Raw genomic sequence first — 230686 nt, 5'->3', positions numbered from 1 at the left:
TCACGACCGGGCAGGCCTTTAGTTGTAGCGTCAGTACGGCAAGGCAACAAACGACCTTTACGCGAGATATCATTCCGTTTATTCATGCTGCGCATAGAAAGACAAGAAAAGGATCCGCCATGCTGAACAAACGCCACTTGCCATCGATCACCGCGCTGCAGTGCTTCGAGGCCGTGACCCGGCACCTGAGTTTTACCCGGGCCGCCGAGGAACTGAACCTGACCCAGAGTGCGGTCAGCAAACAGGTCGCGCAGCTTGAGGAATTGTTGCAGCACTTGTTGTTCCGTCGGGTACGCCGCCGCTTGCAGATGACCCCGGCCGGGGATTTGTACTTGGTGGAGGTCAGAAAAATCCTTACCCAGGTTGAGATGTCGACGCATTACCTGCGTTCCTACGGCGGTGAGACCGAAGTCCTGCGTGTTTCTACCCCCTCAACTTTCGGCGCCCGCTGGCTGGTGCCTCGCCTGAAAGGCTGGCGCTTGCGCCATCCATCGATCCATCTGGATTTATGCAACGAGCAAGAAGCGGATGATTTGCTGCAGGGTCGCAGTGATTTGGCGTTCTATTACGGTCAGGGTTCGCGCCCCGGTACCGAATGCCTGAAGCTGTTCGGCGAAGAGCTGGTGCCGGTGTGCGCGCCGGGCAGCCTGCCTGAAACGCCGTTCACGGATCCGACGCAACTCACCGATCTGGTGTTGCTGCAGAATGCCTCGCGCCCACAGGCTTGGCACGACTGGTTCGACAGTCAGGGCTACCAGACAGAGCACAGTTATCACGGGCCGCGTTTCGAAACCTTTTACATGTGCATCCGCGCCGCACAAGTCGGCTGCGGCGTGGCGCTGTTGCCGAGGTTTCTGGTGGAAGAGGAATTGGCCGACGGCAAACTGGTCATTCCCTGGCAGCATGCAATGCCCAGCACCGACTCCTATTACCTGGCGTACCCGGAACACTCGGCGGAAGTGCCCAAGGTGCGGGATTTTGTGAAGTGGATGCTCGAACAGATCGACAATCCAGGCTGAAACCTGGCCCCTGTGGCGAGGGGATTTATCCCCGATGGGTCGCGCAGCGGCCCAAAAATCTCAAGAGCGACGACTGCTTCGCAGCCGGTCGGGGATAAATCCCCTCGCCACAATTGACCTCACTCAGAATAGAAATCGCTGGCAATCCCCACTGCTGATATGCGCCACTAGCACCACTGATTGAGACCGCGCAACGGCGCGGCGCACCTGGAGACCCCGTTATGAGCGAGAGTGTGTTTGCCGATCGCATCGTGCAGAACCTGCTCGACACCGACTTTTACAAACTGACGATGATGCAGGCGGTGCTGCACAACTATCCCAACGTCGAAGTCGAATGGGAGTTCCGTTGCCGTAACAGCGAAGACTTGCGCCCGTATCTGGCCGAGATCCGCTATCAGATCGAGCGCCTTGCCGAGTTGAGCCTGAGTGCCGATCAACTGAGTTTTCTCGAGCGCATCAGCTTTCTGAAACCGGACTTCCTGCGTTTCCTCGGCCTGTTCCGTTTCAACCTGCGCTACCTGCACACCGGCATCGAGAACGGCGAACTGTTCATCCGCCTGCGCGGGCCGTGGCTCCATGTGATCCTCTACGAAGTGCCGCTGCTGGCCATCGTCAGCGAAGTTCGCAACCGTTACCGCTACCGCGAAACCGTGCTTGAGCAGGCGCGTGAGCAGCTTTACCGCAAGTTCGACTGGCTGACGGCCAACGCCTCGGCTGATGAGTTATCGCAATTGCAGGTCGCCGATTTCGGCACCCGTCGCAGGTTTTCCTACCGAGTGCAGGAAGAAGTGGTCAACGTGCTCAAGCACGACTTCCCCGGTCGATTCGTCGGCACCAGCAATGTGCACCTGTCGCGCGAACTGGATATGAAACCGCTGGGCACCATGGCCCACGAATGGATCATGGCGCACCAACAACTCGGCCCACGCCTGATCGACAGTCAGATCGCCGCGCTCGACTGCTGGGTGCGCGAATACCGTGGCTTGCTGGGGATCGCCCTCACCGACTGCATCACCACGGATGCCTTCCTCGGCGATTTTGATCTGTTTTTCGCCAAGCTGTTCGATGGCCTGCGCCACGATTCCGGGGATCCTGTGGCCTGGGGCGAAAAATGCATCGCCCACTATCACAAGCTGGGCATCGACCCGATGAGCAAGACCCTGGTGTTCTCCGACAGTCTGACCCTGCCCAAGTCGCTGGAAATATTCCGCGCGCTGCACGGGCGAATCAACGTGAGCTTTGGCATCGGCACCAACCTCACCTGTGACATTCCGGGTGTCGAACCGATGAGCATCGTGCTTAAAATGACCGCCTGCAACGGCCAACCGGTGGCGAAGATCTCCGACGAGCCAGGCAAGACCCACTGCAAAGACCCCAATTTTGTTGCCTATTTGCGACACGTTTTCCAGGTTCCTGCCGATTCCAGTCTATCTAGCAAGGAGTGAATTCATGCAAGCCGTACAGCGTGAGATTGCTGAACAGCTCAAGGTGCAACCGCCGTTCGCTGACTACAAGGCCCTGCAAGCCGAAGTCGCCAGGCGCATTACCTTCATTCAGGACTGCCTGGTCAATTCCGGGCTCAAGACGCTGGTGCTAGGCATCAGCGGCGGCGTCGACTCGCTGACCGCCGGCCTGCTGGCCCAGCGCGCGATGCGTGAACTGCGCGATCAAACGGGCGACCAGAGCTACAAGTTCATCGCCGTGCGCCTGCCGTATGAAACCCAGTTCGACGAACACGACGCCCAGGCCTCGGTGGATTTCATCGCCCCGGACGAACGCCACACCGTCAACATCGGTCCGGCGGTGAAGGCCCTGGCCAGTGAAGTGGCGGCGTTCGAAGGCAAGCACGCGGTGTCAGTTGATTTCGTGCTGGGCAACACCAAGGCGCGGATGCGCATGGTTGCGCAATACACGATTGCTGGCGCGGCGGGCGGTCTGGTGATCGGCACCGACCATGCAGCGGAAGCGGTGATGGGTTTTTTCACCAAGTTCGGCGACGGCGCCTGCGACCTCGCCCCGCTCAGCGGTCTGGTGAAAAATCAGGTGAGGGCGATTGCCCGCAGTTTTGGGGCGCCTGAGTCGTTGGTTGAAAAGATTCCGACTGCGGATCTGGAAGACCTGTCGCCGGGTAAACCGGACGAAGCGTCGCACGGCGTGACCTATACAGAGATCGATGCATTCCTGCACGGTGAGCCACTGCGAGAGGAAGCGTTCAAGATCATTGTTGATACGTACAACAAAACCCATCACAAACGAGTGATGCCGTTTGCACCGTAAGCCATACCGCGCCACCTTCAGAAACGAAAAAAGCGTCCCGAGCAGGACGCTTTTTTTGTGCCTGAATAAATTACTTCAGGGTCACAGTGCCTTTCATCATCGAGATGTGGCCAGGGAACGAGCAGAAGAAGCCGTATTTTTCGCTGGCATTAAGCTTGGACACGTCGAAGGTCACCGAATCGGTTTCCTTGGCGCCGATGATTTTGGTGTGGGCGATGACGCGTGCGTCACCGTCCTTCAGGTAGTTCTTGTCGATGCCGGCAGCCAGGCCATCGGTAGCGATCGGCTGCATGTCAGCTTCTTTACTGATCACCAGGTTATGGCCCATGACATTCTTCGGCAGGCTGCCGGAGTGGGTCAACTCGACGGTGAAGGTCTTGCAGCTCTTGTCGATCACGATTTCCTTGGTGTTGAAGGACATCTGATCGGTGGAGTCAACGGTGGTTTTGCACTCGGCAGCCATCAATTGGCTGCTGGCCAGCGCCAGCAGGGATACCGCAACAACTTTGGAAAACATGGTGAATCTCCAAGGCAGGGTTAACGAAATCACGAATGGTTGGAAGACTGCCTGAAATCTTCGCAAGTTCCTATGACTTGCGTCAAAAATTGTATACAACTTTCAGGCTATGACGCTCATCGACACAATCTAACGGCCAAACCATCTGGCCCGCCCTATGATCGGCCCATCCCTTGAGACGGAGTGCCTGTCATGTTCTTTAACGGTCTGTTGTGCAGTTTGCTCGCCGCCTACGCGTGTGGCGCCAGCGGTACCTTTGAATCACCGGAACCCGAAGTTTAGACCTTGGATCGAGGCCTGCTAGCCATTACCCTGTGACGGATTGACCCAGGAGGAAGGCATGTCTTTGAAATCCGTTTGTGTATTCTGCGGTGCCAACGCCGGCACCGACCCGGCTTACACCGAAGCCGCCGTCGCCCTTGGCCGGGCAATGGCCGAGCGCAAGTTGACCCTGGTCTACGGCGGTGGCGCCGTCGGTTTGATGGGTATCGTCGCCGATGCCGCGCTGGCTGCCGGTGGTGAGGTGATCGGCATCATCCCGCAAAGCCTGATGGACAAGGAAATCGGTCACAAGAGCCTGACACGTCTGGAAGTGGTCGATGGCATGCACGCGCGCAAGGCGCGGATGGCTGAACTCAGCGATGCGTTTATTGCGCTGCCCGGCGGCCTTGGCACGCTGGAAGAGTTGTTCGAAGTCTGGACCTGGGGCCAACTCGGCTACCACGGCAAACCGCTGGGTCTGATGGAAGTGAACGGTTTCTACAGTAAACTCACCGCTTTTCTTGACCATATCGTCGGCGAAGGCTTCGTTCGCGCGCCACACCGTGACATGCTGCAAGTGAGCGAATCGCCGCAAATACTGCTCGAGTCCCTCGATAACTGGAAGCCGACCGTCACGCCCAAGTGGGTCGACCAAAAACCCGGCTAACCGCCGGGCACCGATACAGGGCAGAATACGCGCCGCTCAACCTCACCTTCGACCCAAGAGGATCGCCCATGGCCAAACCCAATTACTCCTTCGCCAAACGTCAACGAGACCTGGAAAAGGAAAAGAAGAAAGAGGAAAAGCTTCAGCGCAAGAAACAATCAGCTGAAGACGCGGCACTGAACCCTGATGGTGAAGTGGCGACTGACAACGATGTTGATACCGATGTAGATGCACCGAAAGATCAGGCGCCTGACGCCTGAGCTGATTGTTGGTTCGCTCCCTGAGGGAGCGATCTGTGGCGAGGGGATTTATCCCCGATGGGTCGCGAAGCGGCCCCTGCGTCCGGCCAACCCGAATGAGTTGTCTGGACTGAGCGACTGCTTCGCAGCCGATCGGGGATAAATCCCCTCGCCACAAAGCTCCCCATACGATTGTGCTTATTCCAAAGGCATCACCGTGACCCTGACTTCAGGATCATGACTGCCGCCCCCCAGAATCACCCCCCGCAACGGCGACACATCGGAAAAATCCCTGCCCCATGCCAACGTGATGTGTTCCAGCGCCGGCTGCACATTGTTGGTCGGATCAAAATCCACCCAGCCCAGCACCGGACAAAACACCGAAACCCAGGCATGCGACGCATCGGCGCCGATCAGCCGTGGCTGCCCCGGTGGTGGCTGGGTCAGCAGATAACCACTGATGTAACGTGCCGCCAGCCCTCGAGAGCGCACGCAGGCCAGCATCAAGTGGGCGAAGTCCTGACAAACCCCACGCCGACGTTCCAGCACTTCCACCAGCGGCGTCGCCACCTGGGTTGCCTCGGCATCAAAGGTGAATTCACTGAAAATCTTCTGCATCAAGGCCTGCACACCCAGCAGCAAAGGACGACCGGGAGGGAAACAGCTTTGCGAAAACTCGACGAAGCTGCGCTTCAAGTGCACGTACGGTGACTGGAATCGATAGCGGCAAGCTTCAAGCAATTCGGCAGACAACGGCTGACTGCTGTACGTCAACGCATTGCGCGTCAGCTCCCACGCAGGGGACTGGTTGAAATCCAGCGCCGGTCGCGCCAGCACCTCAACGGTCAGCCGCGCGTTGACCTGCAATTCATCATGCGGTCGCTCGAAGGCCAGTCGGGTCAGCGGATTGCCGAACACATCCAGCTCATCACGGCGCGCCGTTGGTTCCGGACTGATCAGCAACTGCTGCTCGGTGCAGCGCTGCCAACTGCATTCACGCGGCCACAGGTGCGCCAATTGCTGCGCCAGGGAAACCGGGCTGTCGTAGTGATAACAGGTGTCATGGAAGATCTGGTAATGCGCGTTCATCAGACGGACACCGTACGCTGGCTGACATCATCGACATGGGCGAAATGGCGCAGGGCCAGGCGATCGGATACCTGCCCGCTGGCATCGGCGATCTCTTGCAGCAAATCCGCCAAACCATCGAGCGCCGCGCGCACGCTGGACTCGCCGAACAACGGGTTCTCCAGACACCCCAGATCAAACCGCGCCAGACGCTCGACCAGTTGCGGCAACCCAGCCTCCCTTGGCACACCGAAATCGTCATTCAAACGTTTCAGCGTGCGGGTGACCAGTTTCAACTGGAACAACACGGCGTGGGGGTTTTGCTCATCGAGCAGTAACAGGTCGAGTACCGGAATCAACTGCGCCACCGCCAGATAGCGTGAGCGGTAAGTGATGCTGCTGTTGCCCAGCTCCAGCAGCCATTCCAGGCCGGCCTGGTCGAACGCCCCCGCGCCGCGCAGAAACGCCGCCAGGCTGCTGCTGAGAAATTGCAGACGCTCAATGCGCCGGCCAATCATCAGGAAACGCCAGCCTTCGTCGCGGGTCATGTCGTCCAGTGCAAACCCGGACAGCGCAGCGAGCGACATCACCAGACGATTGAGAAAATCCAGCAACTCGCCGAAATCCGGCTCGTCGGTGTCCAGTTCCGTCGCTTCACGTTGCAACTCCACCAACGCCTGCCAGTTCTCCCGGGAGAGCTTGCCGCGCACCTGCGAAGCCGCCCACTGCAAGCGTTGCAGGTTGGCCCGCAGGCTGAACGACCAGTCTTCGCCGAGCAGCGCTGCCAACAGGCGCTCCGGCAGCTCACCCTCGTCCGGCAACAGCGCCAGCCGCTCGCCGAGATCGACAGCCGCCAGCAGCGCTTGTGGATCATCACCGTCCACATAGCGCGTCAGCATGATTCGCAGCAGACGTGCGCTGTCATCACAACGCTCGCAGTAACGGCCGAACCAGAACAGGTTTTCCACCACCCGCGAAGGCAGGTAAGGGTCGCGCCGCACAAGATCGTGTACACCGACGTTGCGTTGCGCCTTCCATTGTTCGCCGCTCGGCGGCCGGTCGCCCAACACCCACGTGTCCTTGCTCGCGCCGCCGCGCTGCATCGAGACCACTTCGGCATCGGCTTCGGCGGCCACCCGGGTCAGTCCACCGGGCAGCACACGATAGCCGTCATGACTGGCCACCGCGTACATACGCATGCCGATGGCCCGGGGTTGCAGTTGACCATCCTCGGCTTGCCAGATCGGCGCTTGGGACAGTTGGGCCAGCTCTTGCGCAACATAGGCATAAGGCCGTGCCTGCATGCGCTCGGCGAGGGATTGACGCTGTTTTTCACTCAGATCACGGCCAAATACCGGCGTGAAGCTTTGCGAGGGGAATGCCGGTTTGATCAACAGTTCCGGCAGCTTTTCCAGGGCTTGGGCCAACACCGGTGCCTCACCACACCACCATGTAGCGATGGACGGCAGGATCAGTTCTTCGCCGAAGAGGAATTGGTTGATCTTCGGCAAAAAACCCAACAAACCCGGAGACTCCAGCACACCGCTGCCGAGCGCATTGGCGACCAACACCCGCCCCTGTCGCGCCGCTTCCAGCAAACCGGGAACACCCAGCGCGGAATCCGTGCGCAGCTCCAAGGGATCGCAGAAGTCGTCGTCGAGCCGCCGCATGATCGCGTGCACCCGGCGCAGGCCACTGAGGGTTTTCAGGTAGACCGTGGCATCACGCACCGTGAGGTCGCCGCCCTCCACCAGCGGATAACCGAGCTGTCGGGCGAGATACAAATGTTCGAAATAGCTTTCGTTGAAGCGCCCCGGCGTCAGCAACACCACCAGTGGCGCGTCGTCATCGCTGGGCGCCTGACGGGCCAGGGTTTCCTGCAGCGTACGGAAGAAACCGGCCAGATGTTGCACCTTCAGATCCCGGTACAACTCGGGGAAGGCGCGCGACACGATGGTGCGGTTTTCCAGTGCATAACCGGCCCCGGATGGCGCCTGAGTGCGATCCGCCGTCACCCACCAGCGCCCGTCCGGCGTGCGCGCCAGATCCACGGCGTACAGATGCAGAAAGGCATCGTCCGGCGGAAGAATCCCCTGACACGGCCAGAGAAAATTGTTGTGCCCGAATACCAGTTCCGCCGGCAACAGACCTTCGCTGATCAACCGTTGCGGGCCGTACAAGTCGGCCAGCACGGCATTGAGCAATCGCGCTCGCTGAGCAATACCCGCTGACAATTGCTGCCACTCGTCCGCTGCGATCACGTGCGGCAGCAGATCCAGTTCCCACGGGCGATCTGCACCCTTGGGATCGGCGTAGACGTTGTAGGTGACACCGTTTTCCTGAATCTGCCGGGCCAGCAAAGCCTGACGCTGCAGCAATTGCGCAGGGGTGTTGCGCTGCAACTGGTCGAACAGCCGCTGCCAGTGCGGACGCACCGCACCACTGTCATCCAGCAGTTCATGATAAGTGCCCGCCGTCAGCGGGTAGCGGTCTAGCAGGTCAGGCATGGAAAGCTCGGCAGACAGCAGGGAACGGTCAGACTAACGCAGGCACATGACGCCCGGATAGACGAAAAATCCGGGCGTCGCGTAGGACTTAAAAGCGTCGTAAATCGAGAGTCATCGGTAGCTCGTCAGACAATGTCAGGTTCGGTATCGGAAGTTTCCCTGGCGTGTGGCCGATGCGGAAGAAACGCGCCATGCGCCGACTCTCCGCTTCATTGGCATTGACCGGCAACGTCTCGTAGTTACGGCCACCGGGATGCGCGACGTGGTACTGACAACCGCCCAGCGAACGCGCCATCCAGGTGTCGAGCAGGTCGAACACCAGCGGCGCGTGCACCGGGATCGTCGGTTGCAGACAGTTGGCCGGTTGCCAGGCGCGGTAACGCACGCCAGCAACGAACTCACCGACCCGCCCGGTCGGATGCAGCGGCACAGGGATGCCGTTGCAGGTCAGCAAATAACGCTGCGGCGGCAAACCCTTGAGCTTGACCTGCAAACGCTCCAGCGACGAATCGACGTAACGCACCGTGCCACCCACCGCGCCCTCCTCGCCCAGCACATGCCATGGCTCGAGCGCCTGCCGTAGCTCAAGCTCGATGCCGTTCACCGCGTAATCGCCGACCTTGGGAAAGCGAAACTCCAGATGTGCTGCAAACCACTCGGCGCGCAACGGATAACCGGCGCTGTTGAGCTCAACGATGACGTCGGCGAAATCCTGTTCGATAAAGTGCGGCAACATGAACCGATCGTGCAACTCGGTGCCCCAGCGCGCCAGTTTCGGCGGCGCATACGGCTCGCGCCAGAAGCGTGCAACCAATGCCCGCAGCAACAATTGCTGCGCCAGACTCATGCGCGCGTGCGGCGGCATTTCAAAGGCGCGCAGTTCCAGCAGCCCGAGGCGACCGGTAGCGCCATCCGGCGAATACAGTTTGTCGATGCAGAATTCGGCGCGATGGGTGTTGCCGGTGACGTCGATCAGCAAGTTGCGCAGCAGTCGATCCACCAGCCACGGCGCGCACTCCTCGCCCGGTTCAGGCATCTGTGCAAAGGCAATTTCCAGCTCATACAACGCATCGTTGCGCGCCTCGTCGACCCGGGGTGCCTGAGAGGTCGGGCCGATGAACAACCCGGAAAACAGATACGACAACGACGGGTGGTTATGCCAGTAGCTGATCAGGCTGCGCAGCAGATCCGGTCGGCGCAGGAACGGTGAGTCCGCCGGCGTTGCGCCACCGAGGACGAAATGGTTGCCGCCGCCCGTGCCGGTGTGGCGGCCGTCGATCATGAATTTCTCGGTGGTCAGGCGAGTCTGGCGTGCCTCTTCATAGAGAAACTCGGTGCGTTCGACCAACTCGTCCCAGCTTGCAGACGGCTGCACGTTGACCTCGATCACGCCGGGATCCGGGGTGATGCGGAAATTGCTCAGACGCGGGTCGCTCGGCGGCTCGTAACCTTCCAGCAGCACCGGGCAATGCAGCTCTTCGGCGGTGGCCTCGATCGCCGCCACCAGCTCCAGATAATCCTCGACCCGTTCCAGCGGCGGCATGAACAGGTACAAGCGCCCTTCGCGGGCCTCGGCGCAAAACGCGGTGCGCGTCAGCCAATCGGCGGATTCGTCGATTTTCGGCAGGCGCTCGTCAGCGTTGGCCGGATCGCCGTGACTGTTGAGTTGCGCGGTATCCGGTAGCTCCGGGAAGTCCTGATTCGGGTCCTGAGGATGAACAAACGGATATTCGGCCGCTTTCACCCACGGCTGCGAACCGAGCGGCAAGCGGTAACCCAGCGGCGAATCCCCCGGCACCAACCGACAATGCTCGTCACGCAGATACCAGCGCCCGCTCTGCCATTGATCGCCCTTGGCAGTACGCGCCAGTGGCAGCACCTGACCGATTACCTTATCGAGTCCCTGACTGAAGACTTTGCGCAGTCGTGCGCGCTCCAACGGCTCCTCCAGACGCGAATCCTCAGCGCTGACGTTGCTCGGCAACGAACCCTCGCGCCAGAGGTAATAGAAATTGTCCTCGTAGGCCGGAAACACAAAGCGCGCAGGCAACTTCAACCGCTCGGCGACACTGGCGAGAAAACGCCCGGCGAGTTCGCCATTGGCGCCGTAATCCTGCTGCTCGTCGGCGATCAACGCATCGTTTTGCCAGATCGGCACGCCGTCGCGGCGCCAATAACAATTGAGCGACCAGCGCGGCAATTGCTCGCCGGGATACCACTTGCCTTGGCCGAAATGCACCAGCCCCTTCGGGGCGTAATGCTTGCGCATGCGCTGGAACAGCTCGGCGGATAGCCGGCGCTTGTCCTCGCCCAGGGCCGCGGTGTTCCACTCGGCGCCATCCGGGTCGTCGATGGAGACGAAGGTCGGCTCACCGCCCATGGTCAGGCGTACATCGCCCTCAAGCAGGTCGGCGTCGATCTGCCGCCCCAGTGCCTGAATCGCCAGCCATTGCTCATCGGTGTACGGCTTGGTGACCCGCGGCGCTTCCCAGATTCGCTCCACCGACATTTCGTGGCAGAACTGTGTCTCGCAAGGTTCGACCATCCCGCTGATCGGTGCCGCCGAAGACGGATCAGGACTACAGGCCAAGGGAATATGCCCTTCACCGGCGAACAGCCCGGAAGTGGCGTCGAGACCGATCCAGCCTGCACCCGGCAAATACACTTCGCACCAGGCGTGCAAATCGGTGAAGTCCACTTCAGTGCCGGAGGGGCCGTCGAGGCTTTTTACATCCGCGGTCAGTTGAATCAGGTAACCAGAGACAAACCGTGCCGCCAGCCCCAGATTGCGCAGCAGTTGCACCAGCAGCCACGCCGAGTCGCGGCAGGAACCGGAGGCGTGTTCGAGGGTGTGTTCCGGGGTTTGCACGCCCGGTTCCATGCGGATCAGGTAACCAATGTCTTCGCTCAGGCGCTGATTGAGTGCCACCAGAAAGTCCACGGCCGGCAGCGGCGTGCGGTCGATGCCGTCCAGATAGGCCTGGAACTTCGGCGTCAGCGGCAATGTTTCGAGGTACGGCGCCAGCTCTTTGCGCTCATCGGCGGCGTAGGCGAAGGGGATTTTCTCGGCGTAAGGCTCGAGGAAGAAGTCGAACGGATTGAACACCGCCATCTCGGCCAGCAGATCGACTTCGATGCGCAGTTCATCGGTTTTCTCGGGGAAAACCAGCCGCGCGAGGTAGTTGCCCTGCGGGTCTTGCTGCCAATTGATGAAGTGCTGCTCGGGCGAGACTTTCAGCGCATAGGACAGAATCCGCGTGCGGCTGTGGGCGGCCGGGCGCAGGCGAACGATCTGCGGGCCGAGTTCGACAGCGCGGTCGTAGCGGTAATGCGTGACGTGATGCAATGCGACATGAATCGACACGGCGTGCCTCCTGCGAGCCTTAAGCGTATTCGAAAGCGCGCAAGAGTTATGCCATGCACAGGCTTGGGCGCTTTCCCGGAATGCTCAAGGCAGTACAGCACCAAAATCGGGCGATGCGGGGAAATGCTTTGGCAAAGTTGCGCCTAAATGTGGCGACATTGGTTCATGCAGTGTTTGATCGGGCGCTTTCGCGAGCAGGCTCGCTCCCACATTTGGAATGCGGTCACCTGTGGGAGCGAGCCTGCTCGCGAAGGGGTCGGCCGCGCCACCACATGTCGGGAGACCTGAAATGCAAAACGCCAACCCGAAGGTTGGCGTTCTGTTTTAGCGTGGGACGACCGGCTTGCGAGCCGGCTTCGGCCCTTTGCCCTTGGCCGCGTCCTTGCGCTCCTTGGCAGCCTGCTGGTTGCGGGCGAACGCCGCAGCCTTGGCCTGTTCACGCTTGTCCCACGGATTACCACCATCACTGGCACGCGGTGGCAGACCGGTGTGCTGGGTGAGGATCTTGGTGGTTTTCTCTTTGCCTTCTTTCGCCACTTTATGGCTGCCAGCCGGCGTCGAGTTCTTGCGACGGGCGCTCTGGTAGCTGTCGGTGGACGGCTGATGCAGCGGAATCAGTTGATCCTTGCCCGGCCCGATCAAATCAGCGCGACCCATGCGCTGCAGCGCTTCACGCAGCATCGGCCAGCCTTTAGGGTCGTGATAACGCAGGAACGCCTTGTGCAGACGACGCTGCTCTTCGCTCTTGACGATGGTCACGCCGTCACTCTTGTAAGTGACCTTGCGCAGCGGGTTCTTGCCCGAGTGGTACATGGCGGTGGCGGTGGCCATCGGCGACGGGTAGAACGCCTGAACCTGGTCGGCGCGGAAGCCATTGCCCTTGAGCCACAGGGCCAGGTTCATCATGTCTTCGTCGGTGGTGCCCGGGTGCGCGGCGATGAAGTACGGAATCAGGTACTGCTCTTTGCCCGCTTCCTTGGTGTACTTCTCGAACATGCGCTTGAACTTGTCATAGCTGCCAATGCCCGGTTTCATCATCTGGTTGAGCGGACCTTCCTCGGTGTGTTCCGGGGCGATCTTCAGGTAACCGCCGACGTGGTGGGTCACCAGCTCTTTGACGTACTCCGGCGATTCGACCGCGAGGTCGTAACGCAGGCCGGAGGCAATCAGGATTTTCTTCACACCCGGCAACGCACGGGCGCTGCGGTAAAGCTGAATCAGCGACGAATGGTCGGTGTTCAGGTTCGGGCAGATGCCCGGGAACACGCAGGACGGCTTGCGGCACGCGGATTCGATTTCCGGCGTTTTGCAGGCGATGCGGTACATGTTCGCGGTTGGCCCGCCGAGGTCGGAAATGACGCCGGTGAAGCCCGGCACCTTGTCGCGGATTTCTTCGATTTCGCGAATGATCGACTCTTCGGATCGGTTCTGGATGATCCGGCCTTCGTGCTCGGTGATCGAGCAGAAGGTGCAGCCACCGAAGCAGCCACGCATGATGTTCACCGAGAAACGGATCATGTCGTAGGCCGGGATCTTTTCCTTACCGTACGCAGGATGCGGAACACGTGCGTAAGGCATACCGAACACGTAGTCCATTTCTTCAGTGGTCATCGGAATCGGCGGCGGGTTGAACCAGACGTCGACTTCGCCATGCTTCTGTACCAGCGCACGGGCGTTGCCCGGGTTGGTTTCCAGGTGCAGCACGCGGTTGGCGTGGGCATACAGAACGGCATCGCCACGGACCTTTTCAACCGACGGCAGGCGGATCACGGTTTTGTCGCGAGTCATGCGCGGGCTGGCCAGGATCTGCACGACCTTGGCTTCTTCCGGATCATCCACTGGGCCCTTTTCCTGCTCGATGGCGCAGGCCTGGGTGTCCTGGGTATTCACGTACGGGTTGATGATCTTGTCGACCTTGCCCGGACGGTCGATACGGGTGGAATCGACTTCGTACCAGCCCGCCGGCGTGTCACGGCGAATGAACGCGGTGCCGCGCACGTCGGTGATGTCTTCGATCTTGTGACCGTAAGACAGACGCTGGGCAACTTCGACGATGGCCCGCTCGGCGTTGCCGTACAGGAGGATGTCGGCGCTGGCGTCGATCAGGATCGAGTTACGCACGCGATCCTGCCAATAGTCGTAGTGGGCGATGCGACGCAGGGAGGCTTCGATGCCGCCGAGCACGATCGGCACGTGCTTGTAGGCTTCCTTGCAGCGCTGGCTGTAGACCAGGCTCGCACGATCCGGACGCTTGCCGGCCATGCCGCCCGGGGTATAGGCGTCGTCGGAACGAATTTTCTTGTCCGCGGTGTAGCGGTTGATCATCGAGTCCATGTTGCCGGCCGCGACGCCGAAAAACAGGTTCGGCTCGCCAAGCTTCATGAAGTCGTCTTTGGACTGCCAGTTGGGCTGCGCAATGATCCCGACGCGAAAGCCCTGAGACTCCAGCAGCCGGCCAATGATTGCCATGCCAAAAGACGGATGATCGACGTAGGCATCTCCCGTAACAATGATGATGTCACAGGAGTCCCAGCCAAGCTGATCCATCTCCTCCCTGCTCATCGGCAGGAATGGCGCTGGCCCGAAACATTCGGCCCAATATTTTGGATAGTCAAATAACGGCTTGGCTGCTTGCATGTCGGTCGACCGGTGTTGAGATGAAAAATCGCGGGCGCGGAATATAGCACAAAATTTGACCAATTCCGACGGCAATGGTCGGTTTCTCTTTGTGACCCTGCCCTCGGCATCACGCAGTGCATTCGTGTGCTGTCATTACCCCCACATGGATGCAAAAACCGCTACCCAAATCCAATTCACCATCAGCCAACGATTTGCGATTGCTGATATGACAACCCTTCAAGGATGAAGAAATGTCACCAAAACTACCCATCAAGGGCTCCGTCACCAGCGGTGCTCATACACGCCCGGCGCCGCAGGTGGATACCGACACGCCGCGACCCGCTATTTCCCCACCCATGGATAGCGGCCCATCAACCCCTTCTGCGATACGGAATGCTCCGGGGTCGAGCCCCCGCTCAAGTGAACCTCCCCGCGAGGGAGTTTCAACCACTCGGGCCACGACTCATCCGATAGCGTCGACCTCCGCCGGCGCTCCCTCGTCAGGAAAGCGGTCACTCGAGCACTATTGGATACCTGTCGAAGTCAGCCTTCCCGATGTCGATGCACTGGGATTCAGAACCCTGCACGGACGCCGCTACGTCGATGTGCCGGGCGGCCGCAACGTTCAGGTCGTGATCGACCCGGACATGGGCCTGTATCGAGCCAAATTGATGACCGAAAGAGCATTCGGCCCAGTGTTGGTACGCGACCATGACAGCAAGCTCTGGCACCCGCTTGAGGATTCACCGGGTTCACTGCCACTGCGTCCAATCGATGCGCTCAATCAGGAACTGGACGCCCACATCACCACGATCACGCAGGCGGTGAAGCTCACGGAAGAACTAAGGGCCGCCTGGCATGCACAGGCCAGGAAAGAAGGGGAAAAAAACGCCTTGGTCAAATTCGAAATCCAGTGTCAAAGACAACTGGCGACTCTGGAAAAGGCCGTGAACTTCTACATCAGGAACCAGGCCTCGCTTCTCTTGTACAAAGGTCGCTTTTCCTACGAGACAGAGCTGGTGGGCGTTCAGAAGCGGCAAGTCGAAGTCTATTTCGATGTCCTGGAGGCCGGTGATCTGCGTAAATCAATCGACGTATCGTCCTACTATGGCCGTCCCCTGGAGGCTCATCGCTCGATGGCAGGGTATTTGAAAGGCAAATTGGCCAACTTGCGCAAATGCCAACTCATAGTTGACGACATCCTGACCCGATCCCCCCACCTGAAAGTCGAATTGATCGAGCTTGGCTACGACCCGGTAAAAATCCATACAAACACGGCCAACTGGATTCATTCCAAAAGCCACTTGCTGGCCAGCGAACCGGTGCCCGACGCCGCGCAATACGTTGTGTTGTCGAGTTCGTTTTCAGAAGCAACGCGCACCTTCCGCAATATCGAAAGCATCCCGGAAGGCGCACGCATTCCGGTAATGAGCTGCCTGATCGACCAATGCGCAGCAATCAGGGCGTCGTACGAAGAGATGTCATTGCCAGCCGATACTCTCCTGGACAGCTCCCGGCGAGAAATAACCGAAGCCATTCAGGCTTTCGAAAACACCCTCGAACAGCGCATAGAGCTTTATCACCAGGAACTGGAGCGAACCTTAACCCTTCCCTCACTGGATGAGCCGATTGACTTCGACTTCATTCCGGCCCAGGTCACGAGTCCGTCTGCACACCCCTCAAGAAAGATGTTTCGCAGCAAACACCATGGCGTTTACAAGATCCGGATCGGGCAGTCACGTCGAACCCCCCAGGGCGAAGAAGTAATTGATGTCATGGATCCGCACAACCCCACGGAAGTCTTGCAAACCTATGAGCGCCGCGAAGGTGAATGGCAGCGGCGGGTTGCTCTGCAAGAAAGGCAGTTGTCGACGCTGACCGTCCAGGCCCAGCGACTTCTGGAACTATCGGAATCACATCTGACCAAGGCCCGGCAAGACGAAAGCGCAAAACGCAACGCCACCAACATCGTCGAGTTTCTGCAGGGCAAGGCCGAAGACCTCGATGATCTTCGTCAACAGATGGAACGGGCGCCGAATCCGGCCACCCTCGATATCGCGCCCCTCGCCCAGCAGCTCAAACATGACAGCGAGCGCCTGCGCAACGAAGGCGAAAAAATTCGCATCGCACTCTACAAGGACCCCACTTTCTTAAGCGTCGACCGTGTGGCGTATCTACTCAGCCAGGGCCACCTGAGTGTCAGCAAAGAGAAACCTGCGCGGCTGGAACGGGGCAAGGGCCAGGACAAATATTTTCTCGATGTCTATTCGCTGAACGACAAACACACCACCGTGCCTCTGTGGCATGTCCATTTCAAATACGAAAAAAAGGACAGCGCCGCGCTGAACTTCATGGTCAAGGGCGGCCACCTCAAGACCCTTGAGCAAAGCCGGCTGGGCATAACTGCCCAGCGTCGGGACGCGCAGGCCGGACGGGAACATGTCCCCATCTGGCGAGCAACCATTGACGGCAAAACCGCGCAGAAAATATTTGAGCTGGTCGCTTAAGCCAGACAACCCGTTTTTCAAGGATGAAAAAACCCATGGCAGTCAAATTACCGCCCCGGATCAACGCTTCGGTCGATGTTCACATGCCCACCAGGCGACCGAAGAACGAGGACCCTTCCGACACGCTGCACCGTATCAGCACAGATCCGTCGACACACCTTCTAGCAGGGCAGGAGAACAAACCGGTGGGCGTCGAACTTGATGCGATCCTGCCAGCACCCGCTGTAACGGTCAAAATGCACCCCGTCAGTGTTGATCCCCCGGTGTCAGCACAGCCCCTGCTGGAGCATTACTGGATCAGTTCCAATGCGGCGTTACCGAATGCCGACACCGAGGGTTTCAGAATTCATAAGGGGCGACGGTATGTCGACTTGCCCGACGACCACATCACATTGGTCGCGATGGATCCGGACACTGGACTTTACCGGGCAAGACTGGCGAGTGAATTACTTCCCTCCGGACCGGCCTTGTTACGCGACATCGACAGCGGCCTATGGCATCCCCTCAATGATGTCGCCTCCAGCCCACTCCCGTTGACCAACGCAAGCCTGCAAGCCTTTCGCACGGGGCTGGATTTCAGCACTGTCGAACCCGGCAGCGACGGCTTGTTTCGCCACGACGGCAAGCTCTACGTGATCATCCACGAACACGCCTATCAGGTGATGAGCGATCTTGACGCGTCTACGCCAGCGCACAAAGTGTGGCGCATCGTTAACCCCAAGGATCCCGTCGCCACCGACGGCGCGAATATCTATCGCGCCAGTCGCAGCGGCGAGACCCGGGCCATCACACGAAACGAGGAGAACACCTGGGCTTCCATTCTCACGGGACTGAGGGGTGGCATGCGTCGCCATGACTCAGCGCAAGCCAACATAGCCCTCTTGATGCAGCGTTATGAACCTTTCCAGAATGCTCACACCGCCCTGATCGAATCAGCCACGCAGTACGACACCCTGTGGAGTCAGGCCAGAGAACAGGCCGATGGCGCCGGCAGGACAGCGGCACTGGTGGCCGTTGAAGTCCATCTGCTCAAGCACATCAGAAAGCAAACAGCCTTTGTGCAGTCGCTCGTCGACAACAGAGACTGGCTGACCACCCTCAAGGCAGGCGGGCTATTCAGGGGGGAACTGCATACCTTCCGGATTGAACGAGTGGAATACCTCAACAGGCTCATGGCCGTCATGGACCTCCGGGCCAGGCCTGCGGTGACGGACGTGAGCGCCGAGAGCTGCAAGAAATGCATCACCCACCTGAACAAGAAGCTGAAGATCCTCGAGGAGCGCCAGGTGGTCATGGAGCAAATCAGAAAAGCGTCCCCCGCAGCGATCCCGCAACTCACTGAACTGAGCCAGAAGGTAGCTTCAGCGGATCGCATCAACTTCAACAAACTGGCCCTTTATGTCCACCTGTTTGCGGACACGCCCGAACATGCGCCGGACGCTACCATGCCCTCGCTATCGGCCATCGACCTGATCACCGGCGATCTGAGAAACGTCCCGGAACGAGAGCAGCCCATGGCATTGCTGTTGGCCCTTGATCAGCTCAGGGGAGACCGAACCCGCTTTGAAACGCTGCTGGCCGAGCAAAGCCCCAGAGCCGAATACCTCGAGGAGATCATTGCCCTGATCGATCCCATCGAGAAGAAAATCGACAGTAAACTGACCGAAATCCTCGACGTATCCGAGCGCCGAACCGATCTGCCGAGCCTTGATCAGGACATCGATTTCGACTTCATCCCGTCACAGCCCATCAACGCCGAGACGACCCGTCCAGCGCCCGCCAAAAAAATGTTTCGAACCCGTCAGCACGGCACCTACAGAGTACTGGTCGGTGAAACCGAAGCCGGGGCGGACGGGAGCATTACCATCAAGGTTCCCGACCCATTGCGCCCCGACTCGCCGCCCAGACGCTACAAAAAATTAGACGATGAATGGCTACCTGTACTTCCTCCGATAAACAGAACACCGCGCCCACAACTTATCAGCGAGGCAAACCGGTTACTGGCCAAGGTCGAAGAGCACAGTGCCTACGCGAAGATGCAGGAAGCAAAAAAAATCAACCCGACAAAAATTGTCGAAGATCTGGGCAGGGAAACCCATTTGCTTAACGAACAGGCAAGACAACTGGAAAACCACGAAACAGATGTCGAGGACCGCCTGATCATCAATCTGGCCAGGCGATTGCGAGCCGCAGCTGATTCCATGACAACCCAAGGCCAGAAGATCCTGGTGCGGATGTACAAAAACAAAGACGTGCTGGACATCATGCGCCTGAATTACCTGTTGGATCGGGACGAGCTCAATGTCAATAAAACGGTTAATCGCAAGCAGTTGGGCAAAGGCAAGGACAAGTCATTTCTTGACGTGTATTCGATCAGTGATCGCGCCGACGATGCACCGCTTTGGGAAGCCCACTTTCACTATGAAAGGCAAGACAGCCATCCCCTGAACTTCTCGATCAAGGGTGGTCATCTCAAAACGCTTGAACAGAGCAGACGGGGCGCAGAGTCTCAGCGGCGCGATGAACAGGCTGGTTTGCCCCATACCGCGATCTGGCGCGAAACCTTCGACGGCAAGACCGCGAACAAAATATTCGCACTGGCGCAGACCCCTTCTGTGCGAGCCGAGTAAATACCTGCGCCCAAGCCATGGGCCTGGCGGCCATACGACGACAAACCGGCAATGACGCCGAACGCTTTGCAGTGCCCGTCGCGGGCACTGACGGGCAACCTTTCAAGGATGAAAAAATGTCACCCAGACTGCCTCTCAAAGGCACCGTAGAAATCCATAAACGACCTACGCAACAAGGGCCGGAAACCGTAAGACACGAAACGCCACAGCGTGTCGATTTCGGCCCGACGACCGCCCCGGGAGTACTTGGCCCGGAGGGGTTTGGCAGGGTCGCGGGTAACGCCGACCCGGATGCAATCACGCCGTTACCGGCGATAACGATTCATGAGTTACCTGCCACAGTGGCCGTGTTTAATCGTGAACAGCGCCCCCTGGCGCATTACTGGATCACCGTACCGCCTGATCTGCCGGCTCCCAACGCCGATGGATTCCGGGTGCGCGGGCGGCGGCGTTACGTCGATGTTCCCGATGGCGGTACCGTGCTGGTCGGGGTCGATCCGGATACCGGACAGTATCGGGCCAGGTTATCGACCGAGCGGGATGCCCTCGGCCCGGTGCTGCTGCGCGACACAGAAAGCGGGCTCTGGCGTCCACAGGAAAGCCTCCCCCCCACGTCTACGACGACCGACCCCGGCAATGGTGGATTACTCCGGCCCGATGGTGGGCAAGTGCGCCCTGCTCATCGACGATTGCGCGAGCAGATTACCGCCATCGTCAATCGACTGCGCAGTCCGCAAACCCGCGCGAAGAGGCTGTTCCGGTCCATGTCTGAGGAACAGATCGCCGCATACCTTCGTTCGCTGGGCAGCGACGTCGAAGGCGGGTTGCGCCGCCGCGAAGCCGAATACCAAACCCTCAAGCAGCAATTGACGCTCTGGAGCAATGCGTCGTCTTCGACGCCCGGAACAGCAAAAGACTGGGCAGAACAGATCGCCAACGAAATAAAGCGCTGCTATCGCCAGGAGACCGGCCCATCGCTGAAACTCGAAGCCGGCAGCGGCACCCTGCCGGCACTGAAAGCAGACTTCAGCCATGTCCGGGAGCTGTCTCTGGAATCCGTTACCTGGTCGCCCGAAGCCGATACGTTCCTCAGCAGTTTTTCACACCTGGAACAGTTGACCGTCACCCGCTCCACGCTGGATAAACTGCCAGCCTCCGTCGCGCGGATGCATGACCTGACCCGTCTGGATCTGAGTGCAAACCGGATTCGGCTGGACACACCAGCAGCGGTGATACTCGGTACTCTCGGCAAACTCGAAAACCTCAACCTCTCAGACAATCCACTGAACATGTCCCCCGACTTCAGTACGATGACCGGGTTGAAAGTGCTGAACCTGAGCAATGCGCAACTGGGTTATTGGCCAACTGGCTTGCAAAACCAGACCGGCCTGCAAATCGTCGATTTGCGTAATAACAGCCTGCAAGAAGTACCACAGACGCTACTCAATCCTCCCGCCGAGCAGCTTGAGGCCAGCGTCAGAACCAACGGTGTCACCCTCATCGAAGGCAATGCCTTTGCTCCCGGCTATTGGAAAACCCTGGAATTGTATTGGCGCCGCCTGGCGGCGGATCATCCAGAGTTGTCCAGCTCGGCCCACCGCAAGGACTGAGACTGAACGTAGATATTCCAGAGCTGGCCAAGGTGCAGCGAATGTACCCGGACAAGGACGCACAAGCGGTCAGGGATTTCGTGTTGCAACTGGGTGATGCAGAGCTGGCCCGACGCCTGCGGGATTTCGACTCGCTTGAAGCACAGCTGGAAGATTATGTGGCCGGCAAGCAATACGATGCTTCCGTTGATGCCGCCACCGTCAGGCTCTGGGCGCCGCAACGTGTCGCCAGAATAATCAAAACCTGCTGGCTTCAGGAATCGGGAGAGATATTAAGGCTACCGACCGGAAGTGGCCCGCTACCCGCCCTGACGGCGGATTTCAGCCATGTGCGCCTGCTTGAACTCCAGGCAATCAATTGGTCGGATGCTGGCGACACATTCCTCAGCAACTTTACCCACCTGGAAAGTCTATCCATCAATCATTCCAGCCTTCGCAAATTGCCGGCCTGCGTCGGTGATATGGACAAACTGATCAGACTGGACCTGAGTTCGAACAGCCTTGAACTGGATGAGCAAAGTGCGGCAAGACTGAGCGGGTTGAGCCGGCTGAAGTTCGTCAATCTGTCAGAAAACCCACTGAAAACAGTGCCCGACTTCAGTGCCATGTCCGAGCTGACAAACCTGGACTTGAACAGCACAGGGATTGATCAGTGGCCGACCGGACTGGTGGGTAAAGCGGCCTTGACGGGGCTCGACTTGCGTAACAACCAATTGACTGAAGTACCGCAGGCAATCATCAACCCCGAGCCCGAACAACTGGCCTCGATCGCCAGAATCAACGGCGCCACTTTATTGGAGGGCAACGATTTTCCTTCCGACTATTGGAGAACGTTCGATGGCTACTGGCGGCGCCTGCACGCAGCGCATCCTGAACTGATGACCCCGGAACATCCCGCTGCATTTGATAGCGAAAACTCAAGAGCACAGCGATACCGGCGTCTTTATCCGAGCAAAGATATCAAGGTGTGCAGGGAGTACCTCTGGAACCTTGAGCAAGGCACTGCCGGCACAAGGCTCGCCAGCCTTGAACTGGAATTCAACACGTTGAAAACCCAACTGGAGGCCTGGACTTTTTCTGGAGGCGGCAACCGTCAGGGTTATATTCGCGCGAATCAGTTGCAGATCAACGCTGCCGACCGTTTCGATCGTGCCACGGCAAGCAACCGGATCATCAGTTGCTGGAGGCATGAAACACCGCAAAAACTGGCCAATGACAGGACCCCCATCGGCCTGGAGTTGGACCTCAGCGGCCTGAAACTGCCAAGCCTGCCGGACATCGACGTGGATTTCAGTCACGTCGGCTCATTGAAACTGAGCAATATGGATCTGAGCACTTCACCAGAGGGTTTTCTGACCCGATTCCGCCACGTACGCTGGCTGGATACTTCGCACAATCAATTGCGCGAGCTACCACCCGCCATTGGCGAAATGAACGGTCTGACCCGACTGTTTCTGCAGAAAAACCAGATCTCCCTGACAGCCGAAACCGCCCGCGTTCTATCAGAGCGCACCACATTGCGGGCACTGTGGCTGCATGAGAATCCGCAACTGGGTATCACACCGGATTTCAGCCAGATAATCGACATGCGCTCGGTCAATCTGGCCAACACGGGTATCGACACTTTCCCGACCGGTATTGCCGATCAGCCACTGCTGGACACCCTGGATCTGAGCAACAACCGGATCGAGGAAATCCCCGATGCGGTCATTGCGCCAACGACTGAACGACTTGCGCACACGGTTCGCGTCAACAACGTGACCAACATCACCAACAATCCGCTCTCCCCGGCCACCCGCACCCGACTGTCCCTTTACAACGACCGCCTGATAGAAGCCGAAACACCGTTGACCGGCCAGTACAACCTGGTCGACACCGCGCGCGATCACGCGCCTGTCATCATCCGACCTGCGGCGTATGACCCGATGGCACGCTGGACAGCCGGAATGACAAGCGCTCAGGTATCGACCAGAACAGCGCAATGGCAAACACTGCGTGATCAGCAAGGCTCGGAGGGTCTGTTCAATACCCTTAACCTCTTGTTGCCGGATGCCGCTGGTGGCAACGAAACCCAGCGACGGGTCTGGAAGGTGATCGACAGCATTACCGAAAACAGCCCTGAGTCCGAACGCCTGCGCAGGGAACTGTTTGATCGGGCCGGCGAAGCAACCTGCTGCGATCGCGCAGCCTTCACATTCGCCAATCTGGAGGTCAGGACAATGATGCACAACGCTCGCGCCAAGGCTCGCAGCCAGGCAGAAGGCCCGCAGTTGTCGGCGCTGTCCAGAGGATTGTTCCGCTTGCACGAGGTAGACAAAATTGCTTCGGCGGACATTGCGCAGCGTGAGGCAAGAATCATCGGATCCAGAGGGCCTCAGCGACCAGAAGACCTTCCGGCTCCCGCGCCTCATGTGCAGGAGGAAGTCGAGATCAGACTTTTCTATCGCCACCGCCTCAAAGATCGGCTGCAACTGCCGGGCCAGCCTGATCGTATGGTGTTTGATCTCCTGATCAGCGTGTCACAGGCGCAACTGGACGCCGCGTACAAAAAAGTCATCGCTCTGGATAACTCCCCTGAAGAATTTCAGGCGCTGGTGTCGAGGGAGTTCTGGCAGGAATTCGTCACTCACAAGTACCGAACACAGTTCGAATCCCAGCGCCAGCCGTTTCAGGATCGACAGGCCACACTCGACGATACGCACACCGCCGGGACGCTTTCGTTTGACGATTACGACGCGCAGTCCAAAGCATTGCAAGCATCGCTTGCGATCGAAGAAGCTGCATTGATCGAAACCTTGACCCGGCAAGAACTGGCCGAACACTCAACCCGCCGTACAGCCGAGGAGGTAGCGGGCCAGCGCGAACAACACGATTGAAGAGGAGAGCTGGCCGAATGATTTCGGCCAATTCTTACTCGTCGTCGTCGAAGTTATAGCTGCCCGGCGCGAGGTTCTCGAAACGGGTGTACTTGCCGATGAACGCCAGGCGGATAAAGCCGATCGGGCCGTTCCGCTGTTTGCCGATGATGATTTCGGCAATGCCTTTGTGCTCGGTTTCCGGGTGATACACCTCGTCCCGGTACACGAACATGATGACGTCGGCGTCCTGCTCGATGGCTCCGGATTCCCGGAGGTCGGAGTTGATTGGTCGTTTGTTCGGTCGTTGCTCCAGAGAGCGGTTGAGCTGGGACAGCGCCACCACCGGGCAGTTGAATTCCTTGGCCAGGGCTTTCAAGGAACGCGAGATTTCGGAGATCTCATTCGTCCGGTTGTCGCCGCCCGATCCTGGAATCTGCATCAGTTGCAGGTAGTCGATCATGATCAGGCCGATGTCACCGTGTTCCCGCGCCAGGCGCCGGGTACGCGCACGCATTTCCGACGGGCTGATGCCGGCGGTATCGTCGATGAACAGTTTGCGATCGTTGAGCAGGTTGACCGCTGAGGTCAGGCGAGGCCAGTCATCATCTTCCAATTGGCCAGAACGCACCTTGGTCTGGTCGATGCGGCCCAACGAGGAAAGCATACGCATGACCAGCGACTCACCTGGCATCTCGAGGGAATACACCAGCACCGCTTTGTCGCTGCGCAGTACGGCGTTCTCCACCAGGTTCATGGCGAAGGTGGTTTTACCCATCGATGGACGGCCAGCGACGATGATCAGGTCGGCCGGTTGCAGCCCGCTGGTTTTCTCGTCGAGGTCGGTGTAACCGGTGGACAGGCCGGTAATGGCGTTGTCGGTGTTGAACAAGGTGTCGATGCGGTCGATGGCCTTGGTCAGCAGATCGTTCACACCTACCGGGCCGCCGGTTTTCGGGCGGGCCTCGGCAATCGCGAAGATCTGGCGCTCGGCTTCGTCGAGGATTTCCTCGGCGGTACGCCCTTCCGGGTTGAAAGCGCTGTCGGCGATCTCACTACTGATACCGATCAGTTGGCGCAACGTCGCTCGCTGGCGGACGATCTGCGCATAGGCCTTGATGTTGGCGACGGACGGCGTGTTTTTCGCCAGTTCGCCGAGGTAACCGAGGCCACCGACTTGCGAAGTCTGACCTTCCTTGTCCAATTGCTCGGCAAGGGTCACAACGTCGATCGGGGAGTTCTGATCGGCCAGTTTGGCGATCGCACGGAAGATCAGGCGGTGGTCATGACGATAGAAGTCGCCGTCGGAGACTTGATCGAGCACGCGTTCCCAGGCGTTGTTGTCCAGCATCAGACCACCGAGTACAGCCTGTTCGGCTTCGATGGAATGCGGCGGCACCTTCAGGGCGGCGGTTTGCAGATCATATTGCTCGGGTGCGGAGATTTCGTTCATGGCCACTTGGAGTCAGGGTTGAAAACGGGAGTACCAGAAAGACAAAGGGCACGACCTGTGAACAGGATCGTGCCCGATGTTAACCGTCTGACGGACAAGCCGCCAGCCGATCAGGTGTTGCTTAAGCTGCTACCACGACAACGCGTACGGTGGCTTCAACTTCGGCGTGCAGGTGCACGGCTACGTCGAATTCGCCTACGTTGCGGATGGTGCCGTTCGGCAGACGAACTTCGCTCTTCTGCACTTCAACGCCGGAGGCGGTCAGTGCGTCAGCGATGTCGTGAGTACCGATCGAACCGAACAGCTTGCCTTCGTCGCCAGCGGTGGCAGTGATGGTCACTTCCAGCTCGGCCAGTTGGGCAGCACGGCTTTCAGCCGATGCTTTACGGTCTTCAGCAGCTTTTTCCAGCTCAGCACGACGCTCTTCGAACGCAGCCAGGTTGGCCGGGGTCGCAGCGGTAGCTTTGCCGTAAGGCAGCAGATAGTTACGACCGTAACCGGCCTTAACGTTCACTTTGTCACCCAGGTTGCCCAGATTGGTGACTTTTTCCAGAAGGATCAGTTGCATGTGAAAATCCTCTTAACTTTTAACCTTCACCGTTCGCGCTATCGATGTCTTTCGACACGTGACGACCGCGAAAATCAATCAGGCTGTCGACAATGGCCAAAACCACGAGCAACGGATAGATCAGCTGCATGAACAGCAACAGCGTTACGTACAACCCCACCAGCCAGAAACCGGCCAGTCGCTTCTGCCCGACCAGCCCATGAATCAGGGCCAGTCCGGCGAACACCAGCGGTACACTGCACAACGGCGTCAACATGGCCATCTGTGCACCGAGATTCGGGCCCAGAAGCATCAACGCCAGCAGTAACATCGCCGGCCCCAGCGGGATCCGGATGGCGCGAAACTCGCGACCAAAACCACCCGGGTTGTACAACAACGCCTGCCAATGACGCCCGACAATCAGGCTCAGCACGCTGACGATCTGCAACAGAGCCGCAATCAGTCCAGTCAGGACTGGTGCAATCAGGGACGCGAAACGCGCTTGCTCATCGACCGACAATTGCTTGTAGGTCTCACCGAGAAGCGCCGGCATGACCTTTATCAAGGCCTGCGCGAGCATCTCGATCTGGGCCGCAAACGCTGCCCCGAGCACCACTGAAAACACCACTCCAACCACTACGCTGACCAGCAGCGTGCGAACCCAGGATTCACTTGCGCGCAAAACCAACGCAAGCCCCGAAGATCCCAGCAGCACCAGAAGTGCCCGTGGATCATCGGCATACAGCCACCAGATCAATGCCGGCAGCAACCCCAGGGACAGAACGCCAAGGGCGTCCGTCAATCCGCGCCGCAGAAGCACAAGGCTCCCGGCGGCAGCACCCAACCAATACAACAACGGCAATGTTGCACATCCGGCCACCACGAGAGTGGCCTGCATACGGCCTCGCATGATGAACTCAGCTAAGGCACGCATGCATTCAATCCTTTGCTACTTGTCGACTGCCCGGTCTCAGCGGCCGTGGCTGTCGGTGTAGGCCAGCAGGGCCAGGAAGCGGGCGCGCTTGATAGCGGTGGCCAGCTGACGCTGATAACGAGCTTTGGTACCGGTGATGCGGCTTGGAACGATTTTGCCGGTCTCGGATACGTAGGCTTTCAGAGTGTTGAGATCTTTGTAATCGATCTCCTTCACGTCTTCAGCGGTGAAGCGGCAGAATTTACGACGACGGAAGAAACGTGCCATTTGATAGGCTCCTTAAAAGGTCCGTGGATTACTCGTCAGCGTTATCGCTGTTGTCGCTGTCATCACTATCAGCGCCTTCAGCGCCTTCGTGCTCAGGACGGTCGCGACGCTCACGGCGCTCACTGCGGTTTTCTTCAGCCTTGAGCATCTCGGATTGGCCGGTAACGGCTTCTTCGCGACGGATGACCAGGTTACGGATCACTGCATCGTTGTAGCGGAAGTTGTCTTCCAGCTCGGCCAGAGCCTTGCCAGTGCACTCAACGTTCAGCATCACGTAGTGAGCCTTGTGAACATTGTTGATTGCGTAGGCCAGTTGACGACGGCCCCAATCTTCCAGACGGTGGATTTTGCCGCCGTCTTCTTCGATCAGCTTGGTGTAACGCTCAACCATGCCGCCGACTTGCTCGCTTTGATCCGGGTGGACCAAAAAGATGATTTCGTAATGACGCATGAATGCTCCTTACGGGTTGTAGCCTGCCGCTCAAAAACGGTCAGACAAGGAGTGAATGACACTTATGGACTTGCCGGCGCGGGGCACATGCGTGCCTGCCGTCACAGCAAGGGGCGCAATTGTAGAGAAGGGACTGAAGAGGTGCAAGGCAATTGGTGATTATTTGAACAATCACCGATTCATGCCACACCACAAAACACTGTGGGAGCGAGCCTGCTCGCGAATGCGGTCTGTCAGGCAACATTTACGTCGACTGACACTCCCCTTTCGCGAGCAGGCTCGCTCCCACATTTGTACCGTGTTCGACTCAGGACTTCTTCGCGGAAGCCTTGGCTTTCGCACCGCGCTGACGCTGCGCTTCGAACAGGCACACGCCTGTCGCAACGGAGACGTTCAGGCTGCTGACGCTACCGGCCATCGGCAGGTTCACCAGATAGTCGCAGTGCTCGCGGGTCAGGCGACGCATGCCTTTGCCTTCAGCACCCATGATCAGGATGGTCGGGCCGGTCAGGTCCTGGTCATAAATGCTGACCTCGGCCTCACCCGCCGTGCCGACAACCCACAGACCGCGCTGCTGGAGCTTTTCCAGGGTGCGCGCAAGGTTGGTCACTGCCACCAACGGAATCACTTCCGCCGCGCCGCAAGCCACTTTACGGACCACTGGTGTCAGGGTCGCCGACTTGTCTTTCGGCACGATCACCGCCAGCGCACCGGCAGCATCCGCCGAACGCAGGCAAGCGCCGAGGTTGTGCGGATCGGTCACGCCGTCGAGCACCAGCAGCAGCGGCGCGCCGTCGGTACGGTCGAGCAGTTCGTCGAGCATCGCCTCGCCCCAGACCTGGCTCGGACTCACGTCCGCGACCACGCCCTGATGCACGCCCTCAACCCAGGCGTCCATTTCACGACGCTCGGCCTGACCGACCTGAACACGATTCTCGTTGGCCAGTTCGATCAGGGTCTGCACGCGCGGATCGTTTCGGCTTTCGGCCAGCCAGATCTGTTTGACGCGCTTAGGGTGATGACGCAGCAACGCTTCTACCGCGTGAACGCCGTAGATTTTTTCCAACTGACTCATGACTTCGCCTTCGGTTTACGTGCCCCGCCACTTTTGGCTGGAGCAGAACCCGCTTTCGGCGGGCCTTTACGGTGTTTGCTCGGTTTGGCTGGCTTGCCGCCGGTCGCATTCTCAGGCGCCGACCGTCCGGTCTTTCCCCCGGACGCCGCTTTACCACCGTTTTTGGCATCGGAAAGCAGCGCTTTCTTCATTTCACGGCTTTTGCGCAGCTCGGCGTTTTTCGCCACGGCGTCGCTCGGGCGATAGGCTTCGGCAGCCTTCTCTTTGGCCGGACGACGACCGGCGTTTTTTGCCGGAGCCTTTTCTTCCGAAGCCTTGGACGCTGGAGCAGCGGTTTCGGCGCCACGTTTTTTGCGACCGATCGGCGCGCTGATGGTTTTTTCCGCCATCTCGAAGTCGATCTTGCGCTCGTCGAGGTCGACGCGCATTACACGCACTTCAACGGTGTCGCCGAGACGGAAGCTACGACCGGTGCGCTCACCCGCGAGGCGGTGATGCACAGGATCGAAGTGGTAGTAATCGCCCGGCAGCGCGGTGACGTGCACCAGGCCTTCGACGTAGATATCGGTCAGCTCGACGAACAGGCCAAAACCGGTCACGGCGGTGATCACGCCCGGGAACGATTCGCCCACGCGATCCTTCATGAACTCGCACTTGAGCCAGTTCACCACGTCGCGAGTCGCTTCGTCAGCACGGCGCTCGCTCATCGAGCACTGCTCGCCGAGCTGCTCAAGTGCCGCTTCGTCGTACGGATAGATGCGTGCCTTCGGAATGGTCATCGCACCGGCACGGCGAACGTGCGGGGTGTCCTGCTTCGAATGGATCACGCTGCGGATCGCGCGGTGCGTGAGCAGGTCCGGGTAACGACGGATCGGCGAAGTGAAGTGGGTATAGGCTTCGTAATTCAGGCCGAAGTGACCGTCGTTTTCAGCGCTGTACACCGCCTGACTCAACGAACGCAGCATCACGGTCTGGATCAGATGGAAATCCGGACGATCCTTGATGCTCGCCAGCAAAGCCTGATAGTCCTTCGGCGATGGACCATCCTTGCCTTTATGCAGGGACAGACCTAGCTCGCCGAGGAAGGCGCGCAGTTTTTCCAGACGCTCCGGTGGCGGCCCCGCGTGAACGCGGTAAAGCGCAGGAATTTCGTGCTTTTTCAGGAATTCGGCGGTAGCCACGTTGGCCGCCAGCATGCATTCCTCGATCAGCTTGTGCGCATCGTTACGGATGGTCGGACGGATTTCGGCAATCTTGCGCTCGGTACCGAAGATGATCCGGGTTTCCTGCGTTTCGAAATCGATCGCGCCACGCACATGACGGGCTGCCAGCAACACCTTGTACAGCGCATAAAGCTGTTTAAGGTGTGGCACGACGTCGGTGTATTCGCCACGCAGTTTGCGCGCTTCGGTCGCTTTCGGCGTTTCCAGCATCGCGCTGACCTTGTTGTAGGTCAGACGAGCGTGGGAGTGGATCACCGCCTCATAGAAGCAGTAGTCGGTCATTTCGCCAGACTTGGAGATGGTCATCTCGCAAACCATGGCCAGACGATCGACCTGCGGATTCAGCGAGCACAGGCCGTTGGACAGCTGCTCAGGCAGCATCGGCACCACGCGCTCGGGGAAGTACACCGAGTTGCCACGCACTTGGGCTTCGTTGTCCAGCGCCGAGCCGATTTTCACGTAACTGGAAACGTCGGCAATCGCCACGTACAACTTCCAGCCGCCGGAGAACAAGCGCAGCTTGCCCGGTTTGGCTTCGCAGTAGACCGCATCGTCGAAGTCCCGGGCATCTTCGCCGTCGATGGTGACGAACGGCAGATGGCGCAGGTCGACGCGCTTCTCTTTGTCTTTATCTTCGACTTCCGGCTTGAGCTTGGCCGCTTCTTTCAGAACGGCTTCAGGCCAGACGTGCGGGATGTCGTAGGTACGCAGCGCGACATCGATTTCCATGCCCGGCGCCATGTAGTTGCCGACCACTTCGACCACATCGCCTTGCGGCTGGAAACGCGGCGTTGGCCAGTGGGTGATTTTCACCTCGACGAACTGACCGACCTGGGCGTTGGCATTGCGGCCCGGAGTGACCAGCACTTCTTGCTGGATCTTCGGATTATCCGCAACGACGAAGCCGATACCGCCTTCTTCAAAGTAGCGACCGACGATGCTTTCGTGAGCGCGGGACACCACTTCAACGATCACGCCTTCGCGGCGACCGCGACGGTCGAGTCCGGAAACACGGGCAAGCGCGCGGTCACCGTCGAACACCAGACGCATTTGCGCCGGGCTCATGAACAGGTCATCGCTGCCGTCGTCCGGCACCAGGAAGCCGAAACCGTCACGGTGACCGCTGATGCGGCCGAGGATCAGGTCGAGCTTATCCACTGGCGCATACGTGCCCCGACGGGTGTATATCAGCTGAGCGTCGCGCTCCATGGCGCGCAGGCGGCGGCGCAGGGCTTCGATCTGGTCCTCTGTGGTCAGACCAAACTCTTCGACCAGTTGCTCGCGGGCAGCAGGCGAACCCCGATCGGCGAGATGCGCCAGGATCAGTTCGCGGCTAGGAATAGGGTTTTCATATTTTTCCGCTTCACGAGCGGCCTCGGGATCGAGGGACTGCCAATCGGCCATTAGAGAGTTTTCACCTTGTCTATATACGGGTTAGTTTGGCATAGGCGTCATCAAACGGGAAATTTCAGACTATAAAGGCCCTTCTAAAGCCCTGTATCGACGCTTTCAAGTCGTTTTAAACACCGTCGGTAAAAAAAATCAAAAAAAATCAAAAAAAATCGAAGCAGGGGTTTACAGTTAAAAAGACGCTCCGTATAGTGCGCGCCATCGACGACGCACAAGCGTTTCCGATACTGCCCAGATGGTGAAATTGGTAGACACGCCAGCTTCAGGTGCTGGTGACCTTACGGTCGTGGAAGTTCGAGTCTTCTTCTGGGCACCAATTTCGAGATTGAGACTAGATCAGTTTCAAGGCTCACACAAAAACCCGCGAAAGCGGGTTTTTTGCATTCTAAGGAACGCATTTGTTAAAACCGATTTATTAAAATTAAATCAGGGGTTTACAGATCAAAAAGCGCTCCGTATAGTGCGCCACATCAACAGCGGCAACGCTCGCGATGATTGCCCAGATGGTGAAATTGGTAGACACGCCAGCTTCAGGTGCTGGTGACCTTACGGTCGTGGAAGTTCGAGTCTTCTTCTGGGCACCAATTCAAATCCAAGGTAGTAACCTTGGATTTCACAAAAACCCGCGAAAGCGGGTTTTTGCGTTTCCGGGGTTTGAAAAACCTCTGCCCCCCTCCTCCCTAGCAAACCCTCCAGATCCCCGCAAGGCGCACTTGAGAAACAATATCGTTTATCATTGTTTCAAGTTTTTGCAATGCGACAGTGAGGAACCCTGCGAATGACGTTTCGAAATACCCTGCGCCGAGGCTTTACCTTCACCCTTCTCGGCCTGGCACTCGCCACTCCCCTCGCCCAGGCTGCCGATGCGGTTTCCCTGACTCTCTACAACGGCCAGCACAAGGAAGTCGGCGATGCGATCGCCAAAGCCTTCGAAGCCAAGACAGGCATTCACGTCAATGTTCGCAAGGGCAGCAGTAACCAGCTCGCCAGCCAGATCATCGAGGAAGGCGACCGCTCCCCCGCCGACGTGATCTACACCGAAGAATCTCCACCACTGAACAATCTCGGCGAGCAAGGCCTGCTGGCCAAGGCCGACGACGCCACTTTGGCTGTACTGCCAGAAAAATATGTCGCCGGCAACGGCACTTGGATCGGCGTCACCGCTCGCGTTCGCGTGGTTGCGTTCAACCCGAAGCTGATCGATGAAAAAGACCTGCCGAAATCGGTGATGGAATTTTCCGACCCGCAATGGCAAGGCAAAGTCGGTTTCGTTCCAACCAGCGGCGCCTTCCAGGAACAGGCCGTGGCCATCATCAAGATGCACGGTCGTGACGCCGCCGAAGAATGGCTGACCGGCCTGCGCGCGTTCGGCAAGACCTACAGCAACAACATGGTCGCACTCAAAGCGGTTGAAAACGGCGAAGTCGCCACCGTCCTGGTGAACAACTACTACTGGTTCGCCCTGCAACGCGAGAAAGGCAAACTGGATTCGAAACTGCACTACTTCACCGGCGGCGACGCTGGTGGCTTGATCACCGTATCCAGCGCGGCCGTGCTGAAATCCAGCAAGCACCCAAAAGAAGCCCAGCAATTCCTCGCCTACATGGCGAGCGAAGAAGGTCAGCGCGTGATCACCCAGACAACCGCCGAATACCCGCTGCACAAAGGTATGGAATCGGATCGCGGCCTCAAGCCGTTCAGCGAGCTGGAAGCGCCGAACGTCACCCCGGCCGATCTGGGCAATGCTGAAGAAGCGCTGGATCTGGAACGCGAAGTTGGCTTGAACTGATGACCGCATCGTTATCCGCCCCCGCCACGCGCGGGGGTTACGTGCCACGGCGCAAGCGGCCGTCGGTCTGGCTGGTGCTGCCAGTATTGCTGTTGGTGGTCATGAGCCTGTTGCCGCTGGCCTATGTCGGGCTGAAGGCCTGGCAGGCCGGCTGGGCCGAGGCGCTGCATTTGTTGTGGCGCCCTTATGTGTTCGGCCTGCTGCGCAATACGTTGGCACTGATGGTCGGCGTGACCATCACCTGCGGCGTGATTGGTTTGTCGCTGGCCTGGCTGCTAGAGCGCACCAATCTGCCCGGGCGACGTCTATGGGGCGTGATTTTGTGCCTGCCCTTCGCGGTGCCGGCATTTGTCAGCAGCTTCACCTGGGTGTCGCTGAGCGCACAGTTCGAAGGCCTCGGCGGGGCGATTCTGGTGATGAGCCTGTCGAAATACCCGCTGATCTTTCTGCCGGTTGCAGCCACTTTGCGCAACCTCGATCCCTCCCTTGAAGAATCTGCGCGCACCCTCGGCCAGAACCGCTGGGGCGTGTTCTTTCGCGTCACGCTGCCGCTACTCTGGCCGTCGCTGCTGGCCGGCTCGCTGCTGATTGCCCTGCATATGCTGGTGGAGTTCGGCGCGCTGTCGATCATCGGCCTGCAAACCTTCACCACTGCGATCTATCAACAGTTCGAACTGGAATTCAGTAACGCGAATGCGGCGATGCTATCTGCGGTGTTGCTGGCGCTGTGTCTGGTGCTGTTGTGGCTGGAACTGCGAGTGCGCGGCAAAGGCCGTCATGTGCGCACCGGGCAAGGTGCGGCGCGTCAGGCTGAACAGGTTCGGCTCGGACCGTGGGCCACTGTCGGTCAGTTGTATTGCCTGATGCTGGCGATCATCGGCAGCGGGATTCCACTGGGCATGCTGGCGTACTGGCTGGCGGTGGGCTCTTCGGCAGCCTTCCCGGTCGCGGCGATTACCGAAGCACTGCTGTCGTCGCTGGCACTCTCGCTGGGTGGCGCGGCGCTGTGCCTACTGCTGGCGATACCGGTCGGCCTGTTGGTCGTGCGTTACAAAGGCCAACTGGCGATCTGGGCCGAGCGCCTGCCGTATCTGCTGCATGCGTTGCCAGGACTGGTGATTGCGTTGACGCTGGTGTATTTCGCCCTGCATTACGTACCAGTGCTGTATCAGACGTCTGCGCTGTTGCTGATCGCTTATGCGTTGCTGTTTCTGCCGCTGGCTCAGGCACCGATTCGCACCGCACTGAACAAGGCGGCACCGCAGCTGGAAGAGGCGGCACGCACGCTGGGTGCATCGTCGTTCACGGCGTTTTGCCGGGTGACGCTGCCAATCATCTTCCCGGCATTGGGCGCAGCGTTTGCACTGGTGTTCCTGGATGCGATGAAGGAGCTGACGGCGACTTTGCTGCTGAGTCCGACTGGGCTCAACACGTTGGCGACCGAGGTCTGGGCGCATACCGCGAATGTCGAGTTTGCGGCGGCGGCGCCTTATGCGGCGTTGTTGATTCTGGTTTCTGGATTGCCTGTGTATCTGCTGACGACGCGGATGTATTTGAGCCGCTGACAAAGCAAAAGATCGCAGCCTGCGGCGGCTCCCACAGAGGAATTTGCGTTTCCCTGTAGGAGCTGCCGCAGGCTGCGATCTTTTAATCTTAAGCCCGGAACTGCCCCAGGCTTGCCTTCAACTGCGCCGCCAGACCATCCAGCACCTTGCCACTGGCCGTGGTTTCCACCACCGCCTGCGCCGCTTTCTCGGCCTGAGCATGTATCGTCTCGACCCGCCCACGCACCGCCTGCGCACCTTGCGCCTGATGCGCCGCCGCCTGAGTCGCCAGGCCAATCGCCGCATGCACCTGCTCAACCGAAGCCTGCACCGACTGCTGCAACCGCGCACTGTCACGCAGCACCAGCAAACCTTCGCTGGCCTGACGCCCGGCCTGACCAATTGCCTCCACCGCCTCACGCGCGCCCTGCTGCAAGGCGACGATATGCGCCTGAATGTCACCGGTCGAGCTTTGCGTCTTGCTCGCCAACGCCCGGACCTCATCCGCCACTACGGCGAACCCACGCCCGGTCTCGCCGGCCCGCGCCGCTTCAATCGCCGCGTTCAATGCCAGCAGGTTGGTCTGCTCAGCAATGCCGTGAATCACCGTCAAAACAACTTCAATCTGTTCACTCTGCTGCGCCAGACGCTCAATAACTTTCGCCCCGGTATCGACCTGCCCGGCCAGCGCCTCGATCAAGCTGCCGACCTTGGCCGAGGTGCGAGTGTTCTCATCAGTCGCCTGACGAATATCCACAACCTGCTTCAACGCAGCCTGCATGGCATGGCTTTCCGACTGCGCCTCGTCGGCCATTTGCGACAGTGCCCGCAGACTTTCCGCCACTTCGTCACGCTGCATCCCGGCCGCCGCATCGGCACCGGCATTGCGCAGGGTCATGGCACCGATTTCCACGCCGGTACGCTGCGCCACATCGCCCGCCTCGCGCACGATCGGCTGCAACTTATCGACAAAGCGATTGACCGCCGAGGCCATGTCGCCGATCTCGTCCTTGCTGTTGATCTGCACCCGCTTGGTCAGGTCGCCTTCGCCCGCCGCCAGATCGTCCATGGCGGCATTGAGCATCTTCAAGCGATTGACCACGCGATGGCCGAGCACCACGGCCAGCAACAGCAGCACGCCGCAGCCGACCAGCGCCAGGCCCATGCCGATCCGCCAGCGCAAAGTCGCTGCGGCGTCCTGCACGGTGCTGGCGGTGTTGGCTTTCATCTCGGTGGCGGTGGATTGCGCTGATTGCAATCGCGCGCGCATCGCCGTCGCGCTGTCGGCTGCGGCGCCTTTTAGGCTGTCGCCGACCAATTGATCGCTGCTGGCAATCAGCGCGGTGAAACGCTTGTCGAGGGCGGCCAGATCGGTTTCCACCGAAGCCGTGGAAACCCCCATCAGCACCTTGCCGATTTCCACGCCATTCGGATTGATCGAAGCCTCGAGGTAGTAGACCGACGGATCGTTCTTCGCCGCATCCAGCACTTTATCCAGCGCACGCTCGCCCTGGCCCTTTTCCAGCAAGGCCTTGTTAATCGGGTTTTCGCGGTTGAGGTAGCGGGTCAGGTGCTGGCCGGTGGCGTCGTCGTAGACCACGAACAACACGTTGGGATTGCGCTGGGCGCGACGGGCAAATTCCGACAGGGTTGGCACATCGCTGTCCCACATGGCGCGGGGCGCAACGGAGGCGAGCAACTGGGCCATGTCGTTGGCCGAGTCCTTCAGATCCTTTTCCAATGTCGCGCGCAACTGTGCCTGTTCGTCCTTCAGTCGTGTGGACAAACCGGCCGTCAGACGCTGACGGGTGCTGGCGGACAAGGCATCGAGGCTCGACGTGACTTCACGCCCGGCCTGCTCCAGTTCACCGGAGAGCTTCTGGCTATCGGCACCGAGGCGCACCGCCAGATCGGCTTCCAGCGCCGTGACCGTGCTCCGCGTCAGGGCAACGGCCACCAGCACCTGCACCAAAAGGGCGATACCAAGGGTAACGAACACGGGCCGCAACAAACGGCTTTGTAACAGTGAGAGAACGGCTGACACTATGAATCCCTCTACTTCTGACGCCATTAATTTGATGGCACTCTTGTAGACAGATTCACAGCAAAGGTCATGCCGTCCAACAGGCATAAACGACAAAGGCCCCGATTAAGGGGCCTTTGTTTTTTACATCAACGACTTATCAAGCAAACGGGTGACGCAGAACGATGGTTTCGTTGCGATCCGGGCCCGTCGAAATAATGTCGATCGGCGCGCCGATCAACTCTTCAACGCGTTTGATGTAGGCACGAGCGTTAGCTGGCAGCTCTTCCAGGGTCTTGGCGCCCACGGTCGATTCAGTCCAGCCCGGCACTTCTTCGTACACAGGCTGAAGGCCCACGTAGCTGTCGGCGTCGGTCGGCGCAACGGCATTGCCTTGCGCGTCTTTGTAGCCGGTGCAGATGTTGATGGTTTCCAGGCCATCGAGGACGTCCAGCTTGGTCAGGCAGATGCCCGAGATGCTGTTCACGTCGATAGCGCGACGCAGGATAACGGCGTCGAACCAGCCGCAACGACGGGCACGGCCGGTGGTTGCGCCGAACTCGTGACCTTGTTTGGCCAGGTGCGCACCCACTTCGTCGAACAGCTCAGTCGGGAATGGACCCGAGCCCACGCGAGTGGTGTAAGCCTTGGTGATGCCCAGGATGTAGTCCAGGAACATCGGGCCAACACCCGAACCGGTCGCTACGCCACCCGCGGTGGTGTTGGAGCTGGTCACGTACGGGTAGGTACCGTGGTCGATGTCGAGCAACGAACCCTGGGCGCCTTCGAACATGATGTCTTTGCCGGCGCGACGCAGGTCGTGCAACTCGGCCGTCACGTCCAGCATCAGCGGCTTGAGCAGCTCAGCGTACTCTTTGCACTCGGCAAGGGTCTTGTCGTAGTCGATGGCAGGCTCTTTGTAGTAACCCACCAGCATGAAGTTGTGGTAGTCCACCAGTTCACGCAGCTTGTCTTCAAAGCGCGGCATGTTGAGCAGATCGCCAACACGCAAGCCACGACGTGCAACCTTGTCTTCATAAGCCGGGCCAATGCCGCGACCGGTAGTACCGATCTTCAGCTCGCCACGGGCCTTTTCACGGGCCTGGTCCAGCGCCACGTGGAAGGACAGGATCAGCGGGCAGGACGGGCTGATACGCAGACGCTCGCGCACCGGTACGCCTTTCTCTTCCAGCTTGGTGATCTCGCGCAGCAGGGCGTCAGGTGCAACCACCACGCCGTTGCCGATCAGGCACTGCACGCCTTCGCGCAGCACGCCCGACGGAATCAGGTGCAAGACGGTTTTCTCGCCGTCGATCACCAGGGTGTGGCCAGCGTTGTGGCCACCTTGGTAGCGCACTACGGCGGCAGCATGTTCGGTCAGCAGATCAACGATCTTGCCTTTGCCCTCATCACCCCACTGGGTGCCCAGGACTACGACATTCTTACCCATAACACTTGTCCTCATTCGCGCAAACTTGGTGCCGGCGATGGCCGGCAGGAAAACTCAAGAAGCCAGTGGCGATACTTGCCAAAGCCCGTTCTGCTGAATCAATTGCCGGTCGCAGTCCGCATCACGGGCGGCGGCCAAAGGTTGTCCAGGCAATGCCTGAACGACACGCTGACCCTCACTGCGCAACTGGCAAACCTGCTGCCAGAGTGCCGCATCCGTACTGTCAGGCATCCAGATACCGCCAGACGGTAACTCGATCTCAGCACGCCCCAGGGTCACCAGGGTTTTCAAATCGGTGGAGAAGCCGGTTGCCGGACGGGCGCGACCGAAGTCGGCGCCGATGTCGTCGTAGCGACCGCCCTGAGCGATGGACTGGCCAACGCCCGGCACGAACACCGCGAACACCACACCGGTGTGGTAGTGGTAACCGCGCAACTCGCCCAGATCAAAATACAGCGGCAGCTCCGGGAAGCGCGCCGACAGACGCTCGGCGATCGCCAGCAAATCTTCCAGTGCTGCCAGCACCGGCGCCGGCGCATCGGCCAGACGCTCGCGGGCAGCAGCCAGCACTTCACGGCCGCCGCACAGATCGACCAGCGCGCGCAGCATGCCGGACAGATCGGCCGGCAGGCCTTCGGTCAAGGTAATGACCTCGTCGATGGCCTTGCGTTGCAACGCATCGAACAACTGCTGCTCGACTTCACCGGACAGACCCGCGGCGCGCGCCAGACCACGGTAGATGCCGACGTGACCGAGATCCATGTGCACATCCGGCACATCGGCCAGTTGCAGCATGGCCAGCATCAGGCTGATGACTTCGACGTCGCTGCTCGGGCTGGCATCGCCGTACAACTCGGCGCCCAACTGAATCGGGCTGCGCGAGGACGACAGTGCACGCGGTTGGGCGTGCAGTACGCTGCCGGCGTAGCACAGACGGCTCGGGCCTTCGCGACGCAGGGTGTGCGCATCGATGCGTGCCACTTGCGGCGTGATGTCAGCGCGGAAACCCATCTGCCGGCCCGACTGCGGGTCGATGACCTTGAAGGTACGCAGATCCAGGTCCTGGCCCGCGCCGGTCAGCAGGGATTCCAGGTACTCGATATGGGGGGTCACGACAAACTCGTAACCCCAGCTCTGGAACAGATCCAACACCTGACGACGCGCAACTTCAATGCGCGCCGCTTCCGGTGGCAGTACTTCTTCGATGCCATCTGGCAGCAGCCAGCGGTCTACCGTTGCCATTACGCCATTCCCCTTTGATCCGGGCGGCCAGCACTAGGGCGAGCCTTGAGTGAAGCAGAAAATGACCGGTCCGTTCAAAACGCACGCGCATGAACGACGCAGCGAAAGGCCTGATACCGGCTTCGCCCATCACTTTCCTCGAAAAACTGTTCGGGCTGTTCAACCCGATGTTCTGCAGCAAAAACAGCAATCAAACGTGCAGACGCAAAAAAGCCGGGAATTTCCCGGCTGCCGCATCATACACACGTTTTCCCAAAGGATCACCCCGCCCGAGGTTTTAGCCGCCGGGCGGAACGATTCAGGTCAACGTCGTATCAAGGCTTGGACTTTTCCAGATAGCGGAAGAAGTCGCTGCTTGGGTCGAGGACCAGGACGTCGGATTTGTTCGCGAAGCTTTCACGGTAGGCGCGCAGGCTACGGTAGAAACCGTAGAACTCCTGATCCTGGCCGTAGGCCTTGGAGTAGATCGCAGCGGCCTGGGCGTCACCATCACCGCGAATCTCTTCGGATTCACGATAGGCTTCAGCCAGCAGCACACGGCGTTGGCGATCGGCGTCGGCACGGATGCCTTCTGCCAGCTCGTTACCCTTGGCGCGGTGCTCGCGAGCTTCACGCTCACGCTCGGTGCTCATACGTTCGAACACACTGCGGTTCACTTCTTTCGGCAGATCGATGGTCTTGACCCGGACATCGACAACTTCGATACCCAGCTCCTTTTCCGCCATCTTGTTCAGCGAAGCAGTGATGTCAGCCATCAGCGCATCACGCTCACCAGACACAACTTCGTGCAGGGTGCGCTTACCGAACTGGTCACGCAGACCGGATTCCAGACGACGGGACAGGCGCTCGTCGGCGATTTGCTTGAGGCCGGAAGTTGCGGTGTAGAAGCGCTCGGCATCTTTCACGCGCCACTTGGCGTAGGCATCAACCATCACGGCTTTCTTTTCCAGAGTCAGGAAACGCTGCGTCGGTGCATCCAGCGTCATCAGACGTGCGTCGAATTTACGCACCTGGTTAACGTAAGGCACTTTCACATGCAGACCCGGCTGAACATCCGCCTGCACCACACGACCGAATTGCAGCAACACCGCGCGCTCGGTCTGAGCCACGATGTAGAAGCAGTTCCAGCCAACCAGTACCACGACAACGCCAACGATCAGGGCGATCAGCGATTTATTGCTCATCAGCGGGTCTCCCTTGTACGCGACTGCGGCACGTCAGTGACATGCGGCGTGACATCCGTGTTGCTGGCGGCAGCCGAACCGGTGACCGGTGCATTGCTGCCCGAACTGTTCTGAATCATTTTGTCCAACGGCAGGTAAAGCAGGTTGCTCTGGCCGTCTTTATTACCGGTCACGAGTACCTTGCTGGTATTGCTGAAGACTTCCTGCATGGTGTCCAGATACAGACGCTGGCGGGTGACTTCAGGGGCCTTGCGATACTCGGCGACCAGTTTGGTAAAGCGATCTGCCTCACCCTTGGCGCGCGAAACCGTTTCGTCGCGGTAACCGTTGGCATCTTCAAGGATGCGCTGGGCCTGACCACGGGCTTCCGGCACCACGCCGTTGGCGTAGGTTTCAGCCTGGTTGCGCGAACGCTGCTCGTCTTCACGGGCGCGGATCACGTCATCAAAGGCTTCCTGCACTTCACGCGGTGCCGCTGCGCTCTGTACGTTCACCTGAGTAACGGTGATACCGGTGCGATAGGTATCGAGGAAGCGTTGCAGACGCTCCTTGATTTCGCTGGCCATCAATTCACGACCTTCGGTCAGCACCTGGTCCATGGCGGTCGAACCCACCACGTGGCGCAAGGCGCTGTCGGTCGCATGCTGCAGGCTGATTTCCGGCTGATCGACGTTCAGCACGAAATCCTGCAGGTTGCTGATCTTGTACTGCACGGTCAGCGGCACTTCGACGATGTTCTCGTCTTCGGTCAGCATCTGGCCCTGCTTGGTGTAGGCACGCTCACGCGTGACATTTTCCATGTACTTTTTATCGATCGGCGGGAAGTAGATGTTCAGGCCGGGGCCGACGGTTTCATAGTACTTGCCGAAGCGCAGCACCACGGCTTGCTCCTGCTCGTCGACCACATAGACCGCGCTGTACAGCCAGACGGCCGCCAGCACAACGAGGCCGATACCGAGCAGAGCGCCGAAGCCGCCACTACTCCTGCCCGAACCACCGCCGTCATCACCACCGCGTTTCTTACCACCACCGAACAACCCGTTCAGGCTTTCCTGCAGCTTTCGGAAGGCCTCGTCGAGATCCGGTGGCCCCTTGCGGTCGCCGTTATTGCGGCGCTTGCCACCCCAAGGATCCTGATTGTTCGAGTTGCCACCCGGCTCATTCCAAGCCATAGCGCTCTCCATCTGATAAAGCAAAGACGCACCCACGGCGCGCCGACCAATGCTACAGAATGCCTGCCGTTGCGGCACAACCGCTTTGTCAGGCTTTTATTGCAAAGTGTGTTGCTCGATGAATTCCATCGGCTGCAATCCTTCGCGGCTTACCAGTCGATTCAACTCGACCCGGGGCAAACGAACGGCCAGCAAGCTGATGCCTTCTTCGTCGTGTTCTTCTTTCTGCACCGCACCGAGTTCGAAGAACTGCGCACGCAGTCGAGCGAATCGTTGCGGCAAACGCAATGTGCCCACAAACAAATCGCTGCCCAGCAACTCGGCAATGGCTTGCTCAAGCAATTCCAGACCACTGCCATCACGCGCGGACAGCCAGACCCGTTGCGGCTTGCCATCGGCATCGCGCTGGATTTGTGGCTCAACGCCTTCAAGCAAATCGAGTTTGTTGTATACCTCGAGGATCGGCAAGTCCTGGGCTCCAATCTCACCCAGCACCACCATCACCTGCTCGATCTGCAACATGCGATCCGGCTCGGCCGCATCGATCACGTGCAACAGCAGATCGGAGTTGCTCGACTCTTCGAGCGTAGACCGAAATGCTTCGACCAGCTTGTGGGGCAAGTGACGGATGAACCCCACGGTGTCGGCCAAAACAATCGGCCCGAGGTCGTCCAGTTCGAGACGGCGCAGGGTCGGGTCCAGCGTGGCGAACAACTGATCCGCCGCGTACACGTCGGATTTCGTCACGTTATTGAAGAGTGTGGATTTACCGGCGTTGGTATACCCCACCAGAGACACGGTAGGAATATCCGCACGCGAGCGGCCGCGTCGCGACTGTTCGCGCTGGCTGCGCACTTTTTCCAGCCGGCCCTTGATCTGGCGCAGGCGAACCCGCAACAGACGACGGTCGGTTTCCAGCTGAGTTTCACCCGGACCACGCATGCCGATGCCACCACCTTGACGCTCAAGGTGAGTCCAGCCACGAACCAGCCGGGTGCTCATGTGGTCAAGCTGGGCCAGTTCGACCTGGAGCTTGCCTTCATGGGTGCGGGCGCGCTGGGCGAAAATATCGAGAATCAGACCGGTGCGGTCGATCACGCGACACTCGAAAACACGTTCGAGGTTACGTTCCTGACTGGGCGTGAGGATGTGATTGAAGATAACCAGATCGGCCTTTTCGGCATGAACCAGGTCGCGTAGTTCCTCGACCTTGCCACTGCCAATCAGGAATTTGGCGGTTGGCCGATGACGCGGCACGTTAAAAAACGCAACGGTCTCGGCGCCCGCCGAATTAGCCAGTTCCTGAAACTCCTGCGGATCTTCGCGCGCCTCAGGGTCCTGTCCATCCAAGTGAACGAGGATGACCCGTTCACCACCACCGTGGCGCTCAAAGAACAAAGGAGACTCCTATCAGGCGTTACCCGGAGCTGGATCTGCGTCGCCCTGTTCATTTTCGGTTGCGCTAGGCAGACGAATTGGACGAACTGGCACGACGGTAGAGATAGCGTGTTTGTAAACCATCTGGCTGACGGTGTTTTTCAGCAGGATCACGAACTGGTCGAAGGACTCGATCGTGCCTTGCAGTTTGATACCGTTGACCAGGTAGATGGAAACCCCAACTTTCTCTTTACGTAAAGTATTCAAGTAAGGGTCTTGTAGCGAATGCCCTTTTGACATGTGCCGCACTCCTTTAAGGATTCAATAATAAAAAATAGGTAATTCAGATGGCTTTGGCCGCCACACCCCCAAGGATAGACGGCAATTGCAAGGACTCAGCTCAATATGGAGATGGTCCCAAGGTATTTCAAGGCGCGTGGCAGATTGTCGCAATCAAGACTGTCCAGCCAGTGTAAATCTTCCCAGCTGCGCAGCCAGGTGAACTGGCGTTTGGCCAATTGGCGCGTGGCGATGATTCCGCGCTCCTGCATTTCGGCCAAACTCAGTTTGCCGTCCAGGTAATCCCAGACTTGGCGGTAACCTACTGCACGTATAGACGGCAACCCGGCATGCAGGTCACTTCTTTTACGCAGGGCTACGACCTCGTCGATGAATCCCTGTTCCAACATATTTGTGAATCTTTGTTTAATACGCTCGTGCAATACCTGACGATTCGCCGGGGCAATGGCCAAGTTCGCGACAGTATAGGGCAATTGTTGCAGTCCCGAAGCGGCTGCTTCAGTACTTTGCGCAGATTGTTGCTGGCGCAGGGCAGTCATGCTCTGACCGCTGACCCGATAAACCTCCAGCGCCCGACTCAGACGCTGTGGATCGTTCGGATGTATCCGCGCCGCTGACTCCGGGTCGATGGCTGCCAATTGCTCGTGCAAGGCTTGCCAGCCAAGGCGTGCAGCCTCTTCTTCGATCTGCGCGCGCACCCCGGGGTCGGCTGCCGGCATGTCTGCCAGGCCGTCGACCAAAGCCTTGTAATAGAGCATCGTGCCGCCGACCAGCAGCGGGATTTTTCCGCGCGAAGTGATTTCGGCCATCGCTTGCAGGGCATCACGCCGAAAATCAGCAGCCGAATACGCTTCAGCCGGATCAAGAATGTCGATCAAACGGTGCGGATGCTCAGCCAACAGCTCTTTTGAAGGCTTGGCGGTGCCGATGTCCATGCCGCGATAAACCAGCGCAGAATCGACGCTGATCAACTCGCACGGCAATACCTTGGACAGCTCGATGGCCAGGTCGGTCTTGCCCGCAGCGGTCGGGCCCATCAGAAAAATCGCTGGAGGAAGCTGGCTCATCAACGACCGCGCAAGAACAGTTTGTCCAGATCGTCCAGGCCCAGCTGGGTCCAGGTCGGTCGGCCATGATTGCATTGACCGCTGCGCTCGGTGTTTTCCATGTCACGCAGCAGGCCGTTCATTTCCGGCAGGGCCAGGCGCCGGTTGGCGCGGATCGCGCCGTGGCAGGCCATGGTGCCCAGCAGTTCGTTGAGGTGCGCCTGAATCCGGTCGCTGGTGCCGTACTCCATCAAATCCGACAGCACGTCACCCACCAGACGATTAGCCTCAGCCTGCTTAAGCAAAGCCGGAATCTGTCGAATAGCCAATGTTTCCGGGCCAAGGCGTTGCAACTCGAAGCCAAGACGCTGAAACCACGCCGCATGCTCTTCGGCGCAATCGGCCTCGCGCTGACTCACCGCCAGAGACTCAGGCACCAGCAACGGCTGGCCGCTAAGGCCTTCGCTGGCCATGGCAATCTTCAGGCGCTCGTACATGATCCGCTCGTGTGCAGCGTGCATGTCCACCAAAACCAGCCCTTGGGCATTCTCGGACAGAATGTAGATGCCCTTGAGCTGCGCCAGCGCGTACCCGAGTGGTGGAATATCTTCCTGACCGGCCGGCAGCGCATTGGCGTTGGCTTCAGGCAACGGCGCGAAAAACTCGCGATACGCAGCCTGAGCCTCAGCGGCAGGCGGCATCGCCGATTGCGGACGCGGCGTGTATTGATACTGATAAGCGCCACCAGCGCTGGCGCCCGCCGACGGATTGAACGCCGGTTGCGCCTGCGGTTGCTCAAGCAATGCGTTGGCCGCCAGACGCATTTCACCCTGCGGGCCGAACTCACCGGCATCAAGGCCGGTTGGCCGGACAACGGCGGTGGTGACTGAACCGGCAAGCTGATCTTCCGGACGCACATCGCCCAGCGCGCGGTGCAGCGTGCCGTAAAGGAAGTCATGCACCATGCGCCCATCGCGAAAGCGCACTTCGTGCTTGGTCGGGTGCACGTTGACGTCCACCGCCGCCGGGTCGACCTCGAAAAACAGCGCAAACGTCGGGTGCCGACCGTTGAACAAGACGTCGCGATAGGCCTGACGCACCGCGTGGGCCACGAGCTTGTCGCGCACCGCCCGGCCATTGACAAAGAAGTACTGCAAGTCCGCCTGGCTGCGGTTGAAGGTCGGCAAACCGACCCAGCCCCACAGGCGCAAGCCGTTACGCTCGATCTCGATCGGCAAGGCTTGCTCCAGGAAACCCGAACCACAGATCGCCGCCACACGCCGTGCACGCGCCGCGTCATCGTGGGCTTCGTGCAGGCTGAGAATGGTCTTGCCGTTGTGGCGCAGATGAAACGCCACGTCGAAACGCGCCAGGGCAAGACGCTTGATCACTTCTTGCAGGTGATCGAATTCGGTTTTTTCGGTCTTGAGGAATTTGCGCCGCGCCGGGGTGTTGAAGAACAGGTCGCGGACTTCAACCGAGGTGCCGACCGGGTGCGCGGCCGGTTGCACGCGAGGCGCCATGTCGCGACCTTCGGTTTCGACCTGCCAGGCCTGATCGGCGTCACGGGTGCGTGAGGTCAGGGTCAGGCGCGCGACGGAACTGATCGACGCCAGTGCCTCACCGCGAAAGCCCAGGCTCATCACCTGTTCGAGGTCTTCCAGATTACGAATCTTGCTGGTGGCGTGACGGGCCAGCGCCAGCGGCAGGTCGTCGGCGGAGATGCCGCTGCCGTCGTCGCGGACTCGCAACAGCTTGACGCCGCCCTGCTCGACATCGACATCGATGCGCTTGGCGCCGGAGTCGAGGCTGTTTTCCAGCAGCTCCTTGATCACCGACGCCGGGCGCTCGACCACCTCACCGGCGGCGATCTGGTTCGCCAGCCGGGGGCTGAGCAGTTCGATGCGGGCTGCGTTCAGCACTTCGTTCATTCTTTGGACGCCAGTTCGGTGCCAGGAATGGTCAGGTGTTGGCCGACTTTCAGCTCATCGCTTTTCAGGTTGTTCGCGCTGCGCAATGTGGCCGGCGATACCTGATAGCGCACGCCGATCATTGCCAGCGTTTCACCCGGGCCGACACGGTGGTCACGCGGGCCCTGGGCGATCTTGCCGGAATCACGCAGCCAGGCAATGTAGGTGCCCGGTGGCGGGTTCTGCTGGAAGAACTGGCGCACGCCGCTGCTGATCGAACGTGCCAGCGCTTGCTGATGGCTCGACGCCGAGAGTTTGTTTGCTTCGTTGGCATTGGAGATGAAGCCGGTTTCAACCAGGATCGACGGAATATCCGGCGACTTCAACACCATGAACCCGGCCTGTTCAACGCGCTGTTTGTGCAGCGGTGTGACGCGACCGATGTTGGTCAGAACTTTCTGACCGACGTTGAGGCTGGAGGTCAGCGAAGCCGTCATCGACAGGTCGAGCAACACGCCGGCGAGCATGCGGTCCTTGTCATCGAGGCTGACGTTGCCGGCACCACCGATCAAGTCGGAACGGTTTTCGCTGTCGGCCAGCCAACGCGCAGTTTCAGATGTGGCGCCGCGATCAGACAGGGCAAACACCGACGCACCAAAGGCCGCCGCAGAAGGCGCGGCGTCGGCGTGGATCGACACGAACAGGTCGGCGCCCTTTTTGCGGGCAATTTCGGTACGGCCGCGCAACGGAATGAAGTAGTCGCCGGTGCGGGTCAATTCGGCGCGGAAGCCTTTCATGCCGTTGACCTGACGTTGCAGTTCGCGAGCGATCTGCAGCACCACGTCTTTTTCACGCTGACCGCGCGAACCGGACGCACCCGGGTCTTCGCCGCCGTGGCCGGCGTCAATCACCACAATAATGTCGCGCTTGCCGGCCGGGGCTGGCGGCAGCTTGATTGTCGGCTCGGTCGGGGTGACCGGCACGGCCGGTACAGTCGCAACCCGCGGCGTTGGCGCAGGCGGCGGCGCCGCGTCGGCCGCGTTATCGAACAGATCGACCACCAGGCGATTGCCGTACTGCGCGTTAGGCGCCAGCGAGAAGCTTTTCGGGGTGACGGCTTTTTTCAGATCGATGACCACCCGCAGGTCGGTCGGCGTGCGCTGGGCCGAGCGCATCGCGGTGATCGGCGTGTTCGCGGTCTGCACATTCAGCGGCGCGCCAAGGGTGGCGCCGTTGATGTCGATCACCAGCCGATCCGGTGAGGTCAGGGTGAAAACACTGTGTTGCACCGGGCCGCTCAGGTCGAAGACCAGTCGCGTGTTGTCCGGCGCCCGCCACAGGCGCACGCTGTTGACCTTTGAGTCGGCCACAGCGTTGACGGTTACTGCCATCAATATCAGTCCAGCGGCAGCCACCAACGCGCGAAAGCGCATACCTAACCCCATCATCTAATTGGATTCCAACGCCAAAGCGGCACACCAGGCCTCGCCACGCGAGCCCTGGGATAAAATTTTCAGCGAACGCCCGCTGTCTTGCGGGCTAATGGTAATGGTCAGGTCCGGCTTTGGCAAAAAGCCTGCACCTTTATCGGGCCATTCGATCAGGCACAGTGCGTCGTCTTCGAAATAGTCGCGGATGCCGAGAAACTCCAGCTCTTCCGGATCGACCAGGCGATACAGGTCAAAGTGGAAGGCGCGGATATCGCCAATCTCGTAGGGTTCGACCAAGGTGAAGGTCGGACTTTTCACCGCCCCGACGTGCCCCAACCCACGAATGATCCCTCGGGACAGCGTGGTTTTGCCCATCCCCAGGTTGCCCTCGAGGAAAATAAGGCCGTGGCCCTGGGTCACTCGGGCGATCCGTGCGCCAAAGTCGCTCATGGCCTGTTCATCGGCCAGGTACAGGGTTACTTCAGACACGGTGCATGCTCCTCCAACAACTGACGAATGACTGGAATCAAATCACTGGCCGCCAGCCCACGGCCGAATTTCCCTTGTTGCATCCCGGCATTGGCGTGCAGCCAGACCGCCAGACAGGCGGCATCGAAACCGTCCATGCCTTGCGCCAGCAGTGCGCCGGTCAAGCCTGCCAGTACATCGCCGAGCCCAGCGGTGGCCATGGCCGGATGGCCCTGGTGACACAACGCCAGACGCCCATCGGGATGCGCGATCAAACTGCCGGCGCCTTTCAGCACCACCACTGCTGTATATTTTTTGCTCAACGCCAAAGCGGCCGCCGGGCGATCCGCCTGTACTTCAGCAGTACTGACCCCCAGCAAACGCGCCGCTTCGCCCGGATGCGGAGTGATCACGCAATCCTTGGGCAGGCTGACGAATCCGCTGGCCAGCAGATTCAATGCATCGGCGTCCCACACTTGTGGCAACGGCGCGTTGACGGCGGTAGACAACAGCGCCCGCCCCCAACTCGCCTGTCCAAGCCCCGGCCCGACGACCAGCACTGACACTTTTTCGAGCAGACTCATCAATTGATTGGCCGATGAAACCCCTAGCGCCATCACTTCCGGAACCCGCGTCAGCGCCGCCGACACGTGCTCCGGTCGCGTTGCCAGCGAAACCATGCCCGCCCCGCTACGCAGTGCGCTTTCGGTGCTGAGCAGAATCGCCCCGCCGAAACCGTGATCGCCACCGATCAACAACAAATGCCCGAATCGCCCTTTGTGCGCGTCCTGCGCACGTGCGGCCAGACGCGGCAGATTAGCCGCATTGAGGCGTCGAGCGCTGACAGGAATGTCACGATAGATTTCGGTCGTGGCGTGCAAATCATTAAATGCCAGATAGCCGATGTGATCCGCAGCATCGCCGGTGAACAGACCGATTTTCAGCCCAATGAAGGTGACGGTGAGGTCGGCGCGAACCGCGGCACCGAGCACATGCCCGGTATCAGCGGACAGTCCGGAAGGAATATCCACCGCCGTTACCGGCAAACCGCTGGCATTGATCGCCCTGATGGCACTGGCATATGGCTCGCGAACCTCACCGGTGAGGCCGGTGCCAAGCAAGGCATCGACGATGATCCCGCGTAATGGGCTCAGGGGGTTCCAGCCCTGTATTGCCACGCCTTCGGTCACCGCCTCGGCATGGGCCAATGCTGCGTCGCCCTGCAAGCGCTGCGGATCACCGACAGCCAATACCTGAACTTGCCAGCCCGCGCGTTGAGCGAGAACCGCCACCAGATAACCGTCACCGGCATTGTTGCCATGGCCGGCGAGCACCGTCAGTTCGGTCGCTGAAGGCCATTGTCGGACCAGCGCCCGCCAGGTCGCATGTGCGGCGCGCTGCATCAATTCGAAGCCCGGCGTGCCGGCAGCAATCAGCCGTGCGTCGAGTTCGCGCACCTGAGCGGCGCAGTACAGCGCGTCGGGTAATTCATCTTTCGTGTGCGGCATGCGTATTCGGGCTCCGATGTCTGGCAGAATTATACGCACCTCAGCTCCGGTTTCTCTCGCCTCATGTCCGCCATCACTACAGACCTGCCCGCCCTCGCCCAATCGATCAAGGATTGGGGCCGCGAGCTGGGCTTTCAGCAAGTCGGCATCAGTGGCCTGGATCTGGCAGAGCATGAGCAGCACCTGGCGCGCTGGCTCGAAGCTGGCTACCACGGCGAAATGGACTACATGGGTGCCCACGGCAGCAAACGTTCGCATCCGGAAGAGCTGGTGCCCGGTACTTTGCGCGTGGTTTCCCTGCGCATGGACTACCTGCCGGGCGACACCGAGATGGCCAAACGTCTGGCCCAACCGGAAAAAGCGTACGTGTCGCGTTATGCCTTGGGCCGCGATTACCACAAATTGATCCGTAAACGCGTTCAACAATTAGCGGACAAGATTCAAGCCGAGATTGGCCCATTTGGCTTCCGCGCCTTCGTCGACAGCGCTCCGGTGCTGGAAAAAGCCATCGCCGAGCAGGCCGGGCTGGGCTGGATCGGCAAAAACACCCTGGTGTTGAACCGCAAAGCCGGCAGTTACTTCTTTCTGAGCGAACTGTTCGTCGACCTGCCGCTGCCGGTGGATGAACCGCACAGCACCGAACATTGCGGTCGCTGTACGGCGTGCCTGGATATCTGCCCGACCAACGCCTTCGTCGGCCCTTATGTGCTCGACGCCCGGCGCTGCATTTCCTATCTGACCATCGAGCTCAAAAATGCCATCCCTGAAGACCTGCGTCCGCTGATCGGCAATCGAGTCTTCGGCTGCGATGACTGCCAGATAGTCTGCCCGTGGAACCGCTTCGCGCGGCCGTCTGGCGAAACCGACTTCAAGCCACGGCACAACCTCGACAACGCCGAACTGGCCGAGCTGTTTTTGTGGGATGAAGAGAAATTCTTGAGCAGCACCGAAGGTTCACCGTTGCGGCGAGCGGGGTATGAGCGCTGGTTGAGGAATCTGGCGGTGGGGCTGGGCAATGCGCCTTCAACGATCCCGGTGCTGGAAGCGTTGAAGGCGCGACGGGATTATCCGTCAGCGTTGGTTAGAGAGCATGTGGAGTGGGCGCTGGAACAGCACTCCCGACCTGCGCACGCGAAACTGGCCAGCAAAGAGCTCAAATCATGATCTTGCCCTTGAGTACTCTTGGTTCTGGCTTGGTGCTGCCTGGTCGTGTGTTTATACCTGTCACTTGGATTTTTTAAGGTGGCCGCCCAACTGGATGATGTCTGCAATCCTGTCCTTGGAGTTCTCCACCAGATACACGCGATCTCCCCCGCCCAAGTAAAAATGCATTCCCTTCATCGTCGAGCTGGATGAACCGTGCATTGGCTCGTAACGGCCTTCCGCTAGCTGGGCGGCCATGCTCGGAGGTTTTCCCTCTGAAATTTCCTTCATGAAGAACTCAGCTTTTTTCTTCAAGTCTTCTTTACCCGCTACCTCGATGTAGTTCCGACCATTTTTTTCGTAGGTCTTGACGAGTGTCCATTTCGTTTCGATCTCCTCCTGAACCGGCGCGCTGGCTTTTTTGGCCGCAGCCTTGGCTCCTCGTCCTTTGGCAAAAGCTTTGCCCGCCCCCCGTCCACTGAGCCCTGGTTGAAAGGCTGAAGCCAGCTTTCTGGCTCCATTCACAGCAGCTTTGGCGCCGGCCGCCAGACCTGTACCGAGCGAAGCCAGGCCAAGACCGACACTGACCCACCCCAATAGCTCTCCTGCTGAAGAATCCGGTGCATAGTGACTGACCAATTCGCTGGCGATTCCCGTCAAACCTGAAGCAACGGTCAGGCCCAGCGCCGCCACCGCCCATGGCGTTGTGGCGCCCGCCGAGAGCACGCTGGCAACAATCCCCAGGACACTGAGTCCGACTCCCAGGATCAATTGCCAGGATATATGCCCCGTAGGGTCAACACGATTGACAGGATCGCCCAGGCAATAAGCGTAGGCATTCAATCCGCCCCCACCAAATGGACTCATGCTATCGGGGCTGAGAAAACGCATCAGTGTCGGGCTATAGGCTCGGTAACCGTTGCCCAGTAGATAAAGGCCGGTCGCCCGGTCCAGTTGCTCGCCGTTGAACCCCGCCAGACTGAACAAACCACCCTCGGCAGGACGATGCCCGTAAGGGCTGTAAGCGCAATCGGTCAGCTGCCCCTCACCCAGCTCTGCCAATACACTTTGCTGCTGATCGGTGCCGAACAGTTGCGCGCCGGCGTTCAATCCGAGCTGCTGCTGCCCTACAAGCAATCCACCGTGCCGCACGACGCTGGATGAATCTTTACCACGAACCTCATTGGTGACCCGGCCTTCGTAGTAATAACGCTGCGCCGTTGCCGTATCCGGTTGCGACAGTTCAACCAGGTGATCGAAACCGTCGTAATGGTAGCCGCGGATGACTGAACCTCCTGCGCCAGCCAGTTGCTCGAGACGTCCGAACGCGTCATAGGTCAGGGTTCGCGCCTGATCATCCTTGATCATCCTGCCGTTGGCGTCGTATTCCAGGGTCACTGCCGGTGGATAGTCGACATGGGAATGCTTGACTGCGCTGAGCTGCGCGGGGTCCGGATTTTCATAACTGAAGGTGGTCAGATTCACACCCAGCGGGAACCGGGTTTGTACAGTGAGAAGGTTGTCCAGTGCATCGAATGTAAACGTCTGCCGGACTATCTCTTTGCCGTAAGGATCCAAGGGTTTTTGGGTTCCGGCACAGTCGTACTGGATCAGACGCCCACGCACGTCGTAAACAAATTGTTCATCGCGCAACACTTGTGTGCCGCGCATGGACACTTTGCGCGACAGTTTGCCAGCGAGCGTATAAGTCGACGCCAGCGTCTGGTCGGGCTGGCCCTTGACCTCGAAAGTACGGAGGGTTTCACGACCGATATCATCATAGGCAAACCGAGTGATCATTTGACGCTTGATCGAAGTCTCTTCGGTCTTCGTCCATTCCAGCATCCCTGTTTGGATGTTGTAGTGGAATTCGGTTTTCAGCGAACCCTGCAAAGTCGATAACAAGCGGCCGTGGTCATCGTATTCGGATCTATGCTCGGATCCGAGTACATCGACATAGATGAGCGGTCGCCCCTCTAAAGAATAGGTAGAAGAAGTTGCTTTGCTGACATCGCCGTAGGTAGTCGTTTCGGATTTGATGCGCCCGGAAGGGTAATACGTAAAACGACGCTCTCTGCTGTTTTCGGTGCAGGTCAAGGGATGCCCGTTGACGGGGTCGTAAGTCATGGTCGTGAGCAATGCCCCCACCTTGCGTTCAGTCAGTAAACCGCCCAGAGCTCGTACATAAGTAAATTCGGTTTTCTTGCCATCGGCGCTCTTGTACCACTGCGGCTGACTGAACCCCGCTTCATATCCGGCCTCGGACTTGCGTCCGCCCACGGTACTTTTCGTCAGGCGATTCAAACCGTCATACACCTGCCGGCCCAACACTCTGCCATTAACCCGGGTGCAGACCGGCAGCGCCTCATCACTGTGATCGGCGTAGTCGGTTACCACTTCGCTGGCGCCGGGCAGGACACTACGGATCATCCGGTCAAAAACGTCGTACCCATATCGAGTGGTATTGCCGACCGGATCGGTCTGGCTGGTTGTGCGCCCCAATCCGTCATAGGTGTAAACGGTTTTGCCGAGGCTCTTATTCTTCAGATTGAAGCTCTCGACACTCAGTGGTTTACCAAATTCGTTGGCGAGGGTAACTGTCTTGCCCATTCCCTGAAGCCAACTCGTTTGCTGGCGAGCGACCGGATCGGCCTCGCTGTGTTCGATACGCCCATCGGCATGGAGCGTCTTGCTGACCTGCCCCCAGTTATCGAATTCGTAGCGAGTGATGACCGGATAAGGCTTGCCATCGCGCCAATCGGTCAGCGTCACGTTTACCTTGTGACCCGCCGAATCATGAATGGCGGAATAGAGGGTGCGAAACTGAATAAGCCCATCCTCATCCGGATAGTCACAGTCCTGTTCCTGAACGGTAACCACCCGTTCCAGGCCGTCATAGGTCACTCTTTGTTCACAGCCGGCAGGGTCAATGGTCACCATCGTGGCCGGCTGCTGAATGGTGGCTGCGATATAGGCCCACCTGGTAGAGGCTGCGTAAGGAGTACCGCGGGCAACCGTTTTGCACACTGCCCGGCCGATCGCGTCGTATTCATATTCGATCTGCTCGCCATCGACACCGACTTCTGACAACGGTAATCCGCTCAGCGTCGAGAGCACTTTCTCGCTGGTCTGCAACGAGCCATCAAACCCGCGTGTGCTGGACTTCACTCGCAGCCCGACGTCCTCAAGCTCATAGGAAAATTCCGTACAAGTCTTCTTATCGTTACGGGTGATGCTTTGCTCTTTCATGGCCCCGTGCTTGAGCGGGTCCATTGGCGTATTCAGGTAATGCCTTGCGGTTCTCGAGCGCAGGACCTCAACCCCCTCCACGAGCTCGAAATAACGCTCCTCAACCGGTAACACGGATGCCAGTTCCGCACCTTTCAACGCGGGATGCAGCGCATAGTCGTAATACGTGACAGTCGAGTTTCCACCTGCTGCAGCAGCGGTAACAGTCCTCTTTTTCTGGAACCTGATAAAACCCAGCGGATCCTTTGGGCAGTTGTCCCCACCGCTTGCCGGATAAAATTCCGACACGGTCGTCACCCCACTCGGCTCGACATACTTGAGCAAGTTGCCTTCGCCGTCGAACTCAGTGACGGTGGTTTCCTCGCGCGTCTTTTGGGTGCCCCGGTCGAGATACGTCACCTTCTGAACCTTGGGCATGCGGAACTGAGCCGGCTGTTCATTGAATGGCCTTGCGACGGAACAATGATACTCGGTGGTGGTTGTGGTCTGGGCATCGCCGCATGTTGTAACTTCTGCGACCAGCAAATGGAATTTGTTGTAGGTGCGATTAATCCGGGTGTGAACCTTACCGTTGACCACCAATTTCTCGTCCGAGGTATAGACGTAGTGACTGGGCGCCAGGTAAAGAGGATCTCCGTCTTCGTCCTTGGCCGGGATGAGACCCTGCCCGAGAAAGTTATGGTCGGAATACGTGTATATCTTGCAGAGCCTGGCCTGGCGACGCCCCGGGTAAACATCGTGAGCGATGACAAACGGCAGCGTCTGTTCCACGCCGTTTACGAAGCGGTGACCTTGCCGCTTGTAGCGAATGATTTCTACGCCGCGCAAGGGGTTGACGACGCGGCGCAAATAGCTGGCCTCATCAATGACTTCATATTCCAGCTCCCAGCCCTTGCCGAGCGGAAGCTCGATTGCCGTCACCCGACTGTTTTTCAAGATCAACTTGTAGTCGGAACTGGACGGCGTATCGGGATGCCGGGTCAATGTCACTTGACCTGCATTGCGTGTAATTTTCAACAGGCAGCTCTTGGCGTCAGAGACTTCCGTCAACATGGGAAACTGATTGAACAATTTATGCTTCAGTGTGATGCTCACACCGTTCGCCGCGAAAATTGTTTCCGCTACGGCAATCTGAGTGCCCGCCTGGACTTTCAGTAACTCACGGCGCCCATCCTTGTATTGGACCTCATAGCGGCCTGTCCCGATCACCAATACCTTGGCGGTTTGCAGTTTCATTTCCTTGAACTTCAGGCCGGTAGACGTCTCGACAGCCTTGTATCGCTCACCGTTGGACAGCGTCATGACTTTGCTGCGCAAGTTGTAATGCGTCATGGTCAAAGACCACCCAAGGCCAAAACCGGCATCCACCTGATTGAGCGGATTAAACCCCATTGAGAGTGCAAATTCAGGACCATTGAGATCCGCCGAGTACAACTTCCCCAACGAAAAGGCACATGTATATATGCCCGTGCGAGGATCAACGCCTCCGGAAACGAACTCACCGAAGTTGAAAGCATTTGAATGAACAGCGGAAGATGAATTACTTACCATTGAAAAGCGTCCTTTATTTCCAAATTCAGATATTGGCAGATCAGGCTGGCGAGCAAAAAAAACCGCTAACCACATGTCAAAATCAGATAAGTTTTTTCATTGACCGCCTGGATTCATCCAGAATAAACGTGCGCTTTTCTTTATCACCATCGATACAAAGCCTGTGCTCCGAACCGAATTCATCAATCACTGCAAACTCGAATGCGCTTTCATTGGCCGGCGCCACTTGCAGATCAGCGGAAATATACTGCACAAGTGTCAACTGCCCAGGCACTTTATTAATAGGTACAGTTATGTAGCCGAGAGGGCTGCGAAAGGTTGTTTTCAGCCCATAAATCGGCGCCATATACCCATAAAAATTTCTGCGACCATCCCGTGTGCCAGGGATATTTCCGGACACATACACCTGCACCGAATTTTCCGAATCATAAGGGTCAAGTTTTACTTCACTGCTGTACCAGTCGAGGAGGTGAATCTGCCGGCCCTCTGCGTGTAGACCAATATGATAATGCTGGACCCAGTCATACGTGGCTCTCTGCTGTTTCTCATCGTACTTGCTCAACGAGAAACTGCTCAGCGGATACTCTCTCGGTGGAATCGCTTCTAGCGTAACACTGCTGTCAAAGCCAACTCCGTTACTTCGCAATACCTCCTCGGCCATGATGATTTCGGCAGCCACTTCCATGACTCCAGGCCTGGAGGCGGAAACCCAAAACTCAAAAACCTGCAACGGATCAGCATCGTCACTTATCCGATTCTCCTTAACACGCGATATTTCTGTAACCCGCGGCGCCCCACCCGACATTTCGTGGGCATACCGATTTTCATGCACCGATACACCCCAGTCTCCTTCCAGAGGCCGAGCGCCGTTATAGGCAATCAACCGCAGTGACTGCAAGGCGGGATGTCCATACAGTGACGCGCCGTCTCCACTGTTATCGACTCCGTGCAAAAGCACCAACACGCGCACTTGCATTCTACCGTTGGCGTAAAGAACCTTATGTTGACCAGACCTTGCAGAGTCGAGTTTAACCTCGATACGGGACACACTAAGCTGCTCATCAAACATAAAATAACCCCTGACCAATTAATAATTCTCGCCCCTCCCAGGGCACGTCGAAGTATTGACGCACGACTAAAAAAACAATAAAAGCCGGGACATTCGACAAATTATTAAGAGGCAAAGCCGAGGAAATACTTGAACATCAAAACCGACAACCTACACAAATCATCAAACAATCAAAAACTGCTGAATTCATGTTACAAAACGCAAAACCGCTCGCTTCGGGCCTTTGATTCCGGCATCACATGATGCTCCTCCCCTCCTGATCGCCATGGAGCGGAAAGCAGAAGGGGAGCCGCCGCGTTATTTATACTTATCAATTTATGATAGACAAACAAGAAACCCGTTACGTCCATCAACATTCAGTCACTGTCTGAACCTGTGGAGAAACCGCTTTCCGAGGATTCACTCTCGTACTCTACGTCTGAAACTGGCTCCTCCATTTGAATTTCTATTTTCCGATCCATGCTGGAATACTCCAGATACTCGGTAATCCGCTGCCTCGACGCGTTACTCAAGGGATTATTCACCAGACCAACGAACAGATCCTGTGTATCCGGGATATCGAACAACTCATCCCCCACATCTTTAATATCATTGTTCTGTAACGCCAACACCTGTAGCTCTTTCAGCATATCTATTCCTGAAGGAACGCTGGACAGATTGGCGTCATAGAGCATCAATTCCGTTAAATCCGGCATGAAGCCTACATGCGGAGAAACTGTCAGAGGATTGTGTGCCAGGTTCAACAATGTAAGGGTTTCCATTCTTGACAGCCCTTCAGCCGTTATCTCAGAAAGTCTGAGCGAGCACTTATCCAGCGTGAGTTGACGCAACTCGCGCATTTGAAAGACCCCTAACGGGAACTCCTCCATTTTTAAACCGGTCACCATCAAATATTGAACATTGGGAAAACTGTCAAGGAACGCGCCTATCCGTGTGCCCGGTTTCTGTGCGGTTAGTATTAACTCTGTCACATACTCGAATCTGGCGGATAGCCTTGGTAACTCACCAGAAAAATCGACGTCGTAAGAAAAATGATAGTCACCGTACCCCCATCTCGACACCGACTTGCGCTGCCAGATATCTTGCAGCTTTGCGCTGAATTGTTCGCGAGCCTGGCGTCGCTCGACGGGTGTTGGCGCACTGCCCTGTCCCGACGATTCCGAACGAGATGACGGTTCATCGGCACTCCATATCGCCAATTCATTACGCAACGTCGCGAACTCTTTTTCCAAGCGAGTCATTACACCGGATGGATCACCTTTCAAACGCTCGTTGATAAACGTCGATACCTCCTCACCCGAAAGCTGCGGATAAAGATCACCTACGCGGTCAACAACGGACTTGGCCGATGTCGGGTTGTTATCGGCTCCGCCTCGCAACTGTCCCGCTTGGCTGTATTGAGCGGCGACAGGATCGACAGTAACCGGAAGCGGCACCAACCCCAGCGTTTCGCTCACGACCTGGCGCGACGGTAACGGCTGTGCACGAATCAATTGCTGGAGTGCTTGCCCTCCTCCCTCCGATATACCGAGCGCCTGACGCTGTACGGGCAGCAACAGGAACCAGACCGCCGAATACAGATCGCTCACACCTTTATACGATGAACCTTCGGGGCTGTTGATGACGTAGCCTGCGTCCTGCCGTACCAGTATGTGATGGAACGGAGTCCGAACATCGCCTATGGCGGTCAAGGCTTCCCCGTCCGCCCCGCCCTGACGAATCTCGATATGAACTTTTGGCGACCACCCTGCAAGGCGCCCGATCATATGCAACGCCAGTCGGTCACTGTCCGGGCTGGAGATCGAATCCAGATATATCCCTTCGCAAGCTCTCGCCAGACGAACATCGCGCAGAGACAGCAGCGCCTCTTCTGCCATTCGCCGTGGCATTCCCGGTTGATTGTGCATATGCAGACGATCAGCGGCGCTTGCATCGCGCCACAACGCCTGGGCCACCATTTTGGGCAGGTCAGGAAAGATCCGCCGCATCTGCAACGTGTATTCATCACAGTCGAGTTCAAACACGCGCTCATGATTTTGAAAGAGCACGGTGCGAGCCCGTTGAACACGGCGTCCCGCAGGATCGCCTTCGCGCAACTGCAGCAGAGCCTGCAAATCGGGATCGACCTGGGCGCGCACCAACGGGTCGGGATGTTGCAGTTGTGTGATGGACGTCTGGATTTTCTGATCGAGGCTGAAGCGCCTGAGGGCGTCCTGCAGCAAGGCGAGGGATCGCGAGCTAATAGGGGAATCGCTCGCCAGCATTTCATCAATGCCACTCACCGCAAGAATGCGGGTAATCGTTACTTCGGGAAAAACATCCACCGAATGCCCCATGCGGTGAAACAGTTCTGCCGTTCGTCCCCGTAGCGAACTGAATATTGCAAGGTGATCACGTGAATAGTTGCTGTGCAGCGGGAGCCAGAACCCGCTCCCGATGTCCTGCTTCAGTAGCGGGCCAGAAGGCTTCAGCTCTCTGGCCAGCGTGGCGCGAAACAGACCACTCTCGGCGTCCAGAACCACTTGCACGAAATGCTCGTCGGATACGGCCACATACTGACGGTGCTTGAACATCTGGATGCCCTGCGCATCAGCCTCGCCGAGGCTTTTGGGTGTGGGTATCCAGTAATCTTCCAGCGAGGAGGCCGCGGCAAGCATCGCAAGTTTATCGCTCGCGGAAGACATCGGGCTCGCGCTCACACTGACCGGCGGCCTCTCTGCGACCAAATCTGGCCGGTAGGAAGAGGGCAACGATTCCAGGCGTTGCAGTGGCAGTAGATGCGGCATTTCTGGAAAAGAGGACAGTGGCCGATGTGAGCCATCCGCGCTGAAATCGGGGGTTTTGTTTGGGGCAGGAGCAGGTTTGACCTTTGGCGGCTTGCCAGCCATATATTCTCATCCTTGAGTGTGAGCTGATGCTGGCCCCGCAGCACCCAAGGGCCAGCCAACGTGTTAAACAGGTGTAAAGGCAGGAACAGCGATAACATCATCGCTTGATGAAGTTACAGCTTACAGCGCTGTGTTTTACATGAGGATATATATAGCTACCACATTACATTGCGCACACGCAGAGAGACCGCGCATTCAACCTCGCTCCACGGTAAGGGTAAGCCTGGAAAAATCCGTGTGAATAGCCAGCTTATGTTCAGTGCCATATTGATCAATGGCGCGAAAATGAAAAACACCGCCCTGCCTTGAAGCTGGCGAAAGAGTCGAATACTCAGACATCGCTTGCACCACGGTCAGTTCTCCGTCCCGATCATTGACCCTTACCTTGTAATACTTTGAGTCGGATGTTATCGCATCAGCATAATGGCGATAAGCAAGAACGCTGCCGTTGTATGGCAAAGACACGGCGACCTCGCTTTTTTCGGGGCGAATCAAAATACCTTCAAGATAATTGGTTTGTTTTTCTCGGAGCTTGTTGCCTGAGACAAAGTAACCGTCATCTGCAACACCATCGGCAATCCAGTCGACCAGCCTGGTTTGCTGCCCTTGCGGATACAAGCCCAAGTAATGGTTCCAAATGCGATTCCCCGGCTCTTCATTGCCTCGCCTGACCGGGACCCATCGGAATTGCTCAATGGAGTAAGCCAGTGGCTGCTGCGCTTCCAGGGTCACGCTGCTGTCATGAACACTGGAAAGACTGCTCCCGTTGCTGCGAATCGTAATCCCGCCCAGCGTAAGGCGTGCAGCGATCTGAGTAGTTCCTGGGGTGGCCGACGAAACCCAGAAGGAACGCACCTGAGGATGAACGGCATCCTCGTCTAAGTCATCGTCGGAGGCCACCATCGGGGCGAATGACGTTTGCGCCTCAAGCGTAAATCGCCCTTGTTCAGTATTTGCGCTCCAACCATCGCGCAGGCGCTTGCCAGTACCGTAATGAATAAGCTCAATACTGTTCATTACTTCAGACGGCACGTGCACGGCATTACCATTTATATCCGCCCCGGAGACCAGCACTTGGACCTTGACCTGCATCCGGCCATTGCCGTATAGCACTTTACTTCGTGAGGTGTCGCCAGCATCAAACTTCACATTGAAACGGGTCACACTATCGAATGTTTGCGAATGATTAGACTGACCCTGTGCATCGCCCATGTTTTCACTCATGAATCAACTCCTTTGATTTCGTGATAATTCAGAAGACCAGCATCAAACCAAATGCCGAAAAAATAAATAACACGCCAATCAAATCAGCAGCAAAGCGAAAAATGTAAGAAACATGCACATATAAGTCGCTGGCGACACACAAGCCAACTTCGCACAGCGAACATACTGTGCGAATTAAATTTCAATGCTCGTCGTTATAAACAAACTTGGGCATTTCCCAATGGAAACGGATTGCCAATAAACGTAACAAGAAGCCGCCAAACAGCGTAATCAGAATCGCCTGTTCGCCCGGCACGTTCAGATACAGGCACAGCATGTAGCACCATGCGGCGGCGAACGAAACGCTCGCGTACAGTTCACGACGGAAGATCAGCGGGATGTCGTTGCAGAAGATGTCGCGAAGGATGCCGCCAAACACCCCGGTGATCACGCCACTGACAGACGCCACCAACATGCCGTGGCCCATTTCCAGGGCAGTCATGCAGCCGATCAGGGTAAACGCCACCAGACCTACGGCGTCGAGCACCAGGAACAGCGAGCGCAGATGCCGCATCCAGCGTGCGGTGAATACCGTGAACATCGCCGCGACGGAAGTCAGCACCAGGTATTCCGGGTGTTTGACCCAGGTCAGCGGGTAATGCCCGAGCAGCACGTCACGCACCGAACCGCCGCCCAGTGCCGTGACGCAGGCAATCAGCACCACCCCGAACCAGTCCATGCCGCGCCGGCCTGCGGACAGTGCGCCAGTCATGGCTTCAGCGGTAATGGCGATCAGATAGAGCATCAGCAGCATGGTGGCGATCCTGGCAGGAAGGCGCGCAGTCTAGCCATTTCGGTACGGCACCAAAAGAGGGCGAGAAAACGCGCTACAAAACCCCGCCAAGCGAAATCAGAACTTGATGAAGTGCTTACGGTAGTGCTGCAGTTCGGCGATGGACTCGCGAATGTCGTCCAGTGCCAGATGCGTGCTGCCCTTCTTGAAGCTGTCGCGTACGTCCGGTGCCCAGCGCGCGGCCAACTCTTTGAGCGTCGACACATCGAGGTTGCGGTAGTGGAAGTAGCTTTCCAGCGCCTTCATATGGGTATAGAGGAAGCGGCGATCCTGGCAGATGCTGTTGCCACAGATCGGCGACTTGCCCTTCGGCACCCACTTTTCCAGAAACGCGATGGTTTCGGCTTCGGCTTCGGCCATTGTGATGCGGCTGTCGCGCACGCGTTGGGTCAGGCCGGAGTTGCCGTGGGTGCGAGTGTTCCACTCATCCATGCGCGCAAGCACTTCGTCGCTGTGATGAATGGCGATCACCGGTCCTTCGGCCAGGGTATTGAGATCACTGTCGGTGACAATGGTGGCCATTTCGATGATGACGTCGTTATCCGGATCAAGACCGGTCATTTCCAGGTCGATCCAGATCAAGTTCTGCGGGTTTTGCATATTTCGGCTCCTAGGCAATGCTGCGCAGTTTAGCCTAGGCCGGTGGCCGGGCGTGCTAAACTCGCGGCCGTTTTACCTAATCGCTGCATTCTTCAGACGGAACACCCATGGCCAAACGCCAACTCAATCGTCGTCAAAACTGGCGCATCGAAAAGATTCAAGGCGAGCGCGCCGCACGCGCCGCCAAACGCGAGTCCTCTGCTGTCGAAGCATTGGAGGGCGGCGACCTTGGCCCTGAGCAACACGGCCTGGTGATTGCCCACTTCGGTGTGCAGGTCGAGGTCGAGGCCAAGGACGGCGAACTCGCCGGCCAAGTGTTCCGTTGCCACTTGCGCGCCAACCTGCCAGCGCTGGTGACCGGCGACCAGGTAGTCTGGCGTGCCGGCAACCAGGGTATCGGTGTGATCGTCGCGCAATTGCCGCGCACCACCGAACTGTGCCGCCCGGACAGTCGTGGTCAGCTCAAGCCAGTGGCCGCCAACGTCGACATGATCGTCATCGTCTTCGCCCCGCTGCCAGAGCCGCACGCCAACCTGATCGACCGCTACCTCGTAGCCGCCGAACACGCAGGCATCCGTCCGCTGTTGCTGCTGAACAAATTCGATCTGATCGACGAGCAGAACGCCCCGGCACTCAACGCCCTGCTGGCCGTTTACCGCACGCTGGGTTATCCGGTGCTGGAAGTCTCGGCGCACCACGGCAATGGCATGGAACAGCTGCAACAGCAGCTCGACGGACGCATCAGCGTGTTCGTTGGCCAGTCCGGTGTCGGCAAGTCGTCGCTGGTCAACAGCCTGCTGCCTGAGGTGGAAACCCGCGTCGGGCCGTTGTCCGAACTGTCCGGTCAGGGCACGCACACCACGACCACCGCACGGCTGTTCCACTTCCCGGGCGGCGGCGAACTGATCGACTCCCCGGGCATCCGCGAATTCGGCCTCGGCCACGTCAGCCGCGCCGACGTCGAAGCCGGTTTCATCGAGTTCAATGACCTGCTCGGCACCTGCCGCTTCCGCGACTGCAAGCATGATCGCGAACCGGGTTGCGCACTGCTCAAGGCCCTTGAAGATGGCCGCGTGCAGCAGCAACGAATGAACAGCTACCGCTCGATCATCGCCAGCTTGCCGGAAAACGGTTACTGACCACCCGGCAAACCAAAGACGAAAAAAAGCCCCGACGATTCGGGGCTTTTCATATCCGCCAGGCCTTACTTCGGCTCAGGCTTCTTAAACGCATAAAGATGCTGCTGCACAATCCCGCCCGGCAATTCCTTGCCAAACACGCCATAACGCACCGGCCACTCTTTCGGCGGCAGCTTGAAGGTGCCGAACAGCATGTCCACCAACGGCGTGTGAATCGCGTAGTTCTTGTAGATATAGTCCTTGTGCCGCGCGTGGTGCCAGTGGTGGTAACGCGGCAGGACGATCAGGTAATTCAGCCAGCCGCCATTGATTCGCACGTTGGCGTGAGCCAGTACGGCCTGGACACCGACCAGAATCACGTAGGCATTCAACGCCTGCGGCGCGAAGCCCAGCAGCATCAGCGGTACCAGTACGCCGGTGCGGGTCAGCAGGATTTCGATGAAGTGCACGCGCGAACCGGCGAGCCAGTCCATGTGTGTGCTGGAGTGATGCACGGCGTGAAGGCGCCAGAGAAAAGGCACCACGTGGTACAGCCGATGCAGCCAATACTGACCGAGATCCGCCACCAGCACCGCGAGCAGGAACTGCACCACCAGCGGCAGGCTTTGCACGCTGGCCTGAAAGCCCGGCGACACTGCCCAACCGGCGATGTAACTCGACGAGGCGGTGATGAAGATCAGGATGAACTGCACCAGCATGTGGCTGACGAAAAAGTAGGTCAGGTCGGTGCGCCAGTGAGGCCGCAGGATGTTTTGCTCGGGGTCTTTGGAATAGAGCTTTTCCAGCGGAATAAACACGATGGCCGACACCAGCAGCGCCAGGACAAACCAGTCCAACCCCAGCGAGTATGGGGTCTGCCCGATTTCGCTGACTTGCACATTGGTGCCACCGAGAAATACCGCCAGGCCTGAAGCGACCAGCCCGGTGATCCCCAGACGTTTGCGTTTGTTGAGCAGGATATTCAGGGTGCCGAGGCTGAACGACAGCACCAGCCCGAGCAACAGTGTGGTGCGGGCGAATTGCTCGTCGTAGACCTTGCGCAGTTCAGCGGTGGTCAGCCATTCAGGGAACAGGAAGCAGAACACCGCCAGCAGGCTCAACAGCCCGAGCGTGGCCGAGATATAGCCACTGACCCGCCCTTCACCAAACTTGAAAGGTGCGTTGCCGTGCCGCTGAAAATAGGCTTTGAGTCTTTCCATAACTGATCTTCCGTGATTGCGAAAACTGCGACTGGTCAATGCGACGCAGGCAGATACAAAAAAGCCACGGTAACCGTGGCTTTTTGTAGGTCACTGCTTCGGCGCGGTGGCCGGTGCAGTGGCCGGTGGCGCTGGCGGCGCACTTCCCGGCTGGGCCGGTTTGGGTGCCGCGTCGTCGAACAGGTTCAGGCGCTCGCGCAACTCGTGCGCAGGCACCGGTTGCTGATCTGCCGGCAGCGCGTTCGGATCGACCGGTGTTGCCGGAGCAGCACCGCTCGGTCCTTGCTCAGCCGGTTTCGCCGGATCGGCGCCCTGCGCGCCTTCGATGGCTGCCTGGGCCTTCTTGGTCAGCACCACGATGTCGATGCGACGGTTGACCGGGTTGAACGGGTTTTCCCGGTCGAACAGTGCCGACGAGGCGTAACCCACAACCCGCGCCACTTGCGCATCCGGATAGCTACCGGCAATCAATGCACGGCGGGCGGCGTTGGCACGGTTGGCCGAAAGCTCCCAGTTGCCGTAATCGCCGCTGCCGATATAAGGCTTGGCATCGGTGTGACCGCTGATGCTGATCTTGTTCGGCACCGCTTTGATGGTGTCGGCCATGGCCAGCAGGATGTCTTCGAAGTACGGCTTCAAACGTGCAGAACCCGAGTCGAACATCGGCCGGTTCTCAGCGTCCATGATCTGGATGCGCAAGCCGTTCGGCGTAATCTCGAAGAGGATCTGGTCCTTGAACTTCTGCAGTTGCGGGTTCTCGTCGACCTTGTTCTGCAATTCTTGCAGGAGCAGTTCCAGGCGTTCCTTCTCGACCATCTCGGCCATGCCTTCGACTTGCTCGGCATCGACCGTGACTTTGTCCGGTTGCGGCTGGGATTTCACTTCAGGGTTAAGAGTGTTTTCCGGCGCCAGGGTAGGCGTACCGCCCAGATCGATGATGTACGGCGTGCCGCTTTCGGAGAAGCCGACCGGGTCTTTGAAATAGCCGGCGATGGCGATCTTCTGCTCAGGCGTTGCGGTGGACAGCAGCCACAACACCAGGAAGAACGCCATCATCGCCGTGGCGAAGTCGGCGAAGGCGATTTTCCACGCCCCGCCGTGATGCCCGCCGGCTATGCGCTTGACGCGCTTGATGATAATCGGCTGATTATTTTCCATGACTTAGCGACCGCGAACGGCTTGTTCCAGCTCGGCAAAGCTTGGACGGTGGGCCGGGTACAGAACCTTGCGACCAAACTCCACCGCCAGCGATGGCGGCATGCCGGAAGCCGAAGCCACCAGCGAGGCTTTGATGGCTTCGTAGACGTTCAGCTCTTCTTTGGCATCGTGGGCCAAAGAGGTTGCCAGCGGACCGAAGAAACCATAGGCCGCGAGAATACCGAAGAAGGTACCCACCAGTGCCGCACCTACGTGCAGACCGATGGACTTCTGATCGCCTTCACCCAAGGACGCCATGGTCACCACGATACCCAGTACTGCCGCGACGATACCGAAACCCGGCATGGCGTCGGCAATACCGTTCACCGCGTGGGATGGGTGCTCAAGGTCTTCTTTAAGGCTGTACAGCTCCATGTCGAACAGGCCTTCCAGCTCGTGCGGAGCCATGTTGCCGGAGGACATGATGCGCAGGTAATCACAGATGAACGCGGTCATGCGCTCGTCTTTAAGTACCGCCGGGTACTTGGCGAAGATCGGGCTCGCGGCGGCGTCTTCGATGTCGCCTTCGATGGCCATCATGCCTTCGCGGCGGCTCTTGTTGAGGATCTCGTAGATCAGGCCGAGCACTTCCAGATAAAAAGTGTGGCTGAAACGCGAACCGAACATGCTCAGGGATTTCTTGAGCACGTGCATCGTCATGTAGCCGGGGTTGGCCTGGAGGAATGCACCCAGCGCCGCACCACCGATGATCAACACCTCGAAGGGCTGGACCAGGGCGGCAATCTTGCCGTGGGAGAGCACGTATCCGCCGAGCACGCTCGCGAATACGACGATGATGCCGATAATTTTAGCCATAGGTAGAAAGTACTTATTTAAGTCGGGTTCAAGGTCATATTCGGAAGTTAAAAAATCTCTTCTTCTACTTATCGGCAAAACTGCGCCAGACTATAGCCAGTTCAGGCGAAAAGCCAATTTAGCCCATGCCGGGCGCGTCTACAGTCAGTGAAGATCTCGTCCAGACATGGCTAATGAAACGAACGTCCCACACGCAAAACCGACCACCCTCGACGGCTGGGTCAAGCTGCTCGATAGCGTGCGCCTGCCCGTGCCGCAAGAGTCTCACGACAAGGTTTGCCGGGCGATCCGTGACAATCGCAGCTCGCTGCGAGACATCGCCGACCTGATGCAGGACAGCCCCGCCCTGGCCTTGAGCATCATCCGTGAGGCAAATCGTCACACCCACGGCACCATGGCCACACCGGCCGAAAATCTTGAAGTTGCGATCAACCGTCTGGGTCTGGCCCGCACCGAAGAACTGCTGGCGCGCCTGCCTGCTCAACCGCAGATGCAAATCCCCAAGGCCTTGCGCCAACTGCAAATGATCAGCCAGCACGCCACGCAACAGGCCAACGGTTTTTTTGCCAGTCGCCTGGCGCGGCTGTGGCAGGACATTCATTGGGGCAGCCTGCTGTTTCTGTCGCCGCTGTGGCCGCTGGCACTGACCTATCCACAATTGCTTGAAGAGTGGGAACTGCGGGTTATCCACAAGGGCGAATCGGCGCGCACCGTCGAGCAGCAATTGTTTGGCGTGCGCCTGCTTAAAATCGCCGAGGCGCTGGTGCAAGCCTGGCACCTGCCGATCTGGGTGCAGCAGGGCTATAAGTTGCTGCTCAGCGAGCAACGCGAATTGGTCAAAGTGTTGCGCATTGCCCGTGACAGCGAACATCCGTTGCGTCAGCAAAATCGTCTCGATGACGACCCAACACTGCGGCGCTGGCTCAATCAACCCGCCAATACCGTACTGCTGGCCAACGGTCTGGCGCTGTCGGCGCAACAGGCATGGGACAGTCCGCACAGTGAGCGCTGGCAGTATCTGACCAGCCTTTATCTACAGATTTCGATGGACGAGGTGCAACAACAGTTGCACCAGCAAGCCGCCAACAGTGCGCGCCAGCATGCGATGCGTGACTTGTGGCACCCGGCGGTTTCGCTGCTGTGGCCGTGGGGCACCCTTCGCCTGCCGGCCGGGATGTTGCCTGCTGCCGCACCGAATGCCGAAGATCTGACTCAATGGCGCCGGCAGTGCGCCGAATTGCTGGCCGAGCCGAGCCGTTTCACCAATGCCATGAGCCTGACCGTCGCCGCCCGCGACGCGCTGGTCGCCAGTGGCATGCGCCGGGTGATGATTCTGATGGCCGATCGCACGCAATCCAATCTGCGTGTGAATCAAATTTTCGGCCTGCCCAAAGAAGCCTCTGCGCTGAACTTTGTTGTCAGCCAGAGCAAAGTTCTGCAACGGCTGCTCGCACAACAAGCTCAGGTGCGGATCAACCCGGAGAACAACACGCAATTCTCCGCGCTGCTGCCGCCGAGCCTGCGCACGCTGTTCCGTGGCGAGCATCTGTTCCTGCGATCACTGGTCAACAATGGCCGGGTGATCATGATCGTTGTGGCTGATCAGGGCGGCGGGCCATTCGCCGACATCACCGTGCAAGCCTTCGGTAAAACCGCGCAGTGCATCGAAAAAGCCCTGCACAGCTTTAGCAGCCGTGGCCGATGAGGCTGCGCTACAATCCCCCCCTTTGTGCTCTGGAGACTTCACATGTCTGACTTCTCTGGCTTGCCGCTCGTTATCGAACCGAGCGACCTGCTCCCTCGGCTCGAGTCCAGCGAACTGATTCTGGTGGACCTGACCAGCCCCGCCCGCTATGCCGAAGGTCATCTTCCCGGCGCGCGGTATGTCGACCCCAAACGCACCCAGCTCGGCCAACCGCCGGCACCGGGACTGCTGCCGGCGAAGGCCGATCTGGAAGCGTTGTTCGGTGAACTCGGCCATCGCAAAGACGCGGTCTACGTGGTTTACGACGACGAGGGCGGCGGCTGGGCCGGGCGGTTCATCTGGTTGCTCGACGTGATCGGTCACGACAAATATCACTACGTCGATGGCGGTCTTCCGGCGTGGCTGGCGGATGGCATGCCGATGTCGATCCAGGTGCCACGGGCTGTTGGTGGCCCGGTATCGCTGACCCTGCAAGATGAACCGACCGCTACGCGCGAATACTTGCAAAGCCGTCTCGGCGCCGCGGATCTGGCGATCTGGGATGCGCGCGGGCCGCTGGAATATTCCGGCGAGAAAGTGCTGGCGGCCAAGGGCGGCCATATTCCCGGCGCGGTCAATTTCGAATGGACCGCGGGCATGGACAAGGCGCGTAACCTGCGCATCCGCACGGACATGCCACAGATCCTCGAAGACCTGGGGATCACCAAGGACAAAGAAATCATTACCCACTGCCAGACCCATCACCGGTCGGGCTTCACTTATCTGGTGGCCAAATCCCTCGGTTATCCGCGGGTCAAGGGCTACGCCGGTTCCTGGGGCGAATGGGGCAACCACCCTGACACGCCCGTCGAGATTTAAGGTTTTTAAGGACAACCCATGAAAGAGCGTCTGTTTATCCTCAGCCAGTACCTGCTGCCTCACCACCTGCTGTCGCGCCTGGCCGGCTGCATTGCCGAGTGCCGCGTGCGCTGGTTCAAGAATGCCTTCACCACTTGGTTCGCCAAGCGCTATCAAGTCGACATGTCGCAAGCGCTGGTTGAAGACGTGACCGCTTACGAGCACTTCAACGCCTTCTTCACCCGCGCCCTGAAAGATGGCGCGCGCCCGCTGGACGAAACCCCGGGCGCGATCCTCAGCCCGGCCGACGGCGCGGTCAGCCAACTCGGCCCGATCGAACACGGTCGCGTGTTCCAGGCCAAGGGTCACAGCTTCAGCGTGCTGGAACTGCTTGGCGGTGACGCAGCCAATGCTGCGCCGTTCATGGGCGGCGACTTTGCGACTATTTACCTGTCGCCGAAGGACTACCACCGCGTCCACATGCCACTGGCCGGCACCCTGCGTGAAATGGTCTACATCCCGGGCCGGATCTTCTCGGTCAACCAGACCACAGCCGAAAACGTCCCGGAGCTGTTCGCCCGCAACGAGCGTGTGGCTTGCATCTTCGACACCGAGCGTGGGCCGATGGCCGTTGTTCTCGTGGGCGCAATGATCGTCGCTTCGATCGAAACCGTGTGGGCCGGTCTGGTCACGCCGCCGAAGCGTGAGCTGAAAACCTTCCGCTACGACGAAGCCGCTCGCGCGCCGATCCATCTGGAAAAAGGCGCCGAACTGGGCCGCTTCAAGCTGGGTTCCACCGCGATCGTGCTGTTTGGCCCGGATCAAGTGAAGTGGGCTGAAGAACTGGTGGCGGGTTCGCCAGTGCAGATGGGCCAGGGTCTGGCACTGCCAAAAGCCTGATGCCCGTGCTGCGGGAGCCACTTCGGCTCCCGCAGATTGCAGCATTTACTGCTATGGTTTTTGGCATGAGCCAGACCATCGCCCCTCCGCAGCTACGCGCTCCCACTCCAACGCAAACGCGTCTGTCGTTCTGCGAAGCCACCCCGCGTGACCTCAAACGCTGGATCGCCGGCCTGCCCAAGGCGAACATCGGCGAAACCGCCCGCCAGTTGTACCAAGGCCTGGGCGAACTCAACCAGTTGCTCACCCCCAGCGATAATCGCCTGCAACTCTTGGAGCTGATGCGGCCAGAGGTGTATTTCGTCTGCCAGCATCTGGAGCGGCACTTTCTGCATCAGGCGATCATGCTCGACGAGCGTTCGCGCAAGGTCAGCAACCTGTGCCAGGCGCTGCAAAGTCATCTGGCCATCGGCTACAAACAGATCGTGTTGCGTATCGCACCCAAGTACAGCAAGGATCGCGCGGCGCTGGTCAGCCAGGCCCTGCAACGGACGGCACACGCACTCAAGAGCCAGTTGTTGCGCGCCACGCAGTTGTACAGTTCACCGCCGGAACACGTGTGGTTCGAACTGCATCAGCTGTATCGCATCGGCTGTGAATTGCAGCTGCAACAACGTCGGGTACGTGACGATCTCGCCAGCCTGACTACCGAGCTGAGCCTGGAACAGACGTACATCGCCACCCTGTTATTGGGCTGCGCACGTTGCAATCAACTGCGGCAGAACCAGATCGCTCGACTCGCGGAAGTCCTTGAACCGTGGAGTACCTTGCTCAAACTGCATCCCGGCAGTCCGGACGATGGCTTGTTTGCGATCAGCGCCGAAATCGACGCCGGCCCGCGTTATCGCAACATGTTCCGCAGCGAGCAAAAAGCCGGATTGCTCGGATTCGATCCGCAGCCACTGGTCAATGCCATCGAAGCGCATCTGCAGCGTCAGGACACTTCGACGCCGCTGCCTGTCCCGGCGGGGCTCAGCTTCGACACTCTGCAACACTTGCACGCGACCTGGGGTCAGGCCGCCGAACGCAGCTTTCAGCGCACCGTTGGCCAAGGCAGCCTGACCGTGTGCGTGGGCATGAGCGCCCTGCACTTTTACCTCGGCGGCGAACGCAGTTTCAGCGAACTGCTCAAGCACCCCGGCGCCACCGCGGCGAACTTCAGCAGCGTCGTCGCCAAGGGCGAAAAAGACAGTTGGAGCCAGGCATTCGACGCCGCGCCGCAGAGCAAGGCGGATGAGTTTCTGCCATACGAAGAAATCCAGTACGACCATCTGATCGAAGACGAAAGCAGCACCGACAACACACCGCACTACCCCACTTACGCGCTGCCGGTGATCAATCACAGCCCCGGCGGTTATTGCCTGGGCTGGCCTGCAGAGGTGCCCGCCGAATTACAGGCCGGGGAAATGCTCGGGATTCAGGACAGCGAAAGTCTGGGCTGGAGCATTGCGGTGATTCGCTGGATTCGTCAGGTGCGTGGCGGTGGCACACAGATGGGCATTGAGCTGGTGGCACCGCATGCGCAGCCGTGCGGCCTGCAGCTGGTGCGCACGCGGGACGACCACAGTCACTATCTGCGCGGATTGCTGTTGCCGCAGATCAGCGCGATCGACTTGCCGGCAACCTTGCTGGCGCCACGATTGCCTTTTCAGGAAGGCAGTAAAGTGCTGATCAATACCCATGGAGACGAGCACCGCGCCGGACTGGATCGGCGGGTGGCGAGTACGCATAGTTTCAATCAGTTTGCCTATCGCTCGCTGGAGGCCGCGCAGAATGGCGGGAGCGAGGAGGATTTTGATTCGTTGTGGAAGTCGCTTTAGACCCAGTTGCGCCCTTCGCGAGCAAGCTCGCTCCCACATTGGAATGCATTTCAAATGTGGGAGCGAGCTTGCTCGCGCAGAGGCCAGATCAGCTTATCGAGATCTTAGAGCTGCCCGTCGCGATCGCGGAAACCCAGCAGATACAGGACACCATCCAGACCCAAAGTCGAGATCGCCTGCTTCGCCGACTGCTTGACCAATGGCTTGGCGCGGAACGCCACACCCAAACCGGCAATCGCCAGCATCGGCAGGTCATTCGCACCGTCGCCGACCGCGATGGTCTGCTCCAGACGCAAACCTTCCTTGTGTGCCAACTCTTTCAACAGGTCAGCCTTGCGCTGCGCATCGACGATCGGCTCGATCGCCACGCCGGTGCACTTGCCGTCGACGACTTCCAGCTCGTTGGCGAACACGTAGTCAATGCCGAGTTTGGCCTGCAATTGCTTGGCGAAATAGGTGAAGCCGCCGGACAGGATCGCGGTCTTGTAGCCCAGACGCTTGAGTTCGGCGAACAGGGTTTCTGCACCCTCCGTCAGGCGCAGCGAAGCGCCGATCGAGTCCAGCACGCTGACGTCCAGGCCTTTAAGCAACGCCAGGCGCTCTTTGAAGCTGGCGCGGAAATCCAGTTCGCCGGCCATCGCCCGCTCGGTGATCGCCGACACTTGCTCGCCAACACCGGCAGCCTTCGCCAGTTCGTCGATGACTTCGGCTTCGATCAGCGTCGAGTCCATGTCAAACACCGCCAGACGACGGTTGCGGCGGAAAAGTGAATCTTCCTGGAACGCGATGTCGACGTTCAGCTCCTGCGCCACGCTCAGGAATTCTGCACGCAGCGCCTGCGGATCAGCAGCCTCGCCACGCACGGAGAACTCGATACAGCCCTTGCCCTTGTCCGCCGGGGTGTCCAGCGGCATACGACCCGACAGACGGTCGATATGGTCGATGTTCAGACCATATTTGGCAGTAATCGAACTGACAGCCTGCAATTGCCCGGCGGTCACTTTGCGAGTCAACAGGGTGACGATATGGCGCTTCTTGCCCTGATTGCCCACCCATTGCTGGTAATCCTCTTCGGAGACCGGGGTGAAGCGCACCTGTTGGTCGAGCTCGTAGCCCTTGAACAGGATGTCCTTGAGCACGGCTTTGCCTTGCTCGGAATCGGGAATTTCAACAAGGATGCCGAACGACAGGGTGTCGTGGATCACCGCTTGCCCGATGTCGAGAATGTTCACACCACCTTGTGCCAGAACGCCGGTAATGGCCGCAGTCAGACCCGGACGGTCGACTCCCGTGATGTTAATCAGGACGATTTCGCGCAACGCGCACCCCCGCAACTGGAAAAAAACCGCATTCTACCCACTTTCAGTGACCATCGGGCACCGCGAGCGCTTTGCCGGTCTAGGGCCTGTCGCTATACTGCGCGTCAACTTCACGGACAAAAGAGCCGAGCTCAGTGAACCGGCCCACGCCAGTTAAAACCGATAACTTCTTCCTGCTGATCTTCCGTGCACTGCGCCACCGCCGTGTACCGATTGCATTGCGCATTGCCAGCCATAACGTGATCCTCGTCGCTCTGGCGCTGGTGATTTATGCCTGCGTGATGGGCTTGCAGTTCAAGCAGGCCATGCACGAGCAGGCCGATGCGCTGGGCGAAAGCCTGACCACGCAAACGGCCACTTCCGCCACGGAGCTGTTGGTGTCCAACGACATCCTCAGCCTCAACGTGCTGCTCAATAACCTGACCAAGAACAAACTGGTGGCCCACGCGGCAATCTATAGCGTGGATAACCGCATCCTCGCCGAATCCGGTCAGCGCCCCAAGCACAGCCTGTTGGGCGAAGCCGAGGGCATGTACGAGAGCAAGATCACTTTCCAGGACGTGACCGCCGGGCAACTGCGCATCAGTCTGGACATGGATCAGTTCCAGCAGCCGATGACCATCAGCCTGCAAAGCATGGGCATTTTGAGTGCGATTCTGTTGGCGCTATCGCTGGCCTTGAGCTTGCGCATGGGCCGCTACCTGTCGACCCCGCTGCTGCAATTGCGTGTATGGCTGCGCCGGATTGACGAACACACGCCGGGCATGGAGCGCCAGGACGAAATCGGCGATCTCGCCCGTCAGTTGCACGCCAACTATGCGCCGGAGCCCGCGCCTGAGCCGGAACCCGAGTTCGAAGACGAGGAAGACGAGACCGAGTTCGAGGTGCGTAATCTGCGTGACCCGAGCTTTGACGAAACCCGTCCGATGGCCGCGCAGAAGCCTGCACCACGCCACTTGGTCAGCACCGTCGAAGACGATGATGACGATGACGCGTTCGCCGATCTGCGCGACGAGTCCTTGAACGCTGCCGCACAACCGCAGATTCGCAAAGCCACCCCGAGCGTGCCGCAACACACGGCGGTGCTGGCGGTTCAACTGGGTTCTCAGGAGCAACTGCGTCGTCTGCCACGTGCGCGTCTGGAAGAGTTGCAGGAGCGCTATCGCGACTGCCTCGATCAGGCCGCCTCGCTGTATCAGGGCGAAATCGAAACCCTGAACGATGGCAGCACGCTGATGCTGTTCCACACCGAAGACAGTGGCGACGACTACCTGACCAACGCGATTTGCTGCGGCGAGTTGTTACGGGCTCTGGGCCATCAGTTGCAGATCGAAGTCGCCGACAGCGGCATCACCCTGCAATTGCAGCTGGGCCTGACCCTTGGCGATGAGTTGTTCGGTCTGAGCCAGATTGATTTGCTGCTGACCGATTCGGCCCAGGATGCACTGGCCCTGTCGCAGCACAGTCGCAACCTGCTGCTGGTGGAGCGCAAGATCAGCGATGATGCGCTGATCCGTCAGCGTGCGCGTATCCGGCCGATTGCCAGCCCTGAGGGGGCGTGCTGCGTGGAGCGGTTGATGGAGCCTTATCCATCGATGCTGGAACGGCAACTGGCGCGGATGCATGAGCGTCGGGCGTAAGCCTTAGCCCAGATGCACAGAAGCCCGCAGACAAGGGATTGTCTGCGGGCTTTTTTGTTGCCTGTAACGGCCCTTTGGCGAGCAAGCTCGCTCCCACAGTGGACGGTGGCTGCCACAGATCTTGTGAACACCTGCAATACCTGTGGTAGCGAGCTTGCTCGCGAAGAGGCCCGCACTGACGGTAAGGATTTCCAGCCCCCAGACACAACAAAGCCCGCACAAGGCGGGCTCTGTCCTGACTCAAACAGACTCAGAAGCGGAACACTTCCATATCAGTCCGAATCGGCGATGCCATCGGAATCTTCGGCTGCTTCTCGGCTTCCGCCGCCGGCGCTGCCGGTTTCGGCGCTGCTTTGCGCGGAGCTTCAGCCACTGGTGGCTGATTAGCCAACGGCTTGAGCGCCACCGACAGCTGCTCGGACAGACGCTGCAACAATATCCCCTGCGCCTGCACCTGCGATGCCGTACTGCCGGCGTGCAGCTCTTGCAGGTGGATGATGCGGTTATCGCGCACCTGGCCACGACGGTCGATCAGGCGCCATTGCGCATCGAGAATCGCCGGTTGCTTCTCGCCGGAGTCCAGACGCGTGATGGTCATCAATACCTGCACGTCCGGGGTGAAGCCCTGAGTCGCCGGTGCCAGCACGACACGCTGGCTATCCAGATGACCGGCAACCTGACGCAGCAACAACTGATCGATATCCGACGAAAGGCTGCCAGCCCAACGACCATCGGTCGCCGCCTGCAGGCTGCCATCCGGTTGACGTTGCAGCAGAGTTTCACGTTGCAGGTAATCGGCCAGCACAACCGGGCCCAACAAAACCGCCATGCCGGCGCTTTGCGCAGGCTGAACCGGACTTCCGCTGTCCAGTTGATACAGCGACACCGGCTGGTGAACGCTGCAACCCGCCAGGCCCAAAACGCCGGCGAGCAGGAAAATAAGGGGGCGCAGAGCAGTCATCATCCCGTCCAGGTGGCCGCCACAAGGCTGACCACAGTGAAAATACTCAATAAATATGAAGAACGCTCAGCCACGCCGGCGCTTGAAAGGCCATATCATCCGTGAATATGCGTTCCGACTCCAGCGCCAAAGCGTCGATCTACGCGTTAAATCGTAGATCGAGCGCTCTAGGGGGCGTGTTATCACCTAATTGAGGTTTTCGACGAGCAGCGCATCCACTCGCTGGAAGCCCCTTGGCAGTTTATTGCCGCGACGTCCACGCTCACCTTTGTAGTGTTCGAGGTCGTCGGCTTTCAGCGACAGAGTCCGTTTTCCGGCCTGCAACACCAAGGTCGCGCCTTCCGGAAGCACAGCGATGTCCGTGACATATTCTTCGCGACTGGCCACACGTTCACCGGAAATACCGATGATCTTGTTGCCTTTGCCCTTACCTAATTGTGGCAGATCGCTGATTTTGAAGATCAGCAGGCGACCTTCGGTCGTGACCGAGGCCAACCAGTTCTGCTCACGATCGGCCACCGGACGCGGTGCGATCACCTTGGCGTTGTTTGGCAGGCTCAACAGGGCTTTACCGGCCTTGTTCTTGGCTTGCAGGTCCTCACCCTTGACCACGAAACCGTAACCGGCGTCAGAGGCGATCACGTAAAGCGCGTCGTCTTCCGGCATCAGCACGCATTCGAACGATGCTCCCGGTGGCGGCGTCAGACGGCCAGTCAACGGTTCACCTTGGCCACGGGCCGATGGCAAGGTGTGCGCGGCCACCGAATAGCTGCGGCCGGTGGAGTCGATAAACACCGCAAACTGGTTCGAGCGCCCCGCTGCCGAGGTCTTGAAGCCGTCGCCGGCCTTGTACGACAGGCCGGTGGCGTCGATATCGTGGCCCTTGGCCGAACGGATCCAGCCTTTTTCCGACAGTACGACAGTCACTTTCTCGTTTGGCAGCAGATCGTGCTCGGTCAACGCTTTGGCTTCGGCGCGCTCGACGATTGGCGAGCGACGGTCGTCGCCATAGGTTTCGGCGTCCTTGATCAACTCGGTGCGCACCAGTTTCTTCAGCTTGGCTTCGCTGCCCAGCAGGGCTTGCAGCTTGGCTTGTTCCTTGAGCAGTTCGTCCTGCTCGTCGCGCAGCTTCATTTCTTCCAGTCGCGCCAATTGACGCAGACGGGTGTCGAGAATGTAGTCGGCCTGGATCTCGCTGAGAGCGAAACGCTCGATCAGTTTGGCTTTCGGGTGTTCCTCGGTACGGATGATGTGGATCACTTCATCCAGGTTGAGGTAGGCGATCAACAAACCGTCCAACAGGTGCAGGCGACGCTCGACCTTGTCGAGGCGGAATTGCAGGCGGCGACGCACGGTCAGCACCCGGAACTCCAGCCATTCGACGAGCAACGCGCGCAGGTTTTTCAGCTGCGGTTTGCCGTCCAGCCCGATGATGTTGACGTTGACCCGGTAGGTCGACTCCAGCTCGGTACTGGCGAACAGGTGCTGCATCAGCGCTTCGTGATCGACGCGGCTGTTGACCGGGATGATAACGATGCGGCACGGGTTTTCGTGGTCGGATTCGTCACGCAGGTCAGCGATCTGCGGGGCTTTCGACGGTTTTGCCTGCATCAGCGCGGCAATCTGCTCCAGCACTTTGGCTCCGGAGACCTGATGCGGCAGCGCGGTGACGATGATGTCGCCGTCCTCGACGTGGTACACGGCGCGCATGCGCACCGAGCCCTTGCCGGTTTCGTACATTTTCAGCAGGTCGGCGCGCGGCGTGATGATTTCCGCTTCGGTCGGGTAGTCCGGGCCCTGAATGTGTTCGCAGAGTTGCTCGACCGTGGCTTTCGGCTCATCGAGCAGGCGCACGCACGCAGTCGCGACTTCGCGCAGGTTGTGCGGCGGTACGTCGGTGGCCATGCCCACGGCGATACCGGTGGTGCCGTTGAGCAGGATGTTCGGCAAGCGCGCCGGCAATACCAGCGGCTCCTGCAGGGTGCCGTCGAAGTTAGGGCCCCAATCTGCAGTGCCCTGGCCCAGTTCGCTGAGCAGCACTTCGGAATAACGCGACAGCCGCGCTTCGGTGTAACGCATGGCGGCGAAGGACTTGGGATCATCCGGCGCACCCCAATTACCCTGGCCGTCGACCAGCGTGTAGCGATAGCTGAACGGCTGGGCCATCAGCACCATCGCTTCGTAGCACGCCGAATCGCCGTGCGGGTGGAATTTGCCGAGCACGTCACCGACGGTACGCGCCGATTTCTTGTGCTTGGAATCGGCGTCCAGCCCCAGCTCGCTCATGGCGTAGACGATACGCCGCTGTACCGGTTTCAGGCCGTCGCCGATATGCGGCAGAGCACGGTCCATGATCACGTACATGGAGTAGTTGAGGTAGGCACTTTCGGTGAAGTCGGCCAACGATCGGCGTTCTACACCGTCCAGGCTGAGATCAAGGGGGTTGCTCATGCAGGCCTCATCGGTTCGTTGTCTGGCGCAGCAGCATGGTGCCACCGCGCTGAGTAAATTCAAGTTTGTTCAGGGCGCTCATGCCGAGCAGCACCTGATCACCATGCAGCCCCGGCGCCACCAGTGCGCGAACATCCCGCAGCACGATGTCGCCCAGTTGCAGGCGGGCAATTTTTGTCCGATAGCCCTGGCTCAGGCCATTGGCCGTGCTCAGGGTCACTCCGAAACCTTCTTCCAGCTTCAAGCGTTTGGCCAGATCCGCCGGGATCGCCACATCGGTCGCGCCGGTGTCGAGCATGAACTCCACCGGCTCCCCGTTGATCTGGCCGCTGGCGACAAAATGCCCTTGGGCATTGCTCGCCAGCTTCACTTCAATAAAGCCTTCGCCCTGCTCCGAACTCACGACGACGTTCGGATTCTGCTGGCGTTGTTCCCACTGGCCGAAAAACCGTGTGGCCAGAAAAAGTGCAGCACACCACGCCAGAATCATCAGCACCCGACCGGCGCGTTTACCCGGTGGTTGCTGGCTCATGGCTTGTCGCTCCAGCCACCTTCAGGGGCAGCGAAGCGCCAGATGACCGGCCGGACTTCACCGTCGGCACGCGGACCAAAATTGTTGTCGACGCCGATCCACGCACCTTCAGCGTCAACGATCAGCGCCTCTTCCAGCCCGTAGTTCTGCGCGTAACGGCGATTTGCCTGCAGCAGTTCGGCGGCATACGACCAGCAACGCTCGACCTTGGCTGTCTGCGTATCACGGCGACAAATCTGGAAAGCGTTGCGTTCCAGGGTAAACAGTTTGCCGTTGAACAACGAAAGGTCGGAAAAGTCCCGATGAACCGCTTTGGCCCTGGGGAACTGCGACGGCTGCATCTCCTTGCCGCCCTCACTGAGCAGCACGCAGCGACCGTCGCAATCCCACACCGTCTGCTGGCGCTTGATCTTCAGCAGGCCACGGCTTTGTCGTTCGGCGGCCAGCCACATCTGATCGCCTGCCGGGTTGATCGCCAGGCCTTCCAAAATCGCATTGAAATGCAGGAGCATGCCGCTGGCCCGCGCTTCGCGAACCAACATCGGCGAGATCTTCAGCCAGTTGGCCGGGCCGCTGACTGGCACCTGCAAAACGGCGGCATGGGCTTCGCTGACGATATAGCGATTGCCAGCGCTGTCGCAGCTGATGCCTTCGAAATCCAGATCGCCGCCACGGATGAACGATGCCGCCCATGTGCGCGAACTCAGGCCCCAGGGCAAGCCGCTGTCGGGTACTTTCGGCACATCAATGTGCACGGTTTCGGCCTGCCAGACCTGATCAGCAGTGTTGAGCCGGTAGATCTGATCGTCATCGCGATCCGACACCGTCCACAGTTCGGTGCCGCACAAGGCCAGCCCCGACAGGTTGCCGCCGCGCATGCCGTCGACCGGATGCTCGGACAGCACCCGCAGTTCCGGTGCAGGCTCTGCCAACACGGTCATCGAACTCAGCAGCAACACACCCGCCAAGGCCCAGCCAAACCGCATCAGGCCAGCACCTCGGCGAGGTTGCCTTTGGATTCGAGCCAGGTCTTGCGGTCACCGGCGCGCTTCTTCGCCAGCAGCATGTCCATCATTTCCGAGGTTTCGGCGAAATCTTCGCCCAGCGTCAGTTGCACCAGACGCCGGGTGTTCGGGTCCATGGTGGTTTCACGCAACTGCGGTGGGTTCATTTCACCCAGACCTTTGAATCGGGTGACCTGCGGCTTGCCGCGCTTCTTCTCGGCCACCAGACGGTCAAGAATCCCGTCGCGTTCGGCTTCGTCGAGGGCGTAGTAGATCTCTTTGCCAAGGTCGATGCGGTACAGCGGCGGCATTGCGACATAGACGTGGCCGGCATCCACCAGCGGGCGGAAATGCTGGACGAACAAAGCGCAGAGCAGCGTGGCGATGTGCAGACCGTCGGAGTCGGCGTCGGCGAGGATGCAGATCTTGCCGTAGCGCAGTTGGCTCATGTCTGCCGCGCCCGGATCGACACCGATAGCCACGGCAATGTTGTGCACTTCCTGGCTGGCGAGCACTTCGCTGCCGTCGACTTCCCAGGTATTGAGGATCTTGCCGCGCAACGGCAGGATCGCCTGGAACTCTTTGTCCCGCGCTTGCTTGGCGGAACCGCCGGCGGAATCACCTTCGACCAGGAACAGCTCGGAGCGCATCGGGTCCTGCCCGGCGCAGTCGGCCAGTTTGCCCGGCAGTGCCGGCCCCTGAGTGACGCGCTTGCGCTCGACTTTCTTGCTCGCCTTGAGACGACGGCCGGCGTTGTTGATCGCCAGTTCCGCCAGCGCCAGACCGGTTTCCGGGTTGGCGTTGAGCCACAGGCTGAAAGCATCCTTGACCACGCCGGAAACGAACGCCGCCGCTTCCCGGGACGACAGGCGCTCTTTGGTCTGACCGGAGAATTGCGGCTCCTGCATCTTCATCGACAGGACGAAGGCGATGCGTTCCCAGACGTCTTCCGGCGCCAGCTTCACGCCACGTGGCAGCAGGCTGCGGAATTCGCAGAACTCGCGCATCGCATCCAGCAAACCCTGACGCAAGCCGTTGACGTGGGTACCACCCTGAGCCGTCGGAATCAGGTTGACGTAGCTTTCCTGCACCGCGTCGCCACCTTCCGGCAGCCACAGCAGCGCCCAGTCGACCGCTTCTTTATTACCGGCGAAAGCGCCGCAGAACGGTTCATCTGGCAGACGTTCGAACTCACTGACTGCGTCGACCAGATAGGAACGCAAGCCGTCTTCGTAATGCCACTCGACTTTCTCGCCAGTGCCTTTGTCTTCGAAGCTGACCAGCAGCCCCGGGCACAGCACAGCCTTGGCCTTGAGCACGTGTTTGAGGCGGCTGATGGAGAATTTCGGTGAATCGAAATACTTCGGATCCGGCGCGAAGTACACGCTGGTGCCGGTGTTGCGCTTGCCGACCGTGCCGACGATTTCCAGCTCCGAGGCCTTGAAGCCGTCGTTGAAGGTCATCTGGTATTCGTTGCCGTCACGTTTTACACGCACCCGGACTTCGGTAGACAAGGCATTGACCACGGAAATACCTACCCCGTGCAGACCGCCGGAGAACTGGTAGTTCTTGTTGGAAAACTTGCCACCCGCATGGAGCTTGGTGAGGATCAGTTCGACGCCCGACACGCCCTCTTCCGGGTGGATGTCGACCGGCATACCACGGCCGTCGTCGCTGACTTCCAGCGAGTGGTCGGCGTGCAGGATGACCTGCACCGATCTGGCGTGACCGGCCAGGGCTTCGTCGACGCTGTTGTCGATGACTTCCTGGGCGAGGTGGTTTGGCCGACTGGTGTCGGTGTACATGCCGGGGCGTTTGCGCACCGGGTCGAGGCCCGAGAGGACTTCGATGGCGTCGGCGTTATAAGAGCTAGCGCTGGGAGTGGCCATAGGGTCTCGTCGTCAGTCATTCATGAAATAGGGGCAAGACATCACAGTGCGGTGAAATCGATTGCCTGATACACATCGGCGCCAATGCCGGCAAAACTCAGCAACGCCGGCAATTGCCCGGCAAAACCTTGAAAACTGTGATCACCGCCAGCCTGAATGCGCAAGGCACAGGCGCGGTAATACTGCTGGGCGAGGCGATAATCCAGTGTTTCATCGCCAGTCTGCAACCATACCTGATAGCGCAGCGCATCCTGGGGCGCCGGCACTTCCAGTTCGGCCAGGGCCGTTACGTGGTCGTGGGTCAATTCCCAGGTTTCATCGGTGTACAGGTTTTTCTGCGTCCCCAGGTAACCGTCGAACATCCGGTGCGGACTGACGGCCGGGTTGACCAGCAGGGCTTTGAGGCCATGGCGCTCGGCCAAGTGAGTCGCATAGTAGCCGCCGAGTGAGCTTCCCACCAGCAGCGGCCGACCCAGTTCGGCAATCGCTTGCTCCAACTGACCGATGGCTTCGCGCGGATGGTGATGCAGGGCGGGAACACGCAGTTGATCGCTCAAGCCCAGCCGCTCCATCACCGCGACCAGCTGACAGGCCTTTTTCGAGGCCGGGGCGCTGTTGAAACCGTGGATATAGAGGATCGAACCAGACATTTGAGCTCCCTGAGTGTCGGCGAAAGATAGCGGAGTTTACAGGGAGAAAGCCCCTCACCCTAGCCCTCTCCCGGAGGGAGAGGGGACCGAATGGGGGATATTTCAGAAGTACGCCGACCTGAAAGAGCTTCGCCGAATCCACAATCGACACAATCGCTCAGGTCGATGGATAACGCCAGACACCTCGGTCAGTCCCTCTCTTTCTGAGAGCGAGGGGCTGAATGAGGGATATTCAAGCTTCAGCGAATTCATAATCGACTCGGTATTTCACGTCGGCGTATGACGCCAGACACCTCGGTCGGCCCCCTCTCCCTCCGGGAGAGGGCTGGGGTGAGGGGCTTTTGATTGGCAATCAGTAACCGTCAGACCCGTAATCAACGGTAAAAGCAAAACCGGTAACGCGCTCAACCCCAGTTTCCAGCCGCCCATCCGGCAAAAGTCGCAACCAGCGATACCCCGGCGCCTGTTCGCCGACCTTGAAGTCCTCACTGCCCGGTTCGAACTGAATGCAGGTCGACGGCGATGCCAACAACCGCACGCCATTGCGCTCGCGGTCGATCTCCTGATGCACATGCCCCCACAACACCGCCCGCGCCTGTGGAAAACGATCCAGCACTTCGAAAAACGCCTCGGGATTGCGCAGGCCAATCGGCTCCATCCACGGGCAACCAATCGACACCGGATGATGATGGAAGCACACCAGATGATGGCGCTCGGGCGCTTCGCTCAACGAGCGGGCCAGCAACTGCAATTGATCGTCTTGAAGATATCCCGGCACTGAACCTGGCACAGCCGAGTCGAGCAAGGTCACGCGCCAGTTGCCGACATCGACCACCGACTCCAGCAGCGCACTCTGCACTGCCGCCACCGCCATGATCTGCGGCTCATCGTGATTGCCGGGAATCCAGCGCGCCGGCGCATCGATCTGCGTGGTCAGCTCACGAAACTGCTGGTACGACTCCAGTGTGCCGTCCTGGGAAAGATCCCCCGTGGCGAGCATCAGGTCGATCTGCGGCTGTTGCCCCAGCACCAACTCGATGACCTTTTGCAGGCTCTCCCGAGTATTCATACCCAGCAACGTGCCGTCCGCTTCAGCGAACAGATGGCTGTCGGACAACTGCACCAGCAGCGCCGGATCGGCGGTGGTCAACGTGGATACGCTCGGCAAGGCGTTCTCCCAAGGCAAAAGCACGGAATCGGTCAAGTGCCGCAATTATGCTGGGGGATCACTGAAAGGGGAAACCGAGGAACCGGACGCAGTTCACAACTAGCGTACGACTTCGTACTCGTGCCCCAACGCCAGACAATGACTCAGCCATTCCCCCAGGAACAGATTGAGCTGAGCTTTTTCATCGGGCTGATGCATCGCGGCGTTCGGGTAAGGATAGATGCCGCGAAAGCGTCGTGCATGCTCGGCGCTGATCACCTCAGCCATGCGCGCGTCGTGATAGACCTGCACCTCCAGTTGCGGCACCGGCAGCCATGGCAGGCTGTGTTCCTGACGCACTTGCAGCGTGGTGGTGTACGGGCAGGTTTGCAGCACTTCGAGGGCCAGCACGCCGAGCATCTGCTCGCCCTGGGTCACGGCGATGCGCCGCGCCTCGGGTTCGTTGCGCATGTCCGGCAACAGTCGCATCAGGCGCGCGTAGTTGGCCTCGCAGGCGGCTTGCAGCCCCGCGAGGTCGACTCGATAACGATCGCGCAACTTGTTTACGACCATAACCCCCTCACTTCGGCGCGGTTCAGCGCCAGCCACTGCAAAGCGATGATGCTCGCCGCGTTGGCAATACGTCCGTCACGTACGGCTTGCAGGGCATCTTCGAACGCCCAGACCGTGACGCGGATGTCTTCGGCCTCTTCCTCTAACCCATGCAGGCCGCCGACGCCATCCGTGCTGCAACGCCCCAGATACAAATGCACGAACTCGTTGCTGCCGCCCGGCGACGGGAAATATTTGGTCATCGGCCACAGGGCCTTGATGTCCAGCCCAGCTTCCTCCTGCGCCTCGCGGTGAGCAACTTCTTCCGGTTCTTCGTCCTTGTCGATCAGACCGGCGACCAGTTCGACCAACCAGGGATTGTCAGCCTTGCCCATGGCGCCGACGCGAAACTGCTCGATCAGTACCACTTCGTCACGCTGCGGATCGTAAGGCAACATGCACACGGCATCGTGGCGCACGAACACTTCGCGGTTGATTTCGCGGCTCATGCCGCCAGCAAACAACTCATGGCGCAGGTGCACGCGGTCGAGTTTGTAAAAACCCTCGTAGCATTTTTCACGCCGCACGATATCGACGGCGGTCGGAATGGCGTTGGCAAAGTCAGTCATGAGCATCCTCTTTACTGCAAATCCGTTACGAGGTTCCTATTTGTTACTTGCAACCTCGACTTCGCGCCATCCTAACGCGCCCGCACCGATTGATGCAGCCCCTTTACCGTCAGCGGGATGGACGGTGGAGGCGAAACCCACTCTAATTAGCTTAGTGGCGAACTGACTGCTTCGTTGAGAGTCGAAGCGGTAACTTTTTGCCTTCCCCTGTTTCAGAAAGGACGCCCATGTCGCTTTTCAAAATTGCCTCCGTGGCCGCCATCGCCCTGACCCTGGGCGCGTGTGCGAGCCTGTTCCAGCCCAACTACCGTACGCCGCTGGAAACCACCCGCGATGCGTCGGAGCAGCTGAAAACCGGCTGCTCCACCCCTGACTGCCCACTGGTGAACATCGACACCCTGCGCTTCCCGGCAGAACCTGCTCTGGATGGCATCATCGAAAAACGCCTGCTGCAAATGACCCGCACCGAGGCGAACGCACCCGTGGCGCCGACGCTGGCGGCCTATCGCGAGCAGTTTCTGGCCAATGCCGGTCCGCGCAACAGCAGCTACCTGCAAGCGAAAGTACGCGAGCAGCATGACGGCTTGGTGATCATCGAATTGTCGAGCTACCTCGACACCGGCGGCGCCCACGGCACACCGGGTCGTGGCTTCATCAACTATTCGCGCCAGCAGCACAAAGTGCTGAACCTGTCCGACATGTTGATGCCGGGTCAGGAAGACGCATTCTGGAAGGCAGCGCAGGTTGCGCATAACAGCTGGTTGATCAGCACCAAGCTCGATCAGGAAGCGGAGTTCGTTTCGAGCTGGCCGTTCAAGAAAACCCCGAACGTGGCACTGACCTACGGCGCGGTGATCCTCAAGTACGAAGTGAGCACCATCGCGCCTTACGCGCTGGGCCACGTCGAACTGAAGATTCCTTACCCGCGCCTGAACGGCATTCTCAAGCCCGAGCTGTTTCCCGGCCGTAACTGAAGGCACGACCGAGCACAAACTGCAGCAGCCCTGCCAGCACCAGCGCCGGCAGGGTTGCGCCGATGTCCGGATACAGATTCGCCAGCAAGTGGTAGGTGCTGACGCCACCCAGCCACGCCAACAGTGCCGGCCAGCGCAATGCGGCTGATGCGACCTGACCGCTGCGTTTACGCAGAATGAAGTGATCCACCAGCACCACGCCGAACAGCGGCGCAAACACCGAACCGATCAGCAGCAGGAAGTTCTGGTACTGCGCCAACGGCGCCAGCAGTGCGATCAGCGTGCAGATCACGCCGATGGCCAAGGCCAGATGCTCGACTTTCAGGCGCAACAGAATCCCGCTGGACACCGCCGCCGAGTGTATATCGGCAAAAGCGTTTTCCGACTCGTCGAGCAGAATCAGCAGCAGCGGAATACCCAGACCGGCACCGGCCAGGGCCAGCAGCAGCGCATTGACTTCACCGCTCGGCGCGAACGCCAGGGTGTATGCCACGCCAAGGCTCATCAGCCAGAAGTTGCCGATAAAGAAACCGACCGCAGTACCACCGAACACATTCTTCGCCCGTTTGCCAAATCGCGAATAGTCGGCGATCAGCGGCAGCCACGACAGCGGCATCGCGATAGCAATGTCGAAGCCCACGGCAAATGGCATCGAACCATCACCGGCACGCGCCCACAGAGCAGCCAGATCAGCCTTGGCGAAAAGGTTCCAGGTCAGCCAGAGGCATGCCGCCAACAGCAACCAGATGCCCCATTTGCGCAGGATCTGCCGGACGAACGTCAGCGGGCCGCTAACAGCGAGCAAAGTGGCCAGCGCGCCGAAGAACAGCGTCCACAACACCGGGTTCGACCACAGCGAACCTTCGCTGAACGCGCGCGTGCCCAGGAGGCTGGCGGCGTCTCGCATGACGATGATTTCGAAGGAGCCCCAACCGATCAGTTGCAGCAGATTGAGCAGCGCCGGCAGGCTTGCGCCTCTGCTGCCGAGGCTGAGTTTGAGCGCGGCCATCGACGACAGGCCGGTGTCGCTGCCGATCACGCCGACGGCGGCCAGCAGTAAAACGCCGACCAGCGTGCCGAGGAAAATCGCCAGCAGCGAACCGGACAGGCCCAGACCCGGCGCCAGCAGCGCACCGGTCTGTAGCACCATCAGGCCGATACCGAGAGAGAACCACAGGGAAAACAGATCACGACCGCCGAACACACGCCTGTCGGCGGGTATGGCGAGGTCGGGGGAATACGTGCCGGGTTGAATGCTCAAGGGTGTTATCTCAGGGGGACATTTGTTGTTGTGTTGATCAAGCTGCCCTCTTGTGGCGAGGGGATTTATCCCCGATCGACTGCGCAGCAGTCGCAACTTTGAGAACCGGGTCTTTCAGACGTACCGCATTCTCAGATTTTGGGGCTGCTTCGCAACCCATCGGGGATAAATCCCCTCACCACAAAAGACCAGCTAGGGATCAGACTTTTTTGTACAGCTGACTGCCTTCCTTCTTGAACCGCTCGGCCTGTTCCGCCAGGCCTTGGGCGACGTCCACATCGACCGCGTCGATCCGCTGGTTGGCCGCGTATTCGCGGACTTCCTGAGTGATCTTCATCGAGCAGAATTTAGGCCCGCACATCGAACAGAAATGCGCGACCTTGGCCGAGTCCTTCGGCAGGGTTTCATCGTGATACGAACGGGCGGTGTCCGGGTCCAGACCGAGGTTGAACTGGTCTTCCCAGCGGAACTCGAAACGCGCCTTGCTCAAGGCGTTGTCGCGGATCTGCGCGCCCGGGTGCCCTTTGGCCAAATCCGCTGCGTGAGCGGCGATCTTGTAGGTGATGATCCCGGTCTTCACGTCATCCTTGTTCGGCAGACCCAGGTGTTCCTTCGGCGTCACGTAGCAGAGCATGGCGCAACCGAACCAGCCGATCATCGCCGCACCGATGCCGGAAGTGATGTGGTCATAGCCCGGCGCGATGTCAGTGGTCAGCGGGCCGAGGGTGTAGAACGGCGCCTCGTCGCAGCACTCCAGCTGCTTGTCCATGTTCTCTTTGATCAACTGCATCGGCACGTGGCCCGGGCCTTCGATCATGCACTGCACGTCGTGCTTCCAGGCGATTTTGGTCAGCTCGCCGAGGGTTTCCAGTTCGCCGAACTGCGCTTCGTCGTTGGCGTCGGCAATCGACCCCGGACGCAGACCATCGCCCAGCGAGAAGCTGACGTCGTAGGCCTTCATGATTTCGCAGATTTCATCGAAGTGGGTGTAGAGGAAGTTTTCTTTGTGGTGCGCCAGACACCACTTGGCCATGATCGAGCCGCCACGGGAAACAATACCGGTCACGCGTTTGGCGGTCAGCGGCACGTAGCGCAACAACACGCCAGCGTGGATGGTGAAGTAGTCGACGCCCTGCTCCGCCTGCTCGATCAGCGTGTCGCGGAACAGCTCCCAGGTCAGGTCTTCAGCAGCGCCGCCGACTTTTTCCAGAGCTTGGTAAATCGGCACGGTACCGATCGGCACTGGCGAGTTGCGGATGATCCACTCGCGGGTTTCGTGAATGTGTTTGCCGGTGGACAAGTCCATGACCGTGTCCGAACCCCAGCGAATGCCCCAGGTCAGTTTCGCCACTTCTTCTTCGATGGACGAACCCAGTGCGCTGTTGCCGATGTTGCCGTTGATCTTCACCAGGAAGTTACGGCCGATGATCATCGGTTCCAGTTCGGTGTGGTTGATGTTGGCCGGAATGATCGCGCGGCCACGGGCAATTTCTTCACGGACGAATTCAGGGGTGATGATTTTCGGCACGCTGGCGCCGAAGCTGTGCCCGGCGTGTTGCTGGTCCAGCAGCCCGGCGGCGCGAGCCACTTCGAGCTTCATGTTTTCGCGGATGGCGACGTATTCCATCTCGGCGGTAATGATGCCCTTGCGTGCATAGTGCATTTGGCTGACGTTGGCCCCTGCCTTGGCGCGGCGCGGGTTGTTGACGTGGGCGAAACGCAGCTTGGTCAGCTCGGCGTCAGCCAGGCGTTCCTGGCCAAAATTGGAACTCAAGCCAGGCAGGCGCTCGGTATCACCACGGGATTCGATCCACGCCGAGCGCACATCGCCCAAGCCTTTGCGCACGTCGATGATGACGTTGGGATCGGTGTACGGGCCTGAGGTGTCGTACACGACGACCGGCGCGTTGATCTCGCCGCCGAAGTCGGTCGGGGTCACGTCGAGGCTGATTTCGCGCATCGGCACGAGGATGTCCGGGCGAGAACCCTGAACGTAGACTTTTTGCGAACGGGTGAACGGCTTGACCGATTGTTCGTCGACCTTGGCCGAATCGCTCAGGTTGATCGCGTTTTTAGATTTTGTAGTCATCACGGGCTCTCCAGACAGCATCCAGGCAGTGGATTGTCGGAGCAGAACCTGAAAGGCACGGACGCACCAGGACTGGTGCTGTGCATCGTCGTCGAGCGTTCGATTGTCGAACAATTTCCCGGACGAAGCACAAGAGGACTCGCCGGGTGACGAGAAATCTTGTTCCCTACGCAGGCGCTAACCTGATCAGGTTCAACGGGATCCGAAATTATTCGATCTCAGCCTCATAGCAAGGCACCCCGACAAGAACCCGGCCAGTCTAGACACAACCGGCAAAGAACGCCAACACCGCAGCAAACACCATGATGAATGGCGCAATTGGCAGGACGTGCAGGATTGTTGCCGCTTCAATGCGCAACTACACTCGCCTTGCCCCGCTGCGCCTTGACGCTGCAGGGGCTGCGCCGTAGCCTTGGCGCGCACATTATTTCCATAATATTCATGCTAGGGATCGCCTCATGCTGCGCAAACTTTCACTGGCTCTTGCCGTGTCTTGTGCGTCCAACGCAATGGCCTGGGCAGCAGAAGCGCCCTTGTCGAGCAAAACCGATCTGGTCAGCGTCTATCAGGAAGCGGTCGACAACAACGCCGATCTGGCCGCCGCCCGCGCCCAGTATGGCGCGCAGAAAGAAGTGGTGCCGCAGGCCCGCGCCGGCTTGCTGCCGAACCTGTCCGGCGGCGCCGAAGTCGCCGACGTACGCACCTCGATCGACCAGCCTTCGGCCATTGCCAACCGCAGTGCGCATTCCTATCAGGCAACCCTTGCCCAACCGCTGTTCCGCGCCGATCGCTGGTTCCAGTTCCAGGCCGCCAAAGACGTCAATGAGCAAGCCGCGTTGCAACTGTCGGCTACCGAACAGAACCTGATCCTGCAATCGGCCGAAAGCTACTTCAACGTGCTGCGCAGCCAGGACAATCTAGCCTCGACCAAAGCTGAAGAAGCGGCGTTCAAGCGTCAGCTCGACCAGTCCAACGAGCGCTTTGACGTCGGCCTGTCGGACAAGACCGATGTGCTGCAATCGCAAGCCAGTTACGACACCGCGCGGGCCAACCGGATCGTCGCGCAGCGTCAGGTTGATGATGCGTTCGAAGCGCTGATCACCCTGACCAACCGCCAGTACAACGCGATTCAGGGCATCGTGCACACGCTGCCGATCCTGCCGCCGGCACCGAACGACGCCAAGGCCTGGGTCGACACCGCAGCAAAACAGAACCTCAATCTGCTGGCTAGCAACTATGCCGTCAGCTCGGCCGAACAGACCTTGAAGCAGCGCAAGGCCGGCCACTTGCCGACCCTCGACGCCGTGGCCAAATACGAAAAAGGTGACAACGACGCCCTCGGTTTCGCCAACCCGAACGCCTTCGGCACGCCCTACCGTGGCAACGTCGAACAGAGCACGCTGGGACTGCAACTGAACATCCCGATCTACAGCGGCGGGCTGACCAGCTCGCAGGTGCGCGAGTCCTACTCGCGCCTCGATCAAACCGAACAGCAGCGCGAAGGCCTGCGTCGGCAAGTGGTGGAAAACACCCGCAACCTGCACCGCGCGGTGAACACCGACGTCGAACAGGTGCAGGCGCGCCGCCAGTCGATCATCTCCAACCAGAGCGCGGTGGAAGCCACGGAAATCGGCTATCAGGTGGGTACCCGCAACATCGTCGACGTGCTCGATGCGCAGCGTCAGCTGTACTCTTCGGTGCGCAATTACAACAATACCCGCTACGACTACATCCTCGACAACCTGCGCTTGAAGCAAGCCGCCGGCACGTTGAACCCGGGCGACTTGCAGGATCTGGCGCGTTATCTGAAAGCCGATTACAACCCGGACAAAGACTTCCTGCCGCCGGATCTGGCCAAGGCTGCCGAGGCGCAGCTCAGGGCGCGGCCTTAAGCTAAAGCAAAAGATCGCAGTCTGCGGTTGTTCCTACAGGATTTACCTGTAGGAACAACCGCAGACTTGAGATCACACCGAGCGAAGGACGAGTGATCAGTTGTTATTGCTTTTGGACAACGTAGAGGCAGACCAAATCGACTTCACCAAAAGTGCATAAGAGTCAGCATTAAACAGCAGAGTCTTTTGCAAGAAACCGGGATCGGTATTCAGTTTGCTTGTAACAGCACTCACTTGCATGTCACCAAAAAAATCTTTCCGTGCGTCATCAGTCAGCTTTTCCATCGCCACTGAAGCCAGATATTCATTCGCCTTCCCGCTGGAAATCCGATCAACCATAGAGTTCGAAGGGCCAGCATGCTCATCGCTTAAATCTGACTCCAGCGCGTAGTACATGAAATCATGAGTCGGATTTTCAAGGCGATGCGATGCCTCATGAACGATCATCGTCATCATGTTTATCGGAGATGAATCGAACGCCTCAGAGCTTAAAAATATTCGTTTTGCAGGGTCTTCAGGATGTGTATTTGCTTCACTTGGCAAGATTTGACTCTTTGTCGACCACACCAATCGTTCAGACCGCCTTCCAGCATATTTGTCTACCGTTTCCTTGAGTGGAACAAGCACTTCCAATAGTTTCTGCCGTAGCGCCTGCGGACTGGTGTGAGTACCAAAAATTCTCGACGTGAAGTTTTTGTATACCTCGTCGACATCGCCATCCTTTAATACTCGGATCGTCTCTGCGGTCGCCTTGGGAATCATTTCTAACGCTTTCTCCAAACGTTGACCTTTGTCCGGCGCCTGTTTCTTGATTTCCTTTAAGCCTCTGGCAACGATGTCGCTTCCCCATGCAGCTCTCTGCTTTTCTATGGCATCGCCCTTGCCCTTGTATTTCGCCAGCCCTGACGCATCTTGATAAGTGGCGGGATTATTAGCGCAAAACAGGTAGACATTCAGCCCATCTATGTCTTTCGCGGGATCTGCTGCTATCCAGCGCTGTAACCACGGTGCGTAATAACGATAACCGTAGTAATAGAGTCCCGTCGCATCCCGTTCCTTTCCTGAATAGCGAATGGTTTTGTACTGCGCCACCAATGCGCTTCGTCCCGCCCAGCACGCCGTTCCGCCAAAGGCGTAATAGTGCTCCTGCGTCAGCACAGAGGCAGTGTGGTCCAGCTCCAGAGAGCTGGAGCCAAGATGATCGTTGAGGCTGTAGCGCAATTGATCGCTTTCAGCGCCGAGAGGCCAGTGCAGCGCGCGTACCTGGCTTCGTCCAGCCTCGACGCTAACGACATGTCGTTCTACGCCATCTCTCTCACGGTGGATTTCCACTCCAGGGAGGTAACGGACTTCAGGGCGCAGCGTGCGGCCGTTGCTTCGGATGATTCTTGTTTTACGTATCCGGTGACCGGGGTGATCGTAGACATAGCACTCATCATCGTCAGGCTCGCCTTCGCGGTTGACCAACGTCACCTTGCGCAAAAGATTGCGACAGTCCCAGCTCATGACTTGGCCACGCAGCAGTTCCCGCTGGTTGCCGCAGGCATCGAAGCCCGAAGCAATGTCGGATTCTCCGGGCAAAGATCCATCATCGCGTTGAGCGAGGCTGCGATTACTGCGGGACGAGGTAAACATCGAAAAACCGGGCCTGCCACTGTGGTGGCGAGCAAGCATGTTACCGGCCCGATCATAATCAAAACGCCGGGTGTAGTTACGTCGCTGGTTGGGGTCCAGAGGCAGCGGCAATAACCCCGGCAAACCCGGACCATGGTTTGGCTGACTGACTTCCCAGCCTCGGACTTCAACCAATTGATTGAGACTGTCGTAACGGTAGCGGGTAATCGGCTCAATGCGTTGATTGTTGAAATGGCTGACGGTCTGGGACTTGTCTTCCATCTCGATGACATTACCCATCGCGTCGTAAACGTAGTTCAGGTCCTGCAAGGGTTTGTGGTTGCCAACTGTGGCAACCAGCCTGATCAGGCTACCGTCATCGGCTGCGTACTCGGCTCGGCTTATCACGCCATTGCCAGCAGTTTCACTTTCAATCTGGCCCTGTGCGTTATAGCGGACGTCGCCGACCAATTGCTGTGGTTGCCGGTTTTCACCTGCCCGTAGCAGCCAGGTTTCAAGTAACTGGCCTGAGACGTCGTAACCAGAGGTTCGAACATTACCCATGGCATCAGTTTGGCGATGTATTTCGCCCGCTGGGCTGAGTGTGTGGCGTGTGACGAATGCCTGAGTCTCCAGGCACTCCTCTTTGGCGTTTGTTTCAAGTGGCCAGTCGGGCGTTTCGAGATTGATGAGAAAACGCCTGCTTTCAACTAGCACACCACCGGCAAGACCATACTCATCGACAGTTAGAGAGCCAGCGGGATCATCATGGCGAATCAAACGGCCGCATTGATTGTGCTCATCAGCAGAAACACCGTAGATCAGCCGCTCAACCACTTTCGGCGACTCATCAATCGCCTGTTCCGTAATCGCAACCGTGCGCTGCTGATTGTCATACTCGAATTGGCGCTGACTGCCCCGGCCATCCCAAAGTAAATGCGGCGAGCCGGCGTGATTCAACAGACTCAATTGCCAACCCGCATCGACACTGTCAGCCAATAAAACCTGAGCGCTCAAACCATAAGCTGTCGCCATGTTTGACTTCGGTGCTGTTCCCCACAATCGCGGATCCCACGCGGCCACCTGCCGTCCCGCCCCATCGAACACTTGCCGGGTAATGCGCGGCTCAATGTCCGGCGTATCGGGATGCAGGTAATAACCCACGCTGCGGATCACCAGTTTGCGGGGGTCCAGGACAGACAGCGTCGGTGTGGTGGTTGAATACTGTACGTTCATGACTACGACGGTCCCTCTCACTTGAGGGAAAGACTGAACGCTTTCTTGCAGGTCCGATACTGTAAGAACTAACAGGTGCAGTACGGGCAGCACCGTGTTGCGCTCTACCTGATTTTGCCCCTTTCTGCGCGGGGCTAAGGGATCAACCTGCCCAACCCATCCAGCAAACGCTGCAAAGCGCCCTGATTGCGGCGCATCACCGCCAGCCCAGCCTCAGCCATGCGCTGCGCATCACGTGGCAGTTCGAACAAGCGCTGCACTTCCACCGCCAGCCCTTCAGCATCATCCACCTCGACCAGCGCCCCGGCTTCGCGCAATTGCGCGGCGATGTCGAGGAAGTTAAACAGGTGCGGGCCGCTGAGCACCGGTTTCGCCAGGGCTGCCGGCTCCAGCAGGTTGTGCCCGCCGTTCGGCACCAGACTGCCACCGACAAAAGCGCTGTCCGCCAAGGCATACAGAAACAGCAATTCGCCCATGGTGTCGCCGAGCAGAACAGATGTTTCGGCCGCAACGTTAGCGCCGGTCGAACGGCGCACGGTGGCAAACCCTTCGCGCTGACACAGTTCGAACACCGAGTTGAACCGCTCCGGATGACGCGGCACCAGAATCAACAGCGCATTCGGGTAGTTGGTCAGCAGTCGACGATGGGCATTCAGCACCACTTCGTCCTCACCTTCGTGGGTGCTCGCGGCGATCCATACCGGACGCTCCTGCGCCTGCCATTGGCCACGCAGTTCAGCGGCGCGTTGCAGCAGTTGCGGGTCGATGGTCAGGTCGAACTTGATCGAGCCGGTGACTTCGACAGTCTCAGAACGTGCGCCGAGATCGCGGAAACGCTGCGCTTCGGTTTCGGTCTGCACGGCGAAAAAACTCATCTCGGCAAGCATCGGCGCGGTCAGTTTGCTGAAGCGGCCGTAGCCCTTGGCTGAGCGTTCGGACAATCGACCGTTGGCCAGCGCCACCGGAATGCCGCGCTTGGCACATTGGTGAATGTGGTTGGGCCAGAGCTCGGTTTCCATGATCACCGCGAGCTTCGGCTGCACGCGATCAAGAAACCGCGCCGCCGCGCACGGCAAGTCGTACGGCAGGTAGCAATGCTGGATGCGCGGCTCGTTGGCGAACAGTGCGTGAATGCGTTCCGAGCCGGTTGGGGTCATGCAGGTCACGGTGATCGGCAGCTGTGGATAACGTTGCAGCAAGGCGCGAATCATCGGCGCCGCGGCAATGCTTTCGCCCACCGATACCGCATGTACCCAGATGCCGCCGGGTTGCAGTGTCGGCATGCCATAAGTGAAACGTTCGCCAATCCGTTTGGCATACGCCGGCGCCTTGCGCGCCCGCAGCCACAGCCGAATCGCCACCAATGGCAGCCCCAGGTAAAACAGCGCGGTGTAGAGAGTTCTATTCATGGCGCCGGAGTTTATCGACTTTTGTCGCCGATCGCCTGCAAGTGCACGGCAAAACGTTCTGCCAGCCAGCGGGCGGCCGGGCCGAGCGGCTCGTCGCGGCGCCAGACCAGTTCCACCACCAGCGCCGGCGGCGTCCATTCGCTGTCGAGCTCGACCATCAAGCCCTGATACGCCGAATACTGCACCACATGCCGAGGCAGCCACGCCCAGCCAAGATCCCGCACCAGCCATTCGGCCATCACGTAGAAACTGTCGGCGCGCCACACCTGCGGGCTGGCCGGCTCGTTGCCGGGATAAACGCTGGTTTGCGTGGACATCAGCAATTGCCGGTGTTGCGCCAGTTGCTGGCAGGTGACGTAGGGCTGAGTCGCCAACGGATGATTGATGCCGCAGACGGTGACCATTTCCACGCTGCCCAGCACCCGCCGCTCCAGCGCCTCGGGGATTTCATCGTGATAGAACAGCAGCCCGAGATCGGCGCGACGTTCGACCAGTTTGCGTGAAACTTCGCCTTGGGCAGCGCTGGTCAGTTGCAACTCCAGACTGGGAAATTGCTCGGCCAGCGCGCCAAAACTTTCCACCAGCGCCTGATAGGGCATGGCTTCATCCTGCGCCACACGCAATTGCGCTTCCTGGCCGCGCATCATCGCCATCGCCCGACCGTTCAGGCGCTCGCATTGGCGCAAGACTTCGCGGGCCTCTTCCAGCAACGCATCGCCCGCTTCGGTGAGGCTCGGCTGGCGGCCGCTGCTACGCTCGAACAGGCTCACGCCCAGATCGTCTTCGAGCATGGCGATGGCGCTGCTGATCGCCGACTGCGCCTTGCGTTGCTGGCGTGCGACGGCGGAGAACGAACGCTGTTCGGCGACATCGACAAATACCCGTAGCTGATCAAGATTCCACTGCATGCTGGCTCACCAACCCATCTTCAAAACAGATAGGTAATGACTTTACCCCATCTGGTGAATCTCTAAAATGCCGGCTCAGAAAGCAACGTTTTACATGAGGATTTGAACCATGAACGCCTACGCCTACCTGGCTATCGCCATTTGCGCCGAAGTGATCGCCACCGTTTCGATGAAAGCCGTCAAAGGTTTCAGCACCCCGCTGCCACTGCTGCTGGTGATCGTCGGCTACGGGATCGCCTTCTGGATGCTGACGCTGGTGGTGCGCACGGTGCCGGTGGGCGTCGCATACGCGGTGTGGGCCGGGATGGGCATCGTGATGGTCAGCGTTGCGGCGCTGTTTATCTATGGGCAGAAACTGGATATCCCGGCGATGCTGGGGATGGCGTTGATTGTTCTGGGTGTTGTAGTTATCCAGCTGTTCTCGAAAACCGCCGGGCACTAACGGGCAAGCTCGCTCCCACATTTGGTTTTGCGTCAGCTCTGTTGATCATCGACAAATCCGCCTCTTTCCCGAGTCTGTATACTGCGCCCTCGTCTTGAACACTGAGGTCGTTGCATGCCATCCGTTATTTCCACCGACGTTCTGATTGTCGGCGCTGGTGTCGCCGGCCTCTGGCTGAACGCGCGCCTGCGCCGCCAGGGTTTTTCGACCGTGCTGGTGGAAAGCGCCAGCCTCGGCGGCGGGCAGAGTGTGAAATCACAAGGCATCATCCACGGCGGCGCCAAGTACGCGTTGCACGGTGCGCTGACCGGCGCCTCGGAAGCCATCGCCGACATGCCGCGCCGCTGGCGTGAAGCACTGGCCGGCGACGGTGAACTGGATCTTTCCGGCGTTCGTCTGCTCTCCGAAGCGCATTACCTGTGGTCGCCGGGCACCCTCGCCGGCAACCTCACCAGTTTCTTCGCCAGCAAAGCAGTGCGTGGCCGTGTCGATCAGGTCAAGGGCGAGCAATTGCCGCCGGCGCTGCAAGACAAGCGCTTCAAGGGCAAGGTCTATCGTCTCGCCGAACTGGTGATCGACGTTCCGAGCCTGATCCAGCGTCTGGCCGATCTGGCCGGTGATGGATTGCTCGCCGGGCAAACCATCGAGCCGCTGCTGGAAGCTGGCGTGCTGGTCGGCCTGAAAGTCGACGGTCGCGAGATCCGTGCCCAGCGCATCGTCCTCAGCGCCGGCGCCGGCACTGCCGACCTGCTCACCGCTCTGGGCCTGAGTCACCCGGCCATGCAACGCCGCCCATTGCACATGATCATCGCCAAGGGCCCGGGCCTGAAACCGCTGTACGCCCACTGTCTGGGCGGCGGCACCAAGCCGCGCATCACCGTCACCACCCACCCGGCCGCTGATGGCCAGTGGGTCTGGTACATGGGCGGCGACATTGCCGAGAGCGAAGGCGTGAACCGCGAGCCAGCCGAACAGATCGCCACCGCGCAAAAAGAAATCTCGCAGTTGCTGCCATGGATCGACCTCAGCACCACGCAATGGGCAACCCTGCGTGTCGACCGTGCCGAGCCGCTGCAAACCGGCCTGACGCGCCCGGACAACGCCTTCCTCGCTGAAGAGGGGCGCTTGCTGGTTGGCTGGCCAACCAAACTGGCACTGGCACCAGACTTCGCTGATCGGGTGATCGCCTCCTTGCAACGCGACGGCATCCAGCCGCAAGCCATTGCACCACTGCCACCTCTGCCAAAACCGCCGATGGGCGTGCCTGCCTGGGAGCAACTGCTGCCATGACGATAGCGACCCTGCACGACTTGCACCGACCGCTGGGCAGCACCGGGCTGTTGGTTTCGCCACTGGGCCTGGGCACGGTCAAACTTGGCCGCGACCAAGGTGTGAAATACCCCAACGGCTTTCAGATTCCCGATGACGATGACGCGCGCCGGCTACTCAAGCTCAGCCGCGATATGGGCATCAACCTGATCGACACCGCGCCGGCCTACGGTCGCAGCGAAGAGCGCCTCGGCCCGCTGTTGCGCGGCCAGCGCAATGACTGGGTGATCGTCAGCAAGGTCGGCGAAGAGTTTGCCGACGGCCTTTCGCGCCATGACTTCAGCGCAGCGCACACGCGAATGTCGGTGGAGCGCAGCCTGCAACGTCTGGAAACGGATTTCATCGACCTGATGCTGGTCCATTCCGACGGCAACGACATGGCCATCCTTGAGCACGAGGAGGTTTACGCCACACTTGCGACGCTCAAGGCTGAGGGCAAGATTCGCGGCTTCGGCTTTTCCGGCAAAACCGTCGAAGGCGGCTTGAAAGCACTGGAGCAAGGCGACTGTGCGATGGTCACCTACAATCTGAACGAACAAAACGAGAAAGCTGTCATTGACTATGCTGCTGCCCACGGCAAAGCCATTCTGGTGAAAAAAGCCCTGGCCAGTGGTCACGTTTGCCTGAGCCCAGGCGTCGACCCGGTGCGCGCCAGCTTCGAGTTGCTGTTTGCCCAGCCTGGCGTGGCCAGTGCTATTGTCGGAACGATCAATCCGCTGCACCTCGCCCACAACGTTGCGACCGTTGCCCAGGTCCTTCGTGGTCACTGACGCCGCCCCGCGGCCTTAAGCAGGAGCCGATATGCCGCGCACGCTCATCAGAAAGAACCCGAGCAACTTCAAGACCCTGCCCCTGTACGTAGAAGCTACGCCCGAAGGCCTGACCTATCAGAGCGTCGGCATGCCGCTGAACTTCGCGCAGACCTTGCAACGACGCAAACCGGTCAGCGTGGCGGACACCGAGCGCTTCTCGCTGGAGCTGGCCAATCTCGGGGTTTCGGTGCGCCTGACCCTGCATTGGCAAAATCGCGATTACTGGGTGTTGGTGCGTCAGCGGCGGCAGGATCGCGGCGATGTGGTGCTCAAGCTGATTTCCGGTTACGTGCCGGCTCACGAACTGAATATTCCGCTGCACACGGCCATTCAAGAGATCGCCGAAGAGTGTTTGCTGGAAACCCCGGAGGGCTGGCTCGGCGGGCGCTTCAACGACACCTGGCTGCCGGCGCCCTACTCGGCCGCGCTGCATTATCGCGAAGCCCTGCCGTTTCGCCTGACGCCACTGTCCGGCGCAGCACGACCGGTGCGGTGCGCCACTCTGCAATTGCAGGAGCGGCCGCAGGCCTATGTCCATTTACCGACCGCTTCATTGCAATTGATCTACGACCTGCGCCTGGACGTGCCCAAAGAAGCCAAATCCCTGAGCCTGTTCCACGTCGATGAGCGTCTGGAAGGTGATCAACTGGTGGCGCGGCTCGACCGCAAACGCCCCGACCTGTACTTGATGCCGCTCAAGGACGGCGCGCCACTGGCCGAGCTGTACACCCTCAAACGCGACAAACTCCTGCCGGCCAGCACCCGTGGACTTTACCTGGCCGAGAGCTTTGCGACCCAGCAAGGCTGGGTCGTGCGCGACGAGCGGATTCGCTGGAAGGACTGGCTCGTGCAACAGGGCCTGCAACCGGCGAAGCCCCCTCGCGCGGGACTCAAGCAATTGAGTTTGAAGGCGCTGAGCCTGGTTGGCATTGGCAAGAAACGCGCGAGCAAATAGCCGATTAGCGCCGACGATCCATCCAGGTACGCAACGTGGCGAAGAAATGGAAATAGCGGTTTTCGCGCTTGCCCATGCCGCGCTTGGGCGAAAACGATTCTTCGGCAAAAACGCCGGTGATTCGCACCCGAGAGGCTTGGGTCGGCAGCGTGCAGACTTTTGCGCCCGCCTCCAGTAATGCGTACTTGAGCAAACGCTCGGAATGCAGCTTGCGTCCAGTTGCCTTGCAAAAATCAAAGATGCGCTCGATCCGCTTGCCGTACGCGAGATAGGTATCGCGCCCACAAATGGCAAAGCGATCATTCAAGCCGCCCCACCACTGCCAGTCCGGAATGTAGGCATTGTGCCGCCGGGCCTCTGCATGATTGAACACATAGCCGGGAAGCGGGTTATGGAAGAAATTGTCCGGGCGCACGAACACGACGAAATCCGGATTGAAGGTTTCGATCATGGTGGTGACGGTGTGCAATGAGTTGAGCTGATAGATCAGGTTGCGCAGCGACGCATAGTCATCGGCCCAGGTATCGCCCTGTGCTTTGACCTGTTCGAAGTCCCAGCGATCCAGCACGCCTTCGGTCGAAGTCAGCGCGCCGGTCATCGACTCGAACGGCTGATAGTTGTCAGCCGCCAGCTCGCCCTTCTCTCCCGATCGCACATTCTGCACTTCATCGATTTTGTACAGGTGATAGAAGCACTTTACGTCGCTGCCCGCAGGCAACTGCGCCAGTACGTTCTGTTCGATGGAGGGGAAGCATATCTGCGAGTTTCTCGGGATCCCGAAAAAAGCTACGGCAATTTTCAACACTCAACGGCACCTTTTTATTTTTGGCGAAACAGCTTTTGCCACCAGCGTCGGGGTTGCAAAGGCACCACAATGACGTCGGACTTCTGCAGCCAGTCCCGCTCATAATCCCACGCGTGACCACCCCACAGTTTTCCCGCTTCGTTGGAAAATCCCAGGGTCATGAGCTGATAGGTATAACCGGCGTGTCCGCGCAACCAGTCAAACAGCACCAGCGTGTTGAAACCGGTGGACGGCCCGACGTATCGCTTGCCGCCCGGCCGATCGACCGGGTAGTTCCACAGCGGCGGCAACGGGATGCGATCCCAATACATGGCCACTCGTGGCAACGGACACATCGGTGCGGCGCAGCCGACCAGCATGGTGAAACAACGCTCACCCGCGTGCTCGAACAACCGTTGCACGTCCGGGCCGTAAGGCAGACCAAAAAAATAGGCGTCCGGTGCGTTATAGCCATGCACAAAGACATTCACGCATCGCGAGTTGAGCAGCGGCGCCTTGATGCAGGTATTGAAGCTGACCACAACGTCATTGGCGCTGATATTCAGCGCCTGAAAATCTGCCGCCGTGATGGCCGGATTGTTGGCAATCAGTACGACCCGAGCCGCTCGGCTCAGGCAATCGCGCAATGGCTCGGGCAACGCGTCCAGAACGAACTGGTCACCGCCGGGTAGCGCATCCAGCGCCATGTGTTCGTCGATCATTCAGACCCGCACCTTCATGCCGTAACGCAGTTTGACCCAGAACCGTGTGAAGGCCGAAGGCGACTGCCAGGGGCGCATCTCGCGCTGGATTTCAGTAGCGAGGGCCTGACCGACACGAGCGAAGGAATAGCGACTTTGCGCGAACGCCTGACCGTTGCTGGCGATAAGCTGCGACAGCTCCGGATCGCCCTGCAGCAGTTTGATCTTTTCCACCGCCTCGTCTTCGCTGCGATAAAACACGGTGTTGTGCATGTCTTCGAAACCGAGCAACTGATCTTCTTCGCCCTGGCTCCAGGCCAGCAGCACGCAACCGCAGGCCATGGCTTCGTAGTTCTTGATCATGAACTCGTTCATGCCGATGTCGGCACTGACGAAGATCTTGATGCGATTGAGCGTTTCCAGATATTCCTCGCCCGATTTGGTGCGCGTCACCAGCATACCGGTGCGCTGCGCGAGCGATTCGAGCAGTGCCTTGCGCTGGGCGTACTCGGTACTTTTCAGGCTGCCGAGAAAACCGATGGGAATGTCGCGCTCGGCACCCGTGTTGCGCAGCATCTGCTCGTCGTAACCCTTGGAGACGAACACCGTGTCGATGCCCTCAGCCAGCATCTTGCGCGCGACTACTGCTCCAGAAACCAGCGCCCGACAGCTCGGAAGACGACTGTAGAGACGCGAATACACGCCACGGTATTTACTCGCCGGCATGTAGTTCTGGTAGGCATCGTGTTCGAGAAAAACCAGCCCGGGAATACACTTGAGCACCCGCAGTTGCGGGGCCAGGCGCTTGACCCGGGAGAAGATCACCACACGGTCGAAAGTCTGGTAATCGACCGACGCCAGAAACGGTCCCAGGTTCATCTGTTGCTGCTTGCTCAAGCGGTAGATGACACATTCATCACAGTTCTGCTGCACGATGTCGTATAGCCGATCAAGAATGACCCGCTGCTCGTCCATCACCAAGAGCATGACTTTCATAAATTAAATGACCACGCGACGTAAGCAGGCAAGCGCATCGGATTCAACCCTGCCAACATCAACGGAAACGGTTAGATCCCCAAGGCAAAATCCGTTCACACGCAGTACACAACGGTAAAAATCCATCTGATCAGCGACTGCGGATTTTTTCGACAATCGCAGTTGTCGAGCTGTTTTCCACCAGTCCCAGCACTTTCACGGTGCCGCCATAAGCGGTCACGATGTCAGCGCCGACCACTTGCTCGATCCCGTAATCGCCGCCCTTTACCAGTACGTCCGGTTTGACCTCGCGCAACAGATTTTCCGGGGTGCCTTCAGGGAAGCTGATAACCCAGTCCACCGCCCCAAGCCCTGCCAGAACGGCCATGCGCCGGTCGACGCTGTTGATCGGGCGCCCCGGCCCTTTCAGACGGCTGACCGAAGCATCGTCGTTGACTGCGACAATCAGGCGATCGCCCTGGGCCCGCGCCTGTTCCAGATAGGTCACATGGCCGGCATGCAGGATGTCGAAGCAGCCATTGGTGAACACGATTTTTTCGTTGTGCGCGCGGGCATCGGCGACCGCGAGCAGCAACTGCTCCAGGCCCAATACACCACGCTCGGAACCTTCTTCCCGCTGAATGGCGCGACGCAGTTCCGGGGCGCTGATGGCCGCCGTACCGAGCTTGCCGACCACGATGCCTGCCGCCAGGTTGGCCAACGCCACCGCATGAGGCAGATCCTCGCCCGCCGCAATGGCCGCCGCCAGGGTGGAAATCACTGTGTCACCGGCACCGGTCACGTCGAACACTTCACGGGCCCGGGCCGGCAGGTGCAGCGCAGGCTGGTCAGGACGCAGCAGGGTCATGCCGTGCTCACCGCGAGTCACCAGCAAAGCGCCGAGCTCGAGGTCGTGCATCAGCGTCGCACCCTTGCTGACGAGTTCGTGCTCATCGGCGCAGCCGCCGACGATGGCTTCGAATTCGCTGAGGTTCGGGGTGATCAGGCTGGCGCCACGGTAGATCGAGAAATCCTTGCCTTTCGGGTCGGCCAGCACCGGAATATTCTTCGCGCGTGCCGCCTGGATCAATGCCTGGTGGTTTTTCAGCGCGCCTTTGCCGTAATCGGACAACACCAGCACCTTGATGCCTTCGAGCAAGTCATCGACCTGCGAGCCAAGGGCCAGGGCGTCGGTGGCGAACGGTTCTTCGAAGTCGATACGCAGCAATTGCTGGTGCCGGCTCATGACCCGCAGCTTGACGATGGTTGGCTGATGCGCAATGCGCTGGAACAAAGCTCGTACGCCCGCGCCCTTGAGGCTGTTGCTCAGGCTGTCGGCGGCTTCGTCGTCACCTGTCACACCGACCAGGGACGCCGGCGCACCCAGCGCGGCAATGTTCAAGGCAACGTTCGCGGCACCGCCCGGACGATCTTCGATTTGCTCGACTTTAACGACCGGCACCGGGGCCTCAGGGGAAATCCGTGAGGTTCCGCCATGCCAGTAACGGTCGAGCATGACATCGCCGACTACCAAGACCGGGGCTTGATCGAAACGCGGCATGGACAACTTCATGGAGCAACCCACATACAAAATGAACAGGGGCGCGATATTAACACAGGGTAAAGCGCCGTCCGCCTCAATCTGAAAGGTCGCGCACCCAGAACAACTCATGACGCCGGACAGCCTTGCGGAAAAACTCGTTACTGCCCGTGACAGGCCAGCGACGACCCGCCAAAGCGTGCTGGATCCAGCGTCGCAGTTGGCGCTTGAACACTTGCCCACCCTGCAAGTCGTGCTCCATGGCCAACGCCATGGCCTTGTCCAGTTGCACGTCCGCTGAAAGCAGCGGGCTCCACAAGCGGTCGGCCGGCAATGGTTCGATGGCCGGCGGCAACGCGACACCGGCACCGGCAGGCCCCATCGGCCAGCGGTCGTTGTCATGCAGGTGATTGGCGTACATGAGCAAAGTTTTGGGTTTCCAGTCGCTCAGGGCAATCGCCGCAAGCAGTGCCTGGGTGGAGGCAACGTGGTCGCTATGCGGATCCAGCTCAGGATGCGGCGTCACCAGTACCTCTGGACGATAGTGTTCCAGCAGCGCGGTCACGTCTGCGACCAGATTCTGCCAGGTCGGCTGCCCATCGGCGTCGGCAGGCAAGGTCAGCGGATTGTGTCGGCGCACACTGCGTACATCGCTTTCCTGCGACTCACGGGAACCGAACGCCGTGGCCGGTTCTGCGGCCATCGCTGGCAATTGCAGGCAGTAATAACCCAATTGCACGCAACGCTCGGCCGGTACGCCGCCCCATAAAGGAATAACGAGACTGTCCCAACTGCGTAAACGCCCCTTCAGTCGGGCAGCGGCGGCTTGATCGAGGCCCAGTGACTGGAAGTTTTCAGCCTCGATTTCGCCCTGGGTCAGGGTGACGATGCTAACGTCTTCGCTGCGACTGTAGAGGCCGAAGGCAGCCAGTTCCGCATCATCGGCATGGGGCGCAATGACCATCACGCGCTGACGGGTGTAATCGGGATTGGCCATGACCCACAGCGTGCCCGTGGCACCCAGCGCGCAATATCGGCCGCGCAGCGTCAGCGCGCCTTGACTTAGCGTATCCGCCTGCCCGGAAAGATTCAGGAAACGCCGCCCCTTGACCCCACGTTCGAAGTCCTGGCGATCATCACCCACCTGAACGTAAGGATCGAGCCAGCGCCCCAGCCAGCCGGACTTCAATTCAAGCTCGAGAATGAGCGTTTCGCCCGGCGCCAACGAGCCGCTCAGGCGCACCACGCCGCCGTCCAGGCTTACCTGCTGACGCGCAGCATTCGCTGGAAAGTCGTATCGATAATCGTCGGATGGCCGGTAAAACAAGTGATCGGCAAACCATGCCTCGTGGGCAACCCAGGCCAGCACCAGCAACAGCGGCACCAGCCACCAGCCGATCAGGAATCCGATCACCAGCAGCGCAACCAGGAACGCGACAAGGAACATCCGCTTGTTGCGCCGGTGGGCCTTAAGTAGCTGTTGCTTGCGAGCGCTCATCAATTCAGACCTTGTAGACCGGCACCGTGTGGCACCAGCGATCCTTGTACTCACGGTCGGCACGACCGAATGAATAACGCAAAGGCTTGCCCAGCGCCTGCGCGTCTGCCCAGGCCTGCTGAGTGTTGACGAAACTCAGTACGCTACCGGGGCTGAACTCACGACTCTGCGGGTCGACACCACCATTGATGTATTCCAGCGAAACCCATTGCGGCGCCTCGACGCGGTACAGCACCTGAATGGCCACCGGTGCCGATTCGAGCATGGCGACGGAACCTGTCATGAATTCGCGCAGCAGTGTAAAGACTTCTACGAGCCCGGCCTTGCCCGGCACTTCAAAACCCCAGCGACGCTGAAACAGATCAGCGTATGCCTGCGCCTGCTCTTGGGCAGAAAACTCGGACATCGGCACCAGCGAACCACCCGCCTCTTCAAGCAAGCGCTGCTCGCGACGCTGGTTGTAGCGGAACTTCTTCGAATACTCTTCCGGCAATCGGGCCAGGGCCAGGCCCTCCGGCTGCACTTTCAAGGTACTGATCTGCTCGGCATTGAGCTGGGAGACATAAGCCATGCGCTGGCGAACCGGCACGACGACATCGGGCGCGATCGGCAGAATGATTTCGGCATTGCCCATGTCCAGCAACCCGCGCTTGCCTTCGCGCTTGAGCACTTCCTTGGACAAAGCTACATGCCGACCCCAGCAGGGAATGGCGGCGACAACATCGCCGCCAACGATCCAGCCCAGATATCGCAGTTCGATACCCACGAACGTCGACAGGCGCTCGACCACCTCGGGATGCGTCGCGAAGCTGCCGCCGAAAAGCTGCCATGCCCGGGCGTAGGCGTCCCGGTCGATCTCCGTCCAGCCACGTTCACGAAAGCTGCGAAACATCGTCAGCATACGTTGGTCGCGTGGGCCGGCTGAATTTCATCACCCTCTTCAAACTCTTTGGCGTGCAGACGGGAGTAATAGCCGTTCTGCTCCAGCAGTTGTGCGTGGGTGCCGCGCTCAACGATCCGGCCTTCATCCATGACCAGAATCAGGTCAGCCTTCTCGATGGTGCTCAAGCGGTGCGCAATCACCAGGGTCGTGCGGTTCTGCACCACATGATCCAAAGCTGCCTGAATATGCCGCTCCGACTCGGTATCGAGGGCTGAAGTGGCTTCATCGAGTATCAACAGCGGCGCGTCCTTGAGAAGCGCCCGAGCGATGGCGATACGCTGACGCTGGCCGCCGGAAAGCAGCACGCCGTTTTCGCCGACCATGGTTTCATAGCCCTGCGGCATCTTGACAATGAACTCGTCGGCATAGGCCTCGGAAGCGGCACGCTTGACCTCTTCGAAAGGCGCGCCCGCCAGATCGCCGTACGCGATGTTGTTGGTCACCGTATCGTTGAACAGCGTGACCGCCTGGGTTACCAGAGCGATCTGACGACGAAGACTGCGCAAGGTGAAATCCTGCACTTGGACGCCATCGAGCAGAATCTGCCCCTGTTCGTGCTGGTAAAAACGCGGAATCAGCCCGGCAAGGGTGGACTTGCCGCTGCCCGAACGGCCAACCAATGCGACCATTTGCCCTGGCTCCACGACAAAGCTGATGTCGTTGAGCACCTGCTTGTCGGTGTCCGGGTACTGGAAGCTGAGATTGCGCACTTCCAGTCGGCCTTCAAGACGATCGCGCTCGACCGTGCCCTGATCCACTTCAGCCGGCTCATCCAACTGTTCGAAGATACTCTCGGCACCGGCCACACCTTTCTGGATGGTCGAGCTGACTTCGGACAACTGACGGATAGGCTTGGGCAACAGACCGGCCATGGTGATGTAAGCCACCAGATCACCCGGTGATGCGTCACCACGAAGGTACAGCACAAGGAACATGACCACGGCCATGGCGCTGTAAGTCACCAGTTGCAGCATCGGCGTGTAAACCGCGCCGGTCTTGGTCATCGTCAGTTGCTTGTCGGTGTTGCTCTGGCTGGCGTCGCGAAAGCGGTTTTTCTCGTAGACTTCACCGCCGAAGCTGCGCACGACGCGATAACCATGGATCGTCTCGGAAGCGACGTGCGTAACGTTGCCCATCGACACCTGGATCTTTTTGCTTTGCTTGCGGAATTTCTTGCTGGTGCTGTTCACCATGATGCCGATCACCGGCAGGATGGCCACCATCACCAGGGTGAGTTTCCAGTTCATCCACAACAGGGTGCAGAACAGGAAAATTACGGTCATGCCTTCACGGATGACCACTTTGATCGCATCCGTCGCCGCACCGGTGACCATCGTCACGTTAAAGGTGATCCGGGAAATCAGATGGCCGGAGTTGTTCTTGTCGAAGAAGCGGTTAGGCAACTCCAGCAATTTGTTGAACAGCACGACCCGCAGGTCATGCACCAGGCCCAGTGAAACCCGCGCCAGGAAGAAGTTGCCCAGATACGACCCGACGCCCTGCAACAGAGCGATGAAGACGATCATCAGCGGCACGGTTTGGAGCAACTGCAATTTGCCCAGATAGGGGTTGCCCGGAAACAGACTGGCTTCAGGATTGGCCAGACCATCGACAAAGTACTTGAGGATGTAAGCGAGCATCGGCTGAGTCGATGCGAAGATCAGAAACCCGACGATGCTGAGAAGGAAGAGACCGGCATAAGGCCGCACGTAAGCCAATAGGCGGAAGTAGATCGCCAGCGTTGACTGGGCTTTCGGTTCAGGACTGCTCATGGTGATCCGCACAATTCAGTGAGGCGGGAATGATATCACACGCGTTTTTCCCTCGATAAACATGACTTCACGCCAGCCCTTGACCAAGTCGGTTAAGATACGCCGCTAATGATGGGGAGCCGGACATGCAATCGATTGATCACAGCACTTACGAGGCACTGCGCGAAGGTGCACACGTACTGGAAGCCGACGGTTCCGGCGACAAAGTGCTCAGATTGGCCGATGGTCGCATGCTCAAGCTGTTCCGCCGCAAACGGCTGCTCAGTTCGGCGCTGCTCTATCCATACGCGCAACGCTTTGCCGACAACACCCGGGCACTGGAGGAGCGCGGCATCCTCTGCCCGAAAGTCATCGCGGTCTATCGCATCCCGAGCATCGAACGTGACTGCGTGTATTACACCCCGCTCGCGGGCGAAACGGTGCGCCAGTTACAAGGCACCCGCGAAGGCAATGATTCTCTGAGATTCCAACTGGGCGGGTTCTTTGCGCAATTGCACGAGAAAGGTGTGTACTTTCGATCGCTGCACTTTGGCAACGTCGTACTGACTCCCGACAACCACCTGGGCCTGATCGATATCGCCGACCTGCGCTGCCAGAAGCGCGCACTCAGCGACAGCAAACGCCTGCGCAATTTCGCCCACTTGCTGCGTTACAAGGAAGACCGGCAATGGCTGCTGGGGCAGGACGCCGGCAACAGCTTTATTGAAGGTTACCGCCAAGCCCTGCCGAGCAACCGGCAGGCGCCATTGATCTCGCGCCTGCGGCCGCTGCTGAGTTAAACCTTAGCGGCCAATGACTACGACCGTTGCACCTTTTCGATTGGCGAAGTGTTCGATGATGCGCAGCTTGTGCGCTTGCAGCCACTCCTTCAGCCAAGGCTCGTCACCCTTCGCCTCGATCACAAAATACCGATAGTCGCCGGCATGCGCTGGCGACAGTGCCTCTTCCTGGGTCAAAGCTGGCAGCACATAGCCGCGACCGGCGTAGTAACTGATCCGCCCATCCTCGAACCAGATCGGCGCACCCGGTTCAACGTGGGAAGACACCCAGCGGCCCGCGTCGACATAGTGAGTTTTACCGGCCCCGGTGGAAATGACGTTCGACAGCATCACCAAAAGCGCCAAAACAACCAACCACTTGCCCCAACGCGGGAACTCGCGCACAAACGCCGCCAACCCCATCGCCAGTACCGGCACGAACAGCAGATTCAGAAAACTCAGGTAGCGCGTATTCATGAACTGCTGCTTGATGAAAAACAGCACCAGCACCACCAGGTACAGCAACGCCGTCCATGCGAAGGGGCGATATTCGCGCCAGTAGATGCTTAGCGCACCCCAGTTGCGACGCAAAATGAACGGAACGGCGAAAGGCCCCATCAATTTCACGAAACTGATGGTCATTGTCGCCAGGATGCCGAAGAAAATGATTCGCCCGGCTTCATCCTGGGAGTACTTGTTGATCAGTGAGTTGGCGAATTGATCGCATAGCATCTGAAACGATGACAGCACGCCGCGAGGGGCAATCATGTCCAGATAAAGCATCACACGCACCGACAGGAGCACGCCCGATACCGAGATGACCAGCAACCCCAAAACCGGCAGCAGCGAGAACTGAAGAAATTGCAAGCGTCGAGTCGACGACCACAGACTGGGCAACTGCCACAGCGCCAACGCCGGAATCAGCAACAAGGCTTCCAGCCGGAACAAGGCGGCCGCGACTATGGCCAGATGGATGAATGCCGCACGAAACCAGCCACCACGGGCCTGCCAGCGCAACGCAAGCCAGAGCGTCAGCGTACAGAAAAACCAGAAACCGCATTCACGAATGATGTCATTTCGAAAGGCATTGACTGCCGGCATCGCCAGCACCACCAGGCAAGCCCAGCGGGTGATGTCAGGTGAACGCTGACGTATGCAGTCCACCATCAACGCACTGGTACCGGCAAAGAAAAGCCCGCACCAGAGATAGGCGCTCAGTTCCAGCGGCAAACGCAGGACGAGATGCGTGCCAGCCAGCAGAAAGGAAAACCAGGGCCAGTCGAAAGTTGCCCAGGCCACATTGGGGCCGTGTTCAGTTACCTGTTGCGCAATATCAATGTACAGCGCGGCATCTCGCCCTACTGTCGCGGTGCCCATGACCGCAATCAGCGAGAGCAGCAAACTGCCACAAAATGCCAGCCATACCGGGTATTCGTCGACGATCCTGGAGACTTTAACTCCCATCTTGCTGCCCGTACCTTTCACCCAGCCACCTCATCGACACCCATTACCAGGTACGCGCATGCACTGCGCGAACCATTACCGAAACAGCAGCCGCAAAGCCTTGCGAGTGTATGACCAACGCGAAACCGTACGCCAGTCTGCACGCAACGCCTGAAAATAGAAGGACCTGGCCAAGTCGTACTTGCCATGGGAATAACAATCGCGGAACAGCGACAGGCAACGCTGCGCCAGAAATGCCTGCCGCAGGTCGTGCATCCCTTCCGGCATCCGTCGCTTGGAGAACACTTCGCTGACAACCTGCTCGGTGCCGGCCGCAAGACTTTGGCGCAAATCATGGCGCATGCTGTCGGCATGCTTGTAGATAAGTGCCAGAGGCTTGTCCAGAACGCTGCAAGGAAAACGCGCCAGCACTTGAGCAAACACTGGCAGGTCCTCGACGTTGCGCAAATGCTCCGGGTAATTACCCGGAACGAATACATCACGATGCATTGCACAGGCGCCGTTGGAAATCGACACGGTCTTGTCCAGCAGGTAGCCCTGCAATCGCTGCCGGGGGGTCAAAGGCAAGGGTTTGGCTGGCTGCAAGCTGCGCCTGCCGTCAGCAAACACCGACCAGTGCGCGCCAATGACCATCCGACTTTCAGGGTTGCTGGCGATATGTTCTGAAAGCGCAGCCAGTGCGCCGGGCGCCATTTCGTCGTCGGAATCAAGAAAGACCAGATACTGCCCGGTCGTCTCTTCGAGACCCCGATTGCGCACTGTCGACAAGCCGCCATTGCTTTTGCGCAGCGCGCGAAAACGCCCGCCATGCTTGAGCAGAAGTCTCTCCACTACCTCAGGCGTCTCGTCCGTCGACCCATCGTCGATGATCAACAGATCTGCCGTCGCTTCATCCAGTTGCGCCAACACCGATTCCACTGCACGGGGCAGGGTTCTCGCGTAGTTGTAAACGGGAATCACAACGCTGATCAGTGTCTCAGTCAAGACAGTATCCTTTCACACCCTCTTTAACGACCAGAATATCTTCCATGATCAGGTATTCCAGATCGGAGCCGAAAAACATGTTCAGCGCGTCGGTCGGCGAGCAGATCATCGGTTCACCTCGACGGTTGAGCGAGGTGTTCAGCGACACGCCATTGCCGGTCAGATTTTCCAGCGCCTTCATCATGTCGTAGTAGCGCGGATTGTACTCGCGCTTGAGCACCTGGGCACGGGACGTACCGTCTTCGTGGACGACTTCCGGCACGCGGGTCTTCCACTCTTCGGCCACTTCAAAGGTGAAGGTCATGAACGGCGCCGGGTGATCAATCTTGATCATCTGTGGGGCGACGGTGTCGAGCATCGACGGGCAGAAAGGCCTCCAGCGCTCGCGGAACTTGATCTGGTGGTTGATGCGGTCAGCCACGCCAGCCACGCTTGGGCAGCCAATGATCGAACGACCACCCAGCGCACGCGGACCGAACTCCATGCGCCCCTGGAACCAGGCGACAGGATTGCCTTCAACCATGATTTTGGCGATCTGCTCCGGCATGTTGTCGAGCTTGCGCCAGGCTGGTTTGTTCTCGTGACGGGCGCACGCGGCGATCACGTCTTCGTTACTGTACGAAGGGCCGAGGTAGACATGCTCCATCTTCTCGACCGGCACGCCACGGGCGTGGGACACATAGGCAGCTGCGCCAACTGCGGTGCCGGCATCGCCGGACGCTGGTTGAACGAACAGTTCCTTGATGTCATCACGAGCGATAATTTTCTGGTTGAGCTTGACGTTCAACGCACAGCCACCAGCGAACGCCAACTTGCCGGTTTCCTTGAGCACATCGCCCAGGTAGTAGTCGATCATCTGCAACGCCAGTTTCTCGAACAGCGCTTGCATGCTCGCGGCGTAGTGGATGTAAGGTTCGTCAGCGATATCGCCTTCACGTTTCGGGCCAAGCCATTCGATCAGCTTCGGCGAGAAGTAGAAACCCTTGCCCTTCTCTTTGTAACGACGCAGGCCGATCACGTTGGCGTAGTCGGTATTGATCACCAGTTCGCCGTTCTCAAACGAAGCCAGACGCGAGAAGTCGTATTTGCTGGCGTCACCGTATGGCGCCATGCCCATGACCTTGAACTCGCCGTCGAGCATCTCGAAACCGAGGAATTCGGTGATCGCACCGTACAGGCCGCCGAGGGAGTCCGGATCGAAGAATTCCTTGATCTTGTGGATCTTGCCGTTTTCGCCGTAACCGAAGAAGGTCGTGGCGTACTCGCCCTTGCCATCGATACCGAGGATCGCGGTTTTCTCTTTGAAACCGGAGCAGTGGTATGCGCTGGAAGCGTGAGCCAAATGATGCTCGACGGGCTCGATCTTGATTTTTTTCGGATCAAAGCCCAGTTGCTCGAGGCACCAGACAATCTTGTTGCGATAGCGCTTGTAGCGACGGTTACCCATCAGGATCGCGTCGAGGGCACGGTCCGGGGCGTACCAGTACCGCTTGGCATAGTGCCAGCGGGCCTTGCCGAACAGGCTGATCGGGGCGAACGGGATCGCAACCACGTCAACGTCGGACGGCTTGATGCCGGCCTGTTCAAGACAGAACTTCGCCGATTCGTAGGGCATGCGGTTCTTTGCATGCTTATCGCGTACGAAGCGCTCTTCTTCAGCCGCCGCCACCAGCTTGCCGTCGATGTACAAGGCTGCTGAAGGGTCATGGCTAAGGGCGCCGGACAGGCCAAGAATCGTCAATGCCACAGGGGTCTAGCCTCTTTAGTCTGCATGCAGGCGCGATGCGCCTTGAAAATTGATGTGCCCTCGCGCGAGGCGAGAGACAGCTAAAGGGCGGGATTATAGCGTAAACAAGACGGGAATTACCCTGTGCGAATTGCCCCGGAGCGAATGGTTCAGATATACCTTGTCGTTTGGCTCAATAACCGCCCCTGCGCCAATAAATGCTGAGGTGGCCCTCAGTGACCTGCCGATAAATCGTATAGGGCAGCACAACCGTGTCGAATGCACCGGATAGCGGCAAATCCAGCAACACGAAAGGTACGAAGTAGCCGCTTGGATCTGGCGGTGCGTTCAATACGCAGAAGTCGTAGGCCAGGCCGCTGTAAATGCGCGGAATGGATTGGCAGTAGGTTTTTTGCTTGCGCATGTCGCGAGCAACGTCGGCATCGTCTTGCAATACCGTCAGGGCGCTGCCGCAGCCTGACAAAACCCATGAAAAAGCGCCCAGCGTCACAGCCTTTTTGATCGTCAAGAGTTGCCCTCCGAAGTCGTCAGGCAAACTAGCATCGAGGCTGCAGCGGGCACAGTTCATCGCTTCTGATGAGGCTGTAGGACAAGTCGCTGGATCTTGTCCCCCATTGCCGAGCGCGCGATTGGCTGCGCTCAACAAACCTCTCAGGTCGCGCTGGAGATATCTTTGGGCAAACGCTGATCAATCACCTGATAGAGCGCGCTACTCTCCGGCCAGTTACGCATGAACCGCGCGCGATCCCGCGCATAGGCCCCCACGAAGGTGCCCATCGAGCCATGCTGGCACATCGAATCCAGATCGATCAGTGCCCAGCGATCGTCCTGCCAGAACAGATTATGGCCTTTGAAATCACCATGACTGACGCGTTCGGCAATCAATTGCGCAAACAGCACATCCAGCGCCTGCAATTCCGATTCCGGCGCCTCGCCATTTTCAACGTAAGGCGCGAAGCGCTCGATGATGTCTGGCCCCGGCAGGAACTCGGTCACCAGATACGCGCGACTGCGCAACCACAAAAAACGCTTTTCCAGCACTGCCAGCGGCTTGGGCGTGGCAATACCAAGAAACGCCAGACGATTGCCCTCGCGCCATGAGTGCCAGGCACGACTCGGACGCCAGAAACGCTTGAGCCAATGGGCAAAGCCCTTGATGTTATAGCGCTTGATCACCAGTGTGCGTGCGCCCACTTCGACCTTGCCCACGCTCGCGGCCCCGCCGGTTTTATAGAGATGGCCCTGATCAAGGAGCGCATCGGCCTGCTCAAGCACCGGCACCATGGCCGTTTCTTCCTCGCGCCGGATCGCCCGCAAACCAAACGCCCCACGCTGGACGCTGAACAGCGTGCATTCGCGGCCGACCTTGATCAGGTAATCCTTCAAACGCCAGCGGCGCACCTTGTCGATCTGTTTCTGCAAGGCTTCCAGTGGCAACGCGTGCTCGCTGTTGCTCAGCAGGTAATAAACCAGCAACTCTTCGGTGTACTGCTCGAGCGCCTTGGGCAACTGAGCAAAAAACACACCGAGGTTTTCCAGAACCTTCTGTCGTGACAGCGGTTGACCGGCGGTTTCCACACAGATGCCGGCACCGTCGATCAAGTACAACTGACCGCCATGTCGCAGCAGGTTGTCCAGATGCAGGTCTTCCTGCCAAAGCCCCTTGCCGTGCAACTGACCGATGGCGCCGAGCGCCTCGGCCAACACGGCGGATTGCTCATCCGCCAGCACCGGCAGCGCCTCGACTTTGCTCCAGGCCTCACCAAGGCTTTCGGCTCCCTCAAGGAAATCGAACAGCAGCCAGCCACCCTCACCGTTCACCAGACCATCGGCCAGCAGCAGCGGAGTCGTCAGACCTTGAGCAGCCAGCAAGCGCACGCCTTCCAGCTCACGCTGAAAGTGCCGGGCAGCCTTGCTGCCGACCAGCAACTTGGCCAGCACCGGCCGGCCGCGCCAGATGCCGGCACCAACGTAACGCTGCCCAGGCAACACGCGCAGCAGACTCAACAGCTGCAGATCCGCAGCGCCGGCCGCATCGGAAAGGGTCACCGTCAGCGGCAGTTCTGGGGCTCGCCCGACAGCGGCCAGCGCGGACAATTGCATCAGCGGGTCTCCTTGTGACTACGTCGCGCCGTCAGGCGGGCAAGCCAGTTGTCGAGCAGCGAACTGTCGGTCGACTGATCGAGATAAGCCGCGAGCAATTCACGCAATTGCGCCTCGCGCCACTCCGGCGCACGACGCTGCAGCGGCTCCAGATCCTTGATCCGGTCACGCATGCCGAACAATAACGGCCGGGTCTTTTCAAGGTCGATCAGTTGCGCCTGATACCCGTCACCGCTGGCTCGCAGAAAAATGTGTTTGGGATAGAAGCAGCCATGCACCTGGCGTACGCCGTGCAGATGCCGAGCCAGCAACCCGCAGGCCTTGAGGATCGCCGATTGCTGCACGGCGCTCAGCTGCGACCAGCCCGCCAGCAGCGACTCAAGGTCGCTCCAGCCGTCCAGCGCGCGCGTCAGAAGGATTGCGCGAACTTCGCCATCGACTTTGCGCTCACCGAAAAATGCCGCTTGCAGCGCCGGAATGCCGAGCTTGCGATAACGGCTGATGTTGCGAAATTCACGAGCAAAGCTTGGCTCGCCGAAAGGCGCATGCAAGGTACGGGTCAGGTAATTGCTCTGGCGCTTGAGGTAGTAACCCTGACCTTCCAGATCCAGACGAAACACGCTGCTCCAGCCGCCACGAGCGGTATTAGGCTCGTCCACCGCTTCGAGCTGCTTGGCCCACAGGGCGTCAAAAGTGCCTAGACCGTGGCGCTCAAGCAGCGCCCGGTCTTCTTCGGCCAGAAAATCACTCATTCACGTCCCTCGAAAAATCTCACCACGTGCCGAATCCGTTTCTTGTCGGCAACATTCAGCCGATCGCACTGGCGGTATTGCATATAGAAGCGCAGGCGTTGGGTATTGGACAGGTGGTATTTGGCGAGTTTGTCGAGACAGGCCAGATCCTTGGTGATCCGATACTTGAGCCAGAACCCGCGCCAGAACTCGCCATTGGGGCAATCGATGAGAAATATGCGCGCCTGATCATCGATCAACAGGTTGCGCCATTTCAGATCGTTATGGGTAAAACGCTGATCGTGCATTGTCCGTGTATAGCCGGCCAATTGCCGGCTGACGCCGTCGACCCAGGCGCGATCCTTGAGCTTCGGGTCCTTGCGCTCGGCGAGCGCCGAGAGGTCTTCGGTGTTGGGCAGTTCGCGGGTGATCATCGCGCCACGGTCATACGCCGCGCCACGGCGCTCCAGCCCCCACGCCACCACTTCGGCGGTGGGAATGCCCCACTTGGCGAAGCGTTTGAGGTTCTGCCATTCCATTTTCACCCGTGGCTTGCCGAGGTAACGACGCAGGCCTTTTCCGGCACCGACGTAGCGCTTGACGTAATAGTTGACGCCATTGCGTTGCACACGAATGACCTCGGACAACGGGTCACGGGTCAGGCGCTCGCCTTGCAGGGCAAATACGGCGTCGAGGCTGCCAAAGTCTTCGGCAAGATCGCTGTATTGCAGCTCAAGAGTCCAGCCCGCCATCAGAGCGCATCCCCGTACCGCTGTTTACGCGCATAGAGCTTGTTGGCCTTGCCTTCCAGCCAGTTCAGCAGCGGCGCTTCTTCAGCCAGGATCTGGCGCAGCGGCTGCTGGAAATAGCTTTTGAGGAAGCGCAGTTTGTCGCGACGGGTCAGGCCGATGTCCAGCGCGGAAAAGTACAGCGCCGCCAGATCCTTGTTGCGCCAGCGCTGGGTAATCTTCGCACGGGTCTGGGCACGGTGCAGGTCAATCACCGACAGCTTGAAATCCTCCGCCATCACCGGTTTGTCGGTGTGCAGCAGGAAATGGCAGATGTAGCAGTCGCGGTGGTTGACGCCGGCGCGATGCATCATGCCGGTCATACGCGCCACTTCGGCGATCAGCGCACGCTTGAGTTTTGGCTCGGGCGGCTGTTTGACCCAGTCGATACTGAAGTCTTCGAGGCTGATGGTCGGCGCCAGCTCTTCAGTGACGATGAACGAATGCTGATCCGCCGGGTTACTACCCTTCTCGCCATAGGCGACGGCAGTCATGGTCGGCACCCCGACTTCCTGCAAACGCTGAATAGCCTGCCACTCCTGGCCCGCGCCGAGCACCGGCAGCTTGGCGGTCAGCAGGTTCTTGAAAATCTCGCCCCAGCCGATGCCACGGTGGATCTTGACGAAAAATCCGTTGCCATCGACTTCCGTGCGCAATGTCCGGCGGGCTTCCAGCTCGCGATAAACCTCGCCCTGCAAGCCCTCGACTTCGGCGAACGGGTCGCGTCCGGCCCAGAGGCTCTTGAACGGTTCAGCCAGCATCAACTTCATTTAAGCGTGCTCCGCCAGAATCACATCGGCCGCGTGCTGCGGCATGCTGTAGAGGTCGGCCGTCTCGGCGAAGGCCAGACCATTGCGGCTCCAGGCCGCGCGTGCAGCGTCGTCTTTCAACATTTCGGTCAGATACTGCGTCAGTTGCGCCTGATCGAACGGTTCGTCCAGCACTCGCCCGGCATCCGCCTCGGCAATGTAATGGGCGTAACCGCAGACAGCGCTGACCAGCACCGGTAGACCGGCGACCAGCGCTTCGAGCAGCACTGTACCGGTGTTTTCGTTGTACGCCGGGTGGATCAACAAATCGGCGCCGAGCAGAAAACGCGGGATATCGCTGCGACCCTTGAGGAACGTCACGTTATCGCCCAGGCCCAAAGTTGCACTCTGCATCTGGAACAATTTGGGGTCATCCTGGCCGATTACAAACAGCCGGGTGCGCTTCTTCAGTTCGGCCGGCAATGCGGCCAGCGCCTTGAGGCTGCGATCTACGCCTTTGGTCTTGAACCCGGAACCGATCTGCACCAGCAGCAGGTCGTCGTCCTTGAGGTTGAATTCGGCGCGGAAGCCGGCGCGAATTTCGTCAGCATCCGCAGGGCGGCGACGATCCTGAGCGATGCCCGGCGGCAGCAGATGGAAGCGCTCCAGCGGGGTGTCGTAATGTTTGATGAACAGCGGCTGCTGCACTTCGGAAATCATCAGCACTTCGGTTTTCGCGTCTTTGGCGAATACCGCGCGCTCGTACTCGGCGAAGTGGCGATAGCGGCCCCAGCGGCGGTACAGCGAATTGCGCAGATTCTGCGCCTTGTCTTCAAAGCAGCCGTCGGCGGCGTAGTAGACGTCCAGACCCGGCATCTTGTTGAAACCGATCAGGCGATCCACCGGACGCTTGGCCAGATCCGCTTCCATCCATGCGCTGAGTTTTTCGTTGCGACGGTGATTGAAAAACGCCTTGACCGGCGCCACCAGCACTTCGAAACCCGGCGGCACGTCGCCTTCCCAGATCAGCGTGTAGACGCGGATCTGGTGGCCGCGCTTCTGGCATTCGAGGGCGATGCGCATGAAGTCGCGCTGCAAACCACCAAACGGGAAATATTTGTACAGGACAAAAGCCAATTGCATCAGCGCAGCTCCTCAGCCATTAACAACGTGCTCAGTCGGCTGGCGACACGCTCGGGATTCAGACGCGTGAAGCACAGAGGCTGCTCGCGTTTCAGGTCAAACTGACGGGCATCCTGCGCGGTCGGTTGATAGGTACATTTCTTTTGCAGGCACGGCGCGCACGGGAAATCGCTGGCCAAGTGAATCTGCAGTTTGCCGTAGGCGCCGGTCAGGCCCGGGTTGGTCGGACCGAACAGCGAAATCGTCGGTACATCCAGCGCTGCCGCAAGGTGACCGAGACCGGTATCCACCGCCACGCAGGCCTGAGCCCCGGCCAGCACCTTGCCGACGCCAGCCAGATTCAGTTTCGGCAACACTTCAGCGTGCTTGAAACCGGCGGCGATGCGCTCGGCGCGGGCTTTCTCCAGCGGGTTGCCCCATGGCAGTTTGACGCCAACGCCAAGGTAACCAACACGCTCGGTCAGCTCGCGCCAGTAGGCTTCTGGCCAGTGCTTGGTGTCCCAAGTGGTGCCGTGGAGGAACACCACGAAAGCGTTTTTGCGCGGCAGTTCGACCAGACGCTCGACGTTCAGGCCGTAATCGCCCAAACCTTTGGGGAGGTCGTAACCCAAGGCAATCGCGAACAACTGACGCACGCGTTCGACGGCGTGCTGACCACGGGCCACGGCCAATTTGCGGTCATAGAAACGCGACGCCATCGGCTCGCGTGCCGAGCCTTTATCGAGGCCGGCCACCGGGGCTTTGACATAACGGGTCAGCCAGGCGCTTTTCAGCAGGCCCTGCGCGTCGATCACCAAGTCATATTTGCTCGCGCGAACGCTTTGCTTGAAGCGCTTCCACTCGCCACTCTTGATGGTCTGCCAGAGGTTTTTGCGCCAGCGGCGAATCGCCACCGGAATCACTTTGCCTACGGCCGGGTGCCAGGTCGGGATTTCGGCAAAGCCTTCTTCCACAACCCAATCGAACTGGATCCCGGGAATCGCCCGAGCCGCGTCGGTCAGCGCCGGCAACGCGTGAATCACGTCGCCCAACGATGAAGTCTTGATCAGCAATACCCGCAACTTAATGAACCTCGACCACAGAGCCCTGCAATTTCTGCAAGGCATCGTTGACCGCTTCCGGCATCAATTGGCGCAGGCAGTTGTAATGGCCGAAACGGCAAGTACGGTCGAAGCACGGACTGCAATCGAGGCCCAGGCGGACGATTTCGACGTGCTCGGCCAGCGGTGGGGTGAAGCCAGGCGAGGTCGAACCGTAAACCGCCACCAACGGGCGGTTCAGCGCTGCCGCAACGTGCATCAAGCCGGAGTCGTTGGACACCACCGAATCAGCACAGGACAGCAGGTCAATCGCCTCGGCCAAAGAAGTGTCGCCGCTGAGGTTCACCGATTCTTCTCGCAGGCCCGGGATCAATCGTGCGCGGATGTCCTCACCCACCGCATGATCATTTTTCGAACCGAACAGCCACACCTGCCAGCCTTCGCGAATCCGCGCTTCGGCGACTTTGGCGTAATGCTCGGACGGCCAGCGCTTGGATTCACCGAACTCGGCGCCAGGGCACAGGGCCAAAACCGGGCGGTCGAGGGTCAGGCCAAATTTGGCCAGTGCCGCTTCGCGGGTCACCGGGTCGATTTGCAGGCTTGGACGCGGATACGGTTTCGGCAACTCGGCATTCGGCTCATAGGCCAACGCCATGAAGCGCTCGATCATCAGCGGATAGCGTTCTTTATCGAGCGTACGCACGTCATTGAGCAGGCCGTAGCGGAACTCGCCGCGCCAGCCGGTGCGCTTCTTGATACCGGCGAAAAAAGGTACCAGCGCCGACTTTAGCGAGTTGGGCAACAGGATAGCCTGATCGTACTGGCCGGCCAGAGATTTGCCGATGCGCCGACGCGTCGCCAACTCCAGCGCGCCGTGACCGAGCGGAAAGCTCAAGGCCTTGCGCACTTCAGGCATGCGCTCAAGGATCGGCCGGCTCCACTCGGGAGCCAGCACGTCGATTTCGCACTGCGGGTGGCGCTGCTTGAGGCACTGAAACAGTGTCTGCGCCATCACCATGTCACCGACCCAACTGGGCCCAACGATCAGAATATTCATGTGGTTTCCATAAACGAACCGGGGAGGCTTTACGCCTCCCCGCCTCGAGAATCATTGTGGGAGCCATGCAGCTTGCGATGGGTCATTACCTTCAACATAACTGTCGACTGTCACTCCGCTATCGCGAGCAGGCTCGCTCCCACAGGGTATCGGGTGCTGCTCGAACCGTGTTCAGCTTAGCCCCAACTCACGCCAGATCCGCAATACCTGCCGACGTTCGTCGACAAACTGGTCACCTGTTATCACCCCGGCATCCTTCTGCAAGGCCTGCCGGTGGGCGGCGGAGCGGTAGGCTTTATAGGCCTCGCGCAACAGGCTGGCATCTTCGGCAGGCATCAGCCCTTCGTGTTCCAGTTCTTCCAGAATGCGGATGTTATCGGTCCAGCGCAGCAGTGGCGGGTGGCTGTGCGACCACGCCAGAGCCGCGTATTGCACCATAAATTCAATATCGACGATACCTCCGGCGTCCTGCTTGAGGTCGAACGGCGCCGAGGCCTCGAAGGCACTCGCCGCCGTACCGGCCGCGGTGCTCTTGCTGCCGAGGTTATCGCGCATCTTCGCGCGCATCTCGCTGACTTCCTGTTGCAACTTGGGCAGATCCCGCGCCTTGCCCAGCACTTGCGCGCGGACTTTCTCGAATGCCTGCCCGACATCCTGACTGCCGACCAGCACCCGCGCGCGCACCAGAGCCTGATGTTCCCAGGTCCAGGCTTCGTTTTCCTGATAGCGCTCAAAAGCCCCTAGCGAACTCACCAACAGCCCGGATGCGCCGGACGGGCGCAGACGCATATCCACTTCATAGAGCTGGCCGGAGTTGGTCTGCGCCGTCAGCAAGTGAATGATCCGCTGCCCGAGACGCGTGAAGAACTGCGCACCATCAATCGGCTTAGGTCCATCGGTTTCCGCCTGCGGATCGCCGTCGTGGATGAACACCAGATCCAGATCCGAACCGTGCCCCAACTCGATACCACCGACCTTGCCGTAACCGACAATGATGAAGCCGGGATCGCACAAGCTGCCGTCAGTGCGCAGCGGCGTGCCGTACTTGGCCACGGTCTGGCGCCAGGCCAGGGCCAACACTTGCTCGAGGATAGCCTCGGCCAGCCACGTCAGGTAATCACTGACCTTCATCAGCGGCAGGCTACCGGCGATTTCCGAGGCGGCGACGCGCAAGCGATGCGCCAGTTTGAAATGGCGCAGGGCTTCCATCTGTTGTTCGAGGTCGTCTTCAGGAATCCGCGTAAGGCGCTCGCGCAATTCGGCGGCCAGTTCTGGCGCCAATGGCGGCTTGAACAGTCGGCCCTCGTTGAGCAACTCATCGAGCAGCAGCGGGAAACGAGTGATCTGCTCGGCAATCCAAGGGCTCGCCGCACACAACGTCAGCAAACGCCGTAATGCACCGGGATTCTCCGTCAGCAAGACTAAATAAGCCGAACGCCGAGCAACCGCTTCAACCAGCGGCAGCACTCGCTCAAGGACCAGATCCGGGTTGTCATGCTCCACCGCCTGGGCGATCAGACGCGGAATAAAGGCATCGAGACGCTCGCGCCCCAAACGCTGCATCGCACGCAGTTGCGGACTGCCGCGCAGACCGGCCAATGCCTTTAAAGCTTTGGTCGCATCGGCAAAACCGCCCTCTTCCAACTGACGGCAAGCGGCTTCTTCATCCTGCGCCTCTTCCCACAACGGCAGCCATTCACCGCCCACAACCACTTCGCTTTCAGCGCCTTCTTCCTCATCGGGATCGGCGATCACTTGTGCGAAGTGCCACGCTACGCGGCCGCGCCAGAACATCAGTTTTTCGTGGAAGGCGTCCCAGTCTGCGAAACCGAGCATGAAGGCAATGCGCGCCTGATCCTGCGCGCCATCCGGGAGCATCTGGGTCTGGCGGTCGGCAATCGCTTGAATCGCGTGTTCGGTGTAACGCAGAAACTCGTAGCCTTCGCGCAACTCGCTGATCACCGCTGGCGGCAGATAACCCTGCCCTTCCAGCGTGCTCAACACCTTTAATAGAGGACGCTGTTGCAGGCTCAGGTCGCGCCCGCCGTGAATCAACTGAAACGCCTGGGCGATGAACTCGACTTCGCGGATACCGCCAGAGCCGAGCTTGATGTTGTCGGCCATGCCTTTGCGCCGCACTTCCTGCTGGATCAACTGCTTCATGGTGCGCAGCGCTTCGATCGCCGAGAAATCCAGATAACGCCGGTAAACGAACGGCCGCAGCATGTCGAGCAACTGCGCGCCAGCCACTTGATCGCCAGCCACCACCCGCGCCTTGATCATCGCGTAGCGTTCCCAGTCGCGGCCCTGATCCTGGTAATACTGCTCCAGTGCATTGAAGCTCAGCACCAGCGCGCCGGAAGAACCGTATGGACGCAGGCGCATGTCGACGCGAAAGACAAAACCGTCGACGGTCATCGGGTCCAGCGCCTTGATCAGGCGCTGGCCGAGGCGAATGAAGAATTCCTGATTATCCAGCGCGCGTTTCACGCCAACGGTTTCGCCGCCTTCGGGGTAAGCGAAAATCAGGTCGATGTCCGAGGACAGGTTCAGCTCGACCGCGCCGAGCTTGCCCATGCCGAGGATGACCATTTGCTGCGGCAACCCACTGCGGCGGCCGGTCGGCGTGCCGAATTGCTGACAGTGGCGGCTGTACAACCACTGATAGGCCTGGTCGATGCTGGCGTCAGCCATATCCGAGAGGTCGCGGCAGGTCTGTACCAGATCGGCCTGGCGAGTCAGGTCACGCCAGATGATTCGCACCTGATGGCGGGCGCGTTGGCGGCGCAACGCGCGACCGAGTTCATCTTCGGTCTGCGCGGCATTCGCGGCGGCGGCAATTTGTGCGCACAGTTCACCGGGGGCAAAGGCGCGGTCGAGTTCGCCGGACTGCACCAGCGACAGCAACATCAAAGGGTCACGAACGCTCTGTTCAATGACAAACTCGCTGGCGGCGGTGACCCGGGCAAATTGCGCCCAGCGCTCAGGTGTCCAGGTCGCGAAGCCGTGATCGTCATCAAGCGAGGCGACGGCCGTACGGAACGACTGCTCGGATCGGCTGACCAACGGCAGGAGAATGGCAGGCAGTTCGGCAAGCACGGGCAGGGTCATGGTCTATCCTTGATCGGCGTGTAAACGGCCGCTTGTAGTGAATGATGAAAACCCGCTACCCGATGGACTGTCGAACAAAAGTTATAAATAGCTGAAATTTCTTCTTCTTTGGCACCCAGCATCAAACTTTCACCTTTTTCGGATGGCAATCGACCAACCTTAACGATTATTCTCACAACGCAGTCAGAGGCCACAAGCCTTTCATCTGTAGTTTTACTACTCGTCTATACATTCGAAAGGCTGAAATGCCGGAAGATTTGTAGTAAAACTACACGCCGCCGGAACAACCTGTCGGCAATCCAAGAATTTTAAATCGTCTGCCCACAAGGCCAGTCGCAAACTCAGGCAACCGATTCTGGAAGCCTTTCCGCCCTGGAGCAAGCCATGCAAGACCTCGATCCCGTCGAAACCCAGGAATGGCTGGACGCCCTGGAATCGGTTCTCGACAAAGAAGGCGAAGACCGTGCTCACTATCTGATGACCCGTATGGGTGAACTCGCGACCCGCAGCGGCTCGCAACTCCCTTACGCCATCACCACGCCTTACCGCAACACCATCCCTGTTACCCACGAAGCACGCATGCCTGGCGACCTGTTCATGGAACGCCGCATTCGCTCGTTGGTACGCTGGAACGCGATGGCCATGGTAATGCGTACGAACCTGAAAGATTCTGACCTGGGTGGTCACATCTCCAGCTTCGCTTCCAGTGCGACCCTGTATGACATCGGCTTCAACTACTTCTTCCAGGCCCCGACCGACGAACACGGCGGCGACCTGATCTACTTCCAGGGCCACACCTCGCCAGGCGTTTACGCCCGTGCGTTCATGGAAGGCCGCATCACCGAAGACCAGATGAACAACTTCCGCCAGGAAGTCGACGGTCAGGGCCTGTCGTCCTACCCGCACCCTTGGCTGATGCCCGACTTCTGGCAGTTCCCGACCGTATCCATGGGTCTGGGCCCGATCCAGGCGATCTACCAGGCACGCTTCATGAAGTACCTGGAACACCGCGGTTTCATCCAGCCGGGCAAACAGAAAGTCTGGTGCTTCCTGGGCGACGGCGAGTGCGACGAGCCGGAATCCCTGGGCGCAATCTCCCTGGCCGGCCGCGAGAAGCTGGACAACCTGATCTTCGTCATCAACTGCAACCTGCAGCGCCTCGACGGCCCGGTTCGCGGTAACGGCAAGATCATCCAGGAACTCGAAGGCGTGTTCCGCGGCGCTCAGTGGAACGTGACCAAAGTCATCTGGGGCCGTTTCTGGGACCCACTGCTGGCCAAAGACGTCGACGGCATCCTGCAACGTCGCATGGACGAAGTCATCGACGGCGAGTACCAGAACTACAAAGCCAAAGACGGCGCGTTCGTCCGTGAACACTTCTTCAACACGCCTGAACTCAAGGCAATGGTTGCAGACCTGTCCGACGATGAGATCTGGAAACTCAACCGTGGCGGCCACGACCCGTACAAGGTCTATGCGGCGTACCACGAAGCGGTCAACCACAAAGAACAACCTACCGTCATCCTGGCCAAGACCATCAAGGGTTATGGCACTGGTGCCGGCGAAGCGAAGAACACCGCGCACAACACCAAGAAAGTCGATGTTGAAAGCCTGAAGCTGTTCCGCGATCGCTTCGACATTCCGGTAAAAGACGAAGAGCTGGAGAACCTGCCGTTCTTCAAGCCAGAGCCAAACAGCGCCGAAGCCCGCTACCTGAGCGAGCGCCGCACTGCACTGGGCGGTTTCGTACCTCAGCGCCGCGCGCAGAGCTTCAGCGTGCCGACGCCGGATCTGGACACCCTCAAGGCCATCCTCGATGGTTCGGGCGACCGTGAAATTTCCACCACCATGGCCTTCGTGCGGATCCTCGCGCAACTGGTCAAGGACAAGGAAATCGGCCCGCGCATCGTTCCGATCATCCCGGACGAAGCCCGTACCTTCGGTATGGAAGGCATGTTCCGTCAGTTGGGCATCTACTCGTCCGTCGGCCAACTCTACGAGCCAGTCGATAAAGACCAGGTGATGTTCTACAAGGAAGACCAGAAAGGTCAGATCCTTGAAGAAGGCATCAACGAAGCGGGCGCCATGAGCTCCTTCATCGCTGCCGGTACTGCGTATTCCAGCCACAACCAGCCGATGCTGCCGTTCTACATTTTCTACTCGATGTTCGGTTTCCAGCGTATTGGCGACCTGGCCTGGGCCGCTGGCGACAGCCGCACCCGTGGTTTCCTGATCGGCGGCACCGCCGGCCGTACCACCCTGAACGGTGAAGGCCTGCAGCACGAAGACGGTCACAGCCACCTGTTGGCTGCCACCATCCCGAACTGCCGCACCTACGATCCAACCTACGGCTACGAGCTGGCGGTGATCATTCAGGACGGCATGAAGAAGATGACCGAAGAGCAACAGGACATCTTCTACTACATCACCGTGATGAACGAGTCGTACCAGCAGCCAGCCATGCCGGCCGGTGCCGAAGAAGGCATCAAGAAAGGCATGTACCTGCTCGAAGAAGACACCCGCGATGCGGCCCACCACGTACAGCTGATGGGCTCCGGCACCATCCTGCGCGAAGTGCGTGAAGCGGCGAAGATCCTGCGTGAAGAGTTCAACGTTGGCGCCGACGTGTGGAGCGTCACCAGCTTCAACGAACTGCGTCGCGACGGCCTGGCCGTAGAGCGCAGCAACCGTCTGAAACCAGGCCAGAAGCCTAAGCAGAGCTACGTCGAAGAATGCCTGAGCGGCCGTAAAGGTCCGGTCATCGCGTCCACCGACTACATGAAGCTGTTCGCTGAGCAGATCCGCCAGTGGGTACCGTCCAAGGAATTCAAAGTCCTGGGTACCGACGGTTTCGGCCGTAGCGACAGCCGCAAGAAACTGCGTCATTTCTTCGAAGTCGACCGTCATTTCGTGGTGTTGGCAGCCCTGGAAGCACTGGCTGACCGTGGTGATATCGAACCTAAGGTCGTGGCTGAAGCCATCACCAAGTTCGGCATCGACCCGGAAAAACGCAACCCACTGGACTGCTGAGGAGAAACCCTGTGAGCGAACTCATTCGCGTACCTGACATCGGCAGCGGTGAAGGTGAAGTAATTGAACTGTTTGTGAAGGTCGGCGACCGTATCGAAGCCGACCAGAGCATCCTGACCCTGGAATCGGACAAGGCCAGCATGGAAGTGCCGGCCCCGAAAGCCGGCGTCATCAAAAGCCTGAAAGTGAAGCTGGGCGATCGTCTGAAAGAAGGCGACGAACTGCTGGAACTGGAAGTCGAGGGTGCTGCTGAAGCAGCCCCTGCGGCTGCCGCTGCACCTGCTGCAAAAGCTGAGGCCAAACCGGCTGCCGCTCCTGCTGCTGCAGCGCCTGCCACTGCACCTGCTGCCGCTTCGGTTCAGCAAGTGCACGTGCCGGACATCGGTTCGTCGGGCAAGGCTCAGATCATCGAGATCCAGGTCAAGGTCGGCGACACCGTCGAGGCTGATCAATCGTTGATCACCCTGGAATCCGACAAGGCCAGCATGGAAATCCCGTCGCCTGCCGCTGGCGTGGTCAAAGCCATCAGCGTCAAGCTCAACGACGAAGTCGGCACTGGCGACCTGATTCTGGATCTGGAAGTGGCGGGTGCCGCGGCCCCTGCTGCGGCCGCTCCGGCTCAGGCTGCTGCGCCAGCCGCTGCTGCTGCGCCTGCTCCTGCAGCAGCCCCGGCTGCACCGGTGGCTGACAGCGTTCAGGACATTCACGTTCCGGACATCGGTTCGGCCGGCAAGGCCAAGATCATCGAAGTGCTGGTCAAGGCTGGCGACACCGTCGAAGCCGACCAGTCGCTGATCACCCTGGAATCCGACAAGGCCAGCATGGAAATTCCATCGCCTGCCGCCGGCGTGGTGGAAAGCGTTTCCATCAAGCTGGACGACGAAGTCGGCACTGGCGACCTGATCCTCAAGCTGAAAGTCAAAGGCGCGGCGCCTGCTGCTGCCCCGGCTCCAGCTGCCGCTGCGCCAAGTGCTCCAGCGCCAGCCGCTGCTGCTCCGGCTGCCGCTGCACCTGCTGCTGCCACTCCTGCCGCCGCTCCAGCCAAGCCTGGCGCGAAAGTTCACGCCGGCCCTGCCGTGCGTCAACTGGCCCGTGAGTTCGGCGTTGAGCTGAACGCTGTCGGCGCCAGCGGTCCACACGGTCGCATTCTGAAAGAAGACGTGCAGGTTTACGTCAAAGCGATGATGCAGAAGGCCAAGGAAGCACCGGCCGCTGCTGCTGGCGCAACCGGTGGCGCGGGCATCCCGCCGATTCCGGTCGTCGACTTCAGCCGTTTCGGCGAAATCGAAGAAGTGCCGATGACTCGCCTGATGCAGATCGGCGCGTCGAGCCTGCACCGCAGCTGGCTGAACATCCCGCACGTGACTCAGTTCGATTCGGCTGATATCACCGAGCTGGAAGCGTTCCGTGTTGCGCAGAAAGCCGTTGCAGAGAAGGCCGGCGTCAAGCTGACCATCCTGCCGCTGCTGCTCAAGTCCTGCGCACACATGCTCAAGGAGCTGCCGGACTTCAACAGTTCGCTGGCGCCAAGCGGCAAAGCAATCATCCGCAAGAAATACGTCAACATCGGCTTCGCCGTCGACACCCCGGATGGCCTGCTGGTACCGGTCATCAAGAACGTCGACCAGAAGAGCCTGTTGCAACTGGCAGCCGAAGCCGCTGCGCTGGCTGCTAAAGCCCGCGACAAGAAGCTCACCGCTGACGACATGCAAGGCGCCTGCTTCACCATTTCCAGCCTCGGTCACATTGGCGGCACCGGCTTCACGCCGATCGTCAACGCGCCGGAAGTGGCGATCCTTGGTGTTTCCAAGGCAACCATCCAGCCAGTCTGGGACGGCAAAGCCTTCCAGCCGAAACTGATGCTGCCGCTGTCGCTGTCCTACGATCACCGTGTGATCAACGGCGCTGCTGCCGCACGCTTCACCCAGCGTCTGGGCAGCCTGCTGGCGGACATCCGCACCATCCTGCTGTAATCCCAAGCGGCCCTCCGGTAACGGAGGGTCGCTTGTGCTCCACGTTTTCGAGCGCCACACGCTCGTACCTCAACCCCGTCAATTGACGGGGCTTTTTTTGCCTGAAAAAAACCACGCTTGTTTTTTTCCTACAGGTTTTGCTGATATCAGCCACAACCCAAGTCGGCTTCACGCCGATCTTTTTTATCTCCCGCGCAACTAACCTTGGCACGCAATAGTTGTACAACTGCAACTTGCACACATTCATATTTATTCAGCAATCATTCGAATGGATTCGACATGTTAAGACCTACTATCGGCCCTATTATTGGCCACACCACAACTAACCACACACGCATATTCATTCGCGGCGACCGACAAAACAACGCCACTGTGTTTGGCGCAATACGTTATCGCGCCTCCGGAGCGCAACAATGGTCACCCGCACTCTTTACCAAACTTAGCGAACTTCGTGACATGTCAGAAGTTTTCGCACTCAACAACTTGAGCGGCGATACCGAATACGAGTATCAGGCAGGCTGGTTCAGCCCGATGAGTCCGGTTCACACCCAGGACAGTGTCGCGGAGCTACCGCTGCAGTGGCCCAGGGAGATCTACCGGTTCCGCACCCGCTCCAGCAAAGCCTTGCAGGCGCGGGCCTACATCGTCGGCTCTTGCCGCTACTTGCGCATGACCGCAGGCATTGCTTCGCTGCCGCAACTCGGCGACCGGATCTTCGCCTCCATCAATCAATTGATTGAAGGTGCGCAACCGCCGATCAGTGCAACGTTAATGACCGGCGATCAAATCTATGCCGATGACATGAATCTGATTGCACCGGATCGCGAATATAAAGACATACTTGAAAAATACCGCGCAGCCTTCTCCCAGCCCAACATTAAACGACTGATGTCCGGCACCTCTACTTACATGATTCTTGATGATCATGAAATCGAAGATAACTGGCCTGCCAATGCCAGCAAGTCCGACGACAACCTATACCGCAATGCCATGGCCGCCTATGAGTTGTATCAAGCCAGTCACAGCCCGGTACATCCACTCACAACTAACGGTCAGATTGATCGCTCGGTACTTGAGCATTACTGGTATCAGTTCAGCGACGGCGATATCGAATGGTTCGTAACCGACAGTCGCACCCGCCGTAACTTGTCGGCCGATGATCGACGCATCCTCGATGAGGCTCAGGAACAAGCGCTGCTCAAATGGCTGATCAACAGCCCCGCGCGGGTCAAGTTCGTGGTCACCAGCGTGATGTTCTACCCGGATCGCAAACTGCATGGCGATGACGCCTGGAAAGCCTTCCCGGAACAACGGCTGCGCCTGCTGGAAACCATCCGCGCTCGGCAGATCAAAAATGTCGTGTTCATCTCCGGCGACGTGCACGGCTCGCTGACCGCGCGCCTGACCCACAGCGAAGACCCGGACTTCGAAGTCCACACCATCGTTTCTTCGCCGCTGTGCAACAGCAAACTGTTGCCGTATGCCAAGGCCTCCACGTTCATTCTCGATCAGCCACTGGTGCACACGGCTGCGGGCGATTACCGACATGAGCTGACCAGCCAAGTGGTGAGTGAGGACAATTTTGCCCACGTGGTGGTCGAGGCTGATCAGATTTTGGTCAATTACCATGATCGCAATGGCAAAAACCTGCAGTCGATCGTCATAAAACTACGTTAAACCTTAAAAGATCGCAGCCTGCGGCAGCGCTTACACGGAACGCATTCCACTCCAGGAGCTGCCGCAGGCTGCGATCTTTTGCTCTTTTCCATCAGGCGCTGGAGAAATACCCGATGCAGCCGACACATTCTTATAGCACTTGGCCTTCATCACTCTTGTCAGTCAGTGCCGCAATGATGCAACCTTGCCGCAGGCAACAGTAAAGAGGGCGAGAGCCCGGCGCGTTCAGCATATTTCCAAGCGAGTTCCCTTCATGAAGAGCCAGCCCGATGCCGCCAGCCGTATGGTGGCCGAGGTAGTGACGCAGTTGCCTGTGCCCTCGCGGCTCGGCATGCTGCGTTTCGAGCGCTTGAATGAAGCCAGTTGGGCAATGCTGTTTCTTGATCCCAACTGCGAACGCCAGTTCGGCCAACCCGCCGTTGAGCTGTGTGCGCTGGTCGGCTCGCCCTACGCCAGCCTGATGGAGCCGGAAGCACGCTATCAGCAGCATGATGCGATCCAGCAGCAACTCGCCAAAAGTCCGCATTACCTGGTGCGCTACACCCTGCACACCGCCGCGGGTGCGCTGAGCATCCTTGAACTGGGCGAAGCCTATAAACAGCACAATCGTCATCTGCTGCGTGGTTATCTGCTGGCGGTCGATGACGTATTCGACGAAGCGCCGCTGCTGCCCTCCGTCGACCTCGAAACCCAGAACTCCCGCCTGCAAATCGCCCTTGAACTGAACCAGCGCGCCCAGCAGGAACAACTGCAGCACCTCGAGCGCGTGCGCGCCCAGCAAGATCTGATTCTGCTGCTCGCCCGCCAGCGCTACAGCACCCAAAACTCGTTGCAAGAAGCCGCCGAACTGATCACCCGCTGCGCCTGCGATATCTACGAAATCGACTGCGCCAGCCTGTGGAACCTTGAAGGTCAGCAACTGCTGCCAATCTCGGCTTACCACCGCGCCACTCAGGAATACATCCTGCCGGACGTGATCGACATCAGCAGCTTCCCCGATTACATGGAAGCCCTGCACAGCAGCCGCGCCATCGACGCGCACAACGCGATGCGTGACCCGCGCACCCGGGAGATGGCCGAAGCCCTGCGCCCGCGCGACGTCAATGCCATGCTCGACGCCAGTATTCGCGTCGACGGCCAAGTGGTCGGTGTGTTGTGCCTGGAACAGACCGGTGTGACCCGCGCCTGGCAGTCCGATGAAATCGCCTTTGCCGGTGAGCTGGCCGACCAGTTCGCCCAGGTCATCAACAACCACAACCGCCGCACCGCCACCAGCGCCCTGCACCTGTTCCAGCGGGCGGTCGAGCAAAGCGCCAACGCCTTTTTGCTGGTCAACTGCGATGGCGTGGTCGAATACGTCAACCCAAGCTTCACCGCGATTACCCAGTACACCACCGAGGAAGTCCACGGCCAGCGCCTGTCGGAACTGCCGGCCCTGGAAAACCTCAGCGAACTGCTGTTCGACGCGCCCTCGGCGCTGGCCAAGAGCAACAGTTGGCAGGGCGAATTCAAGAGCCGCCGCAAGAACCTCGAACCGTACTGGGGCCAGTTATCGATCTCCAAGGTTTACGGCGACAACCGCGAACTGACCCACTACATCGGCATCTACGAAGACATCACCCAGACCAAACTGGCGCAGCAGCGCATCGAGCGTCTGGCCTACACCGACAACCTGACCAACCTCGGCAACCGCCCGGCGTTTATCCGCAATCTGGACGAACGCTTTGCCCGGGATAGCGATACGCCGATCAGCCTGTTGCTGGTCGACATCGACAATTTCAAGCGGATCAACGACAGTCTCGGCCACCAGACCGGCGACAAACTGCTGATCAGCCTCGCCCGGCGCTTGCGCAACAGCCTGAGCCCGAGCGGCAGTCTCGCCCGCTTCGCCAGTAACGAATTCGCCGTGTTGCTCGACAACACCGACCTTGAAGCCGGCCAGCAGATCGCCAGCCAATTGCTGATGACCCTCGACAAGCCGATGTTCGTCGACAACCAGTTGATCAGCGTCACCGGCTCCGTAGGCCTGGCCTGTGCGCCGCTGCACGGTCGCGATCCGCAGACCCTGATGCGTAACGCCGGTTTGGCGCTGCACAAGGCCAAAGCCAACGGCAAACATCAGGTGCAAGTCTTCACCGAGGCGCTGAACGCCGAGGCCAGTTACAAACTGTTCGTCGAGAACAACCTGCGCCGTGCCCTGACCCAGAACGAACTGGACGTGTTCTACCAGCCCAAGCTGTGCCTGCGCAGCGGTCGCCTGCTGGGCATGGAAGCGCTGCTGCGCTGGAACCACCCGGAACGCGGCATGATCCGCCCGGATCAGTTCATCAGCGTTGCTGAAGAGACCGGCCTGATCATCCCGATCGGCAAGTGGATAGCCCGCCAGGCCTGCCGCATGAGCAAAGCGTTGACCGCCGCCGGCCTGGGCAACCTGCAAGTGGCGATCAACCTGTCGCCGAAACAGTTTTCCGACCCGGATCTGGTCGCCTCCATCGCCAACATCCTCAAGGAAGAAGCGCTGCCGGCCAATCTGCTGGAGCTTGAGCTGACCGAAGGCCTGCTGCTGGAAGCCACCGAAGACACGCACTTGCAACTCGACCAGCTCAAGCGTCTGGGCCTGACCCTGGCCATGGACGACTTCGGCACCGGTTACTCGTCGCTCAGCTACCTGAAGAAATTCCCGATCGACATCATCAAGATCGATCGCAGCTTCATCCACGAAATCCCCGACAACCAGGACGACATGGAAATCACCTCCGCCGTGATCGCCATGGCCCACAACCTGAAACTCAAAGTTGTGGCAGAAGGCATCGAGACCGCCGAGCAACTGGCGTTCCTGCGTCGCCACCGCTGCGACGTCGGCCAGGGCTACCTGTTCGACCGGCCGATCCCGGGTGCCGAACTGATCCAGGCACTCAAGCGCTATCCGCGCGGCCCGCTCTGCCTGTAACCCCTCCCCCGTGAGAAACCCGCACATTTTGACTAGTGATTAACTGGGCATCATTGGGCACACTGGCGGTCTGACTTTTTACATCCCATCCTGACTGAGAGGAACGATCATGGTTCTGCGCTCGGAAATTCTGGTGAACAAAAACGTGCTCCCGACTAAAGAACAAGCTCTGCCCGGCCGCGAAACCGCGATGACCCTGCCTGAAAAGCACTTCGTCTTCGAAGAAACCCCGCTGCTTGGCCCGTTTTTCCAGGACGTCGATTTTGCGATTTTCGGTCTGGGCTGCTTCTGGGGCGCAGAACGTCGCTTCTGGCAACGTGAAGGCGTGGTCAGCACCGTGGTCGGTTACGCCGGCGGCTTCACACCGAACCCGACTTACGAAGAAGTCTGCTCGGGCCTGACCGGTCACGCCGAAGTGGTGCTGGTGGTGTATGACAAGGACAAGGTCAGCTACGAAGAGCTGCTGGCGATGTTCTGGGAACTGCACAACCCGACGCAGGGCATGCGGCAGGGCAACGATATCGGCACGCAGTACCGCTCGGTGATCTATGCGACCAGCCCGGAACACCTGGACGCAGCGCTGAAGAGCAAGGCGACCTATCAGGCTGAACTGTCGAAGGCGGGCCTGGGTGAAATCAGCACCGAGATCGAACAGGCGCCAACCGTGTACTTCGCCGAGGCGTATCACCAGCAATACCTGGCGAAAAACCCTGAAGGCTACTGCGGGATCGGCGGCACCGGCGTGTGCATGCCACCGAGCCTGGCGGGTAATTAAACCCCTTTGCTAATCGTTCCCATGCTCCGCGTGGGAACGATCACTCAGTGATCAACTCTCGGCAATCAACCAATCCATCTGCCACCCACCCTGAGTCTGCCCAAGCTTCTTGGACAACCACGGCAGCAGCTCACGCAATTCTTCCTCCAGCCCCCACGGCGGATTGGCAATCGCCATCCCGGAGCCGTTCAAGCTGTTCGGCGTATCCAGCGGATGCACCAGCAACTCCACGCGCAACAACTTCGGCGCACCGGTGCCGGCCAGATCCTGATAGAAACGTCGCAGCGCACGCTGATCCTTCACCGGATACCAGATCGCCGCCACAGTTTGACGCATCCGGCCAATGGCCTCTTTCATCGACGCCGCACACCGCTGCATCTCATCGAGCTGTTCGAACGGCGGATCAATCAACATCACCGCACGCTTCTCCTGCACCGGCAGCATTGCCCGCGCCACATGCCAGCCCTCGCCCAGATGAACCTTCACCCGACGATCACCGGCCATGTTGTCCTTGAGCAGCACGCCGTCTTCCGGGTGCTTCTCATTGAGCATCACCCGATCTTGTGGGCGCGTCAGGCGCCGCGCCAGCTCCGGCGAGCCCGGGTAATAGCGCAACTGGCCATCCGGGTTCATCTCGTGCAGCACCTTCATGTAGTCGGCGGTCAGCGCCGGCAGGTCCGGCTGATCCCACAAGCGCGCGATGCCTTCCAGGTACTCGCCGGTACGGTTGGCCTGATCGCCCTGCAAGTCATACAGACCGATGCCGGCGTGGCTGTCGAGATAGGCAAACGGCTGCTCCTTGCGCGACATCAGGGCGATGAGGCGGGTCAAGGTCAGGTGTTTGAACACATCGGCGTGATTGCCGGCATGGAAGGCGTGACGATAATTCATGATTGCTCCTGCGAAGGCCGCGAAGTTTACCTTTTACCGGGCGGCAAGTCAGGGGTTGGCGGCCGAGCGGCCTCTTACACGTTAAGAATCTGGCCCAATACCCGTGGCGAGGGGATTTATCCCCGATGGGCTGCGCAGCAGCCCCCGATGCTGCCCACGCGGTGTGTCTGGTGCATCGCGATGACAGGTCTTAGGGCCGCTTCGCTGCCCATCGGGGATAAATCCCCTCGCCACAGGTCATTTATCTCGCTTAACTGGCAGGTCACCTCGACAGGAAGTCAAACCCATGCGTCGCCCACTTATTTTTTCTCTGTCCCTGATCTGCTCAATGCACGCCGTTTCGGGCGAAAGTCACAGAGCGCAGGCTCGCCAAATGCTCAAGAACTACGGCTTGAGTCACTGCATCCTGAAGCCATTCAATGAAAATTCAGAGCTGGAAAAAGACATCGGTCTGTCCGCTGGCGCCTACTCGTTCATGGGCAAAGGCATGCATACCGTCCTGCAAAATGAAGACACGCTGCAAGTGCTGCACGATCCATATAAAGAAACCAGAAACTATGTGTATGCGGCCTATGAGCAGACCCCGTCGATCAGCAAACACTCGAACAGTAATGTCGTTTTTTATGGGTGCCTGGAGGTCTACAACTCAGAGGCTTTCGAGAGTTTTATCAAGACTCAGGATCGGTACATTGCAGACTGACTGCCGCACCCTCAATGTCAAAAGATCGCAGCCTCCGGCAGGCTGCGATCTTTTGATCTTGCTCCTGGAAACTCAGGAAGGCATCGCGCGCAACCGCTTGCCGATGACATCGAGTACATCACAGCCGTCGCGCAACGGGATCACGCAGAGCTGGGCGAAGTCGCTGAGGATGACGGAGTCGCATTCGACCGAGCCGCGCATGCACATGTTTTCCAGCACCTGGACGACGGTGCGGATGCGATGGTTGGCAGCGTCCATCAGGATGTCGGAGGGGACGTGGGTGTCGATGAACAGGGTGGGCATGTCGCTGCAGTTGCCGGTCAGGGCCATGAAGCGGTTGTCGGGATGGGGGATGATTTTTTCGTAGGGTGGATCGGGATGCAAAGTCGTCATTTTGTTATCTCCATGATTGATAAACGTAAGTCGCCAACGCACCTTCCTACAGGTTTGGGTGGCAGCTGTGCGCAAGAGTAGGAACCGAGCAATCATGGACCTCGGTCACGCCTAAGCGTGTCCCACGCACAGCCGCCGCGAACGATCTTACGGACTTGAATCAAGTGCCGCAAAAATCCAACGAACTGTAACGCCATGAAAGCGAGGGTTCCTACACCCTGCCACCACTCTCGCAGTGACAACGAAAAGACTATCCCTGCAACCCTTCGCCCACCAGTTCATGAAAACCGCCGCAACTCGAAGGAAACGTCCGAGGCCTTCGCCCGGAAATGTCACTCCAACTCTGCCAGCAAATACGCCAACAACGCCGATTGCGACGATTCTTCCGACGTTGAACGCTGAAAAAACTGCCCGATCTTGCAGCGCAAAACCGCCTCGGGAAACGCCTCGAACAATGCCGGATGCTCCTCGCTCAGCCACTGCACAACGTTACCGACTCGGACGTCATCCCCCGCCGAAGCCAACACCGAATCAGGCACCGCCCACCAAGGAAACACCCGCCCCGAAACCTGCGACCGTCCGCCGATTTCCAAGGCCTGACCATTGATCAGTCCGCGTGAAATTACTGGCAAAAGCTGCGCCGCTTCCACCGCATCGGACTGCAAAATCGGCAGCAAAAACCGCCCATCCCAAAACCGGAAAAACACCGCTTTCCCGTCCGGCATCAGCACCTGCGTCAGGCTGCGAAAGTGCTCGACCACCACTTCCAGGCTCGCCGAAGACACCGCCAACCAGCCCCAGTCACGGGACTCGGTAGCCGCCACCCAATCCAGAAACTCACTGTCCGCCGCGACAATTCCCACATAGGGCATCACCACGTCCCACTCGGCGTAAATCGTGTCCGCCCAGATCGGATTCGACGTCATCAGGGGCGGTTTGGCATCGCTGGCGTTACTGAAGATCGCGAACAACTGCTCCGACGGCTTCAACGGCTGACGCGCCAGCCATGCGCGGGGCTCAACAAAGTCAGGCTGCACAGACACCGTCCTTGCAACGCTCACATTCTTCGCAGAATGGCGCATCACCTTTGAAACTCATGATTTGCGCGGCCGTCAGCATCGCCGCCGGCGCTGCCGCCAATGTATCCGGCAACCCCGGCACACTCGGCGCGGCACTCATCGCCGCCATCGGCGCGCCACCCACAACAATCGGTACGCTGCTGAAAATCCCGCCGGGGCCGATGTTGATCCATTGCCCGCCGGCCTGAATCGTCGCGCTGGCGCCGCCATCGATCACCACTTGCTGGCCGGCGCTGACGTGGAATTGCGCACTGGCGCTGGTCGCCTGGTTGCTCACGCGGATATGCCGATCGCCCGCCACCGTCAGATGATCGTCCTGCTTGACTTCGGTCTGGCGCTGGCCGTGGGTGATGCGTTGTTCATCAGCCTTCAATTCATGCTTGGCCATGCCCGTGACGACGATGCTGCGCTGGTTATCGACCTGCACCTGTTGATCGTGCAGCACATGCTGGGTCCAGTTGCGTTGGGCGCGCAGGTAGATTTCCTCGGCGCCTTTTTTGTCCTCGATGCGCAGTTCGTTGTAACCCCCGCCACCGGGGCTGCTCTGGCTGCGGAAGATACTGCGGGTCTTGTCGGCGGGGAGATCCAGCGGCACCGGGGTGGCGGCATTGGGCAAACAGCCCATGACCAGCGGCTTGTCGGCATCGGCATCGATGAAACCGACCAGCACTTCCATGCCGACCCTCGGGATCAGCACGCTGCCGTAACGGTCATGCGCCCAACCGGTGGCGACGCGCAGCCAGCAACTGGAATGCTCGTTGAGTTCGCCGTCGCGATCCCAGGCCAGTTGCACCTTGACCCGGCCAAACTCGTCGCAGTGGATTTCGCTGTCCTGCGGCCCGGTGACAACTGCGGGCTGATAGCCGAGCATGCGCGGCTTTTCCGGCCCCAGGGCTGGCCGGAAGAACGCGTCCCACGGTGTCGCGAGAAAGGTATTACGGTAACCCTGGAATGCTTCCCCATCGCTGGTCACCGACTCTTCCAGCACTTGCGGCTGTCGACCACGGTGTTCGATGGCCGTCAGTAACCAGAGATCGTTCCAGTCGTTACGCGGATGCTCGGTCAGTTGCAGGAAATGTCCGCAAACCAGCGCGGATTCGTCGCTGATGCCCTCGGCCTGACGGTAATCGGCGACATGCCTTTCAAGCGCTCGTTGGGCCAGGTGTTTGCCGGTGTCACGATCATTGAATTGGCCGGGAAAGTGGTAGTCCTCCAGCACCGGGCGCAGCTCGCCATCGATGCGGCTTTCCAGTTGCAGGCGCGGCTTCTCAAAGTTGTAGTCGCGCCGGGTGACCACGCTGGTGCGGGTTTCCACGCGCACATTGAAGCGCTTGATTGCCGGCGCCCCGGCCGACATGCCGCTACCAGGCAGATAAAGCGTTGGCTCGGCCAATCGCGGGAACACGGTTTGATCGTCGCCAAACACCAACAGATGTCCGTCGGGGCTGTGCTGAAAGTGGTAGTGAATGCCGACTTCGGCACACAGGCGCTGGATAAACGCCAGATCGCTCTCGGCGTACTGCACGCAATACTCACGCTCCGGGTAGTCGCTGCCGAGGCGGAATTCGAAGGCGTCGCGCAGGATCGCGTGATCCTTGAGGATCTGCGCCACGATCTGCGGCACGCTTTGGTGCTGGAATATCCGCTGATTGATCCGGTGTCCGAGGTACGTCAGACGCGGGACAAGGCTGACGTGATAGCGCGTCAGACGTTTCCCGGAGTCGCCCTGCCCGACCTGATAAATCTGACCGTGAACACCGGAACCGTCAGCATCAAAACTCAGAAACGCCTGACAGTGCAGCAGGCTTTCGAGATCCAGATCCGGCCGTTCGCTGACCAGTTCCAGCTCGAAACGAAAGGGTTGGCTGATGGCTTCCTTGCCCGTGAACTCAAGGACTTTGAGGTCATGCTGGGCGCCTTCGAGGGTCAACGTGAAACGCGGTTGATTGGCAGGCGCGAACATCCGATGTCTCTCTGCAGAATGAGGGCGGGCGATTCTGCATGAGGGGCGAGGGGTGTTGAGCGGGTGACGGGAAAATCAGATTTGCCCTACTTTTACTGTCGAATAGTCCTCCGAAAATCGGCGCATCCGACTACAGACACAAGCCCTAAAAAACAACATCGCCCAACTGTGGGAGCGAGCCTGCTCGCGAAGGCGGCGTGTCAGTCGCCGAATTTATTGAATGATCAATTGCATTCGCGAGCAGGCTCGCTCCCACAGGGTGATCTGCGGTGAGTCAGATAAATATCACAGGCACAAAAAAACGGCCCGCCTCCTTGTAGGAGACGGGCCGTTTGTTTGTGAGCCTAAGCCCAATGCATCACTTGTTCAGGTGGAAATCTTTTTCCGCCGCTTCGAAGCGCTGCACCATGCCTTTGGATGGCTCGCCCATCTTGCTGACGATGAAGATGGCCAAACTGGCGAAGATGAAGCCCGGGATGATTTCGTACAGACCCATCACTTCCCAGTGCTTCCACGCCACCACGGTGATCGCGCCGACCAGGATACCGGCCAGTGCGCCGTCGCGGGTCATGCCTTTCCAGATTACCGAGATCAGCACAACCGGGCCGAACGCAGCACCGAAACCGGCCCAGGCGTAAGACACCAGACCCAGTACACGGTTATCCGGGTTGGCAGCCATTGCGATGGCGATCAGTGCAACCAGCAACACCATGGCGCGGCCGACCCAGACCAGTTCGGTCTGCGAAGCGGATTTACGCAGGAAGGTCTTGTAAAAGTCTTCGGTCAGGGCGCTCGAGCACACCAGCAACTGGCAGCTCAGGGTGCTCATGACGGCAGCCAGAATGGCCGACAGCAGCACGCCAGCAATCCATGGGTTGAACAGCAGTTTGGCCAGCTCGATAAACACGCGCTCGTGGTTCTCGGTCACGGGACCGGCAACTTCCGGGTGTGCCGAGAAGTAAGCGATACCGAAGAAGCCCACGGCTACAGTGCCGCCCAGGCACAGGATCATCCAGGTCATGGAGATGCGACGGGCGTTGGCAATCGACTTCACCGAGTCAGCGGCCATGAAACGCGCAAGGATGTGCGGCTGACCGAAGTAGCCCAGACCCCAGCCCAGCAGCGAGATGATGCCGATGAAGGTGGTGCCCTTGAGCATGTCGAAGTTGCTTGGGTCGTTGGCTTCGATCGCCAGGAACGTGGTGTCGACGCCGCCGGTAGCCAGCAGGACGATGATCGGCGTCAGGATCAGCGCAAAGATCATCAGCGTGGCTTGTACGGTGTCAGTCCAGCTCACCGCGAGGAAACCGCCCACGAAGGTGTAGGCAATGGTCGCTGCAGCACCGGCCCACAATGCCGTCTCGTAGGACATGCCGAAGGTGCTTTCGAACAAGCGAGCGCCAGCGACGATGCCGGAAGCGCAGTAGATGGTGAAGAACACCAGAATCACGATCGCCGAGATGATCCGCAGCAGGCCGCTTTTATCTTCGAAACGGCTGGCGAAGTAGTCTGGCAGAGTCAGTGCATCACCGTTGTGCTCGGTCTGCACACGCAGACGGCCGGCGACAAACAGCCAGTTCAGGTAGGCACCGACGATCAGGCCGATGGCGATCCAGCTTTCGGACAGACCGGACATGTAGATGGCGCCCGGCAGGCCCATCAGCAACCAGCCGCTCATGTCGGAAGCACCGGCAGACAAAGCCGTCACGACGCTGCCCAAGCTACGGCCGCCAAGAATATAGTCAGAAAGGTTGTTGGTGGAGCGATAGGCCATGAGGCCGATCAGCACCATTGCTGCGATGTAGATCACGAACGTGATCAGTGTTGGATTGCTTACGCTCATTGAGTTACGCCCTGGCTTTGTTTTTATGTAGCAGCGGTGGTGAATCGCGCACAAACGAGGATGTTTGGCAGACGATTCCGGATCCCGCGCATTTAGGACTGATGTTTCCCCAGGAAAGCCACCAGCCGGTACACCGGATTTCCCGGTTGCACCTTGGGCGCGAATGCTATGCAACAAATCAAATAAGGTGCAACCAGTTTCGAGCGAATAAGTTGCACCTAGTCGGATTTCCTCCTGAAAGCGTCGTTCTTGCTCCCTTTTAGCGCAGTCGCGCCCGTTTCTCAGAAGCAAATGCACCTAGTAAGAGCAGCACTTTCGTACCAGAAAATAATTCCTGACGAGCTGCTTATTATTCCGACAAAAAAAGGGTTGCACCCGGTTGCACCTCTTTCAGCGCACGGCTAATCTTGCGGCCAGCTGATGCCACGCAACTGTGGCAACCATGAGGATAAAAATATGGCTACCACCACCCTTGGGGTCAAACTCGATGACCCGACCCGCGAGCGCCTTAAAGCTGCCGCGACCTCGATTGATCGCACACCGCACTGGCTGATCAAGCAGGCAATTTTCAATTACCTGGAAAAACTCGAGGGTGGTGCAACCCTGACCGAGCTGAACGGCTTGTCCGCCAAGGACGCCGACGACGCGGGCGAAGTCCACAACGATCACGCTCACCAATGCTTCCTCGAATTCGCCGAAAGCATCCTGCCGCAGTCGGTACTGCGCGCGTCGATCACCGCTGCGTACCGTCGCCCTGAGCCGGAAGTCGTGCCGATGCTGATCGAGCAGGCTCGCCTGCCGGCACCGATGGCCGAAGCCACCAACAAACTCGCCGCCTCTATCGCAGAAAAACTGCGTAACCAGAAAAGTGCCGGCGGTCGTGCAGGCATTGTTCAGGGTCTGCTGCAGGAATTCTCCCTGTCGTCCCAGGAAGGCGTGGCGCTGATGTGCCTGGCCGAAGCGCTGCTGCGTATCCCGGACAAAGGCACTCGCGATGCGCTGATCCGCGACAAGATCAGCACCGGCAACTGGCATCCGCATTTGGGCAACAGCCCTTCGCTGTTCGTCAACGCCGCCACCTGGGGTCTGCTGCTGACCGGCAAACTGGTGTCGACTCACAATGAAGCTGGCCTGACCTCGTCGCTGAGCCGCATCATCGGCAAGAGCGGCGAGCCGATGATCCGCAAGGGCGTCGACATGGCCATGCGCCTGATGGGCGAGCAGTTCGTCACCGGCGAAACCATCGCTGAAGCACTGGCCAACGCGAGCAAGTTCGAAGCCAAGGGCTTCCGCTACTCCTACGACATGCTCGGCGAAGCGGCACTGACCGAACACGACGCGCAGAAGTACCTCGCCTCGTACGAACAAGCCATCCACTCGATCGGCAAAGCCTCCCACGGTCGTGGGATTTATGAAGGCCCGGGCATTTCCATCAAGCTGTCGGCACTGCACCCGCGTTACAGCCGTGCGCAGTACGAGCGTGTGATGGACGAGCTGTACCCGCGCCTGTTGTCGCTGACCCTGCTGGCCAAGCAATACGACATCGGCCTGAACATCGACGCCGAAGAAGCCGATCGCCTGGAGCTGTCGCTGGATCTGCTCGAGCGCCTGTGCTTTGAGCCGCAACTGACGGGCTGGAACGGCATCGGTTTCGTGATTCAGGCTTACCAGAAGCGTTGCCCGTACGTGATCGACTACGTGATCGATCTGGCACGCCGCAGCCGTCATCGTCTGATGATCCGCCTGGTGAAAGGCGCGTACTGGGACAGCGAAATCAAGCGCGCCCAGGTCGAAGGTCTGGAAGGCTATCCGGTCTACACCCGCAAGGTGTACACCGACGTTTCCTACATCGCTTGCGCACGCAAACTGCTGTCGGTGCCGGAAGTCATCTACCCGCAGTTCGCCACGCACAACGCCCACACCCTGTCGGCCATTTACCACATCGCCGGTCAGAACTATTACCCGGGCCAGTACGAATTCCAGTGCCTGCACGGCATGGGCGAACCGCTTTACGAGCAGGTTGTAGGCAAAGTTTCCGAAGGCAAGCTGAACCGTCCGTGCCGCGTGTACGCTCCGGTCGGTACGCACGAAACCCTGCTGGCCTATCTGGTTCGTCGCCTGCTGGAAAACGGCGCCAACACTTCGTTCGTCAACCGCATCGCCGACCAGTCGATTTCGATTCAAGAGCTGGTGGCCGATCCGGTTGCTCAGATCGAGCAGATGGCGACCGTGGAAGGTGGTTTCGGCCTGCCGCACCCGCGTATCCCGCTGCCGCGTGACCTGTATGGCTCCGAGCGCGCCAACTCCAGCGGTATCGACATGGCCAACGAACATCGTCTGGCGTCCTTGTCTTGCGCGTTGCTCGCCACCGCGCACAACAACTGGAAAGCCGCGCCGATGCTCGGTTGCGCTTCCAGCAGTGAAGCCCCGGCACCGGTGCTGAACCCGGCAGATCACCGCGATGTGGTCGGCCACGTTCAAGAAGCCACTGTCGAAGACGTCGACAACGCCATTCAATGCGCCCTGAATGCTGCGCCGATCTGGCAGGCCACCCCGCCGGCCGAACGCGCCGCGATTCTGGAGCGTGCCGCTGATTTGATGGAAGGCGAGATCCAGCCGCTGATGGGCCTGCTGGCCCGTGAAGCCGGCAAAACCTTCGCCAACGCCATCGCTGAAGTCCGCGAAGCCGTCGACTTCCTGCGTTATTACGCAGTGCAGGCGCGCAACGATTTCAGCAACGACGCCCACCGCCCACTGGGTCCGGTGGTGTGCATCAGCCCGTGGAACTTCCCGCTGGCGATTTTCAGCGGTCAAGTAGCAGCGGCACTGGCTGCCGGGAACCCGGTATTGGCCAAACCGGCCGAACAGACTCCGCTGGTCGCTGCACAAGCCGTGCGTTTGCTGCTCGAAGCCGGGATTCCGGAAGGCGTGCTGCAATTGCTGCCGGGTCGCGGTGAAACCGTCGGCGCCGGTCTGGTGGGTGATGAGCGCGTCAAAGGCGTGATGTTCACCGGCTCCACCGAAGTCGCTCGCTTGCTGCAACGCAACATCGCCGGTCGCCTCGACAACCAGGGCCGTCCGATTCCGCTGATCGCCGAAACCGGTGGCCAGAACGCGATGATCGTCGACTCGTCGGCCCTCACCGAACAAGTCGTGATCGACGTAGTGTCCTCGGCGTTCGACAGCGCCGGTCAGCGTTGCTCGGCACTGCGCGTGCTGTGCTTGCAGGAAGATTCCGCGGATCGCGTCATCGAAATGCTCAAAGGTGCGATGGCTGAAAGCCGTCTCGGCAACCCTGAGCGTCTGTCCGTGGACATTGGCCCGGTGATCGACGCCGAAGCCAAGGCTGGCATCGACAAGCACATCCAGGGCATGCGCGATAAAGGTCGCAACGTGTACCAGGTGGCCATTGCCGACAGCGAAGAAGTCAAACGCGGCACCTTCGTCATGCCGACCCTGATCGAACTGGAAAGCTTCGACGAACTGCAACGCGAAATCTTCGGCCCGGTGCTGCACGTGGTGCGCTACAAGCGCAAAGAGATCGATCAGTTGATCGGTCAGATCAATGCGTCCGGTTACGGTCTGACCCTCGGCGTGCATACCCGTATCGACGAGACCATCGCCAAGGTGATCGACAACGTCAACGCCGGTAACGTCTACGTCAACCGCAACATCGTCGGTGCCGTGGTCGGCGTGCAGCCGTTCGGCGGCGAAGGCCTGTCGGGTACGGGTCCGAAGGCCGGTGGTCCGCTGTATCTGTACCGTTTGCTGTCGACTCGTCCTACCGACGCTATCGAACAATCCTTCGCTCGCGGTGATGCTGCCGTGGCACCGGACGTTCGCCTGCGCGACGCCATGAGCAAGCCGCTGAACGCCCTGAAAGCCTGGGCCGACAGCAACAAGTTTGCCGACCTGAGCACCCTGTGTGTGCAGTACGCCGCACAATCGCAGAGCGGCATCACTCGTGTGCTGGCCGGCCCGACCGGTGAGAAGAACAGCTATGCGATTCTGCCGCGCGAGCACGTGCTGTGCCTGGCGGACGTCGAAGGCGATCTGCTGACACAACTGGCGGCGGTATTGGCCGTAGGCGGTTCGGCGGTATGGCCGGAGTCCGACATCAGCAAGGCATTGTTCGCACGCCTGCCGAAGGACATTCAGTCGCGGATCAAGCTGACTTCCGACTGGAACAAGGACGAAGTGGTGTTTGATGCGGTTCTGCATCACGGCCATTCCGACCAGTTGCGCGGGGTCTGCCAGCAGATCGCCAAGCGTGCCGGCGCAATTGTTGGCGTTCAGGGCTTGTCCCAGGGCGAGACCAACATTGCCCTGGAGCGTCTGGTGATCGAGCGGGCGTTGAGTGTTAACACCGCTGCGGCGGGTGGTAATGCGAGCTTGATGACCATCGGTTAAACCGCTGCAAATCCAGGCGACCGCAATGGTCGCCTGACATCAAATCCCCTAAAGAAGATCAAAAGATCGCAGCCTTCGGCAGCTCCTACACCGTCCCATGTAGGAGCTGCCGAAGGCTGCGATCTTTTGCCTCTGTATCACGCCCATCAATCATCCTGTTCACACTTCATAAGCAAGCCTAGACTCGGCCCAACCCCAATTTCAGGTAGGCCGCCATGTCCGAGACGCTGCTCAGTTCCCGCAATCTGGCTTTCGAGCTGTATGAAGTCCTTGATGCCGAGGGCCTGACCCGGCGTGAGCGCTTTGCCGAACACAACCGCGAGACCTTCGACGCTGCCATCGGCACCGCGCGCAGCATCGCCGAGAAGTATTTCGCGCCGCACAACCGCAAGGGCGACGAGAACGAGCCGCGCTACGAGGACGGCAAGGCGATTCTGATTCCCGAGGTGAAGCCGGCGGTGGATGCCTTCCTTGAGGCTGGCTTCCTCAACGCCGCGCGAAGTTTCGACGCCGGCGGCATGCAACTTCCTACACTGCTGTCGCAAGCCTGCTTCGCGCATTTCCAGTCGGCCAACGCCGCTTCGACTTCGTACCCGTTCCTGACCATGGGTGCGGCCAACCTGATCGAGAGTTTCGGCACTGACGAGCAAAAACAGCGCTTCCTGCAACCGATGATCGACGGGCGTTTCTTCGGCACCATGGCCCTGACCGAGCCGCACGCCGGCTCATCGCTGTCGGATATTCGTACCCGCGCCGAGCCTGCGTCCGACGGCACTTATCGCCTCAAGGGCAACAAAATCTTTATTTCCGGCGGCGACCACCCGCTCTCGGAAAACATCGTGCACATGGTCCTGGCCAAGCTGCCGGACGCTCCGCCGGGGGTGAAAGGCATTTCGCTGTTTATCGTGCCGAAGTTTCTGGTCAACGATGACGGCAGCCTCGGCGAGCGCAACGATGTGCTGCTGGCCGGGCTGTTCCACAAGATGGGCTGGCGCGGCACGACGTCAACCGCGCTGAACTTCGGCGATAACGGTCAGTGTGTCGGCTATCTGGTGGGCAAGCCGCACCATGGCTTGAGCTACATGTTCCAGATGATGAACGAGGCACGGATCGGCGTCGGCATGGGCGCGGTGATGCTCGGTTACGCCGGTTACCTGTATTCGCTGGAGTACGCCCGCGAACGTCCGCAAGGCCGGGTGCCGGACAGCAAGGACCCAAGCACCGCGCCGGTGGCGATCATTCAGCACGCCGATGTCAGACGCATGCTGCTGACGCAAAAGTCCTACGTCGAAGGGGCGTTTGACCTCGGCCTGTACGCCGCGCGGTTGTTCGATGACACCACGACGCTTGAGACCGAAGCCGAGCGTAAGCAGGCCCATGAGCTGTTGGACTTACTGACGCCGATCGTCAAATCCTGGCCATCGGAGTTTTGCCTGAAGGCCAACGAACTGGCGATCCAGATCCTCGGCGGCCACGGTTACACCCGCGAATATCCGGTGGAGCAGTATTACCGCGACAACCGCTTGAACCCGATCCACGAAGGCACCCACGGCATTCAGTCGCTGGACTTGCTCGGGCGCAAACTGGCGCAGAACGGCGGTGCCGGGCTCAAGCAATTGGTTCGCCTGATTGCCGACTCCGCCGAACGCGCTACGGCGTACGAATCGCTGACTGCATTGCGCGAGCCGCTGGAGAAACTGGTGGCACGCCTGCAAGTCGTGACCCTCGGTTTGCTCACCGATCTGGCGCAAGGCAAAGTCAACAGCAGCCTGGCGAATTCGGCGCTGTACCTGAAAGTGTTCGGGCACACGGTGATTGGCTGGCGCTGGCTGGAACAGGCGATTCGCGCCGAGGAAGGCTTGGCCAAAGGAAATGCGGCGGATGCTGACTTCTATAAGGGCAAGTTGCAGGCGGCGCGGTATTTCCTGACGTGGGAAGTGCCGGGTTGTCACCATGAACTGGCATTGCTGGAGGCGCGGGATGATACGTGCCTCAACATGCGGGATGAGTGGTTCTGATCCGGGTTTTATTAAGCGGCTGAAATCCATTCGCGAGCAGGCTCGCTCCCACAGGGTTTTGTGTTGTTCACAGCCCAATGTGGGAGCGAGCCTGCTCGCGAAGGCGTCAGTTCAAACAACATACCTTTCAGGACAGTTTGAACCCACCCATCTGCCGCGCCAGATCATCCGCCAACCGCTGCAACATCTGACAATCCTCGCGACACGCCCGAACCTCACCCGCCGTCGCCCGGGCCAGATCGGAAATCCCCTGCACGTTTCGGTTGATCTCCTCGGTCACGGCCGACTGCTCTTCCGTCGCCGTTGCCACCTGATGGTTCATGTCACTGATGCGCTCGACCTGCCCGGTAATCGCGGTCAACGACGCGCCGGTGCGCTGGCTAGATTCAACCCCCGTGCCCGTTGCAGCCTGACCGGTGCGCATCGACGATACGGCGTTTTCCGCACCTTGCTTGAGGCTGCCGATCATCTGCTGAATCTCATCGGTAGACGCCTGAGTCCGTCGCGCCAATGTCCGCACTTCGTCCGCCACCACCGCAAAACCACGCCCCATGTCGCCGGCACGCGCCGCTTCGATGGCGGCGTTCAGCGCCAACAGATTGGTCTGTTCAGAAACCCCACGAATCACCGCCAACACCGAATCGATGGACGCCACTTGATTGGCCAGTTCCCCCACCGCGCCGGCCGCCACGCCGATTTCGTCGGACATGCTTTCTATATGCCGGATCGAACCACCCACCACTTCCCGCGCCTGCATCGCTTCATCCCGAGCGGTTTGCGAGGCGAGCGCTGCGTTGCCGGCGTTCTGGGCGATTTCCTGCACGGTCAGGCCCATTTCGTGGACGGCGGTGGCAACCATGTCGGTCATTTCCTGTTGGCGGCCGGAACGCTCGGCGGTGTTTTCCACCACTTTCGCCACTTGGCTGACGGCCGTGCGCAGACGCTCGCTGGTGGTCAGCACTTCGCCGATCATCCCGCGCTGACTGTCGAGGAAGCGATTGAAGCCACGGGCCAGATCGCCCAGCTCATCGGCACGGCTGGAATCTAACCGGTGGGTCAAATCTCCCCCACCGCTACCGATTGCTACCAGTGCCGCTGTTACCTGACGAATCGGCCGCACCAGCCCTTGGGCCAGCCAGACCACCAGCGCCAGGCATACCAGCGCCACCGCCAGACCAATGCCGCCGCTCATCCACATCGCCTTGCGCGCTTCGGCATAGATCTGCGCCTGTGGCACTTCGGCCACCAGCGTCCAGCCCAGGTCGCGCAACGGCAGGCTGAAGGCGAGGAAGTCTTCGCCATCGCGCTGGAAGCTGCTGGTCACGGCAGCTGCCTTTGAGGTAGAGAGCTGACCGAGGACCGATTGCGCCGCCGAAGCGCCAATCTGCTCGCTCAGGGTGCGTTTGCCACTGAACTGCGCCTCAGGATGCACCTGAATCAAACCGTCGGAACGCACGAGATAGACCTTGCCGCGCTCGCCAAAGCTGAAGTTGTGGATCAGCTCCGACAGCTCTTTCATGCTCAGCCCCAGCCCTGCGACACCGACCACTTTGCCGGCCTGCTCGACCTTCAAATCGATGAACAGCGCCAATTCGCCGGTGGCGCCATCGTTGTCGATATTGAGGGTGCGCGGCTGATTGCTGTCGAGGAAAGAATAAAACCAGGCATCGGCCGGCTTGGCCCGACTCAGGGTGCGATCCAGGCCTTTTTCGGTGATGTAGTGATTGGATTCGGTGCCGATGATCAACGCCGTAAATGCTTTGTGTTCGGCGCGGATGCCTTCCAGATACTGCGCGAAGGCCGCCGTTTTGCTGCTGTCTTCACCCGCTGCCAACCAGTCGCGAACCATGGAGTTGCTGGCGATATCTTTCGCGGCGGTCAGGGGTTGGACGAGGATGCGTTCGATGTCGTTGCGCGTCGCTTCGATGCTCGACGGCAGCGCTTGTTCGACCAGATAGCTCTGGGCGAGGCGGTTGACCACCAGGGTATAAATGCCAACCACGATCAGGATGCTGACCAGCAGGGCGGTGCCCATGCTGAGAATCAGCTGCCATTGAATACTGCGTCGCCACAACTGCATGGAGCACCCCCAAAGAATAAGAGGCGGAAGCAATGCAACAGCCGTGCCGATTGTATACAACCCAATCGACAATCTATTCTTTGGTTGTGCGCAACCCCATCAACCCTGATTGATGGTCTTGGCGATGGTATCGACCGTGGCGCTGACTTGCTCTTGGTAACGGTCGAGTTCTTCCTGATGCTGCTTCTTCATTTCAATCTGCTGCGAGCACAGATTCATCGCCGCCAGCACCAGCAGGCGGTCGCCGATCAGCGTCGGGTATTTGCGTTTGGTGTCATCCAGCGCGGCCTTGAGCATCATTGCCGCGTCCAGCAGGGTCTGTTCTTCCCCGGCCGGTGCCTTGATCGAATAGTCCTCCCCGAGAATGGAGACGACTTTTACCCCTGCTGTGTGGTGGTTCATGCGCTGACAGGACCTGCGTTGACGCGATCAACCAGGGCTTGAATGCGTGCGGCGGTGGCGCCGTGCTTTTCTTCCTGTTCCATCAGGTTCAGTTGCAGGCTTTCGTTCTCATCCTTGGCCTGGGCCAGTTCCGTAGACAAGGTCTGGTTGGTTTGCGCAAGGCTCTGGTTCTGTTGCACCAGGTCGCTGACGAGCTGTTCCAATTGGCTGAGGGATGCTTCCAACATTTTGATCTTCCAAGCGTTTTTCAAAGGGCGCGTACGATAAAGAAAAGTCACCACGGATGCCAGGGTTAAACCGGTGCAAAGCCTTGATTTTCCTGGCGGGAGACCGTTCTCGCGAGTTTAAAAGACTGTGATCTGCCGATCTGGTTCCTGCACTTCGTCGCTCAAACCCGGATGCGACAAATACGCACATGGACTAAAGAGTTCATCCGCCTGACCGATAAGTCACTCAACAGCAGTCTCAGCCCGCATGGATGCGGCCCTCCTCGGTATCCGCACATGTCCCTTCGTAATATGAATATCGCCCCCCGGGCGTTCACCGGTTTTGCCCTGATCGGCGGCCTGATGCTGATTCTCGGCGTGTTCGCCTTGAATCAAATGAGCAAAATCCGCGACGCCGCCGAGGACATCTCGTCGAGCAGCGTGCCGAGCATCAAGAACCTCGACGAATTCACTCAGTTGACCCTGCGCCTGCGCGTGCTGTCATACCGCTTGCTGGTCAACCGCGAGCCGGACGTGCAGCAGAAAACCATGGAACTGCTGGACATGCGCAATCAGCAGATCCGCAAAGCCCAGTCTGATTACGAGCCGCTGATCGGAAGCCCGGACGAGCGTTCGGCCTACGACCAATACGTGCAGTTGCTGGGTCAGTACCGCCAGATCGAAGACCGGATGAAGACCCTGTCGCGCAACAATCAGGTGGATGAGTTGCGCAACCTGCTCAACACCGAATTGCTGAATAACTCCGAAGCGATGAACGGCGTGCTCAACCGCCTGATGCAGATTAACGGCGAGCAAATCAGCCAGACCAATCAGCAAGCGGCCGATCAATATTCCTCGGCATTTAATCTGGTCGTCACTTTGCTGGCCATCGCCACCGGCCTGACTGTCCTGTTCGCCTGGCTGCTGACCGTCAGCATCACCAAGCCGATCTCCAAGGCACTGGACGCAGCGGAAACCATCGCCGAAGGCAACCTGACCCAGCCGATCCATGTCGACGGCTCCGACGAAGCCGGGCGTCTGCTGGCGGCCATGGCCAAGATGCAATCGAAACTGCGCGACACCTTGCAGCGGATTTCCGGTTCGGCCACGCAGTTGGCCTCGGCCGCTGAAGAGCTGAACAGTGTCACCGACGAAAGCGCTCGCGGCCTGACTCAGCAGAACAACGAAATCGAACAGGCTGCTACCGCCGTCAACGAGATGACCAGTGCGGTAGAAGAAGTCGCGCGCAATGCGGTCAGCACCTCGGAAGCCTCGAAGAACGCCACCACCTCTGCCGGTGACGGCCGTGATCTGGTGCAGGAAACCGTCAGCGCCATCGAACGCATGAGCGCCGACGTGCAGAGCACGGCGAGCCTGATCGGTGATCTAGCCAATGAATCCCGCGACATCGGCAAAGTGCTGGACGTGATCCGTGGCCTGGCTGACCAGACCAACCTGCTGGCCCTGAACGCAGCGATTGAAGCGGCGCGCGCCGGTGAGGCCGGTCGTGGTTTTGCGGTGGTGGCTGATGAAGTTCGTGCCCTGGCCCATCGCACCCAGCAGTCGACCAGCGAAATCGAACGCATGATCGGCAGCATTCAGAGTGGCACCGAACACGCTGTGGATTCGATGCGTAACAGCACCGAGCGCGCCGAGTCGACGCTGAACATTGCCCGTGGTGCCGGGATGTCGCTGGACACCATCAACACCGCCATCGTCGAGATCAACGAGCGCAACCTGGTGATCGCCAGCGCCGCCGAAGAACAGGCGCAAGTGGCGCGGGAAGTGGATCGCAACCTGGTGAACATCCGTGATCTGTCGGTGCAATCGGCGACCGGGGCGAATCAGACCAGTGCGGCGAGCAATGAGCTGTCGCGCCTGGCGCTGGACCTGAACAATATGGTTGGGCGGTTCAGCCTCTAAGATCAAAAGCAGGATCAAAAGCTCCCCCCTCACCCCAGCCCTCTCCCCCAAGGGGGCGAGGGGAAAGGGAGCAGTTCTTCATACTTTTCAAAGTCTGAGTTCGACTAGGGCTTTCAGGTCGGCGTACCACGCACAAACACCTCGATCAGTCCCCTCTCCCCCCGGGAGAGGGCTAGGGTGAGGGCAGCAATAGCCCGCCGAACACAAAACCTGATGCCACACTGAAAAAGCTTTTTGACAGCATCACATTTCAACAGGTTAGAATCGCTGGCACGCAGACTGCATGGTCAGTTTGTGCCCGTCTTTACGCTTGTGGAGTACTGCCTTTGAATGCGACGACCATCAACAGCCTGTTCTTGATCGGCGCGTTGCTGGTAGGCGCAAGCATTCTTGTCAGCTCTCTTTCTTCCCGTCTCGGCATTCCGATTCTGGTCATCATTCTCGCGGTCGGCATGGCGGCCGGGGTCGATGGCGGCGGGATCATTTTCGATAACTACCCCACGGCCTATCTGGTCGGCAACCTCGCACTGGCAGTGATTCTCCTCGACGGCGGCTTGCGCACGCGGGTTTCAAGTTTTCGCGTGGCGTTATGGCCGGCGCTGTCGCTGGCCACGGTCGGGGTGTTGATCACCACCGGGCTGACCGGCATGGCGGCTGCGTGGCTGTTCGATTTGAACATGATTCAGGGCCTCCTGATCGGCGCCATCGTCGGCTCGACCGACGCCGCAGCGGTGTTTTCGCTGCTCGGCGGCAAAGGTCTGAACGAACGGGTGACCGCCACCCTGGAAATCGAATCCGGCAGCAACGATCCGATGGCGGTTTTTCTCACCGTGACCCTGATCGATATGCTCGCCAGCGGCCAGACCGGGTTGCACTGGAGCCTGCTGACGCACCTGATCCGCGAGTTCGGCATCGGTGGCGTGATCGGTCTGGGCGGTGGCTGGCTGATGCTGCAACTGGTCAACCGGATCAACCTCGCCGCTGGCCTGTATCCGATTCTGATGATCGCCGGCGGTCTGGTGGTGTTCGCCCTGACCAACGCCTTGCATGGCAGTGGTTTCCTCGCGGTTTACCTGTGCGGCCTGGTGATCGGTAACCGTCCGGTGCGCAGTCGCCACGGCATTCTGCATATGCTCGACGGCATGGCGTGGCTGGCGCAGATCGGCATGTTCCTCGTGCTGGGCTTGCTGGTTACCCCGCATGATTTGCTGCCCATCGCCCTGCCCGCCCTCGGTCTGGCGCTGTGGATGATTCTGTTCGCGCGGCCGCTGTCGGTGGTGGTTGGCCTGCTGCCGTTCAAGGCGTTCCATGGCCGCGAAAAAGCCTTTATTTCCTGGGTCGGCTTGCGCGGCGCGGTACCGATCATTCTCGCGGTGTTCCCGCTGATGGCCGGGCTGCCGAATGCGCAGCTGTACTTCAACCTCGCGTTCTTTATCGTGCTGGTGTCGCTGTTGGTGCAGGGCACGAGCCTGCCGTGGGTGGCCAAACTGCTGAAGGTGACGGTACCGCCCGAGCCCGCACCGATTTCCCGATCCGCACTGGAAGTGCACGTCACCAGCGAGTGGGAGCTGTTCGTTTATAAGCTCGGTGCCGAGAAATGGTGCATCGGTTCGCCCCTGCGTGAGCTGAAAATGCCCGAGGGAACACGTATTGCCGCGCTGTTTCGTGGCCAGCAACTGCTCCACCCGTCGGGTAGTACGGTGCTGGAAGTCGATGATTTGCTGTGTGTTATCGGCCACGAACACAACTTGCCAGCCCTCGGAAAACTGTTCAGCCAGGCGCCACAACGCGGCCTCGATCTGCGCTTCTTCGGTGATTTCGTGCTCGAAGGAGACGCCCAGCTTAAAGCCGTTGCAGCGCTTTATGGCTTGCCGGCCGAAGGCATCGACCCAGACATGACCCTCGGCACCTTCATTGCCCATAAAGTCGGCGGTGCTCCTATCGTCGGTGACCAGGTGGAGTGGAACAACACCCACTGGACCGTCGCGGTCATGGACGGGAACAAGATTGGCAAAGTGGGCGTCAGATTCCCCGAAGGAAGTCGCCCGGGTCCCGGGCTCTTCCTCTAAACTGCGTCCACTATCACTTGCTTGACCGGTCTCTATGCCTAACCTGCGCTCCTTTTTCGCCGCGGCCCTGCTGGGCCTGAGTCTTACTGTCGGCCCACTTTATGCCGCCGAACCACCGTCCAGCGAAGCCGTGCAGGCCAGTCTGGACAAGCTCGCCGACAGCAAACTGCCGGAGGCCGATAAAAAGTCCCTGCAGTCCGTCCTGCAGAGCACGCTCAATCAGCTGAACAATCAGCGTGATTACGCACAGAAGCTGATCGACCTCAAGCAGCAGTTGGCCACGGCGCCGAAGCAGACGATCGAGAATGCCCGCGAACTGACGCGCCTCAAGGCCACTGCGGTGGTGCCGGTCGCACAGCGTTTTCCCAAGGAGTCGATCCCGCAGCTGGAGCAGATCCTCACCGACCGATCGACTCAGCAAAGTGATCTGCAAAAGGCCTTGGCCGACGCCAACAGCCTGATCATCACAGCCCAGACCCGCCCCGAACGCGCCCAGGCAGAAATTTCCGCCAGCCAGACGCGCATCCAGCAGATAAACAACATCCTCAAGTCCGGCAAAGACGCCGGAAAGACTGTCAGCAACGAGCAACGCGACCAGTTGAACGCCGAGCTGGCGGCACTGAATGCGCTGATCCCGCTGCGCCGTCAGGAACTGGCCGGTAACAGCCAGTTGCAAGACCTGGGCAACGCTCAACATGACTTGCTCTCGGAGAAATCCGACCGCCTCGACCGCGAGATTCAGGAACTGCAAACCCTGATCAACCAGAAGCGTCTGGCGCAATCTCAGGAAACCGTCACGCAACAGTCAATCGAGGCGCAAAAGGCCGGCAGCAGCAGCCTGCTTGCCACAGAAAGCGCAGCCAACCTCAAGCTCTCGGACTACCTGCTCAAAAGCACCGACCGCCTCAACGAAGTCACCCAGCAAAACCTGCAAACCAAACAGCAACTCGACGCCCTGACCCAGAGCGATTCGGCCCTCGACGAGCAGATCAACGTGCTCAAGGGCAGCCTGTTGCTGTCGAAGATTCTCTACAAACAGAAGCAGGCCTTGCCACGGCTCAAGGTAGACCGTGATCTGGCCGACCAAATCGCCGACATTCGCCTGTATCAGTTTGATGTCAGCCAGCAGCGTGAACTGCTGAGCAATCCGGCGGCCTATGTCGACAATCTGCTGGCCACCCAGTCGCCAGAGCTCGTCACCCCGCAGTTGCGCAAAAGCCTGCTGGATCTGGCCAACACTCGCGTCGACCTGCTGGAGCGTCTGAACCGCGAACTGAGTGCGATGCTCAATGAATCGATCACTCTGCAACTCAACCAGAAGCAACTGCTGAGCACGGCCCAGAGCCTGCGCGCGACCCTCGATGAGCAAATGTTCTGGATTCCCAGCAACAAGCCGCTGGACCTGGAGTGGATGCGTGGCGTGCCGGAGCGGCTGAAACGTCAGGTCGACACGCTGCCATGGGCATCCAGCCTGAGCGAACTGACCGACGGCCTGACCCAGCGCCCCTTGCTGTTCCTGCCGCTGGCGTTGCTGATCGGCGCACTGCTGTGGCGGCGCAAAAGTCTCTACGGTCGGCTGAACAAGGTTCACCAGGACATTGGCCATTTCAAACGCGACAGTCAGTGGCACACCCCGCAGGCGATTCTGATCAACATTCTGTTGGCGATGCCGGTGGCGCTCGGTCTGGGCCTGTGCGGTCTGGCCTTGCAGATCGACGCCCGCGGCCAGAACGCCAACATGGGCGCGGCGCTGCTGCAAATGGGCCAGGCGTGGCTGGTGTTCTACACCGCCTACCGGATTCTCGCGCCGGGCGGCGTGGCTGAGTTGCATTTCCGCTGGGAAAAACCCCAGGTCGAATTCCTTCAAGGCTGGGTACGCCGACTCGGGCTGGTGGTCATGGCGCTGGTCGCCGTGGTGGCCGTCGCCGAGTTGCAACCGGCGGCGCTCGCCGACGATGTGCTTGGCATGCCGGTGGTGCTGACCTGCTACGCGTTGATGGCGTGGTTGCTCAGTCGCTTGCTGATCAGCAGCCCGGCCCACGAAAACGCCTCGCTGTTCCGCAAGGCTGTCGGGGTGATGTTCACCCTGCTGCCAATCGCCCTGTTCGTCGCGGTGTGCTTCGGCTACTACTACACCGCGCTGAAACTCAGCGACCGCTTGATCAATACCCTCTATTTGCTGATGTTCTGGTTGGTGATCGAAGCCACTTTCGTCCGTGGTCTGAGTGTCGCGGCGCGACGTCTCGCCTATCAGCGCGCCTTGGCCAAACGCCAAGCGGCGAAAGAGGCCGGCGACGGCGAAGCGGTGATCGAAGAGCCGACCCTGGATATCGAAAAGGTCAACGAGCAGTCTCTACGCCTGATTCGTCTGGCCCTGCTCGGCGGCTTTATCGCGGCGCTGTACTGGGTCTGGTCGGACCTGATTTCGGTGTTCTCGTACCTCGACAACATCACCCTCTACGAATACACCAGCGGCACCGGCGCCAACATGAGCATGGTGCCGATCAGTATCGGCGACATGCTGGGTGCGCTGATCATCATCGGCATCACCTTCGCTCTGGCGCGCAACTTGCCGGGCCTGCTTGAAGTGTTCGTGCTGTCGAAACTCAATCTGGCCCAAGGCAGTGCCTACGCGACGACGACGCTGCTGTCGTATGTGATCGCCGGCGTCGGTTTTGTCTCGACCCTGTCGACCCTCGGCGTGAGTTGGGACAAGTTGCAATGGCTGGTGGCGGCGCTGTCGGTCGGCCTCGGTTTCGGCATGCAGGAGATTTTTGCGAACTTCATCTCCGGCATCATGATCCTGTTCGAACGTCCGGTGCGGATCGGTGACACCATCACCATCGGCAACCTGTCGGGCACGGTGAGCAAGATCCGTATTCGTGCCACGACCATCACCGACTTCGACCGCAAGGACATCATTGTCCCGAACAAGACGTTCATCACCGGGCAACTGATCAACTGGTCGCTGACCGACACCATCACTCGAGTGACGCTGAAACTGGGTGTCGACTACGGTTCGGATCTGGATCTGGTCAAGGAACTGCTGCTCAAGGCTGCCCGGGAAAACCCGCGCGTGCTCAAGGAACCCGAGCCGCACGTGTACTTCCTCAACTTCGGCGAAAGCACCCTCGACCACGAACTGCGCATGCACGTGCGTGACCTCGGTGACCGTAACCCGGTGCTCGACGAGGTCAACCGCTTCATCAACCGTGAGTTCAAGAAACAGCAAATCAACATCTCGTTCCGGCAGATGGAGGTTTATCTGAAGAACCTGCACGGCCAGGAATACAAGATGGTGCCAATCGAGCCGGAAACCAAAACCATCGTCGCGGTGCCCGACGAGCAGAAACCGCTGCAAGAGCCGCCGCCGGCCAAACTCGACTAACCGGTCTAATCCCAGCAGAATGCTCGGACATTCTGCTGGAGCCGGCCCTTGAAAGCCCTCGACGAACTGACCTTCGACAATCGCTTCGCCCGCCTGGGCGACGCGTTCTCCGCCCACGTGCTGCCAGAGCCGATCGACAACCCGCGTCTGGTGGTGTCGAGCCCTGCGGCCATGGCCTTACTCGACCTAGAGCCGGCGACCGCTGAAACCCTGGAATTTGCTGAATTGTTCGGCGGCCACAAACTGTGGGCCGATGCCGAGCCACGGGCGATGGTCTATTCCGGGCATCAGTTCGGCGGCTACACCCCGCAACTGGGCGATGGTCGCGGTTTGCTGTTGGGCGAGGTCTACAACGAAGCCGGCGAACACTGGGATCTGCACCTCAAGGGCGCCGGGCAAACACCCTTTTCGCGTATGGGCGATGGCCGCGCGGTGCTGCGTTCGTCGATACGTGAATTCCTGGCTTCCGAAGCCCTGAATGCGCTGAACATTCCGTCCTCACGCGCAGCCTGTGTGATCGGCTCCGACACCCCGGTCTGGCGCGAAAAGCAGGAACGCGCGGCGATGGTGCTGCGTCTGGCGCCGAGCCATATCCGCTTCGGCCACTTCGAATATTTCTACTACACCAAGCGTCCCGAGCAGCAGAAGCAGCTCGGCGAACACGTGCTGGCGATGCACTTCCCGGAATGCCTGGAACAGCCTGAGCCGTATCTGGCGATGTTCCGCGAGATCGTCGAACGCAACGCCGAACTGATCGCCAAATGGCAGGCCTACGGCTTCTGCCACGGCGTTATGAACACCGACAACATGTCGATCCTGGGCATCACCTTCGACTTCGGCCCATTCGCCTTCCTTGACGACTTCGACGCCAACTTCATCTGCAACCACTCCGATGATCAGGGCCGCTACTCGTTCAGCAATCAGGTACCCATCGGCCAATGGAACCTCAGCGCACTTGCCCAAGCGTTGACGCCGTTCATCAGCGTCGAAGCGTTGCGCGAAACGCTGGGTCTGTATTTGCCGCTGTTTCAGGCGCATTACCTCGACCTGATGCGCCGCCGCTTCGGTTTCACCACGGCTGAAGATGACGATCAATTGCTGCTGGAAAACCTGCTGCAACTGATGCAGAACAGCGGCGTTGATTACACGCTGTTCTTCCGCCGGCTCGGTGATCAATCCGCAGAACTGGCCGTTGCTCAATTGCGTGACGACTTCGTCGATATCAAAGGCTTCGATGCCTGGGGCGAACGTTACGTCGCCCGTGTTACGCGCGATGGCGCGCTCGATCAGGAACAGCGCCGCGCGCGGATGCACGCGGTGAATCCGCTGTACATCCTGCGTAATTATCTGGCGCAGAAAGCGATCGATGCCGCCGAACAAGGGGATTACTCAGAGGTGCGCCGGCTGCATGCGGTGTTGAGCAAACCCTTCGAGGAACAGCCGGGGATGGAGAGCTACGCCGAGCGGCCGCCGGAGTGGGGCAAGCATCTGGAAATCAGTTGTTCTTCCTGAACCAAAATCAGGTAAACACATCGATCGGCACATTGAAGCGCTCTGCCAACCAACGAATCTGGCGTAGGTTGAGCTTGCGCTTGCCACTCAGAATTTCCGAAACGACAGATTGCGTACCGACACCCGGCAGGTCGCTCTGGGTCAGGCCGTGTTCGCGCATCATGTAACCGAGAACCTCTTCGCCACTCGCTTGGGCCATGGGGTGATGGGTGTGATCCCATTCTTCGATCCAGTCACCGATGATATCGACCAGGCTCATCAACGGATGTGATGCATCATCGCCCGTAATCTCGAGTAACTCGTCGACAGCTTGCACCAAGGAGTCGTAATCGTCCTCGTTCTTTGGTTTTCGAACCAACGGAGAAACAAACTCCCAATGCTCGGCAACCGTTTTGATCAAAACACTCATGCCCTTCCCTCCTTCCACTTGCCGCGATCATATTCGCGGTGATCCATTACGTACTTTATGTAGAGCCGCTGAGATCGATAACTGACAAAAGCTATCAACCTGAGTTTGTTGCCACCGATATCGAAAACATGGAATTCACCAACCTTGTCGGCCGCGGGAAATATCGACTTCATCGCCGAGAAATCCTTTGGATAACTCCTGCTTGCCAGACGAAACCACTGCGCCAGAGCACTTGCTGCCTGAGGCCATTGTTCTTTGGCCTCCCGAATGGGTTTTTCACTAAACACATGCATGCAACATCCTTATCGCATTCTGCTATGGGGAGTTAATCACAAACCAGAAATATCGCAAGTTGCGATACTGGAAGGCAGACCAACGGACTCGCCTGCTTCGTCCTCAGCCTAGGCATAACGCGAAGAGGTGCACGATTGAAAATATGAGCAAACGTCTCCAACTAGCTGTTATCAGCTCTCCCTTGGATCTCGCTTATGACCAACCCACTGCTAATCCCCTGCCCATCCTGCAACGGACTCAACCGCATCCCCGCCGAGCGCCTCGCCGACCAGCCGAAGTGCGGGCGCTGCAAATCTGCGGTTCTGTCAAGCAAACCGTTCGAACTCAAGCAAGGCGATTACGCCAGCCAGATCAAGGGCGATCTGCCGCTATTGGTGGACGTGTGGGCGGACTGGTGCGGGCCGTGCAAGTCGTTTGCACCGGTGTTTGAGCAGGCGGCGGCACAATTGGCGGGCAAGTGCCGGTTGGCCAAGCTCGATAGCGAAGCCAATCAGCAGTTGTCGGCGCAGTTGGGGATTCGCTCGATTCCGAGTTTGATTCTGTTCAAGAACGGCCGGGAAGTGGCACGGCAGAGTGGCGCGTTTCCGTTGCCGCAGTTGATGAGCTGGCTGCGTAGCCAGGGGATCTGATACCCCGCGCATCCCCTGTGGGAGCTAGCCTGCTAGCTCCCACATTGGTTCTCAGGCATCTTCGAGCAGATTGTGCAGTTCGACAAATTGCTGGGTCAGTTTGTGCCGTGGGTCCAGGTGGATCAGCGGCGTATTGGCCTGATGCGACTCGCGCATCCGCACTGAACTGGTCAGATACACCGGCAACACCGGCAGACCTTCGGCGATCAACTCATCGAGAATCTGCTGCGGCAGGCTTGCCCGGGCCTGGAACTGGTTCACCACGATGCCTTCGACTTCCAGCCCTTCGTTGTGGTCTTCCTTCAATTCTTCGATTTCCGCCAGCAGGCCATACAAGGCTTGGCGCGAGAAACTGTCGCAATCGAAGGGAATCAGTACACGATCAGCCGCAATCAACGCCGATACCGCGTAGAAATTCAGCGCTGGAGGCGTATCGAGGTAGATCCGGTCGTAATCTTCCGATAGCTCATCTAGCAACTTACGCAGCTTGTTGATCTTGTGCTTGGCCTCAAGCTTGGGCTGCAGGTCGGCCAGCTCGGCCGTGGCGGTGATGATGTGCAGGTTGTCGAACGGGGTTTCGTAAATATCGGCCTGGTTCTTTTTCGAAAAAGGTCCGGAAGACAGGGTCTGCTTGAAGAAGTCGGCAATGCCCATCGGGATGTCGTCGCCGGTAAGCCCGGTCAGATACTGAGTGGAGTTGGCCTGGGCATCGAGATCCACTAACAGCGTGCGATACCCCTCGCTCGCGCTGACCGCCGCCAGATTGCAGGCAATGCTGGATTTGCCCACGCCACCTTTCTGATTGAACACCACGCGCCGCATGACCAAACCTCCGTGTATCAAAGAATGACCGAGTGTAGATGCGCGCGGCCTCGCTTCGCTACCTTCACAGCGGTGGACTACAAGGTCAGGTGCAAATATCCGCATGCAGACCGACTAAAAACCGCCATCAATTGCCGAGATGCCCGACAGACAAGCCTCTGCCAATCTGGATAATGGCCAATTGACAGTTTTTCAGCGAACCATTCGGTACATTTCGTTGCGCAAAATGTAACCAGCATTTGCTACACACTCGTCGCACCGGGATAATGCGCGCCACCCGGTGCCTAGCGCCACGTCAAGCCTGCTGCGGCTTTGGCGACTCAACGCGTCAACAAATGCCCGCAGGGGCGGGATGAATGTCCGTGATCAACTTCAACATCGCCCAATGGCGCGCATGGGCCCCGGGGCTCGATAGCGTGGACGCCTGGCAGGCCTGGAGCCGACAACCGGTCGTGCTCCAGAGCAGCGATGCCGCGCCCGATGTGTCGTTTTTGCCGGCCATGCAGCGCCGCCGTCTCAGTCGGTTGGCGCGAATGGCCTTCAGTGTTGGCTGGCCGTTGGCCGACGGACGGGACAACCTGCCATTGGTGTTTGTCTCGCGACACGGCGAAACTCCGCGTACTTACGAGATTCTCAGTGATCTGGCCAAGGACGAACCGCTGTCGCCGACCCAGTTCAGTCTGTCGGTGCACAACGCGATCATCGGCCTGTGGTCGATCATGCGCGGCGAAACCAGCGAAATGACTGCCCTCGCCGCCGCGGGTGACGGTCTGGAACACGGCATGCTCGAAGCGGCGGCGCTGCTCAATGAAGGCGCTCCGGCGGTATTGCTGGTGATCACCGAAGAACAACCGCCCGAAGCCTATTCGCGGTGGATCGACGACGTGCCGTTTCCTTACGCGGTAGGCCTTTTGCTCACCCCGGGTACCGACTGGCGGCTGACCCTGAACAGCACCTCAGAAGCACTGTCCAAGGCGCACTGGCCACACGCGTTGAATCTGCTGCGTACCCTGCTCGGCCAGCAAACCCTTTGCCAACATGCCTGGAAAAATCGTGTATGGACCTGGCAACGCAAACCGTGACCGAAAAGCACCGCGACGCCTATTACTGGCGCCTGCTGGCCACCGCCGCAAGCTTCGCTCTATTCGGGCTGGGCGGGCTGTGCCTGCGGATACTGGTGTTTCCGCTGCTCGGCTGCCTGCCGGGCGATACCCTGAAACACCGCCGACGCGCGCGGCAGACCGTCAGTCGACTGTTCTGGTTTTTTGTCCGGTTCATGGCCCGCACCGGCGTGCTCACTTACGACATTCAAGGCGCTGAACGTCTCGGCCGTCCCGGGCAGATGATCATCGCCAATCACCCGTCGCTGATCGATGTGGTGTTCCTGATCGGCCTGGTACGTCAGGCCAATTGCGTGGTGAAGAAAAGCCTGTGGGAAAACCCTTTCACCCGTGGCCCGCTGCGCAGCACCGAATACATCAGCAATGACGGCAGCATGGACATGCTCGATGCCGCCGCCGAGTCCCTGCAAAACGGTCAGACCCTGATCATTTTCCCCGAAGGCACCCGCACTCAACCGGGGCAGGCACCGTCCTTTCATCGGGGCGCGGCGGCGATTGCCCTGCGCGGTGCGAAAATTCTTACCCCGGTGATCATCAAGGTCAGCCCGACCACGCTGACCAAAGCCGAGCCCTGGTATCGGATCCCCAGCCGCCGCGTGCATTTCAGTTTTCGCGTCGGAGCCGATATAGATCCACAGACATTCGCAGCGCTTGGCCCGGCACCGCAGGCTTCGCGCAAGCTCAACGATTATTTGCACTCTTACTTCATCAAGGAGCTCGCCGAAGATGAGCGATCTGCACCGTGACATCAAACTGCTGATCATCGACGCCTTAGGTCTCGAAGACATCAGCGTCGACGACATCGGCGACGACCAGACGCTGTTTGGCGAAGGCCTGGGCCTGGATTCGGTCGACGCGCTTGAACTGGGTCTGGCGATCCAGAAAAAGTACGGCATCAAGATCGACGCCGACGCCAAAGACACCCGTAACCACTTCACCAACGTGGCGAGCCTTGCGGCCTTCGTCACGGCAAAACAGGCAGCTTGAGACCGGACCATGCAAACTCGTGACGACATTTTCAACACCCTGCGCGATGCCCTGGTCGAGCTGTTCGAACTGGATCCGGCCCGTGTGAGCCTGGAATCCAACCTGTATCAGGATCTGGAAATCGACAGCATCGACGCGGTCGATCTGATCGATCACATCAAGCGTCAGACCGGCAAGAAAATCGCCGCCGAAGAATTCAAATCGGTGCGTACCGTGCGTGACGTGGTCGAGGCGGTGTACCGCTTGGTTCAACCGGCCGCATGAGCCGATTGATCGGCCTCGGCCTGCTGCTGGCCGGCCTGCTGTACCCCTTTGCGGTGTATTTCGGCATGGAGCACTTCGCCCCGTGGCAGTTCGGTCTGCTGCTGGGCAGCCTGTGGCTGGCGCGCGCGCTGACCGGCGAGCGCAAACCCGGCAGCCTGTGGATGGCCGGCGTTGCGATCGGGTTCTGCCTGCTGCTGGCAGTGTTCGACAGCCCTTTGCTGCTGCGCTGGTATCCGGTGCTGATCAGCGGCTTCATGCTGGTGCTGTTCAGCCTGAGCCTGAAATTCGGCCCGCCGATGGTCGAGCGTCTGGCGCGGCTACGTGAACCGCAACTGCCGTCCGAGGCGATCCGCTACACCCGTCAGGTCACGGTGGCCTGGAGCGTGTTTTTCTTCTGCAACGGTTTGTGCGCCGCCCTGCTCACCCTGTGGGCGCCGCTGAATTGGTGGATGTTGTACACCGGCCTGATCTCCTACGGATTGATCGGCCTGATGTTTGCCATTGAATGGCTGATACGACAACGGGTAAGAGGCCGTACATGAACTGGATAAAACTTGAGCAGCTGTTGCTCAAGGCCCTGCCGGCGCGGGCGATCAGCCACGCACCGGCACTCGATCACGCGCAACTGTGCGAACAGGCGTTGCGCCTTGCCGCCGGCCTGCAAGCCAAAGGCGTGCAGCGTCTGGCCGTGCATCTGGAAGATGCCGCCGAACTGGCCATCGCCCTGCTTGGCGCGTGGCGTGCTGGCGTCAGTGTCTTGCTGCCCTCGGATCTGCAAGCGCAGACCCGTCAGCGCTGGTCGGGTGAAGTCGATCTGTGGCTGACCGATCAAACCGGTGACAGTCGCTTGGCTGACTTGCATGAGCCTGCAATGCCAGGCGCTGAACTGGATCTCGATGAGTGCCGCTTGAGCCTGTGCACTTCCGGCTCCAGCGGTGAACCCAAGCGCATCGACAAGACCCTGCGTCAATTGGCCAATGAGGTCGAAGCGCTGGAACAACTGTGGGGCGGGGATCTCGGCGAAGCCTGCATTATCGGCAGCGTTGCCACCCAACACATCTACGGTTTGCTGTTCCGCGTGCTATGGCCGCTGTGCGCCGGGCGGACGTTCGTGCGCAAGCAACTGGCCTTCCCCGAGGATTTGCAGCGCGCCAGTCGCGAGCATTCGGCTTTCGCCTGGGTCGCCAGTCCGGCGCTGCTCAAGCGCATGGGCGATAACCTCGACTGGCCGGCGCTGAGCGCGGTGCGTCAGGTGTTTTCCTCCGGCGGTGCGTTACCGGCCGAAGCGGCGCAGAGCCTGCATCAGCGTCTGCAGCAATGGCCGACGGAAATCCTCGGCAGCTCGGAAACCGGCGGTATCGCCTGGCGCCAGGGCGAAACCCTGTGGCAGCCGTTCGCCGCTGTCGAACTGAGTCAGGACGCCGACGGCGCCCTGCTGATCGCCTCACCGTATCTGCCTGCCGGGCATGTTGAACACACCGCCGATGCCGCGCGCATTGCAGCCGACGGTCGTTTCCAATTGCTGGGGCGACTGGACCGGATCGTCAAACTCGAAGAAAAACGCATTTCCCTGCCGATGCTGGAGCAAGCGCTGGTCGCCCACGACTGGGTCGCCGAAGCGCGGCTGGGTGTGGTGCAGGAAAATCGTGCCGTCCTCGGCGCATTGCTGGTGCTCAGTGAAGACGGTTTGTTTGCGTTACGCGAACATGGCCGCCGCAGCCTGACCGAAAACCTGCGCAAGCACCTGAGCCAGCATTGCGAAGCCCTGGCCCTGCCGCGTCGCTGGCGTCTGGTGCGGCAACTGCCGCTGAACAGCCAAGGCAAACTGCCGCAAGCCGATGTCGAAGCGCTGCTGCTGGCGTCTCGACCGAAAGCCCCCGAAGTGCTGGAGCAAGTCGAAACCGACGGCGAATGGAGCCTGCAACTCAGTGTGCCGCCGGACCTGGCCTACTTCAGCGGCCACTTCCCCAAAGCCCCGGTGCTGCCCGGCGTGGTGCAGGTGGAATGGGCGCTGAACCTCGGTCGCCAACTGCTGAACCTGTCCGGCACGTTCGCCGGCATGGAAGTGCTGAAATTCCAGCAACTGGTGCGCCCCGGCGATGAAATCCAGCTGCACCTGCGCTTCGATCCCGAGCGCTGCAAACTGTATTTCGCCTACCGCAACGACAGCGCCACCTGCTCCAGCGGGCGGATTTTGCTGGGGGCCGATCATGCATAACCCCTGTGCCGTCATCCCGGTCTACAACCACGAAACCGCCATCGGCACCGTGGTCGACGCCCTGCTCGCCCAGGGCCTGCCGTGCATTCTGGTGGACGACGCCAGCACACAATCCTGCGCACGCGTGCTCGATGCTCTGGCCGAGCGCGACAACGTGTTTCTGGTGCGGCTGACCGCCAATCAGGGCAAGGGCGGCGCGGTGATGACCGGTCTGCGTGAAGCGTCGCGACTGGGCTTCAGCCATGCCTTGCAGGTCGACGCCGACGGCCAGCACGACCTGCACGATGTCGCCCGTTTCGTCGAGGAATCCCGCGCCTGTCCTGAAGCAATGATCTGCGGTTTTCCGCTGTTCGATGAGAGCGTGCCCAAGGGCCGTTTGTACGCGCGTTACCTGACCCACGTGATGGTGTGGATCAATACGCTGTCGCTGCAAATCCGCGATTCGATGTGTGGCTTCCGCGTTTATCCGCTGGCGCCGACGCTGGCCGTGATCGACTCGGCCAAAGTCGGCAAACGCATGGATTTCGATTCGGACATTCTGGTGCGCCTGTCGTGGCGCAATCAGCCGATGCGCTGGCTGCAAACCAGCGTGCATTACCCGCTCGATGGCGTGTCGCACTTCCGGCTGTTCCACGACAACGCGCTGATTTCCAGCATGCACACCCGGCTGTTCTTCGGCATGTTGCTGCGCCTGCCCGTCATCCTCTGGCGACGGTGGCGCACATGAGCGTCGAGACCGACAAGAAGCACTGGGCCGACCGCGAAGAACGCGGCAGTTTCCTGCTGATGAAATTCACCGCGTTCGCCGCCAAAGTCCTTGGCCGACGCCTGCTGAGCCCATTGCTGTACGGCATCGTTCTGTACTTTTTCCTGTTTGGCCGCACCGCGCGGCGCAGTGCCTGGCAGTATCAGCAGCGACTGGCCGAATGGAGCCAACGCGACGACTTGCGTCCGAGCCATTGGCGGGTGTTCGGCCAGTTCATGGCGTTCGCCGATTCGATGCTCGACAAACTTGATGTGTGGAACGGCAAGCTGCGTATCGAGCAGATCGAAATCATCGATCCGGCGCTGCTGCGCAATCAGTTGCGCGGCAGTCGCGGGCAACTGCTGGTCGGCGCACACCTGGGCAATCTTGAAGTGTGCCGGGCGCTGGCCGAGATCGGCGAGAAGGTCACGATGAATGTGCTGGTGCACACCAAGCACGCCGAGCAATTCAACCGCTTGCTCGGCGAGGCCGGGGCGACCAATCTGCGCCTGATTCAGGTCAGCGAGCTCGATCCGGTGATCATGCTGCAACTGCACGAACGCCTGGAGCGTGGCGAATGGCTGGCGATTGCCGGCGACCGTGTACCGCTGCACGGCGGGCGCAGCGTCAGCGTGGACTTTCTCGGCCACCCGGCACCCTTTCCGCAAGGCCCGTGGTTGCTGGCCGGCCTGCTGAAGTGCCCGGTCAATCTGCTGATGTGCCTCAAGCAACCCGACGGCCACTATCGCCTGACCCTCGAACCCTTCGCCGATGCTGTGGTGTGGACACGCCGCGAGCGCGATCAGGTCATTCATCAGTGGGCCACTCGCTATGCGCAGCGCCTGAGTCACTATTGCCTTGAAGCGCCGCAGCAATGGTTCAACTTTTACCCTTTCTGGAAGACCGATGACGACGCCAACCCATGAGCCGGTAACCTTCGGCGAACGCCCTTTGCGCATCGAAGACGTGCTGGCCCTGGCCAACCGTCAGGCGCCCGTGCAGTTGCAGAGCGACGCGGCTTACCGCGAGCGCATCGCCAAGGGCGCGCGGTTCCTTGATTCGTTGCTGGACAAGGAAGGCGTGATCTACGGCGTGACCACCGGTTACGGCGATTCCTGCGTGGTCGCGGTGCCGCTGCATCACGTCGAAGCGCTGCCGCGTCATCTCTACACTTTTCACGGTTGCGGGCTGGGCAAACTGCTCGACGCGCAAGCCACCCGCGCCGTACTGGCGGCGCGTTTGCAGTCGCTGTGCCACGGCGTGTCCGGGGTGCGTGTGGAACTGCTGGAGCGTCTGCACGCCTTCCTCGAATACGACATCCTGCCGCTGATCCCGGAAGAAGGTTCGGTCGGCGCCAGCGGCGATCTGACGCCGCTGTCCTACGTTGCCGCGACACTGTCCGGCGAGCGCGAAGTGATGTTCCGTGGCGAGCGCCGTCAGGCTGCCGATGTGCATCGCGAATTGGGCTGGACACCATTGGTGCTGCGCCCGAAAGAAGCGCTGGCCTTGATGAACGGCACCGCCGTGATGACCGGCCTCGCCTGCCTCGCCTACGCCCGCGCCGATTACCTGCTGCAACTGGCCACGCGCATCACCGCGCTCAACGTGGTGGCGCTGCAAGGCAACCCGGAACACTTCGACGAATGCCTGTTCGCCGCCAAACCGCATCCGGGGCAGATGCAAGTCGCCGCGTGGCTGCGCAAGGATCTGGCGATCGACGCGCCGACCGCGCCGCTGCATCGCTTGCAGGATCGCTACTCGCTACGCTGCGCCCCGCACGTGCTTGGTGTGTTGGCCGACAGCCTGAACTGGCTGCGTTCGTTCATCGAGATCGAACTCAACAGCGCCAACGACAACCCGATCATCGACGCCGAAGCCGAGCGCGTTTTGCACGGTGGGCACTTCTACGGCGGGCACATTGCGTTTGCCATGGACAGCCTGAAAAACCTCGTGGCCAACGTCGCCGACCTGCTTGACCGCCAACTCGCGTTGCTCGTGGACGAACGCTACAACCACGGTTTGCCGAGCAACCTGTCCGGCGCCAGCGCCGATCGAGCGATGCTCAACCACGGCTTCAAGGCTGTGCAGATCGGCACCAGCGCGTGGACCGCCGAGGCGTTGAAAAACACCATGCCGGCCAGCGTGTTCTCGCGCTCCACCGAGTGCCACAACCAGGACAAGGTGAGCATGGGCACCATCGCTGCCCGCGATGCGATCCGCGTGCTGGAGCTGACCGAACAAGTCGCCGCGGCCACGCTGCTCGCTGCTAACCAAGGGGTGTGGCTGCGGGGTCGCGATCAAGACGCCCGACCACTGCCGCCAGCGCTGGCCGCCATGCACGAAGAACTGGCCAAGGACTTCCCGCCGGTCATCGAAGACCGTGCACTGGAGAGCGAGCTGCGCCTGTGCCTGCAACGCATCGCCGCACAACACTGGAGGCTGCATGCGTAGTGCCGGAGTGCTTCACGCCGATACGGAAATCCTCGTGCCGTTCTTTGACGTCGACACGATGCACGTGGTCTGGCACGGCCATTACGTCAAATACCTGGAAGTGGCGCGTTGCGCGCTGCTCGACAAGATCGGCCACAACTACACCCACATGGTCGAGTCCGGCTACGCCTGGCCAATTATCGACCTGCAATTGCGCTACGTGCGTGGCGCGGTGTTCGGCCAGAAGCTGAACGTGCGCGCCAGTCTGGTCGAGTGGGAAAACCGCCTGAAGATCAATTATCTGATCACCGACCTGCAAACCGGCGAACGCCTGACCCGCGCCAGCTCGGTGCAAGTGGCGGTCGAAGTGAGCAGTCGCGAGATGCAACTGGCTTCGCCAAAAGCCTTCACCGATGCCGTGGAAAGGATGCTGCGATGAATGTTTTTGTTAAAGGCTTGAGCGTACTGGCGCTGCTGGCGGTGTCGTCTCTGGCTAACGCCTTCGATCTGCAACAGCTCAGTGAACAACTGGCGAAACCGGACGTGATCCACGGCCAGTTCATCCAGGAAAAACACCTGCGCGCCCTGCCCCAACCGCTGATCAGCAAGGGCAGCTTCGTCCTCGCGAAAAATCACGGCCTGCTCTGGCTGCTGAAAGCCCCGTTGCAACAGGATTACCGCATCAGTGCCAAAGGCATTGCCCGGCGTGATGGCAACGGCTGGCAGTTACTGCCGAACAAGAGCGCCGGGGCCGAGCAGAACCGTTTATTCCTCGCCGTATTGCAAGGCGACAGCAGTGGCCTGCAACGGGATTTCGAACTGGCCCTGAGCGGCGATGCGCAGAAATGGAAACTGACCCTGACCCCGCGCTCGATGCTGCTCAAGCAAGTGTTCAACCAGATCAACATCGACGGCGGCGAGTTGGTGCAAACCATCGAACTGCTGGAAACCCAGGGCGACAGCACCGTGCTACGCATGCAAAACAGCACGGCCGGCCAACCGTTGAGCGACGCGGAGCAACATGACTTTGCCGAGTGAACGCAAGCTACCCTGGCTGTTCCTGATTCTGCTGCTGGCAGTTGTCGCCCTGGCCGGTTGGCAGTGGCGCGACGGTGCGCCGCTGTCGGCGAACCTGATGGAGTTGGTGCCGGGCACCAATCCCGATGCACTTGAACTGCGCGCCGAACAACGCATGCAGGAACCGCTCAACCGCGAAATGCTGGTGTTGGTCGGCCACGCCGATCGCCAGCAAGCGGTGGCCATGGCGCAGACGCTGGGCGAGCAATGGCAGGCCAGCGGCTTGTTCGAAAAAGTGCAATGGAACCTGCAAGCCGACCTGCCGGCCCTGCGCACGCAATTGCTGCAAGGGCGGCTGGCGATGCTCTCGGCGGATGATCGGCAACTGCTGATCGAACATCCCGACGCCTTTATTCAGCAACGGGTGCAGGCGCTGTTCGACCCCTTCACCGGTTTCAGTCTGGTGCCGAACCAGGATGACTGGCTGGGCCTCACCGGGCGCATCCAGAACAGCCAGCCGCAACACGGCGCGGTGCAACTGGACATCGGCAGCGGTGCATTGGTCGCCGACGCCGACGGCAAGAGCTGGGTGCTGCTGCGTGCGCGCACCACCGGCAACGCTTTCGATATGAACCTGCCGCTGCAAGTGGCGGATCTGCTCCAGCACAGTCGCGAGCAGGCGGCGAAATCCGATGTGCAATTACTGGCCGCCAGCGGATTGCTCTACGCCGCAAACGGTCAGCAGCAAGCCACTCGCGAGATGACTTGGGTCGGTGGTGGTGCCACCCTCGGCATCCTGCTGCTTTTGCTATTGGCGTTCCGCCGCTGGCGGGTGTTGCTGGCGTTTGTACCGGTGCTGGTCGGCATGCTGTTCGGGGCGGTAGCGTGTGTAGCGCTGTTCGGCCGTATGCATGTGATGACCCTGGTACTGGGTTCCAGCCTGATCGGCGTGGCAGTGGATTACCCGCTGCACTATCTGTCGAAGAGCTGGAGCCTCAAGCCTTGGCGCAGCTGGCCGGCCCTGCGCCTGACCCTGTCCGGGCTGACGTTGAGTCTGATCACCAGCGCCATCGGTTATCTGGCGCTGGCGTGGACACCGTTCCCGGCGCTGACACAAATTGCCGTGTTCTCCGCCGCCGGGTTGCTCGGCGCCTATCTGTCGGCGGTGTGCCTGCTGCCGGCGCTGCTGAACAATGTCGAACTGCGCCCGGCGCAATGGCCGCTGCATCTGGCCGAACGCCTGATTAGTCTGCGGGAAAAATTGCTCGAGCGTGTCCATACACCGGTGCTGCTCGCACTGCTGATCGCCTTCTGCATCGGCGGTCTGTTGCAACTGCAAAGCAAAAACGACATCCGCCAATGGGTCGGTGCACCGCAACGCCTGACCGATGAAGCGCAGACCATTGCACGCATCACTGGCTATCAGCCGACCAGCCAGTTCTTCCTCGTTCGCGCGGCCAACCAGCAAGAATTGCTCGAACGTCAGGCCGCGCTGAGCGATCGGCTGCAGCAACTGGTCAACCTCGACAAACTGCAAGGCTATCTGGCGCTGGATCAACTGGTCAGCCCGCCGAGTCAGCAACAGCAAGTGCGCGACGCGCTGAACAAACTGCCACAGGTCTGGCAGCCATTGCTTGATCTCGGCGTCCCCCTCGCCGCCCTGCAAACCGAGCTGCAACAGTTGCAGACGCTACCGCTTGAAGACATCGACGCCGCGCTGGCCGGCCCGCTCGGCGAGCCCTATCGCACGCTGTGGCTCGGCCCCACCGAAGACGGTGTGGCGGCGATGACCAGCCTGCAAGGCCTGAACAACCCTTCGCTGCTGCGGGTGCAGGCGCTGGATCTGCCGGGCGTGGTGCTGGTGGATCGCCTCGGTGAGCTGAACAACGTTTTCGCGGCCACGCAGATCAGCGCCGCCGAACTGAAACTCGCTTCCTGCGTGTTGATCGTGCTGGTATTGATCCTGCCATTCGGTTTCGGCGGCGCGTTGCGCATCGTCGCCCTGCCGTTGCTGGCGGCGCTGTGCAGTCTGGCCAGCCTTGGCTGGCTCGGCCAGCCGCTGACCCTGTTCAGCCTGTTCGGCCTGTTGCTGGTGACGGCGATCAGCGTCGACTACGCGATTCTCATGCGCGAGCAGGTCGGCGGTGCGGCGGTAAGTCTGCTCGGCACCTTGCTGGCGGCCGTGACCACATGGCTGTCGTTTGGCTTGCTGGCGGTTTCCAGCACACCGGCAGTGAGCAATTTCGGCCTGTCGGTGAGTCTCGGTCTGGCGTTCAGTTTCATGCTCGCGCCGTGGGCCGGGCGTCATGAACACACGGCCACCGTTACGGAGCATGCCGCATGATGGTCATCGGTTTCTGGTTGCTGGCCCTGGCGTTGTTCGCCGTGGCCACGCGCATCGGTCGCCACTTCGGCCTGATCCCGATTGTCAGCCAGTTACTGCTGGCGAGTTTCGGCTTGCCGCTGCTGATGTATTTCTGGATCGAACCGGGCTGGCAGCTCAGCGGCGCTGAACTGATCGCGCCGGTGTGGCTGAAAAACCTCTACAGCCTGAGTTTCGCGCTGTTGCTCGGACACATCCTCAGCGATGTGATCGACCTGCGCCTGGATCGCCAGAGCGTGAAAATCGCCGTGCCGAGTTTTGCCGTGCCGTTCATCTGTGGTCTCGCGGCGGCGTATTGGCTGCTGCCCGCGCAGCCGTGGCTCAACTCGCTGGCCATTGGTCTGGTGTTCGCCATTACCGCGATCCCGGTGCTGTACTTGTATCTGCGCCACATCGATTACCCGCCAGCCGCCACCCGGCGCCTGGTGCAGACGGCAATCCTCATCGATCTGACGTGCTGGACGCTGTTCGGTCTTGCCCAAGGCAGTTTGCACCTGAGCAGTCTGTTGCTGCCGCTAGGCCTGGCGTGCGTGCCATTAGTGCTGCATCTGGTCGGAGTGCGCCGACCACTGACGTACAGCCTCGGTTTCTTCGCGCTGCTGGTCATGGCCGAGCACTACAAACTCAACGCGCTGATCTTCGGCATCGGTTATCTGCTGTGCATGGCGGCGCTGAAAGTGCCGCTGGTTTTGCCGCTGCCGGCGCGCTGGATGAGCCGTTTGCAAACGTGGATCGCGATCCCGCTGATCCTCACGTTCGGCATCGTCCAGATCGACGTACACGCCGCCCTCGCCAGCCTCGGCGCCGTGCAATGGGCGGCACTGCTGCTGTTGCCGATTGCCAGTAAACTGCTCGGCAACTGGCTCGGCCTCGGCTGGGCTGGCGCCTCGTTCGAAGGTGCCAGCCGCTGGCGCGAAAGCGTGCTGCTGAATATTCGCGGCCTGAGCGAAATCGTCTTTCTCAACTTGCTGTTGCAACAACAACTCATCACCCCCGCGCTGTACTTCGCGCTGATGGTGATGGGCCTGATCGCGACGCTGTTGCCGGCCCTGATCGGCCTGCACCGCACGCCCCTCAAACACACCGCCATCGCGCCCGGGAGTTCACGTGCCAACCGTTGAAATGCAACGTCGTCAGGTAGTGATCATTGGCGCCGGCCCGTCCGGCGCCATCGCCGCCGCGCTGCTCAAGCGCAAGGGCCACGACGTGCTGGTGATCGAGCGCCAACACTTCCCACGGTTTTCCATCGGCGAAAGCCTGCTCAGCCACTGCCTGGACTTCGTCGAAGAAGCAGGCATGCTCGACGCCGTCAACGCCGCCGGATTCCAGCGCAAGACCGGCGCCGCGTTTGCCTGGGGCGAGCGCTACAGCGCGTTCGATTTCGGCGACACCTTCACCAACGGCAAGCCGACCACGTTCCAGGTGCAGCGCGCCGATTTCGACAAGCTGCTGGCCGATCAAGCGGCGCTGCAAGGTGCCGAGATCCGCTATGGCGATGCCATCGTCAGCGTCGATTTCGAGCGGGCAAAACCACAACTTGATGTGCGACGTGAAGACGGCAGCGAATACCGCGTCGAGGCCGATTTCGTCCTCGATGCCAGCGGTTACGGTCGCGTGCTCTCGCGCTTGCTGGATCTGGAAGCGCCGTCGAATTTCCCGGTGCGTCAGGCCGTGTTCACCCACGTCGAAGATCACATCGACAACCCGGCCTTCGACCGCGAAAAAATCCTCGTCACCACCCACCCGCAGCATCGCGATATCTGGTTCTGGACGATCCCGTTCAGCAACGGTCGCTGCTCGGTGGGTGTGGTCGCCGCCGCCGAACACTTCAACGGTCGCGACGCTGATCTTGATGCCTGCCTGCGCGGTTTCATTGCCGAGACGCCAAGCCTCGCCGGCGTGCTGAACAAAGCCGTGTGGGACACCCCGGCGCGCACCCTCGGCGGCTACGCGGCCAACGTCAAATCCCTGCACGGCCCGGGCTTCGCGCTACTGGGTAATGCGGCGGAATTTCTCGACCCGGTGTTCTCCTCCGGCGTGACCATAGCCATGCGTTCGGCGAGCATGGCGGCGGCGGTGCTGCATCGTCAGTTGCAAGGCGAAACCGTCGACTGGCAAAGCGAATTTGCCGAACCGCTGAAGCGCGGCGTCGACACCTTCCGCTGCTACGTCGAGGGCTGGTACGCCGGCACCTTTCAGGACGTGATTTTCTATGAAGACAGCCAGGCGGAAATTCGCCGGATGATCTGCTCGATCCTCGCCGGTTACGCCTGGGATGAACGCAACCCGTTCGTCAGCGAAGCGCGTCGCCGGTTGAAGATGATTTCCGAACTTTGTGCAAAGGACGCCCCATGAGTTACCTGAGCGACAGCTACGTCGAGGAAACCCGCTTCGGTTTCTGGTTCCTGCGCAGCCATACCTGGCAGCACCATGTGTTGCGTGTGGCGATCAACGATCTGCGTGGGTTGTTCAGCGAGCCGCTGCCGGCGAACCCGGTGCTGCTGGATGCCGGTTGCGGTCAGGGCAAGTCGTTCCGCCACCTGCGCCAGACCTTCGCGCCACAGCGTTTGATCGGCGTTGACGCCGATCCGCACAGCCTTGAGTTGAGCGGCGAAGAAGCGGCGCGCCAGGGCCTGGACGTCGAGTTGATCGGCAGCGATTGCGCGACTCTCAACGTGCCGGACGCCAGCGTCGACCTGCTGTTCTGTCATCAGACCTTTCATCATCTGGTCGAGCAGGAAAAAGCCCTCGCCGAGTTTTACCGGGTGCTCAAGCCCGGCGGTTATCTGCTGTTCGCCGAGTCCACCGAGGCTTACATTGATACCTGGGTGATTCGCTGGCTGTTCCGCCATCCGATGCATGTGCAGAAGAGTGCGGCGCAGTATCTGCAGATGATTCGCGAGCAGGGTTTCGAGTTTGGCGAGCGCAATGTCTCGTACCCGTATCTGTGGTGGAGCCGTTCGAAAGATTTCGGTTTGCTGGAGCGCTCCGGGTTGCGCAAACCGAAGCCGTTTGGCGAGCGTGAGGAAACGCTGGTGAACGTTGTCGCCCGCAAGCCATTGCAAGGTGATATCTGATGCACCACATAACCTGTGGGAGCGAGCCTGCTCGCGAAAGCGGTGGGTCAGCCAGCCTCTATGTTGAATGTGCTGGCGTCTTCGCGAGCAGGCTCGCTCCCACAGGGTATGTGGTGTGGCTGATGTTAGTGCTATTTGCTTCGCTAAGTGGTTGCGCCAGCCAGGCGCCGCTGCCAACCGGCAACCCGACGCTGCCGCTGCCCTTGCAACTGCACATCGAGCGCACACAAGCCGAACAACGTCAGGACTGGCTGCTCGTCATCCAGCGCGAAGGCCAGGGCATCCGTTGGTCGATGATGGACCCGCTGGGCATTCCCTTGGCGCGTCAGCAACTGATCGACGGCCACTGGCAGGCCGACGGCCTGCTGCCGCCCAACCCGGAAGCCCGGGAGCTCTTCGCCGCGCTGCTGTTCGCCCTGACACCACCGGGCGAACTGCTGCGCAATTACCCCACCGCGCAGCAACAGGACGGGCAACGTTCGCTGCCGACGCGCTGGGACATCCGTTATGCACAACCGTTGAGCTTCGAATTGAACCTGCCCCAAGGCCCGCACTATCGCGTCTCCCCACTCGGTGAACCGACGCCATGACTGCCTACCTGAATGCCCTCGGCGTGATCTGCGCCCTGGGCCGCGACAAGCAAGAAATCGCGCGCAATCTGTTCGCCGGCGATTGCTCGGGCATGCGCCCCGAGGCGGGCTGGGTGGCGGAGCGTGAGTTGCCGGTGGCCGCCGTACACGGTGAACTGGTGCCGATCCCGGCAGCGCTGGCCGACCAGAGCAGTCGCAACAATCAGTTGCTGCTGGAAGCCGCGCTGCAGATTCGCGCCGACATTGATCACGCGATCCAGACCTACGGCCGCGACCGCATCGGCGTAGTGCTCGGCACCAGCACCTCGGGTATCGACGAAGCCAGCCGTGGCCTGGCGCATTTCCTCCGTGAGCAGCATTTCCCGGCGGAATACGACTACGGACAACAGGAACTCGGCGCCCCGGCGAATTTCCTCGCCGAATGGCTGCAACTGAGCGGCCCGGCCTATGTGATTTCCACCGCGTGCACCTCCAGCGCCCGCGCATTGATGAGCGCGCAACGCCTGCTCGATCTCGGTCTGTGCGACGCGGTGTTGTGCGGTGGCGTCGACAGTCTGTGCAAGCTGACCCTTAACGGCTTTTCGTCGCTGGAAGCGGTGTCCGACGAGCGCTGCAATCCGTTCTCGGCCAACCGCAACGGCATCAACATCGGCGAAGCGGCGGTGCTGTTCGTGATGAGCAAGCAGCGTGGCGACGGCCCGGCCATCGCCTTGCTCGGTGCCGGTGCCAGCTCCGACGCGCACCATATCTCCGCGCCTGAGCCGAGCGGACGCGGCGCCTTGCAAGCGATGCAGAAAGCCTTGAGCCGCGCCCACCTGCAAGCCGCGCAGATCAACTATCTGAACCTGCACGGCACCGCGACCCAACACAACGACGCCATGGAAAGTATGGCAGTCGCCTCGCTATTCCCCGAGGGCGTTGCCTGCTCTTCGACCAAACCGATGACCGGCCACACTCTCGGCGCAGCCGGCGCATTGGAAGCAGCGTTCTGCTGGCTGAGCCTCAGCGCCGACAACCCGCAACACGCGCTGCCGCCGCACGTCTGGGATGGCCAGGCCGATCCCGAGCTGCCGCCGCTGAAGTGGGTGACCGCAAACGAACGCCTGTCGTCCATTGCACCCCGCTACCTGATGAGCAATTCGTTTGCCTTCGGCGGCAATAACGTCAGCCTGATTATCGGAGACGCCCCATGACCGACTGGCCGCTCGCCGAACTGTTGCCCCACGCTGGCGACATGATCCTGATCGACAAGATCCTCAGCTTCGACGAAGAACAGATCTACACCCGCCTCACGGTCAAGTCCGAGGGTTTGTTCAACCTGCCCGACGGCAGCCTGCCGGCGTGGGTCGGCATCGAATTGATGGCGCAAAGCGTCGCCGCGTTCGCCGGATGCCACGCGCGACAGAAAGGCAATCCGGTGGAGCTGGGCTTTCTGCTCGGCACGCGCAAGTTCGAGTGCAACGTCGAGGCGTTTCCTGCGGGCAGCGAGTTGACCATCCATGGCATCCGCTCGCTGGAAGACGACAATGGCATGGGCGTGTTCGAGTGTCATATCAACGCGCCCGGCATCGAGGTCAGTGCTCGACTGAATGTGTTCCGCCCGCCACAGCCAACCCAATATCTGCAACAAGCACAGGAGTCGAACGATGACTGAATCCGTACTGGTCACCGGCTCCAGCCGTGGCATCGGCCGCGCCATTGCCTTGCGTCTGGCGCAGGCCGGGCATGACATCGTCCTGCATTGCCGTAGCGGCGTTGCCGACGCACAAGCCGTGCAGGTCGAAATCGAAGCGCTGGGCCGCAGCGCGCGCATCCTGCAATTCGACGTCGCCGACCGTGAAGCCTGCAAAAGAATTCTTGAAGCCGACGTCGAAACCCATGGTGCCTATTACGGCGTGGTGCTCAACGCCGGTCTGACCCGCGACGGCGCTTTCCCGGCCCTGAGCGATGACGATTGGGACGTAGTCCTGCGCACCAACCTCGACGGTTTCTACAACGTGCTGCACCCGGTGATGATGCCGATGATCCGCCGCCGTGCCGCTGGTCGCATTGTTTGCATCACCTCGGTATCGGGATTGATCGGCAACCGTGGCCAGGTCAACTACAGCGCCTCCAAGGCCGGCGTGATCGGCGCGGCTAAGGCATTGGCGATCGAACTGGGCAAGCGCAAAATCACCGTTAACTGCGTCGCGCCGGGCCTGATCGACACGGCGATGCTCGACGAAAACGTGCCGGTGGAAGAACTGATGAAAATGATCCCCGCGCAACGCATGGGCACCCCGGAAGAGGTGGCCAGTGCGGTGAATTTCCTGATGTCGGCGGAAGCCTCGTACATCACCCGCCAAGTGCTGGCGGTCAACGGAGGCCTGTGCTGATGAAGCGCGTCGTCGTCACCGGCATGGCCGGCATCACCTCGCTGGGCAGCGACTGGGAGACCATCGCCGGCAACTTCGCGGCCAACCGCAGCGGCATCCGCCGGATGGACGAGTGGGATCGCTTCAGCGAACTCAACACGCGCCTGGCCGGCCCTATCGATGATTTTGTGGTGCCCGCACACTGGACCCGCAAGCAATTGCGCAGCATGGGCCGGGTGTCGCGGCTGGCAGTCGGTGCGGCGGAACAAGCCTTGGCCGATGCCGGTTTGCTTGGCGACGAATCGATCAAGGACGGGCGCATGGGCGTGGCCTGTGGTTCGTCCACCGGCAGCACCGACGAGATCAAAGCGTTCGGCAACATGCTGCTCAACTCGGTGGCCGAAGGCCTGAACGCCAACTCCTACGTGCGGATGATGCCGCACACCACCGCCGCGAATATCAGCATCTTCTTCGGCCTCACCGGACGCCTGATCCCGACGTCCAGCGCCTGCACCAGCGGCAGCCAGGGCATCGGCTATGCGTATGAAGCGATCAAGTTCGGTCGGCTGCCGTTGATGCTCGCGGGCGGCGCCGAAGAACTCTGCCCGACCGAAGCTATGGTCTTCGACGCGCTCTACGCCACCAGCCTGAAAAACGATGCGCCACAAACCAGCCCGCGCCCGTACGACAAGGGCCGCGACGGCCTGGTGATCGGCGAAGGTGGCGGCATGTTGGTGCTTGAGGAGCTGGAGCACGCCCTCGCTCGCGGCGCACACATCCACGCGGAGATCGTCGGTTTCGGCAGCAACGCCGACGGCCAGCACACCACCCGCCCGGAACAAATCACCATGCGCCGTGCGATGGAACTGGCGCTGGAAGACGCCGGCCTCACGCCCGATGCCATCGGTTACGTAAATGGTCACGGCACGGCTACAGAACAGGGCGACATTGCCGAAACACTGGCAACCAGCAGTTTGTTCGGCGAGCGCATGCCGATCAGTTCGCAGAAGAGTTTCCTCGGCCACACGCTCGGGGCCTGCGGGGCGCTGGAGTCGTGGTTCAGCATCGAAATGCTCAACCGCGACCTGTACGTGCACACGTTCAACCTCGACGAGGTCGATCCGCATTGCGGCAAGCTCGATTACCTGCGCGGCGAATTCCGCCAGATGCATCACGAGTACGTGATGAACAACAATTTCGCTTTTGGTGGCGTCAACACCTCGTTGATTTTCCGCCGCTGGCACTGACCGCAACACGTTTGGAGTGAAGGGAATGACTCAGTTTCACCGCATCGCCGCCCTGTTGGCCCTGGCCTTTGTACTCGGCGGTTGCACCAGCAAACCGGTGTACAACGCCAAGGAAGAGTTCTCGCCGAACCTCGGCTTTACCCAGTCACAAATGAGCCGCGCCATCGTCACCGCGCTCAACGACCGCCAATGGGTCGTGCAATCGGTACGCCCTGGCATGATCAAAGCTGCGATCACCGTACGCGGTCGCCATCATGCCGAAGTCGACATCCCGTTCACGCCAACCTCGTTCGAAATCGACTACCGCAGCAGCTACGGCCTGAACGCCAAGGACGGCAAGATCCACGGCAACTACAACCGTTGGGTCAACCGCCTGCGCGACAACGTGCTCAAAGAGCTGTCGATCAACCCGGACATCGAAGCCGTCAACAGTCTTGGCATCATCAAACAAGGTGCCGACGAGCCGACCTACCTGAGCTTTCGCGAAGGCGTCAAACGCGCCACCGACGCCGGCCTGCTCGACGGCAGCGTGAAGTTCTACCTGGCCGGCGAAACCCTGCCCAAACAAGTGCGCAAACTCGACACCGTGAGCAGCAGCCGCAAAACCAACGGCTCGAACAAATCCGACGAAGACGCCTGCTTCTGGGCCCTGCAGTCGGCCCTCGCGACCCTGCAAAACGCCGCGAAAAAAGCCGACGCCAACGCCGTGATCAACATCGCCAGCGTCGACCAGCGCGACCTGTACAAAGACACCGAAAAATTCCAGTGCCGCGCGGGGATGGTGGTGTCGAGCGTGGCGTTGCGTGGGGATTTGGCGCACGTGGATTGATTGAATAAAATCCTGTGGTGAGGGGATTTATCCCCGATGGGTCGCGCAGCGGCCCCAAACCAAAACCTCGAAATATCAGACATGCCGAGTGCACAGGTTTGGGACTGCTGCGCAGTCCATCGGGGATAAATCCCCTCGCCACAAAGGGCGCCATTTGGCGTCCTCTTCATTTTTCAGCATCTACACTCGTTCCGGCAGGTCGCCGAATCGCGCCTGCCAGAACAGCGAGCCACAATCAGTCAAGCACTCGCTGCTCTCTTTCACCGTCAAGGAGATGACCATGCAAGTGAAAGCCCTGATCGCCGCCACGCTCTTCGGCCTGATCCCCAGTGCCAGCCATGCCACCAATCTGATGTACATGCCCTTCGAGACGGTGTTGTCGGACGCGATTCGTGCCGGGCGGCTGGATGGCAGTGTGAAGTTTTATCTGGCCGGGAATGGGCCGCAGGGCACTCAGCGGTTGTTGCAGCGCGATGTCATCAGTGATCTGAAGACCAATGGCTTCAACAAGAGCGATCACGATTCCTGCGAGTGGGTGTTGCAGTCGAACCTGATCAAGTTGCAGGCCGAGGCCAAACGGTTCGGGGCGAATGCGGTGGTCAATATCGTCAGTTATTACGACCAGCATGTGCGCAAGGATTTGAATACGTATGAATGCCGGGCGGGGATTTTTGTCACGCGGGTGGCGTTGAAGGGGGATTTGGTGCGGTTGCCTTAACGGCAAGATCAAAAGATCGCAGCCTTCGGCGGTTAATCAATCACCTTCAACCTTGCGCGTGAGCAATTCGACAAAGGCCTTGGCCATCGGTGACTTCTGATCCTTGCGCTGCACCAGCCACACCGCTGAAATCGCTTCAGGATCCAGCAGCGGCCGGTAGATCACGCCGTCGATGCGCATCCGCTGATAGGACGCAGGCAATACCGACACACCCAACCCCGCCGCCACCAGCCCGATGATGGTCATCGCCTCCCCGGCCTCTTGGGCAAAATGCGGACTGAATCCGGCATCGCGAGCCAGACTGAGCAGTTGTGCGTAAAGACCGCTACCGTAACTGCGCGGGAAAAACACGAACGGCTCCAGCGCCAGCGCCGAGAGAAACAGACCTTCTTCGCTGCCTTGGGCCAACGGATGCTTGGCACTGAGCACCGCAACCAAAGGCTCGCGCATCAGCTCCACCACGCTCAACGAATCGGGCAGACCCAGCGGGCGCATGATGCCAACTTCAATCGACTCGTCCACCAAGGCGTCGGCAACCATGGTGCTGCTCATCTCCCGCAGGTTCAGGTGCACAGCCGGAAAACGCTGACGAAACGAGAAAATCGCCTGGGGAATGGTCGAGTTGAACGGCGCCGACGAGGTAAAACCGATCTTCAATTCACCGAGTTCGCCGAGTTGCGCACGCCGGGCGACATCCGCCGCTTTGTCGACCTGCGCCAGCACCAGCCGCGCTTCCTCGAGAAATAATCTGCCGGCTTCGCTCAGCTCGACCCGACGATTGGTGCGTTCAAACAACCGCGCACCGACCTCTTGCTCCAGCGCCTGAATCTGCTGGCTCAGCGGCGGCTGGGAAATGCCCAGCACTTGTGCAGCACGGCCGAAATGCAGTTCTTCGGCGACGGCGATGAAGTAGCGCAGGTGACGCAATTCCATGAAAACCCCATTAGGTCGTTAAAGCTATCAAACAGGTCGAACAATATATTGGATAGAAACATTAGCCAGCTATATGATTTTTTCCATTGCCTGCCTGGCCGCGCTCTCCGAGGTCTGATGTGAAAACCGCCGCTGCCCCTCTTGCCCATGAAGTCCCGCCCGCTGCGGCCGACGATGTCGTCGCCGAGCTGCAAGAGATCTACATCGAAAAAGGCACGCCGATGTTCATGCGCACGGTGCTGGCGTTGTTCAGCGGCGGGTTTGCGACGTTTGCCCTGCTGTATTGCGTGCAGCCGATGATGCCGCTGCTATCTCACGAATATTCGATCAACGCGGCGCAGAGCAGCCTGATCCTCTCGGTCGCCACCGGCATGCTCGCCATTGGCCTGCTGATTACCGGGCCGATTTCCGATCGGATCGGACGTAAACCGGTGATGGTCACTGCACTGTTTGCGGCGGCTCTGTGCACCATCGCCAGTTCGATGATGCCGAGCTGGCAAGGCGTGCTGATCATGCGCGCGCTGATCGGGCTGTCGTTGAGCGGGCTGGCGGCGGTGGCGATGACTTACTTGAGCGAAGAGATTCATCCGCAACACATCGGCCTGGCGATGGGTCTGTACATCGGCGGCAACGCGATTGGCGGGATGAGCGGACGCTTGATCACCGGGGTGCTGATCGACTTCGTCAGTTGGCACACGGCGATGCTGGTGATCGGCGGTCTGGCGCTGATTGCGGCGGCAGTGTTCTGGAAGATTCTTCCGGAGTCACGCAATTTCCGCTCGCGTTCGTTGCATCCGCGCAGTCTGCTCGACGGTTTCACCATGCACTTTCGCGATGCCGGTTTGCCGCTGCTGTTTCTCGAAGCGTTCGTGTTGATGGGCGCGTTTGTCACGTTGTTCAACTACATCGGTTATCGCTTGCTGGCTCAGCCATACAACCTCGATCAGGTGTTTGTCGGCTTGCTCTCGGTGGTGTACCTGTCGGGTATCTACAGCTCGGCGAAGATCGGTTCGCTGGCGGACAAGCTGGGACGGCGCAAAGTGTTGTGGGCGACGATTGCCCTGATGTTCGTCGGCCTCGCCCTGACGATGTTCACGCCGTTGCCGCTGGTAATCATCGGCATGCTGATCTTCACCTTCGGCTTCTTCGCCGCTCACTCGGTAGCGAGCAGCTGGATCGGCCGGCGCGCAATCAAGGCCAGGGGCCAGGCGTCGTCGTTGTATCTGTTCAGCTATTACGCCGGGTCGAGCATTGCCGGGACGGCAGGCGGAGTGTTCTGGCACTTGGGCGGATGGAACGGGATTGGCTTGTTCATCGGCGCGTTGTTGCTGGTGGCGCTGTTGGTGGCGTTGAAGCTGGCGAAATTACCGCCGCTCGGCGGAGTCAAAGCCTGACGCAAAACCCATTGCAAAGCAAAAACGCCCGGCATAAGCCGGGCGTTTTTGTTTTGTAGAATTTAAAGCTGGGCGTCGATCACTCGTGATACTGCGCCGACAGCTCATGCACTGCGCGCAGGAAGGCGCCGGCGTGTTCAGGATCAACCTCAGGGGTGATGCCGTGACCGAGGTTGAACACATGGCCGCTGCCCTTGCCGTAGCTGGCGAGGATGCGCCCGACTTCGGTGCGGATGGCTTCCGGCTTCGCGTAAAGCACGGTCGGGTCCATGTTGCCTTGCAGCGACACCTTGTCGCCGACGCGGGCGCGGGCGTTGCCGATGTCGCAGGTCCAGTCCAGACCCAGTGCGTCGGCGCCGGCGTCAGCGATGCTTTCCAGCCACAGGCCGCCGTTTTTGGTGAACAGGATCACCGGAACCTTGCGACCGTCGTGCTCGCGGATCAGGCCGCTGACGATTTTCTTCATGTAGGCCAGCGAGAACTCCTGGTACGCCGCCGCCGACAGGTTGCCGCCCCAGGTGTCGAAGATCTGCACCGCTTGCGCACCGGCCATGATCTGGCCGTTGAGGTACGAGGTCACCGACTGCGCGAGTTTATCCAACAGCAGGTGCATGGCTTGCGGGTTGTCGTAGAGCATGGCTTTGGTCTTGCGGAAGTCTTTCGACGAGCCGCCTTCGACCATGTAGGTAGCCAGCGTCCAAGGGCTGCCGGAGAAACCGATCAGCGGCACACGGCCGTTGAGTTCGCGGCGGATGGTGCTGACCGCGTCCATCACGTAGCCGAGGTCTTTGTGCGGATCGGGGATCGGCAGGGCTTCGATGTCGGCCAGGGTGCTGACGACTTTCTTGAAGCGCGGGCCTTCACCGGTTTCGAAGTACAGGCCCTGGCCCATGGCATCGGGAATGGTGAGGATGTCGGAAAACAGGATCGCCGCGTCCAGTTGTGGATAACGGTCGAGCGGTTGCATCGTGACTTCGCAAGCGAATTCCGGATTCATGCACAGGCTCATGAAGTCACCGGCGTGGGCACGGCTGGCGCGGTATTCCGGCAGGTAGCGACCGGCCTGACGCATCATCCACACGGGGGTGACGTCTACGGGTTGCTTGAGCAGGGCGCGGAGGAAACGGTCGTTCTTCAGGGCAGTCATGTCGGCATCCGGAAAAAAAGTGCGGGCATTTTCTCAGAGCGCGACGCAAAAGGCACGGATGCAGGTCAGCCTTTTGTCTATCGGGTCAATTTGTCGCGCTGGAAACGCGCTATCAGCAACACCGAGAAACAACTGTGGGAGCGAGCCTGCTCGCGAAGAGGCCGGTACATCCAACATTGAAGTTGGCTGACAGACCGCTTTCGCGAGCAGGCTCGCTCCCACAGGGTTATTGCATTTGGCTCAGGGCCCGGGGTTAGACGCCCAGGTAATCCAGAATCCCTTCAGCCGCATTACGGCCTTCGAAGATCGCCGTCACTACCAGATCCGAACCGCGCACCATGTCGCCACCGGCGAAGATTTTCGGGTTGCTGGTCTGGTGCTTGTACTGACCTTGCTCCGGGGCCACCACGCGGCCCTGGCTGTCGGTCTGGATCTCGAACTGTTCGAACCACGGCGCCGGGCTCGGGCGGAAACCGAAGGCGATGACCACGGCGTCGGCCGGGATGATCTCTTCGGAGCCCGGAATCGGCTCAGGGCTGCGGCGGCCACGGGCGTCCGGTTCGCCGAGACGGGTCTCGACCACTTTGACGCCTTCGACCTTGTCTTCACCGACGATGGCGATCGGCTGGCGGTTGTAGAGGAATTTCACGCCTTCTTCCTTGGCGTTCTTCACCTCTTTGCGCGAGCCGGGCATGTTCGCTTCGTCACGACGATAGGCACAGGTCACCGACTTGGCGCCCTGACGGATCGACGTACGGTTGCAGTCCATGGCCGTGTCGCCGCCGCCGAGTACCACGACCTTCTTGCCTTTCATGTCGACGAAATCTTCCGGCGACTTTTCAAAGCCCAGGTTGCGGTTGACGTTGGCAATCAGGAAGTCCAGCGCGTCATAAACGCCCGGCAGATCCTCACCGGCAAAACCGCCCTTCATGTAGGTGTAGGTGCCCATGCCCATGAACACGGCATCGTATTCGGCGAGCAGTTGCTCCATGGTCACGTCTTTGCCGACCTCGGTGTTGAGGCGGAACTCGATGCCCATGCCGGTGAAGACTTCGCGGCGATTGCTCAGCACAGTCTTTTCCAGTTTGAACTCCGGGATACCGAAGGTCAGCAAGCCACCGATTTCCGGGTTCTTGTCGAACACCACCGGGGTCACGCCGCCACGTACCAGCACATCAGCACAACCGAGGCCCGCCGGGCCTGCGCCGATGATCGCGACACGCTTGCCGGTCGGTTTGACCTTGGACATGTCCGGACGCCAGCCCATGGCGAACGCGGTGTCGGTGATGTACTTCTCGACCGAACCGATGGTTACCGCGCCGAAGCCGTCGTTAAGGGTGCAGGCACCCTCGCACAGACGATCCTGCGGGCACACCCGGCCGCAGACTTCCGGCAGGGTATTGGTCTGGTGCGACAGCTCGGCGGCCTGGAGGATGTTGCCCTCGGCCACCAGCTTCAACCAGTTGGGAATGAAGTTGTGCACCGGGCACTTCCATTCGCAATACGGGTTACCGCAACCCAGGCAGCGGTGGGCCTGATCGGCCGACTGCTGGGGTTTGAACGGTTCGTAGATCTCGACGAACTCTTTCTTGCGTTGACGCAACAGTTTCTTCTTCGGATCTTTGCGCCCGACATCGATGAACTGGAAGTCGTTATTCAGACGTTCAGCCATTGTTAAAACCTCATCAAACTCTTCAGGCGCATATCACTGCGGGTTGGCACGAGTGCTGGAAAGCAACGACTTCAGGTTGGCAGCCTTCGGCTTGACCAGCCAGAAACGGCGCAAGTAGTCATCGAGGTTTTCGGCGAGTTCACGACCCCACTCGCTGTCGGTTTCGGCGACGTACTCGTTCAGCACGTTTTGCAGGTGGCTGCGATAAGCCTCCATCGCTTCGCCGCTGATCCGCTGGATTTCCACCAGTTCGTGGTTGACCCGGTCAACGAAAGTGTTGTCCTGGTCGAGCACGTAGGCGAAACCACCGGTCATGCCAGAGCCGAAGTTGTAACCGGTCTTGCCCAGAACGGCGACAAAACCACCGGTCATGTACTCGCAGCAGTGATCGCCAGTGCCTTCAACAACCGTGTGGGCACCGGAGTTACGCACGGCGAAACGCTCGCCTGCGGTGCCGGCGGCGAACAGCTTGCCGCCCGTGGCGCCGTACAGACAGGTGTTGCCGATGATGGCGCTTTCCTGAGTCTTATAAACGCTGCCCTTCGGCGGCACGATGGTCAGCTTGCCACCGGTCATGCCTTTGCCGACGTAGTCGTTAGCATCGCCTTCCAGATACATGTTCAGACCGCCGGCGTTCCACACCCCGAAGCTCTGCCCGGCAGTGCCTTTGAAGCGGAAGGTGATCGGCGCCTTGGCCATGCCCTGGTTGCCGTGCTTGCGCGCGATTTCGCCGGAGATCCGTGCACCGATCGAACGGTCGCAGTTGCAGATGTCCAGTTCGAACTCGGCGCCGCTCATGTCGTTGATCGCTGACGTCGCCATCTCGACCATTTTCTCGGCCAACAGGCCTTGGTCGAACGGCGGGTTGCGCTCAACGCCGCAGAACTGAGGCTTGTCCGCCGGGATGTGATCGCTGCCCAGCAGCGGAGTCAGATCCAGGTGGTTTTGCTTGGCGGTCTGGCCTTCGAGGATTTCCAGCAGATCGGTGCGACCGATCAGCTCTTCGAGGGAGCGCACGCCGAGCTTGGCCAGCCACTCACGGGTTTCTTCGGCGACATAGGTGAAGAAGTTCACCACCATGTCGACGGTGCCGATGTAGTGATCCTTGCGCAGCTTCTCGTTCTGAGTCGCAACGCCGGTGGCGCAGTTGTTCAGGTGGCAGATACGCAGGTATTTGCAGCCCAGCGCGATCATTGGCGCAGTGCCGAAGCCGAAGCTTTCGGCGCCGAGGATCGCAGCCTTGATCACGTCGAGGCCGGTTTTCAGGCCGCCATCTGTCTGCACCCGGACTTTGCCGCGCAGGTCGTTGCCGCGCAGGGTCTGATGGGTTTCGGCGAGGCCGAGTTCCCACGGCGCACCAGCGTACTTGATCGAGGTCAGCGGCGAAGCACCGGTGCCACCGTCGTAGCCGGAGATGGTGATCAAGTCCGCGTAGGCCTTGGCCACACCGGCAGCGATGGTGCCGACGCCCGCTTCTGCTACCAGTTTCACCGAGACCAGCGCCTTCGGGTTGACCTGCTTGAGGTCAAAGATCAGCTGCGACAAGTCTTCGATCGAATAGATGTCGTGGTGCGGCGGCGGCGAAATCAGGGTCACGCCCGGCACTGCATAACGCAGCTTGGCGATCAGCCCGTTGACTTTACCGCCCGGCAGTTGCCCGCCCTCGCCCGGCTTGGCGCCCTGGGCAACCTTGATCTGCAGCACTTCGGCGTTGACCAGGTATTCCGGGGTTACCCCGAAACGGCCAGTCGCGACTTGCTTGATTTTCGAGCTCTTGATGGTGCCGTAACGCGCCGGGTCTTCGCCGCCTTCGCCGGAGTTGGAACGCGCGCCGAGGCGGTTCATGGCTTCGGCCAGGGCTTCGTGAGCTTCCGGCGACAGGGCGCCCAGCGAGATACCGGCGGAGTCGAAGCGCTTGAGCACCGATTCCAGCGGTTCGATTTCACTGATGTCCAGCGGCGTGTCGAGGGTCTTGACCTTGAGCAGGTCGCGAATCATCGACACCGGACGGTTGTCCACCAGCGAGGTGTATTCCTTGAACTTGGCGTAGTCGCCCTGCTGCACGGCGGCTTGCAGGGTGTTGACCACGTCCGGGTTGTAGGCGTGATATTCGCCGCCGTGGACGAACTTCAGCAGACCGCCCTGCTGGATCGGCTTGCGCGGACTCCAGGCTTCGGTGGCCAGCGCTTTCTGCTCGGCTTCGATGTCGACGAAACGCGCACCCTTGATGCGGCTCGGCACGCCACGGAAGCTCAGCTCGCACACTTCTTCAGACAGACCGATGGCTTCGAACAACTGAGCGCCACGGTACGAAGCGATGGTCGAGATGCCCATCTTCGACAGGATCTTCAGCAGACCTTTGGTGATGCCTTTGCGGTAGTTCTTGAACACCTCGTAGAGGTCGCCCAGCACTTCACCGGTACGGATCAGGTCGCCCAGTACTTCGTAAGCCAGGAACGGATAGACCGCCGAGGCACCAAAACCGATCAGCACCGCGAAGTGATGCGGATCGCGTGCAGTAGCGGTTTCAACAAGGATGTTGGAGTCGCAGCGCAGGCCTTTTTCGGTCAGGCGGTGGTGTACCGCGCCGGTGGCCAGCGAAGCGTGGATCGGGAGTTTGCCCGGAGCGATATGGCGGTCGCTCAGAACGATCTGGGTACGACCGGCACGCACGGCTTCTTCAGCCTGATCGGCGACATTGCGGATGGCCGCTTCGAGGCCGACGCTTTCGTCGTAGTTGAGGTCGATGATCTGCCGCTCGAAACCCGGGCGGTCGAGGTTCATCAGCGAGCGCCACTTGGCCGGGGAAATGACCGGCGAGCTGAGGATCACGCGCGAAGCGTGTTCCGGCGACTCCTGGAAGATGTTGCGCTCGGCACCGAGGCAGATTTCCAGCGACATCACGATCGCTTCACGCAGCGGGTCGATCGGCGGGTTGGTCACCTGCGCAAACTGCTGACGGAAATAATCGTACGGCGTGCGCACACGCTGGGACAGCACGGCCATCGGCGTGTCATCGCCCATCGAACCCACGGCTTCATAGCCTTGCTCACCGAGCGGACGCAGTACCTGATCGCGCTCCTCGAACGTGACCTGATACATCTTCATGTATTGCTTGAGCTGATCGACGTCGTAGAAGGCCGAACCGTGATCGTTGTCTTCCATGTTCGCCTGAATGCGCAGGGCGTTCTTGCGCAGCCATTGCTTGTACGGATGACGGGATTTCAGACGGTTGTCGATCGCATCGGTGTCGAGGATCTGCCCGGTTTCGGTGTCCACGGCAAGGATCTGGCCCGGGCCTACGCGGCCCTTGGCGATAACGTCTTCGGGCTGGTAGTTCCAGACGCCGATTTCCGACGCAACGGTGATGAAACCGTTGGTGGTGGTGACCCAGCGCGCCGGGCGCAGACCGTTACGGTCGAGCAGGCACACCGCGTAGCGACCGTCGGTCATGACCACGCCGGCCGGGCCGTCCCACGGTTCCATGTGCATCGAGTTGTACTCGTAGAACGCACGCAGATCCGGATCCATGGTTTCGACGTTCTGCCACGCAGGCGGAATGATCATCCGCACGCCACGGAACAGGTCGATGCCGCCGGTGACCATCAGCTCAAGCATGTTGTCCATGCTCGAGGAGTCGGAGCCGACACGGTTGACCAGCGGGCCGAGTTCTTCCAGATCCATCAGATCATTGGTGAACTTGGTCCGACGGGCCTGTGCCCAGTTGCGGTTACCGGTGATGGTGTTGATCTCGCCGTTGTGGGCGAGGAAGCGGAATGGCTGAGCCAGCGGCCATTTCGGCAGGGTGTTGGTGGAGAAGCGCTGGTGGAACACGCAGATCGCGGTTTGCAGGCGCTCGTCACTCAGGTCCGGATAAAACGCGGCCAGGTCGGCCGGCATCATCAGGCCTTTATAGATGATGGTCTTGTGCGAAAAGCTGCAGATGTAGTGGTCGGAGTCGACGGCGTTAGACACCGACGAACGACGACGGGCGCTGAACAGCTTTACCGCCATGTCCTGATCGCTCAGGCCTTCACCGCCGATGTACACCTGCTCGATCTGCGGCAGGCGCTCCAGGGCCAGGCGGCCGAGGACGCTGGTGTCGATGGGCACTTTGCGCCAGCCGATCAGTTGCAGGCCTTCAGCAAGGATCTCGCGGTTCATGTTCTCGCGAGCGGCTTCGGCCTTGGCCGGATCCTGATTGAAGAAGACCATGCCCACGGCATATTGCTTGGGCAATTCGACGCTGAAGGATTCCTGGGCAATGGCACGCAGGAACGCGTCAGGCTTTTGAATCAGCAGACCGCAACCGTCACCGGTCTTGCCGTCGGCATTAATCCCACCGCGGTGGGTCATGCAGGTCAGGGCCTCAATGGCCGTTTGCAAAAGGGTATGACTGGGCTCGCCCTGCATGTGGGCTATCAGGCCGAAACCGCAGTTATCCTTGAATTCATCTGGTTGGTACAGACCTGCTTTCATAGACACTTTCTCACCAGGCTGCCTCTTTTCGAGGCAAATTTCTTTTCAATTCAACCACTTGCGATCCACGCCGAACGTACGCCGGCTTAGCGGGGGCAAAAGGGTGGTCATTGTACACAGCGACACAGACGCTCACAAATTTGACGACGAAATGTCGCAAATCTATGTCGCATTTGTGAAAGGTTTAAAGCGATCTGCTGTGCTAGTCAAAACTTTTTTAATTTTGACTGCAACGACTCAAAGACTACTGTGACGCAGACACCACAAGGCACGCGGCCTGTAGAGGCGGCGCGCACTTGCGGAAATTTTGAGGTGCCTGGAGTGGCGGCCTGGGTAAGGCCGCCGAATCTTCAGCGAGTTGTTGCCAGTTCCTGTTGGACGCTGGCGACAGTGCGAGGCCAAGGTTTACCAGCCTGAACCTTCGCTGGCAAGGCCTTGATGGCAGAAACAGCCGCATCACGATTGGCGAAGTTGCCGTAGGTGATCACGTAGAGAGGCTTGCCGTTGAGGACTTTCTTGAAATAACGGTACTCGCCGCCCTGCTCCTTGACGAAGCTTTGCGCGGCTGCTTCGGAGCTGGTGCCGAGAATCTGCACCACGTAGTTGCTCGTCGGCTGACCGGCGTACCAGCTGCCACCGGCGGCTTTGGCCACGGTAACCGGCTTCTCGGCCGGTTTGGCGGCGGCGACTGGCTTGGCTGGCGCTGGCGCCGGTTTCGCCGCTGGTGCTGCCGGAACCGGCTTGGCGGTAGCGATTTGCGTCGGAGCAGGCACAGGTTTGGCCGCAGGCACTGGAACCGGCGTCGGTGCAGGCCCGGCTGGAACGCCCGCTGGTGGCGCCGAAGTGGTCACGGTTGGCGGCGTATCGCTGGAGCCTTCCAGTGGCACGCCGTCATCGCCTTCGGTGATTCCGCCAGCGGCTTCAGCCAACGGGCCGCGCATCACCGGTTGCGAATTGCCGACCAGCGGCAATGGCATGGGCTGCGTGTTGCCGGCGAACTCGACGTTCGGTGCAGCGCCATTGGCAGCGCCCTGGCCCAATGGCAGTTGTGCCTGTTCGTTGGCGGGTGCGCCGGTGGTTGGCGCCTTGTTGCGACCCGGCATCAACCAGGCGGCGGCGACCGCGACCACAACGACGGCGGAAATCGCCAATACGTGTTTCTTCGGCATGTTGAACCCCATACTTGGACGCTTGACCGCAGAGCGGCTGGCAATCATGACTTCTATCAGAGCATCGCGAGCGACCTGGTTGATGTTGCCCGGCCAACCCTCGGAGCTTTCGTGAATATCAGAGATCTGATCCGCGGTGAAAAGTTCGACACCCCGGCCGGCACCTTCCAGCCGTTGGTCGAGATACTCGCGGGTCTCTTCTTCGGTGTACGGCTGCAGTTCGATGACGTGGAAGCGCTCTTCCTCGAGGTGCAAAGCCTCGAGCTGAGCGATCAGCGACGACTCACCGAACAGGAACACATGCGGACGACCTTCCGGAGCGCCGGCACCCAGCGCCATCAGCGCTTCGAGAGCGGACTCGTCGAGTTGCTCGGCGTCATCCACCAGCAAATAGACTTCCTGGCCAGTCAGCGCGAGTTGCACCACCTGATCCAGAATCGCGCCGACTTCGGCCTGGGCCACGTTAAGCGCCTGAGCGACCTGACGCAGCACGCCCGCCGCATCGCCGGCACCGCGTGCGGAGACAACAACGCTCTGCACCGATTGCTTGTTGGTGCTGGCCACCAGTGCCTGACGCAGCAGCGTCTTGCCGCTGCCCTGCGGGCCGGTGACTACCAACAGCAACTGGCTGTAACGCGCCAGGTGATGCAGTTGACCCAGCACCGGTTTGCGCTGGGCCGGGAAGAACTTGAAGCCCGGCACCCGCGGAGCGAAGGGGTCGTGACTTAACTGGAAATGGCCGAGGAACGCCTCGTCGGCATGCAAACTAGTCATCGGAATCTTATTAACCTTTAAGCTGAGCCAGGGCGCGGTAATCCGCTCCCAGCGTGGCCTGTAGAACTTCTTTCGGATAATCGTCGGTCACTACCGCTTCACCCATCCGGCGCAGCAGCACCAGGCGCAGACGACCGTCGATCACTTTTTTATCAATAGCCATGTGTTCGAGAAAATCAGCTTCGCTCATCTCTATAGGCGGAACCACCGGCAGACCGGCGCGCTGGAACAGACGAATGCCGCGATCGCGCTCCTGTTCGCTGATCCAGCCCAGACGCGCAGACATCTCCAGCGCCATCACGGTGCCAGCCGCCACCGCTTCACCATGCAGCCAGACACCATAGCCCATGTGGGTCTCGATGGCGTGGCCGAAGGTGTGGCCGAGATTGAGCGTGGCACGTACGCCGGTTTCCTTCTCATCGGCGCCGACCACCGCAGCCTTGGCTGCACAGGAGCGCTCGATGGCATACGTCAGGGCTTTCTGGTCCAGCGCACGCAGGGCGTCAACGTTGTCCTCCAGCCAGGTCAGGAACGGCTCGTCGCAGATCAGGCCGTACTTGATGACTTCCGCCAAACCCGCCGACAGCTCACGCGGTGGCAGGGTTTTCAGGGACGCGGTGTCGATCAGCACCACGTTCGGCTGATAGAACGCGCCGACCATGTTTTTGCCCAGCGGATGGTTGATCCCGGTCTTGCCGCCCACCGACGAATCGACCTGGGACAGCAATGTAGTGGGGATCTGAATGAAATCGACGCCACGCTGGTAGCAGGCAGCAGCAAAACCGGCCATATCGCCGATCACGCCGCCGCCGAGGGCGATCACGGTAGTGCGGCGATCATGACGAGCGGTCAGCAGACCGTCGAAGATCAGTTGCAGGGTTTCCCAGTTCTTGAAGGCTTCACCGTCCGGCAGCACCACGGAAATCACTGAGAACTGCGCAAGGCTGCGAGTCAGACGCTCGAGATAGAGCGGCGCAACAGTCTCGTTGGAGATGATTGCCACTTGCCGCCCATGGATATGCGGAGCCAGCAACTCGGGCTGATCCAACAAACCTTCGCCAATATGAATCGGGTAGCTGCGCTCGCCTAGATCGACCTTGAGTGTCTGCATGTGTCCCCACAGTGAAGATGGAAGCAGGCGTCCTGCCCTGAATTATTGGTTATCTGCGGCCTATAGCGGGTATGACGCCGCTCGCACGCCATCCGCCACAACCTCGCCGGGCTGTGACAGGACGCCGAGGATAGCGCATTTCGGGCGATGCTTTAACGGGGTGGAAGCTGCGCCAGGCGGTCGAGAATGTCGAGCACTACCATGCGCGGTGGCCGTTCATCGGTTTCCACTACCAGATCGGCGATTTCCCGATAGAGCGGATCACGTATTGCGAGGAGGTCGCGCAGGGTTTTCTCGGGATTGGCGGTGCGCAGCAGCGGCCGATTGCGATCGCGCGCCGTGCGGCCGACCTGCTGTTCGACGGAGGCGTGCAGATACACCACACGGCCGCCTTCATGCAGGGCCTTGCGGTTGGCGTCACGCATTACCGCGCCACCGCCGGTCGCCAGCACCACGCCGTCGAATCCGCACAGTTCGGCGATCATCGCCTGCTCACGGTCACGAAAGCCGGGCTCGCCTTCCTTGTCGAAGATCCACGGGATATTGGCGCCCGTGCGCAGTTCAATTTCCTTGTCGGAATCTTTGAACGGCAGGCGCAGCTCTTTGGCCAGCAACCGGCCGATGGTGCTTTTTCCAGCGCCCATCGGTCCTACAAGAATCAAATTTCGCACAGAATCAACGACTCACAGCAATCGCCTGGTTATTCATGATACGCGGAGTGAGAAATACCAGCAGCTCGGATTTTTTCTCCGAAACCACATCACGCCGGAAAAGGCGGCCAAGATACGGCACATCGCCAAGAAATGGCACCTTATCTACAACCTTGCTTTGAGTATTTGAGAAAACGCCGCCAATCACGATGGTTTCACCGTCATTGACCAGCACCTTCGCGTTGACCTCGTTCTTCTTGATCGGCGGTACATCCTGCACTTTGTTCAAGTAGTCCGGTTCGTCCTTGGTGACCTTGACCTCCATGATGATGCGGTTGTCCGGAGTAATCTGCGGCGTCACTTCCAGCGACAGAGAAGCCTCCTTGAACGACACCGACGTAGCGCCGCTGGAGCTGGCTTCCTGATAGGGAATCTCGGTGCCTTTGAGGATTTTCGCGGTTTCCTTGTCGGAGGTGACCACCTTCGGTTGCGAGACGATTTCGCCGTTACCTGTCTTCTCCATGGCCGTCAGCTCAAGATCGAGCAGAACATTGTCAGTGATGAAGGCAATACCAATCCCGGACGTGTTGTTGACGGTGCCCATGTCGACAAATGGCGAGTTGGTGCTGGTGCTGCCCGGCGTGCCGATGGTGGTCGATGAGCCGTTACTGACCCCGGAGGTGTTCCAGTTGCCCTTGTTCTGGATCGACCCACCCCAGCGCACGCCCAGGCTCTTGTCGTAATCCACGTTGGCTTCAACGATCCGCGCCTCGATCATCACCTGACGCACCGGAATATCCAGTTGCGCCACGATGCGCCGCAGTTCATCGAGACGATCCTGAGTCTGGTAGGCAATGATGTTGTTGGTGCGCTCATCGACGGTAATCGAACCACGCTCGTCGATTTTGGCCTCGGCACTGGTCACCGACTGAAACAGCTTGGCGATGTCCGCTGCCTTGGCGTAGTTCACTTGCAACAGCTCACGGCGCAGCGGCGCCAGTTCGGCGATCTGTTTCTGCGATTCGAGCTCCTGGCGTTCGCGGGCGGCGATTTCATCGGCCGGAGCGACCAGTAACACGTTGCCGATCTTGCGCTTGTCCAGCCCCTTGGTTTTCAACACCAGATCCAGCGCCTGATCCCACGGCACATTTTGCAGACGCAACGTGATGCCGCCCTGAATCGTGTCACTCGCCACCAGATTGAGGTTGGTGAAATCGGCGATCAGTTGCAGCACCGAGCGCACGTCGATGTCCTGGAAGTTCAGCGATAGCTTGTCGCCGACGTAGGCCTGTCGATCAGCGTTGCGTTTTTGCAGGTCGTCCGCCGTGATCGGCCGGATGCTGACGGTCAGTTTGTTATCGGTCTGGTAGGTGGAATAGTCGAAGGTGCCGCTGGGCTCGACGGTGATGATCGCGCGATCGCCGGTCGCGGCAGCGTTGACGAACTGCACTGGCGTGGCGAAATCCTTGACGTCGAGGCGCACCCGCAGCTTGTCGGGCAATTGCGTGCGCGCGAAGCTGAGGATGATCTTGCCGTCATGTTCCTGGATATCCGGGGCGATGGTCGGGTCGGACAGGTCGATGACCACGTTACCCTCGCCCGCCGTACCGCGTTGAAAATCCACGCCGCGAATGGCTTTGGTTTTCGGCACGAACGCCTTGGCGGGTGCGGGAGTCGCTGCCGCGGTCGCACGGGACGCCGCCACAGCAACCGGGCGCGCAGCGGTTGTCGGCGCACCCTGACCTACCACCACAAAAAGATTGTTGCCCTCGACCCGCGTGTCATATGGCGCCAATTGCGTGAGATTGACGATCAGGCGCGTCCGATCCTTGGCTTCAACCACCGTGGCCGTGCGTGCATTGCCCCTACCCAGATCGACATGCTTGCTGGCCAACTGGCTGGCGACACCGGGCAAATCCAGCGCGATCCGCGCCGGCGAATCGGTGGTGTAGCCCTTGGGCTGCGGCGGCGGCCCGTCGAATGACAGCTTCAACTCGACACGGTCACCCGGCAACGCTGCCACGTCCAGCGCCTTCAGATTAGCCGCCTGAACCATCGGTGACATCAGCGCTATCCATAGCGAAAAACCGAGGGTGGAGAAAATCCTGTTCATTATTCGACTTCCACTATGAGTGCTCTTTCAAAGGAATGGTGCGCGGACGCTCCAGCCAGGCGCCGTCGCCATCAGGCACGATTTCGACTACATCGACCTGGGTGGCGCTGATGGCAACGATGCGGCCATCGTTGCGCCCCAGGTAATCGCCAACCTTCAGGCGATGCACGCCACCCGCTCCGCGCAACAGAGCGAAAGAACCGGCGGCATTGCCGATCGTACCGACCATCTCGAACTGCTCGATGTTGAAACCTTCGAGGTATTGCTTGATCCGGTTGGGATCAGGTTTTACGTTGCGCGAGCCGTGTTTCTGCCCGGCCAGATCGACGCGCACCTGGCGCGAGAACGGGCTACGCAGGTTGGCGGCGCTGTAAGTGAATGTCGGGTAAGACCGAAATGTCGGGGTTGGTTCAATCTTGCCTGCCGGGCGCAGCCGTACTTCATTCATGTAGGCGTCGAGGTCGCTGACGTCATCGCTGCCACCACATCCACTTAATGCCAGCAGCACCATCGACAAGGCCGAATAACGAATCAGGGTCATTTTTGCAGCCCTTTGTCGTTATAGCGGTAAGTCTTGGCAAGGATGCTCATGCGCAGTTTCGGCCCGCCCTCCTTATTGGCGGGGGCCAGTTCGAAGTCATGCAGGGTGACGATGCGCGGCAACCCGGCCACTCCGCTGACGAAGGTAGCGAGGTCGTGATAGGCGCCAGTGACGGTGATCTGAATCGGCAGTTCGATGTAGAACTGCTGGGCGACCTCCGGCAACAGTTTGATCTCTTCAAATTCCAGGCCGCTGCCCAAACCTGTACGCGTGATGTCTTCCAGCAGGCCTGGAACCTCCGTGTCGCTGGGCAGTTGCCGCAGTAACACGCCAAAGGTGTTTTCCATCTCTTTCATCTGCTGGGTGTACAGCTCCAGATTGGCCGACAGTCGCGCCTTGCTGGCGAATTGCTCCTTGAGCGTGGTCTCCTCCTCGCGTTTGGCATCGAGCTGGTTTTCCATGTCACTGATGAAAAAGTTGTAACCAAGCGCCAACACCAACACCATCAACAGCGCCCCGGCGATGGCCTTCACTGCCGCCGGCCAGGAACCGATATTGCTGGTATCCAGATCGTTGAAGTCGATGCTGCGCAGGCTGTCCAGCCATTCGGACGGCTTCATGGCTCGTCCTCCACGGTTTTGGGCTGGGTCTGACGAACAGTCAACTGAAAGAGATTGGCCTGCTCCTGCTGATCGGCGGAGGTTGATTTCACTTCGTTCAGGCTAGGGGCGTCGAACCAGTCGGACGCATCCAGATTGCGCATCAACTCGGAGACACGATTGTTCGACTCCGCCGCTCCGCTGATCGACAGGGTTTTGCCGGCCATTTTCACGTCGGTGAAATACACGCCGTCAGGCAACGTGCGCGCCAGTTGATCGAAGATCCGCCCGCTGACCTGCCGATTGCCTTGCAAGTCCTGAATGATGCGCATGCGTTCGACCAGTTGCTGGCGATGGGCCTTTAGCTCGCTGATCTGCTTGATCCGCTCGTCAACCACAGCAATCTGCTTGCCGATATAGTCGTTACGCGCCACTTGCCGGGCGATGGCGTTGCTGATGATCTGATCGGCAATGAATACGGCGCCAACCGAACCGACCACCACGCCGATCAAAGTCAGCAGGAAGCGTTTGCGCCGCTCTTCGCGACGCTCTTCACGCCACGGTAACAGGTTGATCCGCGCCATCAGTCGAAACTCCTGAGCGCGAGCCCGCAGGCAATCATCAGGGCCGGCGCATCACTGGCCAGAGCCCCTGCGTTGACCTTGCTGCTCAAGGCCATGTTGGAAAACGGATTGGCCACCTGGGTCGGGGTATTCAGACGCTGCTCGATCAGCCGGTCCAGCCCTGGCACCGACGCCGTGCCGCCGGCCAGCAGAATGTGGTCGACCGCGTTGTATTGCCCGGAGGCGAAGAAGAACTGCAAAGAGCGCGACACCTGCTGCACCAGCGCCTCGCGAAACGGCTGCAGCACCTCGCTGACGTAGTCGTCGGGCAGGCCGCCCTGTTTTTTCGCAAGGCCCGCCTGCTCGATGGTAAGGCCATAGCGACGCTGGATTTCCTCGGTCAGTTGCCGGCCTCCGAACAGTTGCTCGCGGGTATAGATGATCTTGCCGTTGTGCAGGACGCTGAGGGTGGTCATGGTCGCACCGATGTCGACGACCGCCACGGTCAGGCGCTCCTGGGAAGCGGCCAACTGCGTCGCGAGCAAGCCGAACGAGCGCTCCAGTGCATACGCCTCGACGTCGACCACGCGAGCGGTGAGCCCGGCCAGCGCGAGCGCGGCTTCGCGGACTTCGACGTTTTCCTTGCGACAGGCGGCGAGCAGCACGTTGACCCGTTCCGGGTTGCGCGGCGACACGCCCTGGACTTCGAAGTCGATGGCGACCTCGTCCAGCGGATAGGGGATGTATTGGTCGGCTTCAATCTTGAGCTGGTTCTCCAGCTCGTCGTCGGTCAGGCCCGCATCCATTTCGATGATCTTGGTGATCACCGCCGAACCAGCCACCGCCACCGCCACGTTCTTGTTGCCGGTGCGTGCCTTGACCAGCACCCGGCTCAGGGCCTGGCCCACACCTTCTAGCTCGGCGATGTTTTTTTCGACCACGGCGTTCGCCGGCAACGGCTCCACCGCGTATGCCTCGACCCGGTAGCGGTCGCCCTGACGGCTCAATTCCAGCAGCTTCACTGACGTGGAGCTGATGTCGATCCCCAGTAACGTATTGGTCTTTTTATTGAAGAGTCCCAGCACTACCAATTCCCTATGACTTTCCGTGAGTTACGGACTCTGTAATACGCATTGCGTTCCTTCACCCCGTCTTGACAGAAGCGCAAATGACGCCTCCAGCAGAAAAGTGCTTATAATGCCCAGCGATTTTTTCCGCTTTTTACTGCCAGCGCGGGTCGTTCTGTGTGTCGCCACAACCCCCGTTGCCAAATTCATTCTTTGCCCTGGATGTCCAAACGCCTTGATTCGTTTGCTGAAATTTTTCGGTTGGTCCATCGTCGCCGTTTTCTGCGGACTGCTTTTAGGTCTCAGTGGCGCGTATCTTTACCTTAGTCCGGGTTTGCCATCCGTGGAGGCTCTGAGAAGCATTCAGTTGCAGATTCCACTGCGGGTCTACAGCAGCGATAACAAGTTGATCGCAGAATTCGGCGAAATGCGCCGGACTCCGATCCGTTTCGCCGACATTCCCCCCAATTTCATTAATGCGTTACTAAGTGCTGAAGACGACAATTTCGCCAATCACTACGGTGTCGATCCAAGCAGCCTGATGCGCGCCGCGACCCAACTGGTCAAGAGTGGACACATTCAATCCGGCGGCAGCACCATCACCATGCAGGTGGCGAAGAACTTCTTCCTGACCAGCGAACGCAGTTTCTCGCGCAAAACCACCGAAATCCTCCTGGCTCTGCAAATCGAACGTCAGCTGACCAAGGACGAGATCCTCGAGCTGTATGTGAACAAGATCTATCTGGGCAACCGCGCCTACGGCATCGAGGCGGCGGCGCAGGTTTATTACGGTAAGTCGATCCGTGACGTCAGCCTCGCGCAGATGGCGATGATCGCAGGCCTGCCGAAAGCTCCGTCGCGTTTCAACCCGCTGGCCAACCCGGCGCGCAGTAAAGAACGTCGCGACTGGATCCTCGGGCGCATGTACAAGCTTGGCAAGATCAACGAAACGGACTACACCGCTGCGATCAACGAGCCACTGAACGCCAGCTATCACGTGCCGACCCCGGAGGTGAACGCACCGTACATCGCCGAAATGGCCCGTGCCGAAATGGTCGGCCGCTATGGCAGCGACGCCTACACCGAAGGTTTCCGCGTCACTACCACGGTGCCAAGCAATTTGCAGGAAATGGCCAACACCGCGCTGCACGAAGGTTTGATGACCTACGACCAGCGTCACGGCTACCGTGGCCCCGAGTCGCGCCTGCCGGGCAAGACCCGTGAAGCGTGGGCAACCGAACTGACCAAACAGCGCACTATCAGCAGCCTGGAACCGGCGATCGTCACCCAGATCGACAAGAACGGTCTGCAAGTGCTGACCCGCACCGGCGAAGAGCACGTTGCCTGGGACACCATGAAATGGGCACGGCCGTTCCTCAACACCAACAGCATGGGCGCCAACCCGCGCCAGCCCTCGGATGTGGCGCAGGTCGGCGATCTGGTTCGCGTGCAACGCCAGAAAGACAATTCGTTGAAGTTCAGCCAGATTCCGCAGGCGCAAGGGGCGCTGGTATCGCTGGATCCGCAGAACGGCGCGATTCGCTCGCTGGTTGGCGGTTTCGCTTTCGAGCAGAGCAACTACAACCGCGCCATGCAGGCCAAGCGTCAGCCGGGTTCGAGCTTCAAGCCGTTCGTCTACAGCGCGGCACTGGATAACGGCTACACCGCCGCCACGCTGGTCAACGATGCGCCGATCGTGTTCGTCGACGAGTACCTGGACAAGGTCTGGCGTCCGAAGAACGACACCAATACCTTCCTCGGCCCGATCCGTCTGCGCGAGGCGTTGTACAAATCGCGCAACCTGGTGTCGATCCGCTTGCTGCAGGCGATGGGCGTGGGCAAGACCATCGACTACATCACCCGCTTCGGCTTCAACAAGCAAGACCTGCCGCCGAACCTGTCGCTGGCGCTGGGCACCGCGACCTTGACGCCAATGGAGATCGCTACCGGTTGGAGCACCTTCGCCAACGGCGGCTACAAGATCACCCCGTACATCATCGACAAGATCGAAAGCCGTAACGGTGACTCGCTGTTCGTCGCCAACCCGCCGACCGTACCGCAGGGCGGCTCGGCCACCGACGGTATCGCGGTACCTGCCGAGCAGTCGTTCACCGTCAACGCGGCGCCGGTTCCGGGTGAAGCCCCGGGCGCCGCAGCGGCACCACAAGCGCCGGCCGTGGCGGAGCGGATCGTCGATGGTCGCACTACTTATATCCTCAACAGCATGTTGCAGGACGTGATCAAGCTCGGCACCGGTCGTCGCGCACTGGCTCTTGGCCGTAGCGACATCGCCGGTAAAACCGGTACCACCAACGAATCGAAAGATGCCTGGTTCTCCGGTTACAACGCCGACTACGTGACCACCGTGTGGACGGGCTTCGACCAGCCGGAAAGCCTTGGTCGCCGCGAGTTCGGTGGCACCGTGGCGCTACCGATCTGGATGAACTACATGGCCGCCGCGCTGAAGGACAAGCCGCCTCACGTCCAGCCTGAGCCGGAAGGCTTGCTCAGTCTGCGGGTAGATCCGGTCAGCGGCCGTGCGGCGACGCCGAGCACGCCTGGGGCGTACTTCGAGCTGTTCAAGGCTGAAGACACGCCACCGTCGGTGAACGAGCTGGGTAATGGCTCGGCACCGGGTAGCCCGCTGCCGGCGGATGAGCAGGCGCCGATCGATTTGTTCTGATCCACTTCTATTGAAAAGCCCCGCCTTCAATTGAAGTGCGGGGCTTTTTATTGCCTGCCCTCTGAGGTGTTGGCCGAGCTGACGACTTCGCGAGCAGGCTCGCTCCCACAGGGGAATGTGTTTCAAGGTGGGAGCGAGCCTGCTCGCGAAGAGGCACTGAACCACACCGCAAAACCCTCGGACATAAAAAAGCCCCGACTCATAACGAGCTGGGGCTTTCGGTTGAAGCACTACAACGACTTAGCCGCTGAACACGTCATCCACGCTTTTCAGCGGGTAGTTCTTCGGATACGGCAGGGTGGCCACACCAGTCTCGATCGCGGCTTTGGCCACAGCGTCGGAGATCAGGGTGATCAGGCGCTTGTCCATTGGCTTCGGAATGATGTACTCACGGCCGAATTCCAGCGGGGCACCGCCGTAGGCGTCGCACACGTCCTGTGGCACCGGCAGTTTGGCCAGTTCACGCAGAGCGTTGGCTGCAGCCACTTTCATTTCTTCGTTGATGCGCTTGGCGCGAACGTCCAGGGCACCACGGAAGATGAACGGGAAGCCCAGTACGTTGTTGACCTGGTTCGGGTAGTCCGAACGGCCGGTGGCCATGATCACGTCGCTACGGGTGGCGTGCGCCAGTTCCGGGGAGATTTCCGGATCCGGGTTCGAGCAGGCGAACACGATCGGGTTCGGCGCCATCGACAGCAGGCCTTCAGCGCTCAGCAGGTTCGGGCCGGACAGACCGACGAACACGTCAGCGCCTTTCAGAGCGTCAGCCAGGCTGCGCTTGTCGGTGGCGTGAGCGAACACGGCTTTGTACTGGTTCAGGTCGTCACGGCCGGAGTGGATCACACCGGTACGGTCAACCATGAAGATGTTTTCAATGCGTGCGCCCATGCTCACCAGCAATTTCATGCAGGAGATGGCGGCAGCGCCGGCGCCCAGGCAGACGATCTTGGCTTCCGGCAGGGTTTTGCCAGCGATTTCCAGGGCGTTGATCATGCCGGCAGCGGTCACGATAGCGGTGCCGTGCTGGTCATCGTGAAACACCGGAATGTCGCACTGCTCGATCAGAGCGCGTTCGATCTCAAAGCACTCAGGTGCCTTGATGTCTTCCAGGTTGATGCCACCGAAGGTGATGGAGATGCGTTTTACGGTGTCGATGAAGGCTTGCGGGCTTTCGGAGTCGACTTCGATGTCGAAAACATCGATGCCGGCGAAGCGCTTGAACAGTACGCCTTTACCTTCCATGACTGGCTTGGAAGCCAGTGGGCCGAGGTTACCCAGCCCCAGAATCGCGGTGCCATCGGAAATGACTGCAACCAGGTTGCCCTTGCCGGTGTATTTGTAGGCCAGTTCAGGATCGCGAGCGATCTCACGCACTGGTTCAGCTACGCCGGGGCTGTAGGCCAGCGACAGGTCGCGGGCGGTAGCAGTGGCCTTGGTGAGCTCGACACTCAGCTTCCCTGGACGAGGATGGGCATGATATTCGAGAGCGGCAGTTTTCAGATCAGACATTTTGGCATTCCGCTTTTTACTGTTGGACAGACTGGTCAGCGAGGATACGCGCCTCGCAAAGTCCCCACAAGACTGAGCGGTCACCACTGTCAAGCGCCCTGCCCTACGACTTTGGGCCAAGAGCCACGGCGCACAAGGGCTTGACTGTTCACAATCGACAGAAAAAATGTCTACAATTTTTCTTCAGCGGGAAGTTTGCAGCATCGAAGGATCAGTCAGCGGCAACAGCCAACGCGCTTGACCCGATTGCAGTCCACCGCGTCGCGAGCGATCGACCACCCAGCCGCGCGCCTCGATCTGCTTGCCCTTCAGCGCTTGCAAGCGAGCATTGTCGAATTGTCCGACCAGATTGGGTGCAACACGCAATACAAGCGAGTCTTGCAACTCGATCCAGATTCCGCCGCGATTGCGTTGCACCTTGCTCACACGACCGCTGACCACAGCAAAACCCGAGCGCTGGATCTGCTCCGCTTTCAGTACAGGTGATTGCCGCCAGAGACCTCGCCCAGCCTGTCGTGCGTTACGCTCGGCGGCTTGCTGACAGGCGACCAGATCGACATTCGGCGCCACGGCGACTTGAAAGCCGAGGCCATCGGCGAGCATCTGAGCTTCGAGATTGGCGCCGCTGACGCTATAGAGGTGGGCGAGCGTACGTCCGTAATGATCTTTCGCTTGCTTGCCGGGGAGCAAACCGACGCGTCCGCCGCTGTCAGCCACCAATGATTCCAGGCGTTTGCGCGCCGCCACGGCGAAAGGTTCGTCACTGCGGCCCTGCTTGCCAAGTTCAGGCGTGTTGAGGCCGATCATGCGAACACTGCGGCCGTCGCTCAGGCGCAAGGTGTCGCCATCGACCACGCGCTGCACCGCGACGGTGGCAAGTCCCGAAGGCGCCGGACAGAAGGCTTGCGCGGCGGACAGCCAAATCGCGGACACAAAAAAGGCGCCCGCGAGGGACGCCTTTTTCAGCAGTGAGGAACAGCCCACCGGGCTCTTCAACCTTACTCTGCAGCAGCAGGTTTCTTGCCGAAAGCACCGAAACGGTCGGCGAAGCGCTGAACGCGGCCGCCAGTGTCCAGAGTCTTTTGCTTACCGGTGTAGAACGGGTGGCATTCGTTGCAAACGTCGATCGACAGGGCTTTGCCGAAGGTCGAACGAGTTTCGAATTTGTTACCGCAGCTGCAGGTAACAGCGATTTCTGGGTAGTTCGGGTGGATATCAGCTTTCATGGTGTCTTCCTCAGCTAGCGTGCCGCCATCCAACACTATTGTTGAATACCGCACGTAATTAGGCCGCGGATTCTACCAGACAATGTCAATCGCGCAAGCTGTCCCTTAGACCGACCGTCTGCTAGGCTCCCGGCCTTGTTCACCGCCCGACATCGAGATCCCCCCGCGTGCCCGACGCCATTCTGCGCCTCGCCCTGCCTTCGCCCTTGCGCCGCCTGTTCGACTATCGAGCCCCGGCGGGCGTGCTGCGCGCCCAGTTGCAGCCGGGCATGCGCCTGCGGGTGCCGTTTGGCCGGCGGGAGATGATCGGGATTCTGGTCGAAGTGACCGATACCAGCGAAGTACCGGTGGAAAAACTCAAACCGGCGTTGGCCTTGCTCGATGCCACACCACCGCTGCCCCCGGCGCTGTTCAAGCTGTGCCTGTGGACGTCGCAATATTATCAGCACAGCCTCGGCGATACCTTGAGTTGGGCGCTGCCGGTGCTGTTGCGTCAGGGCGAACTGGCCGAGGCCCGCCAGGAACGCTTCTGGTCAATCGTTCCCGGCGCCAGTGTGGATGATCCGCGCATCGCCCGGGCACCGCGCCAGCGTGAGGCGCTGACAACGCTCGCCCAACACCCGCACGGCGTCGCCCATCAGTTGCTGAGCAAACTGATGTTGAGCAAGGACAGCCTCGACCTGCTGCTGGCGAAGAATCTGGTGCAGGTGGAAATCCGTCGACACGCACCCGGCGCACGCCATGAACATTGGCTCGCGCAGCCGGAACTGCCGCTCAACGCCGAGCAGCGCGCCGCCTATGAAGCCATTCGCGCCGGCTTCGACTGTTATCACGCGTTCCTGCTGGCCGGCGTCACCGGCAGCGGCAAGACCGAAGTCTATTTGCAGTTGATCCGCGAAACCCTTGAGGCCGGCAAACAGGCGCTAGTGCTGATCCCGGAGATCAACCTCGGCCCCCAGACGCTGGCACGGTTCGAACAACGTTTCAACGCGCGGATCGCCCTGATCCACTCGGCAGTCAACGATCGCGAACGCCTCGAAGCCTGGCTCGCTGCCCGCGATGGCGAGGCCGACATTATTATCGGCACCCGTTCGGCACTGTTCACCCCGATGAAAAATCCCGGGCTGATCATCATCGACGAAGAGCACGACGGCTCTTATAAACAGCAGGAAGGTTTGCGTTACCACGCCCGCGATCTGGCACTGGTACGCGCGCGACAGGAAAACATCCCGATCGTCCTCGGCTCCGCCACGCCATCGCTGGAAAGCCTGCACAACGCCTACACCGGTCGCTATGGCCTGCTGCGTCTGAACGAACGCGCTGGCGGCGCGAAACAACCGCGCTTCCTGCGCCTGGACGTGAAAAGCCGTCCACTGGACAGCGGCATCTCCGGGCCGATGCAGCAAGCCATCGGCCAGACGCTGGCGAACGGGCAACAGGTGTTGGTGTTCCTCAACCGCCGCGGCTTTGCTCCGACGCTGCTTTGTCACGATTGCGGCTGGATGTCCGAATGTTCGCGGTGCGATGCGCGGATGACTGTGCACCAGCGCCACGGTGAACTGCGCTGCCATCACTGCGGGTACGTCGAACGCACACCGCGCCAGTGCCCGAAGTGCAACAAGGTCGACTTGCGGCCCGTCGGCGCCGGCACCGAGCGTGCTGAAGAACGGCTGGCGATTCTGTTCCCCGATTACCCGGTGTTGCGCGTTGACCGCGACAGCACTTCGCGCAAGGACGCGATGAATCAGCTGTTCGCAACGATTCAAAAAGGTCAGCCGTGCATTTTGGTCGGCACGCAGATGTTGGCCAAGGGGCACCACTTTCCGCGAGTGACGCTGGTGTCGATCCTTGATGCCGACGGCGGGCTGTTCTCCGGCGACTTCCGCGCCAGTGAGCGCATGGCGCAGTTGATCGTACAGGTTGCCGGGCGTGCCGGGCGCGCGGAGGAGCCGGGCAAAGTGATCATCCAGACCCACCTCGCCGACCATCCTTTATTGGTGCAACTGACCGAACAGGGTTACTTCGCCTTTGCCGAGCAGGCCCTGAGCGAGCGCCGCGCTGCCGGGCTACCGCCCTTTGCACATTTGGCGTTGTTGCGTGCCGAAGCGCACAAACCGGGGCAGGCTGAAGGCTTTCTCGATGAAGCGTGCAGCGAGGCTGAGCGCTTGCTGACCGAGCAGAATCTGAGCGGGATTGAATTGCTCGGACCGGTGCCGGCGCCTATGGAACGTCGTGCCGGGCGTTATCGCGCGCAGCTACTGTTGCAAGCGACAGCGCGAGCGCCATTGCATCGGCTGCTGGCCAGTTGGTTGCTGGTGCTTGAGCAAATGCCAAGCGGGCGGGCGGTGCGCTGGTCGCTGGATGTCGATCCCGTCGATTTGTACTGAAAATCAAAAGATCGCAGCCTGCGGCAGCTCCTACAGAGGGATTCGCATTTATCTGTAGGAGTTGCCGCAGGCTGCGATCTTTCGCTCTTAATGTCACCACATATCCATAAGCTGCCTGCTAAGGTTGGCAAGCCCGTCTTCGCAACGGATAATGCCCAGTTTTTCCACCCGCGCATCGATGCGCCGCCGCGCTTGCGGTCGAAAGAGAAGACCATGAAAGACACCATTCGCCAGCTGATCCAACAAGCCCTCACCCAACTCGTCAACGAAGGTGTGTTGCCTGAAGGCCTGTCGCCGGCGATCCAGGTGGAGAACGCCCGTGACAAGACTCACGGCGACTTCGCCAGCAACATCGCGATGATGCTGGCCAAGCCTGCGGGCATGAAGCCACGCGATCTGGCGGAAAAAATCATCGCCGCGCTGCCGGCCGACGAGAACGTCACCAAGGCCGAAATCGCCGGCCCGGGCTTCATCAACTTCTTCCAGAACACCCAGGCCTTGGCCAATCGCCTCGACGCCGCGCTGGCTGACGCCCATGTTGGCGTGCGCAAGGCCGGCCCGGCGCAGCGTACCGTGGTCGACCTGTCGGCACCGAACCTGGCCAAAGAGATGCACGTCGGCCACTTGCGTTCGACCATCATTGGCGACGGCGTGGCGCGCGTTCTCGAATTCCTCGGCGACGAAGTGATCCGCCAGAACCACGTGGGCGACTGGGGCACCCAGTTCGGCATGCTGATGGCTTACCTGCAAGAAAACCCGATCACCAGCGACGAGCTGTCCGATCTGGAAAACTTCTACCGTGCCGCCAAGCAGCGTTTCGACGAGTCCGCAGAGTTCGCCGACCGCGCCCGTGGTCTGGTGGTCAAGTTGCAGGCCGGCGATGCCGAGTGCCTGGCGCTGTGGACCAAGTTCAAGGACATCTCGCTGTCGCACTGCCAGAAGATCTACGAACTGCTCAACGTCAAACTGACCATGGCCGATGTGATGGGCGAAAGTGCCTACAACGACGACCTGATCAACGTGGTCAACGACCTCAAGACCGCTGGCATGCTGGTCGAGAGCAACGGCGCTCAGTGCGTGTTCCTCGACGAGTTCAAGAACGCCGATGGCGACCCACTGCCGGTGATCATCGTCAAGGCTGACGGCGGTTACCTGTACGCCACCACCGACCTGGCGGCCGTGCGCTACCGCAGTGGCAAACTGAAAGCCGATCGCGCGCTGTACTTCGTCGACCAGCGTCAGGCCCTGCACTTCCAGCAAGTGTTCGCCGTGGCGCGCAAGGCCGGTTTCGTGACCCATCCGATGGAGATGGAGCACATGGGCTTCGGCACCATGAACGGCGCAGACGGCCGTCCGTTCAAGACCCGTGACGGCGGCACCGTGAAGCTGATCGATCTGCTGACCGAAGCGCAGGAACGCGCCTACAACCTGGTGAAAGAGAAGAACCCGACGCTTGCCGAAGACGAACTGCGCAACATCGCCAAGGTCGTCGGCATCGGTGCGGTGAAGTACGCCGACCTGTCGAAACACCGCGCCAGCGACTACAGCTTCAACTTCGACCTGATGCTGAACTTCGAAGGCAACACCGCGCCATACCTGCTGTACGCCTACACCCGCGTGGCCGGCGTGTTCCGTAAACTGGGCAAGGACTTCAGCGAAGTCGACGGCCAAATTGTCCTCGAAGCGGCGCACGAACAAGAGCTGGCAGCGAAGCTGGCGCAGTTCGGCGAAGTGCTCAACAACGTGTCCGACAAAGGCACACCGCACATTCTCTGCACTTACCTGTACGACGTTGCCGGCCTGTTCTCCAGCTTCTATGAGAACTGCCCGATCCTCGCCGCCGAGACCCCGGCACAGATGCAGAGCCGTCTGCGCCTGGCCGCGCTGACCGGCCGCACCCTCAAGCAAGGCCTGGAGCTGTTGGGTCTGGAAACTCTGGAGCGTATGTAAGTTGGCTGCCAAGAAAAAACCTGCACCCAAGCGTGGCGCCAGCCGTTACCAAGCTCCTGCGAAGCAACCGATCCCGGGTTGGCTGTGGATGGCCATCGGCCTGACGGTCGGTGCTTTCATCGTGTTCCTGATGAAGCTGGAACCGGGCAAGGGCAGTGACACGGTCAAGCGTGAGAAGGTCGAACAACAGCAGAAAGCGTCGAAGATCGCCGAGGCCAACAAGACCCCGCCGAGCCCGACGCAACCGGTGAAGCCGAAGTACGACTTCTACACCCTGCTGCCGGAATCGGAAGTGATCGTGCCGCCGGACGCCGTGCCGGAGAAAACCCTGCCGACGCCGCAAGTGCCGAACATCCCGACCACGCCGGTGACCCCGGCGGAAGCGGCGAAGATCGACACCGCCCGCGCTCAGGCGGCATTGGCCGGGATTACCCCGCCGCCAGCGCCTCCTGTCAGCAAAGCGGCACCCGTGACCAAGTTCTTCCTCCAGGCCGGCTCTTTCCGCAAAGAGGCGGATGCAGATAAGGTCCGCGCGCAGATCATTCTGCTTGGCCAGGCCGTTTCGGTTGAGTCGGGCACAGTGAAGGACGAAACCTGGTACCGCGTACTGGTCGGCCCGTTCAGCAACCGCGAACAACTGACCACGGCGCAGAAACAACTGGCCGGCAGCGGTTTCAGCAACCTGTTGTTACAACAACGCCAGAGCCGCTGATTCCCGCACCGTGGGCGCCTCATTCCGAGGCTGCCCACAATCCCTGTGGTGAGGGGATTCATCCCCGACCGGCTGCGCAGCAGTCGTAAATCCAGCCTTCGCGGTGTGTCCGTCCTACTGCAATTGCTGGATTCAGGGCCGCTTCGCGCCCCATCGGGGATAAATCCCCTCGCCACAGTCATCACACACCATTCGTCTCCCATTGCCCCTGCCGGTTGAAATCCTCTCCACCACCCCCATATGAATGGGCATAAGGCATTTTCGCCCCGCAGTGTGGAGACTCTTCCCTTGACCACCATCGTTTCAGTCCGCCGCCACGGCAAAGTCGTCATGGGCGGCGACGGCCAGGTTTCTCTTGGCAACACCGTGATGAAAGGCAACGCGAAAAAAGTCCGTCGCCTGTACCACGGTCAGGTCATCGCCGGTTTTGCCGGTGCCACCGCCGACGCCTTCACCCTGTTCGAACGTTTCGAAGGCCAGCTCGAGAAACATCAGGGCCATCTGGTGCGCGCTGCCGTCGAACTCGCCAAAGAATGGCGCACCGACCGCTCGTTGAGCCGCCTCGAAGCCATGCTCGCAGTCGCCAACAAAGACGCCTCTTTGATCATTACCGGCAACGGTGACGTGGTCGAGCCTGAAGATGGCCTGATCGCCATGGGTTCCGGCGGCGGTTACGCACAGGCAGCGGCCAGCGCACTGCTGAAGAAGACCGACCTGTCGGCCCGCGAAATCGTCGAAACCGCGCTCGGCATCGCCGGCGACATCTGTGTATTCACCAACCACACCCAGACCATTGAGGAGCAGGATCTCGCTGAATAAGCCTGACGCGGCCCTGTGCCACGGCTTGTTTCTGCTTGAGGACCGTCAACTACTATGTCCATGACTCCCCGCGAAATCGTCCACGAACTCAACCGCCATATCATCGGCCAGGACGATGCCAAGCGCGCCGTCGCGATTGCCCTGCGCAACCGCTGGCGCCGGATGCAGCTGCCTGAAGAGCTGCGCGTTGAAGTGACCCCGAAAAACATCCTGATGATCGGCCCGACCGGTGTCGGTAAAACCGAGATCGCCCGTCGCCTGGCGAAACTGGCCAACGCACCGTTCATCAAGGTCGAAGCGACCAAGTTCACCGAAGTCGGCTACGTCGGCCGTGATGTCGAATCGATCATCCGTGACCTGGCCGATGCCGCGATCAAGATGCTGCGCGAGCAGGAAATGACCAAGGTTCGCCACCGCGCCGAAGACGCTGCCGAAGACCGCATCCTCGACGCACTGCTGCCGCCGGCACGCATGGGCTTCAGCAACGAAGAAGCGCCAAGCTCGGATTCCAACACTCGCCAGCTGTTCCGCAAGCGCCTGCGCGAAGGTCAGCTGGATGACAAGGAAATCGAAATCGAAGTCGCCGAAGTGGCCGGCATCGAGATCGCCACGCCGCCGGGCATGGAAGAGATGACCAACCAGCTGCAGAGCCTGTTTGCCAACATGGGCAAGGGCAAGAAGAAAGCTCGCAAGCTCAAGGTCAAAGAAGCGCTGAAGATGGTGCGCGACGAAGAAGCCGGGCGTCTGGTCAACGAAGAAGAGTTGAAAGCCAAGGCCCTGGAAGCCGTCGAGCAGCACGGCATCGTGTTCATCGACGAAATCGACAAAGTCGCCAAGCGCGGTAACGTCGGCGGCGCTGATGTGTCCCGTGAAGGCGTACAGCGCGACCTGCTGCCGCTGATCGAAGGCTGCACCGTCAACACCAAACTGGGCATGGTCAAGACCGACCACATCCTGTTCATCGCTTCCGGCGCGTTCCACCTGAGCAAGCCGAGCGATCTGGTGCCGGAGCTGCAAGGCCGCCTGCCGATCCGCGTCGAACTCAAGGCTCTGAGCCCGGAAGACTTCGAACGCATCCTCAGCGAACCGCACGCCTCGCTCACTGAGCAGTACTGCGCGCTGCTGAAAACCGAAGGCCTGAACATCCAGTTCCAGCCCGAAGGCATCAAGCGCCTGGCGGAGATCGCCTGGCAGGTCAACGAGAAGACCGAGAACATCGGTGCCCGTCGCCTGCACACGCTGCTTGAGCGTCTGCTCGAAGAGGTGTCGTTCAGTGCCGGCGATCTGGCCAGTGCTCATGACGACAAGGCAATCCTGATCGACGCCGAGTACGTCAACAACCACCTCGGCGAATTGGCGCAGAACGAAGACCTGTCCCGTTATATCCTGTAGGTCACCTTCTGTGTGAGCGGGCTTCTGTGGTGAGGGGATTTATCCCCGATGGGGCGCGAAGCGGCCCTTATCCCGTTGAATACGGTGTCTCAGACACACCGCATTCAACGGGTTTACGACTGCTTCGCAGCCGATCGGGGATAAATCCCCTCGCCACAAGTGTCCGCTGACACAGGGCCTCTTTTCAGACGGATGACTGGCCCCATGACCAACACAATCCCCACCGACATCAAACTGCACAAAGCCTCGAAAACCCTGACGCTCACTTACGCGTCCGGCGAGGAATTCACCCTGCCCGCCGAATTCCTGCGCGTGCATTCCCCCTCCGCCGAGGTCCAGGGCCACGGCAAGCCGATCCTGCAGTTCGGCAAGCTCAACGTCGGCTTGACCAAACTGGAACCGGCCGGTCACTACGCACTGAAACTGACCTTCGACGATGGCCACGACAGCGGCCTGTTCACCTGGGACTATCTCTACGAACTGGGGCGACGTCATGACGTACTCTGGGCCGATTATTTGGCCGAGCTCAAAGCCGCCGGCAAAACTCGCGACCCGGACCAGTCGATCGTCAAGCTGATGCTCTAGCCCAAGTGTCTTGCTCTTTAGAGGGCATTTTCTAAATTCATCTGTTTGAATGCTCTGCTGCGTGGTCGAGGATCGGCCTGCTTGCGAAAAAAATTAAACTCGGGTAACCAATGGAGCTGGCAAGTTCCCTGCAGTGCTCTACGACTGTAAAGCAGCTATGCAGAATTAACGGTCACCCGAGCAGTAGTACCTGGCATTGGCTGTGGAACTGCACAGCAGAAAACCGGGTACTCGTCTCAGGACAATGGAGCGTCGTAGATGAGTAACAAGAATAACGATGACCTGAAGTACCAAGCCTCGGAAAACACCCTGGGGCTTAATCCCGTCGTTGGGCTGCGCGGAAAGGATCTGCTGGCCTCTGCTCGTATGGTGCTGAAACAGGCCATCAGACAACCTATTCATAGTGTCAAACACGTCACCCATTTCGGCCTTGAACTGAAGAACGTGCTGTTAGGCAAATCCGAACTGCAACCGGCCGGCGATGACCGTCGCTTCGCCGATCCCGCGTGGAGTCAGAACCCGCTCTACAAACGTTATCTGCAAACTTACCTGGCGTGGCGCAAGGAACTCCATTCCTGGATCGACGACAGCAGCCTTTCACCCAAAGACATCGCCCGCGGCCACTTCGTGATCAACCTGATGACCGAAGCCATGGCCCCGACCAACACGGCGGCCAACCCGGCGGCGGTCAAACGCTTCTTCGAGACCGGCGGCAAGAGCCTGCTCGACGGGCTCTCGCATTTGGCCAAGGATCTGGTGCACAACGGCGGCATGCCGAGCCAGGTCAACATGGGCGCGTTCGAGGTCGGCAAGAGCCTGGGCGTGACCGAAGGCGCGGTGGTGTTTCGCAACGATGTGCTTGAGCTGATCCAATACAAGCCGATCACCGAGCAAGTCCACGAGCGCCCTCTGCTGGTGGTGCCGCCACAGATCAACAAGTTCTATGTATTCGACTTGAGCCCGGACAAGAGTCTGGCGCGTTTCTGCCTGCGCAATAACGTACAGACGTTCATCGTCAGCTGGCGCAACCCGACAAAGGCGCAGCGCGAGTGGGGCCTGTCGACGTACATCGATGCGCTCAAAGAGGCGGTCGATGTGGTCACCGCGATCACCGGAAGTAAAGACATCAACATGCTCGGCGCCTGCTCCGGCGGCATCACCTGTACCGCCCTGCTCGGCCATTACGCAGCGCTTGGCCAGAAGAAGGTCAATGCCCTCACGTTGCTGGTCAGCGTGCTCGACACCACGCTCGATAGCGACGTCGCGCTGTTCGTCGATGAGCAGACCCTTGAGACCGCCAAGCGCCACTCGTATCAGGCTGGTGTGCTCGAAGGCAAAGACATGGCCAAGGTCTTCGCGTGGATGCGCCCCAATGACCTGATCTGGAACTACTGGGTCAACAACTACCTGCTCGGCAACGAGCCGCCGGTGTTCGACATCCTGTTCTGGAACAACGACACCACAAGGTTGCCGGCCGCATTCCACGGCGACCTGATCGAGATGTTCAAAAACAACCCACTGATCCGCCCCAATGCACTGGAAGTGTGCGGCACACCGATCGACCTCAAGCAGGTCACGGCGGACATCTTCTCGCTGGCTGGGACCAACGACCACATCACCCCGTGGAAGTCCTGCTACAAGTCGGCGCAGTTGTTCGGTGGCAAGGTGGAATTCGTGTTGTCGAGCAGCGGACATATCCAGAGCATTCTGAACCCGCCGGGCAACCCGAAATCGCGTTACATGACTGGCGAAGAAATGGCTGCCAATGCCAATGACTGGCAAGAGAACTCGACCAAGCACACCGATTCCTGGTGGCTGTACTGGCAGGCGTGGCAGGCCGAGCGTTCGGGCAACTTGAAAAAAGCCCCGACCAAACTGGGCAACAAGGCGTATGCGCCAGGTGAAGCATCGCCGGGCACTTATGTACATGAGCGGTAACTGACACATCTCGCTCTCAATGTAGGAGCTGCCGAAGGCAGCGCCTACATGAGGCGCGGTGAATTTAAATTCACAGGGCCTGAAGCATGCCGCAACCGTTCATCTTTCGCACCGTCGACCTGGATGGCCAGACCCTCCGCACGGCGGTACGCCCCGGCAAGCCTCACTTGACGCCCTTGCTGATTTTCAACGGCATCGGCGCCAACCTGGAGCTGGTGTTTCCGTTTGTCGCAGCGCTGGACCCGGATCTGGAAGTGATCGCCTTCGACGTGCCCGGTGTCGGTGGTTCCTCCACGCCGAACCGGCCGTATCGCTTTCCCGGCCTCGCCAAACTGACTGCGCGGATGCTCGATTACCTCGACTACGGCCAGGTCAATGTGATTGGTGTGTCGTGGGGCGGCGCACTCGCGCAACAATTCGCCTACGACTACCCCGAGCGCTGCAAGAAACTGGTGCTGGCCGCGACCGCAGCCGGTGCAGTGATGGTGCCGGGCAAGCCGAAAGTCCTGTGGATGATGGCCAGCCCCCGGCGCTACATTCAGCCGTCCCACGTGATCCGCATCGCGCCGTTGATCTACGGCGGTTCGTTCCGCCGCGACCCGACCCTGGCCGCCAGCCATGCAGCGAAAGTGCGTTCGGCGGGCAAGCTCGGTTACTACTGGCAACTGTTCGCCGGCCTTGGCTGGACCAGCATTCACTGGCTGCACAAGATCAATCAACCGACGCTGGTGCTGGCCGGCGATGACGATCCGCTGATCCCGTTGATCAACATGCGCATGCTCGCCTGGCGGATTCCCAATGCTCAGTTGCACATCATCGACGACGGTCATCTGTTCCTGATTACCCGCGCCGAAGCGGTGGCGCCGATCATCATGAAATTCCTCGAAGAGGAGCGGCAGCGGGCGGTGATGCACCCGCACCCGTCACCGCTGGGCGGTTAACCACCGCGGCAGGCTTTATGCAGGGCTTTGAACAACATGCGCGGCAGGACGCCGCGCAGGCAACAAGCCACAACAGCGTCTATGGTGTTCTGGTTCGGTGAGTTTGTTTTTGGCCTGAAGACGAAGGAGTGTTGAGTCATGCGCGAAAAACCAGCGACGGGCGTGGTACCCAGCCCCGCCGTGTTCATCAACGCACAAAGTGCGATCACCGGCTTGCGTGGTCGGGACCTGCTCTCGACCCTGCGCAGCGTCGCAGCCCATGGCCTGCGCAATCCGATCCACAGTGCCAAGCACGCCCTGAAACTTGGCGGCCAGCTCGGCCGAGTGCTGCTTGGCGAAACCCTGCACCCGACCAATCCACAGGACACTCGTTTTGCCGACCCGGCGTGGAGCCTGAATCCGTTTTACCGGCGCAGCCTGCAGGCCTATCTGGCCTGGCAGAAACAGGTCAAAAGCTGGATCGACGACAGCGACATGAGCCCGGATGACCGCGCCCGGGCGCAGTTTGCCTTCACGCTGCTCAACGACGCCGTGGCGCCGTCCAACACCCTGCTCAACCCGCTGGCGATCAAGGAGTTGTTCAACTCCGGTGGCAACAGTCTGGTGCGCGGTCTTAGTCATTTGTTCGATGATTTGCTGCACAACGACGGTCTGCCACGGCAAGTCACCCGGCAGGCTTTCGAGGTCGGCAAGACCGTCGCTACCACCACCGGCTCGGTGGTGTTTCGTAACGAAATGCTGGAACTGATCCAGTACCGACCGATGAGCGAAAAGCAATACGCCAAGCCGCTGCTGGTGGTGCCACCGCAAATCAACAAGTACTACATTTTCGACCTCAGCCCGCAAAACAGCTTCGTCCAGTACGCCCTGAAGAACGGCTTGCAGACGTTCATGATCAGTTGGCGCAACCCTGATGTGCGCCATCGCGAATGGGGCCTGTCGACCTACGTCGAAGCGGTGGAAGAAGCGATGAACGTGTGCAGGGCGATTACCGGCGCCCGTGAGATCAACCTGATGGGCGCCTGCGCCGGCGGCCTGACCATCGCCGCCCTGCAAGGGCATTTGCAGGCCAAGCGGCAGCTGCGGCGCATATCCAGTGCAACCTATCTGGTCAGCCTGCTCGACAGCGAGATCGACACCCCGGCCACACTGTTCGCCGATGAACAGACCCTGGAAGCCGCCAAGCGTCGTTCCTATCAGAAAGGCGTGCTGGATGGTCGCGACATGGCCAGGATCTTCGCCTGGATGCGCCCCAACGACTTGATCTGGAGCTACTTCGTCAACAACTACCTGTTGGGCAAAGAGCCGCCGGCCTTCGACATCCTTTACTGGAACAATGACAACACCCGGCTGCCCGCCGCGTTTCATGGCGACTTGCTGGACTTCTTCAAACATAACCCGCTGACCCATCCGGGCGGCCTCGAAGTCTGCGGCACGCCGATCGATCTGCAGAAAGTCACCGTCGACAGTTTCAGCGTCGCCGGCATGAACGACCACATCACGCCGTGGGACGCGGTGTATCGCTCGACCCTGCTGCTGGGTGGTGACAAGCGCTTCGTGCTGTCCAACAGCGGCCACGTGCAAAGCATCCTCAACCCGCCAAGCAACCCGAAAGCCGCTTACGTAGAAAACGGCAAGATGAGCAGCGACCCGCGCGCCTGGTACTACGACGGCAAACACGTCGACGGCAGTTGGTGGCCACAGTGGCTGGAGTGGATTCAGCAGCGCTCGGGCGCCCAGCACGAAACCCAGATGACCCTCGGCAACCCGAACTATCCACCGATGGAGGCAGCACCCGGTACTTACGTGCGTGTGCGCTGACGCTTAACCGAACTTTTCTAAGAAGACTGGATGAAAACCCGCGACCGGATTCTCGAATGTGCTTTGCAACTGTTCAATGAAAAGGGCGAACCTAACGTCTCCACCATGGAGGTTGCCAACGAAATGGGGATCAGCCCCGGCAACCTCTACTACCACTTCCACGGCAAGGAGCCGCTGATACTCGGGTTGTTCGAACGCTTCCAGAATGAACTCGCGCCGCTGCTCGATCCACCGCCGGATGTGGAATTGGCGCCGGAGGATTACTGGCTGTTTTTGCACCTGATCGTCGAGCGCCTCGCGCAGTACCGGTTCCTGTTTCAGGACTTGTCGAACCTGGCCGGACGCCTGCCGAAACTGGCGAAGGGGATTCGTCATCTGCTCAATGCATTGAAGCGCACGCTGGCGTCGTTGCTGGCGCGTTTGAAAGCGTCGGGGCAGTTGGTCAGCGATACCCAGGCACTGGGGCAACTGGTGGAGCAGATCACCATGACGCTGCTGTTTTCGCTGGACTATCAGCGCATTCTTGATCGGGAGGGTGAGGTCAGATTGGTGGTTTATCAGATCATGATGCTGGTGGCGCCGCATTTGTTGCCGCCGGTGAAGGTGGCGACGGAGCGGATGGCCCTGCAATACCTCGAAGATCACGAATGAAATCAAGAGCCCCTCACCCTAACCCTCTCCCAGAGGGAGAGGGGACTGACCTTATTGTCTTACGCGATACGGCGACCTGAAAAATCCAGTCGATTATGAATTCAATACGACACTTTCAGGTCGGTGTAAGGCTGAAGCATCCCCGAATCGGCCCCCTCTCCCTCGGGGAGAGGGCTGGGGTGAGGGTAAGCTTTTAAAAAGCACAAACAAAAACGCCCGACCTTCACAGGCCGGGCGTTTTGTTTTGCCCTGAAAAATCAGGACTGACTGGTTGGCGTCGACGGGGTCGATGCAGCAGTCGGAGTGGCCACCGGAGTCGGTGCCGCGGCGGAGTTTGACGCGCTCACCGGAGCTGCCGGGGTAGCAGGCTTGGCCGCGGGAGCTGCCGGTTTCGGCGCTGCGGCTTTCGGTGCGGCCGGTTTTTTCACTGCCGGTTTCTTCGCCGCAGCCGGTTTGGCCGCTGGCTTGGCAGCAGGTTTGGCGGCAGCGGTTTTCGCTGCTGGCTTGGCTGCTGGCTTCGCCGCGGTTTTAGCGGCCGGCTTCGCGGCTGCCTTGGCGGCTGCAACCGGCTTGGCAGCTGCTTTCGCAGCAGGTTTGGCGGCAGCAGTTTTTGCTACGGATTTTACTGCTGCTTTAGCCTTCGCCACCGGTTTGGCAGCCGCTTTGGCCAGTGGCTTGGCGGCTGTTTTGGCTGCCGGTTTTGCCGCCGCAGTTTTAGCTGCTGGCTTGGCCGTAGCGGTTTTCGCGACAGGACGGGCCTTCTCGCCAGTCAGTTTTTCGATCTGCTTGGTCAAGGTTTCCACCTTGCTGTGCAGCGCTTTGACTTCATTGCGGCTCGGTACGCCCAAGCGCGAAATCGCGCTGTTCAGACGCTTGTCGAAAGCCCCTTCCAGCTCATCCCACTTGCCCAGCGCGCGATCTTTCACGCCGCTGATGCGCGACTTGGCCGAGGAAGCGGAATCCTTGGCGGCATCGACTTTTTTGCCGACTGCCGACTTGGTGAGCTTCTCGGCTTTCTCGCCGTCTTTGACCAATGTATCGAAGAGCTTGCTGCCGTCAGTGTCGATCTTCGAGTACACGCCTAAACCAGCCAGCCAGATTTTGCGGGAGTAGTCTTCGACTTTCCCAATCCACGAGCTGCCTTCTTTATCGGTGTTCTTTTTACCAGCCATCCCGTTCTCCTTAAGATTTACGCGCGACGCGTTCGAGCAATGCCGTCAGCTCATCGAGCTTAGCAGAGAGTGTCTCAACGTCATGTTTAGACGGAATGCCGATACGATTCAAGGCGCTTGCTACGCGGCTGTCGAACGCCTTCTCGACCTTGTCGAGCTGAACTTCGACACGGCCTTTGAAAGAACTGACTTCGTCACGGGCTTCATCGATCTCGGCGTTGGCCGCTTCGAGTTTTTCGGTGACGACTTTTTTGCCTTTCTTTTCAACAGTTTGACCAGCCTTGATCAACTCTTGAAAGTAGTCACTACCCTCTTGGCCGACCTTGGTGTAGGCACCCAGGCCTGCCAGCCAGATCTTGCGGGCATAGGATTTGACGTCGCTCAGAGCGGTTGTCGAAGCGTCGATTTTTTTCTTCAAAATAACTTTGGCCATGGTGCACCTCACGCGCAGAAGGTTTGAGGAACTGCCCGCGAAAGTGTCGGGCTCTGGCACAAAGTAGGTAGAAAAATTAGAAACGGCACCCTAACAACTGACATAAATAGCAGGGGCACCACAGAACAAATGTGGGAGCGAGCCTGCTCGCGAATACGGTCTAACCTTCAATATTCGAGTCGACTGACACACCGCATTCGCGAGCAGGCTCGCTCCCACACGGGATTCGTTTCAGGCAGAAATCAAACCAGCGCTTTGTCCAACGCCTTCTCGATCTCGGCTTTGATCATGCCGCTCATGGCCGACATCATCAGGCCCAGTTCCACGTCGACCTTGATCGAATCGTCAGCCACATGCACCGCGCCTTTAACGCCCGAACGCTTGAGGTTCAGGGTATCGCCCGACCACTGCGGCTCCAGGCCGTATTGCTCGGACAGTTTCTGCGCCAGCTTGTCGGCCTTCTCGCGGGCAGCTTCCTTGCCCAGGCTATGGGCACGTTCAACACTAATACGGGCCATCGAATGACTCCTGACTTATGAATGTTCATCGGTAAATCTTGACCGCGTCTGCGGCAAATCGTCCCGAAGGTTGTCCATCTTACCTTTAGCCATTCCAAGACAAAGCATGGCTTGGGGATTAGAATGTCGCGCATTCTCTTTTGGTGACAGCGATATGACTGATCAGCGCAAAGGCAGCGATGCCGAACCCACCACTCACTTCGGCTTCAAAGACGTTCCGGAAAGCCAGAAAGCGGAAAAAGTCGCTGAGGTGTTCCACTCCGTAGCCGCAAAGTACGACCTGATGAACGACCTTCTGTCGGGCGGCATGCACCGCTTGTGGAAGCGTTTCGCGATCGAACTGTCGGGCGTGCGCAGCGGCAATCGCGTTCTGGACATTGCCGGCGGCACTGGTGACCTGACCAAAAAATTCTCCCATCTGGTAGGCCCTGCCGGTCAGGTGGTGTTGGCCGACATCAACGAATCCATGCTCAAGGTCGGCCGCGACCGCCTGCTGGATCTGGGTGTGGCCGGCAACGTCGAATTCGTTCAGGCGGACGCTGAAAAACTGCCGTTCCCGGACAACCATTTCGACTGCGTGACCATCGCTTTCGGCCTGCGCAACGTGACGCACAAGGAAGACGCCCTGCGCTCGATGCTGCGCGTGCTCAAGCCCGGCGGTCGCTTGCTGGTGCTGGAATTCTCCAAGCCAACCAACGCGCTGATGTCCAAAGCCTACGACGCCTACTCGTTCGCCTTCATGCCGCTGATGGGCAAGCTGATCACCAATGACTCGGAAAGCTATCGCTACCTGGCCGAATCGATCCGCATGCACCCGAATCAGGAAACCCTGAAGTCGATGATGGTCGACGCCGGTTTCGACCGCGTGACCTATCACAACATGACCGCAGGCATCGTCGCCCTGCACCGCGGCATCAAGCCCTGATGCTGCTCACCGGGCTGCTCGCCAGCGTCGAACTCGGCCTCAACCGGGTGCTGCGTCTCGACAGCACGGCGCTGCCGCGGCTGGCGCATCTGACCGGCAAGGTGATTGCCATCGACTGCCGTAGCCCGGCGCTGCAACTGTTCATTCTGCCGAGCGATGAAGGTTTGATGCTCGCGTCCCACTGGGAAACCGGTGTCGACTGCACCCTGCGCGCCCCGGCTTCGAGCCTGTTGAAACTGGCCCTGAGCAAAGACAAGACAGCGGTGCTGCACGCCCCGGAAGTCGAACTCGACGGCGACAGCGGCGTGCTGCTGGAACTGGCCGGTGTGCTGCAGGATCTGGAGCTGGACTGGGAGTACGAACTCTCGCGCTGGCTGGGACCTGTGGCCACGCAACTGGTTGGCGGTCATTTGCGCAGCCGCGCACGCTGGTATCAACAAGGATTTGCCAGCCTCAACCAGAATCTTGCCGAATACCTCGCCGAAGAATCGCGCACCCTCGTCGGGCAGCGCGAAGCCGAAGCGCGGTTCAGCGAACTGGACCGGATCAAACTTGATCTGGAACGTCTCGAGGCGCGTTTCGAGCGCCTTTCCCGATCCCTCGACCCAAGCGATAACGCATGAAGCTGCTTGCCGTCCGCCGTCTGTTGCGCATCCAGCGCGTCGTGATCCGCTACCGTCTCGATGACCTGCTGTTCGATCTGCCGCTGCCCTGGTTCCTGCTGGCGCTGCGCTATGTGCTGCCGTGGCGCTGGTTCCCGCGCAAGACGCTGGACCTGAGCCGTGGCGCGCGCCTGCGCCTGGCATTACAGGATCTGGGGCCGATCTTCATCAAGTTCGGGCAGATTCTCTCGACCCGCCGCGACTTGCTGCCGGAAGACATCGCCGATGAGCTGATGCTGTTGCAGGATCGTGTACCGCCGTTCGATTCGCAGCTGTCGATCAAGCTGATCGAAGAACAGCTCGGCAAAAAAATCAGCGAAGTCTTCAGCCGTTTCGACGTCGCTCCGCTGGCTTCGGCCTCGGTGGCGCAGGTGCATGCCGCGCAGTTGAAAACCGGCGAAGAAGTGGTGGTGAAGGTGATCCGCCCGGGTCTGAAGCCAATCATCGCTCAGGATCTGGCGTGGCTGTTCATCCTCGCCCGCGCTGCCGAAAAGGTCTCGGCTGACGCCCGCCTGCTGCACCCGGTGGACGTGGTGCAGGACTACGAGAAAACCATCTACGACGAGCTCGACCTGCTGCGCGAGGCGGCCAACGCCAGCCAGTTGAAGCGCAATTTCGAGGGCTCGCCGTTGCTTTACGTGCCGCAAGTCTATTGGGACTGGTGCCGGCCGAAAGTGCTGGTGATGGAGCGCATCTACGGGATTCAGGTGACGGATCTGGCGACCCTTGCCGATCAGCGCACCGACATGAAAATGCTTGCCGAACGTGGCGTGGAGATCTTCTTCACCCAGGTGTTCCGCGACAGTTTCTTCCACGCCGACATGCACCCGGGCAACATCTTCGTCAGCACCGTCAATCCGTGGAGCCCGCAGTACATCGCGATCGACTGCGGGATCGTCGGCAGCCTGACCCCGGAAGATCAGGATTATCTGGCGCGTAACCTGTTCGCCTTCTTCAAACGTGACTACCGCCGCGTTGCGCAATTGCACATCGATTCGGGCTGGGTGCCGGCGGAAACCAAACTCAACGAGTTCGAAGCGGCGATCCGTACCGTGTGCGAACCGATCTTCGAAAAACCGTTAAAAGATATTTCATTTGGCCAGGTGCTGATGCGCCTGTTCCAGACTGCACGCCGCTTCAACATGGAAGTGCAGCCGCAACTCGTACTGCTGCAAAAGACCTTGCTGAACATCGAAGGCCTCGGTCGTCAGCTCTATCCGGATCTGGATCTGTGGAACACCGCACAGCCGTTCCTTGAACGCTGGATGCGCGAACGTGTCAGCCCGAAAGCCTTGCTCGGCAACGTGCAGAGCCAGTTCGAACAGATTCCGCATCTGGCCAACATGGCCCGCGATCTGCTTGAACGCATGTCCCAGCCACACGCCAAAGACCCACCGCCGCCGTGGCACAAACGCAAGGACGACTGGTTCCTGCGCCTGCTCGGCAGCGCCCATCTGGCCGGCGGTGCGATCCTCGCCGCCGGTGGCCCGCTGAACGAATTGGGGCATTGGCCCGCCGGGATCATGGTAGCCGTGGGCTTGTATCTGGTCGTTCGCCGATAGCCAGTTCCGTGATCGGCTGGCACACTGTTTCAACGCCTGAACCCAACTATTTGAAGTGTGGGTTCGCTGTCGGAGTCGAAGATGAAAAACTGGCTGGACGAGATCAAGTGGGACGCTGACGGCCTGGTGCCCGCGATTGCCCAGGATCACAAGACCGGACGTGTACTGATGATGGCCTGGATGAACCGCGAAGCGCTCGAACTGACCGCCGCGGAAAACCGTGCAATCTACTGGTCACGTTCCCGTGGCAAGCTATGGCGCAAGGGCGAAGAGTCCGGCCACGTACAGACCTTGCATGAGATGCGTCTGGACTGTGACGCCGACGTGATCATCCTGATGGTTGAACAGATCGGCGACATCGCTTGCCATACCGGCCGTCAAAGCTGCTTTTACCGCGTCTTCGAAAACGGCGACTGGAAAACGGTCGACCCGGTGCTGAAAGACCCGCACGCAATCTATTCCGCAGGACACAAACATGAGTGACACCCTGACCCGCCTGGCCGAAGTGCTCGAAGAGCGCAAAGGCGCAGCGGCCGACAGCTCGTATGTCGCCAGCCTGTATCACAAGGGTCTGAACAAGATTCTGGAGAAAGTCGGCGAAGAGTCGGTCGAAACCATTATTGCCGCCAAGGACGCCGCCATCAGCGGCGACTGCAGCGACGTGATCTACGAGACCGCCGACCTGTGGTTCCACAGCATGGTCATGCTCGCTCAACTGGGGCAGCATCCACAGGCTGTGCTTGATGAACTGGATCGTCGCTTCGGCCTGTCCGGACACGTCGAGAAAGCCTCGCGCCCGTCCGCCTGAACAACTATTAGAGAGGAACAGCAACATGGGCATTTTTGACTGGAAACACTGGGTCGTCATTCTGGTAGTCGTGGTGCTGGTGTTCGGCACCAAGAAACTGAAAAACCTCGGCACCGACGTGGGTGAGTCGATCAAGGGCTTCCGCAAAGCCATGAACGACGACGAGAAGCCAGCCGCCGATCCTACCGTGACGCCTGCGCAGCCAGTGCCACCGGTACAGCCGCAAGCCACCGCTCAGGCCAACCCGCCGCACACCATCGACGTGCAGGCGCAGAAAGTCGAAGAGCCGATCCGCAAAGACGTGTGAGCACTGACTAATGTTTGGTATCAGCTTCTCTGAACTGCTGCTCGTCGGCCTCGTTGCCCTGCTGGTGCTGGGCCCCGAGCGTCTGCCGGGCGCTGCACGCACCGCCGGCCTGTGGGTCGGACGGTTGAAGCGCAGCTTCAACGCGATCAAACAGGAAGTTGAACGTGAAATCGGTGCCGACGAGATTCGTCGGCAACTGCACAACGAGCACATTCTGTCGTTGGAGCAGGAGGCACGGAAGATTTTCAATCCGGTTCAGCAAGAGCCGACTCCGGTTGAAGTCGAGCATGTTGGACAGCAGACGATTCATGCGCCTGCCGCAGTTGCCCCGGTTGTAGCTGCCACCGAGCCGGCACCGGCCGTGACACCTACTTCGGTTGAACACATTGCTCCTACCGTCGCGCCGACCGCGCCGGCCCCTCACGACCCTACACTGCCGCCGCGAGCCCCATGAGCGATCTCCCAGAAAACGACCAGCATATGCCGCTGGTTTCGCACCTCACCGAGTTGCGCACCCGCCTGCTGCGTTGTGTGGCGGCGATCTTCATCATCTTCGCCGGGCTGTTCGCCTTCACCCAGCAGATCTACACCTTCGTCTCGACGCCGCTGCGTCAGTACCTGCCGGTCGGCGCGACGATGATCGCCACCGACGTGTCGTCGCCGTTCCTGACGCCACTGAAGCTGACGATGATGGTCTCGCTGTTCCTCGCGATTCCGGTGATCCTGCATCAGATCTGGGGCTTCATCGCGCCGGGCCTGTACAAGCATGAGAAGCGCATCGCGGTGCCACTGTTGGTCTCCAGCATCCTGCTGTTCTACACCGGCATGGCTTTCGCCTATTACTTCGTGTTCCCGCTGATCTTCAAGTTCTTCGCCGCTGCCACCCCGGCCGGCGTGGAAATGATGACCGACATTGCCAGCTATCTCGATTTCGTCATGACGCTGTTTTTCGCCTTCGGCGTGGCGTTCGAGATCCCGGTGGCCGTTGTGCTGCTGGTGTGGATCGGTGTGGTCGATGTCCAATACCTGAGAAAGATCCGTCCGTACGTGATCATTGGCTGCTTCGTGGTCGGCATGATCCTCACGCCGCCGGACATTTTCTCGCAGACCCTGTTGGCCGTGCCGATGTGGATGCTGTTTGAAATCGGCATTCTGTTCGGTGGTCTGGTCAGCAAGCGCGAACGTCCGGATGAAAATCCGGCCGACGATCACAACGACCAGCCGCCAGCGACCCAGGCATGAACCTGCTGCTGCTCGAAGAGGCCGACTTCATTGCGGCCGACCGTGTGGTGCTGCGTGATCGACGCCTGACGCACATGCAGGAAGTTCATCGCTCGCAAGTGGGTGACAGCCTGCGGGTCGGTCGCATCAATGGGCTGATGGGTTCGGCTGAGCTTTTGCGGCTGGAGGCTGGTGAAGCTGAACTACGCGTCAGCGTCGATCAGCCGCCACCGGCCAAACTGCCGCTGACCTTGGTACTGGCCCTGCCGCGTCCAAAAATGCTGCGTCGGGTGTTCCAGACCGTGGCGACCATGGGTGTGTCAAAGGTCATTCTGGTCAACAGCTATCGGGTCGAGAAGAGTTTCTGGCAGACACCGTTTCTCGAACCTGACGCAATCCGCGAACAGCTGATCCTCGGCCTCGAACAGGCGCGGGATACGGTGCTGCCGCAAATCATCATCGAGAAACGCTTCAAGCCGTTTGTCGAAGACCGCCTGCCAGCGATTACTGAAGGCACACTCGGTCTGGTCGGCCATCCCGGTAACTATCCGCCCTGCCCGCGCGCATTGAGCGAACCGGTGACTTTGGCCATCGGCCCCGAAGGTGGCTGGATTCCTTACGAAATCGATCTGCTGGCCAAATCCGGCCTGCAACCGGTGCAACTGGGCGAACGCATCCTGCGCGTCGAAACCGCCGTCACCGCCCTCCTCGCCCGCCTCTTCTAGCCAGGACAGATGGCATTACAGAATGCCATCACGCAGCCGATACAGTTCCCATAAGTCCAATGAGTGGTCTGAGGGAGTCGTCGCATGTACCGTTGGTTAGCCGAGAGTCTTGGAAACGTCAGCGTCAAACGCAAACTGGGAATCGGTTTCGGCCTGGTGCTGGTGCTGACGCTGTTGATCACCTTTACCGGCTGGACCGGCATGAGCGGCATCATCAGCCGTGGCGACAAGCTCGGTTTCATATCCAGCCTCAACGAGCTGACCAAAGACCTGCGCCTGGCGCGCGTGGACTATGACGCACGCCGTGGCGAACAAGGCCCGGGCGCGGTCAACGAGTTGCTGAACAAACTCGACAGCGGCCTGCAAACCGCACGCGGCCTGATTGAACAACCATCCGACGCCGCCATGGTCGATCAGCAATTGGCCGCCGTTGCCGATTACAAACGTGCTTTTGCCGACATGACTCAAGCCACCGTCCAGCGCGAAGACGCCCGCAGCAAGCTGGGCGCCAGCGCCGACAACGCCGTGGCAAAGGTATCGGAAGTTGAAAAATCCTTGCTGCAAGGTGACAGCGTCGCGCAGTTCAACAGCGTGATCGAACTGAGCAAACTGCTCCAGCAGGCGCGTTATCAAGTGCGCGGCTACACCTACAGCGGCAAGGCTGAAGCAGAGCAACCGGCACTGAATGCCATCGACAATGCCCTCAAAAATCTTGAAAGCCTGTCGTCGAAACTGCCGGAACAACACATCGCCAACCTGCAACAGGCCACCGATTCGATCAAAGCCTATCGCGCGGCGGTCGCTCAGTTCCGCGATTCGCAGGTCACCAATGCCAAGTCACTCGCGCGCATGTCCGCTCAGGGCGACATCTTGATCGACCTCAGCAAGAAGCTGACGGCTTCGCAAACTATCGTGCGCGACACCGATGCCGCCCACGCCAAGAACATGCTGTTGATCGCCACCCTGCTGGCCTTGGCCTTCGGCCTGCTGGCGGCTTGGGCGATCACGCGGCAAATCATCATTCCGCTGAACCAGACCCTGAAAGTCGCCGAGCGCGTCGCAGCCGGCGACCTGACCCACAACCTGGTCTCGTTGCGCCGCGACGAACTTGGCCAGTTGCAGCGTTCGATGCAGAGCATGACCCAAGGCCTGCGCGAGTTGATCGGCGGGATCAGCGATGGCGTCACCCAGATCGCCAGTGCCGCCGAAGAGCTGTCCGCCGTGACCGAGCAAACCAGCGCCGGGGTCAACAATCAGAAAATCGAGACCGATCAGGTCGCCACCGCCATGAACGAAATGGCTGCCACCGTGCAGGAAGTTGCGCGCAACGCTGAAGAGGCTTCCGAAGCCGCTGTCGCTGCGGACCAACAGGCCCGCGAAGGCGACAAAGTCGTCGGCGAAGCCATTGCGCAGATCGAGCGTCTGGCCGTTGAAGTCGGTCACTCCACCGAAGCCATGGGCGAACTCAAGCGCGAAAGCGACAAGATCGGCAGCGTCCTCGACGTAATCAAATCCGTGGCCCAGCAAACCAACCTGCTGGCGCTCAACGCGGCCATCGAGGCGGCGCGTGCCGGTGAGGCCGGTCGTGGTTTCGCCGTGGTTGCCGATGAAGTACGCAGCCTCGCCCAGCGCACGCAGAAGTCCACCGAAGAGATCGAAGAGCTGATCGTCGGCCTGCAAAACGGCACCCAGCAAGTGGCGACGATCATGGACAACAGCCGCACCCTGACCGACAGCAGCGTTGAGCTGACCCGTCGGGCCGGTGGCTCGCTGGCAAGCATCACCCGCACTGTTTCGGCGATTCAGGCGATGAACCAGCAGATCGCTGCGGCGGCAGAGCAGCAGAGCGCGGTGGCGGAAGAGATCAACCGTAGCGTGCTGAATGTGCGCGATGTGTCGGATCAGACATCGGCGGCGAGTGAAGAGACGGCAGCGTCCAGCGTTGAGCTGGCGCGGCTGGGGACGCATCTGCAGACGCTGGTGGGGCGATTCAAGGTTTGAGGTGATTCATCTGCCTCGGTTCACTGTGGACCGAGGTGATGCTATCGCTGGCAAGCCAGCTCCCACAGGTTTGTAGTCGATCACAAAGTTTGTGTTCAGCCGATTCACTGTGGGAGCTGGCTTGCCAGCGATGGCGTCCGAGAGGACGCCGAAGTTACAGGACCTGGCGTAGAAAAGCCTGAGCGCGCGGATCCTTCGGCGCATCAAAGAACTCCGCCGGCGACGCATCTTCCAGCAACTTGCCGTGATCGAAGAACAGCACCCGATCTGCCACTTCCCTGGCGAAGCCCATTTCGTGGGTGACGCAGACCATGGTCATGCCTTCCACGGCCAGGTTCTTCATCACATCCAGTACTTCGCCGACCATTTCCGGGTCGAGGGCCGAGGTCGGCTCATCGAACAGCATCACCTTCGGCTCCATCGCCAGCGCCCGGGCAATCGCCACGCGCTGCTGCTGACCGCCGGACAGGCGTGACGGAAACTCGTTGGCTTTCTGCGCGATACCGACCTTTTTCAGCAATTCCATGGCCTTCGCCTCGCGCTCTTTCTTGCCGCGCTTGCGCACGACTTTTTGCGCCAGACAAAGGTTTTCCAGCACGGTCATGTGCGGGAACAGGTTGAAATGCTGGAACACCATGCCGACTTCGCGGCGGTAGGCGTTGACGTCGGTTTTCGGGTCGGCCAGTTGCAGACCGTCGATGCTCACCGAACCCGAATCGAACTCTTCCAGGCCATTGAGGCAACGCAGGAACGTCGACTTGCCGGAACCGGACGGGCCGATCACCACCAGTACTTCGCCCTTGGCCACCTTGGTGCTGACGTTATCCACCGCGCGCACTACCTGGCCACGGGTGTCGAAGACTTTTACCAGATCGCGGACTTCAATCACTTTGCGCGAGCCTCCGCTCAAGCCGGCTGGCGATTTTCGACAGCGGCAGGTTGATCAACAGGTACAGACCGGCCACGCAGAACAGAATCTCGAACGGCGAGAACGAAGTCGTGATGACTTCACGGCCGCTTTTCAGCAGCTCGGTGATGGCGATCACCGACACCAGCGAGGTGTCCTTGACCAGACTGATGAACTGCCCGGCCAGTGGCGGCAGCACGCGTTTGAACGCTTGTGGCAGCACCACATGGCGCATCGACTGGCCAGCGCTCAGACCGAGCGAACGCGCGGCTTCGTTCTGGCCACGGGCAATCGACTGCACGCCGGACCGGATGATCTCGGCAACGTAGGCGCCGGTGAACAGCGACAACGCGGCGATCCCGGCGAACTCCCGGGACAGGTTCATCACCGTGCCGATGAAGAAGTAGAAAATGAAAATCTGCACCAGCAGCGGCGTGCCGCGTACCAGTTCGACGTAGATGCTCGACAGGTCGCGCAGAGTCGGGTTGCTCGACAAGCGGCACAGCCCGGTGACTAGGCCGATCAACAAACCGAGAATGCCGGAGACCACCGACAGCCAAAGCGTCGTCCACAGCCCCCACAACAGCGGCCCTGCCGCCCAATGCCGAGTGACACCCACGACGTCGCCTTCGGCCACATCGTCGCCCTGAGCGAATTGCAGGCTGTTCTCGTCGACGGTCAGGTGCTGCTCGTCACCGGCATCGTTGCGCAGAGTGACTTGCGCGCTACCGCCCTTGCGCACCAGTTCGGTGACGGTGGAAATGTCGGCGGCACGCTGGGTTTCTTCGGCCTGATAGGCGAAGTACTGCGGCACGCGATTCCAGCGCCATTCGTAGGACATCAGCGACGTGGCGTAATACAACGCACCGGCCAGGCCGATCAGCACCAGCACGGTGAGGACGTGCCAGGGCCATTGGGCTTTTTTATGTTTCATTGCAGGTTCCGGGATTGGTGTTGCTTACAAGGTCCTCTTCGCGAGCAGGCTCGCTCCCACATTTGAAATGCATTCCAATGTGGGAGCGAGCCTGCTCGCGAAAGGGGTAACGCGGTCTTGCAGACCGGCGTTATTCCATGTCCTTGAGCCACTCGGTGCTCTTGAACCACTTGTCATGGATGCGATCGTAGGTGCCGTCTTCGTGGATCTGGTGCAGGAAGTTGTTGATGAAATTGAGGCTGTCGTAGTCACCCTTCTTCAGACCGAAGGCCAGTGGCTCGTAGGTGAAGGGCTTGTCGAGGAACACCAGTTTGCCGGCGCCGACCTTGTTTACCGCGACAACGTTGTATGGCGCGTCGTAGATGAAGGCGTCGGCCTTGCCGTTGACCACGTCGAGCACGGCTTCCTGCTCGTTGTCGTAGCCGTGGTACTTGGCTTTGGAGATCAGCTTCTTGGCGACCATTTCACCGGTGGTGCCGAGTTTTGAGGTAATGCGGTAGTCGGCGGTGTTCAGGTCTTTATACGACTTGATGGTGCCTTCCAGTTCCTTGCGGATCAGCAGGGTCTGGCCGAC

At 59.8% G+C, this 230686-nt stretch carries 181 protein-coding genes, 2 tRNA genes, 3 pseudogenes and 1 riboswitch (1 of these 187 running past the window's edge); of the genes and pseudogenes, 86 read left to right on the top strand and 100 right to left on the bottom strand.

The window, feature by feature from the left end; all coding sequences use genetic code 11:
* Positions 1–119: 119 nt before the first annotated feature.
* The 3 genes from ACA043_RS02795 (at position 120) to nadE (ending at position 3296) form a co-directional block, all read left to right on the top strand.
* Entirely contained in the window at positions 120–1019 is a 900-nt protein-coding gene (locus ACA043_RS02795; protein WP_401265890.1) for a LysR family transcriptional regulator, read from the top strand.
* A 221-nt stretch (positions 1020–1240) separates the two neighbouring features.
* Positions 1241–2464 carry a nicotinate phosphoribosyltransferase gene (gene pncB, locus ACA043_RS02790; protein WP_123530802.1) on the top strand — a complete coding sequence of 408 codons (1224 nt, stop codon included), beginning with the start codon at positions 1241–1243 and terminating at the stop codon, positions 2462–2464.
* Between the two features lie 4 nt (positions 2465–2468).
* A complete protein-coding gene (gene nadE / locus ACA043_RS02785; RefSeq protein ID WP_401265886.1) occupies positions 2469–3296 on the top strand; it encodes an NAD(+) synthase in 828 nt (275 codons plus the stop codon).
* 70 nt (positions 3297–3366) lie between these two features.
* Here nadE and azu read toward each other — a convergent pair whose 3' ends face one another.
* Positions 3367–3813 carry an azurin gene (gene azu / locus ACA043_RS02780; RefSeq protein ID WP_401265884.1) on the bottom strand — a complete coding sequence of 149 codons (447 nt, stop codon included), beginning with the start codon at positions 3811–3813 and terminating at the stop codon, positions 3367–3369.
* A 340-nt stretch (positions 3814–4153) separates the two neighbouring features.
* Here azu and ACA043_RS02775 point away from each other — a divergent pair, with 340 nt between their 5' ends.
* Positions 4154–4741 (top strand): cytokinin riboside 5'-monophosphate phosphoribohydrolase, encoded by a 588-nt coding sequence (locus ACA043_RS02775; protein WP_497658575.1) that lies wholly within the window; start codon positions 4154–4156, stop codon positions 4739–4741.
* Between the two features lie 68 nt (positions 4742–4809).
* Entirely contained in the window at positions 4810–5001 is a 192-nt protein-coding gene (locus ACA043_RS02770; protein WP_187677864.1) for a hypothetical protein, read from the top strand.
* A 177-nt stretch (positions 5002–5178) separates the two neighbouring features.
* Here the strand turns inward: ACA043_RS02770 and ACA043_RS02765 are convergent, their stop codons facing one another.
* The 4 genes from ACA043_RS02765 to ACA043_RS02750 form a co-directional block, all read right to left on the bottom strand.
* Entirely contained in the window at positions 5179–6069 is an 891-nt protein-coding gene (locus tag ACA043_RS02765; protein ID WP_187677865.1) for a transglutaminase family protein, read from the bottom strand.
* Positions 6069–8555 carry a circularly permuted type 2 ATP-grasp protein gene (locus ACA043_RS02760; protein WP_497616232.1) on the bottom strand — a complete coding sequence of 829 codons (2487 nt, stop codon included), beginning with the start codon at positions 8553–8555 and terminating at the stop codon, positions 6069–6071. Before ACA043_RS02760 ends, ACA043_RS02765 begins: the two co-directional genes overlap by 1 nt.
* Positions 8556–8643: 88 nt before the next feature.
* Positions 8644–11919, bottom strand: a complete 3276-nt coding sequence (locus ACA043_RS02755; protein WP_497658574.1) for a transglutaminase family protein — start codon at positions 11917–11919, stop codon at positions 8644–8646.
* Between the two features lie 324 nt (positions 11920–12243).
* The gene (locus ACA043_RS02750; RefSeq protein WP_187677868.1) at positions 12244–14556 is read right to left on the bottom strand and encodes a YgiQ family radical SAM protein; all 2313 of its coding nucleotides are present in this window, start codon (positions 14554–14556) and stop codon (positions 12244–12246) included.
* Between the two features lie 233 nt (positions 14557–14789).
* Here ACA043_RS02750 and ACA043_RS02745 point away from each other — a divergent pair, with 233 nt between their 5' ends.
* Genes ACA043_RS02745 through ACA043_RS02730 form a run of 4 tightly spaced genes read left to right on the top strand, consistent with a single transcriptional unit; the run spans position 14790 to position 24161 of the window.
* Positions 14790–17045, top strand: a complete 2256-nt coding sequence (locus ACA043_RS02745; RefSeq protein WP_497658573.1) for a hypothetical protein — start codon at positions 14790–14792, stop codon at positions 17043–17045.
* 35 nt (positions 17046–17080) lie between these two features.
* Positions 17081–19675 (top strand): hypothetical protein, encoded by a 2595-nt coding sequence (locus tag ACA043_RS02740; protein WP_497658572.1) that lies wholly within the window; start codon positions 17081–17083, stop codon positions 19673–19675.
* Positions 19676–19692: 17 nt separating this feature from the next.
* The gene (locus ACA043_RS02735; protein WP_497658571.1) at positions 19693–21285 is read left to right on the top strand and encodes a hypothetical protein; all 1593 of its coding nucleotides are present in this window, start codon (positions 19693–19695) and stop codon (positions 21283–21285) included.
* 41 nt (positions 21286–21326) lie between these two features.
* Entirely contained in the window at positions 21327–24161 is a 2835-nt protein-coding gene (locus ACA043_RS02730) for an NEL-type E3 ubiquitin ligase domain-containing protein (protein WP_497658570.1), read from the top strand.
* Between the two features lie 34 nt (positions 24162–24195).
* Here the strand turns inward: ACA043_RS02730 and dnaB are convergent, their stop codons facing one another.
* From dnaB to rnr, 7 genes are all read right to left on the bottom strand, one after another.
* On the bottom strand, positions 24196–25593 hold the full coding sequence (dnaB, locus tag ACA043_RS02725; protein WP_187677870.1) for a replicative DNA helicase: 1398 nt from the start codon (positions 25591–25593) through the stop codon (positions 24196–24198).
* A gap of 121 nt (positions 25594–25714) precedes the next feature.
* Complete coding sequence (rplI, locus tag ACA043_RS02720) at positions 25715–26161, bottom strand: 50S ribosomal protein L9 (protein ID WP_187677871.1); 447 nt, start codon at positions 26159–26161, stop codon at positions 25715–25717.
* Positions 26162–26180: 19 nt separating this feature from the next.
* Complete coding sequence (locus ACA043_RS02715) at positions 26181–27074, bottom strand: hypothetical protein (protein ID WP_187677872.1); 894 nt, start codon at positions 27072–27074, stop codon at positions 26181–26183.
* A gap of 36 nt (positions 27075–27110) precedes the next feature.
* Entirely contained in the window at positions 27111–27341 is a 231-nt protein-coding gene (gene rpsR / locus ACA043_RS02710) for a 30S ribosomal protein S18 (RefSeq protein WP_002551829.1), read from the bottom strand.
* A 28-nt stretch (positions 27342–27369) separates the two neighbouring features.
* Entirely contained in the window at positions 27370–27792 is a 423-nt protein-coding gene (gene rpsF / locus ACA043_RS02705) for a 30S ribosomal protein S6 (protein ID WP_095187325.1), read from the bottom strand.
* Between the two features lie 307 nt (positions 27793–28099).
* A complete protein-coding gene (gene rlmB, locus ACA043_RS02700) occupies positions 28100–28867 on the bottom strand; it encodes a 23S rRNA (guanosine(2251)-2'-O)-methyltransferase RlmB (protein WP_042557396.1) in 768 nt (255 codons plus the stop codon).
* On the bottom strand, positions 28864–31494 hold the full coding sequence (rnr, locus tag ACA043_RS02695; RefSeq protein WP_489880348.1) for a ribonuclease R: 2631 nt from the start codon (positions 31492–31494) through the stop codon (positions 28864–28866). Before rnr ends, rlmB begins: the two co-directional genes overlap by 4 nt.
* A 235-nt stretch (positions 31495–31729) precedes the next feature.
* Here rnr and ACA043_RS02690 point away from each other — a divergent pair.
* From ACA043_RS02690 to ACA043_RS02675, 4 genes are all read left to right on the top strand, one after another.
* Positions 31730–31816: transfer RNA gene (locus ACA043_RS02690), tRNA-Leu, on the top strand.
* A gap of 181 nt (positions 31817–31997) precedes the next feature.
* Positions 31998–32084, top strand: a tRNA-Leu gene (locus ACA043_RS02685).
* Between the two features lie 194 nt (positions 32085–32278).
* Positions 32279–33289 (top strand): iron ABC transporter substrate-binding protein, encoded by a 1011-nt coding sequence (locus tag ACA043_RS02680; protein WP_401272077.1) that lies wholly within the window; start codon positions 32279–32281, stop codon positions 33287–33289.
* Positions 33289–34854, top strand: coding sequence for an ABC transporter permease (locus tag ACA043_RS02675; protein ID WP_497658569.1), 1566 nt, complete (start codon positions 33289–33291; stop codon positions 34852–34854). Before ACA043_RS02680 ends, ACA043_RS02675 begins: the two co-directional genes overlap by 1 nt.
* Positions 34855–34942: 88 nt before the next feature.
* Here the strand turns inward: ACA043_RS02675 and ACA043_RS02670 are convergent, their stop codons facing one another.
* From ACA043_RS02670 to ACA043_RS02615, 12 genes are all read right to left on the bottom strand, one after another.
* Positions 34943–36877 carry a methyl-accepting chemotaxis protein gene (locus ACA043_RS02670; RefSeq protein WP_187677876.1) on the bottom strand — a complete coding sequence of 645 codons (1935 nt, stop codon included), beginning with the start codon at positions 36875–36877 and terminating at the stop codon, positions 34943–34945.
* Positions 36878–37016: 139 nt separating this feature from the next.
* On the bottom strand, positions 37017–38306 hold the full coding sequence (locus tag ACA043_RS02665; RefSeq protein WP_489880351.1) for an adenylosuccinate synthase: 1290 nt from the start codon (positions 38304–38306) through the stop codon (positions 37017–37019).
* Between the two features lie 54 nt (positions 38307–38360).
* Positions 38361–39548: an ATP phosphoribosyltransferase regulatory subunit gene (locus ACA043_RS02660; protein ID WP_187677878.1), complete on the bottom strand. Its 1188-nt coding sequence runs from the start codon at positions 39546–39548 to the stop codon at positions 38361–38363.
* 314 nt (positions 39549–39862) lie between these two features.
* Entirely contained in the window at positions 39863–40732 is an 870-nt protein-coding gene (gene hflC, locus ACA043_RS02655) for a protease modulator HflC (RefSeq protein ID WP_123448397.1), read from the bottom strand.
* Positions 40732–41904, bottom strand: a complete 1173-nt coding sequence (hflK, locus tag ACA043_RS02650; protein ID WP_187677879.1) for an FtsH protease activity modulator HflK — start codon at positions 41902–41904, stop codon at positions 40732–40734. Before hflK ends, hflC begins: the two co-directional genes overlap by 1 nt.
* A gap of 96 nt (positions 41905–42000) precedes the next feature.
* Positions 42001–43302, bottom strand: a complete 1302-nt coding sequence (hflX, locus tag ACA043_RS02645; RefSeq protein ID WP_095187332.1) for a ribosome rescue GTPase HflX — start codon at positions 43300–43302, stop codon at positions 42001–42003.
* A gap of 12 nt (positions 43303–43314) precedes the next feature.
* A complete protein-coding gene (gene hfq, locus ACA043_RS02640) occupies positions 43315–43581 on the bottom strand; it encodes an RNA chaperone Hfq (RefSeq protein ID WP_095109354.1) in 267 nt (88 codons plus the stop codon).
* 95 nt (positions 43582–43676) lie between these two features.
* Positions 43677–44648 (bottom strand): tRNA (adenosine(37)-N6)-dimethylallyltransferase MiaA, encoded by a 972-nt coding sequence (gene miaA, locus ACA043_RS02635; protein ID WP_187677880.1) that lies wholly within the window; start codon positions 44646–44648, stop codon positions 43677–43679.
* Positions 44648–46549: a DNA mismatch repair endonuclease MutL gene (gene mutL, locus ACA043_RS02630; protein ID WP_497659616.1), complete on the bottom strand. Its 1902-nt coding sequence runs from the start codon at positions 46547–46549 to the stop codon at positions 44648–44650. The genes miaA and mutL overlap by 1 nt, the downstream gene beginning before the upstream one ends.
* A 5-nt stretch (positions 46550–46554) precedes the next feature.
* A complete protein-coding gene (locus ACA043_RS02625; RefSeq protein WP_401271274.1) occupies positions 46555–47928 on the bottom strand; it encodes an N-acetylmuramoyl-L-alanine amidase in 1374 nt (457 codons plus the stop codon).
* Positions 47929–47985: 57 nt separating this feature from the next.
* Positions 47986–48456: a tRNA (adenosine(37)-N6)-threonylcarbamoyltransferase complex ATPase subunit type 1 TsaE gene (gene tsaE / locus ACA043_RS02620; RefSeq protein WP_016985707.1), complete on the bottom strand. Its 471-nt coding sequence runs from the start codon at positions 48454–48456 to the stop codon at positions 47986–47988.
* Positions 48444–49943, bottom strand: coding sequence for an NAD(P)H-hydrate dehydratase (locus ACA043_RS02615; RefSeq protein ID WP_497658568.1), 1500 nt, complete (start codon positions 49941–49943; stop codon positions 48444–48446). Before ACA043_RS02615 ends, tsaE begins: the two co-directional genes overlap by 13 nt.
* 63 nt (positions 49944–50006) lie before the next feature.
* On the opposite strand from ACA043_RS02615, the gene queG reads away from it, so the two are divergent.
* Positions 50007–51107, top strand: coding sequence for a tRNA epoxyqueuosine(34) reductase QueG (gene queG, locus ACA043_RS02610; RefSeq protein ID WP_489880354.1), 1101 nt, complete (start codon positions 50007–50009; stop codon positions 51105–51107).
* A 60-nt stretch (positions 51108–51167) separates the two neighbouring features.
* On the opposite strand, the gene ACA043_RS02605 is transcribed toward queG, so the two are convergent.
* The 6 genes from ACA043_RS02605 to orn form a co-directional block, all read right to left on the bottom strand.
* Positions 51168–55886: an RHS repeat domain-containing protein gene (locus ACA043_RS02605; protein ID WP_497658567.1), complete on the bottom strand. Its 4719-nt coding sequence runs from the start codon at positions 55884–55886 to the stop codon at positions 51168–51170.
* Positions 55887–55968: 82 nt separating this feature from the next.
* A complete protein-coding gene (locus ACA043_RS02600) occupies positions 55969–56955 on the bottom strand; it encodes a hypothetical protein (RefSeq protein ID WP_497658566.1) in 987 nt (328 codons plus the stop codon).
* Positions 56956–57311: 356 nt separating this feature from the next.
* Positions 57312–59843 (bottom strand): leucine-rich repeat domain-containing protein, encoded by a 2532-nt coding sequence (locus ACA043_RS02595; protein ID WP_497658565.1) that lies wholly within the window; start codon positions 59841–59843, stop codon positions 57312–57314.
* Between the two features lie 195 nt (positions 59844–60038).
* On the bottom strand, positions 60039–61067 hold the full coding sequence (locus tag ACA043_RS02590; RefSeq protein ID WP_497658564.1) for a hypothetical protein: 1029 nt from the start codon (positions 61065–61067) through the stop codon (positions 60039–60041).
* A 181-nt stretch (positions 61068–61248) separates the two neighbouring features.
* The gene (locus ACA043_RS02585; protein ID WP_137217697.1) at positions 61249–61860 is read right to left on the bottom strand and encodes a trimeric intracellular cation channel family protein; all 612 of its coding nucleotides are present in this window, start codon (positions 61858–61860) and stop codon (positions 61249–61251) included.
* A 96-nt stretch (positions 61861–61956) separates the two neighbouring features.
* The gene (gene orn / locus ACA043_RS02580) at positions 61957–62499 is read right to left on the bottom strand and encodes an oligoribonuclease (RefSeq protein WP_187677884.1); all 543 of its coding nucleotides are present in this window, start codon (positions 62497–62499) and stop codon (positions 61957–61959) included.
* A gap of 107 nt (positions 62500–62606) precedes the next feature.
* Here orn and rsgA point away from each other — a divergent pair, with 107 nt between their 5' ends.
* The gene (gene rsgA / locus ACA043_RS02575; RefSeq protein WP_187677885.1) at positions 62607–63638 is read left to right on the top strand and encodes a small ribosomal subunit biogenesis GTPase RsgA; all 1032 of its coding nucleotides are present in this window, start codon (positions 62607–62609) and stop codon (positions 63636–63638) included.
* Between the two features lie 65 nt (positions 63639–63703).
* Here rsgA and ACA043_RS02570 read toward each other — a convergent pair whose 3' ends face one another.
* The 3 genes from ACA043_RS02570 to motA all read right to left on the bottom strand — a co-directional run bounded on the left by ACA043_RS02570 (position 63704) and on the right by motA (position 66850).
* On the bottom strand, positions 63704–64837 hold the full coding sequence (locus tag ACA043_RS02570) for a sterol desaturase family protein (protein WP_187677893.1): 1134 nt from the start codon (positions 64835–64837) through the stop codon (positions 63704–63706).
* Between the two features lie 90 nt (positions 64838–64927).
* Positions 64928–65995: a flagellar motor protein MotB gene (motB, locus tag ACA043_RS02565; protein ID WP_497658563.1), complete on the bottom strand. Its 1068-nt coding sequence runs from the start codon at positions 65993–65995 to the stop codon at positions 64928–64930.
* Positions 65996–65998: 3 nt separating this feature from the next.
* Positions 65999–66850, bottom strand: coding sequence for a flagellar motor stator protein MotA (gene motA, locus ACA043_RS02560; RefSeq protein WP_497616209.1), 852 nt, complete (start codon positions 66848–66850; stop codon positions 65999–66001).
* Between the two features lie 166 nt (positions 66851–67016).
* Here motA and ACA043_RS02555 point away from each other — a divergent pair, with 166 nt between their 5' ends.
* The 4 genes from ACA043_RS02555 (at position 67017) to ACA043_RS02540 (ending at position 72112) form a co-directional block, all read left to right on the top strand.
* A complete protein-coding gene (locus ACA043_RS02555; RefSeq protein WP_497658562.1) occupies positions 67017–68555 on the top strand; it encodes an HDOD domain-containing protein in 1539 nt (512 codons plus the stop codon).
* Positions 68556–68597: 42 nt separating this feature from the next.
* Positions 68598–69413, top strand: coding sequence for a thiosulfate sulfurtransferase (gene rhdA, locus ACA043_RS02550; RefSeq protein WP_497658561.1), 816 nt, complete (start codon positions 68598–68600; stop codon positions 69411–69413).
* Positions 69414–69431: 18 nt separating this feature from the next.
* Positions 69432–70292, top strand: coding sequence for an archaetidylserine decarboxylase (gene asd / locus ACA043_RS02545; RefSeq protein ID WP_401271247.1), 861 nt, complete (start codon positions 69432–69434; stop codon positions 70290–70292).
* A gap of 65 nt (positions 70293–70357) precedes the next feature.
* Positions 70358–72112 (top strand): cyclic-di-GMP receptor FimW-related protein, encoded by a 1755-nt coding sequence (locus tag ACA043_RS02540; RefSeq protein ID WP_497658560.1) that lies wholly within the window; start codon positions 70358–70360, stop codon positions 72110–72112.
* Between the two features lie 104 nt (positions 72113–72216).
* Here ACA043_RS02540 and serB read toward each other — a convergent pair whose 3' ends face one another.
* On the bottom strand, positions 72217–73431 hold the full coding sequence (gene serB / locus ACA043_RS02535; RefSeq protein WP_007967407.1) for a phosphoserine phosphatase SerB: 1215 nt from the start codon (positions 73429–73431) through the stop codon (positions 72217–72219).
* A 134-nt stretch (positions 73432–73565) separates the two neighbouring features.
* Between serB and ACA043_RS02530 the strand changes: the two genes are divergently transcribed.
* The gene (locus ACA043_RS02530; RefSeq protein WP_497658559.1) at positions 73566–75071 is read left to right on the top strand and encodes an AhpA/YtjB family protein; all 1506 of its coding nucleotides are present in this window, start codon (positions 73566–73568) and stop codon (positions 75069–75071) included.
* Positions 75072–75321: 250 nt separating this feature from the next.
* Here ACA043_RS02530 and ACA043_RS02525 read toward each other — a convergent pair whose 3' ends face one another.
* The 9 genes from ACA043_RS02525 to ACA043_RS02485 form a co-directional block, all read right to left on the bottom strand.
* Positions 75322–76032: a PqiC family protein gene (locus ACA043_RS02525; RefSeq protein ID WP_187677901.1), complete on the bottom strand. Its 711-nt coding sequence runs from the start codon at positions 76030–76032 to the stop codon at positions 75322–75324.
* Positions 76033–76218: 186 nt separating this feature from the next.
* Positions 76219–78483 carry a DNA topoisomerase IV subunit A gene (gene parC, locus ACA043_RS02520; RefSeq protein WP_187677902.1) on the bottom strand — a complete coding sequence of 755 codons (2265 nt, stop codon included), beginning with the start codon at positions 78481–78483 and terminating at the stop codon, positions 76219–76221.
* Between the two features lie 7 nt (positions 78484–78490).
* The gene (locus tag ACA043_RS02515; RefSeq protein WP_103304644.1) at positions 78491–79015 is read right to left on the bottom strand and encodes a retropepsin-like aspartic protease family protein; all 525 of its coding nucleotides are present in this window, start codon (positions 79013–79015) and stop codon (positions 78491–78493) included.
* Positions 79012–80001, bottom strand: a complete 990-nt coding sequence (locus ACA043_RS02510; protein ID WP_497658558.1) for an esterase-like activity of phytase family protein — start codon at positions 79999–80001, stop codon at positions 79012–79014. The genes ACA043_RS02515 and ACA043_RS02510 overlap by 4 nt, the downstream gene beginning before the upstream one ends.
* Positions 80001–81908 (bottom strand): DNA topoisomerase IV subunit B, encoded by a 1908-nt coding sequence (gene parE, locus ACA043_RS02505; RefSeq protein WP_034151667.1) that lies wholly within the window; start codon positions 81906–81908, stop codon positions 80001–80003. Before parE ends, ACA043_RS02510 begins: the two co-directional genes overlap by 1 nt.
* A 41-nt stretch (positions 81909–81949) precedes the next feature.
* Positions 81950–82558, bottom strand: a complete 609-nt coding sequence (locus ACA043_RS02500) for a YqiA/YcfP family alpha/beta fold hydrolase (protein WP_489880364.1) — start codon at positions 82556–82558, stop codon at positions 81950–81952.
* Positions 82559–82910: 352 nt separating this feature from the next.
* On the bottom strand, positions 82911–83726 hold the full coding sequence (cpdA, locus tag ACA043_RS02495; RefSeq protein ID WP_497658557.1) for a 3',5'-cyclic-AMP phosphodiesterase: 816 nt from the start codon (positions 83724–83726) through the stop codon (positions 82911–82913).
* Positions 83727–83825: 99 nt separating this feature from the next.
* The gene (locus ACA043_RS02490) at positions 83826–84278 is read right to left on the bottom strand and encodes a DUF1249 domain-containing protein (RefSeq protein WP_187677907.1); all 453 of its coding nucleotides are present in this window, start codon (positions 84276–84278) and stop codon (positions 83826–83828) included.
* Positions 84269–84886 (bottom strand): NUDIX domain-containing protein, encoded by a 618-nt coding sequence (locus ACA043_RS02485; protein ID WP_187677908.1) that lies wholly within the window; start codon positions 84884–84886, stop codon positions 84269–84271. The genes ACA043_RS02490 and ACA043_RS02485 overlap by 10 nt, the downstream gene beginning before the upstream one ends.
* 227 nt (positions 84887–85113) lie before the next feature.
* On the opposite strand from ACA043_RS02485, the gene ACA043_RS02480 reads away from it, so the two are divergent.
* Complete coding sequence (locus ACA043_RS02480) at positions 85114–85860, top strand: RsiV family protein (protein ID WP_497658556.1); 747 nt, start codon at positions 85114–85116, stop codon at positions 85858–85860.
* On the opposite strand, the gene cytX is transcribed toward ACA043_RS02480, so the two are convergent.
* Together cytX and thiC are read right to left on the bottom strand one after the other, a co-directional pair.
* The gene (cytX, locus tag ACA043_RS02475; RefSeq protein WP_497658555.1) at positions 85829–87121 is read right to left on the bottom strand and encodes a putative hydroxymethylpyrimidine transporter CytX; all 1293 of its coding nucleotides are present in this window, start codon (positions 87119–87121) and stop codon (positions 85829–85831) included. The two genes, ACA043_RS02480 and cytX, sit on opposite strands and share 32 nt — an antisense overlap.
* Before the next feature lie 199 nt (positions 87122–87320).
* Positions 87321–89210: a phosphomethylpyrimidine synthase ThiC gene (gene thiC / locus ACA043_RS02470; RefSeq protein ID WP_187677911.1), complete on the bottom strand. Its 1890-nt coding sequence runs from the start codon at positions 89208–89210 to the stop codon at positions 87321–87323.
* A 146-nt stretch (positions 89211–89356) separates the two neighbouring features.
* Positions 89357–89462: riboswitch (TPP riboswitch) on the bottom strand.
* A gap of 206 nt (positions 89463–89668) precedes the next feature.
* Between thiC and ACA043_RS02465 the strand changes: the two genes are divergently transcribed.
* On the top strand, positions 89669–91102 hold the full coding sequence (locus ACA043_RS02465) for a TolC family outer membrane protein (RefSeq protein ID WP_187677912.1): 1434 nt from the start codon (positions 89669–89671) through the stop codon (positions 91100–91102).
* A gap of 96 nt (positions 91103–91198) precedes the next feature.
* On the opposite strand, the gene ACA043_RS02460 is transcribed toward ACA043_RS02465, so the two are convergent.
* From ACA043_RS02460 to ACA043_RS02450, 3 genes are all read right to left on the bottom strand, one after another.
* Positions 91199–93952, bottom strand: a complete 2754-nt coding sequence (locus ACA043_RS02460; RefSeq protein ID WP_497658554.1) for an RHS repeat domain-containing protein — start codon at positions 93950–93952, stop codon at positions 91199–91201.
* 134 nt (positions 93953–94086) lie between these two features.
* Positions 94087–95361: a lipid IV(A) 3-deoxy-D-manno-octulosonic acid transferase gene (gene waaA, locus ACA043_RS02455; protein WP_489880369.1), complete on the bottom strand. Its 1275-nt coding sequence runs from the start codon at positions 95359–95361 to the stop codon at positions 94087–94089.
* An 11-nt stretch (positions 95362–95372) separates the two neighbouring features.
* Positions 95373–96269, bottom strand: a complete 897-nt coding sequence (locus ACA043_RS02450) for a LysR family transcriptional regulator (RefSeq protein WP_187677914.1) — start codon at positions 96267–96269, stop codon at positions 95373–95375.
* 109 nt (positions 96270–96378) lie between these two features.
* Here ACA043_RS02450 and ACA043_RS02445 point away from each other — a divergent pair, with 109 nt between their 5' ends.
* The 4 genes from ACA043_RS02445 (at position 96379) to ACA043_RS02430 (ending at position 99807) form a co-directional block, all read left to right on the top strand.
* Complete coding sequence (locus tag ACA043_RS02445) at positions 96379–96711, top strand: DMT family transporter (RefSeq protein ID WP_187677915.1); 333 nt, start codon at positions 96379–96381, stop codon at positions 96709–96711.
* A gap of 114 nt (positions 96712–96825) precedes the next feature.
* Positions 96826–98001 (top strand): NAD(P)/FAD-dependent oxidoreductase, encoded by a 1176-nt coding sequence (locus tag ACA043_RS02440; protein ID WP_187677916.1) that lies wholly within the window; start codon positions 96826–96828, stop codon positions 97999–98001.
* On the top strand, positions 97998–98810 hold the full coding sequence (locus tag ACA043_RS02435) for an aldo/keto reductase (protein WP_497616195.1): 813 nt from the start codon (positions 97998–98000) through the stop codon (positions 98808–98810). Before ACA043_RS02440 ends, ACA043_RS02435 begins: the two co-directional genes overlap by 4 nt.
* 31 nt (positions 98811–98841) lie before the next feature.
* Positions 98842–99807: a metal ABC transporter ATPase gene (locus ACA043_RS02430; protein ID WP_489880373.1), complete on the top strand. Its 966-nt coding sequence runs from the start codon at positions 98842–98844 to the stop codon at positions 99805–99807.
* Positions 99808–99811: 4 nt separating this feature from the next.
* Here ACA043_RS02430 and ACA043_RS02425 read toward each other — a convergent pair whose 3' ends face one another.
* From ACA043_RS02425 to msbA, 7 genes are all read right to left on the bottom strand, one after another.
* Positions 99812–100612, bottom strand: coding sequence for a hypothetical protein (locus ACA043_RS02425; RefSeq protein WP_187677919.1), 801 nt, complete (start codon positions 100610–100612; stop codon positions 99812–99814).
* A 14-nt stretch (positions 100613–100626) separates the two neighbouring features.
* A complete protein-coding gene (locus tag ACA043_RS02420) occupies positions 100627–101313 on the bottom strand; it encodes a hypothetical protein (RefSeq protein WP_497658553.1) in 687 nt (228 codons plus the stop codon).
* The gene (locus ACA043_RS02415) at positions 101314–102288 is read right to left on the bottom strand and encodes a glycosyltransferase family protein (RefSeq protein ID WP_497658552.1); all 975 of its coding nucleotides are present in this window, start codon (positions 102286–102288) and stop codon (positions 101314–101316) included. It lies immediately after the preceding gene.
* A gap of 130 nt (positions 102289–102418) precedes the next feature.
* On the bottom strand, positions 102419–103840 hold the full coding sequence (gene hldE, locus ACA043_RS02410; RefSeq protein ID WP_497616192.1) for a bifunctional D-glycero-beta-D-manno-heptose-7-phosphate kinase/D-glycero-beta-D-manno-heptose 1-phosphate adenylyltransferase HldE: 1422 nt from the start codon (positions 103838–103840) through the stop codon (positions 102419–102421).
* Between the two features lie 64 nt (positions 103841–103904).
* On the bottom strand, positions 103905–105305 hold the full coding sequence (locus tag ACA043_RS02405; RefSeq protein ID WP_497658551.1) for a PIG-L deacetylase family protein: 1401 nt from the start codon (positions 105303–105305) through the stop codon (positions 103905–103907).
* A 4-nt stretch (positions 105306–105309) separates the two neighbouring features.
* Positions 105310–106206, bottom strand: coding sequence for a GNAT family N-acetyltransferase (locus ACA043_RS02400; RefSeq protein ID WP_187677924.1), 897 nt, complete (start codon positions 106204–106206; stop codon positions 105310–105312).
* Entirely contained in the window at positions 106200–108020 is a 1821-nt protein-coding gene (gene msbA / locus ACA043_RS02395; RefSeq protein WP_489880379.1) for a lipid A export permease/ATP-binding protein MsbA, read from the bottom strand. The genes ACA043_RS02400 and msbA overlap by 7 nt, the downstream gene beginning before the upstream one ends.
* Before the next feature lie 125 nt (positions 108021–108145).
* On the opposite strand from msbA, the gene ACA043_RS02390 reads away from it, so the two are divergent.
* Positions 108146–108799 (top strand): BUD32 family EKC/KEOPS complex subunit, encoded by a 654-nt coding sequence (locus tag ACA043_RS02390; protein WP_489880380.1) that lies wholly within the window; start codon positions 108146–108148, stop codon positions 108797–108799.
* A 3-nt stretch (positions 108800–108802) separates the two neighbouring features.
* Here the strand turns inward: ACA043_RS02390 and ACA043_RS02385 are convergent, their stop codons facing one another.
* The 12 genes from ACA043_RS02385 to glnE form a co-directional block, all read right to left on the bottom strand.
* The gene (locus tag ACA043_RS02385) at positions 108803–110242 is read right to left on the bottom strand and encodes a hypothetical protein (protein WP_497658550.1); all 1440 of its coding nucleotides are present in this window, start codon (positions 110240–110242) and stop codon (positions 108803–108805) included.
* A 75-nt stretch (positions 110243–110317) separates the two neighbouring features.
* The gene (locus tag ACA043_RS02380; protein ID WP_497658549.1) at positions 110318–111226 is read right to left on the bottom strand and encodes a glycosyltransferase family 2 protein; all 909 of its coding nucleotides are present in this window, start codon (positions 111224–111226) and stop codon (positions 110318–110320) included.
* Positions 111219–112973, bottom strand: coding sequence for a carbamoyltransferase family protein (locus ACA043_RS02375; protein ID WP_497658548.1), 1755 nt, complete (start codon positions 112971–112973; stop codon positions 111219–111221). The genes ACA043_RS02380 and ACA043_RS02375 overlap by 8 nt, the downstream gene beginning before the upstream one ends.
* A gap of 172 nt (positions 112974–113145) precedes the next feature.
* The gene (locus ACA043_RS02370) at positions 113146–113481 is read right to left on the bottom strand and encodes a YceK/YidQ family lipoprotein (protein ID WP_497658547.1); all 336 of its coding nucleotides are present in this window, start codon (positions 113479–113481) and stop codon (positions 113146–113148) included.
* Positions 113482–113624: 143 nt separating this feature from the next.
* Positions 113625–115076 (bottom strand): lipopolysaccharide kinase InaA family protein, encoded by a 1452-nt coding sequence (locus tag ACA043_RS02365; protein WP_497658546.1) that lies wholly within the window; start codon positions 115074–115076, stop codon positions 113625–113627.
* The gene (locus tag ACA043_RS02360) at positions 115076–115828 is read right to left on the bottom strand and encodes a lipopolysaccharide kinase InaA family protein (RefSeq protein WP_497658545.1); all 753 of its coding nucleotides are present in this window, start codon (positions 115826–115828) and stop codon (positions 115076–115078) included. The genes ACA043_RS02365 and ACA043_RS02360 overlap by 1 nt, the downstream gene beginning before the upstream one ends.
* Positions 115825–116559: a lipopolysaccharide kinase InaA family protein gene (locus ACA043_RS02355; RefSeq protein WP_497658544.1), complete on the bottom strand. Its 735-nt coding sequence runs from the start codon at positions 116557–116559 to the stop codon at positions 115825–115827. The genes ACA043_RS02360 and ACA043_RS02355 overlap by 4 nt, the downstream gene beginning before the upstream one ends.
* Complete coding sequence (rfaP, locus tag ACA043_RS02350) at positions 116559–117365, bottom strand: lipopolysaccharide core heptose(I) kinase RfaP (RefSeq protein WP_187677934.1); 807 nt, start codon at positions 117363–117365, stop codon at positions 116559–116561. The genes ACA043_RS02355 and rfaP overlap by 1 nt, the downstream gene beginning before the upstream one ends.
* On the bottom strand, positions 117366–118487 hold the full coding sequence (locus ACA043_RS02345) for a glycosyltransferase family 4 protein (RefSeq protein WP_187677935.1): 1122 nt from the start codon (positions 118485–118487) through the stop codon (positions 117366–117368).
* Positions 118487–119548: a lipopolysaccharide heptosyltransferase I gene (gene waaC / locus ACA043_RS02340; protein WP_187677936.1), complete on the bottom strand. Its 1062-nt coding sequence runs from the start codon at positions 119546–119548 to the stop codon at positions 118487–118489. Before waaC ends, ACA043_RS02345 begins: the two co-directional genes overlap by 1 nt.
* Position 119549: 1 nt before the next feature.
* Positions 119550–120584 (bottom strand): lipopolysaccharide heptosyltransferase II, encoded by a 1035-nt coding sequence (gene waaF, locus ACA043_RS02335; RefSeq protein WP_401271130.1) that lies wholly within the window; start codon positions 120582–120584, stop codon positions 119550–119552.
* 171 nt (positions 120585–120755) lie between these two features.
* Positions 120756–123695, bottom strand: a complete 2940-nt coding sequence (glnE, locus tag ACA043_RS02330; protein ID WP_497658543.1) for a bifunctional [glutamate--ammonia ligase]-adenylyl-L-tyrosine phosphorylase/[glutamate--ammonia-ligase] adenylyltransferase — start codon at positions 123693–123695, stop codon at positions 120756–120758.
* A gap of 384 nt (positions 123696–124079) precedes the next feature.
* On the opposite strand from glnE, the gene aceE reads away from it, so the two are divergent.
* The 5 genes from aceE to msrA all read left to right on the top strand — a co-directional run bounded on the left by aceE (position 124080) and on the right by msrA (position 134100).
* Positions 124080–126725, top strand: coding sequence for a pyruvate dehydrogenase (acetyl-transferring), homodimeric type (gene aceE, locus ACA043_RS02325; protein ID WP_489880389.1), 2646 nt, complete (start codon positions 124080–124082; stop codon positions 126723–126725).
* A gap of 11 nt (positions 126726–126736) precedes the next feature.
* Positions 126737–128698 (top strand): dihydrolipoyllysine-residue acetyltransferase, encoded by a 1962-nt coding sequence (gene aceF, locus ACA043_RS02320; RefSeq protein ID WP_497658542.1) that lies wholly within the window; start codon positions 126737–126739, stop codon positions 128696–128698.
* Between the two features lie 279 nt (positions 128699–128977).
* On the top strand, positions 128978–130375 hold the full coding sequence (locus tag ACA043_RS02315) for an alkaline phosphatase D family protein (protein ID WP_497658541.1): 1398 nt from the start codon (positions 128978–128980) through the stop codon (positions 130373–130375).
* A gap of 253 nt (positions 130376–130628) precedes the next feature.
* A complete protein-coding gene (locus ACA043_RS02310; RefSeq protein WP_187677942.1) occupies positions 130629–133325 on the top strand; it encodes a sensor domain-containing phosphodiesterase in 2697 nt (898 codons plus the stop codon).
* Positions 133326–133434: 109 nt separating this feature from the next.
* A complete protein-coding gene (gene msrA / locus ACA043_RS02305) occupies positions 133435–134100 on the top strand; it encodes a peptide-methionine (S)-S-oxide reductase MsrA (RefSeq protein WP_095187387.1) in 666 nt (221 codons plus the stop codon).
* A gap of 51 nt (positions 134101–134151) precedes the next feature.
* Here the strand turns inward: msrA and ACA043_RS02300 are convergent, their stop codons facing one another.
* Positions 134152–134991, bottom strand: a complete 840-nt coding sequence (locus tag ACA043_RS02300) for a 23S rRNA (adenine(2030)-N(6))-methyltransferase RlmJ (RefSeq protein WP_150593982.1) — start codon at positions 134989–134991, stop codon at positions 134152–134154.
* 373 nt (positions 134992–135364) lie between these two features.
* On the opposite strand from ACA043_RS02300, the gene ACA043_RS02295 reads away from it, so the two are divergent.
* Positions 135365–135691: a T6SS amidase immunity protein Tai4 family protein gene (locus ACA043_RS02295; protein ID WP_489880392.1), complete on the top strand. Its 327-nt coding sequence runs from the start codon at positions 135365–135367 to the stop codon at positions 135689–135691.
* 72 nt (positions 135692–135763) lie between these two features.
* Here the strand turns inward: ACA043_RS02295 and ACA043_RS02290 are convergent, their stop codons facing one another.
* The 4 genes from ACA043_RS02290 to putP all read right to left on the bottom strand — a co-directional run bounded on the left by ACA043_RS02290 (position 135764) and on the right by putP (position 140969).
* Positions 135764–136084 (bottom strand): hypothetical protein, encoded by a 321-nt coding sequence (locus tag ACA043_RS02290; RefSeq protein WP_497658540.1) that lies wholly within the window; start codon positions 136082–136084, stop codon positions 135764–135766.
* 332 nt (positions 136085–136416) lie between these two features.
* Positions 136417–137121 carry a DUF4123 domain-containing protein gene (locus tag ACA043_RS02285; protein WP_497658539.1) on the bottom strand — a complete coding sequence of 235 codons (705 nt, stop codon included), beginning with the start codon at positions 137119–137121 and terminating at the stop codon, positions 136417–136419.
* Positions 137111–139126 (bottom strand): type VI secretion system Vgr family protein, encoded by a 2016-nt coding sequence (locus tag ACA043_RS02280; RefSeq protein WP_497658538.1) that lies wholly within the window; start codon positions 139124–139126, stop codon positions 137111–137113. Before ACA043_RS02280 ends, ACA043_RS02285 begins: the two co-directional genes overlap by 11 nt.
* Before the next feature lie 358 nt (positions 139127–139484).
* Positions 139485–140969, bottom strand: a complete 1485-nt coding sequence (putP, locus tag ACA043_RS02275) for a sodium/proline symporter PutP (protein ID WP_187679643.1) — start codon at positions 140967–140969, stop codon at positions 139485–139487.
* Positions 140970–141425: 456 nt separating this feature from the next.
* Between putP and putA the strand changes: the two genes are divergently transcribed.
* A complete protein-coding gene (gene putA, locus ACA043_RS02270) occupies positions 141426–145379 on the top strand; it encodes a trifunctional transcriptional regulator/proline dehydrogenase/L-glutamate gamma-semialdehyde dehydrogenase (protein WP_497658537.1) in 3954 nt (1317 codons plus the stop codon).
* A gap of 215 nt (positions 145380–145594) precedes the next feature.
* Complete coding sequence (locus ACA043_RS02265; RefSeq protein ID WP_497658536.1) at positions 145595–147397, top strand: acyl-CoA dehydrogenase; 1803 nt, start codon at positions 145595–145597, stop codon at positions 147395–147397.
* Positions 147398–147524: 127 nt separating this feature from the next.
* Here the strand turns inward: ACA043_RS02265 and ACA043_RS02260 are convergent, their stop codons facing one another.
* The 4 genes and pseudogenes from ACA043_RS02260 to ACA043_RS02245 all read right to left on the bottom strand — a co-directional run bounded on the left by ACA043_RS02260 (position 147525) and on the right by ACA043_RS02245 (position 150106).
* The gene (locus tag ACA043_RS02260; RefSeq protein WP_404943128.1) at positions 147525–148256 is read right to left on the bottom strand and encodes a methyl-accepting chemotaxis protein; all 732 of its coding nucleotides are present in this window, start codon (positions 148254–148256) and stop codon (positions 147525–147527) included.
* A gap of 135 nt (positions 148257–148391) precedes the next feature.
* Positions 148392–149432 (bottom strand): annotated as a pseudogene (locus ACA043_RS02255) (HAMP domain-containing protein); the annotation flags it as partial.
* 144 nt (positions 149433–149576) lie between these two features.
* Positions 149577–149879 carry a cell division protein ZapA gene (locus tag ACA043_RS02250; protein WP_016987569.1) on the bottom strand — a complete coding sequence of 101 codons (303 nt, stop codon included), beginning with the start codon at positions 149877–149879 and terminating at the stop codon, positions 149577–149579.
* Positions 149876–150106, bottom strand: a complete 231-nt coding sequence (locus ACA043_RS02245) for a hypothetical protein (protein ID WP_016987570.1) — start codon at positions 150104–150106, stop codon at positions 149876–149878. Before ACA043_RS02245 ends, ACA043_RS02250 begins: the two co-directional genes overlap by 4 nt.
* Before the next feature lie 171 nt (positions 150107–150277).
* On the opposite strand from ACA043_RS02245, the pseudogene ACA043_RS02240 reads away from it, so the two are divergent.
* The 5 genes and pseudogenes from ACA043_RS02240 to selO form a co-directional block, all read left to right on the top strand.
* Positions 150278–151105 (top strand): annotated as a pseudogene (locus ACA043_RS02240) (MCP four helix bundle domain-containing protein); the annotation flags it as partial.
* A 30-nt stretch (positions 151106–151135) separates the two neighbouring features.
* Positions 151136–152008, top strand: a complete 873-nt coding sequence (locus tag ACA043_RS02235) for a methyl-accepting chemotaxis protein (RefSeq protein WP_371042268.1) — start codon at positions 151136–151138, stop codon at positions 152006–152008.
* 326 nt (positions 152009–152334) lie between these two features.
* Complete coding sequence (locus ACA043_RS02230) at positions 152335–154077, top strand: potassium/proton antiporter (protein ID WP_187679638.1); 1743 nt, start codon at positions 152335–152337, stop codon at positions 154075–154077.
* Positions 154078–154111: 34 nt separating this feature from the next.
* Complete coding sequence (gene mscK / locus ACA043_RS02225; protein WP_187679637.1) at positions 154112–157465, top strand: mechanosensitive channel MscK; 3354 nt, start codon at positions 154112–154114, stop codon at positions 157463–157465.
* 48 nt (positions 157466–157513) lie between these two features.
* The gene (gene selO / locus ACA043_RS02220) at positions 157514–158977 is read left to right on the top strand and encodes a protein adenylyltransferase SelO (protein WP_497658535.1); all 1464 of its coding nucleotides are present in this window, start codon (positions 157514–157516) and stop codon (positions 158975–158977) included.
* Between the two features lie 7 nt (positions 158978–158984).
* Here the strand turns inward: selO and ACA043_RS02215 are convergent, their stop codons facing one another.
* Both ACA043_RS02215 and ACA043_RS02210 read right to left on the bottom strand, forming a co-directional pair.
* On the bottom strand, positions 158985–159386 hold the full coding sequence (locus tag ACA043_RS02215; protein WP_489880399.1) for a helix-turn-helix domain-containing protein: 402 nt from the start codon (positions 159384–159386) through the stop codon (positions 158985–158987).
* Positions 159383–159679, bottom strand: coding sequence for a type II toxin-antitoxin system HigB family toxin (locus ACA043_RS02210; RefSeq protein WP_489880400.1), 297 nt, complete (start codon positions 159677–159679; stop codon positions 159383–159385). The genes ACA043_RS02215 and ACA043_RS02210 overlap by 4 nt, the downstream gene beginning before the upstream one ends.
* A 195-nt stretch (positions 159680–159874) precedes the next feature.
* Between ACA043_RS02210 and trxC the strand changes: the two genes are divergently transcribed.
* Positions 159875–160309 (top strand): thioredoxin TrxC, encoded by a 435-nt coding sequence (gene trxC / locus ACA043_RS02205; protein ID WP_187679633.1) that lies wholly within the window; start codon positions 159875–159877, stop codon positions 160307–160309.
* 51 nt (positions 160310–160360) lie between these two features.
* Here trxC and ACA043_RS02200 read toward each other — a convergent pair whose 3' ends face one another.
* On the bottom strand, positions 160361–161131 hold the full coding sequence (locus ACA043_RS02200; protein WP_102355587.1) for a ParA family protein: 771 nt from the start codon (positions 161129–161131) through the stop codon (positions 160361–160363).
* A gap of 356 nt (positions 161132–161487) precedes the next feature.
* Between ACA043_RS02200 and ACA043_RS02195 the strand changes: the two genes are divergently transcribed.
* The 22 genes from ACA043_RS02195 to ACA043_RS02090 all read left to right on the top strand — a co-directional run bounded on the left by ACA043_RS02195 (position 161488) and on the right by ACA043_RS02090 (position 181111).
* Positions 161488–162213: a beta-ketoacyl synthase chain length factor gene (locus ACA043_RS02195; RefSeq protein WP_401269139.1), complete on the top strand. Its 726-nt coding sequence runs from the start codon at positions 161488–161490 to the stop codon at positions 162211–162213.
* Positions 162189–162998, top strand: a complete 810-nt coding sequence (locus ACA043_RS02190) for a lysophospholipid acyltransferase family protein (RefSeq protein WP_497658534.1) — start codon at positions 162189–162191, stop codon at positions 162996–162998. Before ACA043_RS02195 ends, ACA043_RS02190 begins: the two co-directional genes overlap by 25 nt.
* The gene (locus tag ACA043_RS02185) at positions 162979–163239 is read left to right on the top strand and encodes a phosphopantetheine-binding protein (protein WP_201235862.1); all 261 of its coding nucleotides are present in this window, start codon (positions 162979–162981) and stop codon (positions 163237–163239) included. Before ACA043_RS02190 ends, ACA043_RS02185 begins: the two co-directional genes overlap by 20 nt.
* Positions 163240–163248: 9 nt before the next feature.
* The gene (locus ACA043_RS02180; protein WP_401269136.1) at positions 163249–163503 is read left to right on the top strand and encodes an acyl carrier protein; all 255 of its coding nucleotides are present in this window, start codon (positions 163249–163251) and stop codon (positions 163501–163503) included.
* Entirely contained in the window at positions 163500–164045 is a 546-nt protein-coding gene (locus tag ACA043_RS02175; RefSeq protein WP_401269134.1) for a COG4648 family protein, read from the top strand. The genes ACA043_RS02180 and ACA043_RS02175 overlap by 4 nt, the downstream gene beginning before the upstream one ends.
* Positions 164042–165721: an ApeI family dehydratase gene (locus ACA043_RS02170; RefSeq protein ID WP_497658533.1), complete on the top strand. Its 1680-nt coding sequence runs from the start codon at positions 164042–164044 to the stop codon at positions 165719–165721. The genes ACA043_RS02175 and ACA043_RS02170 overlap by 4 nt, the downstream gene beginning before the upstream one ends.
* The gene (locus ACA043_RS02165; RefSeq protein WP_489880404.1) at positions 165714–166448 is read left to right on the top strand and encodes a glycosyltransferase family 2 protein; all 735 of its coding nucleotides are present in this window, start codon (positions 165714–165716) and stop codon (positions 166446–166448) included. The genes ACA043_RS02170 and ACA043_RS02165 overlap by 8 nt, the downstream gene beginning before the upstream one ends.
* Positions 166445–167392, top strand: a complete 948-nt coding sequence (locus ACA043_RS02160; RefSeq protein ID WP_497658532.1) for a lysophospholipid acyltransferase family protein — start codon at positions 166445–166447, stop codon at positions 167390–167392. The genes ACA043_RS02165 and ACA043_RS02160 overlap by 4 nt, the downstream gene beginning before the upstream one ends.
* On the top strand, positions 167373–168917 hold the full coding sequence (locus tag ACA043_RS02155; RefSeq protein WP_497658531.1) for an HAL/PAL/TAL family ammonia-lyase: 1545 nt from the start codon (positions 167373–167375) through the stop codon (positions 168915–168917). Before ACA043_RS02160 ends, ACA043_RS02155 begins: the two co-directional genes overlap by 20 nt.
* Positions 168910–169335, top strand: a complete 426-nt coding sequence (locus ACA043_RS02150; protein ID WP_497658530.1) for an acyl-CoA thioesterase — start codon at positions 168910–168912, stop codon at positions 169333–169335. Before ACA043_RS02155 ends, ACA043_RS02150 begins: the two co-directional genes overlap by 8 nt.
* A complete protein-coding gene (locus ACA043_RS02145) occupies positions 169332–169934 on the top strand; it encodes an outer membrane lipoprotein carrier protein LolA (protein WP_497658529.1) in 603 nt (200 codons plus the stop codon). The genes ACA043_RS02150 and ACA043_RS02145 overlap by 4 nt, the downstream gene beginning before the upstream one ends.
* The gene (locus tag ACA043_RS02140; protein WP_497658528.1) at positions 169918–172257 is read left to right on the top strand and encodes an MMPL family transporter; all 2340 of its coding nucleotides are present in this window, start codon (positions 169918–169920) and stop codon (positions 172255–172257) included. Before ACA043_RS02145 ends, ACA043_RS02140 begins: the two co-directional genes overlap by 17 nt.
* Positions 172254–173417, top strand: a complete 1164-nt coding sequence (locus ACA043_RS02135; protein ID WP_497658527.1) for a cation:proton antiporter — start codon at positions 172254–172256, stop codon at positions 173415–173417. The genes ACA043_RS02140 and ACA043_RS02135 overlap by 4 nt, the downstream gene beginning before the upstream one ends.
* Complete coding sequence (locus tag ACA043_RS02130) at positions 173404–174651, top strand: NAD(P)/FAD-dependent oxidoreductase (protein WP_497658526.1); 1248 nt, start codon at positions 173404–173406, stop codon at positions 174649–174651. Before ACA043_RS02135 ends, ACA043_RS02130 begins: the two co-directional genes overlap by 14 nt.
* Positions 174648–175373, top strand: coding sequence for a class I SAM-dependent methyltransferase (locus ACA043_RS02125; protein ID WP_497658525.1), 726 nt, complete (start codon positions 174648–174650; stop codon positions 175371–175373). Before ACA043_RS02130 ends, ACA043_RS02125 begins: the two co-directional genes overlap by 4 nt.
* Positions 175373–175963 carry a hypothetical protein gene (locus tag ACA043_RS02120; RefSeq protein ID WP_497658524.1) on the top strand — a complete coding sequence of 197 codons (591 nt, stop codon included), beginning with the start codon at positions 175373–175375 and terminating at the stop codon, positions 175961–175963. Before ACA043_RS02125 ends, ACA043_RS02120 begins: the two co-directional genes overlap by 1 nt.
* Positions 175960–177156: a beta-ketoacyl-[acyl-carrier-protein] synthase family protein gene (locus ACA043_RS02115; protein WP_497658523.1), complete on the top strand. Its 1197-nt coding sequence runs from the start codon at positions 175960–175962 to the stop codon at positions 177154–177156. Before ACA043_RS02120 ends, ACA043_RS02115 begins: the two co-directional genes overlap by 4 nt.
* On the top strand, positions 177153–177617 hold the full coding sequence (locus ACA043_RS02110; protein WP_497658522.1) for a hotdog family protein: 465 nt from the start codon (positions 177153–177155) through the stop codon (positions 177615–177617). The genes ACA043_RS02115 and ACA043_RS02110 overlap by 4 nt, the downstream gene beginning before the upstream one ends.
* Positions 177610–178338, top strand: coding sequence for a 3-oxoacyl-ACP reductase FabG (gene fabG, locus ACA043_RS02105; protein ID WP_187679616.1), 729 nt, complete (start codon positions 177610–177612; stop codon positions 178336–178338). The genes ACA043_RS02110 and fabG overlap by 8 nt, the downstream gene beginning before the upstream one ends.
* Entirely contained in the window at positions 178338–179564 is a 1227-nt protein-coding gene (locus ACA043_RS02100; RefSeq protein WP_497658521.1) for a beta-ketoacyl-ACP synthase, read from the top strand. The genes fabG and ACA043_RS02100 overlap by 1 nt, the downstream gene beginning before the upstream one ends.
* A gap of 25 nt (positions 179565–179589) precedes the next feature.
* Positions 179590–180393: a hypothetical protein gene (locus ACA043_RS02095; RefSeq protein WP_489880417.1), complete on the top strand. Its 804-nt coding sequence runs from the start codon at positions 179590–179592 to the stop codon at positions 180391–180393.
* A gap of 280 nt (positions 180394–180673) precedes the next feature.
* The gene (locus tag ACA043_RS02090) at positions 180674–181111 is read left to right on the top strand and encodes an excinuclease (RefSeq protein WP_497658520.1); all 438 of its coding nucleotides are present in this window, start codon (positions 180674–180676) and stop codon (positions 181109–181111) included.
* 36 nt (positions 181112–181147) lie between these two features.
* Here ACA043_RS02090 and ACA043_RS02085 read toward each other — a convergent pair whose 3' ends face one another.
* On the bottom strand, positions 181148–182044 hold the full coding sequence (locus ACA043_RS02085) for a LysR family transcriptional regulator (protein ID WP_401269089.1): 897 nt from the start codon (positions 182042–182044) through the stop codon (positions 181148–181150).
* 119 nt (positions 182045–182163) lie between these two features.
* On the opposite strand from ACA043_RS02085, the gene ACA043_RS02080 reads away from it, so the two are divergent.
* Positions 182164–183438: an MFS transporter gene (locus ACA043_RS02080; RefSeq protein WP_497658519.1), complete on the top strand. Its 1275-nt coding sequence runs from the start codon at positions 182164–182166 to the stop codon at positions 183436–183438.
* Positions 183439–183517: 79 nt separating this feature from the next.
* Here ACA043_RS02080 and hemE read toward each other — a convergent pair whose 3' ends face one another.
* From hemE to ACA043_RS02025, 11 genes are all read right to left on the bottom strand, one after another.
* A complete protein-coding gene (gene hemE / locus ACA043_RS02075; protein WP_110719510.1) occupies positions 183518–184585 on the bottom strand; it encodes a uroporphyrinogen decarboxylase in 1068 nt (355 codons plus the stop codon).
* Between the two features lie 253 nt (positions 184586–184838).
* Positions 184839–186257 (bottom strand): FAD-dependent oxidoreductase, encoded by a 1419-nt coding sequence (locus ACA043_RS02070; RefSeq protein WP_007909438.1) that lies wholly within the window; start codon positions 186255–186257, stop codon positions 184839–184841.
* Positions 186258–186290: 33 nt separating this feature from the next.
* Entirely contained in the window at positions 186291–190736 is a 4446-nt protein-coding gene (gene gltB / locus ACA043_RS02065; protein ID WP_497658518.1) for a glutamate synthase large subunit, read from the bottom strand.
* Between the two features lie 350 nt (positions 190737–191086).
* Positions 191087–192679 carry an AAA family ATPase gene (locus tag ACA043_RS02060; RefSeq protein ID WP_489880425.1) on the bottom strand — a complete coding sequence of 531 codons (1593 nt, stop codon included), beginning with the start codon at positions 192677–192679 and terminating at the stop codon, positions 191087–191089.
* A 10-nt stretch (positions 192680–192689) separates the two neighbouring features.
* Positions 192690–193790 carry a 3-dehydroquinate synthase gene (aroB, locus tag ACA043_RS02055; protein ID WP_187679607.1) on the bottom strand — a complete coding sequence of 367 codons (1101 nt, stop codon included), beginning with the start codon at positions 193788–193790 and terminating at the stop codon, positions 192690–192692.
* A 152-nt stretch (positions 193791–193942) separates the two neighbouring features.
* Positions 193943–194461: a shikimate kinase AroK gene (aroK, locus tag ACA043_RS02050; RefSeq protein WP_187679606.1), complete on the bottom strand. Its 519-nt coding sequence runs from the start codon at positions 194459–194461 to the stop codon at positions 193943–193945.
* Positions 194462–194465: 4 nt separating this feature from the next.
* Complete coding sequence (locus ACA043_RS02045) at positions 194466–196553, bottom strand: type IV pilus secretin PilQ (RefSeq protein ID WP_497658517.1); 2088 nt, start codon at positions 196551–196553, stop codon at positions 194466–194468.
* 13 nt (positions 196554–196566) lie between these two features.
* Entirely contained in the window at positions 196567–197094 is a 528-nt protein-coding gene (locus ACA043_RS02040) for a pilus assembly protein PilP (RefSeq protein WP_489880427.1), read from the bottom strand.
* Positions 197091–197714, bottom strand: a complete 624-nt coding sequence (gene pilO, locus ACA043_RS02035) for a type 4a pilus biogenesis protein PilO (protein WP_187679603.1) — start codon at positions 197712–197714, stop codon at positions 197091–197093. The genes ACA043_RS02040 and pilO overlap by 4 nt, the downstream gene beginning before the upstream one ends.
* Positions 197711–198277: a PilN domain-containing protein gene (locus ACA043_RS02030; protein ID WP_187679602.1), complete on the bottom strand. Its 567-nt coding sequence runs from the start codon at positions 198275–198277 to the stop codon at positions 197711–197713. The genes pilO and ACA043_RS02030 overlap by 4 nt, the downstream gene beginning before the upstream one ends.
* A complete protein-coding gene (locus tag ACA043_RS02025) occupies positions 198277–199341 on the bottom strand; it encodes a pilus assembly protein PilM (RefSeq protein ID WP_401271775.1) in 1065 nt (354 codons plus the stop codon). Before ACA043_RS02025 ends, ACA043_RS02030 begins: the two co-directional genes overlap by 1 nt.
* Positions 199342–199561: 220 nt before the next feature.
* On the opposite strand from ACA043_RS02025, the gene ACA043_RS02020 reads away from it, so the two are divergent.
* A complete protein-coding gene (locus tag ACA043_RS02020) occupies positions 199562–202006 on the top strand; it encodes a penicillin-binding protein 1A (protein WP_489880433.1) in 2445 nt (814 codons plus the stop codon).
* Between the two features lie 240 nt (positions 202007–202246).
* Here the strand turns inward: ACA043_RS02020 and ACA043_RS02015 are convergent, their stop codons facing one another.
* The 3 genes from ACA043_RS02015 to rpmE form a co-directional block, all read right to left on the bottom strand.
* A complete protein-coding gene (locus ACA043_RS02015) occupies positions 202247–203515 on the bottom strand; it encodes a malic enzyme-like NAD(P)-binding protein (protein ID WP_187679599.1) in 1269 nt (422 codons plus the stop codon).
* Between the two features lie 183 nt (positions 203516–203698).
* Positions 203699–204499 (bottom strand): thermonuclease family protein, encoded by an 801-nt coding sequence (locus ACA043_RS02010; protein WP_401271771.1) that lies wholly within the window; start codon positions 204497–204499, stop codon positions 203699–203701.
* Positions 204500–204513: 14 nt separating this feature from the next.
* Positions 204514–204741, bottom strand: a complete 228-nt coding sequence (gene rpmE / locus ACA043_RS02005; RefSeq protein WP_123530569.1) for a 50S ribosomal protein L31 — start codon at positions 204739–204741, stop codon at positions 204514–204516.
* A 167-nt stretch (positions 204742–204908) separates the two neighbouring features.
* On the opposite strand from rpmE, the gene ACA043_RS02000 reads away from it, so the two are divergent.
* The 10 genes from ACA043_RS02000 (at position 204909) to ACA043_RS01955 (ending at position 217937) form a co-directional block, all read left to right on the top strand.
* A complete protein-coding gene (locus ACA043_RS02000; RefSeq protein WP_489880431.1) occupies positions 204909–207128 on the top strand; it encodes a primosomal protein N' in 2220 nt (739 codons plus the stop codon).
* A gap of 213 nt (positions 207129–207341) precedes the next feature.
* The gene (gene argS / locus ACA043_RS01995; protein ID WP_497658516.1) at positions 207342–209078 is read left to right on the top strand and encodes an arginine--tRNA ligase; all 1737 of its coding nucleotides are present in this window, start codon (positions 207342–207344) and stop codon (positions 209076–209078) included.
* Between the two features lies 1 nt (position 209079).
* Positions 209080–209790, top strand: coding sequence for an SPOR domain-containing protein (locus ACA043_RS01990; protein WP_187679594.1), 711 nt, complete (start codon positions 209080–209082; stop codon positions 209788–209790).
* A gap of 288 nt (positions 209791–210078) precedes the next feature.
* Positions 210079–210609, top strand: a complete 531-nt coding sequence (gene hslV / locus ACA043_RS01985; RefSeq protein ID WP_016984593.1) for an ATP-dependent protease subunit HslV — start codon at positions 210079–210081, stop codon at positions 210607–210609.
* Between the two features lie 54 nt (positions 210610–210663).
* Positions 210664–212001: an ATP-dependent protease ATPase subunit HslU gene (gene hslU / locus ACA043_RS01980; RefSeq protein ID WP_497658515.1), complete on the top strand. Its 1338-nt coding sequence runs from the start codon at positions 210664–210666 to the stop codon at positions 211999–212001.
* Positions 212002–212205: 204 nt separating this feature from the next.
* Positions 212206–212586, top strand: a complete 381-nt coding sequence (locus ACA043_RS01975; protein WP_497658514.1) for a gamma-butyrobetaine hydroxylase family protein — start codon at positions 212206–212208, stop codon at positions 212584–212586.
* Between the two features lie 258 nt (positions 212587–212844).
* Entirely contained in the window at positions 212845–214524 is a 1680-nt protein-coding gene (phaC, locus tag ACA043_RS01970) for a class II poly(R)-hydroxyalkanoic acid synthase (RefSeq protein WP_187679591.1), read from the top strand.
* Positions 214525–214610: 86 nt separating this feature from the next.
* Positions 214611–215465: a poly(3-hydroxyalkanoate) depolymerase gene (gene phaZ / locus ACA043_RS01965; RefSeq protein ID WP_187679590.1), complete on the top strand. Its 855-nt coding sequence runs from the start codon at positions 214611–214613 to the stop codon at positions 215463–215465.
* 138 nt (positions 215466–215603) lie between these two features.
* Positions 215604–217286, top strand: a complete 1683-nt coding sequence (phaC, locus tag ACA043_RS01960) for a class II poly(R)-hydroxyalkanoic acid synthase (protein ID WP_187679589.1) — start codon at positions 215604–215606, stop codon at positions 217284–217286.
* A 30-nt stretch (positions 217287–217316) separates the two neighbouring features.
* Positions 217317–217937 carry a TetR/AcrR family transcriptional regulator gene (locus ACA043_RS01955; RefSeq protein WP_187679588.1) on the top strand — a complete coding sequence of 207 codons (621 nt, stop codon included), beginning with the start codon at positions 217317–217319 and terminating at the stop codon, positions 217935–217937.
* Between the two features lie 257 nt (positions 217938–218194).
* Here the strand turns inward: ACA043_RS01955 and ACA043_RS01950 are convergent, their stop codons facing one another.
* The 3 genes from ACA043_RS01950 to ACA043_RS01940 all read right to left on the bottom strand — a co-directional run bounded on the left by ACA043_RS01950 (position 218195) and on the right by ACA043_RS01940 (position 220060).
* On the bottom strand, positions 218195–219109 hold the full coding sequence (locus ACA043_RS01950; RefSeq protein ID WP_401271755.1) for a phasin family protein: 915 nt from the start codon (positions 219107–219109) through the stop codon (positions 218195–218197).
* A gap of 10 nt (positions 219110–219119) precedes the next feature.
* Entirely contained in the window at positions 219120–219542 is a 423-nt protein-coding gene (locus ACA043_RS01945) for a phasin family protein (RefSeq protein ID WP_497658513.1), read from the bottom strand.
* A gap of 242 nt (positions 219543–219784) precedes the next feature.
* A complete protein-coding gene (locus ACA043_RS01940; protein WP_187679585.1) occupies positions 219785–220060 on the bottom strand; it encodes a polyhydroxyalkanoic acid system family protein in 276 nt (91 codons plus the stop codon).
* Positions 220061–220214: 154 nt separating this feature from the next.
* On the opposite strand from ACA043_RS01940, the gene ubiE reads away from it, so the two are divergent.
* The 11 genes and pseudogenes from ubiE to ACA043_RS01885 all read left to right on the top strand — a co-directional run bounded on the left by ubiE (position 220215) and on the right by ACA043_RS01885 (position 228271).
* Positions 220215–220985, top strand: a complete 771-nt coding sequence (gene ubiE / locus ACA043_RS01935; RefSeq protein ID WP_489879723.1) for a bifunctional demethylmenaquinone methyltransferase/2-methoxy-6-polyprenyl-1,4-benzoquinol methylase UbiE — start codon at positions 220215–220217, stop codon at positions 220983–220985.
* Positions 220985–221608: a ubiquinone biosynthesis accessory factor UbiJ gene (locus ACA043_RS01930; protein WP_187679583.1), complete on the top strand. Its 624-nt coding sequence runs from the start codon at positions 220985–220987 to the stop codon at positions 221606–221608. Before ubiE ends, ACA043_RS01930 begins: the two co-directional genes overlap by 1 nt.
* Positions 221605–223209 (top strand): ubiquinone biosynthesis regulatory protein kinase UbiB, encoded by a 1605-nt coding sequence (gene ubiB, locus ACA043_RS01925; protein ID WP_489879722.1) that lies wholly within the window; start codon positions 221605–221607, stop codon positions 223207–223209. Before ACA043_RS01930 ends, ubiB begins: the two co-directional genes overlap by 4 nt.
* Positions 223210–223290: 81 nt before the next feature.
* Positions 223291–223692 (top strand): phosphoribosyl-AMP cyclohydrolase, encoded by a 402-nt coding sequence (gene hisI, locus ACA043_RS01920; protein ID WP_007909357.1) that lies wholly within the window; start codon positions 223291–223293, stop codon positions 223690–223692.
* The gene (locus ACA043_RS01915) at positions 223685–224017 is read left to right on the top strand and encodes a phosphoribosyl-ATP diphosphatase (protein WP_007909355.1); all 333 of its coding nucleotides are present in this window, start codon (positions 223685–223687) and stop codon (positions 224015–224017) included. The genes hisI and ACA043_RS01915 overlap by 8 nt, the downstream gene beginning before the upstream one ends.
* A gap of 25 nt (positions 224018–224042) precedes the next feature.
* Positions 224043–224324 carry a twin-arginine translocase TatA/TatE family subunit gene (locus ACA043_RS01910; protein ID WP_095187470.1) on the top strand — a complete coding sequence of 94 codons (282 nt, stop codon included), beginning with the start codon at positions 224043–224045 and terminating at the stop codon, positions 224322–224324.
* Positions 224325–224334: 10 nt separating this feature from the next.
* Positions 224335–224778, top strand: a complete 444-nt coding sequence (gene tatB / locus ACA043_RS01905; RefSeq protein ID WP_489879720.1) for a Sec-independent protein translocase protein TatB — start codon at positions 224335–224337, stop codon at positions 224776–224778.
* Positions 224775–225566, top strand: a complete 792-nt coding sequence (gene tatC, locus ACA043_RS01900) for a twin-arginine translocase subunit TatC (protein WP_497616105.1) — start codon at positions 224775–224777, stop codon at positions 225564–225566. The genes tatB and tatC overlap by 4 nt, the downstream gene beginning before the upstream one ends.
* A complete protein-coding gene (locus ACA043_RS01895) occupies positions 225563–226270 on the top strand; it encodes a 16S rRNA (uracil(1498)-N(3))-methyltransferase (protein ID WP_187679578.1) in 708 nt (235 codons plus the stop codon). Before tatC ends, ACA043_RS01895 begins: the two co-directional genes overlap by 4 nt.
* Before the next feature lie 84 nt (positions 226271–226354).
* Positions 226355–227416: pseudogene (locus tag ACA043_RS01890) on the top strand (methyl-accepting chemotaxis protein); the annotation flags it as partial.
* Positions 227399–228271, top strand: a complete 873-nt coding sequence (locus ACA043_RS01885) for a methyl-accepting chemotaxis protein (protein WP_401270428.1) — start codon at positions 227399–227401, stop codon at positions 228269–228271. The pseudogene ACA043_RS01890 and the gene ACA043_RS01885, both read left to right, overlap by 18 nt.
* A 154-nt stretch (positions 228272–228425) precedes the next feature.
* Here ACA043_RS01885 and ACA043_RS01880 read toward each other — a convergent pair whose 3' ends face one another.
* From ACA043_RS01880 to ACA043_RS01870, 3 genes are all read right to left on the bottom strand, one after another.
* Complete coding sequence (locus ACA043_RS01880) at positions 228426–229160, bottom strand: amino acid ABC transporter ATP-binding protein (protein WP_401270415.1); 735 nt, start codon at positions 229158–229160, stop codon at positions 228426–228428.
* Positions 229153–230112: an amino acid ABC transporter permease gene (locus tag ACA043_RS01875; protein WP_497616101.1), complete on the bottom strand. Its 960-nt coding sequence runs from the start codon at positions 230110–230112 to the stop codon at positions 229153–229155. Before ACA043_RS01875 ends, ACA043_RS01880 begins: the two co-directional genes overlap by 8 nt.
* Positions 230113–230242: 130 nt before the next feature.
* Positions 230243–230686 carry the 3' portion of a transporter substrate-binding domain-containing protein gene (locus ACA043_RS01870; protein ID WP_187678844.1) on the bottom strand. The gene runs 354 nt beyond the window's last position, so 444 of the gene's 798 nt are visible here — the last part of the coding sequence; the start codon falls outside the window, past its right edge — the gene reads right to left on this strand; the stop codon is at positions 230243–230245.

The sequence above is a fragment of the Pseudomonas sp. LBUM1648 genome (genome assembly GCF_059716145.1).
The sequence above is the reverse complement of the archived record's forward strand: the minus strand, read 5'-3'. Positions and strand labels throughout refer to the sequence as shown.

Coding starts and splice junctions, on each gene's coding strand:
- ACA043_RS02795 (WP_401265890.1), top strand. CDS start 120: ATGCTGAACAAACGCCACTTGCCATCGATCACCGCGCTGCAGTGCTTC.
- pncB (WP_123530802.1), top strand. CDS start 1,241: ATGAGCGAGAGTGTGTTTGCCGATCGCATCGTGCAGAACCTGCTCGAC.
- nadE (WP_401265886.1), top strand. CDS start 2,469: ATGCAAGCCGTACAGCGTGAGATTGCTGAACAGCTCAAGGTGCAACCG.
- azu (WP_401265884.1), bottom strand. CDS start 3,813: ATGTTTTCCAAAGTTGTTGCGGTATCCCTGCTGGCGCTGGCCAGCAGC.
- ACA043_RS02775 (WP_497658575.1), top strand. CDS start 4,154: ATGTCTTTGAAATCCGTTTGTGTATTCTGCGGTGCCAACGCCGGCACC.
- ACA043_RS02770 (WP_187677864.1), top strand. CDS start 4,810: ATGGCCAAACCCAATTACTCCTTCGCCAAACGTCAACGAGACCTGGAA.
- ACA043_RS02765 (WP_187677865.1), bottom strand. CDS start 6,069: ATGAACGCGCATTACCAGATCTTCCATGACACCTGTTATCACTACGAC.
- ACA043_RS02760 (WP_497616232.1), bottom strand. CDS start 8,555: ATGCCTGACCTGCTAGACCGCTACCCGCTGACGGCGGGCACTTATCAT.
- ACA043_RS02750 (WP_187677868.1), bottom strand. CDS start 14,556: ATGCAAGCAGCCAAGCCGTTATTTGACTATCCAAAATATTGGGCCGAA.
- ACA043_RS02745 (WP_497658573.1), top strand. CDS start 14,790: ATGTCACCAAAACTACCCATCAAGGGCTCCGTCACCAGCGGTGCTCAT.
- ACA043_RS02740 (WP_497658572.1), top strand. CDS start 17,081: ATGGCAGTCAAATTACCGCCCCGGATCAACGCTTCGGTCGATGTTCAC.
- ACA043_RS02735 (WP_497658571.1), top strand. CDS start 19,693: ATGGGCCTGGCGGCCATACGACGACAAACCGGCAATGACGCCGAACGC.
- ACA043_RS02730 (WP_497658570.1), top strand. CDS start 21,327: ATGTACCCGGACAAGGACGCACAAGCGGTCAGGGATTTCGTGTTGCAA.
- dnaB (WP_187677870.1), bottom strand. CDS start 25,593: ATGAACGAAATCTCCGCACCCGAGCAATATGATCTGCAAACCGCCGCC.
- rplI (WP_187677871.1), bottom strand. CDS start 26,161: ATGCAACTGATCCTTCTGGAAAAAGTCACCAATCTGGGCAACCTGGGT.
- ACA043_RS02715 (WP_187677872.1), bottom strand. CDS start 27,074: ATGCGTGCCTTAGCTGAGTTCATCATGCGAGGCCGTATGCAGGCCACT.
- rpsR (WP_002551829.1), bottom strand. CDS start 27,341: ATGGCACGTTTCTTCCGTCGTCGTAAATTCTGCCGCTTCACCGCTGAA.
- rpsF (WP_095187325.1), bottom strand. CDS start 27,792: ATGCGTCATTACGAAATCATCTTTTTGGTCCACCCGGATCAAAGCGAG.
- rlmB (WP_042557396.1), bottom strand. CDS start 28,867: ATGAGTCAGTTGGAAAAAATCTACGGCGTTCACGCGGTAGAAGCGTTG.
- rnr (WP_489880348.1), bottom strand. CDS start 31,494: ATGGCCGATTGGCAGTCCCTCGATCCCGAGGCCGCTCGTGAAGCGGAA.
- ACA043_RS02680 (WP_401272077.1), top strand. CDS start 32,279: ATGACGTTTCGAAATACCCTGCGCCGAGGCTTTACCTTCACCCTTCTC.
- ACA043_RS02675 (WP_497658569.1), top strand. CDS start 33,289: ATGACCGCATCGTTATCCGCCCCCGCCACGCGCGGGGGTTACGTGCCA.
- ACA043_RS02665 (WP_489880351.1), bottom strand. CDS start 38,306: ATGGGTAAGAATGTCGTAGTCCTGGGCACCCAGTGGGGTGATGAGGGC.
- ACA043_RS02660 (WP_187677878.1), bottom strand. CDS start 39,548: ATGGCAACGGTAGACCGCTGGCTGCTGCCAGATGGCATCGAAGAAGTA.
- hflC (WP_123448397.1), bottom strand. CDS start 40,732: ATGAGCAATAAATCGCTGATCGCCCTGATCGTTGGCGTTGTCGTGGTA.
- hflK (WP_187677879.1), bottom strand. CDS start 41,904: ATGGCTTGGAATGAGCCGGGTGGCAACTCGAACAATCAGGATCCTTGG.
- hfq (WP_095109354.1), bottom strand. CDS start 43,581: ATGTCAAAAGGGCATTCGCTACAAGACCCTTACTTGAATACTTTACGT.
- miaA (WP_187677880.1), bottom strand. CDS start 44,648: ATGAGCCAGCTTCCTCCAGCGATTTTTCTGATGGGCCCGACCGCTGCG.
- ACA043_RS02625 (WP_401271274.1), bottom strand. CDS start 47,928: ATGGCAGTAACCGTCAACGCTGTGGCCGACTCAAAGGTCAACAGCGTG.
- ACA043_RS02615 (WP_497658568.1), bottom strand. CDS start 49,943: ATGCCGCACACGAAAGATGAATTACCCGACGCGCTGTACTGCGCCGCT.
- queG (WP_489880354.1), top strand. CDS start 50,007: ATGTCCGCCATCACTACAGACCTGCCCGCCCTCGCCCAATCGATCAAG.
- ACA043_RS02605 (WP_497658567.1), bottom strand. CDS start 55,886: ATGGTAAGTAATTCATCTTCCGCTGTTCATTCAAATGCTTTCAACTTC.
- ACA043_RS02600 (WP_497658566.1), bottom strand. CDS start 56,955: ATGTTTGATGAGCAGCTTAGTGTGTCCCGTATCGAGGTTAAACTCGAC.
- ACA043_RS02595 (WP_497658565.1), bottom strand. CDS start 59,843: ATGGCTGGCAAGCCGCCAAAGGTCAAACCTGCTCCTGCCCCAAACAAA.
- ACA043_RS02590 (WP_497658564.1), bottom strand. CDS start 61,067: ATGAGTGAAAACATGGGCGATGCACAGGGTCAGTCTAATCATTCGCAA.
- ACA043_RS02585 (WP_137217697.1), bottom strand. CDS start 61,860: ATGCTGCTGATGCTCTATCTGATCGCCATTACCGCTGAAGCCATGACT.
- orn (WP_187677884.1), bottom strand. CDS start 62,499: ATGCAAAACCCGCAGAACTTGATCTGGATCGACCTGGAAATGACCGGT.
- rsgA (WP_187677885.1), top strand. CDS start 62,607: ATGGCCAAACGCCAACTCAATCGTCGTCAAAACTGGCGCATCGAAAAG.
- ACA043_RS02570 (WP_187677893.1), bottom strand. CDS start 64,837: ATGGAAAGACTCAAAGCCTATTTTCAGCGGCACGGCAACGCACCTTTC.
- motB (WP_497658563.1), bottom strand. CDS start 65,995: ATGGAAAATAATCAGCCGATTATCATCAAGCGCGTCAAGCGCATAGCC.
- motA (WP_497616209.1), bottom strand. CDS start 66,850: ATGGCTAAAATTATCGGCATCATCGTCGTATTCGCGAGCGTGCTCGGC.
- ACA043_RS02555 (WP_497658562.1), top strand. CDS start 67,017: ATGGCTAATGAAACGAACGTCCCACACGCAAAACCGACCACCCTCGAC.
- rhdA (WP_497658561.1), top strand. CDS start 68,598: ATGTCTGACTTCTCTGGCTTGCCGCTCGTTATCGAACCGAGCGACCTG.
- asd (WP_401271247.1), top strand. CDS start 69,432: ATGAAAGAGCGTCTGTTTATCCTCAGCCAGTACCTGCTGCCTCACCAC.
- ACA043_RS02540 (WP_497658560.1), top strand. CDS start 70,358: ATGAGCCAGACCATCGCCCCTCCGCAGCTACGCGCTCCCACTCCAACG.
- ACA043_RS02525 (WP_187677901.1), bottom strand. CDS start 76,032: ATGACTGCTCTGCGCCCCCTTATTTTCCTGCTCGCCGGCGTTTTGGGC.
- parC (WP_187677902.1), bottom strand. CDS start 78,483: ATGAGCAACCCCCTTGATCTCAGCCTGGACGGTGTAGAACGCCGATCG.
- ACA043_RS02515 (WP_103304644.1), bottom strand. CDS start 79,015: ATGAGCCAGCAACCACCGGGTAAACGCGCCGGTCGGGTGCTGATGATT.
- ACA043_RS02510 (WP_497658558.1), bottom strand. CDS start 80,001: ATGCGGTTTGGCTGGGCCTTGGCGGGTGTGTTGCTGCTGAGTTCGATG.
- parE (WP_034151667.1), bottom strand. CDS start 81,908: ATGGCCACTCCCAGCGCTAGCTCTTATAACGCCGACGCCATCGAAGTC.
- ACA043_RS02500 (WP_489880364.1), bottom strand. CDS start 82,558: ATGTCTGGTTCGATCCTCTATATCCACGGTTTCAACAGCGCCCCGGCC.
- ACA043_RS02490 (WP_187677907.1), bottom strand. CDS start 84,278: ATGGTCGTAAACAAGTTGCGCGATCGTTATCGAGTCGACCTCGCGGGG.
- ACA043_RS02485 (WP_187677908.1), bottom strand. CDS start 84,886: ATGACTGACTTTGCCAACGCCATTCCGACCGCCGTCGATATCGTGCGG.
- ACA043_RS02480 (WP_497658556.1), top strand. CDS start 85,114: ATGTCGCTTTTCAAAATTGCCTCCGTGGCCGCCATCGCCCTGACCCTG.
- thiC (WP_187677911.1), bottom strand. CDS start 89,210: ATGACTACAAAATCTAAAAACGCGATCAACCTGAGCGATTCGGCCAAG.
- ACA043_RS02465 (WP_187677912.1), top strand. CDS start 89,669: ATGCTGCGCAAACTTTCACTGGCTCTTGCCGTGTCTTGTGCGTCCAAC.
- ACA043_RS02460 (WP_497658554.1), bottom strand. CDS start 93,952: ATGAACGTACAGTATTCAACCACCACACCGACGCTGTCTGTCCTGGAC.
- waaA (WP_489880369.1), bottom strand. CDS start 95,361: ATGAATAGAACTCTCTACACCGCGCTGTTTTACCTGGGGCTGCCATTG.
- ACA043_RS02450 (WP_187677914.1), bottom strand. CDS start 96,269: ATGCAGTGGAATCTTGATCAGCTACGGGTATTTGTCGATGTCGCCGAA.
- ACA043_RS02445 (WP_187677915.1), top strand. CDS start 96,379: ATGAACGCCTACGCCTACCTGGCTATCGCCATTTGCGCCGAAGTGATC.
- ACA043_RS02440 (WP_187677916.1), top strand. CDS start 96,826: ATGCCATCCGTTATTTCCACCGACGTTCTGATTGTCGGCGCTGGTGTC.
- ACA043_RS02435 (WP_497616195.1), top strand. CDS start 97,998: ATGACGATAGCGACCCTGCACGACTTGCACCGACCGCTGGGCAGCACC.
- ACA043_RS02430 (WP_489880373.1), top strand. CDS start 98,842: ATGCCGCGCACGCTCATCAGAAAGAACCCGAGCAACTTCAAGACCCTG.
- ACA043_RS02420 (WP_497658553.1), bottom strand. CDS start 101,313: ATGATCGACGAACACATGGCGCTGGATGCGCTACCCGGCGGTGACCAG.
- ACA043_RS02415 (WP_497658552.1), bottom strand. CDS start 102,288: ATGAAAGTCATGCTCTTGGTGATGGACGAGCAGCGGGTCATTCTTGAT.
- hldE (WP_497616192.1), bottom strand. CDS start 103,840: ATGAAGTTGTCCATGCCGCGTTTCGATCAAGCCCCGGTCTTGGTAGTC.
- ACA043_RS02405 (WP_497658551.1), bottom strand. CDS start 105,305: ATGAGCGCTCGCAAGCAACAGCTACTTAAGGCCCACCGGCGCAACAAG.
- ACA043_RS02400 (WP_187677924.1), bottom strand. CDS start 106,206: ATGCTGACGATGTTTCGCAGCTTTCGTGAACGTGGCTGGACGGAGATC.
- msbA (WP_489880379.1), bottom strand. CDS start 108,020: ATGAGCAGTCCTGAACCGAAAGCCCAGTCAACGCTGGCGATCTACTTC.
- ACA043_RS02390 (WP_489880380.1), top strand. CDS start 108,146: ATGCAATCGATTGATCACAGCACTTACGAGGCACTGCGCGAAGGTGCA.
- ACA043_RS02385 (WP_497658550.1), bottom strand. CDS start 110,242: ATGGGAGTTAAAGTCTCCAGGATCGTCGACGAATACCCGGTATGGCTG.
- ACA043_RS02365 (WP_497658546.1), bottom strand. CDS start 115,076: ATGCAATTGTCCGCGCTGGCCGCTGTCGGGCGAGCCCCAGAACTGCCG.
- ACA043_RS02360 (WP_497658545.1), bottom strand. CDS start 115,828: ATGAGTGATTTTCTGGCCGAAGAAGACCGGGCGCTGCTTGAGCGCCAC.
- ACA043_RS02355 (WP_497658544.1), bottom strand. CDS start 116,559: ATGGCGGGCTGGACTCTTGAGCTGCAATACAGCGATCTTGCCGAAGAC.
- rfaP (WP_187677934.1), bottom strand. CDS start 117,365: ATGAAGTTGATGCTGGCTGAACCGTTCAAGAGCCTCTGGGCCGGACGC.
- ACA043_RS02345 (WP_187677935.1), bottom strand. CDS start 118,487: ATGCAATTGGCTTTTGTCCTGTACAAATATTTCCCGTTTGGTGGTTTG.
- waaF (WP_401271130.1), bottom strand. CDS start 120,584: ATGAATATTCTGATCGTTGGGCCCAGTTGGGTCGGTGACATGGTGATG.
- glnE (WP_497658543.1), bottom strand. CDS start 123,695: ATGACCCTGCCCGTGCTTGCCGAACTGCCTGCCATTCTCCTGCCGTTG.
- aceE (WP_489880389.1), top strand. CDS start 124,080: ATGCAAGACCTCGATCCCGTCGAAACCCAGGAATGGCTGGACGCCCTG.
- ACA043_RS02315 (WP_497658541.1), top strand. CDS start 128,978: ATGTTAAGACCTACTATCGGCCCTATTATTGGCCACACCACAACTAAC.
- ACA043_RS02310 (WP_187677942.1), top strand. CDS start 130,629: ATGAAGAGCCAGCCCGATGCCGCCAGCCGTATGGTGGCCGAGGTAGTG.
- msrA (WP_095187387.1), top strand. CDS start 133,435: ATGGTTCTGCGCTCGGAAATTCTGGTGAACAAAAACGTGCTCCCGACT.
- ACA043_RS02300 (WP_150593982.1), bottom strand. CDS start 134,991: ATGAATTATCGTCACGCCTTCCATGCCGGCAATCACGCCGATGTGTTC.
- ACA043_RS02295 (WP_489880392.1), top strand. CDS start 135,365: ATGCTCAAGAACTACGGCTTGAGTCACTGCATCCTGAAGCCATTCAAT.
- ACA043_RS02290 (WP_497658540.1), bottom strand. CDS start 136,084: ATGACGACTTTGCATCCCGATCCACCCTACGAAAAAATCATCCCCCAT.
- ACA043_RS02280 (WP_497658538.1), bottom strand. CDS start 139,126: ATGTTCGCGCCTGCCAATCAACCGCGTTTCACGTTGACCCTCGAAGGC.
- putP (WP_187679643.1), bottom strand. CDS start 140,969: ATGAGCGTAAGCAATCCAACACTGATCACGTTCGTGATCTACATCGCA.
- putA (WP_497658537.1), top strand. CDS start 141,426: ATGGCTACCACCACCCTTGGGGTCAAACTCGATGACCCGACCCGCGAG.
- ACA043_RS02265 (WP_497658536.1), top strand. CDS start 145,595: ATGTCCGAGACGCTGCTCAGTTCCCGCAATCTGGCTTTCGAGCTGTAT.
- ACA043_RS02260 (WP_404943128.1), bottom strand. CDS start 148,256: ATGGTTGCCACCGCCGTCCACGAAATGGGCCTGACCGTGCAGGAAATC.
- ACA043_RS02250 (WP_016987569.1), bottom strand. CDS start 149,879: ATGAACCACCACACAGCAGGGGTAAAAGTCGTCTCCATTCTCGGGGAG.
- ACA043_RS02245 (WP_016987570.1), bottom strand. CDS start 150,106: ATGTTGGAAGCATCCCTCAGCCAATTGGAACAGCTCGTCAGCGACCTG.
- ACA043_RS02235 (WP_371042268.1), top strand. CDS start 151,136: ATGGCCAAGATGCAATCGAAACTGCGCGACACCTTGCAGCGGATTTCC.
- mscK (WP_187679637.1), top strand. CDS start 154,112: ATGCCTAACCTGCGCTCCTTTTTCGCCGCGGCCCTGCTGGGCCTGAGT.
- ACA043_RS02215 (WP_489880399.1), bottom strand. CDS start 159,386: ATGAGTGTTTTGATCAAAACGGTTGCCGAGCATTGGGAGTTTGTTTCT.
- ACA043_RS02210 (WP_489880400.1), bottom strand. CDS start 159,679: ATGCATGTGTTTAGTGAAAAACCCATTCGGGAGGCCAAAGAACAATGG.
- trxC (WP_187679633.1), top strand. CDS start 159,875: ATGACCAACCCACTGCTAATCCCCTGCCCATCCTGCAACGGACTCAAC.
- ACA043_RS02200 (WP_102355587.1), bottom strand. CDS start 161,131: ATGCGGCGCGTGGTGTTCAATCAGAAAGGTGGCGTGGGCAAATCCAGC.
- ACA043_RS02195 (WP_401269139.1), top strand. CDS start 161,488: ATGTCCGTGATCAACTTCAACATCGCCCAATGGCGCGCATGGGCCCCG.
- ACA043_RS02190 (WP_497658534.1), top strand. CDS start 162,189: ATGGACCTGGCAACGCAAACCGTGACCGAAAAGCACCGCGACGCCTAT.
- ACA043_RS02185 (WP_201235862.1), top strand. CDS start 162,979: ATGAGCGATCTGCACCGTGACATCAAACTGCTGATCATCGACGCCTTA.
- ACA043_RS02180 (WP_401269136.1), top strand. CDS start 163,249: ATGCAAACTCGTGACGACATTTTCAACACCCTGCGCGATGCCCTGGTC.
- ACA043_RS02175 (WP_401269134.1), top strand. CDS start 163,500: ATGAGCCGATTGATCGGCCTCGGCCTGCTGCTGGCCGGCCTGCTGTAC.
- ACA043_RS02170 (WP_497658533.1), top strand. CDS start 164,042: ATGAACTGGATAAAACTTGAGCAGCTGTTGCTCAAGGCCCTGCCGGCG.
- ACA043_RS02165 (WP_489880404.1), top strand. CDS start 165,714: ATGCATAACCCCTGTGCCGTCATCCCGGTCTACAACCACGAAACCGCC.
- ACA043_RS02160 (WP_497658532.1), top strand. CDS start 166,445: ATGAGCGTCGAGACCGACAAGAAGCACTGGGCCGACCGCGAAGAACGC.
- ACA043_RS02155 (WP_497658531.1), top strand. CDS start 167,373: ATGACGACGCCAACCCATGAGCCGGTAACCTTCGGCGAACGCCCTTTG.
- ACA043_RS02150 (WP_497658530.1), top strand. CDS start 168,910: ATGCGTAGTGCCGGAGTGCTTCACGCCGATACGGAAATCCTCGTGCCG.
- ACA043_RS02145 (WP_497658529.1), top strand. CDS start 169,332: ATGAATGTTTTTGTTAAAGGCTTGAGCGTACTGGCGCTGCTGGCGGTG.
- ACA043_RS02140 (WP_497658528.1), top strand. CDS start 169,918: ATGACTTTGCCGAGTGAACGCAAGCTACCCTGGCTGTTCCTGATTCTG.
- ACA043_RS02135 (WP_497658527.1), top strand. CDS start 172,254: ATGATGGTCATCGGTTTCTGGTTGCTGGCCCTGGCGTTGTTCGCCGTG.
- ACA043_RS02125 (WP_497658525.1), top strand. CDS start 174,648: ATGAGTTACCTGAGCGACAGCTACGTCGAGGAAACCCGCTTCGGTTTC.
- ACA043_RS02120 (WP_497658524.1), top strand. CDS start 175,373: ATGCACCACATAACCTGTGGGAGCGAGCCTGCTCGCGAAAGCGGTGGG.
- ACA043_RS02115 (WP_497658523.1), top strand. CDS start 175,960: ATGACTGCCTACCTGAATGCCCTCGGCGTGATCTGCGCCCTGGGCCGC.
- ACA043_RS02110 (WP_497658522.1), top strand. CDS start 177,153: ATGACCGACTGGCCGCTCGCCGAACTGTTGCCCCACGCTGGCGACATG.
- fabG (WP_187679616.1), top strand. CDS start 177,610: ATGACTGAATCCGTACTGGTCACCGGCTCCAGCCGTGGCATCGGCCGC.
- ACA043_RS02100 (WP_497658521.1), top strand. CDS start 178,338: ATGAAGCGCGTCGTCGTCACCGGCATGGCCGGCATCACCTCGCTGGGC.
- ACA043_RS02095 (WP_489880417.1), top strand. CDS start 179,590: ATGACTCAGTTTCACCGCATCGCCGCCCTGTTGGCCCTGGCCTTTGTA.
- ACA043_RS02090 (WP_497658520.1), top strand. CDS start 180,674: ATGCAAGTGAAAGCCCTGATCGCCGCCACGCTCTTCGGCCTGATCCCC.
- ACA043_RS02085 (WP_401269089.1), bottom strand. CDS start 182,044: ATGGAATTGCGTCACCTGCGCTACTTCATCGCCGTCGCCGAAGAACTG.
- hemE (WP_110719510.1), bottom strand. CDS start 184,585: ATGACTGCCCTGAAGAACGACCGTTTCCTCCGCGCCCTGCTCAAGCAA.
- ACA043_RS02070 (WP_007909438.1), bottom strand. CDS start 186,257: ATGGCTGAACGTCTGAATAACGACTTCCAGTTCATCGATGTCGGGCGC.
- gltB (WP_497658518.1), bottom strand. CDS start 190,736: ATGAAAGCAGGTCTGTACCAACCAGATGAATTCAAGGATAACTGCGGT.
- ACA043_RS02060 (WP_489880425.1), bottom strand. CDS start 192,679: ATGACTAGTTTGCATGCCGACGAGGCGTTCCTCGGCCATTTCCAGTTA.
- aroB (WP_187679607.1), bottom strand. CDS start 193,790: ATGCAGACACTCAAGGTCGATCTAGGCGAGCGCAGCTACCCGATTCAT.
- ACA043_RS02045 (WP_497658517.1), bottom strand. CDS start 196,553: ATGAACAGGATTTTCTCCACCCTCGGTTTTTCGCTATGGATAGCGCTG.
- ACA043_RS02040 (WP_489880427.1), bottom strand. CDS start 197,094: ATGACCCTGATTCGTTATTCGGCCTTGTCGATGGTGCTGCTGGCATTA.
- pilO (WP_187679603.1), bottom strand. CDS start 197,714: ATGAAGCCGTCCGAATGGCTGGACAGCCTGCGCAGCATCGACTTCAAC.
- ACA043_RS02030 (WP_187679602.1), bottom strand. CDS start 198,277: ATGGCGCGGATCAACCTGTTACCGTGGCGTGAAGAGCGTCGCGAAGAG.
- ACA043_RS02015 (WP_187679599.1), bottom strand. CDS start 203,515: ATGTCTGATCTGAAAACTGCCGCTCTCGAATATCATGCCCATCCTCGT.
- rpmE (WP_123530569.1), bottom strand. CDS start 204,741: ATGAAAGCTGATATCCACCCGAACTACCCAGAAATCGCTGTTACCTGC.
- argS (WP_497658516.1), top strand. CDS start 207,342: ATGAAAGACACCATTCGCCAGCTGATCCAACAAGCCCTCACCCAACTC.
- hslU (WP_497658515.1), top strand. CDS start 210,664: ATGTCCATGACTCCCCGCGAAATCGTCCACGAACTCAACCGCCATATC.
- ACA043_RS01975 (WP_497658514.1), top strand. CDS start 212,206: ATGACCAACACAATCCCCACCGACATCAAACTGCACAAAGCCTCGAAA.
- phaC (WP_187679591.1), top strand. CDS start 212,845: ATGAGTAACAAGAATAACGATGACCTGAAGTACCAAGCCTCGGAAAAC.
- phaZ (WP_187679590.1), top strand. CDS start 214,611: ATGCCGCAACCGTTCATCTTTCGCACCGTCGACCTGGATGGCCAGACC.
- phaC (WP_187679589.1), top strand. CDS start 215,604: ATGCGCGAAAAACCAGCGACGGGCGTGGTACCCAGCCCCGCCGTGTTC.
- ACA043_RS01955 (WP_187679588.1), top strand. CDS start 217,317: ATGAAAACCCGCGACCGGATTCTCGAATGTGCTTTGCAACTGTTCAAT.
- ACA043_RS01950 (WP_401271755.1), bottom strand. CDS start 219,109: ATGGCTGGTAAAAAGAACACCGATAAAGAAGGCAGCTCGTGGATTGGG.
- ACA043_RS01945 (WP_497658513.1), bottom strand. CDS start 219,542: ATGGCCAAAGTTATTTTGAAGAAAAAAATCGACGCTTCGACAACCGCT.
- ACA043_RS01940 (WP_187679585.1), bottom strand. CDS start 220,060: ATGGCCCGTATTAGTGTTGAACGTGCCCATAGCCTGGGCAAGGAAGCT.
- ubiE (WP_489879723.1), top strand. CDS start 220,215: ATGACTGATCAGCGCAAAGGCAGCGATGCCGAACCCACCACTCACTTC.
- ACA043_RS01930 (WP_187679583.1), top strand. CDS start 220,985: ATGCTGCTCACCGGGCTGCTCGCCAGCGTCGAACTCGGCCTCAACCGG.
- ubiB (WP_489879722.1), top strand. CDS start 221,605: ATGAAGCTGCTTGCCGTCCGCCGTCTGTTGCGCATCCAGCGCGTCGTG.
- hisI (WP_007909357.1), top strand. CDS start 223,291: ATGAAAAACTGGCTGGACGAGATCAAGTGGGACGCTGACGGCCTGGTG.
- ACA043_RS01915 (WP_007909355.1), top strand. CDS start 223,685: ATGAGTGACACCCTGACCCGCCTGGCCGAAGTGCTCGAAGAGCGCAAA.
- ACA043_RS01910 (WP_095187470.1), top strand. CDS start 224,043: ATGGGCATTTTTGACTGGAAACACTGGGTCGTCATTCTGGTAGTCGTG.
- tatB (WP_489879720.1), top strand. CDS start 224,335: ATGTTTGGTATCAGCTTCTCTGAACTGCTGCTCGTCGGCCTCGTTGCC.
- tatC (WP_497616105.1), top strand. CDS start 224,775: ATGAGCGATCTCCCAGAAAACGACCAGCATATGCCGCTGGTTTCGCAC.
- ACA043_RS01895 (WP_187679578.1), top strand. CDS start 225,563: ATGAACCTGCTGCTGCTCGAAGAGGCCGACTTCATTGCGGCCGACCGT.
- ACA043_RS01885 (WP_401270428.1), top strand. CDS start 227,399: ATGCAGAGCATGACCCAAGGCCTGCGCGAGTTGATCGGCGGGATCAGC.
- ACA043_RS01875 (WP_497616101.1), bottom strand. CDS start 230,112: ATGAAACATAAAAAAGCCCAATGGCCCTGGCACGTCCTCACCGTGCTG.